General features: G+C 66.8%; 199 protein-coding genes (2 of these 199 cut by a window edge). 120 read left to right on the top strand and 79 right to left on the bottom strand.

Features of this window, described 5'->3' with window-relative positions:
- The 8 genes in view from ACFC4D_RS03955 to ACFC4D_RS03920 are tightly spaced (at most 2 nt apart) and all read left to right on the top strand, a layout consistent with a single transcriptional unit that may run on beyond the window.
- On the top strand, positions 1-611 hold the final stretch of the coding sequence (locus ACFC4D_RS03955) for an AMP-binding protein (protein ID WP_376061689.1). It extends 2,920 nt beyond the left edge of the window; the window shows 611 of its 3,531 coding nt (coding positions 2,921-3,531); its start codon lies beyond the left edge, outside the window; it ends in the stop codon at positions 609-611.
- Between the two features lie 2 nt (positions 612-613).
- Positions 614-889 (top strand): acyl carrier protein, encoded by a 276-nt coding sequence (locus tag ACFC4D_RS03950; protein ID WP_376061894.1) that lies wholly within the window; start codon positions 614-616, stop codon positions 887-889.
- Positions 882-1,976, top strand: coding sequence for an SDR family oxidoreductase (locus tag ACFC4D_RS03945; protein ID WP_376061687.1), 1,095 nt, complete (start codon positions 882-884; stop codon positions 1,974-1,976). Before ACFC4D_RS03950 ends, ACFC4D_RS03945 begins: the two co-directional genes overlap by 8 nt.
- Complete coding sequence (locus ACFC4D_RS03940) at positions 1,964-2,653, top strand: ABC transporter ATP-binding protein (RefSeq protein WP_364633164.1); 690 nt, start codon at positions 1,964-1,966, stop codon at positions 2,651-2,653. The genes ACFC4D_RS03945 and ACFC4D_RS03940 overlap by 13 nt, the downstream gene beginning before the upstream one ends.
- Entirely contained in the window at positions 2,653-5,133 is a 2,481-nt protein-coding gene (locus tag ACFC4D_RS03935; RefSeq protein WP_376061685.1) for an FtsX-like permease family protein, read from the top strand. Before ACFC4D_RS03940 ends, ACFC4D_RS03935 begins: the two co-directional genes overlap by 1 nt.
- Positions 5,133-7,826, top strand: coding sequence for a phosphoenolpyruvate synthase (locus ACFC4D_RS03930; RefSeq protein WP_376061683.1), 2,694 nt, complete (start codon positions 5,133-5,135; stop codon positions 7,824-7,826). The genes ACFC4D_RS03935 and ACFC4D_RS03930 overlap by 1 nt, the downstream gene beginning before the upstream one ends.
- Positions 7,826-8,446 carry a hypothetical protein gene (locus ACFC4D_RS03925; protein ID WP_376061681.1) on the top strand — a complete coding sequence of 207 codons (621 nt, stop codon included), beginning with the start codon at positions 7,826-7,828 and terminating at the stop codon, positions 8,444-8,446. Before ACFC4D_RS03930 ends, ACFC4D_RS03925 begins: the two co-directional genes overlap by 1 nt.
- Entirely contained in the window at positions 8,443-9,318 is an 876-nt protein-coding gene (locus ACFC4D_RS03920; RefSeq protein ID WP_376061679.1) for a hypothetical protein, read from the top strand. The genes ACFC4D_RS03925 and ACFC4D_RS03920 overlap by 4 nt, the downstream gene beginning before the upstream one ends.
- On the opposite strand, the gene ACFC4D_RS03915 is transcribed toward ACFC4D_RS03920, so the two are convergent.
- Genes ACFC4D_RS03915 through ACFC4D_RS03905 form a run of 3 tightly spaced genes read right to left on the bottom strand, consistent with a single transcriptional unit; the run spans position 9,253 to position 11,951 of the window.
- Positions 9,253-10,080, bottom strand: a complete 828-nt coding sequence (locus tag ACFC4D_RS03915; protein WP_376061678.1) for an FUSC family protein — start codon at positions 10,078-10,080, stop codon at positions 9,253-9,255. The two genes, ACFC4D_RS03920 and ACFC4D_RS03915, sit on opposite strands and share 66 nt — an antisense overlap.
- Positions 9,996-10,841, bottom strand: coding sequence for a hypothetical protein (locus ACFC4D_RS03910; RefSeq protein ID WP_376061676.1), 846 nt, complete (start codon positions 10,839-10,841; stop codon positions 9,996-9,998). Before ACFC4D_RS03910 ends, ACFC4D_RS03915 begins: the two co-directional genes overlap by 85 nt.
- A 21-nt stretch (positions 10,842-10,862) precedes the next feature.
- A complete protein-coding gene (locus ACFC4D_RS03905) occupies positions 10,863-11,951 on the bottom strand; it encodes an HtaA domain-containing protein (RefSeq protein ID WP_376061675.1) in 1,089 nt (362 codons plus the stop codon).
- A gap of 238 nt (positions 11,952-12,189) precedes the next feature.
- Between ACFC4D_RS03905 and ACFC4D_RS03900 the strand changes: the two genes are divergently transcribed.
- Entirely contained in the window at positions 12,190-13,161 is a 972-nt protein-coding gene (locus tag ACFC4D_RS03900; RefSeq protein ID WP_376061674.1) for an Acg family FMN-binding oxidoreductase, read from the top strand.
- A 73-nt stretch (positions 13,162-13,234) separates the two neighbouring features.
- On the opposite strand, the gene ACFC4D_RS03895 is transcribed toward ACFC4D_RS03900, so the two are convergent.
- Positions 13,235-14,455, bottom strand: a complete 1,221-nt coding sequence (locus tag ACFC4D_RS03895) for a serine hydrolase domain-containing protein (RefSeq protein WP_376061672.1) — start codon at positions 14,453-14,455, stop codon at positions 13,235-13,237.
- A gap of 238 nt (positions 14,456-14,693) precedes the next feature.
- On the opposite strand from ACFC4D_RS03895, the gene ACFC4D_RS03890 reads away from it, so the two are divergent.
- On the top strand, positions 14,694-14,921 hold the full coding sequence (locus ACFC4D_RS03890; protein WP_375966772.1) for a hypothetical protein: 228 nt from the start codon (positions 14,694-14,696) through the stop codon (positions 14,919-14,921).
- A 22-nt stretch (positions 14,922-14,943) separates the two neighbouring features.
- Here ACFC4D_RS03890 and ACFC4D_RS03885 read toward each other — a convergent pair whose 3' ends face one another.
- Positions 14,944-15,405 (bottom strand): SRPBCC family protein, encoded by a 462-nt coding sequence (locus tag ACFC4D_RS03885; RefSeq protein ID WP_376061671.1) that lies wholly within the window; start codon positions 15,403-15,405, stop codon positions 14,944-14,946.
- Positions 15,406-15,470: 65 nt separating this feature from the next.
- Positions 15,471-15,812, bottom strand: coding sequence for a cytoplasmic protein (locus ACFC4D_RS03880; RefSeq protein WP_376061670.1), 342 nt, complete (start codon positions 15,810-15,812; stop codon positions 15,471-15,473).
- Between the two features lie 45 nt (positions 15,813-15,857).
- On the opposite strand from ACFC4D_RS03880, the gene ACFC4D_RS03875 reads away from it, so the two are divergent.
- Positions 15,858-16,451: a TetR/AcrR family transcriptional regulator gene (locus ACFC4D_RS03875; protein ID WP_376061669.1), complete on the top strand. Its 594-nt coding sequence runs from the start codon at positions 15,858-15,860 to the stop codon at positions 16,449-16,451.
- Positions 16,452-16,475: 24 nt separating this feature from the next.
- Here ACFC4D_RS03875 and ACFC4D_RS03870 read toward each other — a convergent pair whose 3' ends face one another.
- Both ACFC4D_RS03870 and ACFC4D_RS03865 read right to left on the bottom strand, forming a co-directional pair.
- Positions 16,476-17,780 carry a family 1 glycosylhydrolase gene (locus ACFC4D_RS03870; RefSeq protein WP_376061668.1) on the bottom strand — a complete coding sequence of 435 codons (1,305 nt, stop codon included), beginning with the start codon at positions 17,778-17,780 and terminating at the stop codon, positions 16,476-16,478.
- A 105-nt stretch (positions 17,781-17,885) separates the two neighbouring features.
- Positions 17,886-19,097, bottom strand: a complete 1,212-nt coding sequence (locus ACFC4D_RS03865; RefSeq protein ID WP_376061667.1) for a saccharopine dehydrogenase family protein — start codon at positions 19,095-19,097, stop codon at positions 17,886-17,888.
- Between the two features lie 112 nt (positions 19,098-19,209).
- On the opposite strand from ACFC4D_RS03865, the gene ACFC4D_RS03860 reads away from it, so the two are divergent.
- Positions 19,210-19,608 carry a hypothetical protein gene (locus ACFC4D_RS03860; RefSeq protein ID WP_376061665.1) on the top strand — a complete coding sequence of 133 codons (399 nt, stop codon included), beginning with the start codon at positions 19,210-19,212 and terminating at the stop codon, positions 19,606-19,608.
- Here the strand turns inward: ACFC4D_RS03860 and ACFC4D_RS03855 are convergent.
- Complete coding sequence (locus ACFC4D_RS03855) at positions 19,597-20,490, bottom strand: PaaX family transcriptional regulator C-terminal domain-containing protein (protein WP_376061663.1); 894 nt, start codon at positions 20,488-20,490, stop codon at positions 19,597-19,599. The genes ACFC4D_RS03860 and ACFC4D_RS03855 overlap by 12 nt on opposite strands.
- Before the next feature lie 171 nt (positions 20,491-20,661).
- Between ACFC4D_RS03855 and ACFC4D_RS03850 the strand changes: the two genes are divergently transcribed.
- The 10 genes from ACFC4D_RS03850 to ACFC4D_RS03805 all read left to right on the top strand — a co-directional run bounded on the left by ACFC4D_RS03850 (position 20,662) and on the right by ACFC4D_RS03805 (position 36,622).
- The gene (locus ACFC4D_RS03850) at positions 20,662-22,242 is read left to right on the top strand and encodes a hypothetical protein (RefSeq protein ID WP_376061662.1); all 1,581 of its coding nucleotides are present in this window, start codon (positions 20,662-20,664) and stop codon (positions 22,240-22,242) included.
- A gap of 109 nt (positions 22,243-22,351) precedes the next feature.
- On the top strand, positions 22,352-25,090 hold the full coding sequence (locus ACFC4D_RS03845) for an AAA family ATPase (protein WP_376061660.1): 2,739 nt from the start codon (positions 22,352-22,354) through the stop codon (positions 25,088-25,090).
- Positions 25,091-25,242: 152 nt separating this feature from the next.
- Positions 25,243-25,779 (top strand): hypothetical protein, encoded by a 537-nt coding sequence (locus ACFC4D_RS03840; protein ID WP_376061659.1) that lies wholly within the window; start codon positions 25,243-25,245, stop codon positions 25,777-25,779.
- 285 nt (positions 25,780-26,064) lie between these two features.
- Positions 26,065-27,252: a MarP family serine protease gene (locus tag ACFC4D_RS03835; protein ID WP_376061657.1), complete on the top strand. Its 1,188-nt coding sequence runs from the start codon at positions 26,065-26,067 to the stop codon at positions 27,250-27,252.
- A gap of 54 nt (positions 27,253-27,306) precedes the next feature.
- Positions 27,307-30,675 (top strand): BTAD domain-containing putative transcriptional regulator, encoded by a 3,369-nt coding sequence (locus tag ACFC4D_RS03830; protein ID WP_376061656.1) that lies wholly within the window; start codon positions 27,307-27,309, stop codon positions 30,673-30,675.
- A 215-nt stretch (positions 30,676-30,890) separates the two neighbouring features.
- Complete coding sequence (locus tag ACFC4D_RS03825) at positions 30,891-31,853, top strand: alkaline phosphatase family protein (RefSeq protein WP_376061655.1); 963 nt, start codon at positions 30,891-30,893, stop codon at positions 31,851-31,853.
- A 94-nt stretch (positions 31,854-31,947) separates the two neighbouring features.
- Positions 31,948-32,919 carry an alkaline phosphatase family protein gene (locus tag ACFC4D_RS03820; protein WP_376061654.1) on the top strand — a complete coding sequence of 324 codons (972 nt, stop codon included), beginning with the start codon at positions 31,948-31,950 and terminating at the stop codon, positions 32,917-32,919.
- Positions 32,920-32,983: 64 nt separating this feature from the next.
- Positions 32,984-33,220: a hypothetical protein gene (locus ACFC4D_RS03815; protein WP_375966796.1), complete on the top strand. Its 237-nt coding sequence runs from the start codon at positions 32,984-32,986 to the stop codon at positions 33,218-33,220.
- A gap of 298 nt (positions 33,221-33,518) precedes the next feature.
- Positions 33,519-35,540: a TerD family protein gene (locus ACFC4D_RS03810; RefSeq protein ID WP_376061653.1), complete on the top strand. Its 2,022-nt coding sequence runs from the start codon at positions 33,519-33,521 to the stop codon at positions 35,538-35,540.
- Positions 35,541-35,665: 125 nt separating this feature from the next.
- Complete coding sequence (locus ACFC4D_RS03805) at positions 35,666-36,622, top strand: alpha/beta fold hydrolase (RefSeq protein WP_375966799.1); 957 nt, start codon at positions 35,666-35,668, stop codon at positions 36,620-36,622.
- A 29-nt stretch (positions 36,623-36,651) separates the two neighbouring features.
- On the opposite strand, the gene ACFC4D_RS03800 is transcribed toward ACFC4D_RS03805, so the two are convergent.
- Both ACFC4D_RS03800 and ACFC4D_RS03795 read right to left on the bottom strand, forming a co-directional pair.
- Entirely contained in the window at positions 36,652-37,131 is a 480-nt protein-coding gene (locus tag ACFC4D_RS03800) for a universal stress protein (RefSeq protein WP_375966801.1), read from the bottom strand.
- A gap of 14 nt (positions 37,132-37,145) precedes the next feature.
- A complete protein-coding gene (locus ACFC4D_RS03795; protein ID WP_364633205.1) occupies positions 37,146-37,364 on the bottom strand; it encodes a CsbD family protein in 219 nt (72 codons plus the stop codon).
- A 111-nt stretch (positions 37,365-37,475) separates the two neighbouring features.
- Between ACFC4D_RS03795 and ACFC4D_RS03790 the strand changes: the two genes are divergently transcribed.
- The 6 genes from ACFC4D_RS03790 to ACFC4D_RS03765 all read left to right on the top strand — a co-directional run bounded on the left by ACFC4D_RS03790 (position 37,476) and on the right by ACFC4D_RS03765 (position 44,456).
- Entirely contained in the window at positions 37,476-38,963 is a 1,488-nt protein-coding gene (locus ACFC4D_RS03790) for a DUF4419 domain-containing protein (protein WP_376061652.1), read from the top strand.
- A 146-nt stretch (positions 38,964-39,109) separates the two neighbouring features.
- Positions 39,110-40,102: a hypothetical protein gene (locus ACFC4D_RS03785; RefSeq protein WP_376061651.1), complete on the top strand. Its 993-nt coding sequence runs from the start codon at positions 39,110-39,112 to the stop codon at positions 40,100-40,102.
- Positions 40,099-41,130: a hypothetical protein gene (locus tag ACFC4D_RS03780; RefSeq protein WP_376061650.1), complete on the top strand. Its 1,032-nt coding sequence runs from the start codon at positions 40,099-40,101 to the stop codon at positions 41,128-41,130. The genes ACFC4D_RS03785 and ACFC4D_RS03780 overlap by 4 nt, the downstream gene beginning before the upstream one ends.
- Positions 41,127-41,987, top strand: coding sequence for a hypothetical protein (locus ACFC4D_RS03775; protein WP_376061649.1), 861 nt, complete (start codon positions 41,127-41,129; stop codon positions 41,985-41,987). Before ACFC4D_RS03780 ends, ACFC4D_RS03775 begins: the two co-directional genes overlap by 4 nt.
- A gap of 124 nt (positions 41,988-42,111) precedes the next feature.
- Positions 42,112-43,173 (top strand): hypothetical protein, encoded by a 1,062-nt coding sequence (locus ACFC4D_RS03770; protein WP_376061647.1) that lies wholly within the window; start codon positions 42,112-42,114, stop codon positions 43,171-43,173.
- Between the two features lie 203 nt (positions 43,174-43,376).
- Positions 43,377-44,456, top strand: coding sequence for a Gfo/Idh/MocA family protein (locus ACFC4D_RS03765; protein ID WP_376061645.1), 1,080 nt, complete (start codon positions 43,377-43,379; stop codon positions 44,454-44,456).
- Positions 44,457-44,523: 67 nt separating this feature from the next.
- Here ACFC4D_RS03765 and ACFC4D_RS03760 read toward each other — a convergent pair whose 3' ends face one another.
- Positions 44,524-44,793, bottom strand: a complete 270-nt coding sequence (locus ACFC4D_RS03760; RefSeq protein ID WP_376061644.1) for a hypothetical protein — start codon at positions 44,791-44,793, stop codon at positions 44,524-44,526.
- Positions 44,794-44,857: 64 nt separating this feature from the next.
- Positions 44,858-45,814: a LysR family transcriptional regulator gene (locus ACFC4D_RS03755; RefSeq protein ID WP_376061643.1), complete on the bottom strand. Its 957-nt coding sequence runs from the start codon at positions 45,812-45,814 to the stop codon at positions 44,858-44,860.
- Positions 45,815-45,952: 138 nt separating this feature from the next.
- Here ACFC4D_RS03755 and ACFC4D_RS03750 point away from each other — a divergent pair, with 138 nt between their 5' ends.
- The 3 genes from ACFC4D_RS03750 to ACFC4D_RS03740 are packed head-to-tail and all read left to right on the top strand — an operon-like array spanning position 45,953 to position 50,036.
- Positions 45,953-47,323: an MFS transporter gene (locus ACFC4D_RS03750; RefSeq protein ID WP_376061642.1), complete on the top strand. Its 1,371-nt coding sequence runs from the start codon at positions 45,953-45,955 to the stop codon at positions 47,321-47,323.
- Positions 47,320-48,069 (top strand): 3-hydroxybutyrate dehydrogenase, encoded by a 750-nt coding sequence (locus ACFC4D_RS03745; protein WP_375966815.1) that lies wholly within the window; start codon positions 47,320-47,322, stop codon positions 48,067-48,069. Before ACFC4D_RS03750 ends, ACFC4D_RS03745 begins: the two co-directional genes overlap by 4 nt.
- Positions 48,066-50,036 carry an acetoacetate--CoA ligase gene (locus tag ACFC4D_RS03740; protein ID WP_376061640.1) on the top strand — a complete coding sequence of 657 codons (1,971 nt, stop codon included), beginning with the start codon at positions 48,066-48,068 and terminating at the stop codon, positions 50,034-50,036. The genes ACFC4D_RS03745 and ACFC4D_RS03740 overlap by 4 nt, the downstream gene beginning before the upstream one ends.
- Here the strand turns inward: ACFC4D_RS03740 and ACFC4D_RS03735 are convergent.
- Both ACFC4D_RS03735 and ACFC4D_RS03730 read right to left on the bottom strand, forming a co-directional pair.
- Complete coding sequence (locus tag ACFC4D_RS03735) at positions 50,012-52,183, bottom strand: MMPL family transporter (RefSeq protein WP_376061639.1); 2,172 nt, start codon at positions 52,181-52,183, stop codon at positions 50,012-50,014. The genes ACFC4D_RS03740 and ACFC4D_RS03735 overlap by 25 nt on opposite strands.
- Positions 52,184-52,393: 210 nt before the next feature.
- The gene (locus ACFC4D_RS03730) at positions 52,394-52,771 is read right to left on the bottom strand and encodes a hypothetical protein (protein WP_376061637.1); all 378 of its coding nucleotides are present in this window, start codon (positions 52,769-52,771) and stop codon (positions 52,394-52,396) included.
- A 178-nt stretch (positions 52,772-52,949) separates the two neighbouring features.
- On the opposite strand from ACFC4D_RS03730, the gene ACFC4D_RS03725 reads away from it, so the two are divergent.
- The 4 genes from ACFC4D_RS03725 to ACFC4D_RS03710 are packed head-to-tail and all read left to right on the top strand — an operon-like array spanning position 52,950 to position 62,841.
- Positions 52,950-54,455, top strand: coding sequence for a cytochrome P450 (locus ACFC4D_RS03725; RefSeq protein WP_376061636.1), 1,506 nt, complete (start codon positions 52,950-52,952; stop codon positions 54,453-54,455).
- A 30-nt stretch (positions 54,456-54,485) separates the two neighbouring features.
- Positions 54,486-55,121: a GNAT family N-acetyltransferase gene (locus tag ACFC4D_RS03720; protein WP_375966819.1), complete on the top strand. Its 636-nt coding sequence runs from the start codon at positions 54,486-54,488 to the stop codon at positions 55,119-55,121.
- A 47-nt stretch (positions 55,122-55,168) separates the two neighbouring features.
- Positions 55,169-61,465 carry an SDR family NAD(P)-dependent oxidoreductase gene (locus ACFC4D_RS03715; protein WP_376061634.1) on the top strand — a complete coding sequence of 2,099 codons (6,297 nt, stop codon included), beginning with the start codon at positions 55,169-55,171 and terminating at the stop codon, positions 61,463-61,465.
- On the top strand, positions 61,462-62,841 hold the full coding sequence (locus tag ACFC4D_RS03710) for an aminotransferase class I/II-fold pyridoxal phosphate-dependent enzyme (protein WP_376061633.1): 1,380 nt from the start codon (positions 61,462-61,464) through the stop codon (positions 62,839-62,841). The genes ACFC4D_RS03715 and ACFC4D_RS03710 overlap by 4 nt, the downstream gene beginning before the upstream one ends.
- A gap of 120 nt (positions 62,842-62,961) precedes the next feature.
- Here the strand turns inward: ACFC4D_RS03710 and ACFC4D_RS03705 are convergent, their stop codons facing one another.
- Together ACFC4D_RS03705 and ACFC4D_RS03700 are read right to left on the bottom strand one after the other, a co-directional pair.
- Positions 62,962-64,566 (bottom strand): FAD-binding protein, encoded by a 1,605-nt coding sequence (locus ACFC4D_RS03705; RefSeq protein ID WP_376061631.1) that lies wholly within the window; start codon positions 64,564-64,566, stop codon positions 62,962-62,964.
- Positions 64,567-64,657: 91 nt separating this feature from the next.
- Complete coding sequence (locus tag ACFC4D_RS03700) at positions 64,658-65,260, bottom strand: TetR/AcrR family transcriptional regulator (protein WP_375966826.1); 603 nt, start codon at positions 65,258-65,260, stop codon at positions 64,658-64,660.
- 148 nt (positions 65,261-65,408) lie between these two features.
- On the opposite strand from ACFC4D_RS03700, the gene ACFC4D_RS03695 reads away from it, so the two are divergent.
- The 3 genes from ACFC4D_RS03695 to ACFC4D_RS03685 all read left to right on the top strand — a co-directional run bounded on the left by ACFC4D_RS03695 (position 65,409) and on the right by ACFC4D_RS03685 (position 69,948).
- Positions 65,409-66,260 carry an alpha/beta fold hydrolase gene (locus ACFC4D_RS03695; protein WP_376061629.1) on the top strand — a complete coding sequence of 284 codons (852 nt, stop codon included), beginning with the start codon at positions 65,409-65,411 and terminating at the stop codon, positions 66,258-66,260.
- Positions 66,257-68,638, top strand: a complete 2,382-nt coding sequence (locus ACFC4D_RS03690) for a beta-glucosidase (protein ID WP_376061627.1) — start codon at positions 66,257-66,259, stop codon at positions 68,636-68,638. The genes ACFC4D_RS03695 and ACFC4D_RS03690 overlap by 4 nt, the downstream gene beginning before the upstream one ends.
- A 71-nt stretch (positions 68,639-68,709) precedes the next feature.
- On the top strand, positions 68,710-69,948 hold the full coding sequence (locus ACFC4D_RS03685) for an MFS transporter (RefSeq protein ID WP_375966830.1): 1,239 nt from the start codon (positions 68,710-68,712) through the stop codon (positions 69,946-69,948).
- A gap of 29 nt (positions 69,949-69,977) precedes the next feature.
- Here the strand turns inward: ACFC4D_RS03685 and ACFC4D_RS03680 are convergent, their stop codons facing one another.
- Positions 69,978-70,409, bottom strand: a complete 432-nt coding sequence (locus tag ACFC4D_RS03680; protein WP_364633247.1) for a MarR family transcriptional regulator — start codon at positions 70,407-70,409, stop codon at positions 69,978-69,980.
- 87 nt (positions 70,410-70,496) lie between these two features.
- On the opposite strand from ACFC4D_RS03680, the gene ACFC4D_RS03675 reads away from it, so the two are divergent.
- Positions 70,497-72,089: an MFS transporter gene (locus tag ACFC4D_RS03675; RefSeq protein WP_376061626.1), complete on the top strand. Its 1,593-nt coding sequence runs from the start codon at positions 70,497-70,499 to the stop codon at positions 72,087-72,089.
- Here ACFC4D_RS03675 and ACFC4D_RS03670 read toward each other — a convergent pair.
- The 9 genes from ACFC4D_RS03670 to ACFC4D_RS03630 form a co-directional block, all read right to left on the bottom strand.
- A complete protein-coding gene (locus ACFC4D_RS03670) occupies positions 72,063-73,079 on the bottom strand; it encodes a phosphatidylinositol-specific phospholipase C (protein WP_376061625.1) in 1,017 nt (338 codons plus the stop codon). The two genes, ACFC4D_RS03675 and ACFC4D_RS03670, sit on opposite strands and share 27 nt — an antisense overlap.
- 83 nt (positions 73,080-73,162) lie before the next feature.
- Entirely contained in the window at positions 73,163-73,846 is a 684-nt protein-coding gene (locus ACFC4D_RS03665) for an FHA domain-containing protein (RefSeq protein WP_376061623.1), read from the bottom strand.
- Complete coding sequence (locus tag ACFC4D_RS03660; RefSeq protein ID WP_376061621.1) at positions 73,846-75,138, bottom strand: VWA domain-containing protein; 1,293 nt, start codon at positions 75,136-75,138, stop codon at positions 73,846-73,848. The genes ACFC4D_RS03665 and ACFC4D_RS03660 overlap by 1 nt, the downstream gene beginning before the upstream one ends.
- Positions 75,135-76,253: a PP2C family serine/threonine-protein phosphatase gene (locus tag ACFC4D_RS03655; RefSeq protein ID WP_376061620.1), complete on the bottom strand. Its 1,119-nt coding sequence runs from the start codon at positions 76,251-76,253 to the stop codon at positions 75,135-75,137. The genes ACFC4D_RS03660 and ACFC4D_RS03655 overlap by 4 nt, the downstream gene beginning before the upstream one ends.
- A complete protein-coding gene (locus tag ACFC4D_RS03650) occupies positions 76,250-78,628 on the bottom strand; it encodes a tetratricopeptide repeat protein (protein ID WP_376061618.1) in 2,379 nt (792 codons plus the stop codon). The genes ACFC4D_RS03655 and ACFC4D_RS03650 overlap by 4 nt, the downstream gene beginning before the upstream one ends.
- Positions 78,625-79,803 carry a hypothetical protein gene (locus ACFC4D_RS03645; RefSeq protein WP_376061617.1) on the bottom strand — a complete coding sequence of 393 codons (1,179 nt, stop codon included), beginning with the start codon at positions 79,801-79,803 and terminating at the stop codon, positions 78,625-78,627. Before ACFC4D_RS03645 ends, ACFC4D_RS03650 begins: the two co-directional genes overlap by 4 nt.
- 6 nt (positions 79,804-79,809) lie before the next feature.
- Positions 79,810-80,778 carry a glutamate ABC transporter substrate-binding protein gene (locus tag ACFC4D_RS03640; protein WP_376061615.1) on the bottom strand — a complete coding sequence of 323 codons (969 nt, stop codon included), beginning with the start codon at positions 80,776-80,778 and terminating at the stop codon, positions 79,810-79,812.
- The gene (locus tag ACFC4D_RS03635; protein ID WP_376061613.1) at positions 80,775-82,052 is read right to left on the bottom strand and encodes a hypothetical protein; all 1,278 of its coding nucleotides are present in this window, start codon (positions 82,050-82,052) and stop codon (positions 80,775-80,777) included. The genes ACFC4D_RS03640 and ACFC4D_RS03635 overlap by 4 nt, the downstream gene beginning before the upstream one ends.
- 219 nt (positions 82,053-82,271) lie before the next feature.
- Entirely contained in the window at positions 82,272-83,000 is a 729-nt protein-coding gene (locus ACFC4D_RS03630) for a 2OG-Fe(II) oxygenase (RefSeq protein WP_376061612.1), read from the bottom strand.
- 145 nt (positions 83,001-83,145) lie between these two features.
- On the opposite strand from ACFC4D_RS03630, the gene ACFC4D_RS03625 reads away from it, so the two are divergent.
- Positions 83,146-83,601, top strand: a complete 456-nt coding sequence (locus tag ACFC4D_RS03625; RefSeq protein ID WP_376061610.1) for a MarR family winged helix-turn-helix transcriptional regulator — start codon at positions 83,146-83,148, stop codon at positions 83,599-83,601.
- 29 nt (positions 83,602-83,630) lie between these two features.
- Positions 83,631-84,212, top strand: coding sequence for a hydrolase (locus ACFC4D_RS03620; RefSeq protein ID WP_376061608.1), 582 nt, complete (start codon positions 83,631-83,633; stop codon positions 84,210-84,212).
- A 3-nt stretch (positions 84,213-84,215) separates the two neighbouring features.
- Here the strand turns inward: ACFC4D_RS03620 and ACFC4D_RS03615 are convergent, their stop codons facing one another.
- Positions 84,216-86,588: a hypothetical protein gene (locus tag ACFC4D_RS03615; RefSeq protein WP_376061606.1), complete on the bottom strand. Its 2,373-nt coding sequence runs from the start codon at positions 86,586-86,588 to the stop codon at positions 84,216-84,218.
- Positions 86,513-87,061, bottom strand: a complete 549-nt coding sequence (locus ACFC4D_RS03610) for a hypothetical protein (protein WP_376061605.1) — start codon at positions 87,059-87,061, stop codon at positions 86,513-86,515. The genes ACFC4D_RS03615 and ACFC4D_RS03610 overlap by 76 nt, the downstream gene beginning before the upstream one ends.
- Positions 87,062-87,225: 164 nt before the next feature.
- On the opposite strand from ACFC4D_RS03610, the gene ACFC4D_RS03605 reads away from it, so the two are divergent.
- The 4 genes from ACFC4D_RS03605 to ACFC4D_RS03590 all read left to right on the top strand — a co-directional run bounded on the left by ACFC4D_RS03605 (position 87,226) and on the right by ACFC4D_RS03590 (position 91,507).
- Positions 87,226-88,350: an AAA family ATPase gene (locus ACFC4D_RS03605; protein WP_376061604.1), complete on the top strand. Its 1,125-nt coding sequence runs from the start codon at positions 87,226-87,228 to the stop codon at positions 88,348-88,350.
- A 40-nt stretch (positions 88,351-88,390) separates the two neighbouring features.
- Positions 88,391-89,044, top strand: coding sequence for a TetR/AcrR family transcriptional regulator (locus tag ACFC4D_RS03600; protein ID WP_364633276.1), 654 nt, complete (start codon positions 88,391-88,393; stop codon positions 89,042-89,044).
- Between the two features lie 125 nt (positions 89,045-89,169).
- The gene (locus tag ACFC4D_RS03595) at positions 89,170-90,201 is read left to right on the top strand and encodes an esterase/lipase family protein (RefSeq protein ID WP_375966852.1); all 1,032 of its coding nucleotides are present in this window, start codon (positions 89,170-89,172) and stop codon (positions 90,199-90,201) included.
- Entirely contained in the window at positions 90,188-91,507 is a 1,320-nt protein-coding gene (locus tag ACFC4D_RS03590; protein WP_376061603.1) for a lipase family protein, read from the top strand. The genes ACFC4D_RS03595 and ACFC4D_RS03590 overlap by 14 nt, the downstream gene beginning before the upstream one ends.
- On the opposite strand, the gene ACFC4D_RS03585 is transcribed toward ACFC4D_RS03590, so the two are convergent.
- On the bottom strand, positions 91,406-92,380 hold the full coding sequence (locus tag ACFC4D_RS03585) for a PucR family transcriptional regulator (RefSeq protein ID WP_376061602.1): 975 nt from the start codon (positions 92,378-92,380) through the stop codon (positions 91,406-91,408). The two genes, ACFC4D_RS03590 and ACFC4D_RS03585, sit on opposite strands and share 102 nt — an antisense overlap.
- Before the next feature lie 141 nt (positions 92,381-92,521).
- On the opposite strand from ACFC4D_RS03585, the gene ACFC4D_RS03580 reads away from it, so the two are divergent.
- The gene (locus ACFC4D_RS03580) at positions 92,522-93,142 is read left to right on the top strand and encodes a TetR/AcrR family transcriptional regulator (protein WP_376061601.1); all 621 of its coding nucleotides are present in this window, start codon (positions 92,522-92,524) and stop codon (positions 93,140-93,142) included.
- 62 nt (positions 93,143-93,204) lie between these two features.
- Here ACFC4D_RS03580 and ACFC4D_RS03575 read toward each other — a convergent pair whose 3' ends face one another.
- Positions 93,205-94,371: an epoxide hydrolase family protein gene (locus ACFC4D_RS03575; RefSeq protein ID WP_376061600.1), complete on the bottom strand. Its 1,167-nt coding sequence runs from the start codon at positions 94,369-94,371 to the stop codon at positions 93,205-93,207.
- Positions 94,372-94,473: 102 nt separating this feature from the next.
- Between ACFC4D_RS03575 and ACFC4D_RS03570 the strand changes: the two genes are divergently transcribed.
- Positions 94,474-97,362 carry an AAA family ATPase gene (locus ACFC4D_RS03570; protein WP_376061599.1) on the top strand — a complete coding sequence of 963 codons (2,889 nt, stop codon included), beginning with the start codon at positions 94,474-94,476 and terminating at the stop codon, positions 97,360-97,362.
- Here the strand turns inward: ACFC4D_RS03570 and ACFC4D_RS03565 are convergent.
- On the bottom strand, positions 97,351-98,301 hold the full coding sequence (locus tag ACFC4D_RS03565) for a sigma-70 family RNA polymerase sigma factor (protein WP_376061597.1): 951 nt from the start codon (positions 98,299-98,301) through the stop codon (positions 97,351-97,353). The genes ACFC4D_RS03570 and ACFC4D_RS03565 overlap by 12 nt on opposite strands.
- 93 nt (positions 98,302-98,394) lie before the next feature.
- Between ACFC4D_RS03565 and ACFC4D_RS03560 the strand changes: the two genes are divergently transcribed.
- Positions 98,395-98,790: an SgcJ/EcaC family oxidoreductase gene (locus ACFC4D_RS03560; protein WP_376061595.1), complete on the top strand. Its 396-nt coding sequence runs from the start codon at positions 98,395-98,397 to the stop codon at positions 98,788-98,790.
- Between the two features lie 70 nt (positions 98,791-98,860).
- Here the strand turns inward: ACFC4D_RS03560 and ACFC4D_RS03555 are convergent, their stop codons facing one another.
- The 3 genes from ACFC4D_RS03555 to ACFC4D_RS03545 form a co-directional block, all read right to left on the bottom strand.
- Complete coding sequence (locus tag ACFC4D_RS03555; protein ID WP_376061593.1) at positions 98,861-99,361, bottom strand: L,D-transpeptidase; 501 nt, start codon at positions 99,359-99,361, stop codon at positions 98,861-98,863.
- Positions 99,362-99,534: 173 nt separating this feature from the next.
- Positions 99,535-100,677 (bottom strand): MlaD family protein, encoded by a 1,143-nt coding sequence (locus tag ACFC4D_RS03550; RefSeq protein WP_376061592.1) that lies wholly within the window; start codon positions 100,675-100,677, stop codon positions 99,535-99,537.
- Positions 100,678-100,984: 307 nt separating this feature from the next.
- Positions 100,985-103,849, bottom strand: a complete 2,865-nt coding sequence (locus ACFC4D_RS03545) for a BTAD domain-containing putative transcriptional regulator (protein ID WP_376061590.1) — start codon at positions 103,847-103,849, stop codon at positions 100,985-100,987.
- Between the two features lie 193 nt (positions 103,850-104,042).
- On the opposite strand from ACFC4D_RS03545, the gene ACFC4D_RS03540 reads away from it, so the two are divergent.
- The 4 genes from ACFC4D_RS03540 (at position 104,043) to ACFC4D_RS03525 (ending at position 108,351) form a co-directional block, all read left to right on the top strand.
- The gene (locus ACFC4D_RS03540) at positions 104,043-104,813 is read left to right on the top strand and encodes an RsiV family protein (protein WP_376061589.1); all 771 of its coding nucleotides are present in this window, start codon (positions 104,043-104,045) and stop codon (positions 104,811-104,813) included.
- 17 nt (positions 104,814-104,830) lie between these two features.
- Complete coding sequence (locus ACFC4D_RS03535; RefSeq protein ID WP_376061587.1) at positions 104,831-105,832, top strand: PHP domain-containing protein; 1,002 nt, start codon at positions 104,831-104,833, stop codon at positions 105,830-105,832.
- A gap of 266 nt (positions 105,833-106,098) precedes the next feature.
- On the top strand, positions 106,099-107,274 hold the full coding sequence (gene tuf, locus ACFC4D_RS03530; RefSeq protein WP_364633301.1) for an elongation factor Tu: 1,176 nt from the start codon (positions 106,099-106,101) through the stop codon (positions 107,272-107,274).
- A gap of 111 nt (positions 107,275-107,385) precedes the next feature.
- Positions 107,386-108,351, top strand: a complete 966-nt coding sequence (locus ACFC4D_RS03525; RefSeq protein WP_376061586.1) for a purine nucleoside permease — start codon at positions 107,386-107,388, stop codon at positions 108,349-108,351.
- A 3-nt stretch (positions 108,352-108,354) separates the two neighbouring features.
- Here the strand turns inward: ACFC4D_RS03525 and ACFC4D_RS03520 are convergent, their stop codons facing one another.
- Positions 108,355-109,161, bottom strand: a complete 807-nt coding sequence (locus ACFC4D_RS03520; RefSeq protein ID WP_376061584.1) for a RimK family alpha-L-glutamate ligase — start codon at positions 109,159-109,161, stop codon at positions 108,355-108,357.
- Positions 109,161-110,051 (bottom strand): RimK family alpha-L-glutamate ligase, encoded by an 891-nt coding sequence (locus ACFC4D_RS03515; protein WP_375966878.1) that lies wholly within the window; start codon positions 110,049-110,051, stop codon positions 109,161-109,163. The genes ACFC4D_RS03520 and ACFC4D_RS03515 overlap by 1 nt, the downstream gene beginning before the upstream one ends.
- A gap of 178 nt (positions 110,052-110,229) precedes the next feature.
- Here ACFC4D_RS03515 and ACFC4D_RS03510 point away from each other — a divergent pair, with 178 nt between their 5' ends.
- Positions 110,230-111,378 (top strand): acyl-CoA dehydrogenase family protein, encoded by a 1,149-nt coding sequence (locus ACFC4D_RS03510; RefSeq protein WP_376061582.1) that lies wholly within the window; start codon positions 110,230-110,232, stop codon positions 111,376-111,378.
- Between the two features lie 188 nt (positions 111,379-111,566).
- A complete protein-coding gene (locus ACFC4D_RS03505) occupies positions 111,567-112,532 on the top strand; it encodes a DUF5995 family protein (RefSeq protein ID WP_376061581.1) in 966 nt (321 codons plus the stop codon).
- Positions 112,533-112,542: 10 nt separating this feature from the next.
- Here ACFC4D_RS03505 and ACFC4D_RS03500 read toward each other — a convergent pair whose 3' ends face one another.
- Positions 112,543-113,358, bottom strand: coding sequence for an SDR family oxidoreductase (locus tag ACFC4D_RS03500; RefSeq protein WP_376061580.1), 816 nt, complete (start codon positions 113,356-113,358; stop codon positions 112,543-112,545).
- 380 nt (positions 113,359-113,738) lie between these two features.
- On the opposite strand from ACFC4D_RS03500, the gene ACFC4D_RS03495 reads away from it, so the two are divergent.
- From ACFC4D_RS03495 to ACFC4D_RS03485, 3 genes are all read left to right on the top strand, one after another.
- Positions 113,739-114,602, top strand: a complete 864-nt coding sequence (locus tag ACFC4D_RS03495) for a helix-turn-helix domain-containing protein (RefSeq protein WP_375966883.1) — start codon at positions 113,739-113,741, stop codon at positions 114,600-114,602.
- A 122-nt stretch (positions 114,603-114,724) separates the two neighbouring features.
- On the top strand, positions 114,725-115,129 hold the full coding sequence (locus tag ACFC4D_RS03490; RefSeq protein ID WP_375966884.1) for a DUF1003 domain-containing protein: 405 nt from the start codon (positions 114,725-114,727) through the stop codon (positions 115,127-115,129).
- Between the two features lie 11 nt (positions 115,130-115,140).
- Positions 115,141-115,707 carry a DUF6817 domain-containing protein gene (locus tag ACFC4D_RS03485; RefSeq protein WP_375966885.1) on the top strand — a complete coding sequence of 189 codons (567 nt, stop codon included), beginning with the start codon at positions 115,141-115,143 and terminating at the stop codon, positions 115,705-115,707.
- Here the strand turns inward: ACFC4D_RS03485 and ACFC4D_RS03480 are convergent.
- Positions 115,697-117,073: an ATP-binding protein gene (locus ACFC4D_RS03480; RefSeq protein WP_376061579.1), complete on the bottom strand. Its 1,377-nt coding sequence runs from the start codon at positions 117,071-117,073 to the stop codon at positions 115,697-115,699. The two genes, ACFC4D_RS03485 and ACFC4D_RS03480, sit on opposite strands and share 11 nt — an antisense overlap.
- Positions 117,070-117,732: a response regulator transcription factor gene (locus ACFC4D_RS03475; RefSeq protein WP_376061578.1), complete on the bottom strand. Its 663-nt coding sequence runs from the start codon at positions 117,730-117,732 to the stop codon at positions 117,070-117,072. The genes ACFC4D_RS03480 and ACFC4D_RS03475 overlap by 4 nt, the downstream gene beginning before the upstream one ends.
- Before the next feature lie 76 nt (positions 117,733-117,808).
- Between ACFC4D_RS03475 and ACFC4D_RS03470 the strand changes: the two genes are divergently transcribed.
- The 3 genes from ACFC4D_RS03470 to ACFC4D_RS03460 all read left to right on the top strand — a co-directional run bounded on the left by ACFC4D_RS03470 (position 117,809) and on the right by ACFC4D_RS03460 (position 122,163).
- Entirely contained in the window at positions 117,809-119,758 is a 1,950-nt protein-coding gene (locus ACFC4D_RS03470) for a glycoside hydrolase (RefSeq protein ID WP_376061576.1), read from the top strand.
- Positions 119,759-119,772: 14 nt separating this feature from the next.
- Positions 119,773-120,744, top strand: coding sequence for an endonuclease/exonuclease/phosphatase family protein (locus tag ACFC4D_RS03465; protein ID WP_376061575.1), 972 nt, complete (start codon positions 119,773-119,775; stop codon positions 120,742-120,744).
- Between the two features lie 78 nt (positions 120,745-120,822).
- Entirely contained in the window at positions 120,823-122,163 is a 1,341-nt protein-coding gene (locus tag ACFC4D_RS03460; protein WP_376061573.1) for an ABC1 kinase family protein, read from the top strand.
- Positions 122,164-122,176: 13 nt separating this feature from the next.
- Here the strand turns inward: ACFC4D_RS03460 and ACFC4D_RS03455 are convergent, their stop codons facing one another.
- The 6 genes from ACFC4D_RS03455 to ACFC4D_RS03430 form a co-directional block, all read right to left on the bottom strand.
- Positions 122,177-123,751 (bottom strand): flavin-containing monooxygenase, encoded by a 1,575-nt coding sequence (locus ACFC4D_RS03455; RefSeq protein ID WP_376061571.1) that lies wholly within the window; start codon positions 123,749-123,751, stop codon positions 122,177-122,179.
- Positions 123,748-126,321: an SDR family NAD(P)-dependent oxidoreductase gene (locus ACFC4D_RS03450; protein WP_376061570.1), complete on the bottom strand. Its 2,574-nt coding sequence runs from the start codon at positions 126,319-126,321 to the stop codon at positions 123,748-123,750. The genes ACFC4D_RS03455 and ACFC4D_RS03450 overlap by 4 nt, the downstream gene beginning before the upstream one ends.
- Positions 126,322-126,349: 28 nt before the next feature.
- Positions 126,350-127,966, bottom strand: a complete 1,617-nt coding sequence (locus ACFC4D_RS03445) for a flavin-containing monooxygenase (RefSeq protein ID WP_376061568.1) — start codon at positions 127,964-127,966, stop codon at positions 126,350-126,352.
- An 87-nt stretch (positions 127,967-128,053) separates the two neighbouring features.
- Positions 128,054-129,493, bottom strand: coding sequence for an ABC1 kinase family protein (locus ACFC4D_RS03440; RefSeq protein ID WP_376061567.1), 1,440 nt, complete (start codon positions 129,491-129,493; stop codon positions 128,054-128,056).
- Between the two features lie 178 nt (positions 129,494-129,671).
- Positions 129,672-130,460 carry an amino acid-binding protein gene (locus tag ACFC4D_RS03435; protein ID WP_376061566.1) on the bottom strand — a complete coding sequence of 263 codons (789 nt, stop codon included), beginning with the start codon at positions 130,458-130,460 and terminating at the stop codon, positions 129,672-129,674.
- A 141-nt stretch (positions 130,461-130,601) separates the two neighbouring features.
- Positions 130,602-130,946, bottom strand: coding sequence for a TfoX/Sxy family protein (locus ACFC4D_RS03430; protein ID WP_376061564.1), 345 nt, complete (start codon positions 130,944-130,946; stop codon positions 130,602-130,604).
- Between the two features lie 103 nt (positions 130,947-131,049).
- Here ACFC4D_RS03430 and ACFC4D_RS03425 point away from each other — a divergent pair, with 103 nt between their 5' ends.
- Positions 131,050-132,141: a glutamate--cysteine ligase gene (locus ACFC4D_RS03425; protein WP_364633341.1), complete on the top strand. Its 1,092-nt coding sequence runs from the start codon at positions 131,050-131,052 to the stop codon at positions 132,139-132,141.
- A gap of 10 nt (positions 132,142-132,151) precedes the next feature.
- Here the strand turns inward: ACFC4D_RS03425 and ACFC4D_RS03420 are convergent, their stop codons facing one another.
- The 4 genes from ACFC4D_RS03420 to ACFC4D_RS03405 all read right to left on the bottom strand — a co-directional run bounded on the left by ACFC4D_RS03420 (position 132,152) and on the right by ACFC4D_RS03405 (position 135,484).
- Positions 132,152-132,691, bottom strand: a complete 540-nt coding sequence (locus ACFC4D_RS03420) for a DUF4333 domain-containing protein (protein WP_364633342.1) — start codon at positions 132,689-132,691, stop codon at positions 132,152-132,154.
- Between the two features lie 132 nt (positions 132,692-132,823).
- Positions 132,824-133,450, bottom strand: coding sequence for an MBL fold metallo-hydrolase (locus ACFC4D_RS03415; RefSeq protein ID WP_364633347.1), 627 nt, complete (start codon positions 133,448-133,450; stop codon positions 132,824-132,826).
- Positions 133,450-134,535, bottom strand: coding sequence for an S-(hydroxymethyl)mycothiol dehydrogenase (locus ACFC4D_RS03410; RefSeq protein WP_364633349.1), 1,086 nt, complete (start codon positions 134,533-134,535; stop codon positions 133,450-133,452). Before ACFC4D_RS03410 ends, ACFC4D_RS03415 begins: the two co-directional genes overlap by 1 nt.
- Positions 134,536-134,605: 70 nt before the next feature.
- Positions 134,606-135,484, bottom strand: coding sequence for a LysR family transcriptional regulator ArgP (locus tag ACFC4D_RS03405; protein ID WP_376061562.1), 879 nt, complete (start codon positions 135,482-135,484; stop codon positions 134,606-134,608).
- Between the two features lie 72 nt (positions 135,485-135,556).
- On the opposite strand from ACFC4D_RS03405, the gene ACFC4D_RS03400 reads away from it, so the two are divergent.
- The 7 genes from ACFC4D_RS03400 (at position 135,557) to ACFC4D_RS03370 (ending at position 148,819) form a co-directional block, all read left to right on the top strand.
- On the top strand, positions 135,557-136,174 hold the full coding sequence (locus ACFC4D_RS03400) for a LysE/ArgO family amino acid transporter (RefSeq protein ID WP_364633353.1): 618 nt from the start codon (positions 135,557-135,559) through the stop codon (positions 136,172-136,174).
- A gap of 53 nt (positions 136,175-136,227) precedes the next feature.
- Entirely contained in the window at positions 136,228-136,539 is a 312-nt protein-coding gene (locus ACFC4D_RS03395) for a hypothetical protein (RefSeq protein ID WP_364633355.1), read from the top strand.
- Positions 136,539-137,048: a YbaB/EbfC family nucleoid-associated protein gene (locus tag ACFC4D_RS03390; protein ID WP_375966903.1), complete on the top strand. Its 510-nt coding sequence runs from the start codon at positions 136,539-136,541 to the stop codon at positions 137,046-137,048. The genes ACFC4D_RS03395 and ACFC4D_RS03390 overlap by 1 nt, the downstream gene beginning before the upstream one ends.
- 27 nt (positions 137,049-137,075) lie before the next feature.
- Positions 137,076-142,643: a DUF6531 domain-containing protein gene (locus ACFC4D_RS03385; protein WP_376061559.1), complete on the top strand. Its 5,568-nt coding sequence runs from the start codon at positions 137,076-137,078 to the stop codon at positions 142,641-142,643.
- Positions 142,640-143,089 carry a hypothetical protein gene (locus ACFC4D_RS03380; protein ID WP_376061556.1) on the top strand — a complete coding sequence of 150 codons (450 nt, stop codon included), beginning with the start codon at positions 142,640-142,642 and terminating at the stop codon, positions 143,087-143,089. Before ACFC4D_RS03385 ends, ACFC4D_RS03380 begins: the two co-directional genes overlap by 4 nt.
- Before the next feature lie 169 nt (positions 143,090-143,258).
- Positions 143,259-148,547: an RHS repeat-associated core domain-containing protein gene (locus ACFC4D_RS03375; protein ID WP_376061554.1), complete on the top strand. Its 5,289-nt coding sequence runs from the start codon at positions 143,259-143,261 to the stop codon at positions 148,545-148,547.
- Positions 148,548-148,549: 2 nt separating this feature from the next.
- Entirely contained in the window at positions 148,550-148,819 is a 270-nt protein-coding gene (locus tag ACFC4D_RS03370) for a DUF6959 family protein (RefSeq protein ID WP_376061551.1), read from the top strand.
- A gap of 442 nt (positions 148,820-149,261) precedes the next feature.
- Here the strand turns inward: ACFC4D_RS03370 and ACFC4D_RS03365 are convergent, their stop codons facing one another.
- The 3 genes from ACFC4D_RS03365 to ACFC4D_RS03355 are packed head-to-tail and all read right to left on the bottom strand — an operon-like array spanning position 149,262 to position 151,733.
- A complete protein-coding gene (locus ACFC4D_RS03365) occupies positions 149,262-149,663 on the bottom strand; it encodes a VOC family protein (RefSeq protein ID WP_376061549.1) in 402 nt (133 codons plus the stop codon).
- Between the two features lie 22 nt (positions 149,664-149,685).
- The gene (locus ACFC4D_RS03360; RefSeq protein WP_376061546.1) at positions 149,686-150,696 is read right to left on the bottom strand and encodes a Gfo/Idh/MocA family oxidoreductase; all 1,011 of its coding nucleotides are present in this window, start codon (positions 150,694-150,696) and stop codon (positions 149,686-149,688) included.
- Between the two features lie 32 nt (positions 150,697-150,728).
- Positions 150,729-151,733, bottom strand: coding sequence for a LacI family DNA-binding transcriptional regulator (locus ACFC4D_RS03355; RefSeq protein ID WP_375966911.1), 1,005 nt, complete (start codon positions 151,731-151,733; stop codon positions 150,729-150,731).
- Positions 151,734-151,968: 235 nt separating this feature from the next.
- Between ACFC4D_RS03355 and ACFC4D_RS03350 the strand changes: the two genes are divergently transcribed.
- The 16 genes from ACFC4D_RS03350 (at position 151,969) to ACFC4D_RS03275 (ending at position 171,771) form a co-directional block, all read left to right on the top strand.
- Positions 151,969-152,859, top strand: a complete 891-nt coding sequence (locus tag ACFC4D_RS03350; protein ID WP_376061543.1) for a TIM barrel protein — start codon at positions 151,969-151,971, stop codon at positions 152,857-152,859.
- A gap of 17 nt (positions 152,860-152,876) precedes the next feature.
- Positions 152,877-153,893 (top strand): sugar ABC transporter substrate-binding protein, encoded by a 1,017-nt coding sequence (locus tag ACFC4D_RS03345; RefSeq protein WP_376061541.1) that lies wholly within the window; start codon positions 152,877-152,879, stop codon positions 153,891-153,893.
- A gap of 19 nt (positions 153,894-153,912) precedes the next feature.
- Positions 153,913-154,956 carry an ABC transporter permease gene (locus tag ACFC4D_RS03340; protein WP_376061539.1) on the top strand — a complete coding sequence of 348 codons (1,044 nt, stop codon included), beginning with the start codon at positions 153,913-153,915 and terminating at the stop codon, positions 154,954-154,956.
- Positions 154,953-155,744, top strand: a complete 792-nt coding sequence (locus ACFC4D_RS03335) for an ATP-binding cassette domain-containing protein (protein ID WP_376061537.1) — start codon at positions 154,953-154,955, stop codon at positions 155,742-155,744. The genes ACFC4D_RS03340 and ACFC4D_RS03335 overlap by 4 nt, the downstream gene beginning before the upstream one ends.
- Entirely contained in the window at positions 155,741-156,679 is a 939-nt protein-coding gene (gene iolC, locus ACFC4D_RS03330) for a 5-dehydro-2-deoxygluconokinase (RefSeq protein ID WP_376061535.1), read from the top strand. The genes ACFC4D_RS03335 and iolC overlap by 4 nt, the downstream gene beginning before the upstream one ends.
- The gene (locus tag ACFC4D_RS03325; RefSeq protein ID WP_364633378.1) at positions 156,670-157,563 is read left to right on the top strand and encodes an aldolase; all 894 of its coding nucleotides are present in this window, start codon (positions 156,670-156,672) and stop codon (positions 157,561-157,563) included. The genes iolC and ACFC4D_RS03325 overlap by 10 nt, the downstream gene beginning before the upstream one ends.
- On the top strand, positions 157,560-158,450 hold the full coding sequence (gene iolB, locus ACFC4D_RS03320; protein ID WP_376061534.1) for a 5-deoxy-glucuronate isomerase: 891 nt from the start codon (positions 157,560-157,562) through the stop codon (positions 158,448-158,450). Before ACFC4D_RS03325 ends, iolB begins: the two co-directional genes overlap by 4 nt.
- The gene (iolD, locus tag ACFC4D_RS03315; RefSeq protein ID WP_376061531.1) at positions 158,447-160,288 is read left to right on the top strand and encodes a 3D-(3,5/4)-trihydroxycyclohexane-1,2-dione acylhydrolase (decyclizing); all 1,842 of its coding nucleotides are present in this window, start codon (positions 158,447-158,449) and stop codon (positions 160,286-160,288) included. Before iolB ends, iolD begins: the two co-directional genes overlap by 4 nt.
- Before the next feature lie 181 nt (positions 160,289-160,469).
- Positions 160,470-161,945, top strand: coding sequence for a hypothetical protein (locus ACFC4D_RS03310; protein ID WP_364633384.1), 1,476 nt, complete (start codon positions 160,470-160,472; stop codon positions 161,943-161,945).
- A gap of 130 nt (positions 161,946-162,075) precedes the next feature.
- Positions 162,076-164,019, top strand: a complete 1,944-nt coding sequence (locus ACFC4D_RS03305; RefSeq protein ID WP_375966928.1) for an MFS transporter — start codon at positions 162,076-162,078, stop codon at positions 164,017-164,019.
- An 18-nt stretch (positions 164,020-164,037) separates the two neighbouring features.
- Entirely contained in the window at positions 164,038-164,922 is an 885-nt protein-coding gene (locus ACFC4D_RS03300; protein WP_376061529.1) for a winged helix-turn-helix transcriptional regulator, read from the top strand.
- A gap of 105 nt (positions 164,923-165,027) precedes the next feature.
- Positions 165,028-166,488, top strand: a complete 1,461-nt coding sequence (locus ACFC4D_RS03295; protein WP_375966932.1) for a carotenoid oxygenase family protein — start codon at positions 165,028-165,030, stop codon at positions 166,486-166,488.
- A gap of 14 nt (positions 166,489-166,502) precedes the next feature.
- Positions 166,503-167,489: an LLM class F420-dependent oxidoreductase gene (locus tag ACFC4D_RS03290; protein WP_376061527.1), complete on the top strand. Its 987-nt coding sequence runs from the start codon at positions 166,503-166,505 to the stop codon at positions 167,487-167,489.
- Positions 167,490-167,560: 71 nt separating this feature from the next.
- Positions 167,561-168,745 carry an acetyl-CoA C-acyltransferase gene (locus ACFC4D_RS03285; RefSeq protein WP_376061524.1) on the top strand — a complete coding sequence of 395 codons (1,185 nt, stop codon included), beginning with the start codon at positions 167,561-167,563 and terminating at the stop codon, positions 168,743-168,745.
- Between the two features lie 28 nt (positions 168,746-168,773).
- Positions 168,774-170,519 (top strand): class I adenylate-forming enzyme family protein, encoded by a 1,746-nt coding sequence (locus ACFC4D_RS03280; RefSeq protein WP_376061522.1) that lies wholly within the window; start codon positions 168,774-168,776, stop codon positions 170,517-170,519.
- 28 nt (positions 170,520-170,547) lie between these two features.
- Positions 170,548-171,771 carry an acetyl-CoA acetyltransferase gene (locus ACFC4D_RS03275; protein ID WP_376061520.1) on the top strand — a complete coding sequence of 408 codons (1,224 nt, stop codon included), beginning with the start codon at positions 170,548-170,550 and terminating at the stop codon, positions 171,769-171,771.
- 166 nt (positions 171,772-171,937) lie between these two features.
- Here ACFC4D_RS03275 and ACFC4D_RS03270 read toward each other — a convergent pair whose 3' ends face one another.
- On the bottom strand, positions 171,938-173,452 hold the full coding sequence (locus ACFC4D_RS03270) for a DUF222 domain-containing protein (RefSeq protein WP_376061518.1): 1,515 nt from the start codon (positions 173,450-173,452) through the stop codon (positions 171,938-171,940).
- 86 nt (positions 173,453-173,538) lie between these two features.
- The gene (gene ilvD / locus ACFC4D_RS03265) at positions 173,539-175,407 is read right to left on the bottom strand and encodes a dihydroxy-acid dehydratase (RefSeq protein WP_376061516.1); all 1,869 of its coding nucleotides are present in this window, start codon (positions 175,405-175,407) and stop codon (positions 173,539-173,541) included.
- A 108-nt stretch (positions 175,408-175,515) separates the two neighbouring features.
- Here ilvD and ACFC4D_RS03260 point away from each other — a divergent pair, with 108 nt between their 5' ends.
- Positions 175,516-176,103, top strand: coding sequence for a TetR family transcriptional regulator (locus ACFC4D_RS03260; RefSeq protein WP_364633402.1), 588 nt, complete (start codon positions 175,516-175,518; stop codon positions 176,101-176,103).
- On the opposite strand, the gene ACFC4D_RS03255 is transcribed toward ACFC4D_RS03260, so the two are convergent.
- Positions 176,100-176,942: an NAD-dependent protein deacetylase gene (locus ACFC4D_RS03255; protein ID WP_376061513.1), complete on the bottom strand. Its 843-nt coding sequence runs from the start codon at positions 176,940-176,942 to the stop codon at positions 176,100-176,102. The two genes, ACFC4D_RS03260 and ACFC4D_RS03255, sit on opposite strands and share 4 nt — an antisense overlap.
- A gap of 128 nt (positions 176,943-177,070) precedes the next feature.
- Here ACFC4D_RS03255 and ACFC4D_RS03250 point away from each other — a divergent pair, with 128 nt between their 5' ends.
- A complete protein-coding gene (locus ACFC4D_RS03250) occupies positions 177,071-177,874 on the top strand; it encodes an SDR family oxidoreductase (RefSeq protein ID WP_376061512.1) in 804 nt (267 codons plus the stop codon).
- Between the two features lie 9 nt (positions 177,875-177,883).
- On the opposite strand, the gene ACFC4D_RS03245 is transcribed toward ACFC4D_RS03250, so the two are convergent.
- Positions 177,884-178,882 carry a 1-aminocyclopropane-1-carboxylate deaminase/D-cysteine desulfhydrase gene (locus ACFC4D_RS03245; protein ID WP_376061509.1) on the bottom strand — a complete coding sequence of 333 codons (999 nt, stop codon included), beginning with the start codon at positions 178,880-178,882 and terminating at the stop codon, positions 177,884-177,886.
- 69 nt (positions 178,883-178,951) lie between these two features.
- Here ACFC4D_RS03245 and ACFC4D_RS03240 point away from each other — a divergent pair, with 69 nt between their 5' ends.
- Complete coding sequence (locus tag ACFC4D_RS03240; RefSeq protein ID WP_376061508.1) at positions 178,952-179,842, top strand: hypothetical protein; 891 nt, start codon at positions 178,952-178,954, stop codon at positions 179,840-179,842.
- A gap of 211 nt (positions 179,843-180,053) precedes the next feature.
- Complete coding sequence (locus ACFC4D_RS03235) at positions 180,054-181,373, top strand: phytoene desaturase family protein (protein ID WP_376061505.1); 1,320 nt, start codon at positions 180,054-180,056, stop codon at positions 181,371-181,373.
- On the opposite strand, the gene ACFC4D_RS03230 is transcribed toward ACFC4D_RS03235, so the two are convergent.
- Positions 181,330-181,977 carry a TetR/AcrR family transcriptional regulator gene (locus ACFC4D_RS03230; RefSeq protein WP_375966951.1) on the bottom strand — a complete coding sequence of 216 codons (648 nt, stop codon included), beginning with the start codon at positions 181,975-181,977 and terminating at the stop codon, positions 181,330-181,332. The genes ACFC4D_RS03235 and ACFC4D_RS03230 overlap by 44 nt on opposite strands.
- A 70-nt stretch (positions 181,978-182,047) precedes the next feature.
- Between ACFC4D_RS03230 and ACFC4D_RS03225 the strand changes: the two genes are divergently transcribed.
- Positions 182,048-183,466, top strand: coding sequence for a cytochrome P450 (locus tag ACFC4D_RS03225; RefSeq protein WP_376061504.1), 1,419 nt, complete (start codon positions 182,048-182,050; stop codon positions 183,464-183,466).
- Here ACFC4D_RS03225 and ACFC4D_RS03220 read toward each other — a convergent pair.
- The gene (locus tag ACFC4D_RS03220) at positions 183,463-184,473 is read right to left on the bottom strand and encodes a hypothetical protein (protein WP_375966954.1); all 1,011 of its coding nucleotides are present in this window, start codon (positions 184,471-184,473) and stop codon (positions 183,463-183,465) included. The genes ACFC4D_RS03225 and ACFC4D_RS03220 overlap by 4 nt on opposite strands.
- A 123-nt stretch (positions 184,474-184,596) precedes the next feature.
- Here ACFC4D_RS03220 and ACFC4D_RS03215 point away from each other — a divergent pair, with 123 nt between their 5' ends.
- Positions 184,597-185,388, top strand: a complete 792-nt coding sequence (locus ACFC4D_RS03215) for a 3-oxo-5-alpha-steroid 4-dehydrogenase (RefSeq protein WP_376061502.1) — start codon at positions 184,597-184,599, stop codon at positions 185,386-185,388.
- Here ACFC4D_RS03215 and ACFC4D_RS03210 read toward each other — a convergent pair.
- From ACFC4D_RS03210 to ACFC4D_RS03200, 3 genes are all read right to left on the bottom strand, one after another.
- Positions 185,385-186,659 carry a diguanylate cyclase domain-containing protein gene (locus ACFC4D_RS03210; protein ID WP_375966956.1) on the bottom strand — a complete coding sequence of 425 codons (1,275 nt, stop codon included), beginning with the start codon at positions 186,657-186,659 and terminating at the stop codon, positions 185,385-185,387. The genes ACFC4D_RS03215 and ACFC4D_RS03210 overlap by 4 nt on opposite strands.
- 37 nt (positions 186,660-186,696) lie before the next feature.
- Positions 186,697-187,506, bottom strand: a complete 810-nt coding sequence (locus tag ACFC4D_RS03205) for an SAM-dependent methyltransferase (protein ID WP_364633422.1) — start codon at positions 187,504-187,506, stop codon at positions 186,697-186,699.
- A 120-nt stretch (positions 187,507-187,626) separates the two neighbouring features.
- A complete protein-coding gene (locus ACFC4D_RS03200; RefSeq protein WP_364633424.1) occupies positions 187,627-188,358 on the bottom strand; it encodes a M50 family metallopeptidase in 732 nt (243 codons plus the stop codon).
- Between the two features lie 166 nt (positions 188,359-188,524).
- On the opposite strand from ACFC4D_RS03200, the gene ACFC4D_RS03195 reads away from it, so the two are divergent.
- The 3 genes from ACFC4D_RS03195 to ACFC4D_RS03185 are packed head-to-tail and all read left to right on the top strand — an operon-like array spanning position 188,525 to position 192,805.
- On the top strand, positions 188,525-189,685 hold the full coding sequence (locus ACFC4D_RS03195; RefSeq protein WP_375966958.1) for an LLM class flavin-dependent oxidoreductase: 1,161 nt from the start codon (positions 188,525-188,527) through the stop codon (positions 189,683-189,685).
- Between the two features lie 28 nt (positions 189,686-189,713).
- Entirely contained in the window at positions 189,714-190,469 is a 756-nt protein-coding gene (locus ACFC4D_RS03190; RefSeq protein ID WP_376061500.1) for an HAD family hydrolase, read from the top strand.
- Positions 190,469-192,805 (top strand): glycoside hydrolase family 65 protein, encoded by a 2,337-nt coding sequence (locus ACFC4D_RS03185; RefSeq protein ID WP_376061499.1) that lies wholly within the window; start codon positions 190,469-190,471, stop codon positions 192,803-192,805. Before ACFC4D_RS03190 ends, ACFC4D_RS03185 begins: the two co-directional genes overlap by 1 nt.
- 3 nt (positions 192,806-192,808) lie before the next feature.
- Here the strand turns inward: ACFC4D_RS03185 and ACFC4D_RS03180 are convergent, their stop codons facing one another.
- Positions 192,809-193,489 carry a TetR/AcrR family transcriptional regulator C-terminal domain-containing protein gene (locus tag ACFC4D_RS03180; protein ID WP_376061497.1) on the bottom strand — a complete coding sequence of 227 codons (681 nt, stop codon included), beginning with the start codon at positions 193,487-193,489 and terminating at the stop codon, positions 192,809-192,811.
- A 101-nt stretch (positions 193,490-193,590) separates the two neighbouring features.
- Here ACFC4D_RS03180 and ACFC4D_RS03175 point away from each other — a divergent pair, with 101 nt between their 5' ends.
- A complete protein-coding gene (locus ACFC4D_RS03175) occupies positions 193,591-194,085 on the top strand; it encodes a nitroreductase/quinone reductase family protein (protein ID WP_376061495.1) in 495 nt (164 codons plus the stop codon).
- Positions 194,086-194,109: 24 nt separating this feature from the next.
- Here ACFC4D_RS03175 and ACFC4D_RS03170 read toward each other — a convergent pair whose 3' ends face one another.
- From ACFC4D_RS03170 to ACFC4D_RS03160, 3 genes are read right to left on the bottom strand one after another with little or no spacing between them, the layout of a single operon-like run.
- Complete coding sequence (locus ACFC4D_RS03170; RefSeq protein WP_376061494.1) at positions 194,110-194,676, bottom strand: hypothetical protein; 567 nt, start codon at positions 194,674-194,676, stop codon at positions 194,110-194,112.
- Positions 194,677-194,710: 34 nt separating this feature from the next.
- Positions 194,711-195,103, bottom strand: coding sequence for an NUDIX domain-containing protein (locus tag ACFC4D_RS03165; protein WP_375966967.1), 393 nt, complete (start codon positions 195,101-195,103; stop codon positions 194,711-194,713).
- A 37-nt stretch (positions 195,104-195,140) separates the two neighbouring features.
- A complete protein-coding gene (locus ACFC4D_RS03160; protein ID WP_375966968.1) occupies positions 195,141-195,536 on the bottom strand; it encodes a nuclear transport factor 2 family protein in 396 nt (131 codons plus the stop codon).
- Between the two features lie 118 nt (positions 195,537-195,654).
- Between ACFC4D_RS03160 and ACFC4D_RS03155 the strand changes: the two genes are divergently transcribed.
- Positions 195,655-196,260, top strand: coding sequence for a TetR/AcrR family transcriptional regulator (locus ACFC4D_RS03155; protein WP_376061491.1), 606 nt, complete (start codon positions 195,655-195,657; stop codon positions 196,258-196,260).
- Between the two features lie 44 nt (positions 196,261-196,304).
- On the opposite strand, the gene ACFC4D_RS03150 is transcribed toward ACFC4D_RS03155, so the two are convergent.
- A complete protein-coding gene (locus ACFC4D_RS03150; protein ID WP_376061488.1) occupies positions 196,305-197,240 on the bottom strand; it encodes a hypothetical protein in 936 nt (311 codons plus the stop codon).
- Between the two features lie 206 nt (positions 197,241-197,446).
- Between ACFC4D_RS03150 and ACFC4D_RS03145 the strand changes: the two genes are divergently transcribed.
- Together ACFC4D_RS03145 and ACFC4D_RS03140 are read left to right on the top strand one after the other, a co-directional pair.
- On the top strand, positions 197,447-199,372 hold the full coding sequence (locus ACFC4D_RS03145; RefSeq protein ID WP_376061486.1) for a GTP-binding protein: 1,926 nt from the start codon (positions 197,447-197,449) through the stop codon (positions 199,370-199,372).
- 131 nt (positions 199,373-199,503) lie between these two features.
- Complete coding sequence (locus ACFC4D_RS03140) at positions 199,504-200,106, top strand: hypothetical protein (RefSeq protein ID WP_364633446.1); 603 nt, start codon at positions 199,504-199,506, stop codon at positions 200,104-200,106.
- 108 nt (positions 200,107-200,214) lie between these two features.
- Here the strand turns inward: ACFC4D_RS03140 and ACFC4D_RS03135 are convergent, their stop codons facing one another.
- From ACFC4D_RS03135 to ACFC4D_RS03125, 3 genes are all read right to left on the bottom strand, one after another.
- Positions 200,215-201,129, bottom strand: coding sequence for a 2-hydroxyacid dehydrogenase (locus ACFC4D_RS03135; protein ID WP_375966974.1), 915 nt, complete (start codon positions 201,127-201,129; stop codon positions 200,215-200,217).
- 62 nt (positions 201,130-201,191) lie between these two features.
- Positions 201,192-201,347, bottom strand: coding sequence for a hypothetical protein (locus ACFC4D_RS03130; RefSeq protein ID WP_364633449.1), 156 nt, complete (start codon positions 201,345-201,347; stop codon positions 201,192-201,194).
- A 9-nt stretch (positions 201,348-201,356) separates the two neighbouring features.
- Positions 201,357-201,929 (bottom strand): hypothetical protein, encoded by a 573-nt coding sequence (locus ACFC4D_RS03125; RefSeq protein WP_376061485.1) that lies wholly within the window; start codon positions 201,927-201,929, stop codon positions 201,357-201,359.
- Positions 201,930-201,969: 40 nt separating this feature from the next.
- Between ACFC4D_RS03125 and ACFC4D_RS03120 the strand changes: the two genes are divergently transcribed.
- The 5 genes from ACFC4D_RS03120 (at position 201,970) to hpnE (ending at position 206,785) form a co-directional block, all read left to right on the top strand.
- Positions 201,970-202,161 carry a hypothetical protein gene (locus ACFC4D_RS03120; RefSeq protein WP_376061483.1) on the top strand — a complete coding sequence of 64 codons (192 nt, stop codon included), beginning with the start codon at positions 201,970-201,972 and terminating at the stop codon, positions 202,159-202,161.
- Between the two features lie 121 nt (positions 202,162-202,282).
- The gene (gene ligD / locus ACFC4D_RS03115) at positions 202,283-203,254 is read left to right on the top strand and encodes a non-homologous end-joining DNA ligase (RefSeq protein WP_376061481.1); all 972 of its coding nucleotides are present in this window, start codon (positions 202,283-202,285) and stop codon (positions 203,252-203,254) included.
- 9 nt (positions 203,255-203,263) lie between these two features.
- The gene (locus tag ACFC4D_RS03110) at positions 203,264-203,743 is read left to right on the top strand and encodes a pyridoxamine 5'-phosphate oxidase family protein (RefSeq protein ID WP_376061479.1); all 480 of its coding nucleotides are present in this window, start codon (positions 203,264-203,266) and stop codon (positions 203,741-203,743) included.
- Positions 203,744-203,940: 197 nt separating this feature from the next.
- Positions 203,941-205,350: an amino acid permease gene (locus ACFC4D_RS03105; RefSeq protein WP_376061476.1), complete on the top strand. Its 1,410-nt coding sequence runs from the start codon at positions 203,941-203,943 to the stop codon at positions 205,348-205,350.
- Between the two features lie 85 nt (positions 205,351-205,435).
- Positions 205,436-206,785: a hydroxysqualene dehydroxylase HpnE gene (gene hpnE / locus ACFC4D_RS03100; RefSeq protein WP_376061474.1), complete on the top strand. Its 1,350-nt coding sequence runs from the start codon at positions 205,436-205,438 to the stop codon at positions 206,783-206,785.
- Positions 206,786-206,795: 10 nt separating this feature from the next.
- Here hpnE and ACFC4D_RS03095 read toward each other — a convergent pair whose 3' ends face one another.
- Positions 206,796-207,377: a TetR/AcrR family transcriptional regulator gene (locus ACFC4D_RS03095; protein ID WP_376061471.1), complete on the bottom strand. Its 582-nt coding sequence runs from the start codon at positions 207,375-207,377 to the stop codon at positions 206,796-206,798.
- Positions 207,378-207,517: 140 nt separating this feature from the next.
- Between ACFC4D_RS03095 and ACFC4D_RS03090 the strand changes: the two genes are divergently transcribed.
- Entirely contained in the window at positions 207,518-208,537 is a 1,020-nt protein-coding gene (locus ACFC4D_RS03090) for an oxygenase MpaB family protein (protein ID WP_376061469.1), read from the top strand.
- Between the two features lie 3 nt (positions 208,538-208,540).
- Positions 208,541-209,890 carry an oxygenase MpaB family protein gene (locus tag ACFC4D_RS03085; RefSeq protein WP_376061467.1) on the top strand — a complete coding sequence of 450 codons (1,350 nt, stop codon included), beginning with the start codon at positions 208,541-208,543 and terminating at the stop codon, positions 209,888-209,890.
- A 4-nt stretch (positions 209,891-209,894) separates the two neighbouring features.
- On the opposite strand, the gene ACFC4D_RS03080 is transcribed toward ACFC4D_RS03085, so the two are convergent.
- Positions 209,895-210,245 carry a hypothetical protein gene (locus tag ACFC4D_RS03080; RefSeq protein WP_364633469.1) on the bottom strand — a complete coding sequence of 117 codons (351 nt, stop codon included), beginning with the start codon at positions 210,243-210,245 and terminating at the stop codon, positions 209,895-209,897.
- Positions 210,246-210,344: 99 nt separating this feature from the next.
- Between ACFC4D_RS03080 and ACFC4D_RS03075 the strand changes: the two genes are divergently transcribed.
- A complete protein-coding gene (locus ACFC4D_RS03075) occupies positions 210,345-211,004 on the top strand; it encodes a LysE family translocator (protein ID WP_376061466.1) in 660 nt (219 codons plus the stop codon).
- A gap of 26 nt (positions 211,005-211,030) precedes the next feature.
- Here ACFC4D_RS03075 and ACFC4D_RS03070 read toward each other — a convergent pair whose 3' ends face one another.
- On the bottom strand, positions 211,031-211,771 hold the full coding sequence (locus ACFC4D_RS03070; protein ID WP_376061463.1) for an SDR family oxidoreductase: 741 nt from the start codon (positions 211,769-211,771) through the stop codon (positions 211,031-211,033).
- Between the two features lie 59 nt (positions 211,772-211,830).
- Here ACFC4D_RS03070 and ACFC4D_RS03065 point away from each other — a divergent pair, with 59 nt between their 5' ends.
- The 3 genes from ACFC4D_RS03065 (at position 211,831) to ACFC4D_RS03055 (ending at position 213,775) form a co-directional block, all read left to right on the top strand.
- Positions 211,831-212,160 carry a winged helix-turn-helix transcriptional regulator gene (locus tag ACFC4D_RS03065; RefSeq protein ID WP_375966990.1) on the top strand — a complete coding sequence of 110 codons (330 nt, stop codon included), beginning with the start codon at positions 211,831-211,833 and terminating at the stop codon, positions 212,158-212,160.
- Between the two features lie 9 nt (positions 212,161-212,169).
- The gene (locus ACFC4D_RS03060) at positions 212,170-212,886 is read left to right on the top strand and encodes a polysaccharide deacetylase family protein (RefSeq protein WP_376061462.1); all 717 of its coding nucleotides are present in this window, start codon (positions 212,170-212,172) and stop codon (positions 212,884-212,886) included.
- Between the two features lie 112 nt (positions 212,887-212,998).
- Positions 212,999-213,775: a GntR family transcriptional regulator gene (locus ACFC4D_RS03055; protein ID WP_375966993.1), complete on the top strand. Its 777-nt coding sequence runs from the start codon at positions 212,999-213,001 to the stop codon at positions 213,773-213,775.
- 91 nt (positions 213,776-213,866) lie between these two features.
- Here ACFC4D_RS03055 and ACFC4D_RS03050 read toward each other — a convergent pair whose 3' ends face one another.
- Positions 213,867-214,160: a hypothetical protein gene (locus ACFC4D_RS03050; RefSeq protein ID WP_364633481.1), complete on the bottom strand. Its 294-nt coding sequence runs from the start codon at positions 214,158-214,160 to the stop codon at positions 213,867-213,869.
- A gap of 101 nt (positions 214,161-214,261) precedes the next feature.
- The gene (locus ACFC4D_RS03045) at positions 214,262-214,429 is read right to left on the bottom strand and encodes a hypothetical protein (RefSeq protein ID WP_375966995.1); all 168 of its coding nucleotides are present in this window, start codon (positions 214,427-214,429) and stop codon (positions 214,262-214,264) included.
- Positions 214,430-215,038: 609 nt separating this feature from the next.
- On the opposite strand from ACFC4D_RS03045, the gene ACFC4D_RS03040 reads away from it, so the two are divergent.
- Both ACFC4D_RS03040 and ACFC4D_RS03035 read left to right on the top strand, forming a co-directional pair.
- Positions 215,039-215,275 (top strand): DUF397 domain-containing protein, encoded by a 237-nt coding sequence (locus ACFC4D_RS03040; RefSeq protein ID WP_375966996.1) that lies wholly within the window; start codon positions 215,039-215,041, stop codon positions 215,273-215,275.
- A gap of 92 nt (positions 215,276-215,367) precedes the next feature.
- The gene (locus ACFC4D_RS03035; protein WP_375966998.1) at positions 215,368-216,252 is read left to right on the top strand and encodes a helix-turn-helix domain-containing protein; all 885 of its coding nucleotides are present in this window, start codon (positions 215,368-215,370) and stop codon (positions 216,250-216,252) included.
- A 92-nt stretch (positions 216,253-216,344) separates the two neighbouring features.
- Here ACFC4D_RS03035 and ACFC4D_RS03030 read toward each other — a convergent pair whose 3' ends face one another.
- Both ACFC4D_RS03030 and ACFC4D_RS03025 read right to left on the bottom strand, forming a co-directional pair.
- Positions 216,345-216,593: a hypothetical protein gene (locus tag ACFC4D_RS03030; protein ID WP_364633488.1), complete on the bottom strand. Its 249-nt coding sequence runs from the start codon at positions 216,591-216,593 to the stop codon at positions 216,345-216,347.
- A 217-nt stretch (positions 216,594-216,810) separates the two neighbouring features.
- Positions 216,811-217,047, bottom strand: coding sequence for a hypothetical protein (locus ACFC4D_RS03025; RefSeq protein ID WP_375966999.1), 237 nt, complete (start codon positions 217,045-217,047; stop codon positions 216,811-216,813).
- A 186-nt stretch (positions 217,048-217,233) separates the two neighbouring features.
- On the opposite strand from ACFC4D_RS03025, the gene ACFC4D_RS03020 reads away from it, so the two are divergent.
- From ACFC4D_RS03020 to ACFC4D_RS02995, 6 genes are all read left to right on the top strand, one after another.
- Positions 217,234-217,479: a CsbD family protein gene (locus ACFC4D_RS03020; protein WP_375967141.1), complete on the top strand. Its 246-nt coding sequence runs from the start codon at positions 217,234-217,236 to the stop codon at positions 217,477-217,479.
- Between the two features lie 115 nt (positions 217,480-217,594).
- Positions 217,595-217,879, top strand: coding sequence for a hypothetical protein (locus ACFC4D_RS03015; RefSeq protein ID WP_376061459.1), 285 nt, complete (start codon positions 217,595-217,597; stop codon positions 217,877-217,879).
- A gap of 130 nt (positions 217,880-218,009) precedes the next feature.
- Positions 218,010-218,843 (top strand): thioesterase family protein, encoded by an 834-nt coding sequence (locus ACFC4D_RS03010; protein WP_376061458.1) that lies wholly within the window; start codon positions 218,010-218,012, stop codon positions 218,841-218,843.
- A 77-nt stretch (positions 218,844-218,920) separates the two neighbouring features.
- Complete coding sequence (locus ACFC4D_RS03005) at positions 218,921-219,601, top strand: PAS and ANTAR domain-containing protein (RefSeq protein ID WP_376061893.1); 681 nt, start codon at positions 218,921-218,923, stop codon at positions 219,599-219,601.
- A 137-nt stretch (positions 219,602-219,738) separates the two neighbouring features.
- Complete coding sequence (locus tag ACFC4D_RS03000) at positions 219,739-220,164, top strand: anti-sigma factor (RefSeq protein ID WP_375967004.1); 426 nt, start codon at positions 219,739-219,741, stop codon at positions 220,162-220,164.
- Between the two features lie 285 nt (positions 220,165-220,449).
- Positions 220,450-221,712, top strand: coding sequence for a lipase family protein (locus ACFC4D_RS02995; RefSeq protein ID WP_375967005.1), 1,263 nt, complete (start codon positions 220,450-220,452; stop codon positions 221,710-221,712).
- A 55-nt stretch (positions 221,713-221,767) separates the two neighbouring features.
- Here ACFC4D_RS02995 and ACFC4D_RS02990 read toward each other — a convergent pair whose 3' ends face one another.
- Positions 221,768-223,318: an acyl-CoA carboxylase subunit beta gene (locus ACFC4D_RS02990; protein WP_364633498.1), complete on the bottom strand. Its 1,551-nt coding sequence runs from the start codon at positions 223,316-223,318 to the stop codon at positions 221,768-221,770.
- A gap of 173 nt (positions 223,319-223,491) precedes the next feature.
- On the opposite strand from ACFC4D_RS02990, the gene ACFC4D_RS02985 reads away from it, so the two are divergent.
- From ACFC4D_RS02985 to ACFC4D_RS02975, 3 genes are all read left to right on the top strand, one after another.
- Positions 223,492-224,859 (top strand): ABC1 kinase family protein, encoded by a 1,368-nt coding sequence (locus ACFC4D_RS02985; RefSeq protein WP_376061892.1) that lies wholly within the window; start codon positions 223,492-223,494, stop codon positions 224,857-224,859.
- A gap of 38 nt (positions 224,860-224,897) precedes the next feature.
- Positions 224,898-225,920 carry an alpha/beta hydrolase gene (locus ACFC4D_RS02980; protein ID WP_375967007.1) on the top strand — a complete coding sequence of 341 codons (1,023 nt, stop codon included), beginning with the start codon at positions 224,898-224,900 and terminating at the stop codon, positions 225,918-225,920.
- Between the two features lie 86 nt (positions 225,921-226,006).
- Complete coding sequence (locus tag ACFC4D_RS02975; protein WP_376061457.1) at positions 226,007-229,186, top strand: carboxyl transferase domain-containing protein; 3,180 nt, start codon at positions 226,007-226,009, stop codon at positions 229,184-229,186.
- Between the two features lie 3 nt (positions 229,187-229,189).
- Here ACFC4D_RS02975 and ACFC4D_RS02970 read toward each other — a convergent pair whose 3' ends face one another.
- Entirely contained in the window at positions 229,190-229,801 is a 612-nt protein-coding gene (locus ACFC4D_RS02970) for a TetR family transcriptional regulator (protein WP_376061455.1), read from the bottom strand.
- Positions 229,802-229,910: 109 nt separating this feature from the next.
- Between ACFC4D_RS02970 and ACFC4D_RS02965 the strand changes: the two genes are divergently transcribed.
- Positions 229,911-230,686 carry the 5' portion of an alkane 1-monooxygenase gene (locus ACFC4D_RS02965; protein ID WP_375967012.1) on the top strand. It continues 451 nt past the right edge of the window, so 776 of the gene's 1,227 nt are visible here — the first part of the coding sequence; the start codon lies at positions 229,911-229,913; its stop codon lies beyond the right edge, outside the window.

Raw genomic sequence — 230,686 nt, 5'->3', positions numbered from 1 at the left:
GCGGCGCACGGGACGCGGATCGGTCCGTCACACTGTCCCCGTTGCCCGCGGCCAGATTCACCGAATGCGCCTCGGCGCTGGTGTGGTCGAACGTGATCATCGAGAACGCCCGCGAAGATCTGGTGGGGGCGCTGGAACAGCGTCAGGGCCGGGTCGCCGAGGCCGCGACCGAGCGCCTGGTGCGCGGTGTGGTGCGAATGCTGCTGTCCACCAATGGATGTGCGCCACTACCGCCCGATATCGCCGCGGTCGCCACGCTCGATCGACTGCTCCCGCAGAGCGCGGACCGGGCCGAGTTGATCGCGCGGGTGCGCGCGGCACAGGCGGTGCGCTTCACCGAGCTGATCGAATCCGGCGCCGAATACACCGGACTCGCGACGGTGGACGCCCTGGTCGATATCGCCAGGGGCGTAGCCGATCTCACCTTCCCGGCCGCCTTCGATTCGCATGAGCAATGGCGGCGCACCCTGACCATCACCTACGACTGGCTGCGCCTGGCCGCCTATCTGAACACCGAACTTCCGATCGACGAGGTGCAGGACCTGCTGGCGTCCGGTGGCGCCCAGCCGCATCAGCGTCATCGGGCCAGTGAAGGAGAAGTGAACCGTTGACCGTGATTCCGATCGACGCGGCGACCATCGCCGCACGCACCCGCACCCTGATCGCGCATATGGCCCCCGAGCCGCCCAGCGCGGTCAGCGATGAACAGCGGCTGATCGAGGATCTCGGCTTCGACTCGATTCGCCTGATGGAACTCACGGTGGCGCTGGAACGCGGTTTCGGCCTGCCGCGCTATGCACCCGAACAGCTGACGAACGTGCTGCGGGTCGGCGATGTGGTGACCCTGGTCGCCACCACCCTCGGAACCGTGGGCGGTACGCGTGAGTGACTCGAAGGCGGTACTGGTCACCGGTGCGAGCGGTCTGGTCGGAGCGGAAGTGGTGGCGCGGCTGCGGGCGCGCGGGATTCCGGTCGTGGTGCTCACCCATCGCACACCGCAAATCGTGGACAGTCGCGGCACTCGTATCGACGCGGTCGAGTTCACCGGTGGCGCAGCCGAAGTCGCGTATGTGAAGGGCGATGTCCGGGAGCCCGGTTTCGGGCTCACCTCGGCCGCGCTCGCCCTGTTGCGCGAGCATGTCGGCACCCTGGTGCATTCGGCCGCCACCACCGATTTCGATGCCCCAGAACGGGATTACGCCGAACTCAATGTGGGCGGCACCCTGCATGCGGCCGAACTGGCTCTGTTCTGGGACATTCCGCTGGTGTACGTGAGCACGGCCTATGTGTGCGGTCGCCGCGAAGGGTTCATCGAGGAGGACTTCGCTCCCGGATCCGAATCCTTCGGCAACGGCTACGAACGCAGCAAATATCTTGCCGAACACCATATTCGGAACCTGCCCGGCTTGCGCTGGACGATCGTGCGCCCCGGCATCGTGACCGGGCTGACCGGGTCCGGCGCGATCCGCGATTACAAGAACCTCTACACCGTGGTCAAACTGATCGTGGAGGGGAAACTGCGCACTCTGCCCGGCCGCTATGACGCGACCCTGACCTTCGCGCCGATCGACTACGTGGCCGATGTGATCGTCGCCGCCGCAACGCGATTCGATCAGGCGCAGGGCAGGACCTGCCACGCGGTGGGCGCGAACGCCTCCTCGCTGCGGGCCATGTCCGAGATCTTCGCCGAATACCCCTCCTTCGAGGTGGCGCGCTTCGTACCCGCGTCCACCTTCGACCCGGCGGACCTCGATGCCGTCGAACGCGAGTACTACCTGCGTATCGGCGCGCAGTACACCAACTATTTCGACAGCCGCCGCGACTTCGGCACCGCCGCCGCGACCGAACTGCTCGGCGCGCCCCCGCCGGACACCGGACCGGACTATCTGCGGGTGCTGCTGGACCACTGCCTCGAAACGGGCTATCTGGGAACGCCATTGGCGAGTATCGAGGAGGTGCTCCAGTGCTGGAGCTGAAAGACGTATCCAAGTCGTATACCATCGGCGAACAGCAGGTGCGGGCGCTGTCCACGCTCAACCTGAGTTTCGAGGCGGGCACGTTCAGCGCCATCGTCGGCCCGTCGGGGGCCGGGAAGAGCACCCTGCTGCATATTCTCGGGGCCCTGGACACGCCTGATTCGGGCACGGTGGAATTCGAGGGCCGCGCGCTGGGTGCGCTCGGCGATGACGGTCTCGCCGAATTCCGCCGCCGCACCGTGGGTTTCATCTTCCAGTTCTTCAATCTGCTGCCCACCATGAGCGCCTGGGAGAACGTCGCACTGCCGCTGCTGCTGGACGGCGGCACGCTGCGCAAGGCCAAACCGCGCGCTCTCGAACTGCTCGCCCTGGTGGATCTGGCCAACCGCGCCAACCATCGGCCCGCAGAGCTGTCCGGCGGTCAGATGCAGCGTGTCGCCGTGGCCCGCGCGCTCATGCTAGACGCGCCGCTGATCCTGGCCGATGAGCCCAGCGGCAACCTCGACTCCAAGACCGGTGCGCAGCTCATGGAGCTGCTGGCCTCGATCGCGCACGACACCGAACGGCGGCGCGCGGTCATCACGGTCACCCACGATATGGTCGCGGCCGCGGCCACCGACCGGGTCATCACCCTGCGCGACGGCGGCGTCAGCAGCGACGAGAAGAGTGCCGCCTGATGCTCTCCGCCTGGGATCGACTGCGGTTCCTCAGTATTCGCGATCTGCTCGTGCACCGGGGGCGGGCGCTGGCGTCCATCGCGGTGGTGGCGGTCTCGACGGCGCTGCTGGTGACCGTGCTGTGCATCATCGGCTCCATCGATCAATCCATCGACCGGGTGGCGGCCGGGCTCGGCGGCAATGCCGTCCTCGAGGTCTCCGGGGCCTCGGACAGTGGTTTCCCGGTGGCGGTCCGCGATGAGGTGGCCCGGGTCTCGGGTGTGACGGCGGCGGTTCCGGTGGTTCGCACCGCGGTGAGCACCGCGCGCGGCACCGTGCTGCTGCTCGGCACCGATGCCACCGCCGCCGCGCTCGACAGTCCGATAAAGAACGAATTGACCGGGCACGCCGCGGCATTGACGACCGTCAAGGACGGCGTGCTGGTGGGTCCGGACACCGGATTCGCCGTGGGCGATCGGATTGCGCTGCGCGGCGGTGAGGTCACGGTGGCCGGGGTGCTGGACAGCCCGGAGGCGGCCCGGTTCAACGGCGGACGCTATCTGCTCGCACCGCTGCCGCTGGCGCAGCGGGCGGCCGGTAAATCCGGGGTGCTGGATTCGGTGCTGATCATCGGCGACGGCGGTGCGGACGCGCTGCGGCCGGGGGTGAGCAAGGCCGTGGCCGGGCGGGCCGTGGTGACCGAATCCTCCGCCGAGGCGAGCAAATCCAGCAATGGCGTCATGCTCATTCGCTTCACCGCGGTCGCGGCGGCGGGTATGGCGTTCCTGGTCGCCGGATTCCTCATCTACACCGCCATGGGTATGGCCATCGCACAGCGCCGACCGGTGATCTCCATGCTGCGCTCGCTCGGCGGGCGGCGGCTCACCCTGGTCGGAGATCTCCTGCTGGAGACGGCCGTGCTGTCCGCGCTGGGCGCGCTGCTCGGTGCGGGACTCGGTGTGCTGCTTGGTCGGTACGCCATCGAGCGGCTACCGGATCTGTTCCTGCAAGCCGTGAGTGCGCGCATCGAATTCATCGTGCCGGTGTGGGCGATTCCGCTGGCGGTCGTCGTCGCGGTACTGGTCTGCGTCGGCGCTGCCGGTCTGGCCGCGCGGCAGGTGTACCGGGTGTCCCCGGTGGAAGCGCTTGCCCCCGTGGGCGTCTCGGTCGCCGATGTGGTGCGGCCGCGACTGCGGATAGCGGCCGGGGTGGCGGCGGTGGTGATCGGTATCGGCGCGTTCGTGGCGACCCGGCAGCCCGGTATCGCCGCCAACGCCGGAATCACCACCATGTTCACCGCCGAGGTACTGCTCGGCTTCGCGCTCGGCGTGCCGATCGTGCGCGCCGCCGCCTGGGTGGCGAGCCGGTTCGGCAGTGCCGGTGAGCTTGCGGCCGAGGCCATTCGGCGCTCGCCGAAGCGCGCCTGGGCGACACTGATGACCGTCAGCGTCGCGGTGGCCGCGACCTTCGCGATCAGCGCGGGCAATACCAATGCCGTTGACTCGACCAAGGATTCGTTCGCGGCGCTGCGCGGTGCGGATGTCTGGGTGTCGACGACCCAGGCGGGGACGTTCCCCACCGGACCATTGCTGGCGACGGATCTGCCGGAGCGATTGCGGGCGCTGCCCGATGTGGCGCAGGTCGTCGAGGGCCAGGCCGGGTACGTCGCGCTCGGCGGTAAACGAGCCATGGCGTTCGGGCTCGCACCCGGCGCTGCCAGCCCGCTGCTGGCAGCCGTGGACTCGAAGGTGCGACAGGCGGTGCTGGATGGGCAGGGCGTGATCATGTCCAGTGATCTGTCCGATGCGCTGAAACTGACAGTGGGGGACTCGGTTTCGATGCCGACCGCCACGGGGGAGCGCGCGATCACCGTGCTCGCCACGGTGCCGTTCTTCTCCGGCCTCAATGGCGCGATCGGCATGGCGCTCCCGAACATGCGTGAGTGGTTCGCCCGCCAGGGGGCCTCCACGCTCGAACTGCACGCCGCGCCCGGTATCGATCCGGATCGGCTGCTGACCGAGGTGCAGGGCGTACTGCCCGCCGGGACCCTGGCCTATACGGGTGCGGCGGCGGTCCAGGGTTTCGGGGATTCGCTGAACCAGGCCACCCGGCTCAATCACCTGATCTGGATCATCGTGGTGATCATCTCCGCTGTGGCGCTGATCAATACGCTGCTGCTCTCGGTGCTGGAACGGCGGCGAGAGCTCGGGGTGCTGCGGGCCATCGGATCGAGCCGGCGGCTCGCCCTGGCCATCGTGCTCGCCGAAGCCGGAGCGATCGGCATCACCGGCGGTGTGCTGGGGCTGATCTTCGGATCGGTGGAACAGGTCATCGCGGATCTGGCCTCCGCGCGTGCCTGGAATGTGGACGTCGAATTCGTGCCCGTCCCGGCGGCATTCACGCTCGCCGTCGGTGCGCTGGTGATCTGCCTCGTCGGCAGCCTCATACCGGCGTGGCGGGTGGCACGGATGAACATTATCGAAGCGATCGGAGCCGACTGATGACCGTGCTGTCAGAGAACGCAGCAGCGCTATTGCACGCCGGTGACAGCGTCACCGAAGCGGACGGGAAGCTGGTGGGCGGCAAGGCGATCGGGCTGGCCCGGCTGCTCGGCACCGGTGCGCGCGTTCCGGAATGGTCGGTGGTGACCATCGAGGCATTCGACGCGCACCTGCGATCGGGCCGGTTGCCGGAGCTGTACCGCGGAGTCGCGGCCGCGACGACCGATGCCGAGCGCGCCGCGGCAGCGACCAGGTTGCGCGAGGCGATTGTCGAATCGCCCGTCGACGCCGAATTGACCGATGCCGTAGCCGGATTCATGCGCGGCAGGGGACCGATCGCGGTCCGCAGTTCGGCGGTCGGCGAGGACGGTGCGGACCGCTCGTACGCGGGGATCTTCGAGAGCTACCTGTTCCGCACCGAGGCCGACCAGGTGCTGGACGCCATTCGGCGGTGCTGGGCTTCGGCTTTCAGCGCGCGGGCACTGCACTATCGCGGCGACTCCGAGGCCGCCGCGCCCGAAGTGGCGGTGATCCTGCAGGACATGGCCGATGGTGAGGTATCCGGGGTCATGTTCACCGGCAACCCGATCACCGGCCGCATGGACGAGGCGCTGATCAGCGCCTGCTGGGGGCTCGGCGAGGGGATTGTGAGCGGGGCCTGCGCCACCGACGAATTCGTGCTGTCCCACAGTGGATCCGAGCTCACCACGCGGATCGCGGACAAGGACGTCGAGTACATCCGTGACGCCGCGGGCGGTGTGCGCGAACAACCGATCGACGGCGATCGCCGCACCCGCCGCTGCCTCACTGCCGAGCAGACCTCGCTGCTGGTGCGCGAAGGCGTGCGCATCGCGACCGCGCTCGGCGGACCGCAGGACATCGAATGGACCGTGCGGGGCGGCGAAATCGTTGTGCTGCAGACCCGTCCGATCACCGCGGCCGCCACGGCCGCCGATCCGGCCGCGCTCGGAACCTGGCGTGCGGTGTGGGACAACAGCAATATTCAGGAGAGCTTCAACGGGGTCACCTCACCGCTCACCTTCTCCTGGGCGGCGCGGGTGTACGAGGTGATCTTCACCGAGACGCTGCGCATGATCGGCGTGCGCGAACCGGTCATCGCCGCGCACGATCAGGTGCTGCGCAATATGGTCGGACTGGTCTCGGGCCGGGTGTACTACAACATCGAGAACTGGTACCGGGTACTGAGTTTGGCCCCGTACTTCCGGCGGAACAAGGAAGACGTCGAGCGGATGATCGGCGTCGAGAACCCGGTCGACTTCATCGAGGGCATCCATCCCGGTCTGCGTGAGCGACTGGTACGCCTGCCCCAGCTGCTGCCCGTGGTCGCGGTGCTGGGCTGGCGCATGGCCAATCGCGGTGCGCTGGTCGATCGATTCCAGCAGGAGGTCGGCGCGGAGGTCGATCGGATTCGGCGCGCCCAGGCCACCGCCACCGATCTGCGGGAACTGCTCGAGCTCGCCGATCAGGGTTTGCGGCTGTTCGGGCGCTGGTCGGTGCAGATGATCAACGATCTGTACCTGAGCAATCAGGCCGGGCGGGCGCGGCGGCTGCTGGCCAAGGACGGGACGCCGGTGCCCGAGGAGGTGGTCGCCAGACTGCTCGCTTCGGAGGAGGCGGTCGAATCACTCCAGCCCACCGTGATTCTCATGCGATTGGCCGGGCGGATTCGCACGGACGCGGCGCTGCGGGAGGCGGTGTTCACCGGCGATCCGCGCACCGGCTACGACGCGGTGCGGGAGGCTTCACCCGCCGTGCGGCAGGTACTCGACGACTACATCGAGCTGTACGGCGACCGGTGCATGGGCGAGCAGAAGCTGGAAACCGTTTCGCTGCGCCAGGATCCGTCCTTCATCGTCACCGTGCTGCGAAACTATGTGAACGACAACGGGATCGACGCGGACGAACTCGAACGCACCCATCGCGCGCGACAGGAGGTGTTCGAGCGCGAGGTGCTCGATACCCTGCCCGCCGCGCGCCGCACCCGCCTGATCGCGGTGCTGCGCAAGGCCCGGCGCGCGGTGCGCGACCGCGAACGGGTCCGGCTCACCCGGACCCGGATCATCGGCGTCGGCCGGTCGGTCTACCTGCGCATCGGTGAATTGCTCTCCGCCGCAGGGCAATTGGATGCGCCGGGGCACGTCTTCTACCTGACCATGGAGGAAATCCAGGCGTTCGCCGAGGGCAGGTCCATGACCTCGGATCTGGGGGCGCTCGCCCGCAACCGCATCGCCGAGTTCGCCCGCTACGAACTGGTCGAACCGCCGAACCAGTTCGAGACCACCGGCCCGCCGTCGCTGGCCGCCGACACCGCGGTTCCCGATGCGGCCGTCGCCGATTCGGCGACGCTGCGCGGAACCGGTTGCTGGCCGGGCATTGTCGAGGGCGACGTGCAGATCGTCATGAGTCCCGAGGACGATCTCGACGTCACCGGCAAGATCCTGACCACCCGCCGCACCGATCCCGGCTGGGGGCCGTTGTTCCCCAGCGTCAAGGGTCTGCTGATCGAACGCGGCAGCACGCTGTCGCATTCGGCCGTGCTGGCGCGCGAACTCGGCATTCCGGCGGTGGTCGGGGTACCGGGGCTGATGTCGATCGTGCGCGATGGCGAACGCGTGCGCCTCGACGGTGGGTCCGGCGTGGTGCAGCGGCTCGACTGGGCGGGGGAGAGCTGATGCCCACCGTGGTGTGCATCGCGGGCGGCGACGCCTCGGGGAAGAGTACCCAGGTTGCTGCCGTCTCAGCGGTCTTGCGAGACAGGGGAATTCGCGTCGCGGAAGCCGGGATCTGGGATGCCCTCGACGCTCCCGCCATCGCATCGCGACTGCCCTTCCGTGACCGCGACGAGGTCTTCGGCTATCTGCGTGTGCTGCGCCCGCTCTCACGCGCGCTCTTCCTGTTCCATGCCGTCCAGGTCGCGGTGGAGCTCGCGGCCGATTCGGAACCGGAGGTGATCCTGCTGAATGCCTACTGGTACAAGTACTTCGCCACCGAGGTAGCGCACGGCGGCGACGCCACCGCCCTGCGCGCCTACGCCTCCGGCTTCCCCGAACCCGATCTGACCTGCTACCTGAAGGTATCCCCGCAGACCGCGCTGTCCCGCAAGCTCGAACGCAGCGATTACGAAAGCGGATACGGCGATGCGGACACCTTCCTGCGGTTCCAGCAGCACAGTCAGACTGTGCTGGACGGTCTTTCCCGCGAACTCGGCTGGCGAGAACTCGACGGCACCGCCGATCCGAACACCCTCACCGCCACCATCGCCGCCGCCATCCCGATCGGCGCGGCGCTATGACCGCACCCCATCGCATAGCCGTGGTGGGCATCGACGGCAGCGGCAAATCCGAATTCATCACCCGGCTGCGCCACCTCGCCCCGCCCGATGAACGCTGGATCGCCCTGAGCTGTCCCGACTTCCACCACACGCCGAACGGCCCGCTGCACGAGCTGTCCCGCCAGCTCAAAGCGGTGAGCGATGCTGCCGACACCGTCGGCTATCCGGCCGTAAAGGCCGCCGCCCTGTATCTCCGCATGACCCTCTACGGCCCGGTCGAAGACTTCTTCCGCACCACCTTCGACCCGAACGTGCTGGTGTGCGAACGCCACCCACTCATCGAAACCCTCGTCTACGCCCCGCTCTACGCCCGCATCGCCCAGAGCGAACGCAGCGATCCAACCCGCCTGGCCGATGTGTTGGCCCTCGCCGACCAACTGCAACCGGGCTCGGCACCGGCTGTAAAAGCCTGGCAGCGAACCGAATCCGCCCGCGTCCACCTCGGTGCCGACCTGGAGACCACCCTCGACGACATCCTCACCATCCTGTCCCACCCCACCGCCACCGCACTGGAACGCTTCTCCACCGCCTACCGCACCACCCTCCCCGACACCATCCTCTGGCTGGACACCCCACCCGATCAAGCCGCCCGCCGCTGCGCCGCCCGCGGCACCATCGAAACCCACGAAAGCCCCGCCCACCTGACCGCACTGCGCGCCAACTACCTGCGCACCCTCGACGAACTACGAATCCTGTTCCCGGAAATGGCGATTCATCGCATCGAGAACACCGATGCGGACAGTCTCGACGAGATCGCCGGGCGGGCACTACATCTTGGCGCCCGGCGGGACCGCGCGGCAGGCGGCGAGCAGGTCGTAGCCCGCGTGCAGTAGTTCGGCGTGCGGAGGCCAGACCTGTTGGGCCCAGTGCGGATCGTTGTGGGTGGAGTCTATTCCGGCGCGCATCGCGCCGATCAGGTCGAATTGCAGGTCGCGGCGTAGTTCCAGGATCGGGGGCGCGTCGGCGGCAGCCTCGCGCAGGCGTTCGCGCAGGACGGTGGTGCCGGTGCGGACGCGATGTTCGGTCCAGGTGAAGGTGCGGCGGTGGGCGCGGGGGAGGACGAAGCGCAGGGCCAGTAGGGCGATGATGACACCGATCGCGGTCTCCACCAGGCGATCTCGCATGACCGCGCCCACCGCCTGGCCGTTCGCGCCCGCGCCGCCGGCCAGCAGGGCGACCGGGGTGAAGAAGATCGCGGCTACCGAATAGTTGCGGGTGATGAAGAGTTCTACGCCGAATTGGAGTACGGCGAGCACCAGGACGAGAGCGAAACCGTTGGGGGACAACTGGATCAGGGCCGCGAAGACCACGAGTCCGGCGGCTGTGCCGACCAGGCGGTGGATCGCGCGGACTCGGCCGTGTACCCGATCCGGTCCGGCCTGCAGGATGATGAGGGCGGTCAGGATTGCCCAGTGCGGGTGGTCCGAGCCGCTCAGTCCGCCGAGTATGCCCGCCACAACGACGGCGCAGGCGACGCGTACCGAGGTGACGGTCGCGTGTGAGTCCCAGTTCAGTGAGCGCAGCAGTCGATACCGGATTGTGGGGCGGGCCAGGGGAATTCCCTGCGCGTCCGCCTCCGGATCGGTGGTCCCCAAGCGTCGATGCGCCGAAAGCAGTTGCAGCGTCGCGCCTTCGGTGTCCTCGGACAGCCGGCGTCGTAGACCGTTCCCCAGGCATTCCACAGTGCTTCCGCCGCGCGATGCCGCTGGGCGGCGGTCGCCGTGCCCTGATCGCGTGCGGCCGCGTACTCGTCCACCGCTCGCACCGCCAGGGCCACCGCGATCCGTTCCGGCTGATGCGGTGCGATCAGCCGCCCGGCCATCGACACCAGCAGCGCGCCCGCGACGCCGAGCGCGGTCGCGATCATGATCCCGTCCGCTCCCACCCCGGAACGGGTCGCCGCGAGCGCACCCGAACAGGCCACCAGGAAGAACATCACCCCGGGCGGCCCCAACCGGGCGGCATCGATCAGGTACACCCCGAGCACCGCCAGGACCGGCAGCACCGCCACATCCACCAACCAGGCCGCCGTGCCGGTGCTCGGCGTGGTCGCACCGACCGCGATACCCAGCCCGACGCAGGCGAGCAGGGCCGCGCCCGCGATCGAAATCACCTGCCACCGAACGCGATACGCCCGTCCCTCGCCGTACATCACCGCGAACGCGCCGAAGCAGACGAACAGCGCCCAGTCCGCGCGACCGCATGCCACCAGCAGCGCTGCGGGCAGACCGAACGCCAATGCCGTGCGGAGCCCGGCGTCCCAGCGCCAGCCACCCGGAGCAAACCGCAGCAGCAGCTTGCTATCTGGTACTACGGATGGCGGGCGTTCTCCTGGCAAATCACGGTCGGGGGTCACCGTCCCATACAAGCACGGGTGTCAGTAGCGGAAGCTGACGGGCGCGGCGGCGCGGCCCGCGTAGAGCTGCAACGAGGCCGGGGCGAGCACCGGTTCGAAAGTGGCTGATACGTTCTGCCATTCGGTGCGGCCCGGAGTGGCCGGGGCATCGAGCCGGGCCACCCGGATGCGATGCAGTGAATCGGTGCCGATGGTGTCCGACGTGGAGGTTTCCGCGGTGAGCCACGTTCCGCCGCTGGTGAATTCGATCCACGGATTCGCCAGTGCGATCTCGCCGAGGTGGAATCGGGTCGAGGCGGTGATCGCCCCGCGATAGCGCACGGTGCCCAGTCCGGTGCGCGGATCGATATCCGACTCGTCGAATGCGAAGGTCAGCGCCTTATCGCGGACGCCCGCACCGTCCGCGCCGGTGACCGATCCCTGCAGCGTGCCGGTCACGGTATCGGCGAATCCCGGTGCGAGAGACCAGCTCAGATCGGCGCTGGGGGCCACGCGTGTGTTCGGGCCGGGTGCCGGATCGAAACGCACCGGGGCGGACAGCTCCTGGCCGGCGTTCACAGCCTCGGCCGCGGCATAGGTGTAGACGCCGTAGACGGCATCGGCGGGCAGCTTGCTCGGCTGCGACACTTCGAGCACGGCGGTGAAATCACCGTTCGCGGACAGCGGCACCCACTGGTTGCGAATGGTCCGCTGGAGATCGAAGGGAACGCGCGGCACCTGGTTCAGCGCGGGCTCGCTCAATACCCACTGCACGGCCGAGCGGGTTGCCGCGCGCGATGCGGTCGGCGCGCCCGCCGAAGGCCGCCACTCCGGGGCGAACGCGCCGAAGGTGATGAACGTCCCATGCGGGACGCCGGGCGGAACGGGCACGGGCAGCCCGTCGGTATTGGCGGCCGGATCGAAGCCCGCGCCCTTGACCGTGATCCGGTCGCCGGGGTGCAGCACGGTATCGCCGAGCGGGGTCACGCCATCGGCGGCGAACAGTTCGATCGAGGGCACGGACGGTACCGCCGATGCCGGGAGCGCGGGCACGAACGCGGCACCGGCCAGAACCGCCAGCGCGACCGCGGGCACTCGTTTCGGGACCGAACGCAGCGTTACTCTCGTCATGTAGGGTATCCTAACCAAACTCTAAAATACCCAGTTCACGAAGGTATTTTGCGAGCTGAATCACCCTCTGCGAGTCCTGGCCGCGGGCAACTGGTCATGGCGATAGGGCAGCATGGAGGTCACGATCGCCGCCCGCGTCCCCGTTGGAGCGGCCCGCCGGCGCCATGCGCGCCGGCGATATCGGAAAGTGAAGGCGCATGATCGACCAGAGCGTAGTGGCGTCCGAAGGTACGGGCGCATGATCGACCGGAGCGCCTTGGCGCAGGCATTCGAGACGGCCGTCGGCATGGCCGCCCGAGCGCCGTCGATTCACAACACCCAGCCGTGGCGCTGGCGTCTCGACGACGATGTCATCAATCTGTTCGCCGATCCGGAACGCCACCTGCCCGCCGCCGATCCGGACTCGCGCGGTCTGGTGATGAGTTGCGGTGCGGCACTGCATCATCTGCGTGTGGCGCTCGCGGTACTGGGCTGGCGCTCCCAGGTGAAGTATCTGCCCGATGCGGCCGATCCGAATCATCTGGCCGCCGTCACGGTCACCCCGCACCCGCCCGAACAGGGCGAAATCGAGCTCGCCGCCGCGATTGTGCACCGGCAGTCCGATCGCCGCCGCTTCGGTCCGCGCCTGGTCACCCAGTCGCATCTGCGCCGCATGTCCGCGGTCGCACCGCACTTCGGAGCCGCCGCGCGGCAGGTGCCCGCATCACTGCGCGGGGCCCTGGCGGAGGCCAGTTATCGCGCCGCCGACCGGCATGCGCTGGACCCGCGCTATCGATCGGAGATGGCGCGCTGGAGCGGCAGGCACGGCTCACCGGACGGCGTCCCCGCCGCCAGCGCGCCGCCCGCGCGCACCGCGGACGAGATCATGCTGCGCACGTTCGCGAGTCCGGAGCTCAGCGATGTCGACACCGAGGCCGACAGTTCGGAATGGCTGGTGATCTGCACCCCGGCCGATGACCGCCGCGCACATCTGCGCGCGGGTGAGGCCGCCAGCGCCCTGTTGCTCACGGCCTCCAGCCTCACGCTGTCGAGTTGCTTGCAGTCCGAGCCACTCGCCATGCCGGACCTGGCCGCCGCCATTCGTACCGAGGTGCTCCAGGACGCCGCGTACCCACAGGCCATGGTGCGAGTGGGGTGGGCGGCCGCGGGCGCGGCACCCCTCCCACTCACCCCGCGCCGCCCCGCCGACGATGTGATCGACGTGAGCTAGCGAAAACCTTTGTGCGGCGCGGCTTTTGCCGGGGCGGGCAGCGCGACCGCACCCGGGTCCGATTCGCCGGTGTCTAACCGGCTTCCGCGTAGCGATCCGCCACCGGGGCGGTTTCGGCCGCTGCCATTGCCGCGCGCTGTGCCGAGGCCGCCAGGAACGGGAGCCGGGTATCGGCCACCGAGGTCGGGATGCTGCCGAGGTGGTTGGTGACGAAGCCGATCGAGAGCCCGAGCGTGGGAATGGCGATTCCGCCGGAACCGCCTAGGCCGAAGTGGCCGAAGGCGCGGCGGGTGAGCTTGGTGCCGACGATGGCGCGATGGTAGCCGCGCGCGAATTGCGGTGCGGCGCCGAGCACATAGTCGTAGCGGCTGTTGGCGGGCATCCGGGCGATGGCCGCGGCGGTCTCCGGATTCAATAGCCGCCGATGCCCGAGCTGACCGTCATTGGCGAGCGCGCCGTACATCTTGCCGAGCGCGCGGGCGGTGAAGGTGCCGTTCCAGCCCGGCATCATGGCGTCGTACGGCAGCGGGCCCGTGGTCATATCGGCCCAGCCGTCATAGACCGCGCCGCGTGCCGAACGCACCTGGCGCACAGCCGCGAAGGGCGCGATGAGGGTGTCCATCGGAATGCGGGCGATGCCGAGTCGCGGCCCCAGCGTGGCGACCCGATCGCGTTGGTGTTCGGGCACGCCGAACCAGAAGTCGTTGTCGCCCAGCGATTCCGCCAGTTCGGTGCGCAGCACATCGCGGAAGTCCCGCCCGGTGGCGCGCTGTGCGATTTCGGCGATCAGGGTGCCGAAGGTGATGGCGTGATAGCCGGAGGCCCGCAGCCGCATGGGATCCGGTGCGGAAGCGGCGATGGCCGCGGCGACGCGATCGTGATCGAGCAGCTCATGCGCGTCCGGCAGCAGTCCCCGAATCCGCTGCAATCCTGCCCGATGACTGAGCACGTCCTGGATTGTGATGTAGCCCTTGCCATTCGCCGCGAACTCCGGCCAATAGGTCGCAACCGGCGCATCCAACGCCAGTTCGCCACTTTCGATCAACCGATTGGCCACGGTCGCCGCGACACCCTTACCGGTCGAATACGACAGTGCGATGGTGTCGCCCCGCCACCGCCGATCCGGCGCGGCCCACCCCGCCCACACATCCACCACCGGCTCCCCGTGCAGGTAAACCGACAGCGCCCCACCGCCCTGCCCCCGCCGCCGGAACATACGGAAAAACCTCGCCGCCACCCCCGTGAATCGATCATCGATCACCATGGACGTAGTCGCAGCCAGAGCACCCGGCATCGTCAGACTCCTTTGTCTGTCCCGCTCACAGCAAAGCCAGTGCTAACAACTGCAAGCATCTTGCTAACTAACTGTAAGCGAAAGAGCCCCCGCACCGAATAGTTCTGTCTCAGGAATCAACCCGGGGAAGGAATACCCAGCGGTGGCGATGTGGCGGGGATGTAGTCCGGGCTGAAGTCCCTCGGGTGGGGGACTTTGGTCACTCCCGCGCTGTCGTTCGGGCGATCAAGCTCTTGGTATGACCGATGGATACGTGGCGGGGCCGTTGCGGCCGATGCGTGAGCGGGATTTGGTCGAGGCGATGGTCGATCGGCTGTTCTCGGAGTTCGGCGATCGGTTTTCGCGGCGGTGGGTGGTGTGGATTGTGCGGATGTGCCTGCGGGATCTGGCGGGGAATCCGCCCGGGGCCATGGCGGAGTTGGGGGAGCGGTCGGCTCGGCAGCGGCTGCTCGAGATCGCCTGCTGACCTCGGGCGGCGGATGTCGCTGTCAGCGCGGGGTTTCCACGTAGGCCTTGATGCGTTCGAGGGTTTCGCGCATCCCCTCGACATTCGTCTTGCCGCGCGTCCAGCCCGCGAGCAGCCAGTACAGCCGGATCGGCGGCGAGTTGTGCAGTTGGAAGGATTCGGTGACCGAGGTGCCCGAGTCCGTCGGTTCGAGTTGGTAGCGCCAGGTATTGATTTCCATACCGCCCGGACCGAGCACGGTGAAGGCGAATTCACGGCCCGGTTCGCACGCGATGACCCGGCACACCGTGGAGTACTTGAGCCCCCACCCATTCCGATTCACGTGCCCCCGGAACTTCGCTCCGACAGCAGGTCCCGTCGCCCGCCCGATCCACTCCGCCCCGAACGTCTCCGGGCTGAACCGGCCCACATTGGTGACATCGCTGATCAGATCCCAGATCGGTTCCGGTGCGGCCGACATTTGGACGGTGACTGAGTCATGCATGAGCCAGAGCCTACGTGTGTCGCCGGGATACACGAATCAGCGGCGACGCGAAGCGTATTCGGGCCTTACGGCGCGCTGGGGCCCAGGGTGGGGGCGGCCGGTGCCGGTGCGGGCTCCTTGAGCTCGATGAACAGGGCGTGGCTGTCGGTATCGCCGATGTTCTCGCCCTCGTGTTCCTGTGCGCCGACCCAGCGCACCTGACCCGCTGTCAGTTCGACCTCGACCTGGCGTCCGCCCGAGGTGATGCGTCGGCGGAAGGAGGCCAGCGGGTACATCACGCTGTCGGGGTGGTCGTGCGGGCGGGTGCGATCGCCGGGTTTATCGCGGTATTCCAGGACGCGGACGCGGTCATTTTCGAAGATGACCCGGTACAACTCCGGGCTGACGAGGACGGGATCGGTGCTCATGAGCGGCCTCCGGAAAGTATATGGGACTAAAGTACCATGATGGGCATGTCAGTGCCATATGAGGAATCCGGTCGCCGGGGGCAGAAGGCTCGCACGCGCACGGCGTTGATCACGTCGACCCGGGCGCTGCTGGCGCAGGGACTCATCCCGACCGTCGAGGATGCCGCCCAAGCCGCGGATATCTCCCGGACCACGGCCTATCGGTACTTTCCGAATCAGCGAACCCTGCTCGCGGCGGTGCGACCGGAGATCGAGCAGACGTCACTGCTGCCAGATCCGGCCCCTGGCGATGTCCGCACCCGACTCGAATTGGTGATGCGCGAATGCGGCCGGATCAATCTGGAATGGGAGCCGGAATTACGCGCCTCCCTGCGGCTTTCGCTGGAGCCCGGTGCGGCCGAATCCTCCCCGCTGCGGCGCGGCCGGGCCATCGGCTGGATCGAGGATGCGCTGACCCCGCTGCGAGACTCGCGCCCGGAGGTCGATATTCACCGTCTGGCCATAGCGATTCGCTCGGCCACCGGCATCGAATCGTTCATCTGGCTCGTCGACGTCGCGGGCCTCACCAGGGATGAGGCCATCGAAACCCTGTGCGGCACAGCGCAAGCGCTGCTCTCAGCCGCGGATCCTGTTCGCTGATCGGCGATTACGAACCGCCGCGGGTCAGCGGCCCGGGACTGTGACGGGGGCGAAGCAGCTCGAGGGGAGATCCTGTAGTGAGCACAGCGCCGGAGCCCGGGTGGGGAGATAGCCGTTCGGAACGCCACCGGAATTGGCTATATCGCGGTAGGCGTTCACCGCATCGGTGGGACGGCGGGTCAGGCTCGGATCGGTGGTGACGTCGACGGTATAGAGCCCGAAACGCGGTGCGTAGCTGCCCCATTCGTAATTGTCGGTGATGCTCCAGTAGTTGTAGCCGATGACGTTCATACCGTCGGCTTTGGCGCGCTGGACCCAGTAGACGGTGTCGCGGAGATTGTCGGTGCGCGTCATACCGTCGGTGGTGGCGGAGCCGTTGTCCGAGGGCATGCCGTTCTCGACGATGTAGAGCGGGCGGCCAGGGAACTTCTGGGCGTATCGGCGCAGCGTGTAGTAGATCCCCTCGGGTTCGAGAATGAGACCGGAGGGCTGATTCAGCAGGCTCGCGACCACATTCGGCGGTTTGGACAGCGATCCGCCGTAGTAGTAGTCGATGCCGATGTAGTCGAGCTTGTCGGCGATCCGGTCGATGAAGGACGCATCGGCCTGCGCCGCACCGAGATCGTTGGCGGCGAGATTACTGGTGACCATCGCACCGGGCTGGCGCGCGTGGATGTGGTCGTAGATGGCGCGGTGCGCGGCGACCATGCGATCGATCATGGGGGTGACATCGAGCGTGCCGATATCGCCGATGCGCTGTTCCTGGCCGACATAGGCGAGCGGTTCGTTGAAGGTGACCCACAGCGGATCCGACCCCGCGTACCGATCCACCACCGCGCGGGCATTGGTCAGCCAATCGTCGACCATGCCGGGATTGCGCCAGCCGCCGCGATCGACCGCCCAGCCCGGAAACACCCAGTGGTCCAGGGTGATCATGGGCCGCATACCGGCCGAGCGGATGCGCGCGATCATGGCGTCATAGAAGGAAAAATCCCATTCGCCCGGATTTGGCTGCACCCGAGCCCATTCCACGCTAACTCGGTAGACACCGACACCGAGATCGGCCGCGTGCTGAATATCCTCACCGTAACGATGCAGGAAATCGACCGAATTGCCATAGCCCTGCGCGCGCCCGGAGTTGGCGTATCGACTCCAATTACTGTCCGGCGCAGAGCCTTCGCTCTGGAATCCGGAACTGGACACACCCCACATGAAATTGCCGCCGACCTGCGGTAGCCCCGAATCCGCCGTGGCGGTGCCGGGTGCGACTATCGCGCACGAGGCGGCCAGAACGATGCATGCCAGCGAGAACAGTGCACGATGTCCCATTGCAACGAGAGTACCTGCCGGAAAGCATGTTTCGGGGCGGACCGATCAGATTGACGATTCACCAGGATGGAAAATACCGACCGGACCTCACTGTTTAGCTACCGGTCAGCATCCCGTCAAGTGCTCGACAATGACCGCGGGACCGTCACCGGACAGGCCGAGATGCGGGCGGAGGTCGCGGAAGAATCGGTCCGGGTCCATCACCGACTCCGGGGGATGGACGCCGGGCCGGCGGGCGCTGCCGTCGACGAGCTGGGATAGAGCCAATGCCAATGGGATTCCCGTCGCGCGGCTCATATCGTCGATGAACAGTGGTGTGCCGGTTCCGGAATCGTCCGCGAGATACGCCAGGGTGGTGTGCGGCCGGTCGTCCCTGCGTCCGCGAGCCGCGGCGAAGAACGGCGGCAGGGTACCGGGAGAGTGGAATCGACCGGCGGCGATGAGCGACCGGATACCGCGCAGTAGACCGGGTTTCAGCAGCTGTGCCGAGGCGGTCTCATTGGTCAGTTCGCCGCGGTCGATATCGCGGCGCAGGACGTCCAGAAATGCCGCGGTACCCGGGGTGACGATCATCAGGGTGGCGGCCTCGCCGGTGGGCCGCAGTGTGCGGTGCAGCGTCACGGGTTCGGGATGGCCGACGGTGTAACCGGTGCCGCGCCGATCGCCGGGCAGTTCCAAGGAGATCGGACGCAAGGGCGACTCACGAATCGTACGGCCGTGGCGGACAACGGTAATGGTGCCGCTGATCTGCTCCATCCAGTGCATGAGCGCGGCGGGCGGATGCGCGCCGTCCTCCGGTGACAGCTCCTCGGTGCTGCCGCGCGGCACATTGACCGGCCAGGCGGTGTAGACGTCCTCGACGGTATCGAGTGCGCCCGCGGCGGCCATCGCGAGCAGATTGCTCACCCCCGGACTCGCGCCCATCCCGATCACGGCGCAGACCCCGGCTTCCCTTGCGGCGGAGTCGAGTTCGAGCATTCGCAACGTGGGTTCCCAGTCATCGCACAGGTCGAGGTAGTGCGTACCGGTGGCGATGGCGGCACGCAGTACGGGCAGTCCGAATCGGTAGTAGGGCCCGACGGTATTGAGCACGACGTCCGCGTCCCGCAACGCGTCGTGCAGAACGGCCGAGTCGGTCACGTCGACCCGTTGTGCGCGGACCGCGCAGCTTCCCGCGCGCAGCTCCGCGGTAAGTCGCAGCGCCGCATCGAGATCGCGATCCGCCACGACGATCTCCGCGATGCCGGGGAGTCGCGCGGCGGTGCGCACCGCGACGGCTCCCATCGCGCCCGGACCGCCCAGCGCCAGTACCTTCATCACAGTTCCTATCATTTCACAGACGATCGTTTATGAGATGATAGATCGCGTGAAGCGATTTCTGCCAGGAGCATCGAATGTTCAGTGGGCCGACCTGCGACGACTGGATCCGATGACACGGCAGCGCGCACTGGAAGCGGCCGCCTCGCAGCTGCTGGCGTTGATCACGCTCCCGTTCACGCATCCGGGCGTGGCGCACCCGCCGGAGTGGACTCAGCTGCTGGGCCTGGCATTCCTGCTGGCTTCCTGCGTGATCACACTGCACACCTGGAGCGTGCTCGTGGGACGCGTCGGGTACGCGCGATCGCGCATGCGCACCGATGTGCGAATACGGCGGCAGGTGGTGAACGAGCGCCGCCTGCGCCGAGCCGCGCTAATCTATCCGATCGTGACGCTGGTATCGATCCCGCTACCGCCGACCTGGCGATGGCTGTGGTTCACACTGACCGTAATCTCGGCGGTCCTGGGCGCGATAGCGCTGTACCGGCTGCCGCGGTCGCTACCGGGTTGACGCCCGAGCGGGCTGTTCCCGCAGCACCTCGGCGGTGACGTCGTAGTACCACTGGAAAACCCTTGTGGCATTGGGTGTTTCGGTGCGCGCCAGCTCCGCCCAGCAGGCCGCGACCGCCGCGCGCGCCTGTGCGCCGACCCAACCCCGGGGCAGCAGTTCCGGCGGCAGCAATGGATCGGGGTCCAGGGCGCGGGTGAACTCGGTCCCCAATTCGATTTGCAGCGTGAGCCGTTGGGTCGGCGTGGGCGGTGTGGCCGCCCGCAGTGCGCGCAGCACCCGCTGCGCGACCTCGAGCAGGCGACGATGCCCGGCGGCGAGTCGATCCAGCGGCCAGAGCCTCTCGGCCAGCGCCCGCGGGGTGCGGGTGCCGCCGATCAGCAGATCGGTCGTGCTGAGCAGGGTGAGATATTCGGTGACGCCGAGTTCGGCCGCGGCGGCGGCGATCCGGTCCTCCCAGGGATTGGCGCTCACATACAGTCCGCCTTGAATGGGCGCGCCGCCGAGCCGGACAATGGTGTCGCGCATGGCATCTCGCGCCTGCCGTGCGGTTTCGGGAATCCCGAACGCCGCCAGTCGCCAATGCCCGTCCCAGGGCTCGACACCGCGATCCTGCCGGTACATATAGCGCAGGAATTCGATATCGGGTTCGAGCGCGCCGCGGGTGCGATCGGTCGCGTACAGCACGGCCTTGCGGCCCCGGCCCTCATGGGTGAATTGCCCCTCGGCGACGAGCCGTTTGATGCACAGCCGGACCTGCTGATCGGTCATGCCGAGGGTGTTCGCGACGGCGTACAGCTCACCGGCGTCGATGGTGGAGTCCTGCCGGATCATGCTTTCCACCAGTGTGCGGGTCGGGATCTCGACGGCATCGCTGTCCGGCATCGCGCACCCCTTTCCGGCGGTTCTGGTCACTGCGTTCGAACATCATACGTTCGGGCGAATTTCGATAGACGCGTGCGGCGAGTGCGCGTACGCGGCGACTTCGGCGGGTTACAGTGCCGGAGATTCAACCCGGCCGGGCGAAGAATTGCGAAGCGGAGGCGACTGATTTTCATGACGGGGCGTTGTGCGCGAGGGACATCGGCCCTCATCGCGGCGGTATGCGTGGCGGTCATCGGACCGGGCACGGGTGTGGCCGCCGCGGATTCGGATTCCCGCCCGCTCGGATGTGTGCCCGCGATCGGCACCCTGCAAATTCTGCCGCCGCTACCGGGTTTGTTCCTGCCGCTGCCGAGCATCAGGGGAGTATCGGAGTTCGACGATCTGCCCGCGGCCCCGGCACATCTTTCGTTCCCGCCGAGCGTCGACTTCCGCGATAACACCCAGGGATTCAACAGTTTCGTCGATGTGGTGCTGCGCGATGGTTCGCTGTACACCCGCCCGCGCGAATCGAATTCGCCGTGGCGCAGGATCCCGACGCCCGGCTGTCTCGACGGCGGGATCGTCGCGGTCTCGGTGAACAACAATATGCTGGTCGCGGCGGACGCGAACGGCTGGATCTACTCCATGGACAATCTGCTTTCCGGTCCGCTGCTGTGGAATTGGACCTATTCCTACGGCGGGCCGATCTGGCTGTGGCCGGGTGAGCGGATTCCGGGCACCGGCGGTGGTCCGATCGCGTCGAGCCGCTGGGCGATCAGCCATCGCATGTCGGCGAGTTTCACCGATGCCGAGGGCTACACCCATCCGACGACCGCGGGCCTGGTGCAATTGGTCGCGCTTTCGCAGGACGGCGCGCGCATCACCTACCAGGATCCTTGGCTGCCCGCCGATCTGAGTTACGAGATCGGCGGACCGGAGGACGGCCGCTTCATTTCCGAGGCATTGACCACTTCGGGTTCGGTGACCTTCGTGATGAATCGGTACGGCGATATGTACACGCGCAAATACGATTTGGATCTGGCGGGCGCGAATCACATTCCGGGGCGGTACACCTGGCAGCCGCAGGGCCGGAAGCCCTCGGCCCCCAATCAATTGCTCGAACGCGTCGACCCGCAATACGCCGCGATCTCGCTGCCCGCGCAGGACTGGTTGCGACAGCCCAAGATTCCGGGCGAGATCACCGCCCGCCTGTCCATTCACGACAGCGGTCCCGCGATGGAGAACCGGGAATTGCGCGTCGAGGGTCGAGATAACGGCCGCACCGGCTACTGGCACAAGGATCTGGTCGCCCCCGCCTGGGACTTCACCCCGACCGATCAGGAACTGCGCGGTATTCCGATCGCCAACTCACCCCGGGACCGGTCGGCCGACACCCTCGTCGCGCCGAGCGATCTGGCCTTCCAGGGCGCACTGCCCGACGGCTGGACCCTGCGCCTGGACCACTTCGATTGGGCGCAGACGAAACACCCCGCCACCCTCACCTCGCCCACCGGTCGCGCCTATGACATCGGCCTGTACACGGCCGATGAACTCCGCCTCCTGCCACGAGGTTCCGGCCTGGACGACAATCCGCGCGGTCTGGAAGGCGCACTCGACCTGCGTCCCGCCGACCCCGGGCACCCCGACAACGCGGAGCTGCGCCGCTTCATCGACACCCGTCTGAACGGCAGTGACATCTACGAGGTCACCGTCCAGGCCACGCGCGCGCAATTGGTCCTGAACCCGCTCGGTGTCGTTCTGCCGCGCGGCTAGCCCGCGACCCGGCGCGGCGAATGTTCTTTCCGCACTGTGCGATTGACCTAAACTCTCCGAATACATCACCTCATGGCGGGACTGGTGCGGACTTCGGAGTGTGATACCGGTGCTGTTCGGGCGCGAGGCCGACATCGACCTGCTCACCCGCTTCGTTGCGGGCGAATGCGGTGCGGACGGTGTACTGGTGCTGACCGGCGAACCCGGAGTCGGCAAGACCGCGCTCCTGCACGCCGCGATCGAGGTGGCGGGCTGGCACGGGGTGCGGGTGCTGCGGGCGGGTGCGCTGGAATTCGAGGCCGATACCCAGTTCGGCGCTCTGAATCAGCTGCTGCAACCCGCGATCGACTGCGTCGGCGCGCTCGCCGAACCGCATCGGGAGGCGATGCGCGTGGTGATGGGGTCGGCGGCGGGTCCGGTCCCGGGGCAGTTGCTGGCGGGGGCGGCGACCCTGGCCCTGCTACGGGCCTGTGCCGGGGACGCGGCACTGCTGCTGGTCGTCGACGATGTGCAGTGGCTGGATCTGTCCAGCGCCATGGCATTGATCTACGCGCTGCGGCGGCTGTCCGATACGAATATCCGACTGTTGACGGCGGTGCGCACCGATTCCGGTGATGCGTTCACCCGCAGCGGTTTTCGCGTTCACGATGTCCGGCCGCTGGACGATCGCACCGCCGAGGAGCTGTTGCGGTCCGCGTTCCCGGCGCTGCCCACCGGGGTGCGCGGCCGCCTGCGCGCCGATGCGCGCGGGAATCCGCTCGCACTGCTGGAATTGCCCGTCGCATTGGAGATCGAGGGCGGTCGTGCGCGTCTACCCGAGATGCTCCCGCTGACCCGGCGACTACAGCAGGTATTCGCGGACCGGCTGCGATATCTCCCGGCCGGTACCCGGCGCATGCTGTTGTTCGCGGTGCTGGCGGGCGCGGAGGACGCGGTGGTGCTCGGTGCTCGTCTCGCGACACCGGACGGGCGCGATGAGCTCGCACCTGCCGAGCGTGCCGGGATCGTGCGCACCGATCCGCGCACCGGCCGGCTCGAATTCCGGCATCCGCTATTGCGTTCGGCGGTGGTGGAGTTGTCGACCGGAGCCGAACGCCGGAACGCGCATCGACTGCTCGCCGATATTTTCGCGGACGCACCGTCGCGTCGCGCCTGGCATCTGGGTCAGGCCGCCGCCGGTCCCGATGAGGAACTGGCCGGACTGCTCGAAAGCGTGTCGCGGCGCATGCTGCACGCGGGGGACAGCGTGCGCGCGACCGCGACCATGCTGCGCGCCGCGGAACTCAGTCCCGCCGAGGCCGATCGGGTGCGCCGCACCGCGCGCGCGGCGTATCTGGGTTCGCTGCTGACCGGGGAGGTGTCCGATACCGCCCGATTACTGCGTACCGCCCCGGAGTCCGCGACGGGTGGCCGGTCGCTGGCGGTGGCGCTGGCCGCGGCCTACCAATTGCTCAATACCGAGGGCGATATCGCGACCGCGAGCCGAATGCTGCTGGCCGCCTTGCGAAATGACGCCGATTCCGGTGGCGGTGATCCCGAAGTCGTCTCCGAAGCGTTGCATTCGCTGCTCTATATCGGGTTCTACAGTGGCCGTGACGATATGTGGCCCGAAATCCGGGCGGCCCTGGATCGGGTGCTGCCGGAACCCTCGGACACCCTGGCCCTGCTCGCCGGTCCGTTCGTCGATCCGGTGCACACCGGCGCGAAGGTGCTGACCGAACTCGATGCGGCACTTGATGATCTGCGCTTCACCTCGGATCCGGTGCGGATCGTCCGGGTCGCGACCGCGGCGGCGTATCTGGATCGGATCGGGCGGGTCCGTGAACCGCTGCAGCGCGTGATCGACGACGGCCACGACGGCGGTGCGGTCGCCCGGGCACTCGAGGCGCTGCTCCTGCTCGGCAATGACGACTTCTTCAGCGGCGCTTGGGATCACCTGATCGAGGTGACCGATGAGGGCCTGCGATTGTGTGACGAGCTGGATTATCCGGTCACCGCCGGATCGGGAAAACTGTTGCGCGGCTTGGTCGCCGCCGCACGCGGTGACGACGCGACGGTCGAGCGGCTCGGTGAGCAATTGCTGATGTGGGCGGCCCCGCGCAATCTGCTGACTCTGGCGCACTACTCCTCGCATATCCGCTGTCTGCACGCGCTCGGGAATTCCGCGTTCACCGATGCCTTCCGGCACGCGGCCACCGTCAACCCGCCCGGGGTGTTCCTGCCGCACCGGCCGCACGCGCTGTGGCTGGTGCTGGACCTGACCGAGGCCGCGGTGCGCAGCGGGCGGGCGGAGGCGGCGCGGGAACACGCCGATGCGGCGAAAGCGGCAGGGCTGGAGGATCTTTCACCACGTCTCGCGATGATCACCAGCGCCGCGCAGGCGCTCGCGCATCCGGCCGAGTCTCGCATCGCGTTCGAGCGGGCGCTCGCGGTACCGGGCACCGAACGCTGGGTGTTCGATCGCGCCCGCATCGAACTGCTCTACGGTGAGCAGCTCCGCCGGGACCGTGCGACGGCTGCCGCCCGGGACCACCTTTCCACCGCCGCAACGATTTTCACCGAGTTGGGGGCCGTGCCCTGGTTGCGGCGGGCGCAGTCCGAGCTCCGGGCGGCGGGGGAGGCGGGCGCGCCGGGCGCGACCGCGCTGACCCCGCGCGAACAGGCGGTGGCCGAGTTGGCGGCGGCGGGCCGGACCAACAAGCAGATCGGTGAGGAACTGTTCCTGTCCGCGCGGACGGTGTCCACCCACCTTCAGCATGTGTTCCACAAACTCGGCATCACCCGTCGCGGTGCGCTCCGCGACAGCTTGGCAACGCGGTCCGGCGGCCCGGGGCCGAGCATCGAATAACGAAGTGAATTGCCACCGTTCCTCACTTATGGGCGATTTAGCCGATTTGGCCGATTGTGTCCCGACGCGCCGGTTCGCTGTCCTAACCTCGAACGCGACGATGTATTGCCGCTTCAGCTCGATCAACGATGATCTCGAGAGAGGTGCAGGACATGTCGACATTCCGTAGTGCGCTCTTCGCGGGCGCGGTGGCCGGGTTCGCGAGCGCCGCCGCTCTCACCGCCGGAACCGCCTCGGCCGATCAACTCGACGAAGGTGGCTGCAGCGCCGGCGCGATCGAGTGGCAGGCGAACGGCCCGGGCTTCACCGGCAGCAATCAGGCCCCGGTGGGCAGCAATATCGGCGGCCATCTGCTGGCCTGCCACGGCGTTCCCACCGATATCAGCGTCGGCACCATTATCGGCACCACCTTCGAACCGGCCGCCACCTGCTACGGCAGTCGCGGCGGGCGCGCCGATCTGCTCGTCATTTGGGATAACGGCCAGAACAGTCATGTCATCGGCACCTGGGAATGGACGCTTGGCCAGCAGGCGACCAATCACCTCAAGATCGTCGGCGGCCTCGGCTCGGGCCGCACCCTGGATGTGGTGACCGGACCGCCGGAGGTCAGCCCCGCCTCGGTCACCGGCTGCATCGTGGGCGGCTATCACGCGGGCAGCTATCAGGTGCTCGGCGCCAAAATCGTCTGACGGACGATAGCGGTATCGCGAGTCGGGCGATTCGTTCAAAATCCGTTCAACGGGCATTGAACGCACCGCTCGGGCGGCGTTGTCATGTCGAAATCACGCCGATACGCTCGTTTCGGTGCCGCTGACGAACCCGCAGATTCTATTGCGGCACAGTGATATTCGCCGACAAACACCAGGAGGAGCGACTCCCGCACGAACCCGGCTCCGGTGGCCCCCTCGCCCATCGGAGCCGGGTTCACGGCTGTCCACACCCCGTCGATTCCACCCTCGCCCCCGGAGATCACGTTGACGCAGTCGAATGTGCTGGACCTGATGGTGTTGGCGGCGATGCTGTTCGCCGCGCTACAGGGATATCGCCGGGGTGTGATCACCGCGCTGCTGGGATTCACCGGCGTGCTCGGCGGGGTGTGGTTCGGCGCGCAGCTCATCGATGCGGTGCGGCCGTACCTGCCATTGGGTCCGGTCGGCTGGGTGCTCATGGTGACCGCGATCGTCGCCGCGGTGGTGGGCGGGCAATTCGGGGGCGAGTGGCTGGCGCGGCGGGTGCTGCGGGTCGACCGGGCCCGGCGCTTCCAGCGGATCGACGCCATCGCCGGTGGTTGCTGTCAGGCGCTGGCGGTTCCGGTCGCGGTGTGGCTGCTCGCGACCGCGGTTGCGGTCACTGCCGGTGCGAATATCGTTGCGGTGCTGGATGATTCGCAGACCGTTCGGGCAATGGACACGGTTGCGCCGTACTGGCTGGTGAATATGTCCCGCACCTTCGCCAGTCCGTTGCGGGAATTGGGTCCGGTGCAAGACGACGAATGGTCGACACCACCGGCGGAGCGGGCTCTCGCACCGGACGCGGCGATCCTGTCCGGTCCGGCGGCGGCCGCGGCGCAACGCAGTGTGCTGCGTGTCTCGGGCACGGCGGAGGGCTGCGGGCGGCTGACCGGAACGGGTTTCGTCATCGCGCCCGAACGAGTGCTGACCAATGCGCACGTGGTCGCGGGGATGTCGGAGATATCGGTCCGGGAGGCGGGGCGGGCGCTGCGGGGCACCGTGGTGGCCTTCGATCCGGGGAATGATCTCGCGGTGGTGGAGGTGCCCGGGCTGAGCGCGCCGCCGGTGGTGGTCGCGGCCGGTCCGGCCGATCCCGGGGCGAGCGTGATGGTGCTCGGCTATCCGGGCGGTGGTTCCTACACCGCGGCGGCCGGGCGGGTACTGGCTCGCACGGTGCGGCAGGTGCCGGATGTCTATCACGTGGCGGTCGCCCCGCGCTGGATCTATCAGGTGTCCGGTGCGGTCCGGGAGGGCGATTCCGGTGGGCCGCTGGTGGATTCGCAGGGCCGGGTGCTGGGAATCGTATTCGCCGCCGATAGAGCCGGGCGCGATATCGGCTATGCGATGGATGTGCGCCGGGCGCTGGGTCAGCTCGGTGGTGATGCGCTGCGTTCGATTCGGCCCGTACCGACCGGTCCGTGCCGTCTGTAACAGCGACTACGCTCGGCAACATTCGGGCGAAGCTGGGGAGATCGGTGGTTCGGGATGGGTGATATCGACGCTGATCATTCCGCGCTGCGATTCACCCTGTTGAACGGGGTCGGAGCACAATCGGATGGTCGGGCGCTCGATCTCGGCCCACCGCAGCGACGAGCGGTGCTCGGCGCATTGGCTATTCGTCGGCGACAGTGGGTTCCGATCGCGAGTCTGGTGGCCGCGCTCTACGAATCCGAGCAGCCCGTTCGTGGTGTCCGCGTGGTGCAGACTCATATCTCGGCGCTGCGGCGGGTGCTGGAACCCGCGCGTTCGCCGCGGGCGCCCGCGACCGTACTGCTGTCCGGGCACGGCGGCTATCAATTGCTGATCACCGATGAGCAACTCGATCTCGGGGTCTTCGAACAGCTGCTGTCCGAGGCTGAAAATGCCCGTGACCGCGCGGAATGGGATGTAGCACAGCGGCGGTACGAACGCGCCCTGCGTATCTTCCCGGGTGATGCGCTGCCCGGGATTCCGGGACCGTTCGCCGCCGCCCAGCGCGCGCTGCTGATCGAACGCAGGCTCTCGGCAGTCGAGGATTACCTCGATGCGACGATTCGGGCGCAGCGCTCCGAACAGGCGATCGATGGACTGCGCGTGCTCATTTCCGAGCAGCCGCTGCGGGAACGGCCTCCTGTACTGCTGATGCGCGCGTTGCACGCGCAGGGGCGGCGCTCGGAGGCGCTCGAGGTCTACACGGCGACGCGGCGGCTGCTGATCGATCGACTCGGCGTCGAACCCGGGCCGGAACTGCGCGCACTGCACAGCGGCATTCTGTCGGGGCGGGCGGTGAACGCGCCCTCGGTTCCGGCTGTCGTGCCCGATACCGGGGACCAGTCGCCCGCCGATGGTGATTGCGGGTCGATCATCGGACGGGACGCCGAACTCGCGCGGTTCATCGCACCCGCCGAGCGCGCGGCGGCGGGCAGCGGCGGGTTCGCGGTCGTGGTGGGGTATCGGGGGTTCGGCACGTCCGCGATGTTGCGGGCGTTGGGGACGCGTGTACCGGCGGCTCGCACGCTCTGGGTGGATGCGGGAAAGGGTTACGAGACAGGCGAATCGGGCTTGCTGGCGTCGATTGCCGGAGCGCTGGAACCTACCGCACCGGGATTGCGGGCCTGCATCGATCCGGAGCTGCGGCACGAATTGCTGCGCGGGTTCGCGTCGGCTTCGGCGGATGGGCTGCTGCTGGTACTGATCGATGACATCAGTCGCGCCGATGACCGGTCGATCCGGGTGCTGGCCGCGCTCGCACCGCAGCTGCGGACCCTGCGGGTGCTGGTGGTCGTCGCCGTGGAGGATCAGCAGTGGGATCCCGTGCTCGGTGCTCGTCAGGCCGTGCTGGAGCGCGCGGCCCAGCCGGTCGTGCGGGTGGGCGCGCTCGGTGATGCCGCCATCGCGGAATTGGCCCGGCGTCGTCTCGGGGCGGTCGCGACACCGGAGCTGATCGACGATATCGCGCGGGCCACGGCGGGTATCCCGGATCTGCTGGTGGGTTTGATCGCCGATATCGGATCGCTGCCCGAGGTGAGCCGACTGCCGCGGCGGCTGCCCGAGGGGGCGTACACGCTTGCCATGCGGCATCAATTGGGCAGTGCCACAGCGGAATTGCTCGACACCTACCGGGTGATGAACGCATTGCCCGAGGGCCGGGCCGAACTGCCCGTCATAGCGGCGGTGGTCGGCGAATCGGTCAGCGAGACCCGCTATCGCTGCGAATTGCTCGCCACCGCACACGTATTGAGCTCGATCGAGCCTCCGGTCTTCCGGCATCCCTTGATAGGCAATACGGTTCGGCAGTTGCGACCGGTCGTCGACGATTCGGCGATCCATCTGGCGGCGGCTTGGCACGCCCGGGCGGTCGGGCGTCCGGTGCGTGAGATCGCCGCGTATCTGCACGACCTGCGCGGTGACCGGTATGCCGAATGGACCTCGCTGCTGGTCGAGGCGGCGCAGGAATGCGTGCACGCGCGTGCCGTCGATGAGGCGATGCGGCATCTCGAATCGGCGCTGCGGATAGCGGGACCGGAGACTCGCGCGGATGTGCTGGTCCGGCTGGGCGCTCTCGAACAGTTCACGAATCCGGCTGCGGCGCGGCACTATCTGGAGCAGGCGCTGGCGGCGCAGCGGGCGGCGCGGGCATCGCCCACCGCGCTGGTTCCGCTGCTGTGGAGTATGGCCACGCAGCGCCAGTCCGCGGCGGCGGCCGCGCTGCTGGATGAGGTGCTGGCCGAGACGCGGGAGCGGGATCCGGTGGCGGCGCGCGCGATACACGCCAACCGGTGGGTGATCGCGGGTATGCGACCGGAGACCTGGGCGGCCTATCTCGCCGAATTGCGCTGTGGCGCGGACGATCCGATCAGCCGGGCGGTGCTGGTCTTCGATGACGCGTTCGGTGTGGGGTGTTCGGGCCGGACGGCGCTGGATCGATTCGCGGCGGCCTTGCGCGGCAGCGGTGCCCCGGCCCCTCGGGAAATGTTCGGCATGCTCGGTCAATTGGCGCTGTGGGCCGATGATCTGACGATGGCGTGGCAGCTGACCGATCAGCGCGATGACCGCTTCTTCGGTGCGATCGATATCTACCGGGCCGCCATGCGGGCCGAGATTCATTGTCGTCGAGCGGAATTCGCGCAGGCGCTGGAGGAGTGCGCATTGCCCGCCCGGGTCGTCGACGGGCGGGTGGCGCGGTATCCGGCCGTGCTCTCGATCTGGCGTGGGTACGCGCTGCTCGGATTGGGGCGGTTCGAGGAGGCGGCGGAGTGGGTCGAGATCGCGGCGGCGAGTGTGAATCCCGAACTGCTGGAATGGCTGCTGGTGAATACCGCGCGCGGTGTGATCGCGTCCATGCGCGGTCGGGCGCGGCAGGCGGCCGGGTTCTTTCTGGAAACCGGGCGCAGGGCGGTGGATTGGGGGCTGCTGAACCCCGGCTTCCTGCCGTGGCGCAGTCTGGCCGCGCGGGAATTGGCCAGGATCGGTGAGACCGGCCGTGCGGCCGAATTGGCCGCCGCCGAGCTGGAGCTGGCGCGGCGCTGGGCGGTGGATCGCGGCATCGGGCTCGCCTTGCGTGGAATCGCCTGCACCGCAGCTGATTCCGATCGCATTGGAGTGCTGGAGGAGGCTGTGTGGCATCTGCGGCGCGGCGAGGCCGTCACCGAACTGTTGAGCACGCTGCTGGATCTCGCGCGGGCGCACGCGACGGCGGGTCAGCGGGGGCAGGTGCGCACCGTGCTCATCGAGGCGTACGCGATCGCTCAACCGCGTGGGGCGCTGCTGTGCCTGGATCGCGTCGAAACGCTGTGGCGAGAACTTGTATCGGATGCGGGCCCGCCGTGGTCATCGGGTCCGCATCCGGTTCAAAGGCGATTCAACGGCGATTGAACGCGGAGGTGGCGGGGCTGTCTCGGACGATTTCCGCTTCCTATTCTCTCCCGTTCGCCGATCTGGCAACTCAACAGCTATTGCCTTGCGGTGCAATGGATCCGGATCATCCGATGAACCGTCGGTGAATACTGCCGCTAAGGTCTGGACCAATGGCGGGGTCGTGCGGCACGGTCTAGACCATGAAATACCCAAACGGAAATATCCTGAATCCCTTGGCCATCACTATCTTTGCCGCATTGCCGGTCTTGGCGGGGGTGATCGGGGCCGCGCCTGCGACCGCCGACGCCACCGTCAACAAGGTGGTCGTCATCGGACTCGACGGCACGATGTACAAGAAGGTGCAGGAGGCCAAGGCGCCGAATCTGCTGAAACTGGCCGGTGAGGGCACTCTCGGGCAAACTTCGATCGCACCGCACACCACCATCTCCGGCCCTTCCTGGGCCACCGTGCTGACAGGTGTATGGGACACCAAGCACGGCATCTACGACAACAACGTCACCACGGCCCCGTTCGTCAAGTACCCGACCGCGTTCACCCAGCTGGAGAAGGCCAATCCGGCGTTGAAGACCGAATCCTTCGCCTCCTGGGGCACCATCGCCACCATGGCTGGCTCGGGTGATCCGCACGCCGACGTGAATGTCGCGACCCCGGCTCCGGCCGATGACCCGACCGAAGCCAAGATCGATGCCGCCACAGCCGATTCCAGCGCCACCGCGGTCACCAATGACGCGCCGGACTTCCTGTTCACGCATCTCGATCAGGTAGATGAGGCGGGCCACGGCCACGGCGGCTCGTCGGCCGAATACCTCGACGCCGTCAAGCGGGTCGATGCCGAGGTCGGCAAGATCGTGGCCGCGGTCGATGCCCGCGCCAAGGCGCATCCCAACGAGAAGTGGAACATTCTCGTCACCGCCGACCACGGCCATCGCCCGTCCGGCGGCCACGGCGGTCAATCAGCCGATGAGACAGCCAATTTCCTGATCGCGCGCGGCCCGTCCTTCAAGGCCGGGTCCACCAATACGACGAACTCCCTCGTCGATGTCGCCCCGACCGTCCTGGCTCTGCTCGGCGTCAAGGGCAGCACCGATTTCGACGGTAAGTCGGTGATCAACGCCGGTGGTTCGACGCCCAGCACCGGTTCGTTCGGTTTCGATCTGCCGGGCACCGGCAGCTGACCCGGATGCCGGCCCTGCCCACCTCCACGCGGATCGGGCCGGCCTCCGGTTGCTTCCACCGTGATCGAAAGATCCACTCGCGAAAGACTCTTCCATGAAACCACAGCGCCCCGCGCGCACCTCGCTCGCGGCCCTGGCCGCCTGCATCGCGGTCCCCTTGGTCGCCGGTCTGATCGATATGCCTGCGGCGCAGGCGGATCCGACCGTCAACAAGGTCGTCGTCCTCGCTTTCGACGGCGCCCTCTACAGCCGGATCCAGGAGGCCAAGGCCCCCAATCTGCTCGGGCTCGCCGCCCAGGGTGTCCTGGCCCAGACCTCGATCGCCCCGCACGCCACCACCTCGATACCGATCTGGGCGACCGGGCTGACCGGTGTATGGGATACCAAACACCACATCACCGGCTACGGCGGCGACGCGTTCGCCACCTACCCGACGGTCTTCACCCAGCTGGAGAAGGCCAAACCGCAGTTGCGCACCCGGTCTATCGTCACCTGGTCGGCCCTGGCCGACGCCGCCGCGTCGGGCACCCCGGGCGTCGATGTGAACACCATTACCTCCGGCCCCAACGAAGCGGACAGCGGTACCGCGGATTTATCCGCCACCGCCATCACCGATGACGCCCCCGATTTCCTCTTCGTCGATTTCGACACGGTGGACAGCGCGGGTCATCGAGGTTCGGCCAAACCCGGCTACCTGGACGCCATCACCAAGGCCGATATCGGGGTGGGCAAGATCGTGGCCGCCATCGACGCCCGCGCCAAGGCCCACCCGAACGAGAAGTGGAACATCCTCGTCACGACCGGCAACGGCAATAAGCCGGAAGGCGGCCACGGCGGCCAATCCGCCGACGAGACAGCCAATTTCGTCATAGCCCGCGGCCCATCCTTCGCCGCAGGCACCACCAACACCACCTACTCCATCGTCGACATCACCCCCACGGTCCTGACGCTGCTCGGCGTCAAACCCGCCGCCGACATCGACGGAAAGTCGATGGTCACCGCCACCCCCGGACCATCCACCGGATCCTTCGGAATCCCCTGGCCCGGCACCGGATCAGCAGGCTGACACCCTGCCGCCATCTCGAAACCGCTACACACCAACACTTCTCGACCCCGAAAGAAGGCAAATCATGTCCGCTCGCACCCTCCTCACCAAATCCCTCGCCATCGCGGCCCTCACCACCCTCCCGGTAATCGCCGCAACCACAACGGCTTCCGCAGCCCCCGCTGGCACCGGCTCGGGCACCGCCACCGGCTCCGCCGACATCATCGGCGGCCTGAACCAACTCCTGAGCGGCTCCGCCACCACCATCGACGGCCTGAACCGCCTCGGCTCGGGCTCCAGCAGCCCCAACACCAACCACTGACCCCGTGAAGCCGAGTTCCCGGTCCCGCACTCACGGGTCCGGGAACTCGGCCGTGGGGGAGTGCATACGAACGACGTGAAAGGGCAATCTCGGACTTTGCTGAAGGCGAAATTGAGCCTGGGGAATACTTCGGAATATGCATTGTCCGGCAGCGACTTTGGACATTCCAACCGGTACGTAATTGGCATTCGCCCGACATTCGCGGTGACACGCGGTTGTGTGTAACAGCGGAGACGTCAGCGCCGAATTCTCAGCGGCGTCTCCGCTGAATGCGTGCCGAATCAGGAAGGGGGAGGCTTTGACGTCTCCGATACTGTCCAAGGGCCAGAATCTCGCACTGTCCGATGATGTCGTGCGTGTCGATATCGTGATCGGCTGGGCGGAGGCCGAGGTGGCGGTCGACGCGTCCGCACTACTGCTCGGTGAGGACCGAAAGGTGCTGTCCGACAGTGATTTCGTGTTCTACAACCAGCCCGAGTCGACCGATGGCTCGGTGCGATTCCTGGGCACGAGCGCGACCGAGGAGGGTGCGCAGACGCGTATCACCATCGATCTGGCGGCCGTTCCGGCCGAAGTGCACGTGGTCGCCCTCGCGGGGAGTGTCGGAACCGGAACATTCGGTCAGTTGGGCAAGGTCGCGTTCTGTGTCGTGGATGGGGCCGGGCAGTCCCTGGCCGAGTACGTGACCGCCGATGCTACGACGGAATCGGCCGTGCTCTTCGGGGAGGTGTACCGGCGCGCGGGGGTGTGGAAGGTGCGTGCGGTCGGTCAGGGGTGGGACTCCGGGTTGGCAGGTCTGGCAACGGATTTCGGTGTCACCATCGATGACGACGCCGAAGGCGATGCGGTGCCGGAACAGCTGAGCGAGCCGGAATCGGTTGCGATGCAGAAGAGTTCCGCTGTCGAGGCCGCGCCGGAGGTGGCCGCGCCCGACCCGTCGCCGGCCCGTCCCGCGCGATCGGCGCGGGGTGTCCGTACCACCAAACAGGTGGCGAGGAAGACCAAGCCGATCGAATTCAAACTCGCCGAGAGCGATACCTGGCAACCGGCCCGGCTCTTCTCCGTGATCGGAGTCGGTGCCGGTGAGGAACAGGAGCGGCGCGCCACCTCGGCGCTGATCGCCACCATGCAGGCCGTGCGGCCCTTCGCGCGGGCGCTCTGCACGCGCATGGGCGCGCCCGCCGGCGCTTTCGAGGGCTATATCGAGGTGCAGTACGAGCGTGGTGACGCGGTGGTGATTCCGGACGCGGTGCTCAAGGTGGTGCGCGGCAGTCGGGTGTGGACGGGATTGCTCGAGGTCAAGACCGGTAATGGCAAGCTCAAACGCGATCAGCTGGAGAGCTACCTCGATGTGGCGCGTAAGAAGAAGTACGACGTCGTGGTGAGCCTGTCGAATGATATTCCGGCCGGTCCGGGAGAGCTTCCCGTCGAGGTCGACCGCCGCAAGCTGGCCAAGGTCGCGCTGCGTCATCTGTCGTGGGCGGAAGTGGCGCACGAGGCGCGAATGCTGTTGTCGCACGGCGGTATCGAGGACGATCTGCAGGTCTGGCTGTTGGGTGAGTTCCTCCGCTATCTCGATCATCCCCGCTCCGGTGCAACGGAATTCGTCGATATGGGTAGGCACTGGGTCGCGGTCCGAGACGCGGTCGCCGCGGGGACCTTGCGGGCCGGCGATCAGAAAGCCCTGGCGGTCGCCGAAACCTGGGTATCCCTGTCCCGGCACCTCGCGCTGCGGCTGACGGCCGAGCTCGGAGCGACCGTGAAACATGTACTGCCCCGGCGATTCCGGTCCGATCCGGCGGCCCGCAAGGCGGCTGTCGCCGAACGGCTGGCGGCCGAGGGGATCTTCGAGGCCGTGCTGCAGATTCCGGATACCGCGGGTGATCTACTGGTGGTGGCGGACCTGCGAACCAATAGGGTGCGCTGTCGCACCACGCTCGACGCCCCCGATGAGGGCACCTCGGCTCGCCGACTGTCCTGGCTGCTCAAACAGCTTCAAGGAGCGCCAGGCAGCGTTCAGGTCGAGGCGGTGTTCTCCGAACCCGGCAACGAGGCGTGTGAGCTGCTCGAAACCTTGCGGACGAATCCGAAGGCGCTGACGGCGGACCGTGCGGGTGCGATCGTGTCCTTCACCCTGGAGCAGGTCTTCGCGATGGGGAACCGGCGATCCGGTACGGCGGCGAGCTTCATCACCAGCGTGACCTCGGCGACCGACGCCTTCTACGGGACAGTGGTGCAGCCCCTGCGCGGCTGGGTCCCGGCCGCCCCGAAACGGTCCGAGTCGGCGCAGGCGGGTCCGATCACCGATCCGGACGGCTGACGCGCGGCACCACCCTGGGTGTTGATCTCGTCCACCTCGGGGGAGTGGGGGCAGCTCTCGGGGCTCTGCTTTCGGGGGTGTTGTCGGTGGAGAGTTGGGGGACCACCGAGGAAGCGGAGAGATCGATGTCGGGACTGAAAGCGATTGGCAGTTCGGCCGAGCGCCGGGTCACGGTCATCACCGCGGATGGGGTGGCGCTGGCGGTTCGGGAGTATGGGCCGCGGGCGGCCGAGGTCACCGTTGTGTTTCTGCATGGGCACTGCATGCGCGCCGAGTCCTGGAGCGAGGTGCGGGATGAGCTGGTGCGGGAGTATCCGGGGGCTCGGGTGGTCTGCTACGACCATCGCGGGCACGGGGATTCGGGCAACGCGCCTCGGCACAGTTATACGCTCGCGCAGCTCGGGCACGATCTGGGTGCGGTTATCGATGCCGTCGCGCCCGCCGGGCCGGTGGTGCTGGTCGGTCATTCCATGGGTGGGATGACCGTGCTGACCTATGTCAGTCAGCGGCCGCAGGAGATCGGGAACCGCATCGCCGGGGTCGCGCTCATCGCCACGGGAGCGAGCGGGATCGCGGAGGCGGGGTTCGGCCGGTTGATCCGGCATCCGGTGGTCGCGACCTTCCAGGCCGCGGTCCGTTGGGCTCCGGGTCTGACGCGGCATGCGAAGGCGTTGGCGTGCAAGGTTTTCGCGCCGCTCATCACGATGGCGGAGTTCGGTGATCGCAAGGTCAGCCCGCGCATCCGCAGCCTGGTGAACGCCATGCACAACCAGACTTCGATCGTGGCCATGGCCGCGTTCCTGAGCGCGTTCCTCGACTACGATCGCACCGACGCGCTCCCGGCGCTATCGCACATCCCGACCCTGATTCTGTGCGGCTCCGCCGACCTGATGACCCCGCCGTCGCATTCGATCGCCATGGCCGCCGCCGTCGACTACGCCGATCTGGCGCTGGTCGAGGGGGCGGGTCACTCGGTGATCCTCGAACAGCCCGAACTCGTCTCGGCCGCGATCGCCCGCCTGATGACCAGGGCCGCCGGGACCGAGCGGACCGCATACCGCGGCCTGGCGCTGGTCGCATAGCCGGAGTCGCGCCGCACCCGCGCGACTCGCTACGGGACGACGGTGACGGGCCAGCGGCCGGATTTCACCAGCCGCATCGCCACCGAGCCGATCAGTCGGTGACCGGCCGACTGGGAAGCGCCGACCACGACCGCATCCGCGCCGAGTTCGTCTGCGGCCTTGGACAATTCGGTGAAGGCGTCACCGCGGCGGGTGAGGAATTTCCACCGGATGGTGTAGATGTCCTTGACGCGCTCGATGGATTCGCGGATCTCGGTGACGAGCTGATCGGCGATATCCGCGGTGATGGATTGGACGTCGGTGCCCATGCCCGCGACCATGGTCATCCACGGTTGCACATAGATGACCGCAAGCAGCGCGTGCTGACGGCGCGCGAGTCCGGCGGCGTAGGCGGCGGCGCGCCAGGAGGATTCGGACCCGTCCACACCCACGGCTATCACCAGTGGGCCGTCGGTGCCCAGTTCGAAGCGGGATCCGTCCCGCTCTTCGGGAGTCGTCGGCTCGGCCACCTCGCCAGCCTAATTCACCATTGGGTCTGGGTGCGGCTGCGCCGCCCACGTCGTCCGCGACCGGAGCGCACCGCATCCTTGACCTTCTCCCCGGCATCACGGAGATCGGCCTGTATCTGCTCGCGGCGTCCCCGCCCGGACATGCGGCGATCGCCCAGGGCGTCACCGGCGAGCTGCCGTGCGCGCCCGGTCAACTTGTCGATCTTATTCTTGAACTTGTTGCCACCACTCATTTTTCGATCCTTCGTAGAGGTCTGTACTCGGGAACTACCCGGTACCGCGCGATCGAATCCGCCACCGTGAAATCGGTTGGCGCGGTGACTGTCTCGAACTAGCATCACGCCGTGCAGACATTCCCGGTCGATGACGTGACCCCCGCCGCCGAGGCCCTGCCGACCCGGCCGCTGCGGGAGTTGTTCCCCGAAGCGCTGGTGCTCGGCGGCGACCCGGAGCAGCCGATGGTCGAACCGAACGGGGTGCATCCGCTGCTCGGCGCGGTCGGCCGGGCCTTCGCCGACCATCGGCCCCTGGTGCTGTCCCCGGATGCGGTGTGGCTGACCATCGCGCAGGGGATCGCGCAGCATATTCGGCTGCACGCGGAGGAACTGCGGCCGCTGCTGGTCCGTCATGCCGGGCGTAAACGGCTCGAGGTTGTCATCGACAGCGGTCTGCCGGACACCGCCGATTCCTGGCGAACCCTGGTGGAGTCGTGGAGCAAACTGCTTGCGGCCGAGATCGACCACGCCGACCTGTTCGAATGCGATTTCACGACCAGTTCGGAGATCGAGCGGATCGCCGGGCGGGTGGTGCTGCTGGACGCCTACTCGCCGTACTACTCGTATTGGATGGTCTGCGTCTGCGGTATCCCATCGCTCACGCTGACCGGAACCGTCGACGACTGGCGCAAGATTCGGAGCCGGGTGGACGGGCTCGGCGCGTTCGGCCTCGAACAATGGGCACGTTCGCTGGAACCCATTGCCGACCAATTTGTCCGGGCCGCCTCCGGTGATGTCGATACCGCGTTCTGGCAGCGCATCTACAACCCCGTGGACGCCTACGGCGGCGGGGTGATCACCGGGTGGATCGCACGGCTGTATCCGTACCTGGCGTTCGACGGGGCACAGGACACGCCGAATCCTTTGCTGGACTTGCCGATTACCGAACCCCGCGATCTCACCGATGATGGTCCCATGGGCTACTGGGGCCCGGGGATTCGCAGTACCGCGACTCCGGCCACCCTGTCCAAAGTCATCGTCAATATCAACGATCGCGTCGCGGGAGACAACCAGGCGCGGGCGTTGAACTCGGGTTTGGTGGGGATCACGCAGGACGCCGACGGCTCGTTACGGCCGGTTGCGGGCTGGCAGTTGACGACTGCCGCCGTCGAGATCGACGATGTGATCGATCGAATCATCAGCGACCACAGCGCTTCTCCGCCGGAGTCAGGTCCTGACGTCGACGGGTGCGCGGATCTGCAGGCGATCTATCGCCGGATCGGGTCGGCGTCGCTGTTCGGCGGCCGATGGGAACTGGTGTCCACCGCGAATCAGCGGCAGATCTGGGATGACACCGAAACGACGGTGCTGGCATCGGTCATCAACCTGCATGACGGCCGGAGCATCTGCGCGTACATCGACTGTCGCACCGGAGTCACGCACTGGGTGTGTTGCCGAGTATCGGCTGACTCGGCGGGATTCCCTTACCGTGTGATCGAGGCGGCCGCCGATATCCCGGTGTACGGCACATCACTCGCGCTGCTGCTGAATGCCGCACTGGATTCCGGCGGCGATATCGCGCACGTGGAAACCGGAACGCTCGCCGACCTGCTGTGAGCTCGCTTCAGTATTAAACGCGGGATTTACCGGATTCCGTTCAGGATGACCCTAAGGGGTTACTTTGCCCCGCCCTCGAGTTGCCATATGTGTGCTGTCCGAAATCTTGGAGTTGATCAGCACCGAATCAATCGAGGGAATACGTCATGGGTCGGAATTCGTATCGCGTCGCCGCCGGACTGGCCGTCGCCGGGCTCACCGCGCTGGCCGCGCCCGCCGCGCATGCCGAGCCGGTGCCGCTCAACGGTTTGCTCGCCCTGTCGCCGGGCGTGTGCGCGAACGGAGTGGTGACCGGAAGCTTCTTCCGGATGATCCTGCCCACCGGTGATGCGAGCGGCCCCTACCTGCAGAACAGTGATTCCCGATGCAGTGATCAGACGGTGACGCCGCTGTCGGCGGGCACCGATGGTGGACTGGTGAGCGGCACGTATCAGCCGCAGCCCGCGGCCGCGTTCGACGGCGCGGGTAATGCGCAGTCGGGGCGGGTTACCACGCCGGTGCGGTTCTACGGTGTCGATTTCGCGACCGCCACCAATCCGACTGACCCGCAAACGGGTTCGGGTACTTCACTTCCGCAGATATTCAGCGATGGCGGCCGTTTGTCCGGTGATTTGAGCAGTCTCGGTGTCACCTGGAACAACCAGGTGTTCAATCAGGGATCGCCGAAGCCCGGCGGCGGATTGCCCGGCAAGACCAGTTCGATCAGTGGAAGTATTGACGGCGCAGGCAATTTCGTCATCGAATGGACGAGTCAGATTGTCGGGGGGCCGTTCAATAATTTCACCGGACTGTGGCATTTGGCCGGGCAGTATCGCGGCAGTCTGCCGCAGGCCGCACCGGCTGCGGCTCCGATCGCCGCACCGGCGGCTCCCGCGGCACCGGCCGCCTCGGCTCCCGCGCCCGCCGCTCCGGCTCCGGTCGCCCCCGTCGCCGAGCCGGTCGCACCGGTGGCGACGACCGCACCGGCGACCAATCACCCCACCGCGCAGGCGGATCCCGCGCCGGTCGCCCAGTCCGTGGAAATCAAGCAGGACAAGCGCAACGCCTGGCTGATCCCGGCGCTCGTCGTGGCCGCCGTCGTCGGTGTCGGCGCGTTCTTCGGTGCGGGCCGCCTCGCGCGGGTTCGTGATCGAGGATGACGACGGCACCGCCCGTGTCCGGCCTGCCCGCGTACTCGGATTACGTCTCGCACATCGAGCGAGCGCCCGAGCGGGTGGCGGCACGCTGGCCGTTCATCGCGTTGATCGTGCTCGGGATACTGCTGGTGGCGGCTCCGCTGGTCACCGGCATGTTCCCGCGAGCGATCAAGGGCGAGGCCATGATCGACGCATTCCGGCCGCAGATCACCGCGGTGAGTATCCAGAACTATCGGGATGATCTCGGCGTGCTGGATCGGGCGCGAGCGAATGTGATTGCGCTGCAAGCCAATGGCGGACAGCCCGGGAGTTTCGAGCGGGTCGACAAGTTCGTCCAGGATTACCCGGGGATCCGGGCCGATATTTCGGGCATGGTCGACCGTATCGACGCCAACCGTGACAACTACGGAAAGCTCTCCGGTACAACGCCTTTCGGGGTGCTTCCGTGGCTGCTCGCCCTGCCCGGTGTGCTGTTGATCGCCGCGGGCGGGTTCGGCTTGCGGGCCGTGCGCGACGGTCGGCGGGGTGTGTTCTGGAATGCGGTGGCGGCACTGGCCGGGCTCGGTCTCTTGGTGGTGCCGTTGACCGGTGGGCTATTTCAGGCCGCACCGGCGGCGCAGCCCTTAATAAATGACTTCCGGCCGATCCTTACCCATGCCGAAGTACGCACGGTGCAAGGCTATTTCGTCACGCTCGTGGCGGCCGACGGTGAGCTGAACAGCCGCTATGTCGGCGCGGTGCGCGCCGCGCATCCGGAAGCCGATCTGACCGGCGTCAAGGAGTTGGAGGCGCGCTGGCAGCCGATGACGGCCCGGTTCGCCGGGCTGGTCGGTGTGCTGAACGACAATGTCGAGAATTTCGATGCCGTTGTCGCGCTGAATGATTCGACCAAACCGCTCGGTGTCACGGCATTCCGTGCGCTCGGCTGGGGATTCGTGATTCCCGGAGTGCTCGCGCTCGGTCTCGCCGCGGCGGGGCTGCGCGGGACCGGTTCCCGCCGCGCCGATTCCACAGGAGGTGCCTCGGCATGAGGCTGTTCGGAACAACCACCCGCGCATTCGCGGGCGTGCTCGCGGTGACTGCCTTGCTGGTGACGGGTTGCGGCAGTGACGATTCCGCGCAGTCCGCGAGCGCACCGGAACAGCTCACCGGTCTGCTGCGCTTCACCGCCGGTGCGGTGAACGGCGATTCGGTGACCGGCACCTGGTTCCGCATGGTGCAGCCGGGCGGTACGCCCGAGAACGGCCCGTACATGCCCAATGGTGATTCCCCCGCCCAGGGCGGTTCCACCACACTGCTGGAACCGGGCACCGCGGGCGGCCTCCAGGTCGGCGGCTACCAAAGTGAGCCCGAACCCGGTTTCGCCCAAGGCAATTCGCTCTCGGCCTCGATCACCAAGCCGACCAAGTTCTTCGCCGTCGAATTCGGCATCTCCACCAACGCCCTCGACCCGCAAACCCAGCGCCGCGTCCCCCCGCCGACCGTGACCAACGACAACGGCAAGCTCACCGCCGACCTGTCCTCCTGGGCCGCCTCCTGGAACGATCAGGAATTCAACCAGGGCGCACCCAAACCCCCGGAGAAGCAGGGCCCGCAGGTCGCCGGAGCCGAACAGGTCCAGCGCGCCTGGGACTGGGTAGCCCAGCGCTGGTTCGACCGCCCCAGTTCCAGTGCCGCCCAAGGCCCGTCGGCCACCGGCACCTACGACCCCAAAACCAGGGCCTTCACCCTCCAATGGACCAGCCTCATCGTAGGCGGCCCCTTCAACGGCTTCACCGGCGTCTGGCACCTCCAGGGCACCTTCGAACCCGGTGCCGCCCCGGCTCCGAACGCCCCGGCCGCCGCGCCCGCCACGAGCGCGCCCGGCGCATCGAATGCCCCGCGATGAGTTCCACTATCGCCCCGGGCGTCCCCACGACAAGCACATCCGGTGCGACGCCGAGCGCCCACACCACGAGTACGCCCGGTGTCGCGCCGGGTGGCCCCACCACTAGCACAGGGAGTACGGGTCGATGACCTCCGCCGAAAAGACCAGGCGTCCGGCCGTGGTCGCCGCCATCCGCGCGATCGCGGCGCTCACCGTGGTCGGTAGTGCCGCTGCCGCAACGACTTTGATTGTTCGGGACAATGATCCGGCCCCCGCCGCGGTGGCCGCGCCGCAGCAGCAGGCTGCCACCACTTCGACGGCCCCGGGCAATGTGGAGGTGGCACCCGCGCCGCTGGCTGGTGCTCCGGCGGCCGGCCCCGATGCCGGCGGAATTGCTCCCGCCGGTGCCGCCCCCCAAGGCGCTGTGCCCCTCGGTTCGGGTGGCGCTCCCGGCGCGGCCGTCCCGATCGGCCAGGGTGGAGCTCCGGGTGCCGGGCCGAGCGCCGCCGTGCCTCTCGGCCAGGGCGGTTCCCCGAGTGCCGCTGTGCCGCTGGGACAGGGCGGCACTCCGAACGCGGCAGTTCCGTTGAGCCCCGGCGCTTCCCCGAACGCGTCGGTGCCGTTGAGCCCGGGTACCGCTCCGAACGCTTCGGTGCCATTGAGCCCCGGTACTTCTCCGAACGGTTCGGTGCCCCTCGCCGCGGATAACCCGTTCGCCGTCGCGCCGGTCGACTCCCAGCCCGCCTGCCCGATTGGCTGGCCCGCACCGAAGCAGCAGGGCGGTCTCGCCTCCCTGATCGGCCTCGCGCCGTTGGCGGGCCCGTTCTCCTCTGAGGCTTTCGCCCTGGGCTCGGTCTACCAGCCGATCCTTCGCCTGGCAGGGCCGGTCCTGGCAGAGATCGCACCGATCATCACGCAGAACCAGCCGCTCATCGATCCCGTTATCGCGCAGGTGCAGGCCGTGGAAGCGGTTGTGCTACAGGCGATCCTGCCCTACTACGGCCCCTACCGCGCCCAGCTCATCGCGGCCGAGGGTGATCTCGCCCGAACCCTGGCCCCGATCCTGGACCGCGCCTACAACAGCGAGGCCGCTTCCTGCCTCGTCGCCTGGCAGGGTCAGCTCATCGATCAGGCGAAGGGTGGCCGCATTACCGTCGCCTCCCTCGCCCACCCCGGTACCGTCGTCGAACTCGGCCCGGAGGAGTGACCCACGCCGCGCAGGCTTGACGTGCCGACGCTGAATCATGCACCGGTGCAAATAGATTCAGGCGCTGTGGTCCAGGATGTCGTGGAGCGCCGAGTCTGCGATTCTGCGCAATTCGGCGCGCGAGCGCCCGGCGGCGGCCTGGACCGCAATGCCGTCGGAGATGGTGTGGATCAGGGCGGCGAGGGTAACCGGGTCGTGCGTAGATGATTCGAGTTGGAGTGGTCGGGGCCAGCGGCTGGGCGGACAGTTCCCACCTGCCCGCGCTGGCGGCGCTCGAGGAGTTCGAGGTGACGGCGGTCGCGACCACCAAACAGGCCAGCGCGGACAGGTTCGCGGCCGCTCGCGTTGTGCGGCAAGCTTTTTCGAATGCGGGTGAACTCGTCACGCACCCGGAGGTCGATCTGGTCGTGGTGTCGGTGAAGGCCGCCGGCCATGCCGCCGAGATCCGCGCGGCACTCGATGCGGGGAAACATGTTGTGTCCGAATGGCCGCTGGGCGTCGATGCCGAAGAAGCGGCCGAGTTGACCGCGGTCGCAACCGAAGCCGGTGTCATCCACGCCGTCGTTCTGCAGGGTCATCACTCCCCGAGCGCCCGCTTCGTCGCGGACCTGGTGGCCGCCGACCGCATCGGCACGCTCGAATCGGTCGTATTGACCGCTGCGGGAGCGCCTTTCGGCGGCAATCGTATCTGGCCGGACCTGGAATTCGCTCTCGATCCGGCGCAGGGCACCACCATCCTGACCATCATGGCCGGTCATTTCCTGGCCGGACTCGAACGAGTCGCGGGTCCACTGACCGAGGTCTCCGCGCGTCTACCGCGCACCCATGACCATGTGCTGATCACCGGAACGCAACGCACGGCACCCAACAGCACGCCCAGTCACGTTCTGCTGCACGGACTTCTGGCGAACGGCGGCACCGCCTCCATCGCCGTGCACGGCGGCAACGGCGACGCCCAGGGTGGATTCCGCCTCGAACTCGTAGGCAGCGAGGCGACTTTGACCGCCACCCCCGCCGATCCGGGCACCTTCATTCACTGGGGAGACTGGAATATCCGAATCGGGAACGACCTCGTGGCTATCCCGGACACCTATCGCACCGTTCCGCCGACCGTCGAGTCCGGCCCGCCGGCCAATATCGCGGCCCTCTACCGAGAAGTCGCCCGAGCCATAGCCGAAGCACGGCAACCACATCCCAGCTTCGACACCGCCCTGCGCCACCACCGGCTACTCGCCGCGATCGAGCACTCCGCGGCCTCGGGAACCGCCCGGTCCCTCGCCTAGCCGACCTCAGTCGCCCTGGCGAAATACGCCGATCGGACCGACGCCGCGCCGACAGCGTTCGGGGAAGCTAGTCGTAGAGGTAGCCCTGGGGTTGTTGACCGTTCGGGCAGGCGTAGGCGGGGAGTAGACCGGTGCCGTGCGGGGGCACGGTGGTCGACACCGGATATTGACCGCCCATGGGGCAGATCTCGGTGGCGAAGACGGTTTGCGGGTCGTCGGTGTCGTTGAAACAGGTTGGCCCGGCGCAGCTCACCCCGGGTGGAAGGGCCGTGGCGGGAGCGGTTGCGCCGAGGATGAATCCGGTGGCGACGAGCGGCAGTACGGCGAGAAGTTTCATGTCCTGCTCCGATCCATTCGAGGGTGCGAACGGTGGCGAACGGTCAGAAACGGCGTTGCCGATCTTAGTCAGTGGTCTTTTCGACCGGTTCGTCGCCCGCCGGATGCCCGCCGAGCAGGGCTTCGCGGTCGGCCAGGACCTGGGTGCGCAGGGCGCGGACGATGGCGGCCACCTCGGGGCGGCGGAGGGTTTCGGCTCGGGTAACGAGCCAGTAGGTGAGGCGGACGGCCACCTCGTCGGGGAGGACTCGGATGAGGTCGGGGTGGCGGTCGGCCATGAAGCAGGGGAGCAGTCCGATGCCCGCGGCGGCTCGGGTGGCTTCGACGTGGACGAAAACGTTGGTGGAGGAGATGGATTCGCGCATGGTGGGGGCGAAGAGCATGGGGGCCAGGTCGAGGTCGTCGACCTGGAGCATGGAGTCGATGAAGTAGACGAGGGGGTGGCGGGACAGATCGGCGACCGAGGCGGGGGAGTCGTGGGTGGCGAGGTAGGACTCGGAGGCGTAGAGGGCGAGGGTGTAGTCGCCCAGGGGGATCGCCTCGGCGCGGCGCACCTGGGGTTTGCCGACGACGACTTCGAGATCGAGGCTGGAGCGTTGCAGGGAGGCGCGGCGGGTGGCGGTGATGATCTCGACCGTCACCTTGGGGTGGTCACGCTGTACGCGCGCGATGGCGGGGGCGGCCAGATAGGCGCTGAAGCCATCGGTGGCGGACATGCGGACCACGCCTTCGAGAACGCGCGCACCGCCCGCGCCCGAGGCCAGCGAGCGAACCGCGGCTTCCACGGTCTCGGCCGCCGCCAAGGCTTCTCGGCCCAGTTCGGTCAATTCCCATCCGCTCGCGCCGCGCATCAGGACGCGGCCGCCGAGCGCGTGTTCGAGTGCGGCGATGCGCCGCGAGATGGTGGTGTGGTTCAGCCCCAGCTCATCGGCCGCCGAGACGTAGCGGCCGGTGCGACCCACCGCCAGCAGAACCAGCAGGTCATCCGGATTGGGCCGGGCAGTGGCGGGGGTCACGCTCATATGTGCATTTTCGCAGATACCGGTTGCGAACTTGGCCATTGCCGCCCGCTCACGTGTGCACGAATACTCAGTACTCGATTGGTTTGTGGGCCGCGTCACAGATGAGGGGATGCGGCCCGATCGTGAAGGAGTTGCACGATGAGCGTCCGGGATACGGAGCCGCGCACTGCGCTGGCGGGGCTCCGGCGGGTGGTGGCCGCCTCGATGGCGGGCACCGTCGTCGAGTGGTACGAATTCTTCCTCTACGGCACGGCGGCGACGCTGGTCTTCAACAAGGTGTTCTTCGCCAAGGGCACCAGCGATCTGGACGCGATTCTGGCGGCGTTCATCACCTACGCGGTGGGCTTCGCGGCGCGCCCGCTCGGCGGAATCGTGTTCGGGCACTTCGGCGATAAGTACGGCCGCAAGAAACTGCTGCAGTTGAGCCTGCTGTTGGTGGGCGCGACGACCTTCCTGATGGGCTGTCTGCCCACCTACGCGCAGGTCGGCTATCTGGCCCCGGCGCTGCTGGTGGTGCTGCGCTTCCTGCAGGGCTTCGCGGTCGGCGGCGAGTGGGGCGGCGCGGTTCTGCTTGTCGCGGAACACAGTCCGAGCAAGAGCCGCGCGTTCTGGGCGTCCTGGCCGCAGGCGGCGGTGCCGGTCGGCAATATGCTCGCGACGGTCGTACTGCTGATCCTGACCTCGAGCCTGTCCGATGCCGCATTCCTGTCCTGGGGCTGGCGAGTGGCGTTCTGGCTGTCCGCGGTAGTGGTGCTGATCGGCTACTACGTGCGCACCAAGATCACCGACGCGCCCATCTTCCTGGCAGCCCAGCAGGTGGCCGAACAGGAGAAGGCGGCCTCGTTCAGCGCGGTCGAGGTGCTCAAGCGTTATCCGCGTGGGGTTTTCACCGCCATGGGCCTGCGCTTCGGCGAGAACATCCTGTACTACCTCGTTGTCACGTTCAGCATCACCTATCTGAAGGTGCACGTCGGGGCCAACACCAAGGTCATCCTGTGGTGGCTGTTGGCCGCGCACGCGGTACATTTCGCGGTGATCCCGCTCGCGGGACGACTCAGCGACCGTTTCGGCCGCCGCCCGATCTACCTGATCGGCGCGCTCGCGGCGAGCACCTGGGGCTTCTTCGCCTTCCCCATGATGGACAGCAAGCACAACTTCGTGATCCTGTCCGCGATCATCATCGGCCTGGTCTTCCACGCCTTCATGTATGCCGCGCAGCCCGCAATCATGGCCGAGATGTTCCCCACCCGGATGCGGTATTCCGGTGTCTCCCTTGGCTATCAGGTGACCTCGATCGTCGCCGGATCGCTGGCGCCGATCATCGCGGTGCGACTGCTCAATACCTATAAATCCTCGACGCCGATCGCCTGGTATCTCGCCGGTGCGGCCGCCGTCACCGTTATCGCGGTGCTCTTCGCCCGCGAGACCAATGGCGCGGATCTGGCCGCCATCGACCTCGTGGACGCGGAAAGCCTGGCCGCGCAGAGCAATCGGAAGGTGCCCGCATGACAGGCGATCTACTCGGCCGCACCGCCCTGGTCACGGGCGGTGCGAGCGGGATCGGCGCGGCCTGCGCCAAAGAGCTTGCCGGACAAGGGGCGACGGTCATCGTCGCCGATATCGACGGTCCGGGCGCGAAACAGGTCGCCGCGGAGATCGGCGGTCACGCCTGGGAGGTGGATCTGCTCGATGTCACCGCGCTCGAGGAATTGCGCCTCGAGGTGGACATCCTGGTGAACAACGCCGGGGTGCAGCGCATCCACCCGATCACCGAATTCCCGCCCGAGCAGTTCCGAATGATGCTGGCGCTCATGGTCGAAGCGCCGTTCCTGCTGGTGCGCGCGGCACTGCCGCATATGTACGAGCGCGGATTCGGCCGGATCGTGAATATCTCGTCGGTGCACGGCATCCGGGCCTCGGCCTACAAGTCGGCGTACGTCACCGCCAAGCACGCGCTGGAGGGTCTGTCCAAGGCGACCGCGCTGGAAGGCGGACCGCACGGGGTCACCAGCAATTGCGTCAGTCCCGGCTACGTGCGAACCCCGTTGGTGGACGCCCAGATCGCCGATCAGGCGGTCGCGCACGGTATCGCCGAACAGGAGGTGGTGGAGCGGATCATGTTGACCGAGAACGCCATCAAGCGACTGGTGGAGCCGGATGAGGTGGCGGCGCTGGTGGGGTGGCTCGCCTCCGATGCCGCCCGCATGGTGACCGGGGCGACCTACACCATGGACGGCGGGTGGAGCGCGCGATGACGGTGAGCGATCAGGCTGCGCCGCAGTGGATACCGAACGCGGAAACCATTGCTGGCGCGCGGATTACCGACTTCACGAGATTCGTGGGGGAGCGCGGCGTCTCGGCCGCGGACTACCGCGCGCTGTGGCAGTGGTCCGTGGACGATATCCCCGGTTTCTGGGGCGCGCTGTGGGATTACTTCGACCTCGGGGACCGTCCGGAATCGGTTCTCACCGAATCGAGAATGCCGGGAGCGGAGTGGTTTCCGGGCACGCGGCTGAACTATGTCGATCGGGTGCTGCGTCAGGCGCGCACCGATCGGCCCGCCATTCTCGCGCTCAGCGAGGACACACCGGACCGGGCAGTGTCCTGGGCGGAAATGCTCTCCCGCACAGCTGTTCTGGCGCGAACACTGCGTGAGCTGGGTGTCCGTCCCGGCGATCGGGTGGCGGGATATCTGCCCAATATCCCGGAGGCCGTGATCGCCTTCCTTGCCACCGCGAGCTTGGGAGCCGTCTGGAGCGCCTGCGGCCAGGACTACACCGCCCAGGCTGCCCTGGACCGGTTGGGCCAGCTCGAACCGGCCGTGCTGATCACCGCCGACGGCTATCGCTACGGCGGCAGAGCGCATGACAAACGAGCCGAGATCGCCACTCTCCGTGCGGGTCTGTCCAGCCTTCGGGGCACGATCCTGCTCGCCCGGCTCGGTCATGCTGTCGAGGGCACGCTCGACTGGAACGATGCCACCGTCGATCCGGCTGCCGAAGGCTGGTCCGCGACGGACATCGACACCGTTCCCGTCTCTTTCGCACATCCGCTCTGGGTGCTCTATTCCTCGGGCACCACCGGTAAGCCGAAGGGAATCGTGCACGGCCACGGCGGCGTGCTGCTGGAGCACCTCAAAGCCATTGCCCTGCAATCGGATATCGGACCGGATGACACCTTCTTCTGGTACACCAGCCCCAGCTGGATGATGTGGAATTTCCAGGTCGCCGGACTGCTGACCGGTGCGACCATCGTCTGCTACGACGGCAGTCCCGCGTACGGGTCGCCGGATGCCCTGTGGGAGTTGGCCGCTCGCACGGGGACCACTGTGCTGGGCACGAGCCCCGGATACATCCTGTCCTGCGAGAAGGCGGGTGTGGAACCCGCACGCGCCCATGATCTGAGCAAGCTGCGCCAGATCGGTGTCACGGGCGCGGCACTGCCCGCCACCTCCTCGCTATGGCTGCGCGATCACATCGGCGATATCCCGGTCTCGTCCATCAGCGGCGGCACCGATATCGTCTCCGCCTTCATGGGCGGCGTGCCGACCGTCCCCGTCTGGCCCGGTGAGCTCTCCGCGCCGTATCTGGGTGTGGCCCTGCAGGCTTGGGATGAATCCGGGACCGGAATCCTTGGCGAGGTCGGTGAGCTCGTCATCACCGCTCCTATGCCGTCCATGCCGTTGCGCTTCTGGAACGACCCGGACGGCTCGCGCTACCGGGACGCCTATTTCGACACCTACCCCGGTGTCTGGCGGCACGGTGACTGGATCACCGTCAACTCGCACGGCAGCGTCACCGTGCACGGCCGCTCCGATTCCACGTTGAACCGCAATGGCATCCGAATGGGCAGCGCCGAGATCTACCAGGCGGTCGAAGCGCTCCCGGAGGTGCTGGAATCCCTGGTGCTCGGTATCGAACTGCCGGACGGCGGCTATTGGATGCCGTTGTTCGTGGTGCTTCGTGACGATATGGAGCTGACTTCCGAACTGCGGCAGCGCATCACCGCCACCATCCGCACCCGGCTCTCGCCGCGACACGTACCCGATGAAATCCACCGCGCCCCGGGCATTCCACACACCCGCACCGGCAAGAAACTGGAGGTCCCGCTCAAACGGCTACTCCAGGGCCATGATTCGGCAAACGTGGTGGACCCCAGTTCCGTCGACGACCCGGAACTGCTGTCCTGGTATGCCGCTCAGCGCCCGGTCGTGACGAGCTGATTCCCCTCGACGTCGAAGTCGGGCACATACCGGTCGAACCATTTGGGGTGGTACCAGATTCGATTGCCGATCACCGCCATGACCGCCGGAATCAATGTCAGCCGCACGACGAACGCGTCCAGCAGCACACCGATCGCCAGCGTGAACGCGAGCGGTTTGAGAATCGGATTGTCCACGGTGATGAACGCCGCGAACACCCCGAACATGATGAGCGCGGCGGCGGTGACCACGCGGGCGGACAGCGCGACCCCGTTCTCCACCGCCAGGCGGGCGTCACCGGTGCCGGTGTGCTCCTCCTTGATTCGGGACACGACGAAGATCTGATAGTCGCTGGAGAGCCCGAAGATAATGGCCAGCACGATGATCGGCAGGAAGCTCAGCGTCTCACCCGGCACCACGCCGAGCAGGTCCGCGCCCCAGCCCCATTGGAAGACCGCGACCTGAATTCCCAAGGCCGCGAACACCGATCCGACGAATCCGATGATCGAGGTGATCGGCACCAGAATGGTCCGGAAGGCCAGTGTCAGCAGCACCATGGCCAAGCCGACCACCACCGCCAGGAATAGCGGCAGCGCGTCACCGAGTCGCTGTGAGGTGTCGATATTGGCGGCGGTCGCACCGCCGATCAGGAAGGTCGCACCGGTATTGCGCTCGATGGATTCGCGATGATCGCGAATCGCCTGCACCAGTGACGCGGTCTCCGAATCGTTCGGCCCGCTGCCCGGAATGATCTGCAGCAGCACCGTGTCGTTGGCCTGCGCGGCGGGCACGACGGTGGCGACATCGAGTTCGCCCTGGATGCCCATGGCAATGGTCTGCACCGCATCGGGTGTCGCGTGGGAGGTGTCGATGACCGCGATGAGCGGGCCGTTGTAGCCGGGGCCGAAGGAATGGCTGATGAGATCGTAGGCGCGGCGCGCGGTACTGGAGGTGGGCAGTGAACCGCCGCTGGGCAGGCCGAATTCCATGGTCGCCACCGGCATGGCCGCGACGCCCAGCAGGACGACGCCACCGATGAGCAGCGGCACCCGGAAGCGGGTGACGAACCGGCCCCACGCGTGGCCGCCGGTGTATCTGGGCGCGATCGCGGCGGTGCGGGCGATCTTCTCGTTATGGCCGGGCCGCAGTGGAGTGGGCAGGAATCGGGTGACGGTGTGTCCGGCGAATCCGAGCAGTGCGGGCAGCAGGGTGAGCGCCACCAGCATGGCGATCAGCACCGCTCCGGCGGCGGTCAGACCCATGACGGTCAGGAAGGGAATGCCGACGACCGCCAGCCCGCACAGTGCCACGATCACCGTCACGGCCGCGAAAACGACTGCGCTGCCCGCGGTTCCGAGCGCGACGCCGATGGATTCCTCGATCGGCATGCGCTGCATCAGGTTATTGCGATGCCGGGACAGGATGAACAGCGCGTAATCGATACCGCAGGACAGTCCGAGCATGAGCGCCAGTGAGGTCGCCACCGTCGGCACATCGACCAGTGCGGCCAGCGCGGTGATACCGGTGACCCCAATGGCGACGCCGATCAGCGCGGTCACAATGGGCAGTCCGGCCGCCACCAGCGCACCGAAGGTGATCAGCAGTATGAGGAACGCCGCGAGCAGTCCGAAGATCTCCGGGCTCTCGGGAATGGTCATTTCGAGCCCGGGATAAACCGCACCGCCGTATTCCACCTCGACCCCGGCCTGTTCGGCCGTGCGCGCGGCCGCTTGCAGCGCGTCGAGCGTGCTTTCCTCCACCTGCCCGGCCTGCGCGGTGTACTGCACGCCGCTCAATGCCACCTGCCCGTCGGGCGCAATGGTTTTCGCCTGGTACGGATCGATCACCTCGGCGACCTGCGGAACGCCCTTGAACGCGCTGACGGTACCGGCGATCGCCGCCATGACATCGGGATCGGTCACCTTCGCGGACCCGTGCGTCGCGAACACCACCTGGGTCGACGCCCCACCCTGCGCGGGCAACTTCTCGTTGAGCACGGTGACAACGTCCTGCGATTCGGTACCGGGCACCGTGAAATCGTTATTGAGCTTGCCGCCCGCGGTAATCGACACCGTCACGGTGGCCGCCAGCAGAACGATCCAGATCCCCAGCACCCACCACCGCCGGCGTGCGGCAAACCGGCCCAGAGCATAGAGATAACGCGCCATGATGGTCCTTTTCTCCGAGGTCGAACCCAGCGCCCGGGACATCACAAAGCAAGATCGACACTAGCAAGAAGGGAAGCCCGAGCAACGCCCGAACTCCCCGTTTCGCCCCTTTCCCGCAATACCGATTCACTCCGGGGTTCGGGGCAATAGGGAGCCCGGGGTGATTCCGGGCTCCCGCGACCGCTGTGCGCGGCCGAAATTATATGTGGCTCAGGTGAAGTTCTCGCATTTGGGGACGGCGGGGGAGTAGGAGCCGACATTGGAGCGCGACGTCCAGCCCTTGATGCCCGGGTATGGCGAGAACCAGACCCAATCGGCATTGCCGTTGTTCTCGTGGCAGTAGATCTTGATCTGCGCACCCTTCACCACGGTCGCGCCGGTCTTACCGCAACTGCTGGAATCCCCGTTGTACAGGTTGTAACTGTTGTAAGGGCCTTCCACATAGCCAATTCCGGGCACCTGACTGCCGGTATTGGGACTCCAGTTGCATTGCAGCCGATCCGCATGTGCTGCGGGTGCGCCGATGAGCACTGACAGACAGGTGGATCCGAGGGTCGCGGCGGCGGCCAGCAGGACTCGTACCTTCATGGAAATGCCTTTCGTTCCAGCGCCAAGCGAGCAGTTGCTTGGTGAAGCAGAAACTAGGGTCAACGTCTAAACCTTTTCTAAACGCCAGCTCAGGGGCTCTGCGCGCCTCGCTACTCTTCGGTAGTGTCCGACCGAACCTATTCGGGGAGTAGAACTTTCGAGCGTGGAGAGGTGGCGAATGTCTTCATCCGCCAGGGGTGGCACCGAGCTATATCCGCCGAAATGGCTGCCCGCGCCATTCCGCTGGCATCGGACCCAGGTGTCATGGGGGCAGTCGTGGCGTTTGGCCGGGGCGCTGATCCCGCGCTGGCGCGATCGCACCGTCGTGCACTACATTGCCGCCGAATTACCGGGCCAGGACGATATTCTCATCGCGCGCATGCCACTGCTGAAATACGTGGTGGTGCGCAGTCCGGAACTGGCCCGGCATATTCTGGTCGCGCATCAGGACAACTACGCCAAGAGCGCCGAATACGACATGATGGCGGTGACTTTCGGCCAGGGGCTGGTCACCGATATGGATGAGCAGCGTTACCAGCGCAATCAGCGCGTGGTGCGGCCCATCTTCGCGCGCAGCGCCATCGATCAGTTCGCCGGTCCGATGACCGATGCCGCGCGCGATACCCTGGACTGCATCGCGACCGCGAGTGCGGCCGGTCGGCCGGTGGATATCGGTGCGGAGATGAACCGCCTCATGTTGGATGTGGTGGCGCGCACCATGTTCGGCACCGATCTGTCCGGGCCGATCTCCCAGATCAACCTCACCAACCTGCTGAAATTCTTCGGCGTCGGCTTCGCCTCGGGCGTGAGCCGCCCGTTGCGCAAACTCTCGACCTGGGTGGTCCGGCACACCGAAACCCCTGAGCGGCAAGCGGGTTCGCGCCTGCCCATTCGCGCCATGCGCGCACTGACGTGGTTGTCCGCCCCGCACATCATGCTGGAGCTGCGCGGTATCGAGAAGGCCGTCGACTCGCTGATCGCCGATCATCGCAGCGGCCGCATCGCTCGCAAGGACAATCTGCTGGCCCTGCTGATGGAATCGCGCGATCCGGAGACCGGCTACGGCTACAGCGATGCCGAAATCCATGACGAGCTCATGACTTTCATCGGCGCGGGCATGGAAACCTCCGCGACCGCGCTGACCTGGATGTGGAAGCTGCTGGCCGAACATCCCGAGGTGCGGGCGCGACTGCACGAGGAGTTGGACGGCGTGTTGGCCGGTCGCACCCCGACCGCCGACGATGTCGACAAACTGGTGTGGTGCCGGGCCATCTTCCTCGAGGCCATGCGCATCTATCCGCCGGTCATCGGCCTCACCCGGGTCGCCAAATACGATGACGTGCTTGCGGGCTATCACGTGAAGGCCGGAACCACCGTGGTGGTGAGCCTGCACGGCGTGCACTACAACGAGCGCGTCTGGGACCGGCCGAGCGAGTTCGATCCGACTCGCTATCTGCCGGAGAATATGACCGCCGACCACCGGCAGGCCTCGCTCGCCTTCAGCGCGGGCAAGAGAATCTGCATGGCACAGGGTTTCGCCACCATGGAGGTGGTGCTCGCGCTGGCCACCATTGCCCAGCGCTTCGATCTCGACCTGGCCGTCGACGGTCCGATTCGCCGCCAGATGTCCTTCATCGGCGCACCGGAGCATCCGCTCATGATGCGGGCCGTCCCGCGCGATTGACCGCCCGCCGCTCTCCCGAAGGTGTACTACTTGCCGAAAACATTGCAGCACATCGCCATTCGCCCCGCGACCAAGCGGGATATCCCCGCCATGACCGCGGTGCTGGATCGGGCCTTCAGCGTCGATGATCCGTTCGGGGAGTACATGTTCCCCAATCCGGCCAAGCGCGCCAAATCCCAGCCGCGCCTGACCCGCGCCATGATCCGGCACCAGTACCTGCCCGCGGGCGGTGCGCACGTGGCCACCGTGGACGGCCGGATCGTCGGCGCGATGCTGTGGCAGCCGGCGAACTACCGTTTCGGCGCGCTGCGCTATCTGGCCTCGATCCCGGAGTTCGTGTGGGCCATGGGTTCCGACGGCCCGCGCGTGCTGTCCATGGACGCCACCATCGCGAAAATCGCTCCGGGACTGCCGCATTACTTCGGCGTCACGCTCGGGGTGGACCCGTGGTTCCAGAACACCGGTGTGGGCAAGGCGCTTTCGCTGTTCTGCCTGACCGAGGTGGAACAGGCCGCCGTCCCGCTGCTGGGCCTGTGCAAGGACGACAATGTCGGCTTCTACAGCGCCTTCGGCGGACTGCGGCTCGGGCATATCCGGCTCGGGCGGTCCGGGCCGGAGGTCAACGTCATGATGTGGCTGCCGTCGAGCCTGCGCACTCGGGACTGAAATCGACACGGCGTTTGATCAACACAGCGTTTAAGGAGCGGGCTGACTTGTCGGATATCGCGATCGTCGGCATCGGCTGCCGGTACGCCGGTGGCATCGATTCACCGGAATCGTTCTGGGACTTCATCATCGGCACACAGGACGCGATCACCGAGATACCCGCCGACCGCTGGGACGTGCGCCGCTTCTACGATCCGGATCCACGCGCCCCGGGCCGCATGTACACCCGGCGGGCCGCATTCCTGACCGGTGATCCGTGGGCGTTCGACCCCGATTTCTTCGGTATCTCGCCGCGCGAGGCGACGGCCATGGACCCGCAGCAGCGGCTGATCCTGGAGGTAGCCTGGGAGGCCCTGGACGATGCCGGTGCCGCGCGGCACGCCGCCGGATCCAAGGTGGGTGTCTATATCGGGGCGTTCACCCTCGATCAGCTGGCCGTCGGCTTCACCGGCGCGGCCATCCCGCATGTCGATATGCATTCCTCGGCGGGCACGTCGTACACCATGCTGTCGAACCGAATCTCGTACGCGCTCAACCTCGGCGGGCCGAGCGTCACGGTGGACACCGCATGCTCGTCCTCACTGGTCGCGCTGCACCTGGCCTGTACCGCACTGCGGAACGGCGACTGTGAGACCGCGCTCGCGGGCGGGGTGAACCTCATGCTGCAACCGGGCACCTTCATCTCCATGTGCAAGGGCGGCTTCCTGGCCAAGGACGGGCGCAGCAAATCGTTCGGCGCGTCCGCCGACGGTTACGGCCGCGGTGAGGGTGCGGGCATGGTGCTGCTCAAACGACTCGAGGACGCCGAACGCGATGGCGACCGGGTGTACGCGGTGGTCAAGGCCACCGGATCGAATCAGGACGGGCGCACCACCGCCATCACCGTGCCCAATGCCGACGCACAGGAACAGCTCGCCCGCGAGGTGTGCCGTCGCGCGGGCGTGGAACCGCACGCGGTGACCTATGTCGAGGCGCACGGCACCGGTACCCCGGTCGGAGATCCTTTGGAGCTCAGGGCGATCGGCCGCGCCTACGGTGCCGTCGACGGTCGCGCCGAACCGCTCGGCGTCGGATCGCTCAAGGCCACGCTCGGTCACACCGAGGCAGCGGCGGGCATCGCGAGCGTGATCAAATCCGCACTGGCGGTGCGCAATCGAACACTGCCGCCGCAGGGCTGGCTCGATGACGAGCCCAATCCGGACCTGCGATTGGACGAACTGCGACTCGCGATTCAATCCGAGGCTCGCGAACTCGGCCCGGAGCAGGGCCGGATGACGGTGGCCGTCAACGGTTTCGGTTACGGCGGCACGAACGCGCACGCGATCCTGCAGGAATACCGGCCCGCGCCGGGGCAGTTGCAGCCGATCATCCATCGCGGTGTGCTGCCGCTGTCCGCGCGCAGTGAACGCGCCGTACGCGAGCTCGCGGGCGCGTACGCGGATCTGCTGGCCGGGGGAGCGGATGCGGATCAACTGGCCGCCGCCGCCTGGACCCGGCGGCATCACCACCAGTTCCGCCTGGGTATGCCGTTCGAGTACGCCGACGAATTGCTCGATGAGCTCCGTGATTTCGCGTCCGGACAGGGTCGTGAAGCCATCCGGGTGGTCGGCGGCGACGCTCCGGTCTTCGTATTCACCGGTATGGGGCCGCAGTGGTACGGCATGGGCCGGGAACTGCTCGCCACCGATCCGATATTCGCCGCCGCCGCGCATCAGATCGACGAGACCTTCCACGCGGTGGCGGGCTGGTCCATCATCGACGAATTGGCCAAGCCGGAGGCGGTATCCCGGGTCACCACGACCGAAGTGGCACAGCCCGCCAACTTCCTTGTCCAGGTGGCGCTGTTCGAAACCCTTGCCGCGCAGGGCATCACGCCCTCGGCGGTAGTCGGGCACAGCGTCGGCGAGGTCAGTGCCGCCTATGTCTGCGGCGTGCTGACGCTGCCCGAGGCGGTCACCGTCGCCTACCATCGCGCCCGCCTGCAAGCCCGCACCGCGGGCAGCGGCGGCATGCTCGCCGTGGGTATTTCGGCGGAACAGGCGAGCGAACTGCTGGGCTGGGACACCCGCGTCGATATCGCCGCGGTCAACAGCCCCAGCTCCTGCACGCTGTCCGGGGATGTCGACAGGCTCGACGAGATCGCCGAATCACTCACCGCGCAGGGCATTTTCGCCAAGCGACTACAGGTGGAAGTGCCCTACCACAGTCATCTGATGGACCCGATTCTCGACGAATTGCGCACCGCGCTGGCGGGACTGACCCCGCGCCCGCCGGTGATTCCGCTGTACTCCACCGTGACCGGCGAACGGGTCGCCACGGACCGCTGGGATGCGGAGTACTGGTGCGCCAATGTGCGCGCGGCGGTTCGCTTCGCCGACGCCACCCGCGCGATCATCGCCGATGGCGGACGGGTTTTCATCGAGGTCGGCCCGCATCCGGTGCTGGGTGCGAACATTCGCGAAATCCTGCTGAACACCGGCGATAAGGGCGTCACCGTCGCGACGCTGCATCGCAAGCAATCCGACGGCCTGAGCATGCGCGCCCTCACCGCCGGTCTGTACGCGGCGGGCGCACTCGATATCGACGCCCTCTTCCCGGCCCCGACCGCGCATCTGGACCTGCCGCGCTATCCCTGGCAGCGCGTCCGGTTGCGTTCGGATCTGCCGGTATTCGCCCAGCAGCGCTACGGCACCCCGGGGCTGTACACCATGCTCGGCGATCCGGATCTGGAGACCGAGCGCCGCTGGACCCTCGAACTCGCGGCCAGTGCGCTGCCGTGGCTCGACGATCATGTGGTCGACGGGGTTCGCATCCTGCCCGGCGCCGCCTATCTCGATGCCGCGCTGAGCGCCGCCGCCGTCGAATCCGACCAGGGCATCCCGGCCGTCGAGGAGGTCCGCTTCATCGCCCCGCTGGTGATCGCGGACAGCGATATCCCCGTCATGGAGCTGACGGTCGAGGAATCCACGCGGCGATTCACCATCCGCTCACGCACCGCCACCGGTTCGGACTGGACCGTGCACGCCACCGGACGCCTGGTCGCCGGTGCGTTCGAACCCGGCAAAGTCGAAGTCCCCGAGACCGATTCGATGACCGAGATCGATCCCGTCGACCTGTACGCGGACCTGTCCGCGACCGGTGTCGTACACGGTCCGGCTTTTCAGTTGGTCCGGTGGGCGTGGACGCGGGGCGATACCGTACTGGCGCGCATCGACGCCACCGCCGCCCGCGGGTCCGGGCACCTCGCCCATCCCTGCGTCCTGGACGCCGCCTGGCAGATCGTCTCACTCGGCGATGCGGGTGGCCCCCGGCACGACGGTGCGGTCATTCCGATCGGTGCGGACGCCGTGCGCAGTTTCGCGCCCATGCCCGATACCGTGCTGGTGCTCGCCCGGCTCACCGCCCCGCTGCGCGCCGATGTCACGGTGCTCGATCTGGAACACAATCCGGTCCTGCGGATTTCGGGAGCGCGGTTCCAGGCCGTGCCGTACGGCGGCGGGCTGGCGCGGCGACTCGAGCCGCTGTACTACGAGGAACAGTGGACCCTGCGTGATCCCCTGGACCGCTCGGCCCTCGCGTCGGAGGCGACCGCCCGCACCCTGGTGATCCCGCTGGGCGCGATCACCGGTAACCGCATCGCCCAGATCACCCGTACGCATCCGCGCAGCGCCCTGATCGATTCCAGCGCACCGGATTTCGAACAGAATCTGCTGTTGGAGCTGCGCTTCGCGCACGACAGCGCCGAGGTGGAGCGCATTCACGTATGCTTCGTCGCCGGATCGGACGCCGATCTCGACGCGCTGTGGCTGCTCAGCCGGGCCGCACTGGTGCTGGAAAGCTTCACCGATTCCGTCAATCCCGAACCACTCCCGCTCACCGGTGACGGTTCGATCCACGCCACCCTGGTCACCGAACGCGCCTTCGTCCATCCCGAGGATCCCGCCGCACCCGATCCGGATCACGCCGCCCTGGCCGGTGCGCGCCGGGTACTGCTCAATGAGCAACCACCACTGCGCTGGCGGCTCATCGATATCGATCCGGAGACCACCGCCGACGATTTCCTGGCCGAACTCGGTGTGCCGGGGGCATTCTCGGGCGACTACAGCGATGAAGTGTTCCTGCGCAATGGATTGCGATGGTCCACCGTCGTCACCCGGGCGCTGCCGGATCGGCTCGGCGCACTCGATCACGCCGCACCGCTGACCGATTCCGAGGCCAATTTCGCGCTCGACATTCCACGATCCCGGCTGCTGTCCCAGCTCGGCTGGCGGCGCGCGGAGCGCCGCGCACCCGGTGCGGGTGAGGTCGAAGTGCGCATGGAGGCCATCGGGCTGGGTTTCAAGGATCCGCTCAAGGTGCTCGGCGTACTCGGTGAGACCGAGCTGGCGGCAACGCATTTCGGCACCGCGCCCGGTATGGAGGGCGCGGGCACCGTGGTCCGGGTGGGACCGGGCGAAACCCGTTTCCAGGTCGGTGACCGGGTGGGGCTGGCCTCGCCCGGCATGATCGAGCGGTATCACGTCGCGGATGCCGGGCACGTGGGTGCGGCGGCGGAGACCATTCGCCCGGAACTGTGCACCTCCACCGTCTCCATGGTCACCGCCGAATACGCGCTGCTGGAGCTGGCCCGGGTGCGCGCGGGCGAGACCGTGCTGGTGCACGGTGCGGCCGGTGGCGTCGGCAGCTGCGCCATTCAGGTGGCGAAACTGCACGGCGCGAAGGTGATCGGCGCGGCGAGCACCGCCGAACGCCGCGCATACGTGCTGGAACTGGGTGCGGACGAGGTGCTCGATTCACGTTCGCTCGATTTCGTCGAGGATGTGCTCGCGCTCACCGGCGGGCGCGGCGCGGATATCGTGCTCAGCACCGCACCGGGCGAGATCATTCACCAGAACTTCAGGGCCGTAGCCGAATTCGGGCGGATCGTGGAAATCGGCAAGGCCGATATCTACTCCGGCGGCGTACTGGAACTGCGCAATTTCGATAAGAACGTCTCGTACCACTCCTTCGATCTGGATCGCATGCTCAAACTGCGCCGAGCCGAGGTGATCGGTCGCGTGCAGGCGGTCAACGACAAACTGGCGAGCGGGGTATATCGGCCGCTGCCGTACGAGTCGTACGCCACCGATGCGGTATCGACCGCATTCGAGGAAGCCCTGCGCTCCACGCGAATCGGACGCATCGCATTGCATCTGGGCGGCGAAAATCCCGCTGTGCGACCGCAACCCGCCGAGGTGCGGATCCACCCGGACGGCCGCTATCTGCTCACCGGCGGTTTCGGCGCGTTCGGCCTGGCCACCGGCCGATGGCTGATCGGCCGGGGCGCACGGCGGCTGGTCCTGGTCGGGCGCGGCGGAGCCACGAGCACGGCGGCACAGCGACAGCTGGCGACCTGGCGGGCCGAGGGCATCGAAGTCATCGAGGAACGCGCCGATATCACCGATCCCGACGCGATCGCAGCGCTGGTGAATCGCGTTCATACCGTGGACCATCCGCTGCGCGGTGTCATTCACGCCGCCGGCGTCCTCGACGATCAGCGCATCACCACCATGGACCGGGACAGTCTCACGGCCGTCTTCCGGCCGAAGCTGGCGGGCGCGCGAGCGCTGTACGCCGCGCTCAGCGCCGCCGAGGTCGAGCTGGATATGTTCGTGCTGTACTCCTCGGGCAGCGCCATCATGGGCGGCATCGGCCAATACTCGTACACCGCGGCCAATCTCGCGTTGCAGGCGTTCACCGAACAGCTCGCCCGGCGCGGTGAGCGGGTGCTGTGCATCGGCTGGGGCGCGATGTCCGGCGGCGGCATGGTCGATGCCGATGAGAATGTGCAGCGCTATCTGCGCATTGCCGGATTCGAGGCCATCGATATGGACGAGGGGACCGAATACCTCGGCGAGGCACTGCGATTGGGCATCCGGCAGGCCGCCATCATCCCCGTCGAATGGGGCAAGGTGGTGCTGGCCGCACCACAGCTGGCCTATACCGCGCGGGTCGCCGATCTGATCGCGGCGGCGTCGGAGGACAATTCGGCGGCCGCCAAACTGCGCGGCCAGATCAACGCGCTCGAGGAAGCCCAGCGCGCTACCGTCGTCGGTTATCTGCTCGCCGAACAGCTGGCCGAGGTCATGGGGGTGGCGGCCGATGCCATCGATCTGGATATCCCGCTGCCCGAACTGGGCCTGGATTCGCTCATGGCCGTGGAATTCGGTGCGCTGGTGACCAAGACGCTCGGCATCGAGATGAACAGCATGCAGCTGGGCCGGTCGTTCAGTCTCGCGCAGGCGGGGGCGCGCATCGCCGATATCATCGTCGGCTCGGGTACGCCGGAGGTGCAGCCCGCATGACCACCGATGAACGCGATATCGCCCGCCGCCTGCTGGCGGGCACACCCGCGCTGGGCGGGCCGCGCCCGCAGGTGATTCCGGCTGCCCGGCGCGGCCCGGGTAAGCAGTTCGCCGACCACCCCGGTGTGGTCGACGCGTTGGCGAAACAGGCGGCGATCCAGGAACTGGTCGACCTGACCGGCCTGCCGCATCCGCTGTTCCTGTCCCCGGAAGGACCCAATGGGGCCCTGATCCGTTCGGGTGGCAGGGAACTGGTGAATTTCAGCTCCTACAACTATCTGGAGCTGGCGCAGCATCCGCGCGTCATCGCCGCCGCCAACGCGGCGGCGGAGCGCTACGGCACCTCCGCGTCCGCGACCCGCATCGTGACCGGTGAGATCCCGCTCTACGCCGAACTCGAGCAGCGCCTCGCCGGGATCTACCAGGCGGGTGCGGCACTGGTCACCTCCAGCGGCTTCCTCACCAATGCCGCCGTCATCGGCTTCCTGCTGACCGAAGGCGATGTGGCGGTGTGTGATTCGCTCGCGCACGCGAGCCTGGTGGCGGGCGCGCAATGGTCCGGTTGCCGCCGCGTGGCCTTCCGGCACAATGATCCCGCTGCCCTGCAAGCACTGCTGCGCGCCTCCCGGCACCAGTTCGATCGCGCCCTGGTGATCATCGAGGGGCACTACAGCATGGACGGCGACCTCGGTCGCATCGCCGAATTGGCCACGGTCGCAAGGCAGTACGATTGCGCCGTACTCGTGGACGAAGCACACGCCCTGGGCGTGCTCGGACCGAACGGCCTTGGCAGCCGCGAACACTTCGGCCTGCCGGGCGATCTCGTCGATATCTGGGCGGGCAGCCTGTCCAAGGCCATGGGCAGTACCGGCGGTTTCATCGCCGGAGACGCGGACCTGGTGCGCGCCATCAAATACGCCGCACCCGGAATGGCGCTGTACACCGCCGGGCCGTCACCCTCGAATGTGGCGGCGGTACTGGCCGGACTGGATGTACTCGCCGATGAACCCGAGCGGCTGACCCGGCTGTGGTCGAACGCCGAGCTGTTCAGCACCGCGCTGCGCGAGCGCGGTATGAATCTCGCCGACTCCCAATCCACCCCGATCGTGCCGGTGATCGTCCCCGGCGAAGTCCGGGCGGGTTACGCCGCCGCGGCCATGCTGCAACGCGGGTTCAATGCCGGAGCCATTCTGGCCCCGGTGATTCCGGCCGGGACCGAACGCCTGCGCTTCTTCCTCACCAGTGAGCACACCGAACGGCAATTGCTCGACACCGTCGACAACCTTGCCGAAGTCCTGGAGTTCGTCGATCGGATCCCGGACTGGTCCATCGATTCAGGCTTACCGCTGCCACCCGGCGACCCGGATCGCCGATGACTGCTCCCGGCGGCAACGCCGACGCCGCGGGTGAGCATCCCGACGCCGCAGGCGAAGCCGACGCCGAATGCGGCAATCCCGAAGGCCCGCACGACAATCGAGGTGCGGGCCCCGCGGATGTCAGGCCGCGTTGCTCACCCGCACACTGTGTGCGCCCGCACGGCGTCCGGAGAACACACAATCGGCCAGTGACAGCCCGCTCACATACGAATTGGAACAGACGCCCACCGCCGCCCGACCCGCCGCGAACAGGCCGGGAATAGTGCCGCCGTCCTGATCGCGGACCGCGCCGGTGTCCTCATCCACCAGCAGGCCGCCCAGGGTGAGCATCGGCATCGGGTAGGTCAGCCGTGCCTTGAACGAAATATCCAGCAGGGCATACGGTCCCGTGCGAATCGGCCGCCGGATATCGGCCGGCTTGCCCATCGGATCGGGCAGCTTCTGCTCGATGGCGCGATTATGCGCGTCCACGGTCTTGCGCAGCGCGGCCGGTTCGATACCGGCGCGGGCGGCCACCTCCTCGATGGACCGGCCGGTGGTGTGCCCGACCCGCATGAGCCGCTCGGTCTGCATGCGCTGGAACCACACCGACTGGCCGCCGAGCTGCTGCCGCGATTCGGCCATCAGTTCCGCGTCGACCAGCAGCCACGCCCGATTGCCCGGGCTGGTGGCGATGGCCGCGCCCATGGCCGCACCGTAGCGGGATTCGTCGATCATGCGCTGCCCGTTGGCATCCACCGCGATCGAGCCGAAGAACGCGCTCGGCGGCGCGATGAACCGCCAGGTCGAAATGGCGTCCATCTTGCCGGTGGCCGCGCCCACCGCCTGCGCCATCGCGATACCGCTGCCGTCGTCACCCGCGGTGCCCAGCGGAAGTCCTTCGGCCCAAGGGTAATTCGGCGCGTGCTGCCCGACCATCTCGCCATTGGCGATGAAACCACCGGTGGTGAGAATGACACCCGAGCGCGCCTGAATGCGCACCCGCACTCCATACCGCTGTTCGATGCGGTCCATGAGTTTGCCCACCGCCGCGCGCAGACCCGGGTGGTACACACCGGGTTTCGCCGAAATGCGCGCCAGTGCCGCGAACCTGCGCCGCACCTTCACCGGTGCGTCGATCAGCGTGATCGCCTCGATCCCGGTGACGCGGCCGTCCTCGATCACGAGTCCCGTTGCCCTGGTACCGGTTTGCACCCGCACGCCGTGCTTATGCGCCGATGCCGCCAGCGGGCCGAACAGCTTCTTGCCCGAGACGCCGCGCCCGTGCGCGCGATGCCCGCGCTGCGCCGGAGTCGCCAATTCCCGGAAGCCACCGGAGTTCTCACTGCCGGAGTAGTACAGGTAATGGTCATCGGTCGGGTACGAGGTCTTGTACGGGCACAGCGACGGCTGGAACGGCACCCCGTGCGAGCTGAGCCAATCGATCATGGCGGCCGAACCCTCGCAGAACCGCCGCAGCGTCTGTTCGCTCACCGCATCGCCGACCTCGGCGCGCAGGTAGGCCAGCATATTGTCGACGTCATCGCTGACCCCGGCCGCGCGCTGCACCCAGGTGCCGCCGCCCGCGTACACGATGCCGCCGGACAGCGCGGTCGCGCCGCCCCCGATGAACCGATCGACGGCCAATACGTCCGCGCCGGACTCCCGTGCGGCCAGCGCCGCGGAAACCCCCGCGCCGCCGTATCCGACGACAACGATATCGGCCGAAGAATCCCAGGTCCGCACCGTCGCGACCACCTTCCCGAATGGAAATGCCGGCGTCCCATGCCGAGCGAGATGAACTATAACGTGTTCTAGTTCACCAGGCCATTCGCGTTCAGGCCGAGAGTTGCGCGGTGAGCCCGTCGATATAGGCGCGGAAGAGTTCGGCCATATTCACCCGCTCCGGGTCCAGCAGCCATTGCAATTGCAGACCGTCCATCATGGCCGTGATCTGGCACGCGATGGCGGCGGTATCGATATCGGAGCGCAGGGTGCCATCGGCGATGCCGCCGTCGAGCGCGCCCGCGAGGTAGGTCTCGAGCACCCGATAGCGATTGACCACCCAGTCGCGGGCCGGATGGTCGACGGTGACCGCCTCGCTCGTGACCACGGTGAACAGCTGCACCAATCCGGGCACGTGCATATTGTGCTCGACGAGCCGAACCAATTGTCCCAGTGCGTCTTTGCCGCGCAATTGCAGGTTCATGCCGAGTCGATCGGTATCGAGTCGATCGCGATATTCCAGCACCGCGGCCAGTAGTGCGGCCTTGTTCGGGAAGTAGTGCAGCAGCCCGGGCTGGGAGAGCCCGCAGCGCTCGGCGATATCGGCGATCGAGGAGTTGCGATAGCCGTTCTCGGCGAAGCTCTTCAGGGCCTGATCGATGATCTGCTCGCGGCGGTCGTCGCCCCGTCTCCGGCGTTGGGGGTGCGGCGTCATGTGCTGGGACAGTAGTCGCATTGCCGGGACCTGCAAAAACAGCTCAAGATAACAAAGATATAACGGAACCGAGTGACCACTCGGTAAACTGGATTCGCACTGGCACACTCGTGTCAGCCGTACAGGGACGTGCGAGGAAGGACAGCCGATGAGTCAGGGCGCGCAGGCACCGATCGAAACCATCACGCTGCGAGGCGGTGCGGGCACGCTCGCCGGATGGGAGGCGGGTCCGCCGCCCGGTGTTCCGCACCACGGCACCGTCGTGCTGGTACCGGGCTTCACCGGTTCGAAGGAAGACTTCGAATTCATGCTGCCGCTGCTGGCCGAGGCCGGATATCGCGCGGTCGCCTATGACCAGCGCGGGCAATATCAGTCCGAGGGACCGGACGATATCTCCGGTTACGCCATGTCCGATTTCGTGGCGGATCTGCACGGGGTCATCGATCAGATCTCTCCGGACGCGCCGGTGCATCTGGTCGGGCATTCCTTCGGCGGTTACGTCTCGCGCATCGCGGTCATCGAAACACCCGCGCGCTTCCGCAGTTTCACCCTGTTGGCCTCGGGACCCTCGTCGGTCGAGGACATCAATTTCCCGCCGCCGCAACTGGTCGCGCAAATGATCGAAACGGCCGGGCAGGAAGCCATCTTCCAGCAGATGAGCGCCGCCATGACCGCCGCCGGGCAGACCATCGATCCGGCGCGAATGGAATTCCTGCACAACCGGATTCTGGAAACCAAGAAGGCCAATATCCTCGGCATTCTCAAGGCCATGGAGGTGCCGCCGCTCGCCGATCCGGACGCGCTGCGCGATGCCGGGGTGCCGCTGCTGGTGGCCTATGGCGACACGAACGATCTCTGGGACCCCAGCGTCCACGAGAAGTTCGCCGCGCGGTTGCAGGCTAGGACCGCGGTGTATCGCGGTTCCGGGCATGTGCCCAATGAGGATGTCCCCGCAGAGGTATCGGCGGATCTGGTGAACTTCTGGGAGGAACTGGCATGAGCGAGATCGACGACCTACTGGCCAAGCTCGACCTGGAGGCGAAAGTCCGGCTCGTATCGGGCTCGGGCGTCTTCCGGTTCGCGGGCGATGCGAGCATCGGCCTGGACGAGATGCCGGTCTCGGACGGCCCGTCCGGGGTGCGCGGGGAACTCTGGGATGAGCGCGATCCCTCGGTGAGCCTGCCGTCCGGCACCGCGTTGGCTGCCACCTGGGATCGCGAACTGCTCGCCGAGATCGGCGCGCTCATCGCCGCCGAGGCGCGCCGCAAGAATGTGTACGCGGTGCTCGGACCCACCATCAATCTGCACCGATCTCCCCTGGGCGGCAGGCATTTCGAATGCTTCTCCGAGGATCCGGTGCTCACCGGCGAGATCGCGGCCGCCTATGTGAGCGCGGTGCAGGCGCACGGCGTGAGCGCGTGCCCCAAGCATTACGTGGCCAATGACTCCGAGACCGAACGCTTCACCACCGATGTCATCGCCGATGACCGCACCCTGCGCGAGCTGTACCTGTATCCGTTCGAGCGCTCGGTGCGCGCGGGCGCGTGGATGATCATGGACGCCTACAACTCGGTCAACGGCACCACCATGACCGAGAACGCATTGCTGGACGAGCCTTTGAAGGGTGAATGGGGTTTCGACGGCGTCGTGGTCTCGGACTGGACCGCCGTGCGCAGCACCGACGGTGCCGCGAAGGGCACCGATATCGCCATGCCCGGACCGTGGGAGCTGTGGGGCGCGCCGCTGGTCGAGGCGGTGCGCAAGGGCGAGGTGCCCGAGGCCGCCATCGACGAAAAGGTGCGCCGCATACTGCGTTTCGCCATTCGGGTGGGCGCGCTGAACGGGACGCCGTTGCAGCCGCCGGCATTCACCGATGAATCCGCGCAGGCGCTGGTGCGCGCGGCCGCCGCCAAAGCCATGGTGCTCGCCGCCAATGACGGGACGCTGCCCCTGGACAAGCCCGCTCGGGTGGCGCTGCTCGGTGCGGCCGCCGCCGAGCCCCGTTTCATGGGCGGTGGCAGCGCGACTGTCATTCCGGGGCATACGACTTCGCCGCTGGACGGGCTGTCCGCCGTGCTGCCGGTCGAGTACACGCCCGGCGTGCACCTCAACGATCACATGATCCCGGTGCCCCTGGATCTGGTCACCGACCCGGAGACCGGCACCCCCGGCCTGTCCCTGCGCTACCTCGACGGCGACAAGATTCTCGATACCGAACACCGCACCGCCGGTGGCCTCATGCTGTTCGGCAATCCGAATGCCATGGCCGCCAAGTCTTTCGAACTGCGCGGCAAGCTGCGCGTGGATTCGGCGGGGGAGTGGCGCATCGGCTTCGCCGGTGTGGGCGCGCTGCGCCTGGAGATCGATGGCGAGACCGTGCTCACCGATACCGTCATGCCCGACGGCACCGATCCCGTGGAAATGCTGCTGAATCCGCCGCAGCGCTTCGTGACTCGTGAACTGGCCGAGGGCGATGAACTCGAGGTGCTCGTCGAGCTCGCACCGGTGCCCGCCGCCGGATTGCCCGCCCTCGGCCTGACCTTCGCGGTCGGCCGCCCGCGCCGCGCCGCCGATGCGGAGTTCGCCGCCGCGGTGGAATTGGCGCGCACCTGCGAGGTCGCCGTCGTGGTGGTCGGCACCACCGAGCAGATCGAATCCGAGGGTTTCGACCGCAAGGATCTGCGCCTGCCCGGCCGCCAGGACGAATTGGTCGCGGCGGTCGCGGCGGTCAATCCGCGCACCATCGTGGTGGTGAATTCCGGTGCGCCCGTGGAGATGCCGTGGCGCGATGACGTCGCGGCGGTACTGCTGAGCTGGTTCCCCGGCCAGGAATTCGGCTCCGCGCTCGCCGATGTGCTCACCGGCGCGGCCGAACCCGGTGGCCGCCTGCCCACCACCTGGCCCAAGGTCATGGCCGATGTGCCGGTGCTGGACACCGCGCCCGACGCCACCGATCATTCGCTGCGGTACGACGAGGGCATTCACATCGGCTACCGCGCCTGGCTGAAATCCGGCGTGGCCCCGGCCTATCCATTCGGCCATGGCCTCGGCTACACGAACTGGGAACTGTCCGACCTCTCCGTGAGTGGTCGCACCGCCACCGTCACCGTGCGCAATACCGGCGCACGGCGCGGCCGCCAAGTGGTGCAGGCCTACCTGTCCCGCGAGGACAGCGCCGTCGACCGCCCGGTGCGCTGGCTCTCCGCCTTCGCCGCGGTGGAAGCCGATGCCGGTGAAACCGTCACCGCCACCGTCGAACTGCCCCGCCGCTCCTTCGAACACTGGACCGCCAAGGGCTGGGCCGTCGAACCCGGCGCCTTCACCCTGCACATCGGCACCTCGGTGACGGACCTACCGCTCACCGCCGGCATCAGCTGACCGATCCGATCACGGCCCCCGTCATCCCGGCGATGGCGGGGGCCTTCGTCTCTCACGCAATGGGATTCACCGTGGCACACTCCGAGGCTGACTCGACCGTCGGCGAGAACGATTCCGCCGCAAGCACTCCCCGGGGCTTGCTACCGCTGCTGTTCGTCGGCAATGCGGCGATGTACGCGCTGTACATCGGTGTCGGCAGCGTGCTGCTGCCGTTGCAGATCGAACATATCGATCCCGCGAACAAGGTCGCCAATCTCGGGTTGGTGGGCGGTATCGCGGCTATTTTCGCCACGGTGTTCAATCCGGTGGCGGGTGCGCTGTCGGATCGATCGGGGCGGCGCAATCCGTGGATTCTCGGCGGTGGTATCGCGGCGATCGCGGCTATGGGATTGCTCGGCAGTGTGAATACCGTGCTGCTGGTGGCGATCGGGTGGTGCACCGGGCAGGCGGTGATGAATATCTATCAGGCCGCCATCACCTCGGTGGTGCCCGATCGGGTGCCGTTCGCGCGGCGCGGAATCGCTTCGGCCGCAGTCGGTCTCGGGCTGCCGATCGGATCGGTCATCGGCGTGCTGCTGGCCTCCGGGTTCTCCGACCACTATCGCACCGGATATCTCGTACTGGGCGCGCTGGTGGCGCTGGCGGCCGTGGTGTTCACCGCCGGTACGCGCGAGGAGCGCATGCCGCCGAAACAGCCTGCCCCGCTACGGGATCAGATCGCCGCGTTCCTGAGTGTGCTGCGCGAGCACGATTTCCGCTGGGCCTTCATCGGCCGGGCACTGCTGGTGCTCGGTTACTTCGCCGTTGTCGGCTATCAGCTCTACATTCTCCAGGATCACATCAGCCTGCCCGGCGATCTGAAACCCGAGGACGCGGTCGCCATCCTGACACCCATTTCGGCTGTGGGAATGACACTTTCGACCGTGGTGGGCGGTGTGCTCTCGGATCGGCTGAACCGGCGCAAACTCTTCGTCGGCGTATCCGCCGGGCTCGCGGCCGCCGCACAGCTCATCCCCGTCCTCACCCCGACCTGGCCCGGCATGATCGCCTTCGCCGCGGTGAACGGCGTCGCCTTCGGCTGTTTCATGGCCGTGGACACCGCACTGGTCACGATGGTGCTGCCCAAGGCCGAGGACGCCGCCCGAGATATGGGCGTGCTGAATATCGCCAACGCGGGTCCGCAGATTCTCGGACCCTTCGTTGCCTCGGCCGTGGTGAGCCTGGGCGGTTACACCCCGCTGTTCCTGTTCGGCGGCCTGCTCTCCGTGCTGGGGGCGCTCGCTGTCGCCCCGATCCGCTCGGTTCGCTGAATCGCCTTCCGTGCCGACGATGCTGGTCGTCAGCGGCAGGCTTCGCTGATTCCCGTGAACCAATCCCGCACGGTCTCACGCTGTTTCGGCGTCATCGCGGCTTCCAATTCGGCTTCCCGCCGCGCCACCGCCACCCGGGCCGCCGCCAGCCGTTCGCGCCCGGCCTCGGTGATGTGGATCTGATGCGTGCGCCGATCCGTCGGATGCGGTGATCGCTCGATCAGCCCCTCGGACTCCAGGCCCGAGATCATCTCGTTGGCCGCCTGCCGGGTGCTCGCCACCTCCCGGGCGATATCGGCCACCGACATTCCGGGATGCGATCCGGTCATCATGAGCGTGGCGTATTGCGAGGTCGTAAGCCCGAAAGCCTTGAGTTCCTCACCGATTGCCGCCCGCATGGTCAGCCAGACCTTGCGGACCATGAAGGTCAGATAACCGCCCTCGCCGCCGGAGGAACCCACAGCAGACACCCTTCCCGTGATTGACAGGTTCCTGACGATTATGCATTCTTTAACCGTCAGGTTCCTACCAATGTACCGAAGGCTGCCATGACCACGCCCTTGGCGCTGCCGAAGCTTCGGCAGCGAGTGATACTCGCCGTTCTCGTCCTCTCGTCTTTTCTGATCTGGCTCGACAACACCATCCTGAGCACCGTGTTCGAAACCCTCGCCGATCCCGTGCGCGGCCTGGGCGCGAGCCCCGCGCAATTGCAATGGGCCACCGGCTCGTACACGCTCGTCTTCGCCGCGCTCATGTTCACCGCGGGTGCGCTCGGCGATCGCTTCGGCCATCGCCTCATTCTCGGCATCGGGATGGCGACCTTCGCCGCCACCTCGATCTGGGCCGCCTACGCCGGTGACGCGGCGCAGTTGATCGCCGCCCGCGCCGGAATGGGGGTGGGCAGCGCGCTCATCATGCCCGCCACCATGGCGATTCTCACCTGGACCTTCACCGGTCCGGCGCGGGCCACCGCCATCGGCATCTCCTCGGCCTCGGCGGGCGTCGGCATTGCCGCCGGGCCACTGCTGGCCGGACTGCTGCTCGACCATTTCTGGTGGGGCTCGGTGTTTTTGGTGAACGTCCCGGCGGTGGCGCTCGCACTGCTCGGGATCCTCACCGTCGTCCCGGATTTCCGGGCTCCGGTGCCGCGCCCGCTCGACCCCGCCGGTCTGCTGCTGTCCATCACCGGGCTCGCCGCGCTGGCATACGGGTTGATTCGCGCGGGACAGCTCGCGGAGTGGACGCGGATCGATGTCTGGGCCCCGACTCTCGCGGGCGTGCTGTTGCTGACGGCCTTCGTCATCGTCGAATTGCGTTTGCGGCAGCCGAGTTTCGATCCGCGACTACTCGCCGGGCGCATCTTCGGCGGCGGCAATGCCGCGCTGGGGTTGCTGCTGTTCGCCATGACCGCCGCGGGTTTCTACGGCGCGTTCTATCTACAGGGTGCGCGGGGGTTCTCGCCGTTACATGCGGGCTTGATCATGTCACCGGCGGCGGTCGGGGTGATGATCGGCGGGCCACTCGGCGTAAAACTGGTGCGGCGCTGGGGACTTCGACCGGTCACCGTCGGCGCGCTCGCCGTCGCGGCGCTGGCCATGGGCAGTGCCGCCCTCTTCGGACTCGACACCCCGATCGTGCTGAATGCCTTGGTGGCCGGAATCCAAGGGCTCTCGATCGGCATGGTGATGGGTTCGCTCACCGCCGCGCTGATGAACACCCTGCCGCTGGAGCGGGCGGGTGCGGGCTCGGCGGTCACCAATACGGTGCGCCAGACCGGCAGTGTGCTCGGCATCGCGGTGGGCGGCACCATCATGGCCATCGCGTACGGGCGCGGAATGGACGGTGTGGCAACGGATCTGCCCGCCGGAGTGCGGGATCAGGCGCGGGTGTCGGCCGAGCAGGCCCGGCATGTGGCGGGCGCGCTCGGACGGCCGGATCTGGCTCGGGCCGCCGATGACGCGTTCATCCACGCCATGCACGTCGGCAGCGTCTGGACCATGGTCATCGCGCTGAGCGGTGCGGTCGTCCTCGCGATCACGTTGCGGCCCACCGGGAAACCGGCCGAGACGGCCGCCGCGGCCACCCCCGCCCCGACCACCTCCGAACCGGACGACTCAGAGAAAGTTTTTCTCCAGCAATAGGTTCAGCACATTCGGATACCGGTCCGGGAAATCCATCGGGACGATGCCGAAATGCCCCGCCTGCGCGCGGTGCTGGGTGAGATAGCCCTCCACCTTGGGCAGGATGGCGGCGGCATTGTCCTTGGGCCAGGCATTGTCGGAGTAGCTGGTGAAGTTGATGTACATCAGCGAGTTGTTCGTGTCCGTGGCTGCCCGGTCGAAGCAGTCACGGATATAGGAGTACTTATCGCCGCCGGAGGATCCGGTACCGGAAGATCCGGAGGCCGAACCGGATCCGGATCCGGAGTCCAGACCCATGAGACCGTTGGCCTTATAGCGATCCTGGAGGTAGAAGCGGTCGGAGGTGAAGACCCCGTTATCGCCGCCCGGCCACTGCAGTGCGGGCAGGCCGTTGGCGAACTGGGCGATCAGCACGATCCGGCCGCGCGCCTCACCGAGCGTGGGAATCCGATTGCCGATCCAGAACAGGGAGCGGTAGCCCTTGGCATCGAGGTAGCCGTTGAAGATGCGCTCGAAGTCCGCGCCCACATCGTTATTGGTGCCGTTCTCCTTCTTCACCCGCATGACGATCGTCTCGCCGGGATTGCGGTTCAGGAAATCCCGGCTGTCGTTCAGGACGTCGTCGAAGGTCAGGCCCTGATAGGCGGAGCTGTGATAGATGCCGAAGGAGTCGCTCATATGGTCCTGCAATCCATTGCAGCGCATATCCAGGAAGCGGATGCCGTGCCCGAACTGTTCGGGAATCGACCAGTTCTGAGTGTGGGACCATTCGGTGCCGTTGGCCGGATTCGTACAGCCCGAATCGTGCGTGCCCGGAATCGTCAGGCGCAGTAGTGACGTGCTGTCCGGCAGCAGGCCCATCCAGCTCTGGGTCGCGCCCGTCCAGCCGGTCGGTGCGGCCTGCGCCCCCGTGGTCGCCAGTCCGGCGGCGGCGGTTCCGGCCAGCGCGGCCACGGTGGTGCGGACGAAATCTCGGCGCGTCAATCTCATGCGCGGGAGACTAATCTGGACAGTGGACCAAGATCGGCGATTTGCCGGATTCTCTCAGTGGCTCTGCCGATTCTCGCGGCGGCTCAGCCGATTTCCCTGGTCACCGTGATGGTGGTCCAGCCGCCCACGTGAATCCGATCGCCCGGCCGCAACAGCACCGGCGTCTTGGCCGCGATCGGGGTATCGCTGCCATTGAGGCAGGTGCCGTTGGTGGAACCGAGATCGGTGACGGTGAGCGAATCGCCATTGAGGTGCAGGATCGCGTGCGACCGCGAGACCGCGATATCGGCGGGCGCGATGGCCAGATCGATATCCGGATGCAGCCCCTGCGACGCGCTGTGCTTGCCGATCAGAATATCGCTGCCCTGCAACGGGATTCGCCGGGCGGGATAGTAGTCGGGGAACGCGACCCGATCCGCGTCCGGACCCTTCTGCGCGATCATGCGGTGATAGTGCTCGGCATCGGCGGTCACCGTCGCGACCCATAGCGTGCCCGCCAGCAGCGTTGCCTCAGGATTCACCACCGTCACTTCGGGAATCGCCGGTGCGGGATGAGCGAACGACGCCGGGGGCGCGGGCAGCGCCGAATCGTGGCCGCAGTCCTCACAGAAGCGGCCGTCGATGAGCGCACCGCAGGCGGGGCACTGCGCGACCTGCACATCCGGATCGGGTTGTGCGGGAGCGGCTCCCGCCCCGGTGATCGGCGATCCGCAGGTATCGCAGTAGTCGGCCGACGCCGAGGTGTGGCCTTCGGGGCAGACCGCCATTACGAGCCCGCCTCCTTGCGCACCCGCGCGGTCTTGGTCGAGCGCACGTCCAGGGCCATCTCGTCGGCGGCGTCCACGCGCGAGCGCAACCGCACCGTACCGGTCCGATCATCCACCTCGACGACGGCTTTCAGCAGTTTCGCGGTGTTCTCGTTACCGGACTCATTGGCCAGCTCCACCGCGCGCCGCAGTTTCGCGGTGGCGGTGTTCACATCACCCTGTTTGCGCGCGGCCAGACCCTCCTGCACCACCTGGGCCAGCTCGGCCTGCCCGGTGTAGTGCGCGACCCGGCGGCTGATGCGGGCCGACAGATCGGTATCGGTGGTCCACACCGCCTTCACCAGACCCTGCCCGAGCACCTCGTCCCCGGACACCACACTGATTCGGGCGGCGAGTTTTTCGCGTCCCGGCGGTGCGGCCTCCACCTCGATCTGCACGTGATAGCCGCGCTCCTCCGCACCCCACGCGCCCAGCGGATATTCACCGATCTGGGCGGCGGTGGCGACGCGGCGCGCGGTCAGATCCTCGATCACCGGATCGACCAGTTTGACGAAGCGCACCGTCGCGCCGACCGGTGTCCACACCCGCAGGGTGAGTTCGGGAATCACCTTGGCGAGCGAGGTCTGCATCATCTCGGCGAAATCGGCGGCGAGCAGATCGGGGGTCTTCACGATATCGACGGTGCCGTGCAGCGCGGACGCGATGGCCCGCAATTCATTGGGCTCCCAATCGGTTCCGACACCGCGGCAGTCACAGCTGAACACGCCCTGTGAGGCGCCGATCTCGGCCGCGAGCTGTTCGGGCCGCTCATGTTCGTTCTTGCCGTCGGTGAGCAGAATGGCGTGCACCATCGCGCCCGGATGCCGCTGCGCGATCATCCGGGACAATCCCAGCCAGGTGCCCATGGCGGTGCCGCCGTGCGGTCGCAATTTATCCAGCGCGCGGCGGGCATCCTGCCGGGATCGCTTGTCCGCCAGCGCCGTAGCGCCATCGCGGGGGTAGACCACCTCGGCCTTGTCGGTGCCCTCGACGATGGCGAAACGGGTGCCGTCGGGAATGACCTCCAGCGCCGCCAGCGTGGCGTTCCGGGCGCCGCCGAACTTATCGCCATTGCCCATCGAACCCGAGCAATCGATGATGAGGATCTCCACCCGCTCCTGTGCGGGTGCGGCGACCATCAACTCGTCGGTGGTCTCCACCGAGACGACGGCGTCCAGGACGCGCACACCCTCGGCCAGGTACGGATTCTGATCGACAGCTACCGAAATACCCTTGATAGCAGGGGAACTCACAGTGCTTCTCCTATTAGCTCGGAGAACGGAACGGGTACCAGCGCCACGGTGATGTTGTCCTTGCCGCCCGCGGCCAGGGCGTAGTCGACCAGCGCGCGGGCCGCCTCCAGCGGTGCGGACGCCAGTGCGAGCTGGGCCAGACCGGCGGCCTCGGGCAGGTAATTCCAGAGCCCGTCGGAGCAGATGAGCAGTACGCCCGGGGAGCGCACATGCAGGGTCTGCACGCAATTGTCGGACCAGGACTGCTTTTCGCTGTCCGCGCCGAGCCAGCGGGTCAGCACATGCGCGTGCGGGGTGTCCATGGCGGCTTCCTCGTCCATGGCGCCGGTCTCCACCATGGCCTGGGCGAGCGAATCATCGACGGTGAGGCGTTGCGAACCATTCTCGGCCGCCAGCCAATACGCCCGGCTGTCACCGACATTGGCGACGGTCAGGCGCGCGCCGCCCGCATCGTCGAATTGCACGATCGCGCCCACGTACGTACACGAGGGGGAGCGGCCGTCCGGGGTGCCGATATCGCGCACCGCCTGCGCGGCCGCGGCGAGCCCGACCATGATCGCTTCCTCGGCGGGACGGGCGGCGGCCAGCGCGGTCAGCGTGGAATCGACGCCGGTGCGCACCGCGGTGCCCGAGGCCGCCTGCGGATCCTCCGAGGTGGACACGCCATCGCAGACCGACAGCACCAGGGCGGGCGGGGTGCCAGGATTGGCACTCTCCAGCACCGCCGCCGCGATCGCGTCCTCATTGTGCGCGTGTACGTTTCCGCGATCGGTGATCAGCACCGTGGCGCCCAGATCGGCCTCGAAGCGATCGTGTTCGCGAGCGCGCTGCCCGCACACCACGCAGAAGCCGTCACCGTCGAAATGCGTTCCGCCGCAGCCGTCACAGGCCGGAGAGGTCTCCGAATCGTAGGACAGCGTGGTGCCGGTGTAGCGCGCGACGGTGCCGGTGGCAGGGCGCGCCAGACTGGTCGGGCGGGTGTTGTCACTGGCCACCGCGGGCGCGGCGGTCGGCGGCAACGCGATGCGCTGCACGCCGAGCTGGCGGCCGCACTCCTCACAGAACCGGTCGCTCTCCGCCGCGAAGGTGCCGCAGGCGGGGCAGCGGGCGGTCACAGCGTGGTCCTGGGGCGAACGGAATTGGCCTGTTCCACCAGGGCGATACGTTCCCACATATCGTCGGTTTCATGCGCGAGATCGCGATAGCAGCGTTCCAAACCGGTACGCACCCCCTGTAAGTCGAGTGTCACGCCCAGCAGCGGGGCGTGATCGGCGGGTACGCGTCCCAGGCGCAGCCAATACAGCGCGGCATCGAGGACGCGTAGCCGGGCCTGGGCGGCCCGGCGTTTGGAATCCAGTCCGAGCTTTTCGATCCGGCTGCCGGCATCGCGCAGCAGGTGTTCGGTGAGCTCGCCCTGGCGTTCCACACTGAGCAGCGTATCCACAGCCGCCACACCGGCTTCGGTGTACACCGCCGAGGCGGGGTCGACCTGATCCAGTACGGCCACCGCGCCGTCCCGATCGTGAGCCGAACGACGCAGTCTGGCCAGGCCGAACGCGGCGCTGGTGTAGGAGTGATCGGTGCGCCAGACGGCCTCGTAATAGGAGGTGGCATTGCGCAGCGCGGGCTCGGGATCGGGCAGGGATCCATTGCGCGCCAACAGTTCCGCGGTGACCGCCAGGGCCAGCTTCGGCGCGGGCTCACCCGGCAGCGCGGTGTAGAGCGCATCGAATTCGGCCGCCGCGGCGGGCCAATCCCGTTGCAGCAGTGCGGCTTGCGCGCCGAACCAGCTCAGGCGCCAATCGCCGCCCAGGGCCGGATCGGCGTCCTCGATACGGCGCAACGCGTCGGCGGCGTCACCGGATTCCAACGCGGCGCGAATCAGGCGCAGCGGGATCTCCGCCGACTCCTCCTTACCGGTCACCACCGCGCGCAGGCCCGCGGTGAGTTCGCGTTCCAATTCCGCCGCCGTGCCCGCGCCGAGCGTCGCCAGTAGCGGGGCGCCGGTGTCGTTCGGGTCCACCAGCGGGACCGGAAGTGCCGCAACGATTTTCAGTGGATCATCCGGGAGGGTGTCGCCGACGCCGAAGACCGCGCGCGGCGGGCCGAAGCGGGTGGACAGACCGGGCCGGGCCCGGCCGTCCTCGGCGGCGAGCACCTCGCGCAGCACACCGGTGAGCTGATCGGACATCTCCTCCGCACCGCTGAAACGCTCCATCGGATCGATATGCGTTGCGCGCAGCAGGAATCGGTACAGCGACGGATTGGCGGCCAGCACCGGTTCGGTATCCGGGCCGGGCAGCGGACCCAGGCGGCCGTTCTCATGCGGGACCTTGAGCAGCAGTACCGCTAGGGTGCGGCCGACGGTGTAGACCTCCGAGGCGACGGTGGGACCGGTCTCGGCGATCTCCGGGGCCTGATAGCCGGGCGTGCCGTAGATGGCGCTGTGCTCATCGTTCATGGCGATGACCGCGCCCAGATCGATGAGTTTGAGCTGCTCCTCGGTCTGCATCACATTGTCCGGCTTGAAATCACAGTAGGCCAGGCCGCGCGAATGCAGATAGCCGAGCGCGGGCAGCGCCTCGAGGATGTAGGCGATGGCCTGGGCGGGCGGCAGCCACACACCGTCGGCGTCGCGCCGCTTGCGCAGCAACTGTTTGAGCGAGGTGCCGCCGACATACTCCATGACGATATAGCCGACCGGCTCGCCATCCGGGCCGATATCCTCGGCGAAGTTGTAGATGCGCACGATATTCGGATGATCGACCTGCGCCAGGAAGCGCCGCTCGGCCACCGCCGCGCGCATGGCATCGGCGTCACCGGTATTGAGCAGGCCCTTGAGCACCACCGGCCGCCCGTTCACCTTGTGATCGAGCGCCAGGTAGATCCACCCCAGCCCGCCGTGCGCCAGCGCCCCGAGCACCTCGTACTGGCCGCCGACCACCTGCCCGCGAACCAGCTTGGGCGTGAAGGAGAACCGCGTCCGGCAGTGCCCGCAGAATCCCTCGCTCCGCCCCGGCACATCGCCGCGACTGCGCCCCACCGGCCGATCACACTTACCGCAGTACCGCTGACTCTCCGGCACCACCGGATCCGCCATCACCGCCGCCGCCGGATCGATCGGCTCCACCGGCGGCACCTGCACCATCCCCGCGCCCAACCGCCCGCGCGTGGCCCCGGACGACCCGGACCGCCCGGTGCGGATGGAGGATCGCGTCCCACCGCTGGTCACCCCGGTGATACTGCTAGCACGACTGGTCGGCTGACTCACCCCGCTCGGCCCGGCCGCCACCGTATGCGGTGACGGCGCGGTCCCGCACACCTCGCAGTACCCATCGGAAATCGCGCCGCCGCAACCGGGTTCGGCGCAGTGCGTGGGGGCGGACTGAGCCTCGGACACCACCGTCGCGGCGGCGGACGGGGCGGTGCCGCAGACGGTGCAGTAGCCGTCTTCTATGGTTCCGGTGCAGCCCGGTTCGGTGCAGGTCACGATCGTCTCCCCGTTTTCTGGGCGATGAGCTGCCGGTAGTCGGTGATGGCGCGGGTGACCGCGGCCAGGTCGCAGGGTTTGCGGGTGAGCAGGCCCGCGGCTATGCGGCTGGAGGCCAGTACTTCTCGATCTTCGCTCACGCCCAGGCGCGCCGCTTTGGCGCGGTAGGCGGACAGGCGGCCGCGCAATTCGGCGCGACGGTCCAGCAGGCCCTGGACCAGGTGTTCGGCCTCGGATGCCGCCGCTACGGCGGCGGTCACGCGGCGATGCAGATCCCACAGCGCCGAGGGATCGGCGGGAGTCGCGTCCACGGCGGTGAGTTCGGAGCCGTAGACCGCGCTGTCATCGGCGTGCTCGGGCAGTGCGCCGGTGAGAATGGTGCGCTCCACCGCGATTCGAGCCAAATGCGTGCGCTCATAGGTTTTGCGCAGCGTCTCCACCTGGGTGCGGGTGCGGGCGACCGCGGCGTCCCAATCGGCGGCGATGGCGGCCAATTCCCCGCGCAGCGTCGCGGCATCGCGCATGCGCGCGCCGAATTCGACTGTGCGGCGGTCCAACTCGGCGGCCGAGACGGCCAGCGGATCTGCGGCGGCGCGCGCGGAGAACTCATCGAGATCGGTGGCCAGCGCCCGCAATTCGGGCAGTCCGGTGCCGATTCGATCGAGTTCGGCACGCAGCGGCGCGATCTCGGACACGATGCGGCCGTTCACCGCGTCCACGGCATCGAGCACCTCGACTATGCGCGGGAAGCTCTCCCGCATACGCGCCACCAATTCCGCGAAACCGACCCGCACGATCACCTCGCCGGGACCGATCAGCGATCGCTGCGCGAGCGGAATCGCGGTGCGCGCCACCTCCATCGGTTGTCCGCGCAGCAGTACGGTCAGCTCCTCGCGATCGAGCGCCTCCAGCCGCCGCCGCACGCGCACCATATGCGCCTGTTCGAGCAGGGTGCGCAAACGTCCGAAGTCCTCCCAGAGCAGATCCATCGCATCGCGCGCGGGCGACCAGCGGGCTTCGGTGACCCCGGCCGGCGGGAATCGGCGCAACAGGATAAGCCCGGGATGCCTATCCAGTTCGACCAGCGTCGCGGCGATGGCGTCGATTTCGCGTTCCCGCTCGGCGAGATCGCGGTCGATCTCCGCGACCGAGAGAATGAAAGGCTGCTCGGGCATGGCCGCTCACCCGATATACCGGGGTGCGGGCGGTGCGGGCGTTGGTCCGAGCACCGACAGTCGATCGTTGTAGAACCGCTGCCAGCTGCCGTCACCGCGCACTCTTTCCAGCACGCCGTTCACGAAGCGCACCAGATCCTTCCGGTCCTTGCCGATACCGACGGCATAGGTGTCCGTGGCCATCGATTCGCCGACGACCTCCAGATTCGGATCCTGCTGTTTCAGGCCGTAGAGAATAGGGATATCGGTGCTGGCGGCATCGACCTGCGCCTGCTGCAGCGCGGTCAGGCAGTCCAGCCAATTGTTCATGGTGATAACGGTAGGCTTCTGCGGCAGCGCCAGGACAGGTGCGAGGGTAATCGTGCCGTTGACCCCGCATACTTTTTTACCCGCCAGATCGGCGGTGGAGTGGATTCCGGAGTTGTTCGTGACCAGCAGCCGCTGTGCCGATTCGAAATAACTGGTCGAGAATTCGATGTCCTGGCGGCGGACACAGGTCGGCGAGAGGGTCTGCACCACAATGTCGACCTCTTTGTTCCGCAGCGCCGAAATACGCTGTGCGGAAACGATGGGCCGCAGTTCGATCCGATCCGGATCGCCGAAGATATCGCGGGCGATCTCCCGGGCGATATCGATGTCGAAGCCCTCGATCTTGCCGGAGCCGGGATTACGGTAGCCGAACATGAACGAGTTCTGGTCCACCCCGACCCGCAGCTTGCCATTCTGGACGATCTCCGCCATCGCGCTGCCCGCGGGCATATTTCCCGGACTCGGCTGCGCACCCGGCCGCAGGCTCGCCACCGGATCACCGCAACCCTTGCCGATCAGATCCGGCACGCTGGTGACCGGCTTCGCCCCGGACGGCAGCGCGTCCTGCGCGGACAGGCTCATCGGATCCGAATCCGGGGTCTGCCCGCACGCGGCGGCGAGCACGGCCACGGTGGCCAGCAACAGCATTCGCAGGCGCGCGCTCACAGGAACTCCTTCATTCGCGGCCAGACGCCGCCCGCCGTGACCACCGCCGCCGCCAGCAACAGCAGCAGCGTGCCGTACTGGCTCAGAATGAACGCGTCGCCCGCGCCGTCCACGCCATCGCGGACGTCCTGGCGGGTGGCGTCGAGTTCCTCGCGCAGCGCGTTGTCCAGGGTCGTGAAGCGCGCCGCCGATCCGGTCGGCGCGAGGTCGGTGGATTGGCGCACCGCGCCGTTGTAGTCATTGCCCCTGTATGCGTTGACCTGAACCGTATGCCCGTCGAGCCAGCCCGAGAACGCGACGGTGGCCTTGGCGTCCGGTGCCGCGACGGTCGCCAGCCGATCCCGCAATTCGTTGACCAGTGAGCCGAATCGGCTCTCGCTGTCCTCGATATCGCCGCGGGTGACCAATTGCAGGGTTTCCTCGGTGCGCGCCTGCTGTGCCAGAAACCGCACCCGCGCAAGGGTTTCGAAGCGGTTGGTGGCCCCGTCCGATCCGGTGTCGATGACGCCGGTGGCGGCTATCGAGGCGACCGCTATCCACAGCAGCGCCAGCACCGCCGCTCCCGCCGCCGTCGCGAGGCCGAGATTGACGCGGCGATTGGTGATCCGCAACAGCGCCACCGAGGCCGCCGCGAGCGCGGCCAGCAGCACCAGCAGCATGATCACGCTCAGGATCGGCAGGATCGAGATATCGCGCTGATCCGCGCGCAGCGCCGCGAGTCGATTGTGTTCCAGCCGTTCGGCATTGGGCAGCACCGAATCGCGCATCAGCGAGGACGCTTGCTTCAGATACGCCGAGCCGACGGGGAGGTTCTGCCGGTTATTGGCGCGCGCCGACTCGACCAGCCCGGTATAGGTGGGCAGTTCGGCGGAAATACTCGCCACGATTTCCCGGGTCTGCTTATCGGAGGCGCCGGTGGTGGCTTCGGCCAGCGCGGCCGCCGCGTCGGCGAGCGACTGCCGGTATCGCGTTCGCACCTCGGGGGTTTCGGTATTACCGGACAGGAAGGCCGAGGACGCCGTGGCATCGGCGGCGGAGAGCGCGACATAGAGCCGTTGCGCCGCATTGGCGAGCGGTTCGGAGTGCGTGAGCACGGTATCGCGCCGAGTTCGCTTCTCGCTGAGCTGATTCGCGCACACGATGCCGGAAATCAGACTCAGTGCCACGAGTCCGATGACCACCGCGCTCAGTACGCCCGGCGCTGTTCGCGCGAAACGCCGCACCCACTCCGCACCATTGCGGACGGCAGCCGGTAACCGACTCCTCACACCCATGCCCCCGTTTCACCGGCTCTGCTCCCGGTAGGGCGATGGTACGGGAGCCACAGGGTTGTGTCGATTGTGATCCGACCAGTCGGATTCAATTGCCGAACCGCGTATTTCGCGCACCCCCGGCAATATCGACCGGAGCATGAAATAGGGATTAACGGAGTGTATTGCACCCGTGCCGAGCCGGTTGTTCCCAGTGCGGGTCACGCGTCACCCCGTAGTGGATCAGGCGTCATGGAAGACGAGGCCGAGGGTATGCCTGCTGCCCGAGCGAACCGTGCTCACCCCGTGCCGCATGGGGGCCGCGGACCAGCCGCGAACACTGCGAATCGGGCGGTCGCGGGTGGTGAAGACGAGACCGTGACCCTGCGGCAGGGCCACGGCCGCGCCCCGGGATTGCGCGCGCGGGCGCTGTTCGACCATCAGGAATTCACCACCGGTGTAGTCGACGCCCGGGGCATCCAGCCCGATCACGACCTGGAGCGGAAAGATCATGTCGCCGAACAGATCCCGATGCAGCGCGTTCCAATCGCCCGGGCCGTAGCGGAGCAGGATCTGCGACGATTTCGACTGACCGGCGGCATGACACTGCGCGATCCAGTCCTCCAGGTTCGCGGGCCAGGTCCCGGGGCGGCGCAGGCGGACGGCCCAATCCCGGGCAATCGGAAGCAGTTTCGGGTACAGCGCCGCGCGCAACTCGCGCACCGTCTCGGGCAGGTCATGGGTGAAGTACCGATACTGGCCCGAGCCGAAGCGATGCCGGGCCATATCGATGGTGGAGCGGAACCTGTGCTCGTCGTCGTACAGGGCGATGAGCGCGCGACATTCCTCCGGGGTCAGCAGTGGGCCGGTGAGCGCGTGCCCGTATTCATCCAACTCGGTGGCGAGCTCGGGCCAGGGTTGTCCGGCGACCCGATCGGCGTGCTCGGTCGGCAACCCGGTACTCACCGTCATCGATCGATCCTCTCCGTGGCTGTGATCTTCCACCATCACTCTGCCGCAGGTGGGAGCCCTGCACCGGCGGATATCGGTCATGGCGTTCGGTGCGATAACGACAGTAAAACTTGCAAGTTTTGCTTACTTGTCGCATGCTGGCCCGGTGAGCGATCCCGGCGGGCCCAAGACGGCGCAGGAGCTGGAACAGGCCGCCGCCGAGCTGCGGGTGGTCACCAGCCGCCTGCTGCGCCAACTCCGCACCACCGCGCGCGCCGATCTGGAGATCACGCCGTCGCAGGCGGTGGTGATCAGCCGCCTGCACACCGACGGCCCCATGTCGGTCGCCGATCTGGCCCGCGCGGAGAAGGTTCGCCCGCAATCCATGCGCACCACCCTCGTCGCGCTCGAGGAATACGGCATGGTGGCCCGCGCACCGCACCCCACCGATCAGCGCCAGGTCATCATGTCGCTGACGGAGGCGAGCCTGCGGCTGCTGAGTCGCGCGCACGCAGCCAAGGAAGGCTGGCTCGTCACCGCTCTGGCCACCAAACTCACCCCGGCGGAACAGGATTCGCTGATCGCCGCCATCCCGCTGCTGGCTCGCCTCGTCGAGCCCTGACATCCGCTCTCCAGGAAAAGGATTCCCGCATGTCCGCACCCCTGCTCGACCCGCACACCGCCCTGGTCGTCATCGATCTGCAACGCGGCGTGGTCGGCATGCCCACCCTCCCGCACACCAGCGAAGAGGTGGTGCGCAATTCCGCCACCCTGGCGGCCGCCTTCCGTGCGCACAATCTGCCGGTAGTCCTTGTGCGCGTATCTTTCTCGGCCGACGGTGTCGACGCCGCCCCCGGGCGCATCACCGACGCCATGCCCAAACGCCTGAACTTCCCCGAAGGCTGGGATGAGATGGTCGACGAGCTCGAAGTGGCTCCCACCGACATCCCCATCACCAAGCGGCAGTGGGGTGCGTTCTACGGCACCGAACTCGATCTGCAACTGCGCCGCCGGGGTATTACCGAAATCGTCCTGACCGGCATCTCCACCAGCATCGGCGTGGAGTCCACGGCGCGGGCCGCCCATGAGCACGGCTACAACGTGGTCGTGGTCGAAGACGCGGTGGCCGATCGGGATCTGGACTCGCACACGCATTCCACCACCAAGATCTTCCCCCGGATCGGCCTCGTCGCCAGCACCGAAGCGGTGCTGAAGGAACTCGAATCCCGCTGAGTCTCAGCGCGTGGCGGGTGCCCAGGCTCGCGCCCACAAGGCTTGCCAGGTACCGCCCTTGAGCCACGAGAGTGGTATCAGCACACCGGATTCGGCGGTCCGCTCCCAGAATTGTTCGATGCCGCCGCCGAATTCGGCGGCGGCGGGCAGTCGAGGCTGCCAGGGGCCGTCCGGATCGGTGAGGGAGGTGGCCGGGAAGCCGGTTACCTTGGTGGATTTCGGATCGGAGATGGCGGTTACCGGATAGGAGTGGTCCGGGCTGGATGTGATCGCGATCGCGAAAGTGCAGATGAGGTCGCACGAGGGGCGGCGGGCGAGCGCGGCCGCGAACGTCGGCGCATCGGCCATGGCCATCTCCACGAGTGCTTTCCGCAGGCGCAGGGCGATCAGATCCATCGAGCGGGCCTGCGCCAGTTCCGGGGCTTTCACCAACTCGCGCAACCGTTTCGACGGGAGTTGAGCGTCCGCGGTCAAGGTTTGCAGGCGTGGATATTTCGCCGCCGGCACGGGGTCCAGGTTCGCGAGGGCGGTGGCGAGTGGGCGGTTATTGACGGCCGACCACAGGTCGGGCAGGGATACGCGATCGGCGTCCAGCGCCTCGGCGCACAGCTGATTCAGGCGGGCCGCGGGTGAACGCCGCATGGCCGTAAGGGCTTTCGGGTCCGCCTCGGGTGATCCGGCGACGGCTGTCAGGGCACGCAGGGTTTCGGGGGCGGCGTCGAAGACCGCCCGGACCGCCTCCTGGAGTACAGGCGCGAGTTCGAGGAACGGATTCGGCTTCGCCCGCCGCGGCCGCGCCGGCGCGTCCGGCGTCACCTCGGCCGGTTCGGGTTCGGTCCGTCGCAGGCCGAGAACCCAACGCCGCAAGGCCCTTCCGAGTGCGGGATCCGCCTCGCTGTTGAAGCGGCCGTAGATCTCGCTCACCAGCCAGCCGCTGCGATTGGCTCGCAGTTCGGCATTGACCTGAATGGTGTCCTGCTCATCGCGCAGCGCCACCAGAATGCTCAGCCCGCGTACCGCCTGATCCTGATACCACGGCCCGGCAATGCAATTGCCCATATAGTCCGACCATTCCGCGAGCCGGGCGGCATTGCGCGCGATCTGAATCCGCGCGGTCGTCCCCGGCAACGTGCTCCCGTCATGCACGAGAACGGTCTCCGCCACCTCGAATTCATTGCTCAACGCCGCCGCCACCGACCCGCTGGTCATCAAACCGGCACACAGGCGGGTCCACTCCCGGCAGCGCGCGGGCGCGATCGCACCCAGCGACACCAACTGCGCCGCCCCGGCCACCGCCAGCGGAATGGAGTCCGGCCGCGGCGTCAACGGATCAGGCTGCGGCACCGCCGGATTCGCCTCGAAGTGCGGACCGAGATACCCCCATCCGACCTCCGCCCGCGCGTGCCCGCGCATCCGCACGATCGCATCCGCCAGATCGCCGTACCAGAGCAGATCCGCCCCCAGTTCACACGGCCGCTCACCCCGCTCCGCCTCCGGCACATCCGAGTCGGCCCACGCGGCGAGGCGGGCGGCGAGGCTGTCCACCTGGCGGTTGCGTACCAGCGGGATCTGCCACCAGTCGGCGGGTTGCCGAGTGTCGGTAGTGCCGAAGGCATATCGCCAGCTGCGCAGGGATTCGGAGTCCCATTTCTCGGGCAGGGCGGCTACGTCGATCCGGGAGCAGACGAGCGTGTTGAAGGCGTTGTCGACGACCAGTCCGTAGGCGAGCGCGTGGGCGGTGCGGGCTCGGACGAAGCGTTCGAAGGCGGCGTCCATGGCTTGGTGGCGGCGGAGCCAGGCGTCGATTTCGCGGAGATGGCAGACGGGGCGGGCGGGCAGGTCGCTGATGCCCAAACCCTTGCGCCTGGCGCGGACGATTTCGCCCTTGGTGGGAAGGCTTGCGGCGGTGCCGATCTGATCGCGCATGAGGGCGATGCCGTCGATCACGCCGAGTTCCTGCACCGCGACCGCCGTGCGCAGGAGTACGGTCGCGGCGATGGCGTCCTGGATCATCCACTCGAGGCGCTGTCGCCAGAACCCATTCCAGTCGGGGACGTAGTGCATTGCGTCCAGGAGTGAGAGCTCCTGTTTCCGGGTGCCGGTGACCACGATCGCCGACTCCGTTTCGACGTGCTGGCGGTAGCGCCGGTGCAGTTCGTCCTCGACGGTCAGATCCTGGCTGTCGAGCAGCAGCTGCCTTGTGCGGACTGCCAGCTGCCTGGCGCACACCTGCTCCCACAGATCGGCGAGCAAGTCCAAACGCCGGGGGCGCGAATAGGATTCGAGCACTCGTCGCAGATTCAGCGCCAGCGCGGATGGCGCTCCGGTGGGGATCGGATCGATGCCTTCGGGGATTTCCCAGCCGAGTACGCCCACGAGTTGTTCGGGACCGAGCAGGCCGAGGCCAGCGTGAGCGCGGCCCAGCGCCCTTCGGCGATGGCTCTTTCCGCTTCCGCGCCAACGGGTTTGGTGGCTGTGACGCCGAAAAGTGCTACCAGGGTGGCGGTTCGCTCGCCTATTCGGCGGGCATCGTCCATGCCGAGGATCCGCAGCGCCGCCAGCACGGCATCGCGGCGATCACCGCCGGTTCCCGCGAGTCGCGCCGAGACGAATCCCGCACCGAGGTCGATTCCGGCCCCGGCGACCGTGATTCCTCCGGTCCCGATCAGCTCGGTGAGCGACTCACGGGCCGCGAGCACCGCCGCGGCCGGGCTGTTCTTATCCCCGAGCACCACCGCCGCGCCCGCGAGCGCCTCCTGACCGTGATCCTCGACCCGTTCCCCGGTATCGACCAGCCATGCCCCGCGATCCCGGTCCGCGATCACGCCCCAGGCCAAACGCACTGCCAAACTCGAACTCCTGCTTGCTCTGCGCGGATTCCACGGAACCGCTCCGGCCGCGAACGATACGAGCCCGTCCCGAACCCGGCAAACGAGTTTCGACTCGGCGATCGGGGAGACCGATGCCCCCGCAGCGAGGTAGCTCCCCGATTGCCGACGGCTAGGGTGGGGTCATGCTGACCGCACTGGCCGTGGAGAACTACCGCTCACTGCGCCGGGTCGTGGTCCCACTCGGGCAGTTGACGGTGGTCACGGGTGCGAACGGCAGTGGCAAATCGAGCCTGTACCGGGTGCTGCGCCTGCTCGCGGAGTTCTCCCGCAATGGCGCGGTGGCCGGAATGGCGCGTGAGGGCGGCCTCGATTCCACGCTCTGGGCGGGGCCGGGGCGCACCTCTCGCGGCGAACCATTGGCGCTGCGACTCGGTTTCGCCGGGGACGATTTCGGTTACGCGGCCGATCTGGGCGTCCCCGTACCGGGCGAGTCCATGTTCAACCGGGATCCGGAGATCAAGGCCGAAGCGGTCTGGGCCGGTCCGGTGCTGCGCCCGTCGGCCCTGCTGGCCGAACGCGGCGGCCCGGTGGTGCGCCTGCGCGATGAGGGCGGCGGCTGGGAGATGGTGCCGCACCACCTCAAACCCTTCGACAGCATGCTCTCCGAACTCGCCGATCCGCAGCGCGCCCCGGATCTGCTGGTGCTGCGCGAGCGAATTCGCGGCTGGCGCTTCTACGATCACCTGCGCACCGATATCGAGGCACCCGCCCGCCGACTACAGATCGGCACCCGCACCATGGTGCTCGCGCATGACGGCTCCGATGGTGCGGCGGCCCTGCAGACCATTCGCGAGATCGGTGACGCGCACGGCCTGGATGAGGCCGTGGACCATGCCTTTCCGGGCAGCAAACTGGAAATCGTGAACAGCGACGGCCGTTTCGAACTGCTGCTGCATCAACCGGGCCTGTGGCGTCCGCTCGGTTCGGCCGAACTCTCCGACGGCACCCTGCGCTATCTACTGCTGGTGGCCGCCCTGCTCTCACCGCGGCCGCCGGAGTTGCTGGTGCTCAATGAGCCCGAGACCAGCCTGCACCCCGAATTGCTCGGCCCGCTCGGCGAACTCATCGCCCGGGTCGCCGAGGACACCCAGGTCATCGTGGTCACTCATGCCCGCGCACTGCTCTCGGAATTGGCCGGGCACGCCCCGGACCTGCACACCATCGAACTGGTGAAGGATGAAGGCGCGACCACCGTCGCGGGGCTGGGCATGCTGGAGGAGCCGCCCTGGTACTGGCCGGACCGATAGTCCCGCCGCGCCGCGCGGCGGGAGGCCATATTGTTGCGGGGTGAGTGTGGAGGGTGCAGGGGTGCCGGGGCCGTTGCCGCGTGGGCGACACGGGCTGAGCCGGGAGCAGGTGGCGCACTCGCAGTATCAGCGCCTGTGCGTCGCCGTATTGGACGCGGTGGGGGAGCTGGGGTACGCGGCCACCACCGTCGCCGATATCGTCAGCCGCGCGCAGGTGGCACGTCGCACCTTCTATTCGGTATTCGGCGGTAAGGACGAATGTTTCGCCGCCGCCTACGATCTCGCGGTCCGGACCGCGCTGGAGCATTTGCAGGAGACCGTGACCGGCATGGTCGGGGTGACCTTCGCCGATCGGGTGCGCATCTCCTTCGATATCTATCTCGGCTTCCTGGCCACCCAGCCCGCCGCCTCGCGCGCACTGTACGTGGAAACCCTCGCCGCGGGACCGGGGCTGGTCGCGCAGCGGGCGCAGGTGCACCGGCATTTCGCCGAGTACATCCTGGCGGTCGCGCGCATCGGCGTGCGCGATGGTGAACTCACCGCGGATCCGGATCCGGAAATGATCGATATGCTGCTCGGCGGTATCGACGACCGGGTGCGCAACTGTCTGCACGAGCGTGGCGCGGCAGCGCTGCCTTCGCTGTCGCCGCTGTTCACCCGCACCGCCATCGCCCTGGTGCGCGTCGCCGACTGACGAGCTGTCCCGCACCACAATCCACGGCCCGGCCGCATGCCCGGCTTTGTCATCTGACACAGAGACGGTGACACCGGACACGCCAGAACCCTACGGTCACAAGGGAATTCAACGTAGGAGGGGCAATGATGCCGACAATGCGAATACTGGGCAGTGCGATGTGCGCGGGGGTCACCGCGCTGGGAATGGCGCTCGCGGGCGGTGCGGCGCAGGCGGATCCGGCGGCGGGCCTGACCAGCGTCGCCTCCGACACCAGCGGCGTCGGACCGCAAGCCTCCGCGTACCTGGCCGCGTTCGGTTACGGGCTGCTGCATCCCGATGCCGCACCGCCCGGGGCCGATGACTGGAATTGCAAACCCACGGCGGCACATCCGCATCCGGTGGTGCTGTTGCACGGCACCTGGCTCAACGCGTATGACAGCTTCGCGTACCTGTCCCCGCGCATCGCGAGTGCGGGCATGTGCGTGTTCTCCTTCAACTACGGCCGCGAGGGCGTGCTGAACGGCGGCGGCATCGGCGCGATCCTGCCCGGCCGCTACGGCGTCGGCCCGATGGAGGATTCGGCCCGGCAGCTCGCCGTCTTCGTGGACCGGGTGCTGGCCGCGACCGGCGCGAACCAGGTCGATGTGGTGGCGCACTCCCAGGGCGGTCCCGTCACCAGCCAGTACCTGAAATTCGAAGGCGGACAGGGCAAGATCGGCAAGGTGGTCACGCTGGGCGCGACCACGCACGGCACCTCGCTGAACGGGATCGCCTCGCTCGGCCGGTGGATCACCGATATGGGCCTGAATATCCTGGGCTTCTACGAACCGCTGATCGGCCAGTCGAATATCCAGCAGGCCGTGGGCTCACCGTTCTACAAAACCCTCAATGCCAATGGCGACACCGTGCCCGGCGTCGAGTACACCGCCATCGGCACTCAGCACGACGAAGTGTCCAATCCGTACGAGTGGACCTTCCTGACACCGGGACCCGATGCCATCGTGAACAATGTGACCCTGCAACAGGGGTGTGACGCGGATCTGTCCGATCATCTGACGATCAACTATTCCCCGCGCGCCGCCTCGATCGTATTGCGCGCCTTGGATCCGGCCGGAAAACACGAGCTGGAATGCACCTTCAACCCATGGGTGATCGGTGGCGATGGGCACCTCTGAACCGCTGCTACCGGACCGGGATCCGTTCTACCGCAGCGACGAAGCACTGGACGGCATCGAACCGGGCACGATCCTGCGCACGCGCGCGGTCAAACTCGCGCTATTCGGTGTTGTGCCACAGCGGATCTCGGCTTGGCAGCTGCTATACCGCAGTACCGATCTGCGCGGGCGTCCCGAGGCGGCGGTCACCACGGTGCTGCTGCCCTGGGGCGCGGATCCGGCGGTGCCGCGCCCGCTGCTGTCCTTCCAGTGCGCCATCGACGCCATAGCGCCGATGTGCTTCCCCTCCTACGCATTACGGCACGGGGCCCGGGCGCTCGGCGCGATTCCGCAATTGGAATTACCGCTCATCGCCAGTGCGCTGGCCCGGGGCTGGGCCGTCTCGGTGCCCGATCACGAGGGGCCGGGCGGGCACTTCGGGGCGGCCCGGGAGCCGGGTTACCGTGCGCTGGACGGTATTCGGGCCGCGTTGCGCTTTCCGGTGCTGGGGCTGGACCCCGACACTCCCGTCGGTCTGTGGGGTTACTCAGGTGGCGGCCTGGCCACCACCTGGGCGGCCGAACTGGCCGCCGATTACGCTCCCGAACTCGATATCGTGGGCGCGGTCGCCGGGTCTCCGGTGGGTGATCCCGCCAATGCCTTCGTGCGCCTGAACGGCTCACCCTTCGCCGGGTTCGCCATGGTGTTCACCGCGGCGCTCCGGCGCGCCTATCCGCAGCTGGAAAAGACTCTGCGCGAACATCTTTCGGACGAATACCTGGCGTTGCTGGCGCGGGCCGAACACACCGCCACCTTCCCGCTGCTGGCGCGGTTCGCCGGTCGCGATGCCGATCGACATGCCCGGGCGGGCCTGGCCGCCATGTTGAACGAACCCGAATTGCGGGCGGTGCTGGACGAAATCCGGCCCGGCGCACAGGCTCCCGTGATGCCCATGCTGATCATGCAGGCGATCAATGACGAGGTGATCGCGGTCGCCGATATCGACGCGCAGGTGGAGCGCTACCGCAGGCGCGGCGCACACGTGCACTACGTGCGCGATCGCCTCAGCATGCATCTGCCGCTGCAATTCCTGGGCGCTCCCGCCATGATCGACTGGCTCGCCGATCGATTCGACGATCTGCCCACGGGAGTGCCCGGGACGCGGACGATCTGGTCGGTGGCGCTGTCCGCGCGCGCCCGGCCCCGGCACGCCGAATTCGCCGCGCTACTGGCGCGCATGCTCGGCTCCCGCCCGATAGGTGCGCGCCACCAGCGCGGACCGCAGGTACCACAGGCCCGCCGACTGCGCCGGGTCGAAGCCGGTTAACTGGCCGATGCGCTTGAGCCGGTAGTCGATGGTGTTGGCGTGCACCCCGAGTCCGCGCGCGGTGCGCCGCCGGTTCAGGTCATTGCCCAGATGGCGGCGCAGCGTCTCGAGCAGTTCGGGGTAGACCTCCAGCGGATCCAGCAGCGAGCCGAGGTATTCCCGTCCCGGACCGGGGCGGGTGAGCTGATATTCCATGGCCAGATCGTCGAATCGGTAGAGCCCGGCCTTGCATTGCAGCCGATGCACGATATCGAGCAGTTCATGCGCCTGATGGGCCGCGCCCGGGATACCGGGGGTGGCGGTGTGCACGACGGTGGCGGTGAGCGCCACCTGCGCCACCGCGGCCAGTTCGGCGATCAGGTCGTCGAGTTCGGTTGCCGCCGTGACCGATTCCGGAATGAGTACGGTACCGCCGTCGGTGCGCAGCACCCACAGCGCCTTGTCCGCACAGCGCGCGGAGAGTTCGGCTTGTACGCAGCGCAACCGTCGGCGTGCCACCAACTGCCCGTTCACCGCCGGATGCTGTTCGCCCGGATGTGCGGGAATGCCCAGTGCCAGAACGTAGTACGCGTCCTCCAGCTCGACGCCGCGGGCGTGCGCCTGCGCGGCGGCGGGCTGTCCGGACAGCAGTGCGGCGGCCAGGCCGAGTGCTTCGAGCTGGGGCGGGATGGTCACCTGCGAGGTGGTGTCGGCGATGGCGAGGGTGGGATCGGGGAGTCCGGTGAGTGCGGTATCGACCACCGAGAGGGCTTCCAGGAGTCGCCGGGCGCTGACGGCGATATCCAGCGCGCCGGCGCGCAGTTCCAGACAGGTTTCGGTAATGGTGCTGACATCGACGGTCGAAACCGCGTCTGCGGGGGCGGGGTTTGACATGTGCGACTCCACTTTTCAGGGAACGCTCGCGTTCCTACTGGTGCGTAACTGTAATGGCGGTCACCTCGCGCAGGCAAGCGCATCATGATGAAACGTCGGCGTCCGGGCCGGTAGAACGGGCTGAGGAGTACGATCGACCGTATGGAAAGTTCGGCCGCGACCGGTGCGATCACCGATAAGAGACTGCTGCGCGGTGCCCGCACACGGCAGGTGGTGCTGGCCCACGCCGTCGATATCGCCTCGCTGGAAAATCTGGAGAGCCTGAGCTTCGGCCGCCTCGCCACCGATTCCGGTCTCAGCAAGGCGGGCATCCAAACCCTGTTCCGCACCAAGGAATTGCTGCAACTGGCCACCGTCGACTACGCGCGGGACCGCTTCATCGCCGAGATCACCCAGCCCGCCCGCACCAAACCCCATGGCGCGGCCCGGCTTCGGGAACTCATCGAACGCTGGATCGATTACGCCGTGACACCGGTCTTCGCGGGCGGCTGCTTCCAGGCCGCCAACCTGAGCGAATTCGACAGCCGCCCGGGTCCGGTTCGCGATGCGCTCGTGCGCAATCAAGGCGAATGGGTCGGCCTGCTCTCCTATGAGCTCGGCAGGGCGGTCGAAGCGGGCGAGATCGCCCCCCTGGACACCGATCTCGCGGCCTTCCAGATCGACGCCGTCCTCCGGTCCGCCAATACCGCACTGCGCCTGGATGATCCGACCGCCGCCGATAAGATCCGCCGGACCCTGGAAAGCTTCCTGACGCCGCGATAGGCGAGTGTGGCTCACGCCGGAAGCCCCGCACCACTCGGGTGCGGGGCTTCCGGGTTTCGGGATCAGTGCTCCAGCGTGGCGAAGAATTCGCGAATATCGCCGACCAGCAGGTCGGGGACCTCGAGGGCCGGGAAGTGGCCGCCGGAGTAGAACTCCGACCAGTGCGTGATGTTGTGCGCCTTCTCCGCGAAGGCTCGAATGGCGAAATCGGCGGTGGTGAAGACCGCGACACCGGTGGGCACCGTGCCCTTGGGCTTGGGCGCGAACATGGTGCGGTCGTGGAAACGCTCGTAGTAGTAATCGGCGACGCTGCGGGCGGTATCGGTGAGCCAGTAGATGGTGACCGTGGTCAGGATCTGGTCCAGGTCGATGGCCTGCTCGGGCAACTCGTGGGTGGCATCGGTCCACTCCCGGTACTTCTCCACGATCCAGGCTAGCTGCGCCACCGGGGAATCCACGAGCAGCTGGGCCAGGGTGTGCGGGCGGGAACCGGCCAGCTGCATGTAGGCCGAGCCGTTGTCCTGGAAGTCCTTCATGGCCGCGAGACGCCGGCGCTCGGCGTCGGTGAGTGCGGCCATATCGGCCGGATCGCCGGTCGGAAAGGTGACCAGCGCGTTCACATGCACGCCGAGGACGTGATCGGCATGCTCACGCGCCAATCGCGGGGCGACGAACGCGCCGTGGTCACCGCCGTGGACGCCGTAGCGGTCGTAGCCGAGGCGGGCCATGAGTTCGGCCAGCGCACCGGCGACTTTGCCGTCATGCCAACCGGTTTCGGTGACCGGACCGGAGAAACCGTGGCCGGGCAGGGTCGGGATCACCAGGTGGAAGGCCGGGGCCTCGGGATCGCCGTGCGCGGCGGGATCGGCCAGCGGGCCAATCAAGTCCAGGAAGTCTGCGGCGGTGCCGGGCCAGCCGTGCACCAGCAGCAGGGGAGTGGCATCCTGCCGCGTCGAGCGCACATGCAGGAAGTGCAGCCGCTGGTCGTCGACGACGGTGGTGAACTGCGGCTGCGCGTTCAGGCGGGATTCGATTGCGCGCCAATCGAATTTCTCGGCCCAGTAGGCGGTCAGCTCGCGCAGATACGCGGTCGGCACACCGCGCTCCCAGCCGGTGCCCGGGGCGTCATCGATCCAGCGGGTCCGGGTGAGGCGGGTGCGCAGGTCGTCCAGGTCGGTCTGCGCGATATCGATGGTGAAGGGGCGAATTGCGGTGTTCTCGCTGCTCATGACATAAATACTTCCGGTAACGACCCCCGCCCCACATCATGAGAATTCGTTATTTACCGCCCGCGCTGGGCTCTTTACCGCGCACCCGGCATGATCGAGCCGGTGGTGAATCTTCCGGTCAGCAGTGCCCTCATCGGCCGCGGCGGCGAGCTGTCGGCGCTGCTCGGGGCGGTCGGCGGCGCGACCCATACCGTGCTGATCGCGGGTGAGGCCGGAATCGGCAAGTCCCGGCTCATCGGCGAATTCACCCGGCGACTGGACCGTGAAACCCTGGTGCTGTCGGGCCGCTGCCCCGAATTCGGTTCCGACGGTGTGGCTTTCGCACCGTTCCTGGCCGTCATGCGCAGGTTGCTACGCGAACTCGGGGTTGCGGAGATGGCAGCGCTGCTGCCACCTCAACCCGCCCTGGCGAATTGGCTCCCGCAGCTGGCGGTGCATACCGGCACCGCGGGCCCGGAGCCGGATCGGATTCGGCTATTCGGTGAGATCCTCACCGTCATAGAGCAATTGGCCATGACCCGGCAGACCGTGCTGATCCTGGAGGATCTGCACTGGGCCGATGCCGCCAGCCGCGAACTGCTCACCTTCCTGGTTGCCAACCTGGCCGACGGCGATGTGCTGCTCATCGGCAGCTACCGCCCCGGCGATTCCGGCCCCCTGCGGGAACTGATCGCCGAACTACGCCGCGATCCCGGCGTGCGCACCCTCGACCTCGCCCCGCTGACCCGGCACGAGGTCGGCCGCCAACTCGCCGCACTACTCGCGCGCGAACCCGAACCCGCCTTGATCACAACGGTTTTCGAACGCAGCGGCGGCAACCCCCTGTTCGTCGAAGCCCTGAGCCAGGCCCCGGACCAGATCCCCGCCGACCTGGCCGACCTCCTCCTCGGCTTCCAGCGCGGCCTCACCCCGCCCGCCCATGCCCTCCTGCGCATCGCCGCCGCCATCGGTTCCCCCATCCGCCACGACCTGCTGGCCGAAGCCGTGGACCTGCCTCCCGACGCTCTACACGAGGCCCTGCGCGAACTGGTGACCCGCCAACTCCTGCTCACCACCGACACCGGCTACGAATTCCGCCACATCCTCATCCGCCAGGCCATTTACAACGACCTGCTCCCTGGCGAACGCACCCAACTCCACTCCCGCCTGGCGGATGTACTGCGCACCAACACTTACCATTCGGGAAACGCTGCCGAACTGGCTCACCATGCCGCCGCGGCCGGAGACTTCACCGTCGCTCTAGGGGCCTACTGGTCGGCCGCCACCGGGACATCGGAAAGCGTCTCCGGTCCCGAACGCCTCGCATACCTGGAACAGGTCGTCGCTCTCCGGGATCGAGTCTCGAACCCGGATGAGCTACTCGGCGTCTCGAAACTCGTTGTCCTGGAACAACTCACCGAATGCGCCGTAGCCTCCGGCGCGATCGATCGCGGCATCGCGGCCGCCACCGCCGCCCTGGACCTCATCGACCCATCCGCCGACCCTGCCCGAGCCGCGCACCTGCACCTCCGCCGAGCCTTCCTGCGCGGATCCACCGGCGCGGGCCCCGGCGACGACCTCACCCGAGCCCTGTCCCTGCTCCCGGCCGCCCCCTCCACCCTCGAACACGGCGAGGCGCTCGCCCAATTCGCCCTCACCACCGTCTTCGCGGGCAATCCCAACGCGGCTGCCCCTGCTGCCTACACAGCCCTTTCCCTCGCCGAATCCCTTAGCGCCCCAGCCCTGGTCGCCCGCTCCCACGCCTACCTCGGCCTGATAGCCGCCAGCAGCACCGCGGCTGATTCAAGTCATGAGGTTGTGCTGAGGCACTTCGAATCGGCCAGGGCGGCAGCCAGAGCGGCGGACGATCCGCTGGTGCTGCTGGATGTCGTGACGTGGGAGTCCGCGGTGTTGTTGGCGGCGGGGGAGTATCGGGCCGCGATTTCGGCTGTGCGGGTGGGGTTGCGGGCGGCGCAGCAGAGTTTCAGGTTCGCTGAGAGTGCGCCGATTCTGCTGGTGAAGTGGGTGCAGGCGTTGACTGCACTGGGTAGATGGGCGGAAGCACGGGTGGTAGTGGATGAGGCGGAGTTTGAGCGGTTGCCGCCGTTGAGCCGGGCGGCATTGCTGGTGAGCTACGGGAAAATAGCGCTGGGACAAGGAGATACCGATGCCGCGCGATCATATGCGGGGCAGGCGGGTGAGCTGCTCGGCGACGGACGATGGGCGATTCCGTATCGGCTCCAGCGCCAGCTGCTGATCGGTTCGATCGCGATTCAGGTGGGCGATGGGGTCGGGGTGGACAGCGCGCTGGCGGAAGTGTGGTCGCTCGGTGATGTGATGGCCACACTCGAGGCGCATCCGCACGATGCCTGGCCGGTTCTGGCGCTGGCGGCCCGGCGATGCGTCGCGCACTCCGAAATCGAGGGCGCGCGCAGCGCGGCTGTAGTGGAAGGGATGCTGGCACTGGGGGATTCGTTGTCTTGCACGTCGCCGGTGGATATCGCGCATCGTGAGGTGTTCCGTGCGTGGCGGGCCGGAACCGCGGCCGGTTGGGATCTCGCCGTGCGGGCGTGGCGGGGCCTCGAGCAGCCCTTCGAGGAAGCGGAGAGCCTCCTCGGGATGGCGGAATGGCTTGCGGTACAGGGGGATCGGGATGCAGCGGCAGGCGCGCTGGGTCGGGTGGTCGAGTTGGCCGGTGGGCTGTCGGCGGAACCGCTGATCGCCGCCGCCGGGCGAGTGGCGACGCGGGCGCGGATTTCGATCGACGGACGTGGCGGTGAGTCGCCGAAGGTGCGGGAGAGCGGTGCTGCCCGCACCTTCGGGCTCACCGCGCGGGAGCTCGAGGTGTTGCGGTTGGTGGCGAAGGGGTTGAGTAATCGAGGGGTGGCGGGGGAGTTGTTCATCAGCGCGAATACGGCGGGGGTGCATGTCTCGCGGATTCTCACGAAGCTGGGGGTGGCTTCGCGTACCGAGGCGGCCGCGTTCGCGCATGAGCACGGTCTACTCGGGTAGGGCGGCGCGGAGGTCGAAGAGGGTGAAGATCTCCGCGTCCTGGTAGACAGTGAGTCGGGTGATGGAATCGCCTGTGAGGGTGAATATTTGGAGGGTATGCAGGGTGTAGTGGCCCTCGGGGGCGCGGACGTAGGCGGCGATGGCGGGCTGGCCGTTGGCGGCCAGGGGCAGCATGCGCCAATCGGTGCCGTTCCATTCGAAGACCTGTGCCAGGAATTCGGTGTAGTGCGCGCGGCCGCGGAACCAATTGAGCATGGGCGGCATTTCCATGATCACATCGTCGGCGAGCAGTTTCTCCAGGGCGGTCAGATCCGCCTTGCGGAACGCGTCGACATAGCGGTCCACCACGGCACGCTGGGCATCCGGTTCGGCGATATCGTCCTCGTGAACACCGCTGGCGGACAATGTCTTTCGCGCCCGCTGTAGTGCGCTGTTGACCGCCGCAGGGGTCATGTCCAGCGCCTGCGCGATCTGCCCGACGGGCCAGTCCAGCGCCTCGCGCAGCACCAGTGCGGCGCGCTGCCGTGCGGGCAACTGCTGCATGGCCGCCACCAGCGCCAAGCGCAGACTGCCGCGCGCCGCCGCGACTTCGGCCGGATCGCCGACGAGCGCGTCCGGAATCGGTTGCAGCCACGGCACTTCCCCGCCATGCACCAGCGTCTCGCGCGGATCTTCCCCGGGCGGCCCGCCCAGCCCGGCGGGCAAGGGCCGCCGCGTGCGCTGTTCCAGCGCGGTCAGGCACGCGTTGGTGGCGATCCGGTACAGCCACGTGCGCATGGACGCGCGACTCTCGTCATAGCTGTCGCGCGCCCGCCACGCGCGCAGCAGCGTCTCCTGCACCAGATCCTCGGCATCGTGCACCGAGCCGAGCATGCGATAGCAGTGCGCCAGCAATTCCCGCCGGTAGGGGTCGGTCCGGGTGCTGAATTCATCGGCCACCCACCTTTTCTACGCCACACCGATGACATCCCGGCACACCGCCGGTAGGTACTCGTGAGCCGCCGACCGCGCGGCGAAAACAGGAGGATCACCATGAACGACACCGCCGTACAGGCCACCGACCGGGCCGCCGTCCTCGAGGTCATCGACGGCGTCTATCGCGCCTGGGCCGCCAATGACGCCGACGCCTTCGTCGCCGACTATCTCGAGGACGCCACCTCGATCGTCACGGGTTCGCGCACCGACGGCCGGGAATCCGTCCGCGCCCGCTTCGCCGCCATGTTCACCGGACCGCTGCGCGATTCGTCCGTACGCGATGAGCTGCTGTCGGTGCGCTTTCCGGCCCCGGACACCGCGATCGTGAACAGCCGCAGCGGAGTTCAGCTCGCCGATCAGACCGAACCGCAGCGCTGGGAATTCGCGACCTGGGTACTGGTCCGCAAGGACGGCGACTGGGCCGTGGCGGCCTTCCACAACTGCGCGGCATAACCTCGGTAAAACGACGCCCCCTTCCGCGAATACGGAAGGGGGCGGGGATTTTTCGTCGGGTCGGCTCGAGTTACGGCACGACCTCGACCGCGTCACCGGGATTGAGGTAGTTGAAGAACTGCTTGGCCCCATCGGGCGTCATGCGAATGCACCCGTGCGACTTCTTGTCCACCGGTCCGATATGGAACGCGATATCACCGTTGAAGAAGATGGCGTACTCCATCGGCGCCTGATGCAGGGTGCTCCAATGGAACGGCCGCTTGAAGTCCACGTGGAAGAATCCCGGCGGCGTTTCGAATCCGGGCATACCGTGCGAAATCGGCGTCGGCCCGTAAATCACCTTGCCATTGTCCATCAGCCACGCCTCATTGGTCCCCAGCCGCAGGCAGGCCCGGGCCTGAGCGGAGCAGGGCGCGGTGACCGGCTGAGTCGGAATGATCGCCGGAACACCCGGCACGTCCGGGCCGCCGGGCCACAGCGGTTCGGCCTGCGCCGGTGCGGCCGCCAAACCGGCGGCCACGCCCGCGAAGACGAGGGATCGCATTGCCGAGCCGAGGGAACACTTGCTCATCATCGAGTCATCTGACCTCTCTAGCCTCGCCCGCCGCCCGGTGTACTCGCCTGCCAGGGCGAAGGGACATCTCTATTCGTCTCGTGCAATTGATCATTCTGCGCGGTCCGTACCGGGATTCGCGGGATGAACTCGCGGGTCGCGCGCCGACACGCCCCCGCCATGCCGGAAATTCACCGAACCGGTGGCAGCGTGCGCTCATTCGGATCGGCCCCGGTGGGCATATACGCACCATTGTTCGGAATGTCCGGTCGCGGGGCATTGGAGGAGCCGCGAATCTGCTGTTCCGGGGGCGGATTGACGCAGTAGGTCCAGCGGAACAGCGTGTCGTCCTGCACCACGTACTGCGGTGTCATTTTCGTCGTGTAGTTGCACCACGGCCGCGGCCAGATATCGACAATGGTGTAGAACTCGTTGTCGTGCGCGGGCACGCCCATGGCCGAGGTGCCGATCACCAGCGCCGGAAACAGCGCGCGCAACGCGGGCGTCCGCAGCAGCGCCGCGTGCACCACCGCGGTCATATTGGTCGCCAGGCTCTGAATCGGATCCTGATTGCGATCCAGGATGCCGTCCAGCACCGCCAGCTGTTCGGGCGCGTGATCGAGAATCTGCCGCAGCTCGGCATTGGCGGCATTGACCTGATCGAACAGCAGCCGCGAATTGCGGGTCAGCGTGCCCAGATCCGGCTGCGCATGCGTCGAGGTGCTCGCGATGGACCGCAGATTCGTAATGAGGCTCGTCGTCTGCGGCAGCAGATTGTCCAGGCCCGTGGTGGCGATGCTGATGCCCTCGATCAGGTGCCGCAGCTGATCCTGTCCGCCGCTGAGCGCGGTATCCAGTTCGGTCAAAATGGTGTTCATCTTGTTCGGATCGATCTGCGCGAGTAGATCATTCGAGTTCGCGAGGGTCTCCCAGATCGGCACCGGCGTGCTGATTCGCAGCGGATCGAAGGTGATCACCTGCCCGTCCTTCAGAAACGGTGCGTGATCGGTGTTCGGCCGGAAGTCGATGTACTGCTCACCCGCCCCGGACAGCGCGCCCACGTGGATGGCCGTATCGGCCGGAATCCGGTACTTGTCCTCGATTTCGGCGACCGCTTCCACCTGGGCCCCGTTATCGATGATCGACACCGATTTCACGGTGCCCACCCGGTAGCCCCGCCAGGTGACGTCATTTCCCGCCTGGACCCCGCCGGATTTATCCAATTGCACAGTGACGCTGTAACTTCCGCCCGGTCGCACCCGGGCGATATCGAACAGCAGATAGCTCGATCCGGCCAGCAGGCAGCCCACCAGCGCGACATTGGAAATCAGCATTTTGTGTTCTCGCAGAATGCCCAACAGGCCCGCCTTCATCGCCGATCACGGACAACAGGTGCAGTGCTGTGTGAAGCGCAGAGCAAAAGCTGTGTGAAGCGCAGAGCTAACTCGTGGCGAAACTGCGGGCAATACTAGGCGACGCCGGCGGCCCCCGGACCCGGACATGCATGTAGCGCGCGTGTGAACCCCTCGTACCCACGCGCGAACATGACTGTGTTGTGCGGCCACACCGGTGATCTGTCGCCCACTGGTGCGGCCGCGAAATGACAGTGCCAGTCCGCGATGAAAAGAGAATGAACGTTCGCTATTGTCCGGGATCGGGGGAGAACAGCGTGGTCAGCGTGGGTGGGGGCAGACCCGCGCGCCGGAACGCCTCGGTGGCGTCGCGGAGTTCGCGTGCGGCGGTGGCGGTATCACCGCGTTCGGCCACCGCGGCCGCGTGCAGCGCCAGGGCCCGGGCGCGATCGATGGGATCGGCGGCCATGCTGAGCAGCGCCAGGGCTCGGGCGGATTCGGCCTCCGCGGCGCAGGTGCGTCCCGCCCGCAGATGAGTCTGGGCGAGCCGGGTGCGCGCCCAGCCCTCCCAGAGCCGGACGCCGTTCCGCTGGGCGATGCGCACCGCCTCCTCGCCCAGGCGTAGCGCGTCGTCGTGCAGGCCGAGTAGTGAACGCGTGGCGGCCAATTCGTGATGCGCCCAGCCCAGGGCGACGAAATTGGAGCATTCGCGCGCCATCTCGATGGCCCGTTCGGCGACCGCGACGGCCTCGTCGTACTGTCCGGATTCGCAGAGCGTGCGGGTGGCGAGGGCCAGAATCCACGCCTCCATGGAGCGATCGCCCAGCGCGCGGGTGAGCGCCACCGCATTGGCGTAGTGCCGATGCGAGTCCTTGGTATTGCCGAGTCGCCGATCCGCGATGCCGAGCAGCAGTTCGGCGAGCACCTGCAGGCGGCGGCCCGCATCGTCGACCGGCGGTGAAATGGCTTGCAGGAATTCGAGACTCGCCTGCACCTCGCCGAGCCCGACCTGCATGATGGCCCCGAGCGCGGTGCGCAAGCGGCGCACGCTGGCGCTGTCACCCTCCTGGGTCGCGGTGTGCAGCAGCGCTTTCAGTGCATCGGCCACTTCGCGCGCACCGGTACCGCCGTCCATCACCTCGGCCATGACCCAGGCCAGATCGGCGGCCAGGGCGACCCCCGGCCCACCCAGGCGGGCGGCCTGCCGATGCAGGGCGATGATCACCGGCCGCTCGATATCGTTCCAGCGCTGGCCGTCCGCGCCGCCGGTGCAGGCGTGCCCGGGCACGGTGGTGGGGACCAGCAGCCGGGTGGTGTTGCTGTAGTCGATGGCGCTGAGCAGGTTCTTGGCGCTGGCCAGGTAGTAGTCCAGCAGCCGCGCCAGCACCTGCGCCTCGTCCTCACCGGGCTGGCCGCGGGCGAACAGGCGCAGCAGATCGTGGAAGTGATAGCGCCCGGGCACGGTGGTCTCGAGCAGACTCAGATCTACCAGTGCCTCGCACAGGTACTCGCCCTGCGCGATCGAGACACCCAGGACGGCGGCCGCGGCCTCGGTGGGCAGATCCGGGACGTCGGCGCGGGCGAGTGTGCGAAAAGCCCTGGCCTGCTCCGGATTCAGCTGTCCATAGCCGAGCCGGAAGGCGGCGTCGAGGGTGAGTTCACCGGTCCGCAGCACATCGAGGCGCTGATTCTCATCGGCGAGCCGGGTCGCCATGGAGGCGATGGTCCAGCGCGGGCGCACCGCCAATCGCGCGCCGACAATGCGCACCGCCAGCGGCAGGCAGGCGCACAGCGTGATCACCGCGTGCGCGGCGGCGGGTTCGGCGGCAATGCGTTCCGCGCCCAGAATGCGGGTGAGCAGGGTCATCGCCTCGGCGGGTTCGAGCACATCGAGGCGGGTCCGGCGCACGGCCGGGAGTTCGGTGAGGGTGGAGCGGCTGGTGATGAGCACCGCCGTGCCCGGGGTGCCGGGCAGCAGCTGGCGCACCTGCGCGCTGTCCCGGGCATTGTCCAGCACCAGCAGAATTCGCCTGTCGGACAGCATGGTCCGGAATTGCGCGGCCCGATCATCGACGGCCGGGGGGATATCGCTCTCCGCGACGCCGAGCGCGCGCAGGAATCCGCCCAGCGCGTCACCGGGCGCGGTGGGCTCCTCATCCACACCGCGCAGGTTCACGTACAGTTGCCCGCCCGGGAAGCGATCCCGCACCCGATGCGCGACATGCAGTGCGAGCGTGGTCTTTCCGACCCCGCCCATACCGCCGACCGCGGAGATGACCACCGCGCCCGCATCACCGCCGAGCTGCGCGGCGATCTCATCGGCCACCCGGGAGCGGCCGGTGAAATCGGCTATGTCCGGCGGTAATTGGGCCGGGGTGCGGTCCCGTCCGGGGCGGCGCACCGGCGGCAGTTCGGCGCGCAGGATGCGGGCGTGTACCGCGCTCAGTTCCGGTCCGGGTTCCACCCCGATGCCCTCGACCAGCGCGTGCCGGGCGCGGGCGTACTCCTGTAGTGCCTCGGCCTGCCGTCCGCTGTGATAGAGCGCGGTCATGAGCAGGGCCCGGAAGCGTTCGCGCAGTGGATGTTCCACGATGAGCGGTCCGAGTTCGGCGACCGCCTCGGCGCTGTACCCGGTATCGATATCGAGGGCGAGCCGATCCTCGAGAATGGTGAGCCGCCACTGTTCGAGCCGGGCGCGCTGGCGTTCGGCATACGGTCCGGGCAGTGCGCCCAGGGCCGCGCCCTGCCATCGGCCGAGCGCGTCGAGCAGGATCTCCCGGGCGGCGGACGGATCGTCATCGCGCAGTTGCGCGGCCGTCTCGACGCGTTCGCGCACATCGCCGATATCGGTGCGGCCGTCCGGAATCCGCAGCGCGTACCCGTCGCCGATGGAGATCAGCATGGCGGCCGGGGCGCGGGTGATGCGCTCGGGCTCCAGTTCCCGGCGCAGTTTGGCCACGTGGGTGCGCAGCGCGGAAACCGCGCGCGGCACCGGATCCTCGCCCCAGATGCCCTCGACGAGTTCGGCGGCCGTCACCGCCTTGCCCTCGCGCAGCAGCAGTGCCACCAGCACGGCCCGCCGCTGTGGCGGACCCAAGTCCAAGGGCGTGTCCGCGCGCCAGGCGCGGACCTCACCCAGGAGTGCGAACTTCAACAAACCGACCTCCCCGTTCGGGGGAGTCTAGAGGGAAACCCCGGCAACCGATCAGCGGCCTGCCAGCATCGATCCGCTCCTCCCACGATGGAATATCGAGGCATTCGCGGTTCGGTGATTCGTTCCGAGCCGCTATCGCGATCCTGCTTACGAGCACCGGCCACCGGCGGTGCACCGACCACGGGGAGGGACCATGCGCGGCAGGACCGCAACCATAGTGGCGATCGCGGCGCTGACCGCGAGCTTGGCGGCATGCCGAGACGATACGACCACCGCTCATCCGACCGGTGGTCCGGTCGGCAGTTCGGTCAGCACCGGACAGCCGGCGGATTCCATACCGCCCCGCGCCACCACCGTGCTGACCCCCGCCCAGGCTCAGGTGACCGGTTACCGGGGCTCGATGACCTTCGACGTCACACTCCCGCAGGTGTCGGGCGGAACCGGTCCGGCCGCAACGGAATTCAATACCGGCATGCATGCCCTGTTGCAGGCTCGCATCGATCAATATTTCTCCGCCGCCAAATCCCTCACCGATCCGAACAAGCTCAGCAAGCTCGACCATATCGGCGATCACGTGGTCAGCGGCCTGCTTTGGATCAGCGTGGACGGCGGCGGCGCGCATCCGTGGACCGAATTGGCAACGCACGTCACCGATATCGACACCGGGAAGGCCCTGGAGCTCCAGGATCTGTTCACCGATGAGCAGGCGGGTTTGCGGGTGCTCTCGGCCCAGGCCGAGACGCTCGGCCCGCAATCGCGGGCGGGCACGTATTTCGATGTCAAGGGCGTCACGCCCACCCGCGACCATTTCAAGACCTGGACCGCGACCCCCGCGGGCATGCACGTCTACTTCCAGATGGGTCAGGCCGGTCCGGCCGCGCTGGGACCGTTCGACATCACCATCCCCTGGTCGGCGCTGGGTTCGGTGCTCGAGCCCGGATTGTCCGGAGTGCTGGCGAGCTGAGCGCGCACACTGGAGGTATGGATCCTGTCGTAGCCCTGCGCCAGATCGCCTTCTACAAGGACCGCGCCCGCGAGGACACCCGGCGCGTGATGGCCTACCGCAATGCCGCCGACATCATCGAGGGACTCGATGCCGAGCGGCGCGAACAGCTGGGCAAAGCGAACGATTGGCAATCGTTGCCCGGCATCGGACCGAAGACCGCGGCCGTGATCGCGCAGGCATGGGCGGGGCGGGAGCCCGACGCGCTGGCGAAGCTGCGATCGGCGGCGAAAGACCTGGGCGGCGGCGAGCTGCGGGCGGCACTCAAAGGCGATCTGCACCTGCACTCGAATTGGTCCGACGGGGTCGCCCCGATCGCCGAAATGATGTCCGCCGCACAGGCATTGGGGCATGAGTACTGCGCGCTCACCGATCATTCGCCCCGGCTGACGGTGGCCAACGGCCTCTCACCCGATCGGTTGCGGCGGCAACTCGATGTCATCGACGAACTGCGCGAACAGTTCGCGCCCATGCGCATTCTCACCGGTATCGAGGTCGACATTCTCGATGACGGCTCCCTCGATCAGGAGCCCGAACTGCTGGATCGCCTCGATATCGTGGTCGCCAGCGTGCACTCCAAGCTCAAGATGGAATCCGCCGCCATGACCCGGCGCATGGTGCGCGCGGTATCCGGTGGTCAGGCCGATATCCTCGGCCACTGCACCGGCAGGCTGGTCGAGGGCAATCGCGGCACCCGCCCGGAATCGGCGTTCGACGCCGAAGCGGTCTTCACCGCCTGCCGCGATTACGGCACCGCCGTGGAGATCAACTCCCGGCCCGAACGCCGCGACCCGCCCACCCGGCTGCTGAAGCTCGCCCTGGACATCGGCTGCGACTTCTCCATCGACACCGATGCGCACGCCCCCGGACAACTCGATTTCCTCGGCTACGGGGCACAGCGCGCACTGGACAACGGCGTGCCCGCCGAGCGGATCATCAACACCTGGCCGGTGGACAAACTGCTGGCCTGGACGAGCTAGTCCGGTAATCCGCGTCACCCGGCCCGAAGCCCGCGCGAAAACCAGTGGCGCGCTTATCCGCTCATCGGGCATGGTGATCCCCATGTTCGCGTACCCCATCGCCGTCGCATCCGCAGTCGCGGGTGCGCCGAGCGCTGCGCAGGTTGTCGCGGCATTCGGCGGCGCACGAAGCTGACCTTCTCCGGGACGTCCCGGGACCTCAGACGGGGAAGGTCCGCTTCCTCTTGAGGTCCCTGTAATCACGGCTCCCAGACGGAGAATTCATCATGGCCAAGCAGGCCTTCGTGCGCACCAAGCCGCATCTGAACATCGGCACCATGGGTCATGTCGACCACGGCAAGACCACCCTGACCGCCGCCATCACCAAGGTGCTGGCCGAACAGGGTGGCGGCTCCTACATACCGTTCGATCGCATCGATCGCGCGCCGGAGGAGATCGCGCGCGGTATCACCATCAATATCGCGCACGTCGAATACGAAACGGCCACACGGCATTACGCGCACGTCGATATGCCGGGGCATGCCGACTTCGTGAAGAATATGATCACGGGGGCGGCCCAGCTCGACGGTGCCATCCTGGTGGTATCGGCGCTGGACGGCGTCATGCCGCAGACCGCCGAGCATGTGCTGCTGGCCCGGCAGGTCGGCGTCGAGCACATCGTGGTGGCGCTGAACAAGGCCGACGCCGGTGACGGCGAGCTGCTGGAGCTGGTTGAGCTCGAGGTGCGGGAGCTGTTGTCCGCCAACGGTTACGACGGTGACGGGCTGCCCGTGGTGCCGGTGTCGGGATTGCTCGCGCTGCAGGGTGATCCGGAGTGGTCGGCCGCGCTGCTGCGTCTGCTCGCGGCGATCGACGAGTACATCCCGATGCCGGTGCGCTACACCGACGCGCCGTTCCTGATGCCGGTGGAGAACGTGCTCACCATTACCGGTCGCGGCACCGTCGTGACCGGGGCCATCGAACGCGGCCGGGTGCGCATGGGCGACCGGGTGGCGGTGCTGGGTTATGGCGAGGGCCTGGAGTCCATCGTCACCGGCGTCGAAACCTTCGGCCGGACAATGGAATCGGCGGAGGCGGGCGACAATGTGGCGCTGCTGCTGCGCGGTGTGCAACGCGGTCAGGTCAGTCGCGGTCAGGTGGTCGCGGCGCCGGGCAGCATTGCCGTGCACACCGGGTTCACCGCCCGGGTGCAGCTGCTCAGCGCGGCGCAGGGCGGGCGGCGCACGTCCATCGTGAGCGGTTACCGGCCGCAGTTCTATCTGCGCACCGGTGACGTGGTGGGCGATGTGGTGCTGCCCGATGGCCGTGCGCATCCGGGGGACACCGTCGAGATGTCGGTGACCCTGGGCCGTCCGGTGCCGCTGGAGCCCGGTCTCGGCTTCGCGATCCGCGAGGGTAGCCGGACCGTCGCGGCGGGCACGGTCCTCGCGGTGAGCGAGTAGGCGGCACGCAGGGATCTCGGCCCCGGGTAATCATCCCGGGGCCGAGAATTCCACGCTCCCACCGTGTGTCGCGGAATTTGGACTGGTCGGTCTGTCGCATAGTCTGACGGCATGACCTCTCGTCGCCGGAAGTTTGCCGCTGTTCTAGGAGTGACCGCCCTCGGCGCGGTCGCGCTGACGGGCTGTTCGAGCGGATCGGACCGGGACGCCGATCGCATCGACGTCGGCGTGCTGGTCATCACCATGTTCGATCCCGAGAACGCGGTCTGGCTGCAACGCGAACAGCTGCCGACCACCGTCGAGGTCGCGGGCGCGTACAAACCGGTGCGCTGCAATAACGATCACCTGTGCGTGGCCGAAACCGGCCAGGGCAAGGCCAATGCCGCCGCCACCATGATGGCCATCCTCGGCAGCGATAAATTCAATTTCGACCGGGCGTATTTCCTCACCGCGGGTATCGCGGGCACCCCGCCGGATCGGGGCACCCTCGGCTCGGCCGTGTGGGCACGGCGCGTGGTCGATTTCGATCTCGGCAATCACCTGGATCCGGCCGAAGCACCCGGCGTCCCATATGGCTTTCGTCCGGTGGAGGACTACAACACCGCCGCCTATGACCTCGACACCGCGCTGGTGGACAAGGTCTACGACGCCACCCGCGAGGCGACCCTCGCCGATAGCCCGGAGGCGACCGCCGAACGCGCCATGTACCCCGGCCAGGAAGGTCGCAAGCCGTCGGTCATGAAGTGCGACACCATGACCGGTGACGATTTCTACTCCGGTAAACAGCTCTCGGATACCGCCCGCTACATCATGGGCCTGCGTACCAAGGGGCAGGGCGATTACTGCACCACCCAAATGGAAGACAACGCCACCGCCACTGCGCTCGAGGCGCACGGTTATCTCGACCGGTACCTCTCACTGCGTACCGTGAGCAATTTCGACCAGCCGTATCCGGGGCAGTCGGTCGTCGATCACATCGACCACTCCACCGCGGGGTTCCAGCTGGGCCTGGACAACGCGTACACGGTGGGCCGCGCCGCCGCCGACTACCTGTTGAAGAACCCGCCCGCGAAGTGAGGATTATCCGGCGGAAACGCCTGTGGGAGTGAGCAATCGGCGCGCGGGGGCCGGGTTCAGCACGCGGGCGGCCAGCGCTTCGGGCGCACCCGCGCGACCGCGCATACCCGGGAAGGCGTTGACGTCGATGATCACCGGTGAACCGTGCACCTCGAGCATGTCGACACCGTAGATATCGAGCCCGAATACCTCACCGACCGCCAGCGCCAGATCGGCCCACGGATGCGGAATCCGGGACGCCCGGTCCGGCAGCCGAGGTTCGGGTGCGAACTCCGATTGCCGCAGCGCGGCGAAGACCTGATCGTCGATCACCCAGAGTTTGTGATCCCAGCCGGTGCCGGGGGTGAAGTCCTGCACCACGATCGGCTCATCCGGCCAGCGCTGCGTCACCGCGCGCAGTTCCTCGGCATCGGCCACCCGGGTGACGAGATCACCGCGGCGGCTATGCCTGCTCTTGATCACCAGCGGTCGCTCGAAATCACCGAGATGACGCGGATTGGGCAGCACGGTGGTCGCGGCGAACGGAAATCCGGCCTCCACCGCCCGCCGCGCCATGAACGCCCGATCTTGGCAGAATTCGGTGCTCGCCGCCGAATTCAGCACCGGCACACCGCGGTCCTCCAGCGCCCGCGCCAATCGCAGAGCCGCGGGGGTACGGGCCTTGAGCAGGTAGATGTCCGCCGGATTCGCCGGTGGCACAGGGGTTTCCGGCGCGAGATGTTCGATGCGATGGCCGCGCGCGATGAGCAGCGCGGTGGTCTCGGCCAGCAGTGGATGACCCGGATCGCCGGTCAGCAGTCCGATGCGCATCACCGCACCCCCACCGCGAGCGGTTCGGCGAAACGGGTTTCGCGCATTCGCGGTTCGAAGCGCCAGGCCGAACCGCCGCGCGCCAGGTCCACGATGGCGCGGGCCACGGTCGGCACCGCCTGCGGCATCTGACCGAAGCTGGGAAAGTCATTGACGTCCACCACGATCGGGCCGTCCGGGCCGCGCACGATATCGAGACCGTACAGATCCAGGCCGAACACCTCACCGACTCGCGCCGCGATATCGGCGATCTCGGGTTCCAGGGTCACCGCGCGATCGGGTGCCTTGCGGCCACCGGTGCGCAGCGGAGAGACGCGCTCGGTGCCGTACACCTGCCCGCCCACGCAGTAAACCTTCAGATCCACACCGGAATTGGGGACGAACGGCTGTGCGATGAGCAGGCCCTGATCGGCGCGGTCGATGGCGGCCAGATGTTCGGGTCGCTCCACCACGCGCACATCGCGTCCGGAGCTGCCGTCGGCGGGTTTGACCACCAGCGGGAAGCGTGCGGCCGGAATCCGCGCCAGATCGCGTGGCCGGGCCGCCGCCCAGGTGGTGGGCACGGGCAGGCCGTGCGCGGCGGCCAGGGCCGCGGCGCGGGCCTTATCCCGCACGCCCCGAATGGATCTCGCGTCATTGATGGTGGTGAGCCCGGATGCCGCGGCGGCCTCGAGCAGTCCCAGTCCCGGTCCGCCGGAGACGGTCTTGAGCACCCACGCGTCATGGTGCCCGCGTTCGACCAGCGTATTCAGATCCAGCAGCTCACCGCCGGGCCGCACCACGTCCACCCGATGACCCCAGGCTCGCAGTTGGTGAATCACGCTGCGCGGCATGCCGTCCCGGCGGTACTGCTCCTCCACCAGAAAACACAGACTGACTCGCGCCGCCATTCGTTCCCGCTCCCACATTTTGCTGTTCCCGCCCCGAGCGGTCCAGAATTGATCGCCGATTGTTCACCAAGATCATCGCTCTGGCAACCGATAGCGCAACACCACGGCCGCAACGGATCTCGCCGGCGTGGCCGCGATTCTCTGGTCCAGCAGGGCATCTCGGCACGACCATGGAGTGATGGAACGAGGTCACTATGAAGACGATCACCGCGCTTTCGCCGAACTGGCCCGCGGTTTCGTGCGCAAAGAGGTTGCGCCGCACTATCTGGAGTGGGAGGACGCGAGCATCGTGCCCCGCGAGGTCTTCGCCCGTGCCGGGGAACTCGGCCTGATCGGATTCGCCGCACCCCGCGAATACGGCGGCCTCGGCGTCGCGGACTTCCGCTTCAATCAGATCCTCATCGAGGAATTCATGGATGCCGACTGCGCGGGCGTCGGCCTGAATTTCGCGCTGCACAACGATATCTGCACGCCGTATCTGACCGGGCTCACCACCGCCGCACAACGTGAGCGCTGGGTGCCCGGCTTCGTGGCGGGCACCTCGATCGCCGCCATCGGCATGACCGAACCCGGTGCCGGATCCGATGTCGCGGGCATTCGCACCGGCGCGGTGGATATGGGCGATCACTTCCTGGTGAACGGCGCGAAGACCTTCATCACCAATGGCATCAACGCCGATCTGGTCATCACCGCGGTCCGCACGTCCCCCGATCGCCATCGCGGTCTCACCCTGCTGGTCATCGAACGCGGTATGCCCGGCTTCGAGCGCGGCCGCAATCTCGACAAACTCGGTCTGCACTCGCAGGACACCGCCGAGTTGAACTTCACCGATGTGCGCGTCCCCAAGGAGAATCTGCTCGGCGAACCGGGTCGCGGCTTCGAATACCTGATGCGGAACCTGCCCCAGGAGCGCATGCAGATCGCCGTCGCCTGCCTGGCGCGCGCCCGCGCCGCCCTGCGTACCACCGTCGAATATGTCTCCGGCCGAACAGCTTTCGGGCAATCCATCGGCGCGTTCCAGAACACCAAATTCGTGCTCGCCGACGTCGCCACCGAGATCTCGGTCGCCGAGGCGTTCATCGATAAATGCGTCCTGGAGCTCAATGCCGCCCGGCTCACCCCGGCCGATGCCGCCAAAGCCAAACTCTGGGCCTCGGAAATGGAATTCCGCTGCCTGGACCGCTGCCAACAACTGTTCGGTGGCAACGGCTATATGCGCGAATACCCGATCGCCCGCGCCGCGGCCGACGCCCGCGTCACCCGCGTATACGGCGGCACCTCGGAAATCATGCGCGAAATCATCGGCCGCGACCTGAAACTCACCTGACCGCAGCCGAACCCATTCCACCCGCGATACGAACGACACCCCGAGCGCACCGGCAATAGCGGTGCGCTATCGGATTCCTGACGTAGGCTCGCCCGGCGTGTAGCCCGGTCTGTTCAAGTCGTCGTCCTCGGGAGAATGATTTGGCGTTTCTGCGTGCTCCAATGGCATTCGCGCTGTCGATAGCCTGTGTGACAGGGGCTTTCGTCGCCGCTCCCGCAGCGGCGGAACCACCGCAGATCGATGATTCGCTCGGCTCACGCCTGGTGCTCGGGGTGGCCGGGCTGCCGCCCATGCAGGGGCTGCTGCAGATCTCGCGGCAGCTGTTTCCGGAGCGCGGGCCGTACGTCCCGTGGACGTATCAGTTGCCGCCCGCGCCGGTTCCGCATACCCCGGCCCGGGGTGTGTGCCCGAGTGGGTCGGATCAATGCATCGACGACACCATCGCCGAGATGGAATCGCGGGCCACGGTGATGAAGGCCGACTGCGATGACAACGCGCCGCTGCTGCTGAGCTATCTGCACACCACCAAGGGTGAGCGGGAAATCGCGCGCGAGCGTGGGGGATTCGAGCATCCGGCACATGTCAACGATTGGTCGACCACCTACGCGCACCACTACTTCGACGCCATCGACAACTATTACGTGAACGGCCGGCCGGATCTGGTGCCGGAGTCGTGGAAGCAGAATTTCCGTGCCTCCGATGATCATTCGCTCACGGTGTTCGGCAATGTGGCGGTCGCCTACAACGCGCACATCACCCATGATCTGCCGATCGTCATCGCCGATATGGGCGTCACCGCGCCCGACGGCAGCTCCTACAAGCCCGACCACGAGAAGATCAACGAATTGCTCGCGGCGGCCGAGGAGGGAACCGTGGCCGAACTCGCCGCCCTCTACGGCGCGGTCGATCCGGCGATGGCGGCGCCCTATGAGATGGAGCCGCTCACCGCGATCGCCTTCGGCCAGGCGATTCAGATCTGGCGCGAATACGCCTGGCGCGGTGGGGAACAGCTGCTGCTGGCCCCGACGCCGGAGGCGAAGCGAGCGGTCGAACAGCAGATCGACAATCTCTCCAATCTGCTCGGTGAGGTCATCCTGCGGCTGTTCGCCCGCACCGATCCGGGACCGCATCGCTCGCACTGCCCGGCCGGATAGCTCCCGGGCGCTAGCGCTTCAAACCGTAGGAGGCGGCGATCATGCGCTCCATCACCGTGCGCGGCAGCAGGCGGCGGAGCGCGAACATGACCGGGGCATTGGAACCGACGGCGTAGAGCGGTTTCGGGCGGTCCGCCGCGACCGCGCCGAGGATGGTTGTCGCCACCCGTTCCGGGGTGATGCCCTGGCCCATCTTCTCGTCCATCTTGGCCATGAAACGGCCGAAATCTGCTGTGTGGGGCGAACCTTCGTCGATGTACTTGGTGCGGCGCTCACTCAGGCCGGTATCGATCTGGCCCGGTTCCAGGGTGGTGATCCACACCCCGAACGGGGATTCCTCGAAGCGGGCGGCGGTGGCGAAACCGCGCAGCGCGGCCTTGGTGGCGGCGTAGGAGGAGCGGTAGGGCATGGGGAAACTGCCCAGCATGGAGCCGACCATGACGATGCGGCCGTAACCGCGTTCGCGCATACCGGGCAGCACCGCCTGGGTCAGTGCGACCGGACCGAGCACATTGAGCTGGAACAGGCGCTCGATCGCGGCGGCCGGCAGTTCGGCCAGCGGTCCGGCCTGACTCTCCCCGGCATTGTTGATCAGCACGTCGACCGTGCCCAGCGCGGTGACGAAGGCCGCGATGGATTCGGCGTCGGTGAGGTCGAGCGCCCGATAGTCGACCCCAGGGACACGATCGGCCACCGCGATGGTGTCCGGATTGCGGCTGGTGCCGATCACCTTGTCGCCATTGGCCGTGAAGGCCGCGGCGGTCGCTTTACCGATACCGGACGATGCGCCGGTGACCACCACGGTGCGGCTGGAATGCGTGCTCATGAACCTGAACGTTAGCTGGTTCCTCGTCCGGGCGTCTGCGCCGATCCCCGTCACCCGCGCACGAGCGAATACCGAGCCACACTCCCACTCCGAAGGCCGAAAGGGCCAGAACAGGCAGTATCAGGATGGTGTGTGAGCTCATGATGCGGATTCCCTCGCGTCGTCACCGATCCGGCAAACCGGATGAGTGTCAATCGCGGTGGCGCGATTTCTGTTACGTGACGAAACGAGACCGCCGGGAAGGTATTGCGGCGCAGGAGTATAGGGAGATGTCCCAACCTTATGGGAAACTGACTCAGACACGGCGGATTCGGCATATCGTGTGACTGTCCGGGTCACCCCGGGCCGAGTGTGGATGGAATCGATGGGGACCCGGATACATGTTCGAGTGGGATCTATTGCGCGACAACGCTGAACGCACGCTATGGGCGCCCGCGCCGGGCATACCGCCTGCCGCCTGTCTGGCCGTACTGAGTAGTCGCACACTGCGCGATGCGGTCGAGGTGGCCATGCGATATTCGGAACCGCCCTATGCCACCGGACAATTGACCTTCGCCGAATCCGCGGGCGAGGCCCGGCTGATCTTCCACGATCACGAGATTCCGGAGGACGCGCGCGCCGCCCACACCGAGCGGGTCATGACCGCGATCCAGCTCTTCGGCCGGGAACTGCTCGCGGTCGGCATGCCCATGCACCGGGTCAGCTTCCGGCACGGCGGTCCGGCCGATACCTCCCGCTACCGGGCCATCTTCGGAATCGACCCGATCTTCGGCGCGCCCGCCAACGAGGCCGCCTTCGACAGCATGTACCTGGACCTGCCGCTACCGCAGCCCACCGCGTGGGTGCGCGGCACCCGCGAACAACTGTGCCGAAACCTGCTGACCCGCAGACACGCTCGGAAAGGCGTGTCCGGGACGGTGCGAGACCTGCTGGTGCGCAACCCCGATGCGGTACCGGATCAAGCCGCGGTGGCCGCCGAACTGTTCATGAGCCCGCGCACCCTGTCGCGCCGCCTCAACGCCGAATCCACCTCCTTCCGCGCACTGCTCGACGAAGTCCGGCAGATGCTCGCCGAAGAGCTGCTGTGCCACACCGAGATGACCACCGAACAGGTGGCGACCCGCCTGGGTTATGCCGAGGCGGCCTCGTTCATCCGGGCCTTCCGCCGCTGGAAGGGCTGCCCGCCCCAGGAGTTCCGCGCGCGGGTTCAGCACGCCAATCTCCCCGTGCCGCAACCGGTCTAGCGGAACCCGCGGCCCGGGCGCGCGGCCCGAGGAATCCGTCGCCATCGGATCCGCGAAATATCGGCGCGGGTAGGGCACGATCGCACCAACGCGATCCGCACCAGCCCTCAGGAGCACAGCCCGTGACCGAGCCGCAGAATCCCGCACAGCATCCAGCCGTCGTCAGTCTGCGCGAGCAGCGTGCGGCGAGTATGCAACTGCGCGTTGCCGATTGGATCACCAAATTCGCCGGATCCATGCGGTTCGTATACCTGCACGCGATCGGGTTCGCGGTGTGGATGATCTGGTTCGAGCGCAGTCCCTGGCCGACGCTGACACTGGTGGTATCGCTCGAGGCGATCTTCCTGTCCACCTTCGTCATGATCGGGCAGAACCGGCAGGCCGAGTTCCAGCAGCTCAAGGCCGATCACGACTTCAATCAGCAGGAGCTCGAGCTCAAGACCAATACCGAGCTCACCCGCGCCATCCATCAGATGACCACCGAACTGCATCGCCGACTCATCGACGATTCGGCCGACGGGCGCTGATACTGGAGATCGTGAGCGCATTCGAGGAGTCCATTCCGCATCGCGATCGAATCGAGCGGTTTCTCACCGAGCACGGGGCGGAGAGCATTCCGCATCCGGGCGGGACGCTGCTGGCGCATTTGAAACGGGTGGCGGATCTGCTCGCCGAATGGGACGCGGATTCGCATATTCAGGCGGCCGGGCTGTGTCATGCGGCGTATGGAACGGACGGGTTCGGGCAATCGCTGCTCGATCTCGGGGAGCGGGCGACGCTGGTGAATCTGCTGGGGGAGCAGGCCGAGGCGCTGGTGTACTTCTACGGCAGTTGCGATCGGGGCGAGACCTATCCGGGGCTCGACGGTTCGCCGGTGCGGTTCCGGGATCGGTTCACCGGGCAGGATCAGCACCCCGATCCGGCGACGCTGGCCGCGTTCATGGAGATCACCGCGGCGAACGAACTGGATGTCATGACACAGAATTCCGAGCTGGCGGCCGAACACGGTGCGGCGCTGCACGGATTCTTCGGGCGCACCGCGCATCTGCTGTCGCCCAAGGCCTGGCACGCGTGCCATACCTGCCTGCCGCCGATCAATCCCTGAGGTCGCCCGGCGGGAAGACCAGGGTGAAGCGCGCGCCCCGGCCCGGTTCGGAGCTGACGGTGATGCGGGCGGCATGCAGATCCGCGACCTGGGCCACGATCGCCAGGCCGAGTCCGTGTCCGGCGGTGGCGCGCGCGGTTTCGGCGCGGTAGAAGCGGTCGAAGATATGAGCCGCGTCCTCGGCGGTGATGCCCGGACCGTCATCGCGGACGATGAGTTCGCGACCGCGCACCGTGACCGCGACGGTGCCGTCCGGCGGACTGAACTTCGCGGCATTGTCGAGCAGATTGGTCACCGCGCGAGCCAGCCGGGCCGGGACGCCCGCGATGGTCACAGGTGTGAGGTCGGCCGCGAAGGTGATTGCGGGCCAATGCCTCCGGGCCAGCTCGAGTCGTTCGGCGACCAGGGTGTCCAGGCGCAGATCCTCCAGCGGTTCGCGGACCGACGCCGGATCGTCGGCGCGGGCCAGATCGATGACATCGGTGACCAGACCCGAAAGTTCCTCCGATTGCACGCGCAATGCGGCTGCGGTCGCATCGAGTTGGGCGGGGGACAAGCGGGCCGCCCGGCGCAGCAGATCGATATTGGTGCGCAATGCGGTGAGCGGGGTGCGCAGCTCATGGGAGGCGTCCGCGATCAATCGCTGTTGTGCCGCACGGGAATCGCGTTCACCGCGGAGGGCGGCGTCGAGTTCGTCGAGCATGATGTTGATGCTGGCGCCCAGGCGTGCCAGTTCATCGTGACCGGTAATGGTGATGTGCTGGTTGGGATCTCGGGTGCGCGCCACCCGCTCGGCGGCCGCGGTGAGCGTGGCGACCGGGGCCAGCGCGCGGCGGGCCAGCACCGCTCCGGCCGCTACCGCGAGCAGTGTGCCCGCGGCGGCCGCGATGAGCAGCGCCAAGCCGACGCGGCGCAAGCCGATATCGACCGTATCCGAACGCTGCGCCACCTGCACCGCGCTACCGGGCCGCAACGGTGCGGTGTACATGCGCATCGCATAGCCGCCCAGGGTGATATCGGTGAACCCGCCATCGGCCGAACCCGCTGCCACCGAGCGGGTTTCGGCGTCCACCGGCAGCGTATGCCCGGGCACATGTTCGGATTCGACGGTGCCGTCGGCCGCCACCACCTGCACGCAGCTCGGCGCGGCCAGATATTCACAGGAGCCGGACATGGCGGCCACCTCCGGTTCCACCGGGAACTGCCGCACGATTCGGGTGGCCTGGCGGCGCAACCCCAGATCCAGCTCACTGTTGAGCTGATGCCCGACCACCACGTACGCGGCCGCGCCCATCGCCGCCAGCGCGGAAGCCATTGCGAGCACGAAGAATACGGCGATCCGGCCGCGCAGTCCGAGCCGCCTCACGCCGCACCCAGTCGATAGCCGACCCCGCGCACGGTGTGGATCAGCGGAAGTTCTTCCGGCGCTTCGATTTTGCGCCGCAGATAGCGAATGTAGACCTCCAGCGAATTCGAGGACTGATGCCCCCAGACGCGATCGATGAGCGTCTCCCGGGTCAGGGCCTGTCCGGCATTGCGCAGCAGCACCTCCAGCAGCGCGAATTCCGTGCGGCTGAGCTCGATTTCGCGCGTACCGCGCTTGACGGTGTGCGCGCCGGTGTCCATGACCAGATCACCGGTCGCCAGCAGGACGCCGTCCTCGGGGTAGGTGCGCCGCACCAGTGCCCGCACCCGCGCCAGCAATTCGTCGAGATCGAACGGTTTCACGAGGTAGTCGTCGGCCCCGGCGTCCAGGCCCTCGATTCGATCGGCGACCGCGTCCCGGGCGGTGAGCATGAGAATCGGGGTGCGATCCCCGCGCCCGCGCAGTGTGCGGCACGCGGTCAGACCGTCCATGAACGGCATGAGCACATCCAGCACCACCACCTCGGGCTGCCAGCGGGCAATCTGTTCCAGTCCAGCGCCGCCATCGGCCGCGGCGTGCGTCTCGTACCCCTCGCTCTCCAGGGCGCGCACCAGCGCCTCCCGTACCGAGGCTTCATCGTCGACCACCAGAACCCGCACGCATCGGACTATACGTAATATCCTCACCTGCGCCTTTCTCATCGGACTCTCATCTGCGGGCGTGAGGGTGAGGCCCATGAGACTTCGGAGATCGCATCGGACACCCGCCGTGATCGCGCTGTTGAGCCTGGTCGCCGGTGGGCTCACCGCCTGCGGACATGAGCTCGCCCCGGTGGCACCTCGGGTTAGCGGCAATCAAGTGGTTATCCCCATTGCGGGTGGGTCGGCCGAGGTCGACACCACGTCGCTGGCGGTCAGTGCGCTAGCCGATGGGCAGCGATTCGAACTGTCCGCTCCGGCGGGTGATCCGCTCGGCGCACCCGGGCCGATTCAGCTCGAGGGCGGCGAGGCGCACTGGTCCTATCCGGACCGGGCGCTCGCGGTTACCGCGACCGCCGTCGACGGCCGTTTACGCGTCACGCTGCGCGGCAATCGCGATGGGCGGCTCACCTGGCCCGTCACCGGCGGTGACGGAACGGCCGCCGCCCTGCAACTCCCGCGCGGCGAGGGCTTGAATCTGCCCGTGCGCGACCGGTTCTGGAATGGACCCGACACCGGCCTGGTCGGCGAACCGCTGTCGCTCACCGCCGGCTTGACCATGCCGTTCTGGGGTTACACCCTGGGTGGTCATGGCGTGAGCTATTCCGTGCCCACCGATATCGGCGGCAGCCTCACCGTGATATCCGAGAACGGCGCGCTGCGGGCGCGGGCCGCACACGATTTCGATGAACGCGCGGGCACCCGGGACTACACCGTCAACTTCGCGCTCACCGATGGCTCACCGGTCGCCGCGGCCAAGGACTATCGCGAACAGCTCATTGGCACAGGCGAATTCGTCACGCTGAAGGATAAGATCGCGCGTAACCCGGAGACCGCGAAACTGCTGGGCGCATTCCACGCCTACCTGTGGGGTGACGGTCGTGATCCGGAGGCGATTCGCCAGATGCGCGATCTGGGTCTCACCCGAATGTGGCTCGGCTATGACGCTGACGACCACCCCATGACTGGTCAGGCCGTCGATGCGGCCAAGGCCGCCGGATACCTTGCCGGACCCTACGATTCGTGGGACAACGCCCAGGACCCCGCCACCGCCGACAATCCCGGCTCCCGCTGGCCCGGCGCGGTATGGCCGGACGGTTGCGTCCACGATGCCGACGGAACTCCGGAGAAGGGCTTCGGCGGTCGCGGTTGCTACCTGAGTTCCCAAGCGCTGAAACAGGATCCGAAGCTGTATCGGGATCGCTACGCCGACATGTCCGCCAATGGCGCGAACACCTACTTCCTCGATGTCGACGCCGCGGGCGAGTTCTTCGACGATCACACCGCCGCCCACCCGATGAATCAAGCACAGGATCGCGCCAATCGCCTGGAGCGCATGCGCTGGCTGGAGGATCGCGGCCAGGTTCTCGGCTCCGAGGCCGCCGGAGCCTGGGCCGCACCGGTGCTGGCGTTCGATCACGGTGCCCAGAACCCGATTTCGGACGGCCTGTGGAAGTTCCAGCGCAACCGCGAGGTCTGGGGCGCGTACTACCCCGATAACGCACCGAATATGTTCTTCAAACCGGTGGACCTCCCCGAACCTCTGGTCCGAGCCATGTTCGACCCTGCCTACCGCATACCGCTCTACGAGACCGTCCTGCACGACTCCCTCGTGAACACGGACCGCTGGGAACTCGCGTATTACAAACTGCCCCAACAGCAAACCATGCGCGCTCTCACCGCCATCCTCAACAACACCCCCTTGAACTTCGCCCTCGACCGCGCCACCCTCACCGCCCACGGCCTCGAAATCGCCCGCCTGCAACAGTTTTTCGCCCCGCTGCACGAGGCCGCGGCCACCCAGCCCATGACCGACTTCCGCTGGCTCACCGACGACCATCAGGTCCAGCGCACGGTCTTCGGCAATGGCACCCTGACGGTCACCGCCAACTTCGGCACCACCGACTACCGGGGCCTCCCCGGCGGATGCGCGGATGCCCAACTGGAGACCGACAAGACCCCGCGACGATTGTGCCCGGCCCAATGAGGGAGTCTCGCGCGATGGCAGGGTCCGGGCCCGTTGCGGCATCGGATGCGGGAGTCGCCGGGAGCCCGCGTGGTCGCGGACGATCGGTCGTATTCCTCGGTGCGGCAGCGCTACTCACCGTGATCATGCTCGGCCACACCTGGATTCCCGAGGCCGGGGGTCTGGGTGTGGCGCTGGATATCGCCGCGCCCTGGCTGGGCGCGCTCGTTCCGGTTCTGGCGGTCACCGCGGTGCTGTGCCGCTGCCCGGCCGGTGCGGTGGCGATGCTGGCCCCGTTACTGGCCTGGGCCTATCTCTTCGGTTCGTGGTGGGCTCCGGGTCCGGCTGTTCGCCCGGGTCCGGCAGCGACCCAATTGCGGGTGGTGTCGCAGAACCTGTTCGCCGCCAACGCGTCTCCGGGGGCCAGCGCTCGCGCCCTGGTCGCCGCCGAGGCGGATGTCCTGGCCGTGCAGGAGCTCGGCGGCACCAATCGGGAAGCGGTCGTGCGCGTATTGGACGACACCTACGCCTATCGCACCGAGGTGGGCACCGTCGGACTGTGGAGCCGGTATCCGATCTCCGATACGACCCCGGTCGATGTCGGCGTGGACTGGCATCGTGGACTGCGAACCCACATCGCCACTCCCGCAGGCGATCTCGTCGTGTATGTCGTGCACCTGCCGTCGATTCGGCCCGGTGCGATCACCGCCCGGGATCACGGCCTGACCCTGCTGTCGCGGGAACTGGCCGCCGATGACGCCGAACATATTGTCGTAGCGGGGGATTTCAATACCGCGACCACCGACCGGCGCTGGGCGGGGTTCGCCCCCGGTTTCCGCGACGTCCACTCCGGCGCGGCCTTCACCTGGCCCGCGTCCTTCCCGATCGCTCGCCTCGATCACATTCTGGTGCGCGGGATGGGTGCCGCGAACACCTCGGTGCTGAGTATCCCCGGCCCCGATCATCGGGCCATCTCGGCCGAGGTCCAGCCGGATCGAATGCGGTGACCTGCGTGTGATCGACCGCGATCGGAATCGCGCCTACACTGTCTGAGACGGGGTAATCCGCACGAAAGGATCGGCAACGTGGCCGGACTCAGGCGTAAAGGCATCACCCGCATGGCGAAGGTCGCGAGCATTCCCGCGACGCTGATGGCGCAGCAGGTGGCGGCCACCGGGCGGAACCTGTTCGCGGGCGCCGAACGCGGCGGCGTGACCGATGAGATGCTCGACAATGCGGCCGATCAGGTGTTCGCGGTGCTCGGGGAGCTCAAGGGCGGTGCGATGAAGCTCGGGCAGGCGCTGAGCGTAGCCGAGGCCGGGGTGCCGCCGCGGTTCGCGGATCATTTCCGCGAGGCGCTGGTGCGATTGCAGCAGGAGGCACCGCCCATGCCGGTGGCCGATACGCATCGCATGCTCGATATGCAGTTGGGCACGGGCTGGCGCAGGCGTTTCGCGCGATTCGACGATGAGCCGATCGCCGCCGCCAGTATCGGGCAGGTGCATCGGGCGATCTGGCATGACGGCCGCGAGGTCGCGGTGAAGGTGCAGTATCCCGAGGCCGAGGAATCGCTGCGCGCGGATCTGAAGCTGCTGCATATGGTTTCGGGCGCGTTCAACACCCTGCTCGCGGGCACCAATGCCCGCCAGCTCATCGAGGAATTCCTGGCCCGCACCGAGGACGAACTCGACTATCGGATCGAGGCCGCCTATCAACGCCGCTTCGCCAAGGCCTTCACCGGCGATCCGCAATTCTTCATACCGCGCGTGGTCGCAGCCGCACCCAAGGTGCTGGTGTCGGAGTGGATGACCGGCGTGCCGCTGGCCCGCATCATCGCCAATGGCGAACGCGCCGAACGCGATCGGGCCGGAATGCTGCTCGCCGAATTCGCGCTGTGCTCACCGTCGCGCGTGGGCCTGCTGCACAGCGATCCGCATCCGGGCAATTTCCAGCTGCGCCCCGATAACAGCCTCGGCATCATCGATTTCGGCGCCTGCGCGCACACCCCGCGCGGAATACCCCGCGCCGTAGGCCGTTTGGCCCGCACCGCCCTGGACGGTGACTACATCGCCATGGAGGCGGTGCTGCGCGAAGAGGGTTTCATCAAGCCCGGTGCAACCGTGGAAATGGCCCCGCTGGAGCGCCGCATCGCCCCGCTGGTCGCCCAGATCAACGGCGGCACAGTGCATATCACCCGCACCATGCTCCAGGAAGAGGTCGCCCGTGCCCTGGACCCGGCGAATATCTCCCTGACCAACGCCCGCGCCATGAAAGCCCCCGCCGACCAACCCGAATACGCCATGTTCGGCCGGGTGCTGGGCGGCGTGGTCGGCATCTGCGCCCAGCTCGACGCCGAGGGGCCGTTCCTATCCCTGGCCGAACGGTGGGTGCCGGGTTTCGGTGACGCTCAGGAGGCGGCCTCCTGAGCGTCACCCCGGATCACCGCGCTGATCCGGCCCTGGTGCGGCGGCCGTTCGCCTGCGCGAGTGCGGGCGGCCGAGCGGTGAACCGGTAGTCCTCCAGCGGGAAGTGCCGGTTCTCCCAATACATTTCGAGCTGGGTGGAGGGCCGGAAGGCCGCGCCGTCACCCTGGTAGTTGATGTAGTAGGTGTTCGAGGTGACGCATCCCTGGGAGAACAGGTGGGTGCGTTTGGCGCGCCTGTCCATACGGGCGAAATAGCGGTCGTGCGGATCCTGGCGTACCTCCACGCAGGTGGCCCGGCGGCGGCGCGCCTCGCCGATGACGCGCGCGGCATGTGCCGAGGTGGCCTCGATGAGTGGAATGTAGGAGCCCGGCGCGTAGGCGTACGGTCCCACGATGAGGAACGCGTTCGGGAACTTCGGCACCGAAACACCCTGATATGCCTGGAATCTATTGGCATCCCAGAATTCGCCGAGTTCGAGGCCGTCCCGGCCGTAGATGGGATAGGGCGGTGTATAGCCCTTCTCCATCACCTTGAATCCGGTGGCCAGCACCACCATATCGACATCGCGTTCCAGTCCGTCGGCGCTCACGATGCCGGTCGGGGTGAACCGTTCGATGGCATCGGTCACCAGATCGACATGCGGTTTGGTGAAGGTGCGGAAGTAGCTGTTGGACACCGAGGGTCGCTTGCAGCCGAGCCGGTAATCGGGGGTGAGCTTGCGCCGCAGTTCGGGATCCCGCACCTGCGCGAAAAGGTAGCTCTTGAGCGCGGTTTCACCGACCGTCAATCCGGCCGAGGTCACCCTCGGATAGTTCGACACCGCCAAACCCGCACCGAGACCGGCGTTCACGCCGACATTGCCCACGAACCGCACCGTCTGCTGGAGCGGTGGGAAGTTCAGCACCGAATTGAGCACCGGTCCCATGGCGAAATCCGGTTTGGGCGCGATCCAAATGGCCCGGCGCTGATAGACCGTGAGCCGCGAAACATCCTTGGCCAGTTCGGGAATCAGCTGCAGCGCGCTGGCCCCGGTGCCGATCACCGCGACCCGCTTACCGCGATAGTCGTAATCGTGATCCCAGCGCGAACTGTGCATGATCTTGCCGGTGTAATCCGCCAGACCGGGGATATCGGGATTGTGCGGCTGCTCCAGCCCGCCGACCGCGCCGATCACGAAGCGCGCGGTGAGCACCGAGCCGTTGTCCAGAGTGATCCGCCACAGATCGTTCGCCTCATCGAAAACACCCTTGCTCGCACCGGATCCGAGCAGCAGCTTGTCTCGCAGGCCCTGCTTGTCCACCACTTCCTCGGCGTAGCGCTGCAATTCGCTACCGGGTGCGAAGAATCGCGACCACCGGGAGCGCTGCTGGAAGCTGAAGTTGTAGACCGGCGATGGAACGTCAACGGCCACACCGGGATAGGTATTGGCCAGCCAGGTGCCGCCCACCTTCGGCCACTTGTCCACGATGATGAAATCCTCGATACCGGCCCGGCGCAGCGCCACGCCCGCGCCGATACCGCCGAGCCCCGCGCCGATAATGACGACCTCGTGGGCCGGGGTGACGGGAGAACCATTGCTGGAGTTCATGACCGATTCCTCGTGTGCTGCTGCGCGATGACCTCCGGCAGCTGCTGCCGCCGGAGTTTGCCCGCGGTGGTGCGCGGTAGTTCGGCCACGAAAACGATGTCCCGTGGCACCTTGAAGGTGGCGAGTGTGGTTTTGACATGCTGTTTCAGCTCATCGGCCGTGGCCTCCGCACCGTCTTTGAGCACCACGGCCGCCACCAGCCGCTGCCCGTACTCGGGATCGGCCGCGCCGACGGCCCCGGCATCGGCCACCGCCGCATGCGCGAGCAGCGCGGTCTCGACCTCCTGCGGGAAGACATTCTCTCCGCCGGAGACGATCATGTCGTCCGAACGGCCGTCGATGAACAACCGGCCCTGTGCGTCGATATGTCCGAGATCGCCGGTGTCCATGTACTTTCCGACCATATCCCGGCTCCGGCCGTCGCTGTATCCGCGGAACATGGCCGGATTGCGATTGATGATCCGGCCGGTGACCCCGGCCGGCAGTTCCCGATTGCGATCGTCGACGATGCGGATATCGACCAGCCCCGTCGGCGGTTTTCCGACCGTGCCCGGTGCGGCCCGCAGATCCGCGGGCGTCGCCAGCGCGCCCGCACCCGATTCGGTGGATCCGTAACCGTTGAAGAGCACCTCACCGAACTCGTCCATGAAGGTGAGCGCCAGCCAAGGCGGCAGGGGAGCGGCCCCGCAGGTCACCATCTGCAGGCTCGCGGTGTTGTAGTTGTGCCGAATATCGTTCGGCAGATCCATGATTCGCTTCAGCATGGTCGGCACCAGGCAGGCGATGCGGACGCTGTGCCGTTCGATATCGGCGAGCGTCTGCGCGGGATCGAAACGCTCGTGCACGATGACGGTGGAGCCGGTCAGGAAGGCCAGCAGGAGCGCGCCGAAACCGTAGGCGTGATGCAGCGGCGGGGCGATGACGATCGGATCACCGAGTCGCGGAATAGGTTTCAGCTCCGCGAGATCAGCCAGCGCCAGCAGCATGCGCGGATTCAGCCCCGCCAGCATGGGCAGTACCTCGCGCATTCCGGCCTGTCTCGGCGCGCCCTTGGGGACGCCGGTGGTACCGCCGGTGAGCAGCACCACCGCACCGCCGTAGGCGGGTTCCCGAATGGGCGGCCCACCCTCGGCGATGAGCTCCTCGACGGTGGGCAGCCCGCCCGCCGCGCCGCGCACCACCACCCGGTGCCCCTCGTACCCGGATTTCACTATCTCGCCGTGGAATTCGGCATCGTAGAGCAGCAGATCCACCCGCTCGCGCGCCAGCACCTCGCCGATCTGCGGTCCGGCGAAGCCGTAGTTGAGCGGGACGAGATCGGCCGAGAGACGCGCGGCCGCGAAGGCGGCCACCGCGAATCCGCTGTGATTACGGCACAGCACCCCGATTCGATTGCCGCGCCGCATATTCCAGCGGCCGCGCAGGGCCGAGGCCAGTCGCCGCACCCGCCGATGTAGTTCGGCGGCGGTCACCGATCCGCTGTCATCGATGATCGCGGGCTGATCCGGAAATCGCGCCGCGAAGCTCGCGAGCACCGTCGCGAGCCCGACCCCTTCGCGCAATGCCAGCGCGAGGTGCGGAATACGCTGCGGTGGAACCAGATCGAACGCCCCGGCGGCGGGAGCCCAGCCCGCGATCGTCACCGCGTCATCGAGCAGATTGACCGCCCGCTCCACCCGTCCGATCGGCCCGGCCCAATCCGTCGGACGATTGTTCCAGTTGCCCGCCTTGGCATAGAGCGCCATGGCCCGCTGCGCGGTGTGTGAACTGTCCAGGGCGTACAGCATCGGTGTACCCGCGCGTTCCCACCAGGGCCGAATCGCCAAGGGCCGGTCCACGATCGCGCGGCACACCATGCTCGCCGCTTCCTCCGGCGACATGCTCGGGGTGTACCGGTACATCCGGAACGGGCCGAGCATGTCCGAGCGCACCAATTGCAGATGCACCGCCGTACTGGTGATCCCGTCCGCGCGCAATTCCGGTGCGGCCCCGCGCATCCAGGCGTTGAAGGCCGCCTTGGTGGCGATGTACGCGGTCCAGCCGACAGCCGGGGTGTGCACCCCGGCGGTGCTGACATTGACGATATGCCCCGCGTGCCGCGCTCGCATGGACGGCAGCAGGCTCAGCACCAGGCGGACCGGTCCCAGGTAGTTGATCTTGGCGGTATCGTCGAAATTGTCCCAGCGGTCCAGTGAATCGGACAGCCAGCGCCGGATGGATTTCCCGGCATTGTTCACCAGTACATCGACCCGGCCGTGATCGGCGAGCACCCGGTCGATCAGCGCCGCGCACTCATCGGTATCGCTGAGATCGGCGGGATACGGGTAAACCGTTCCGGGACAACCGGATACCTCCGCCCGCAGCTCCTCCAGCAAATGCGCGCGGCGGGCCACCGCCAGCACTGTCGCGCCATTGGCGGCCAGCCGCACGGCGGTGGCCCGGCCGACCCCCGACGACGCGCCGGTCACCAGAATGACCTTGCCGGTGACCGCGGGTTCCAGCCGCCGGTCGCCGATGCCGTAACTGGCAGCGCCCAATGCGATTCGGACCGACTTCGGCAGTTCGATCATGGCTCAACTTCCTCGGTGAGCATTCCGGTCAGGCCGGGTTCTGGGTCTTGCGCCGTGTCCGTTTCGGCTTGGTGATCGCGGCGGTCGGTTGCGGTCGCCACACGTCGAATTCATAGTCCGAGAACGGGAATCGCCGATGGCCGCGCCGCGCCCGGAAGAATCCGGACGGCCGGATATAGGTGCTGTCGCCTTGCGAATTGCGATAGTAGGTCGGCACATGAGCGTTGAGTTCGGCCAGATAGAAGCGCATGGCCTCACCGTGCCGGTAGATATCCCGGTGGTAGGCGTCGTGCACGTCCTGCCGAACGGCGACGAACGTGGCCCCGCGCCGCCGCGCCTCCGAAATCGCCCGCACCGCATGGTCGGCCGTCATCTCCACGAAGGCGTGCCAGCCGCTGCCCGACCACGAATACGGGCCGACCAGCGTCCACCGATTCGGCAGGCTCGGCAGCGAAACACTCTCGTACGCCTGCAAACCGTGCTCGGTGTAGAACTTGCCCAGATCCATACCGTCGCGCCCGACCACCATGCCCGGGGTGTAGGTCTCCGGATCGGAGAACACGTGATATCCGGTGGCCAGCACGATCATGTCGAATTCGCGCTCGACGCCGTCGGAGGTGCGAATACCGCGCTCGGTGAAACGCTCGATGGAGGTGGTCACCAGCTCCACATTGTCGCGATTGAAACTGAGCAGATAGCCGGTATTGGCCGTGGGCCGTTTGGCGATCGGGCCGTAATCCGGGGTCAGCCCGGCGCGAGTCTGCGGATCGCGCACCATGATTCGCAACAGTCCGCGATAACCCGCGATGGCGGTGGCATCAACGGTGCGCATGGTCGGCCGCACCACCGACATGGGTGCGTTCGACATGGCCCGCAACAGCACATCGACGGCCACCAATACCGCGCCGTGCGTCGCGGCTTGCAGTCCGGGCGTGCGCAATACGAGTTGTACGGCTCGTGGAATCCTGGGATTGGGCTTGGGCACACACCACACCGGGGTGCGCTGGAATACCGCCAGACTGCCCACCTGTGTGGCTATGGAGGGCGTGATCTGTACCGAACTCGCTCCGGTGCCGACGATCGCGACCCGCTTACCCGCGAGGTCGTAATCGTCGTCCCAGTCCGAGGGGCGTTGCAGTTTGCCCCGGTAGTCCGCCAATCCCGCAATGCCCGGGTCCGTCTTGGGGGTGATGAACGCGCCCACCGCGCTCACCACGAAACGAGCGGTGATCACCTGCCCGCCATCGATATGCAGCTTCCAGCAATGCCGCTGCTCGTCCCATTCCTCGCTCAGCACATTGACGCCGAACCGCAGGTGCGGGTACAGCCCGAAGCGCCGGGCCACCTCCATGTGGTAGCGCTTGACCTCCGCGCCGGGGGCGAAAAGCCTGCTCCAGTCGGGGTTTCGGGCGAAGGAGTACTGATAGGCGATCGAGGGGATATCGACTTCCAGTCCGGGATAGTGATTCTCGTTCCAGCTGCCGCCGACTTCATCGGCCCGTTCGAGCATGACGAAGTCATCGATTCCGGCCTGCTTCAGCTTGACCCCGGCGGCGATACCGCCCGGTCCCGCGCCGATTACGACGACCTGATGGTCCGGTGCCGAAATGTTCGGCGTCGGCTTTCCGTTCGATGCTGCGACCACGATGTCAGCCTTCCGAAAGCGGGGCGTATCACTCCAGACTAGAGCTGTCTGGGACAGTGATCAAGGGCTGTCGCGGTGCCGGGCCGATTACCCCGCCGCGGCATCCCTATCCGCCGCGGCGGCCCGGCGCATGCGCGCCGCGGTCAGATCCGACGACCCCTCGGTGCGGGTGCGATGACGTGCCATCACCTGCGCCAATTCCGGTGACCAGCGCAGCATTTCATCGCGCAGCGGCCCGGTGGTGCCGAGCTGGCAGACCAGGCCGAGCAGCGTCAGGATGGAGCGCGCGAACGGGGTGTAGAACGCGGGCATGGTGAGCTGGCGATTGACATTGCTCAGGCGCGGGCTCATGCCCGCTCGGACGCGGCGGCGCAACCAGGTGCTGTCCGCGCGAAAGATGTCGTGCCGCAGCAGATCCGTATAGGGGAGCAGCTGTTCGGAGAGGGCCCGCATATCGACGGCGGTTCCGGCGGCGGCGAATCCGTGCCGCCGAATCGCGGCTTCGAGCTCGGCCGGACCGCCGTTGAACAGCGCATCGCCGATATCGTGCACCAGGATCGGGAACTCCGGCGGCGGCCACGGTACGCATGCGCCGAAATCGACCACGCCCAGGCGGCCATCGGGCAGTACCCGGAAGTTGCCCGGATGCGGATCGCAGTACAGCAGTCCGGAACGCTCCGGAGCCGACAGCACGAAACGCAGCGCCAGCATGCCCACCCGATCCCGTTCCGCCTGCGCGCCACCGCTTATCAGCCGGGTGAGGGGAATGCCGTCCAGCCATTCGCTGATCAGCACATCGCCGTGCTGCGCCACCACGCGCGGTACGCGGAATTCCGGATCGTCGGCGAAAGCGTTCGCGAAGACCTCCTGCTGTTGCGCCTCGGCCGCGAAATCCAGTTCGGCGGTGACGCATTCGGCGAGCTGTTCGGTCAGCGCTCGGATATCGGCATTGGGCACGATGATCGAGGCCAGCCCGGTCATGCGGCGCAATTGTTCGACATCGCTGTTAATCGCCTCGCGCGCACCGGGATACATGACCTTGACCGCCACGGTCCGCCCGTCGTGCCATACCGCGCGATGCACCTGGCCGATGGTGGCCGAGGCCGCGCGCCGATCCTCGAAGGAGCGGAAATTCTCGCGCCAGTCCGGTCCGAGCGATTCGGCCAGCACCGCGTGCACGGTGCGCGGGAGCATGGGCGGGGTCGCGTCCTGCAGGCGGCTCAACGCGATTCGATACGGTTCCGCCAGTTCCGGTGAGAGCCCGAACTCATACAGCGCGAGCACCTGACCGAGTTTGGCAGCCACGCCTTTGAGTTCGCCCAGCACCTCGAAGAAATGCTGTGCGGTACGCCGCTGAATCTCGGCATTGACCTCACTCGCCGGACGCCCCAGCGCCCGTTTGCCCACACCCGCGGCGCGGCGTCCCGCGAAAGCGATCGGCAATGCCGCCAGCTTCGCATTGCGAACCGCCCTGCGCGCGGGCGGATTTCCGCCGCCGTCCGCGTCCCCAGCGCGTCGAACCATCATTCCGTTCACCCCTCGCGCCTATTGACGATGCGCCAGGGGCAGTGTGCCACGGTGTGAAACCAGGCGGTCCGGATTGCCCGGATGCGCGCGCCGAATCTCGAATACTGAGACGAGAATCCGAGTCCGCAAAACCGTTGCGGAGGGTGCGGGAGAGATTGTGAGTGCGGTGCTCGACAGTTCAGTCCTGGCGTACGGCGAGCCGGGCCAGGTCGGCCAGCCGATGAGCGCGGGCGATTTCGGCGGGGGTGAATGGGTCTTCGGGACGGACGAATGTCATCGGTGCGATCTCCAGAATCGTTCCGTGCGGGGCGAATTCCGGATCGACCGTCGAAACATATTGCGCGCCCAGCAATTCCGCGATCACCAGCGGTAGCTCATCCGGGTCGTTGGCCACCCGCGCGGCCAGGCCCAGGGCGCGGGTCTGGCCGTCCACCAGAGTCAGGGCCGAGGCGGGCCAGATGCCGACGGCGGTGCCGCCCGCGCGGTTGATGGCAGTGGTGAGGCGGGGTGGGCCGACATCGGCGGGGGTCGAGACCACCAGTTCGTCCAGAACGCCGTCCTCCAGGTGGTGCACGTGCACGGTGAGGATATTGGCGTGCCGATAGGCGAGCTGTTTGGCGAGCAATTCCAGACGGCCGGGCTTGTTGTCCAGCCGCACGCGGATTCGCCACAGCCGTTCGGCGCTGTACAGCCGGTGGCGATGGCTGAGTTCGGGCCCGTGCAGCCAGCGGGCGAGGTAGCGCATGGCTCCGGGCTCCACCACCCAGATGACGAGAATGGTGGTGGTGACGGCCAATATGGCGACCGCGGCGAGGTAGGGGATCTCGAGGTGCAGCACGAGCGCGTGCAGCGCCAATTCGACGGGGAAGACCGCGGCCAGCTTGGCGAGCGTGAGCCGGGTGCGACGGGGATGGGGCAGGCGACCGCACACTTCGCAGGCCAGCGCATGCACTTCGGATTGCCTCATGTTCACCAGGGTGCGGTGCGGAGATTTCCGCACTGTGCCCCGGTGTAAAGAGGCGGTGACGTCACCCGGGGAAAACCCTTGCGCCACCGGCGAATTCAGTGAGGCCCGGCACACCGTTCCGGACGTGTGCCGCACCGCACATTATTTGCCGGTTTTCACCGGTAGTGATCCGGCGTACGCGATCGCGCGTTCCACCCATTCGATGAGCGTGTCATCGTCCTCGACCGTCTCGGCCGTCACCCGCAGCCAGCCCCGGGTCTCATTCCCGCCCATGATCATGGTCTCCACCGAACCGGGGACCAGCAGATCGGTGTAGTTCTCCGGCGACACCCGGACCAGCAGCCCGCCCTTACCGCTGGCCGCGATCGCCATATTGCCGCCGATCAGGAACGCGAGCCCGCCGAACATCTTCCGCTCGACCGCGTCGGGCAGGGCGGGACCGAGCGCGTCCCGAATGCGGTCGGCAAGTTTCTCGTCATATGCCATATCCGCATTGTGCTCCCGGTCACCGACAGCTTCGCGTGGAAATGCGGACAAAGAGACCATTCCGGCAGGTGTCAGGGCCGGGTTATTGAGGTACACAGGACAGGTGGACACCCTGCCGACTGTCGGTGTCGAAGAGGAGTTTCTCCTCGTGGATCCGCGCACCGGCGCGCCGGTCGGCAGAAATGCCGACGTCGCCCGGACCGCGGCCGATTCCGGTATCGAAATGCAACTGGAGATCATGCGGTGCCAGGTGGAGACCAGCACCCGCGTGCACTCGAATTCGTCCGAACTTCTCCAGGAATTGCGTGAACTGCGGCGCGGCGCCGCGGTCTGCGCGGAGAAGAACGACGCGATTCTGCTCGCCGTCGCCGTACCGCCCACCATCCCCGATGAACCGCTCGGCATCACCGCCACCCCGCGCTATCGCCGAATCGCCGACAGTTTCGGCAGATTGGCGCAGGAGCAGGGGCTGTGCGGCTGCCACGTACACGTCGCGGTGCCCGACCGCGAGGTCGCGCTGCACGTCAGCAATTTCCTGCGCCCTTGGCTCCCTTTGTTTTTGGCGCTGACGGCCAACTCCGCCATCTATCGCGGGGACGAAACCGGTTATGCCAGTTGGCGAAACATCCTGTGGCGGCGCTGGCCCAGTGCCGGACCGCCGCCGCACTTCGGCTCGGTGGGCGAATTCGACACCGCGGTCGAGGATATGCTCGCGCTCGGGGTGATCCTGGATCGCAAGATGGTGTATTGGGATGTGCGGCCGTCGGTTACGTTCCCGACGGTGGAGGTGCGGGTCAGCGATGTGCCCGCGACCGTGGAGGAATCCGCGCTGATCGCCACCCTGGTGCGTGCCGCGGTCATCACCGCCCAGCGCGGTAACGGTGCCGCGGTGGTCGCGGAACCCACACTGCGCGCGGCATATTGGCGTGCGGCGCACGGCGGTATGGACGGTCCGGCGGTTGACCCGTCGGACGGTCGCACCCTCCCGGTTCAGGATCTGCTGGCCAAACTCATCGATCTCATCGAACCCGCCCTGATCGAGCTCGGTGACCTGGGCTTCGTCACCGATGCGCTGACCGGTCTGCTGTCCCGCGGCAATGGGGCCCGCAGGCAGTTGGACGCATTCCGCGCCCGGGGCGAATTGGCCGATGTGATAGACGAATTGGCCGAGGCGACCCTGTACAGCTGTCGCTGATCGGCCGCGGCTATGAGGCCATCGGCTGATCGTCCCGAACCATGTTGTAGTTGACCGTATCGCCCTCGACATTGGTGGTCGTCACCGTGACGCCCCAGCGCGTGCCGTCGGCCTCGGTGACCACACAGCGAACGTTCGCACCGGTGGCGCCACGCAACAGGCCGTTGCAGGTGCTGGACTTGGGTGCGGTCCCGACCTGATCGGAGTAGAGCTTGGCGACATTGGTGGCGATATCGTCCGGGCTGACGAATTTGTCGAGGATCTCGATGTCGTAGTTGGCGGTATCGCCGTCGACCTTGGTGACCTTGGCCGTGGTCTTCCAGGTCTGACTGTCGGCGGAGGTGATCGTACAGCTCTGGGTGGCGTCCACCTCGGCCTTCAGATCCCCGTCGCACACAACCGATTTGGCGTCCTCATGGGACTTGTCGTGAAAGAGACCGCCCATCTTGGTCTCCACATCGCTCTTGCTCACCGAACCGGGTCCCGACGAACAGCTGATCATGAACAGCGGGATAGAGGCGGTGGCTATTACTGCAGCTAATCTACGCATGGCCGGAATTATCCGACCGCGTGATGGGTGTTAAGGGCGGTTTCGCCTGTAAAGAATGTGAAGCACGACCGGTTCCGGCGCGTCCGGTCCCGATCGTGCCCGTTTCGTACTGAAAGTTTGCCCTGATCTTGATCAGCCGACGCGCTGACGCCACTCCTCGAGCTGCGGGGCCTCGGCGCCGATCGTGGTGGATTCACCGTGCCCGGTGTGCACCAGCGTCTCCGGCGGCAGATTCAACAGCCGATCCGCGATGGAGGCCACGATGGTGCCGTAATCGGAGTACGAGCGCCCGGTCGCGCCCGGACCACCGTGGAACAGCGTGTCACCGGTGAACACCGCGCCCAGATCGGGCGAATGGAAGCAGACCGCGCCCGGTGCGTGCCCCGGGGTGTGCAGCACGTGCAATTCGGTGCCGCCGACCGCGATGATCTGCTCATCGGCGAGTTCGCCATCGGGTTCGATATCCGGATGGGTGAGCCGCCACAGCACCAGATCCGCCGGATGCAGCAGTACCGGCGCACCGGTGGCCGCGGCCAATTCCGGGGCGACCCGAATGTGATCGTCATGCGCGTGCGTGGCCAGAATGGCGCGCACCTTGCGGGTGCCCACCACATCCAGAATGGCCGGAACACTGTGCGGCGCATCGATGATCACGCATTCCAGATCATCGCCGACGACCCAGACATTGTTCTCGACGTCGAAGGTCTCACCGTCCAGGCTGAAAGTGCCGGAGGTGGTGGCGTGGTCGATATGCGCCATCAGAACACCACCACCGAGCGCAGCACTTCACCGTCGTGCATCTTGGTGAAGGCGGCCTCGATATCGGTCAGCGAAATCGTCTCGGTGACAAAGGCATCCAGATCGAAACGGCCCTGCTTGTACAGCTCGATCAGATACGGGAAATCACGCGAGGGCAGGCAATCGCCGTACCAGGAGGACTTCAAAGCGCCGCCGCGGGAGAAGAAGTCGATGAGCGGCATCTCCAGCTTCATATCCGGGGTCGGCACGCCGACCAGCACCACGGTGCCCGCCAGATCGCGCGCGTAGAACGCCTGCTTCCAGGTTTCCGGGCGGCCGACCGCGTCGATCACCACATCCGCGCCGAAACTGTCGGTGAGTTCCTGAACCCGTTCCACCGCATCCTCTTTGGACGCGTTCACGGTGTGGGTGGCGCCGAAACCCTTGGCCCACTCCAATTTGCGCTCATCGATATCGACGGCGATGACGGTGGTCGCGCCCGCCAGTTTCGCACCGGCGATGGCGGCATTACCCACACCGCCGCAACCGATTACGGCCACGCTGTCACCGCGGCTGACATTGCCGGTATTGATGGCCGCGCCCAGTCCGGCCATCACGCCGCAGCCCAGCAGGCCCGCCGCGACCGGTGAGGCGGTCGGATCCACCTTGGTGCACTGCCCCGCGTGGACCAGGGTCTTCTCCGCGAACGCGCCGATGCCCAGCGCGGGGGTGAGCGGGGTGCCGTCGGTCAGCGTCATCGGCTGCGCCGCATTATGAGTCGAGAAGCAGTACCACGGCTTGCCCTTACGACACGCACGGCAATTACCGCAGACCGCGCGCCAGTTCAGGATGACGAAATCGCCCGGCTGCACATCGGTGACGCCCTCGCCCACCGATTCCACGATGCCGGCGGCCTCATGGCCGAGCAGGAATGGGAATTCGTCATTGATGCCGCCCTCCCGATAGTGCAGATCGGTGTGGCACACCCCGCACGCCTGCACCTGGACCACCGCTTCGCCCGGACCGGGATCGGGGATGACGATGTCGGTGACTTCCACGGGGGCATTCTTCGAGCGTGCGATCACGCCGCGCACAACTTGGGACACGTAATGCCTTTCTCTACAATGCAAATCTCTTCCGACTATGACAGCCGAGTCCATTCGGCGCACAACGTCTTCAAAGCAGTACCGCGGCAGCGGCTTCGGCAATGGTAGCGGCGACCATACCGAGTGCGGGTGAGTCCAGCCGCCACTGCTGCCAGTACAGCGGGACATCGATGTATACCGTGCCATCCAGCGGGACGAGCTGATCATCCGGGCGGGTTTGCAGGTCCGGCATCATGCCCCAGCCCAGGCCCAGCCGCAGTGCGTCGGCGAACCCCGCCGAGGAGGGAATGTAGTGCCGGGGCGGGTCGACGGGCTTGCGGGTGTACCGGCGCATCAATCGGAATTGCAGATCGTCCTTGCGGTCGAACAGGATTACCGGGGCCTGCGCGAAGGCTTTCGCGGTCGGGCCGTCCGGAAACCAGGTGCGCACGAAATCCGGAGCGGCCAGCGGGCGATATCGCATCGCGCCCAGCCGCCGCACAATGCAACCCTGCACCGGTGCCGCGGTCGAGGTGATGGCGGCCATCACGGTGCCGTCGCGCAGCAGCCGGGTGGTGTGTTCCTCGTCCTCGCGATGGATTTCGAAGTTCACGCCCCGCGCGGCCCGGCCGAGTGCGGGCATGACCCAGCTCTGTAGCGAATCGGCATTGACGGCGATGGGGATATTCACCGGTTTCGCCGCGGGCTGCTCCGCATCCCCGAGTTCCTGCGCGGTATCGCTGGTGAGCAACTGGATCTGTTTGGCCAGCCGCCACACCGTGAGGCCGGATTCGGTGGGCTGCACGGGTTTGGTGCGCTGCACCAGAATCCGCCCGGCCGCGTCCTCGAGGGCCTTGATGCGCTGGCTGATAGCCGACGGTGTGACCGTGAGCCGGCGCGCGGCCGCCTCGAAGGTGCCCTCGGTGAGCACGGCGTCGAGCGCGCGAAGCTGATCCAGTTGCAGATCCATATTAAGCGATTCTAATCGTCCATCAGAAACATTAGCTGGCCTGGAGCTGGACGCCCGCTTAGCTTCGAAAGAGTGAACGGATCATCGGCGGCCCTGGCGGCCATTTCAGGACTCGGCTTCGGACTCTCGCTCATTGTGGCGATCGGCGCGCAAAATGCCTTCGTGTTGCGTCAGGGGATCCGTCGCGAGCATGTGCTGCCGGTGGTCGCGGTGTGCGCGGGATCCGATGTGGTGCTGATGACAGCGGGTGTCACCGGGTTCGGCGCGGTGATGAACGCCGCGCCGATGATCATGACCATCGCAAAGTTCGCAGGCGCGGCATTTCTGCTCGGGTACGCGTTCCTGGCCGCCAAGCGCGCGTTCTCCGCGACCGCGCTGACCGCGGGCGGGGGAGCGCCGATCGCGCTGGGCGCGGCCATCGCCACCTGTCTCGCGGTCACCTGGCTCAATCCGCACGCGTATCTCGACACCATGGTCTTGCTCGGCTCGTTCGCGAGCACCTACGCCACACCCGATCGCTGGTTTCTCACCGCGGGTGCGATCACCGGCAGCATTATCTGGTTCATCACCCTCGGATTCGGCGCGCGACTGCTCGCGCCGGTGTTCGCCAAGCCGCGGGCCTGGCAGATCCTGGATTCGGTGATCGCGCTCGTAATGACCGGTCTCGCAATCGGATTGGTGGTGAGCTGACCGCCCCCGCCCCGGTATGCGATGATCACCGGAAGTCTTAAGGGGGTTCGACGGTGGGCAAGGTAGAGGTTGAGATCGGCCAACTGCGGTCTGTTGGCGGTGCGCTGGAGGCGGTGGCCACGCGGATCGAGGCGCTGAAGGCGAAGATCTCCGGTGAGGCCGCGGCATACGACGGAGCCTGGGGCGGTGACGATTTCGGCACCCAGTTCAATGGCGGCGATAACGGCTACAAGGCGTCGCGGGAGAATCTCGACGCCGTGCTGGCCTCCAAGGTGACGCTGCTGAACGCGTATGGCAAGGGGTTGACCGACGCCGCGGATAGTCTGCAGGCGACCGAGGACGGCAATACCGAGTCCTTCCGCTGATGTCGAACGAGATGGCGCGGGCGCGCCTGGCCGATCTGGTGGAGTCGGTCAAGACCGGGATGGAATCGATCGCCCGGGCGCAGCAGGAGCAGGCCAAGCTGACCGCCACCGGTACCGCGGCCAATCGGCGCGTCACCGCGACGGTCAATGCCCACGGGGTGCTGGTGGATCTCAAATTCGCCGATTCCATCGACGAATTGAGTCCGGCCGAGCTCGCCCGCGAAGTGGTCGTGGCGACGCAGGCCGCCGCCGTCGAGGTGCAGCGCAAGACCGCCGAGGTGCTCGCCGGGCTACAGCAGGACAACGCCCGCATCCCGCGACTATCGGAGTTCATACCCGGCATTCCGGATGTGCACGACATGCTGCCCACCCCGCCGCCGGTCTCGATGGCTCCGCCGGGCGCGCGCGTCGACGAGGACGATGAGCTACCGCCCGCCATGGTCTTCACCGACGTCGAAACCGAGGATCCCGACGCACCACCGACCCTGGCCGATCGCGGACACTGGTGATCGAGGCGGGGTCTGGGGGGTCGACGGGTGTCGGGGATTACGTCGGCTTGGGAGTGGATTCCGCACTGGATCCTCACGCTGCTCAACTTCGGGATGGCCTATCCCGACGGTGACGAAGACGAGATGTGGTCCCTCGGCGATGCCTGGAAGGATGTCGCCAAGGATCTCGAGGCGCTGATCCCGGATGCCAAGGCCGCCACCGACTCCGCGCGGAAGTATTACGTGGGGGAGGGGTCGGAGCAGGCGCTCGCCGAATTCGCGAAACTCTTCGGCGGCGGCGATGAATCGCTGGACAGCCTGGTCAAGGGGCTCGAAGATCTGGGTACTCGGACTCGTGAAGCGGGGACCGAGATCGAGTACACCAAGATCATGGAGGCTGGTTTCGCGGCGATCACCGCGTACAGCATCTACGCGCTGATCGCGGCGTGGCCGTGGGGTTCGGCGGCCGTGCCCGCGGCGGCGGCGGCCGGGCACGAGGCCATCGCCTTGGCGGCGGAACAGGGGGCGCGGCAGCTCGCGGCGCAGATGGCCAAGGCGGGGCTGCGCAATGCGGTCAAGGTGTATCTGAAGGATATCGCGATCACCGGCGTAAAGACCGGATCCATGGGCCTGGCAATGGATCTCGGCATTCAGTCGTATCAGGTACTGGCCGATCATCGCGACCATATCGATCCGGCGCAGGCCGCGCGCACCGCGCTCGAATGGGGTGCGGGTGGGGCGGTCGCCAAGGGTGTCGCGCCTGGACTCACCAGAATGCTGGGCCATACACCGCTGTCCCCGGCCACCCGGGGCTTCCTCGGTGGCGGATTATCCGGTCTCGCAGGCGGTTTCGGCATGTACGGCACCGATATCGCGTGGCAGGTGGGGGATCAGCTCACGCACGGTGGACTCGACTGGAGCAAGGTCAACACCACTCTCAACCCCGCGATGCTGGCTGCCGGATTCGGCATGGGCGCGGCCCACGGGGTCCGCTCGGCCGCGAAACCCGTTGGTGCCAAGGGTCTTCCGGAAGGTACCTCGCCGCATCCCTCCGCCAAACCCGAGGGCGTCGAACGATCCGTGGTCCCCAGCGTGGACACGGCCAAACCGGCTGCCCTCACCAGCGAGGGTGCACCGGGCGCGCTGACGGGTGAGGGTGCGCCGGGCGCTCCGAAAGGGGATCCAACACAGTCGAACGGTGCGCGCGAGGAGCCCGGGCCAGCTCAGGTCAGCGACGGCGGATCACGTTCGCGTGCTGATGTTTCCGGGCCGCCGACCGAATCCCGGTCCGGTTCGCCGGAAACTCGTGCGGGCGGGTCCGAAATCCACGCCAGCACCCCTGAAACCCGAGCGGCGGTACCGGATTCGGTGACCCGCGCCGACACCCCCGACGGCAATCGACAGACCCCCGCGGACCGATCTCCGGCCCCGGCACCCATCGATAACGCGGCCCGCCTCGCCCCGTCCACCGACCGAATCCCCGGCCCCGCTACCTCCACACCGCGCGACGCCCCAGCCGGCACCCAACCCGCACCCGTTGACCGAACCCCTGCCCGCGCCAATGTGCCCACTGCCACTCCCGGCGGCGAACATGCCTCGAATATCACTGCCGCACAGCATGAAAAGCCCGCGCCCGTTGACCGTGCCGCGACTGGTGACCACGCCGTAACCGCCGATGGAGCCGCGACTAAAGACCGGGCCGGGGTTACAGATCGGGCCGGGGTTACAGATCGGGCCGCGACCATAGACCGGGCCGGGGCCGCAGATCGGGCCGCGACCACAGATCGGGGTGGGGCGAGCGAGCAGGCGGGAACGACCGATCGCGCCACTGCTGAGTCCGCGCCGTCCAAGCGGACCGAACCGGGGCCGGGGAATCCTCCCGAAGCGGTGCCCTCACCCGATACGCATTCCGCGGGCTCCGATGGCGCGGCGGATCATGGTGCGCCGCAGCGGGAGAACCCGAGTCTGCCCGAGCTGGCGAATGCCGATCGTGGGGTGCATCAGGAGACGGTGCACAAGGGGAGTGAGGTCGATCGGACTCCCGGGCAGGTGGAGGAATCGCCGGATCCGGTGGATATCGCGACCGGTGAATTCCTGCTTCCGCAAACGGATCTCAGTCTGCCCGGCGTATTGGCTCTGGTCCTGCGGCGAAGACATCGCTCCAGCTATCGGTTCGGGCGCTGGTTCGGACCGTCCTGGTCGGCCACTCTCGATATGCGCATCGTCGTCGATGCGGACGGGGTCACCTTCCTGGCCGAAGACGGCCTCATGCTCGCGTATCCGCACGCGGATGCGGAAGTGCCGGTCGAGCCGATAACCGGTGGTCAGCGCCTGACCCTCACGCGCTCGGAGTCCGGTGGTTATCGCGTGCGGGACCCGCGTCGAGAACTGCTCTGGCACTTCGACCCCGACCCGATCCTCAATGGCTTGGACGCGGCGCTGGGCAACTACGCCATCTCGGCGATCACCGACCGCCACCACAATCGGGTCACCTTCCGCTACGACTCCGATGGCGCGCCAACCGAAGTCACTCACTCCGGTGGTTACCGGGTGCTCGTCGACACCGCCGCCGGCCGGGTCACCGCCTTGACCGTCGCGTCCGCAGACGAGTCCGATACCCGAGTCCGCGAATTCGCCTACAGCGCAGGCAATCTGACCGCGATAACCACGGGCATCGGCGCGACGACCCGCTTCACCTACGATGATCGAGCCCGCATCACCTCGTGGACCGATTCCAACGGCACCACGATGCGCAACACCTACGACGCGGCGGGCCGGGTCATCCAGCAGCGCGGTACCGCCGGAATCCTCGACTGCGACTTCGAATACGAGACCTCGCGATCCGGATTCCACACCACCATCACCGATTCGCGGTCCGCGATCACCCGCCACGGGTTCGACCGCGACCTGCGCCTGCGCGACCTCACCGATCCGGAGGGCGGCACAACCCATTTCGATTACAGCCCGGACCGTAAACCGATACGCGTACTCGCCCCCGACGGTGCCGAGAGCCACTACCGCTACAGCGATCTGGGTGACCTCACCGGGCTCACGCGCCCCGACGGCGCAACCGTCAGCATCGAATACCTGGGCGCGAACCGGCCGACGACAATTGTCGATGTCGACGGCTCCGTCCGGCATCAAGAGTGGAGTGCCGCAGGCGATCTGATCGCGTCGGTCGACACGATGGGATCGCGAACCGAATACTCGTACCACCCCAATGGCGCGGCGGCGGAGGTGGTCTCGTCCACGGGTGCGCGATCGGTGATCGAGGTCGATCGAGCCGGACTGCCGGTTGTCGTCACCGACCCGCTCGGTGCGGTCACCCGTATGGAACGGGACAGCCTGGGTCGCGTCACACGCCTGACCGGCCCGCTCGGCGAAATCACCCACTACGAATGGGCCGCCGACGGAAAACCCTTGCGCCGCACCGATCCCGACGGACACTACGAGTCGTGGACCTGGGACGGCGAAGGCAATCTCCGCACTCACATCAACCGCGCCGGCGGAATCACCGACCACACCTACGGCCCCTTCGACCTGCTCGCCACCCGCACCGAGCCGGACGGTTCCGTCACCCGCTACACCTGGGACACCGAACGCCGACTGACGGCCGTCACCAACCCGCTATCCCAAACCTGGACTTACGAATACGACGGCGCGGGCCGCCTGACCGCTGAGATCGACTTCACCGGCGCGACCACCCGCTACACCCACGATGCCGCCGGTCGCGTCGCGACGGTCACCCCCGCCACGGGCGTGACCCGCACCCACGCTCGGGACGTCCTGGGACGAGTCACCGCCATCACGGCCGATACCGGCGAATGGCTCAGCTACGGCCATGATGTCGCCGGTCGCGTTCTCACCGCGCACTCCGGTATCGGTCGTAACCGGGTCCATGCTCTGGAGTTCACGTATTCCGCGGTTGGGCAACCGGTTTCGGAGCAATTGGACGATCAGGGTCCGATGCTGTTCGAGTTCGACGAGCATGGTCGCCGGGTCGGACGCACGACCCCGACCGGATCGCACACCGATTGGCAATGGGATATCACCGGCCGGGTGCGGGGCCTGTCGACCGGCAGCCACGAGATCGCCTTCACCCACGATGCCGTGGGCCGGCCGTCCGGCTGGCAGGTGGGAACGGTCACCGTCCAGCGCACTCTGTCCGAAGTGGGCCGTGTCATCGGGCAAGAGGTAACCGCTCGCCCGCGCCCACTCCTGAACCTCGGCCTGGAACCCGATCGTCCCGGCCCTCGAATGATCCGGCGCGACAACTACTCCTACCGTCCCGACGGCTATCTGACCGCGCAGTCGACCGTCCGTCCCGAAAGCCCCGATCGGCTGCGAGAATTCGCGCTCGACCCGATAGGTCGCATCGGCGCGATCAGCGACGGTCCCCAAACCGAGTCGTACACCTACGACTCGCTGAGCAACATCACCCGTGCTTCGCACGCGAATTCGGCTACGCCACAGCAGGACCCGTCGTCAGACCGGGAATACCGCAACAACCTGCTGATCAGAAACGGTCGCACCCGATACCACTACGACCCCGCCGGCCGTCTCATTCGCAAGACCCGAACCCGGCTCTCCCGCAAGCCATCCGTCTGGCACTACACCTACAACGCCTTCGATCAGTTGACCGAGGTCACCACCCCCGACGGTCACCGCTGGCTCTACACCTATGACGCCGCGGGCCGCCGCCGCACCAAACAGCACCGCACCCCGGACGGCGCGATCCAGGACCGCACCGACTACACCTGGGATGACACCTACCTGGTCGAACAGACCACCGCCACCGAAACCACCCGCTGGCACTACGACCCCACCTCCCGCACGCCCATTACCCAAACCTCCACCCGGCACGACTTCGACACCACCTGCCACGCGGTTCTCACCGACCCGGTCGGCACGCCAACCGACCTGATCGACCCAACCACCGGAACCCATTCCGCCACAGCGACTTCCACCCTCTGGGGCGAAACCACGTGGCATGGCACAGCCACCACCCCGCTCCGCCTCCCCGGCCAGATCCACGACCTGGAAACCGGCCTCCACTACAATCTGCACCGCGTCTACGACCCCGCCACCGCCCGCTACCTGACCCCCGACCCCCTCGGCCTGGCCCCCGCACCGAACCCGAACACCTACCCGCACAATCCAACCGGCTGGATCGACCCACTCGGCCTGTACCCGGCCGATTCACCGGGACGCGCCAGCCACGACCCCCATCCCGGTGAGGCTGTCGTGCACCTGGATCCCAGACATCAGGGTGGCGGTATGCACGCGTTGATCTCGGTCCGCGCCGCCGACGGCGAATTGCTGCGAACCGAACAATGGGGCGGTGTCAACTCGCTGACCAACGGAGTCGACAGGTTCGAACCAGGCATGCTTTCCCCGGAGACCATCCATGTCCGGGTTCTGCTCGATAATCCCGGGGCCGCAATGGCATACGCCGAAACCATGATGTCGAAAACCGAACGCGGATTGTATCCGAGATACCATCTGTTCACCCAGAGCTGTGTAACCTACTGCGCGCAGGTGCTTCGTGCCGGAGGTGTCGACATTCCTACGAACACCAGACCTGGAACAGCGTGGTTGATCAAACATCATGGATGATCGCGAACAAGGAAATGAGCGCGTCGATGAATTACGACTGGGACTGGATCAACGACCTACCGGACTGGGACGCGCCGGAAGAGCTCACTAAAAACGATGTGCCGCCCACCCACAACCTGGCCATCCTCCTACTGTCCAGCAACCTGGTGAGCAACGAGATACAAGCGCTGGTGGGCCGATATATCACTGAGGTCGCGAATTTGAACGTCTGGCTCTCGGCCGGAGGTCAACAACGCCTCGACGCCAGAGCCTTCGTCACCCTGACTTCCCATGTCGAGCAATACACCAGGAGAATCTACGAGTCCTGGAAAGAGCTTGAAGCAGCACTGAACTCGACACACGACATCGCCCCCGAAGAATCGCGTTCCAGAATCGCCGCCACAAGCCAATCCCTCCAATTCACCCTCATCGAAGCCATCGATTTCATGAGCAGTGTGCGTGAATGATCGAGGATCGGGTTACGTCACCGAGGGCAGCTGATCTGACTCTCGGTGCGTCGGTGTGCGATGATCACCGAAGGTTCGCAAGGGGGAGCGGGGGGATCGACAGTTGTCGCGGATTACCTCAGCTTGGGAGTGGATTCCGAGCTGGATTCTGACGCTACTGAACTTCGGGATGGCCTATCCCGACGGTGACGAGGACGACATGTGGTCCCTCGGCGATGCCTGGAAGGAGATTGCCAAAGACCTCGAGTCGCTGATTCCGGACGCGAAGGCCGCGACTGACTCCGCGCAGAAGTACTACGTGGGCGAAGGCTCCGAGAAGGCGCTAGCCGAATTCGCCAAACTTTATGGCAGCGGCGACGAATCGCTCTATGCCCTCGTCAAGGGGCTCGAAGATCTAGGTACTCGTACGCGCGAAGCTGGCACTGAGATCGAGTACACCAAGATCATGGAGGCGGGTTTCGCAGCTATGACCGCCTACAGCGTGTACGCTCTGTTCGCTGCCTGGCCCTGGGGTTCGGCTGCCGTACCGGCTGCCATAGCGGTTGGCCGCGAAGCTATTACGCTCGCCGCTGAACAGGGTGCGCGTCAGCTCGCGAAGCAAATGGCCGCGGCGGGTATGCGCAACGCCGCCAAGGTGTATTTGAAAGACATTGCCATCACCGGCCTGAAGATGGGTGCGGTCGGCGCGGGCCTGGACCTGGGCATTCAGTCCTATCAGGTGCTAGCCGATCATCGTGATCACATCGACCCGGCTCAGGCAGTGCGCACCGCCCTGGAATGGGGAGTGGGTGGGGCCGTTGCCAAAGGCGTCGCTCCCGGACTGACCAAGATGCTGGGCCATACGCCGCTGTCCCCGGCCACCCGGGGATTCCTCGGCGGTGGATTATCCGGTCTGGCAGGTGGTTTCGGTATGTACGGCACCGATATCGCCTGGCAGGTGGGCGATCAGCTCACGCACGGCGGTCTCGACTGGAGCAAGGTCAACACGACTCTGAACCCTGCGATGCTCGCTGCCGGATTCGGCATGGGTGCGGCTCACGGAGTCCGTTCCGCGGCGAAGCCGGGTGGAGCCAACCATCTCCCCGAAGGCACGTCGCCCCACCCATCCGCGACGCCGGAAGGCGTCAAACCCTCCGCCGCTCTCAACGGTGAGGGTGCGCCGAGCGGTCTCAAGAGCGGCGCTGCCGATGCGAATATCAATGGGGAGACGAAGCCGTCGCAGGCGACCGATGGAGGATCGCATTCTCGCTCCGATTCAAAGGTTTCTCCGGCTGATGAATCACGTTCGGGAACGACGGAATCCCGTGGGAGCGCCCCAGAGTCTCATGCGAGTACGCAGGAAGCGCGTGCGGCTGCTCCAGATCCGGTAACCCGTGCGGACAACGTGACGACCGCTGAAAACCGGCAAGCGCCGGTGGACCGAAACCCTGCTAGCCCTATCGACAATGGCTCGCGCACCGCCGCGCCGGTGGACCGAAGTTCCGGTGCGTCCCCGGTCGGTGCCCGGGAAGCACCCGTCTCCGGGCAACCGACGGCGGGTGAGAGAACGCCGTCGCGAGCCAGTGTGTCGACCGCCGGCACAGGAGGTGAGCGCACCTCGAATATCTCTGCCGCGCAACATGAAAGGCCCGCATCGGTTGACCGGTCCGCCGCTGATCGCGGATCTGCCGATGCCGTTCGCGCCACCACTTCACCACGCGCTGAAGCCCCGGCTGTGCCCGAGGCCGCGCCGATATCGGAGCCGCCGGCGCGGGGAAGCGAAACCAATGGCGGCACACCGGCGCCCGAACAGCCGAAACCGGGTGCGGCGAGTGCGCCCGAGTCGACGCACTCGCCTGAAACACATCCCACGAGCTCCGGGGGAGTGCCGGATCACGGTGCACCGCAACGGGAGAACCCAAGTCTGCCCGAGCTGGCGAATGCCGACCATGGCGTTCGGCAGGAGACCATCGGTAAAGGCAGTGAAGTCGACCGGACCCCCGGGCAGATCGAAGAATCGCCCGACCCGGTCGACATCGCCACCGGTGAATTTCTGCTCCCGCAAACTGATCTCAGCCTGCCCGGCGTCCTCGCTCTGGTGTTGCGCCGCCGCCACCGCTCGAGCTATCGATTTGGTCGCTGGTTCGGCCCGTCGTGGTCCGCGACCCTCGATATGCGTGTTGTCGTCGACGCGGAAGGCGTCACGTTATTGGCCGAAGACGGTTTGATGCTTGCCTATCCGCATGCGGATAGCGAAGTGCCGGTCGGTCCGATAGCGGGTGGTCAACGCTGGACACTGACACGCTCGGAGTCTGGCGGCTATCGCGTCCGGGACCCACATCGAGAATTGCTATGGCATTTCGCTCCCGACGCGGCACTCGACGGGCTCGATACGCTGCTGGGAAACTATGCCATCAGTGCGATCACCGATCGCCACCACAATCGTGTCACCTTCCGCTACGACGCGGACGGTGCACCGATCGAAGTGACTCACTCCGGTGGCTATCGGGTACGGATCGACACCGCTGCGGGCAGAGTCACCGCTCTGACCGTCCTTGGCTCCAATGTGTCCGAGGCGGACACGATCGTTCGTGAATTCGGTTACGAATCAGGCAATTTGGTGACGGTTAGGACTGGCACCGGGGCAACGACCAGGTTCACCTACGACACCCAGGCACGCATCACCTCGTGGACCGACTCCAACGGCACCGCGATGGTGAACACCTACGATTCGTCGGGTCGCGTCGTCCACCAGCGGGGATCTGCCGGAATCCTCAACTGCGGCTTCGTCTATGAAGCATCAACTGACGGATTCCGCACCAGCATCACCGACTCTCTGGCTGCGATCACCCATCATGGCTTCGACCACGACCTGCGTCTGCGCCGGTTGTCGGACCCGGAGGGCGGCAACACCTATTTCGATTACAACCCGGACCGCAAGCCGGTGCGCGTACTTGCGCCCGATGGTGCGGAAAGCCGATACAACTACAACGATTTCGGTGACCTGACCGAGCTCATCCGCCCTGATGGCGCAGCGGTCAGAATCAGGTACGCGGGCTTCAACCGTCCATCTGTGATTTTCGATGTCGATGGCGGTGTTCGATACCAAGAGTGGAGCGACACAGGTGATCTGATCGCGAGCATCGACGCCGCCGGATCCCGGACCGAATTCACCTACCATCCCAATGGTGCGGCATCCGGAGTGATCTCGCCGACCGGCGCGCAGACGGTCGTCGACGTGGACGGTGCAGGGTTACCGGTCGTCATCACCGACCCGCTCGGCTCTGTCACGTATATCGAACGGAACAGCCTCGGTCGCGTCACTCAGGTCACCGGTCCCCTCGGCGAGACCACCCGCTACGAATGGTCCGCCGACGGAAAGCCGTTGCGCCGCAGCGACGCCGATGGCCACTCCGAATCCTGGACGTGGGACGGCGAAGGCAACCTCCTTACCCATACCGACCGCGCCAACGGCATAACCCATCACACCTACGGCGCCTTCGACCTCCTCGCCTCCCGCACCGATCCTGACGGTTCCACCACCCGGTATTCGTGGGACACCGAACGCCGCCTGGTCGCGGTAACCAACCCGCTGGCCCAAACGTGGAGTTACGAATACGATCGGGCGGGCCGCATGATCGCGGAGACCGACTACAGCGGCGCCACCACCCGTTACACCCACGATGCCGTCGGTCGGGTTGCGACAGTGACCGCCGCGACCGGCGTCACCCGTACTCACGCCCGCGACATCCTGGGCCGGATTACGGCGATCACCGCGGATACCGGCGAATGGCTCAGCTATCGGCACGATGTCGCCGGTCGTGTTCTCACTGCCCAATCCGGTGTACGCCAGACGGTGATACACGCCCTCGAATACGGCTATTCGTCACTCGGGCAACTGATCTCCCAGCAGCTCGACAATCAAGCCCCTATGCGGTTCGAATACGACGAGTATGGCCGTCGGACCGGTCGGGTCTCACCTACCGGTGCCCGTACCGACTGGGACTGGGACAACACCGGCCGTGCCAGTGCGATGTCGGCTGACAGTCAGAGCGTCAGTTTTTCCTATGATGCGGTCGGCCGCCCAACGGGATGGCAGATCGGCGCGGTAACCGTCCACCGCGATCTATCCCCGGTCGGTCGCATCATCGACCAACAGGTCACCGCGGTGCCACGCCCACTCCTGAATCTAGGGTTGGAACCCGCGTCCGCTCCCGATCCCCGAATGATCCGGCGCGACAGCTACTCTTACCGTCCCGATGGCTTCCTGTCCGCTCACACTCTCGCCCGATCCGACGCCCAGACAAACCACCGAGACTTCGTTCTGGACTCTGTCGGTCGCATCGCGACCGTCGCCGAAAACGGCTCCCCCACAGAGTCCTACAGGTACGACTCCCTGAATAACATTACGGCAGCCCATAATGCGACCACCGGACTCTCGACCGAGCCGGATTCCCGCCGCGAGTACCACAACAACCTACTGGTCCGAGACGGCCGAACTCGGTACTACTACGACCGTGCTGGCCGCCTTATCCGCAAAACCAAATCCCGCCTGTCTCACAAGCCGGATATCTGGCACTACCACTACAACGCCTTCGATCAACTGACCGACGTCCAGACCCCCGATGCCCAGTGGTGGCATTACACCTACGATGCCACCGGCCGCCGCGTAACCAAGCAGCGCCGCGCCCCCGATGGCACCACCCTCGACCACACCGACTACACCTGGGACAGCACCTATCTCGTAGAACAATCCACCCCCGCGGCCACCACCCGCTGGCACTACCATCCCGGCACCCGCACCCCCATCACCCAATCCACAGATCAACACACCTACGACCGAGCCTTCTACGCGATCATTACCGACCTGGTAGGCACCCCAACCGACCTGATCGACCCGACAACCGGAACAACCGTTGCCACAGCGACTTCCGATCTATGGGGAACAACCCGCTGGCAAGGCTCGATCGACACACCCCTCCGCTTCCCCGGACAGATTTACGACCCAGAGACAAGCCTTCACTACAATCTGCATCGCTTCTATGATCCGGTGGCGGGCAGGTATCTAACGTCTGATCCTCTTGGTCTACATCCAGGCCCTAATTCGTACGCGTACCCTCATAATCCAACCGCGTGGATTGATCCGCTCGGGCTGACTCCGTGTCCGACACCGACATATGGCAATGGCGGCGATATCGACCACATATCGCCTTCTGAAGCCCGAAGAATTCAAAATGCTGCCAACTTTAGAGGTGTGACTATTCATGTCGTCGGTAGTCGTGCTGCGGGTACCGCAAACGCCTTCTCGGATTGGGACTATGTGATAACCGACATCAATTCTAGAACGAAGAGTCGTATCAAGGGGTCGCTGCCGATGGGGCCTGTTGAGCTTGGTTATGGTCGTAGAATAGACATAATGACTGGTCCCCTAGTTGAAGGGGAGCCATACATCACCTTCCATCCGAACTTAGGAGAATGACTATGGAATACGATGCTAGAATTTTCGACACGCAAGGTGGATATTCGCTGGTAAAATGGGAAGGGCGAAAATTCCCGGGCCTTTTGGTTCAGGGTGACACGCTTTGGACGGTCATGGAGACATTGAACGAGGCGGCATCTAGCGTAGAAGAGGGGAACCTCGACGATGTCGAGGCGGCCATTCAAGAGGCTCGCGAAGCACTGCAAAGTATGCTGGAATCATATGAATATATGATGTCCGCCGCCGGTCTGAAGCTGCCATATTTCAAGTAAAAATTCTGGTTGCTTCGATTGTAGACATTGAAAATATTCACGGGTTGGAGGATTATGTGTGAGTAGCGAATCGAGGCGAGTCGGCCGAATACTCGTCATTTATGCTGAAGACTACCATGTGGGGCCAGATCCGCAGGTGCGGCGATGGGCAGTGGGAGACAGTGTGGGGCGTGCAGTTTCAAGAGGCACCGGCTGTTGAGGAGGTCGTAGTTCTGTGCGACGACGCGAGCGGGTTTTCGGCGATACTGGTGGTCTCGGGGGATAGGGGTGAGCTTCGCGTTGTGACCAGCGCGGAGGCGATGTCTGCGGAGTACTACTCGCCGACGTTCGTATCTTTCGGGTTGGTCAACGATTCGGTTGGTGAAATTGTCATGATCGAAGGGCTGCCCAGGAATTGGTACTCGCCATTTCGGGATCGGGTTCGGGACCGAATGTCCGGGAGCTAGGCGGGGGTTTGGGGGCGTTCTTGGATTACCCAGGAGTTGCCGTCGGGGTCGTCGAAGAAGATGAAGTTGTTCCAGGGGTCGCCTCGGCCGGGGAGGCGGGTGCCCTGGTCGAAATGCATTATCTCGGTTACCTTTACGCCTCGGCCGGATAGTTCGGAGTGGGCTGTGTCGAGGTCGGGGACCACCAGTTGTAGGCCCGATACCGAGCCGGGGGGCATGGGGCCGGTGGAGAGGTGGATGGAGCAGGTGGAGCCGGGTGGGGTTAGTTGGATTATGCGGGTGTCGGGGGAGATTTGGATGTCCAGGTCGAGGGTGAAGCCGACCTGGGTGGAGTAGAAGTCTTTGGCGCGGTCCAGGTTCGAGACGGGGACGGGGACTACTTCGAGGATCCAATCCATTTCGGCTTCACCTTTTCGGGTGTTAGTGGCGGACTTCCGTGAGGCGGATGGGGCGGCCTTCGCGGCGGGATTGTTCGCAGGCTTCTGCGATGTAGAAGGCTTCCAGGGCTTCGGCGGGGGTGCAAGGGCTGGGGCGCTGGGCGGTGGCGACTTCCAGGAAGGTGGCCAGTTCTTCTACGTAGGCGGGGTGGAAGCGGTCCATGAAGCCGGGGTAGGCGGGGACGCCCGAGGCGGGGTAGCCGGGTTCCACCGAATGCAGGGGTGCGCGGTCGTCGAGGCCGACAATCGCATTGCCCTTGGAGCCCAAGACTTCGAGGCGGACGTCGTAGCCCGCGCCGTTGTAGCGGCTCAAGGAGACCGTGGCCAGTGCGCCGTCATCGAGGCGCAGGATTACCGCCGCGGTGTCGACGTCGCCCGCGTCGGCGAAGAATTGTTCGCCCCGGTTCGCGCCGGTGGCGTAGACCTCGGTGACTTCGCGGCCGGTGACCCAGCGGATGATGTCGAAATCGTGGACGCCGCAATCGCGGAAGACGCCGCCGGAGCGGGGGATGTAGTCGGCGGGCGGGGGTGCGGGATCGAGGGTGGTGGCGCGCAGGGTGTGGACCCAGCCGAGGTCGCCGGAGGTTACCGCCGCGCGGGCGGCTCGGTAACCGGCGTCGAAGCGGCGCTGGAAACCGATCTGGACCGGGACATCGGAGGATGCGACTCTTTCGACTACCGCGAGCGTGCCGAGAATGTCTGCGGCAATGGGCTTTTCGCAGAACACGGGGATGCCGCGATCCACGGCGGCGGTGATCAGCTCCGGATGCGAATCGGTGGCGGTGGTGATGATCAAAGCGGTGAGATCGGCGGCCAGCAGCGCGTCGATATCGGGGGCGAAGTCGATATCGAGTTTATCGGCGGTGGCGCGGGCTCGGTCCGCGTCCGCGTCCGCGACGATGACCGAATCCACGCCGGGCAGCGTGGTGAGGGTTTCGGCGTGGGAGCTGCCGATGCGGCCGGTGCCTGCGAGGCCCAGTCTGATCGTGGACATGGTTGCTCCTTCGAAATCGGTTGTGGCCCAGCTCAGTCGCGGGGCTTGGCGGTGGTCGAGCGGACCACGAGGGACGGCTCGAGATGCTGGCGCACCGGATCGGTGCGGCCGTCCTGCATGCGTTCGGTGAGTGCGCGCACCGCGAGGCGGCCGATGCTGTTGCGCGGCTGATCGATGGTGGTGAGAGCGACGTGCTGGAGCGCGGCCAGGGAGGTGTTGTCATAGCCGACCACCGAGACATCCTCGGGGACGCGCAGTCCCGCCTCGGCGAGCGCGGACATGGCACCGACCGCGTTGAAGTCGTTACCGCAGACCAGCGCGGTGGGAAAGTTACTGGGAGAGAACAGGTTCAGAAGACTGCGCACCGCCGCCGCACCTGCCTCGTCGGTGTGCTCGCTGGCAATGACCATCGGCTCCAGACCATGCCGGACCATGGCGGCGGTGTACCCCTTGCGCCGTGGCCCGGCCGCGAACGCCGCCCCGCCGTCCAGATGCACGATGCGCCGATGACCCAGTGCGACAAGGTGATCCACCGCCAGCGCGGCACCCACCTCGCCATCGTCATTGACCGTGTCCACTTCGGCGAAGTTCGACCCGCGCGATACCAGCACCACCGGACACCGTTGCGCCGCATCGCGAATGGACGCCGCGGGCAATACCGGTGACAGCAGAATGATCCCGCCCGGCCGGAAGGCGAGCAGGCTCGCCAGTGCCGTGCTTTCCCGGGAAGCGCTGCGCCGCCCGGTATTCAGGATGAGTTCGAGGCCCTCCTCCTGTGCCGCCTCGTCCATGCCCTCCACCACATCGGCGAAGAACGCATTGCGCAGATCGGACACCATGACCCCGACGATGTTCGAGGTCCGGCTCGCCAGCGAGCGAGCCATCAGATGCGGTTCGTAGCCGAGTTCATCGGCCGCCGCCAGCACCGCGGCCCGGCGATGCTCACTCACCTTGGGAGAGTTGCGCATGACCAGTGAGACCAGTGCGCGGGAAACGCCCGCTCGGGCGGCGACGTCTTCCATGGTCGGTCGGGTCATGCTGCACGACGGTACCGGTCCGGGCGATTGTCGGCAATAGAGCGCTCTAACGACATGTTTCGGACATTTGGATTCCTGCACAACGCCCCAGGTTGGAGCCGTATTGCATGGTCATGCACCACTTTTCGATCGCACCCGAGCTCTTGACACGCTTGTGATCGGGGTTACATTGTTGGAGCGCTCCAATAGAGGAAGCGTTTCACACGTTGGCTACCGACAGGTCTGGGAAGTGCCGATGACCGAATTGCGTATTGCCGCCGCGCCCATCTCCTGGGGCGTATGCGAAGTCCCCGCCTGGGGCTATGTCCTGGACGCGGACACCGTGCTGCCCGCCATGGCGGCCCTCGGGCTGACCGCCACCGAGTTCGGCCCGCCGGGCTATCTGCCCACCGCCCCAGCCGAATTGCGCGCGAAACTGGCCGCGCACGGACTCACCCCCGTCGGCGGATTCCTGGCCCTGGCCCTGCATCGAGAACCGAGCACGGCCCTGGCCACCGCCCGCGAAACCGCCGCCCTCTTCGCCGCGACCGGCGCGGAAGTGCTGGTCCTGGCCGCCGCCACCGGCGAAGACGGCTACGACGCCCGCGTCCCCCTCACCGATCACGAATGGCGCACGCTCATCGATACCGCGGCGAGCATCGCCGATATCGCCGCCGAACACGGCCTGCACACCACCCTGCACCCGCACGTGGGCACCCACGTCGAGACCGAAGCCGAGGTTCGGCGTTTCCTCGCCGATTCCGATCTGGACCTGTGCCTGGATACCGGCCATCTGGCCATCGGCGGCACCGATCCGGTGGCCCTGGCCCGGCAGTATCCGAACCGCATCGGGCACATCCATCTCAAGGATGTCCGGCTGGCCATCGCCGATGAAGTCCGCAGCGGCCGAATGGAATACAGCCGGGCCGTGCGCGAAGGCATGTACGTACCGCTCGGACAGGGCGATGTCGATATCGCCGCGCTGGTGCACGCCGTCCGTGCCGCGGGCTACACCGGCTGGTATGTGCTCGAACAGGACACCGCCCTCAATCCCGGCGATACCGCCGCCGGTCCCGACCGAGATACCGAAGTAAGTCTGCGACACCTGGCCGAAATCGGGGCTGAACAGGCCTCCACCCGGATTTAGTGGGTTATGTGATGACAATGAAGTCCCAAGTAGCGGCCCCTCCGGGCGCGAAACGCTCCGCTGCGAAGCGCTGGCGGCGACTATCGCCCTGGATCGCGGCCGCCGCCGTGCTCGCCGCGTGCAGCGGCCCGGGCACCGATCAGACCGCACCCGCCCAAGCGCCCGTCGCCGTCGGCAAGCTGAATTCCGTCGCGGTCGTCACGCACGGTTCGCCCGGTGACGCGTTCTGGAATGTGGTCAAGAACGGTGCGGAGGCCGCGGGCGATCAGCTCGGGGTGCGCGTGGAATACAACTCCTCGGGCGATCCGAGTCAGCAGGCCAAGCTCATCGACAATGCCGTCGCACAGGGCGTGGACGGGCTGGTCGTCTCCATGGCGAACCCGGACGCGCTGCGCACTTCCATCGAGAAGGCGGTCTCCTCGGGCATTCCCGTGGTGACCATCAACTCCGGTGAGGACAAGAGCGTCGCCTACGGCGCGATCGGCCACGTCGGCCAGAGTGAGCGCCAAGCGGGTGAAGCCGCCGGCAAACGCCTGCACGATGCCGGAAAACAGAAGATGCTCTGCGTAATTCACGAGGCCGGGAATATCGGCGCGAATGAACGCTGCGCGGGCGCGACCCAGGGCTTCGGCACCGCGGTCACCCTCCAGGTCGACATCAACAATCCGACCGACGCCCAGGCGCGCATTCGCGGTGCGCTGGAAGCGGATTCATCGATCGACGCCGTGCTGACGCTGAATTCGCAGATCGCCGCCCGCGCGGTGGACGCGGTCCGCGAATCCAAATCCAAGGCCGCCATCGCCACCTTCGATCTCAATGATGATGTGGTGGGCGCGATTCGGGCCGGATCGCTGCTCTTCGCGGTCGATCAGCAGCAGTACGAACAGGGCTATCTGCCGGTGGTCATGTTGAAGCTGTACCGGTCGAATCTCAATGGCGTCGGCGGCGGCCATCCGGTGCAGACCGGTCCGGCATTCGTGGACAAGAGCAATGTCGATGTCGTCGCCGGGCTCGTCGCCCAGGGCACGCGGTAGAGGGCCGGGAGTGAATGACATGAGTGTTGCCACAACGACTTCCGAGCCGACGGCGAGCCTGCGGTCATCGCTGGTGCAGCGCCTGGTGGTGCGGCCCGAACTGGGTGCGCTGATCGGCGCGCTGGTGGTGTTCCTGTTCTTCTCGATCATCACCGACAAGTTCCTGAGCGCACTGGGCGTTTCCAACTGGCTGGACGACGCGTCCACGCTCGGCATCATGGCGGTGGCGGTCGCACTGCTCATGATCGGCGGGGAATTCGATCTCTCCGCCGGTGTGATGACGGCGTCCACCGCACTGGTGACAGCCCTGCTCGCGGTGAACGCGGGCTGGAATATCTGGCTGGCCCTTGCGGTCTCGCTGCTCTTCGCCCTCGCGGTCGGCGCGCTGAACGGCTGGGTGGTGATGCGCACCGGCCTGCCGAGCTTCATCGTCACCCTGGGCACCTTCCTGGCGTTGCAGGGCCTGAATCTCGGTGTTACCCGGTGGGTTACCGGCACCGTGCAGGTCTCGGGCATTCGCGGGGCCGACGGCTATCAGTCCGCGGGCTGGGTCTTCGCCTCCACCACCGATATCGGCGACGCGCATATTCAAGCCTCGGTGGTCTGGTGGATCGTGCTCACCGCCATCGCGGCAATAGTGTTGATGCGCACCAGGTTCGGCAACTGGATCTTCGCGGTCGGCGGTTCACTGCCCAGCGCCCGCGCGGTCGGCGTCCCGGCCGCCCGCACCAAGATCATCCTCTTCATGACCACGGCCTTCGCGGGCTGGGTGGTGGGCGCGTGCAATCTGCTGCGCTTCTCCAGCGTGCAGGCCAATCAGGGTGTGGGACTGGAATTCCAGTACATCATCGCCGCGGTGGTCGGCGGCTGCCTGCTCACCGGCGGCTTCGGTTCGGTGGTCGGTGCGGCGCTGGGCGCGCTCACCTTCGGTATGGCGCGGCAGGGCATCGTCTTCGCGGGCTGGAACAGCGACTGGTTCATGCTCTTCCTCGGCGTGCTGCTGCTCTCGGCCGTACTGGTCAACAACGAGTTCAAGAAGCGAGCGGAAAGGGTACGCCGATGACTTCGCAGGCACCCCTCATCGAAACCGTCGATATCGGAAAGAGTTACGGCGGCGTGGTGGCGCTGCACGATGTGACCATGGTGGTCAATCCCGGCGAGGTCACCTGCGTGCTGGGCGACAATGGCGCTGGTAAATCCACCCTGATCAAGATTCTGGCGGGCGTGCATCAGCACGACACCGGCGAACTCCGGATCGAAGGCAAGCCGACCCGATTGTCCTCCCCGCGTGAGGCTTTGGATCTCGGCATCGCCACCGTGTACCAGGATCTGGCCGTGGTGCCGCTCATGAGCGTCTGGCGCAATTTCGTGCTGGGCTCCGAACCCACCAAGAAGCTGGGCCCGATCCAGCTGCTGGACCGGCGGCAGTCTCAGGACATCACCCGTAAAGCCCTGGAGGACATGGGAATCGAGATCCGTGATCTCGAACAGCCGGTCGGCACCCTGTCCGGCGGCCAGCGCCAATGCGTGGCCATCGCTCGCGCGGTGCACTACGGGGCGAAGGTGCTGATTCTCGATGAGCCAACGGCCGCACTGGGTGTGAAGCAGGCGGGCATCGTGCTTCGCTACGTCGTGCAGGCGCGTGACCGCGGCCTGGGCGTTGTCCTCATCACCCACAATCCGCATCACGCCTACCCGGTCGGTGATCGCTTCCTGCTGTTGCAGCGCGGTGGCCAGCTCGGCTCCTACGAGAAGTCCGAGATCGACCTCTCCGAATTGACCCGCCAGATGTCCGGCGGCGCGGAACTCGAAGCGCTGCAACACGAATTGCAGCGAGTGGTGTCGGAATGACCGACCTGGAAGTGCTGACCGTCGGCCGGGTCGGGGTCGACCTGTACCCCGAACAGAGCGGGGTGCCGCTGGCCAAGGTGCAGACCTTCGCCAAGTTCCTGGGCGGCACCGCCACCAATGTCGCGGTGGCGGCCGCCCGGCTGGGTCGTCGCACGGCGCTGCTCACCAAGGTCGGCCCGGACGGCTTCGGCGATTTCGTGCGAGACGCGCTAGCGGACTTCGGTGTCGAGAACCGCTATGTCGGCACCGCGCCGAATCTCCAGACACCGGTGGTGTTCTGCGAGCTGAACCCGCCCGCCGATCCGCCGCTGCTGTTCTATCGCGCGCCCATCGCACCGGATCTCACCCTCGTCGATGATGAGATCCCCTGGGATGTAGTCGATTCCGTACCCCTGCTGTGGGTCACCGGAACCGGCGTCAGCGCCGAACCCGGCCGCAGCACCCAGCGCGCCATGCTGGAGCGCCGCGACCGGCGCGGCCACACCGTCCTGGACCTGGACTACCGCCCCATGTTCTGGCCCGATGTCGACACCGCCCGCGCCGAGATCGGCTGGATGGTCGATCACGTGAATGTGGTGGTGGGCAATAGAACCGAGGTCCAGGTCGCCGTCGGCACCGCCGATCCGGATGAGGCCGCCGACCGGCTGCTCGCCCGGGGCGTCCGCCTGGCCGTGATCAAACGCGGCGCCGAAGGCGTCCTGGTCGCCACCGAATCCGAACGCTGGACCGTCCCACCCTGCCGCGTCGAGGTCGTCTGCGGCCTCGGCGCGGGCGACGGGTTCGGCGGTGCGCTCATCCACGGCCTGCTCGCGGGCTGGGATCCACACCGCCTGGGCACCTTCGCCAATGCCGCCGGGGCGCTGGTCGCCTCCCGCCTGGCCTGCGCCGACGCCATGCCGACCGAGGCCGAGATCGAGGAGTTACTGTGCACCTGACCGATGACCGCTGGTACCGGCTGCTGCGGGCCCGAGCCACCGAACCCGAAGCGGTGCAGCGCGCCTACGCCGACCGCATTCGCCGCCCTAATCTGCTGTCGGACAAGGGAACCCTGTTCCTGGTTGCCGCCGACCATCCGGCCCGCGGCGCGCTCGGCGTCGGTGCGGACAACACCGCCATGGCCGATCGCCGCACCCTGCTGGAGCGGCTGCTCATCGCGCTCGACAATCCCGCCGTCGACGGTGTGCTCGGCTCCCCGGACATCGTGGAGGAGTTGCTGCTGCTCGAGGCCGTGCACGACAAGATCGTCATCGGCTCCATGAACCGCGGCGGCCTCGCCGGAGCGGACTGGGAGATCGACGACCGCTTCACCGGATACGACGCCGAATCCCTGGTGAAATACCGCCTCGATGGCGGAAAGATGCTGTTGCGCATGGTGGATTCGGATGCGGGCACCATTCCGACGCTGGAAGCCTGCGCCCGGGCGGTCTCCGAACTCGCCGAACACGGACTCATGGCCATGGTGGAACCGCTGCCGTACGGGCGCGATCCGTCCGGGTCGCTGGTCATGCATCGCGATGCCGCCTCGCTGCAACGCGCCATCACCATCGCTTCCGGCCTGGGCGTCACCTCGGCCTACACCTGGCTCAAAATACCAGCGCCGCAGGATATTTCGGCGCTCGATGCCACCACGCTGCCCGTACTGGTGCTGGGCGGCGCGCCCTCGGGTGATCCGGCGGCGGACCTGGCGTCATGGGGTTCGGCCCTGACCCACGATGTGGTGCGCGGTCTGGTCGTCGGCCGCAGCCTGCTCTATCCGCCCGATGGCGATGTGGCGGGTGCGGTGGATGCCGCCGCGAGGGTGCTCGAGGCCGCGTCATGAGCAAATTGCACCGTCGCGCCGAAACCATCAGTGACAGAAACGATCCCGTCGCGCTGACGCCGGATGACGCGGGCTGGACCTACACCGGGCTGCGCGTACTCCGACTGGAGGCGGGCGAATCGCGCACCGTGCACACGGGTGAGTTCGAAGCGTTCATCCTGCCCCTGTCCGGATCCTGCACCGTCCGGGTGGACGGCCTCACTTTCGAACTGGAAGGCCGCGAAACGGTTTTCACCCGAGTCACCGATTTCGCCTATGTCCCGCGCGATGCCGAGGTCGAGCTGACGACGACGCACGGCATCGAGGTCGCGCTGCCCATGGCGCGCTGCACCCGCCGCCTCGAACCCAAATACGGTCCGGCGGACAAGGTTCCGGTGGAGGTACGCGGGGCGGGCGTCGCGACTCGTCAAGTCACCGGCTTCGGCGTCCCCGGAATATGGGACCATGCCGACAAACTCAATGCCTGCGAACTCATCACCCCCGGCGGCAACTGGTCGTCCTATCCGCCGCACAAGCATGACGAGGCGAGCGACTGCGAGGTCGTCAACGAGGAGATCTACTACTTCCGCATTGCCGACCGCGACGGAATCACACCCTCGCCAAGGGGTTTCGGCATGCACCGCACCTATACCGCCGATGGCGCACTCGACGAGAACGTCGCAGTCCGGGACGGCGATGTCTTCCTGGTCCCGCACGGCTACCACGGCCCGTGCATCGCCGCCCCCGGCTACGCCATGTACTACCTCAATGTCCTGGCAGGTCCCGCCCCCGACCGGTCCATGGCCTTCTGTGACGACCCGGACTACTCCTGGGTCCGATCGAATTGGGCCGATGAACCATTGGACCCGCGCTGCCCGGTCACCACGCACGAAGGACGCCGCGAATGAGACTCACGACCGCACAAGCCCTGGTGGCCTGGCTGGTCGCCCAGCGCTCGGAACTGCTCGACGGCACCGAGGTGCCGCTGTTCCCACATGTTTTCGCCATCTTCGGGCACGGCAATGTACTCGGGCTTGGCACCGCGCTCCAGGAACGCCGCGACGATATTCCGGTGTGGCGTGGACATACCGAACAGGGCATGGCACTGGCCGCGGTTGGTTTGGCCAAGGCAACGCATCGGCGTCAGGTCGGCATCGCCACCTCGTCCATCGGACCGGGCGCGCTCAATATGGTCACCGCCGCCGGTGTGGCACATGCCAATCGGCTGCCGCTACTGCTGCTCCCGGGTGACACCTTCACCAGCCGCGCACCCGATCCGGTGCTGCAGCAGGTCGAGAATTTCGGTGATCCCACCGTCACCGTGAACGACGCGTTCCGTTCGGTGAGCAGGTATTTCGATCGCATCACCCGCCCCGAACAGCTGATCGCGACGCTGCCGCAGGTGGCGCGGGTGCTCACCGATCCGGCAGAGGCGGGGCCTGTGACGCTCGCGCTGCCGCAGGACGTTCAGGTGGAGACCTACGATTTTCCGGACGCGCTGTTCGAGCCTGTGCTGCATCGCATCCCGCGTCCGCGCCCGGATCGGCGCAGCGTTTCGGAGGCGGCCGCCCGGCTGGTGGCCGCGCAACGTCCGCTGCTGATACTCGGCGGCGGCGTCCGCTACTCGGGTGCGGCCGACAGCGCCGTGAAATTCGCTGAGCGGCACGGTATTCCGATAACCGAGTCCACCGCCGGACGAACACTGGTTCCCCACGATCATCCGCTCTACGCGGGCCCGCTCGGCATTACCGGTGCGGCCTCGGCGAATACCCTCGCCGCGGAAGCCGATGTCGTCCTGGCCGTCGGCACCCGTCTCCAGGACTTCACCACCGCCTCCTGGACCGTTTTCGCCGACGATGTGCGACTCATCCATATCAATGCCGCGCGTTTCGACGCCGTCAAACACGGTGCGCTCGCGGTGGTCGGTGATGCGGATGCCGCACTGGCCGAACTCGCGCCCGAAACAGGGGAGTGGCACGCCGATCCGGCCTGGACCGCCCGCGCCGCGACCGTGCGCGCGGAATGGGACGCCCATATCGACAAACTCCGCACGCCCGCGCTCGGCGCGCCCACCTATGCCCAGATCGTCGGCATGGTCAATGACCTCAGCGGGCCCGATGATTACGTGATGACGGCGTCCGGCGGCCTTCCCGGCGAACTCATCGGCGGGTGGCGCGCCACCGGCGGTGCACCCACCATGGATGTCGAATACGGCTTCTCCTGTATGGGATACGAACTGTCGGGCGCGTGGGGCGCTGCCATCGCGCATCGCGGCCTGGTCACCACCATGCTCGGCGACGGCTCCTATCTGATGCTCAATTCCGAACTGTTCTCGGCGGCGTTCGCGGGTCATCCGCTGGTGGCGGTGGTGTGCGATAACGACGGCTATGCGGTGATCGCGCGGCTGCAGGAAGGCCAGGGCGCGGAGCCGTTCAATAACTTCTATGCCGATTGCCGCAGCAATCACGATATGCCGCCACGCGTCGATTTCGCCGCGCACGCCCGTGCGCTGGGCTGCGCGGTGTTCACCGCGGGCGAACCCGCGGAATTCCGCGATGCCTATGCCCGCGCCCGCGTCACCGCCGTCGCGGAGAAGCGTCCGGCCGTGCTCGTCGTGCACACCCAGCCGTCGTCGTGGACCGAATCCGGGGCGTGGTGGGAAGTCGGTGTGCCCCAGCACCTCTCGGGCCGTGCCGCCTATGAGCAGGAGAAACCGGGCCAACTCCGCTATACCCGCGCGGACTGATCCGGACCCCGCGCGCGGCGCACCCGAGCAATCCGGTCATACCGGGACTCGCGTGACCCGCGCGGGCAATCTATGGCAGACTCGGCGCAAACGCGCAGGGCGGTCGGCAAGGAGATCGCACGCGCACGGTTGATGCGGGAGTTTGAAGGTCGCAATGGATCTCAGCGCCATTGAGCGCCAGGTGGCTACGGATAGAGCGGCCGCCCGCGACCGTTCGCCCGAAGCCGAACTGGCCCTAGCCACCACCCTGTGCGAATTGGCCCGCGGCCTCATTGCCACCAAAAGCGATCCGGCACAGCGTGATCTGTCCGCCTCGGCACTCGAACCCGCGCAGGAGGCCGTACTGCTGCGGCTGCGCTGGCTCACCGCCGGACATGTGAACGCCGTCTTCGCGGGGCAGGTGCAGGACGCGCTGCGACTATTCGAGGAGGCCGCCCGCACCATCGGCCACCGTGAGCTGGCGACCTCCACGATTCGCAATGCGTGCAATGCGTATCGGCAGGTGGCGCACAACTATCCCAATGCCGCCGCCGTTTGCGCCGACGCGCTCGCCAAATGCGGTGTGTGGCTGCTGCGCCTGGATCCCAATGCCGCGGTCGCGGCCAGTTCGGACGCGGTCGCCATTCGCGCGCAGCTCTTCTCCGCCGATCCGGAACAGGCGGCGCGCTATCTCTCCAGTCTCAATACCCTGCTGCGCACCCTGATGGTGGGGCGTCAGCGTAAACCGGCGATCGCCATGTATCGCGAACGCTATGCCGCGGTCACCTCACCGGCCATGGCGCAGCGGCTGCGGGAGATCCGGGTCGAGGACATCGGGTTCACCAGCAAGACCGTCACCGCGCTGCGCAAGCTCGAGGTCGCCACGCTGGAGCGCGCCGGATATCTGACCCAGCAGCAGATCCTGTATCAAACCTCCGGTGACCTGGCGACCATCGAAGAGGTGAACTGGCAGCTCGCGCTGATCGGCCTCAAACCGCTCGCCGCCGGCGCCATGCCGGATCAGCCGTCCAAGCCGATGGAGATCAGCACCTCGTTCGGCGCGCTCGGCGTGCGGTGTTCCTCACGCAATGCCGTCACCCTGGTGCGCGCCGCCATTCTCGCGGCGTATTCGGCCGACGGCGCACAGGCCGTGCCCAGCACCGCGTATCTCGGCGTTGATGAAAAGCATTGGAGCACACCGGACCCCGAGGCCAATCGCGCCGAACGCCTCGGTGAGGATGTCGTACTCATCGAAAAGGTTTCCGAACACTGGGTTTCGGTGAAGAGCCTGAACTGGGAGATCGCCCCCGTCGGGAAACATCCACTGGCCCTGCGGCTTTCCCAGGAATGGCCGGTGGTCAGCGTCACCACCACCGAGAACATGTCCTACGAATTGTGCTGGTATGAGGGCGGTTCCGCCATCCAGTACGCCGCGCTCGGTCTCCCGGCGGGACAGATTCCGCTCGAAAAGCCGCTCGCCCCCTTGGATTTCAAGGCTCTCGCCGAATACGGCGCGGATTACGCCTCCGAAACCCAGGTGCGGTCCGCGTTCGGCAACACCACCATGTTCACCAAACTCACCAGCCTGCCCGGCAGCGGTATCCGCCAGGCCGCCGAAGCCGGACCGCTGGCCGAACACGGGTCCAACACCCTCTACTTCCGCTCCGGGACCGAATAAACACGTATTTCTATAACAGTGATGCCGATCACTTGTGGCCGTTACCCTGTGATCACCTCGGCAGCTCGTGGCGCATCTTGATGGGTCTTCCGGTCACACGAAATGCCGTGGTCAGAAAGGCATTTCGATCATGAGTTCGACTTCGACCGCCCCCGGTCCGATAGCACCGACGCTGTTGACCGGGCTGTGGCAGCGCAAGATTCCGCACTACCCGGACAACCGTACCCGGTCCTGGTATCTCTTCCTGGTGGTGATCGTCTCGGTCGCCCTCTACTACCAGCTCTTCGTCTCGGGCGCGGTGGGCAATGAGCTCATCGCCTATTTCCACCTGTCGTTCGCGTATTTCGTCGGCATCTTCATCGCCGGTGCGGCGTTCGGCGCGGTCGCCTCGGTCATCGCCGGACTGCTGGACAGGTGGGGGCGAGCCAATATCGTCGCCTACGGCACGGTCATCTGCTCGGTACTCACCCTGGTCGCGGTACCCGCCTGCACCACCAAAGAGGCGTACCTGATCGTCTACTGCGTGATCGGCATCGTGGAAGGCGCGGTGCTGGTGGCCACCCCGGCCCTGGTGCGCGACTTCTCACCGCAGCTGGGCCGCGCCTCGGCCATGGGCTTCTGGACGCTCGGACCCGTACTCGGCGCGCTGGTGACCACCGAGATCTCCACCCAGACGCTGTCCGCGCATCCGGATTGGCAGTTCCACTACCGGCTCTGCGGGGCCATCTGCGTGGTCATCTCCATTCTCGGCGTGGTCGGATTGCGCGAACTCAGCCCGGCGCTGCGCGATCAGATCATGGTGTCCATGCGCGATAAGGCGCTCATCGAGGCGCGCGCCCGCGGCCTGGATGTGGAGAGCCTCGAGCGCGATCAATGGAAACAGATGATGCGCTTCAATATCGTCGGATCGGCCTTCGCCATCTCGATATTCCTGGCGTTCTTCTACACCATCGTGTCGTTCCTGCCGGTGTATATGGCGACGAACTTCGGGTTCACCGCACAGCAGGCCAATGCGATGGGTAACTGGTATTGGATCGCCAATGCGCTATCGCTGGTGCTGACGGGCATCATCTCGGACTATCTGAAGGTCCGGAAACCGTTCATGCTCTTCGGTGCCGTCATCAGCATCATCGGGGTATTCATATTCCTCGGCTATACCGATAAACCCGGTACCGACTACTATACTTTCGCCGCGGTGCTCAGTCTGATCGCGGTGGGCAGCGGTATCTGCTACGCCACCTGGATGGCCTGCTACACCGAGACGGTGGAGAACCGGAATCCGGCGGCGACGGTCGCGGGACTCGCGGTATGGGGCGGCATTCTGCGCACGGTCGTCACCTTCGTACTGCTCGGGTTGCTGCTGGTGGTGACCGCGGCGGGCACGCTGGTGAATTACGGTCCACGGCTGCAAACGATTTCGGCCAAATACCATAATGAGCTGGCCACCATTCAGAAGGTCGGCACGGATACCATGGCTCAGTTGGGAGCCAATCCGAATGACGCTGCCGCACAGGTGAGCGCACTGGTGAAACTGACCGGCGCTTCGGCGGCCGATGTGCAGACCACGGTCGCGCTCAATGCCAAGTATCCGCAGGAGTTGGCCACCCTCCAGGCCATCGACCCGGCGGTGCTGACCAAGATGCTGATCAATCCGGCCGACCAGGCCAGTGCCGCCACCGCGGTCAGCCAGGTCGCGCAGAAGTTCAATATTCCGCCGGATCAGGCCATCGCCAGAATTCAAGCGGCACAGAAGGTTCCGGTGAACGATCTCGCCGTCGCCTCGCAGGTTGGTCCGCAATTGACCACGGCCAGTAATGAACTCAAGGCGGTCAGCGCTATTCCGGCCGACGATCTGACCTTCCTGTCCGACCATGCCAAGGATGCCCAGCAGGCGGCGATCGATTCGCCCAAGCAGTGGCGGACCTGGTGGTGGATCTGCCTGATCGCACAGATCGCGTTCCTGCCGTTCGTCTTCTTCATGTCCGGTTTCTGGAGCCCGAAGAAGGCCGCGGAAGCGGCGGCCGCGCACGATGAGGCCGTGTCCCGCGAGCTGGAAACACTATCCGTACGGTAATCCAGTACAGTTATTGAAGTGCAAACAAACTCCGTGGCCGCCACTTTCGACCTGCTCGGCGACCGCCTGACGCTCACCATCCTGCGTCTGGCCTTCGTCGAGCACGCCCGGCGGTTCAATCACTGGAGTGACAGGACGAACGCGCCGCCCGCAGTGCTCACCGCACGGCTGGCGGCGCTCGTCGATGCCGGGGTGCTGTACCGGGATCGGGGGGAATACCGGCTCACCGAATTGGGGCTGGGCACCTGGCAGATCCTGGTCTGCGTGTGGTCCTGGCAACGGGAGTGGACAGCTGAATGGGCGCTGCTGCCGGAGTTCGTGCACACCGAATGCGGGCATCGCGGGCCGCCGGTGGTCATGTGCAAGAGCTGCGGGCGCACCGTGACGCCGCATGACACCGATGTCGAATTGGATCGGGATGCGCTGTGGCACATCACCTCCGGTCGCAGACGCTCGGCGCGCGCGGCCGCGCCCGCCGGTGACGATGCGCGCTTCGACGAGATCATGGAGGCGATCGGCGATCGCTGGAGCGCCGCGGTCACCGGTCTCGCGCTGGCGGGGGTGCGGCGTTTCTCGGAATTCCGTGCGGCACTGCATATGTCGCCGACCACACTGACCGAGCGACTGACCCGCCTGGTCGAGGCGGGCGTTCTGCATCGGCCGGAAACCGATGCGCGCGAGTATCGGCTGACCCCGCGCGGGCGGGCGCTGTTCGGGGTGTTCGCCTTTCTGCTGGCTTGGGCCGATCAGGCGCATCCGGAGCCCGAGCCGGGTCTGCGAATTCACCATCGAGAGTGTGGCGCGGTATTGATTCCGGCGCTGCGCTGTCGTGGTTGCGAGGCCGAATTGGTCCGAACCGACGTGCGATTCGAGGCGGCTACCGGCCGGGTTTCGCAGGGCTGACGGCAGCCGCCGGGCCTTGACAGCTCTCGTTGAGACGCGTATCACTTCATTAACTGTAGTGAAATTTGCCGGGCCGTCCGAGCCCGGCTGCTGGAGGCGCCGCTCATGCCGCTCAATGAAGAACTCATCGCTCCCGCCGCCGAGGCGTTGACCAATCCGTACCTGGAAGGTCCGTACGCCGCGCAGTCCGACGAGATCACCGCCACCGACCTCACGGTGCTGGCCGGTGAACTGCCCGTCGACCTCGACGGGGTGTACGTGCGCAATGGTCCCAACCCGCAGTTCGCGCCGCTGGGCCGGTACCACTGGTTCGACGGGGACGGCATGCTGCACGCCGTGCATTTCGAGAACGGCCGGGCCACCTACCGAAATCGGTACATTCGCACCGCCGAATTCGATGCCGAGCGCTCGGCCGGAACCGCGCTGTGGCGCGGGGTGATCGAGCCCTGGGACGGGAATCCCGCAGGAGATCGCCGCGAACGCAATTCGGCCAATACCGATGTCATCTACCACCACGGGAATCTGCTCGCGCTCTGGTATCGCGCCGGCAAGCCGTACTCGATCGATCCGGTGAGCCTGGAGACGCGCGGGGTCGACGACTTCAACGGCACCCTGCCGGGCGAGGTTTCGGCGCACGCCAAGGTGGATGAGCGCACCGAGGAATTCCTGTTCTTCGACTACGGCATCAATGCCCCGTACCTGCGCTACGGCGTCGCCGATCCGACCGGCAAGGTCACCCATTTCACCGGGCTGGAACTGCCCGGGCCGCGGCTGCCGCACGATATGGCGATAACCGAGAACTACTCCATCCTGATGGATCTGCCGCTCTACAACGATCCGCGCGCGGCCGCTGCCGGGCGATTCAAGATCTTCTTCGATCGCGAGCTGCCGAGCCGCTTCGCGGTGCTGCCGCGCTATGGCGTTGGGGCGGAAGCGAAATGGTTCGAGGCCGCGCCCGGGTACATCTATCACACGGTCAACTCGTGGGAGGAGGGCGATGAGATCGTGCTCATCGTCTGCCGGGTCACCGAACCCAGTCCGGTGTCCGATCGCGCGCATCCGCTGGCGCAGTTGCTCGCATATCTGCGGCCCGAGGCGAAACTGCATCGGTACCGGTTCAACCTCCGCACCGGCGTCACCACCGAAACGCCCCTGGATGATGTGAACACCGAATTCCCGGCCATCGACCAGGGGATCACCGGACAGCGCGGGCGGTACTCGTATCAGATGCGCCTGTCGGTGGATCGCACCATGATCTTCGACGCGGTGATCAAATACGACTTGCTCACCGGCACAAAGGAAACCGCGCCCTTCGGGGACGGCATGTACGGCAGCGAACTCACCGTGGTCCCGCGTCCCGGCGCGAAATCCGAGGACGACGCCTATCTGACCATGTTCGCCCACAACAACCACACCGGACTGTCCGAAGTATGGATCTACCACGCCGCCGATCTGAGCAAGGGGCCGATCTGCCGGTTGGGTATCCCCACCCGTGTGCCCCTCGGCTTCCACGCCACCTGGGTCAGTGGTGACCGTATGCGCGCCGCTTCCCAGCCGATCGCCTGAAAAGGTCTGCGCCCGTGCCTGATCCACGATTGAGCGTGAGCCTGCCGTACTGGCAGGACCGCGACCCCATGGACGCCCTGCTGGTGGCCGAAGCCGCCGACAAACTCGGCTACGACCGCCTCTGGCTCGGAGAAATGGCGACCTTCGACGCCTTCGCCCTCGCCACGGCGGTTGGCCAAGCGCCAGGCCGAATCCCACTGTGCATTGGACCGCTCGCGGTCGATATTCGGACTCCGGCGACCATCGCCATCGGTGTCGCCAGTGTCGCCGCCCTCACCGGGCGGGCCGTCAGTATCGCCCTCGGTACCTCGAGCACGGTCGTGGTGAAGGACTGGCACGGTCGTGAAAGACGCCGCACCGCTGTGCATTTGGAAGAGTCGGCACGCATCGTGCGGCAGTTGCTCGACGGCGAGAAGGGCGACTTCGACGGAGAGATCGAACGTATTCGCGGCTACCGGCTGCGTCTGCCCGCTCCGGGCGGGCCGGAACTGATCGTGGCGGCCTTTGGTGATCGTGCGCTGGCTGCTGCCGCGCGCACTGCCGATCGTGTAGTCCTCAATCTGGTGACACCCGCGCAGGTTGCCCGATGTGTCACGCGCATAAGGGAATTCGCGGCTGAGGTCGGGCGCGCCACCCCGAACGTATCGGTGTGGGTGACTGCGGCCGCGGACCCGACGTCCGACATGCTCCACACGCTTCGGCGCGGGGTGGTCGGTTATCTGCGCGCGCCCGGATACGACGCCATGTTCGAGGAGGCGGGCTTCGGGGACGTGGTGCGGCTGGCACGCGGCGGTGCTCACCCGCGCGAGGTGCTGGCAGCCGTTCCCGACGAATTGCCCGCCACCGTAGGGATGTTCGGCGACTCCGGCACACTCGCGAACCGGCTCACCGCGTACCGGGACGCCGGGGCCGACGAGGTGGTCATCGTTCCGGTGTCCACCGCGGAGGATCCGGCCGCGCACCACACCCTCGAGACCCTCGCGAGGATCGCACATGGCTGACGCGCGGATCCGTGCCGCCTCAGGCGAGCCGCTGAGCATTGGAATTTCGAATGAGATCGGGGAGAGCTGCGGTGGGTGAAGCATTCATTTATGACGCGGTGCGGTTGCCTCGGGGCAGGGTGCGACGCAGCGGTGGGGCGCTGGCGGAGTTGCCGCCGTATGAGTTGCTGGGGCAGCTGCTTTCGGCGTTGAGCGAGCGAGGTTGTCCGGCTGAGACAGTGGGCGACATCGTGATCGGGGTCAGTACCGCGATGGGGGAGCAGGGCGGGGATATCGCTCGGGCCGCCGCGCTGTGGGCGGGGTGGCCGGATTCGGTTCCGGGCGGGGTGGTTTCGCGACTCTGTTGTTCGGGGCTCGACGCGGTGGAAGCCGGGGCGGCTCGGGTGGCTGCCGGGTACGCGGACATGGTCGTCGCCGGTGGGGTGGAGTCGATGTCGCGGGTGCCGATGCTTTCGGATCGGCCCGCCATCGCGCTGGACAATGACCTCGGGGAGCGGACCGGGTTCGTCACCATCGGGGTCTCGGCGGATCTGACTGCGGGCGCGTACGGGATCACTCGACCGGAGCTGGATTCCTATGCGGTGCAGTCGCATAGGAGAGCTCTCGGCGCGGAAGTCTCATCGGCGGTGATACCGGCTCGCAAGGGTGGAACGGTGGTGCTGGACGCCGATGAGGGGGCTCGCGCGGATGCGTCGGTCGAAGCCTTTGCCGAACTGCCCGCGCTGTTCGGGGATGACCCGTCGTGGGAGCGGCTGGCGCGCCGACTGCCGGATGCTCCGCGTCCCGTCGCCGGATTGCACACCATCGCCACCGCACCGCAGCTCGCGGATGGCGCGTCCGCGGTACTGATCGGCAATGTGGCGGCAGAACGAACACTTGGGCGAAAACCGTTGGCCGCCATAGTCGGTACGGCTCAGACGGCGGTGCGCTCGCCATTGCTCACCGCACCCGTGACCGCCGCGCGGGTGGCGTTGGAACGCGCGGGTATCGCCGCCGGAGACCTCGATGTTGTCGAGGTGAACGAATCCTTCGCTGTCACACCGCTGGTGCTGACACGTGAGCTGAATCTTGATCCTGTGCGGGTCAATCCCTCCGGTGGCGCAGTCGCCGTCGGGCATCCGCTCGGCGCGACCGGCGGCATCCTCATTGCCCAGGCACTCGACGCCCTGAATCGGTGCGACGGCGAATACGCGCTGGTGACTATTCCCGCCGCGCTCGGGCTGGGGTCCGCGGTCGTACTGCGGCGACTGTCATGAGCAAGAACTACGAGTACTAGGGAACTTCATGGCTGAATCACCCGCTCCCGCACCGCTGACCGGTGCGCGTCGGACAACCGGGACCAGACATCCGGTGCGACAGTGTCATCCGGACGATACGGTGCGCGACTACCTCGAACACGGCTGGTGGGAGAACGAGACGATTCCGGCGGTCTTCCGCCGTCGCGTCGCTGAGGCCCCGGATGCGCCCGCGCTGACCGATCCGGCCAATCTCGCGGAGCTGACCGGCGCTGTGCCACGCAGTCTGACCTGGCAGGGGCTCGATGATCACGTAATCGATATCGCCGCAGTGCTTTTCGCACAGGGTATCCGCCAGGGTGACACCGTCGCCGTGCTGCTGCCCAATTCCATCGCGCTCACCGCGACCTACCTGGCGCTGTGGCGACTGGGCGCGGTCGCCACACCCATGCCCGCGTCCTACCGGCGGCATGAGTTGTCCGGCATCGTCGCCGCGACCGCCGCCGATGCGATCATCACCGCCGGAACACTGTCCGGACGCGATCTCGCGGAGGAGGCGCTGTCCGTCGCGGACGGCACTGCGACGGTGTTCGCCTTCGGCCCCGAGATTCCGGATAAGGCTGTAGCGCTGGGTGATTCGGCCGACTCCCAGGCGCGTGACCGCGTCCGGGACTACGAAGCCGCATTGCAGGTCACCGTCAATGACCGCATTACCGTGTGCTGGACCAGCGGCACCGAGGCCGCGCCCAAAGGTATTCCGCGCTGCCACGGAGACTGGCTGGCAGTGGCGCAGGGCGTCCAGGACGGCCTCGGAATCACCCCGGATTCGGTGGTGCTCAATCCCTTTCCGATGGTGAACATGGCGGGATTCGCCGGAGCGTTCCTGCCCTGGCTACTGGCCGGCGGGCATCTGGTGCAGCATCATCCGCTGGATCTGCCGGTGTTCTTGCGGCAGATCGCCGACCATCGGGTGACACACACCAGCATGCCGCCCGCACTGCTGACCATGCTGTTGCAGAACGAGGGTCTGCGCGCGCACGCGGATCTGTCGTCTTTGCGCACCGTGGGGTCCGGTGGTGCGCCGCTGCCGCCGCCCGTGGTGCGGCGCTGGCAGGAGGAACTGGGCATTCACGTGCTCAATTTCTTCGGATCCAATGAGGGCGTGAGTCTGCTCGGCGCACCGGCCGATATCCCGGATCCGACCGTGCGAGCGCAGCATCTGCCGCACTACGGTGCGCCCGGTGTGGAATGGTCCACCCGGCTGGCGGCGCGCACCGCGGTGAAACTCGTCGACGTCGTCACCGGCGAGACCGTGACGGAGCTGGGTGGCCGAGGCGAACTTCGACTGCGTGGCCCGGCGGTATTCGGCGGATACCTGCCCGGCACCGCGAGCACCGAACCCTTCGATGACGAGGGGTTCCTGTGCAGCGGAGATGTTTTCGAGCTCTGCGGCCCGGACGGCCGCTACCTGCGCTTCGTCGATCGGGTGAAGGAGATCATCATTCGCGGCGGTATGAATATCGCGCCCGCGGAGATCGAGGGATTGCTCTCGGATCATCCCGGCATCACCGATGTGGCGATCGTCGGGTATCCGGATGAGGTTCTCGGCGAGAAGTGTTGCGCCTTCGTGGTTCCCGCGCCTGGAGCCACCGTCACGCTCGACGATCTGGTCGCGCACCTGCGCTCCCGCGAGGTCGCCTCGTTCAAGCTGCCCGAACGCCTGGAGGTCGTGGCATCGCTGCCGCGCAATCCCGTCGGCAAGCTGCTCCGCCGCGAGCTTCGCGACCAACTCTGAACCGGTACAACACAATCCAGGAGTCATAGTGTCCGTCCATATACTCGGCGGCAGCCAAACCGATTTCGCCGTCAATTGGCATCGCGCCGGACTCGGGTTCGATGCGCTCGTTCGATCGGTGACCGAAGCGACGTTGACCGAGACGGGGATCGATCCCGCGGATATCGAAGTCATCCATGTCGGCAACGCATTCGGGCAGCTCTTCACGGGGCAGGGGCAGTTGGGCGGTATGCCCGCCACCGTGTTTCCGGAGCTCTGGGGGATTCCGGCGAGCCGTCACGAAGCCGCTTGTGCCTCCGGCAGTATGGCGGTGCTGGCGGCGATGTCGGACCTGGAATCCGGGCGGTACGACTGTGCCCTGGTCATCGGTGCCGAGCTGGAGAAGACCGTTCCGGGTAATCAGGCTGCCGCCTACATGGGTGCGGCCGCCTGGAAGGGGCATGAAGCCCAGGATACGGATCTGGTGTGGCCGACCATGTTCGCCGCTGTCGCCGAAGAATACGATCGGCGATACGGATTGGACCCGGCGCATCTGCACGCCATCAGCGAGTTGAATATCGCCAATGCGCGGTTGAATCCGCTGGCGCAGACTCGTGAATGGTCGTACACGCCGGATAGTTTCACCGCCGATGACACCGCGAATCCGCCGGTGGCGGGGCCGTTGCGGCGTCAGGATTGCAGTCAGATGACTGACGGGGCGGCGGCGTTGATTCTCGTCTCCGATCGATTCCTGGAGCAGCACAGGGATTTGCGGGCTACGAAGCATGCGGTGATCACCGGGTGGGGGCATCGGACGGCTGGGTTGTCGCTTGCGCAGAAGTTCGAGGTCGCGGTGGCCGAACCGTATGTGTTCCCGCATGTGCGGCAGACGATGCTGGATGCGCTCGGGCGGGCTGGGCTGGCCGATATCACCGATGTGGATGCGGTGGAGGTGCATGACTGTTTCTCGATGTCCGAGTACATGGCGATTGATCATCTCGGGATCACGTCGCCGGGGGAGAGTTGGAAGGCGATCGAGTCGGGGGAGATCGGTAGGGGCGGAAGTCTTCCGGTTAATCCGGGAGGTGGGCTTATCGGGATCGGGCATCCGGTGGGGGCTACCGGGGCTCGGATGTTGTTTGATGCTTATAAGCAGGTGACTGATCAGGCGGGGGACTATCAGGTTGATGGGGCTCGGAGGATCGCTACGTTGAATATTGGGGGGAGTGCCACTACCGTGGCTGGATTTGTTGTTGAGGCTTGGGGTTTTTAAGAACAAAAGATAAAAAAAGATAAAAGACGCCTGGACAAGAAGAAAAGAAGGCCCGAAGGGCCTCGAGACACCGGCATGGAGCCGTACGGACTTGGCAAAAGCCGTGCGGGACATGCCTGTAGGACCGGCAGGAGGGTTCCTGACGGTGGAGGCAGGTGGGGTGGAGCTATTGCCGGGCTGGGCAAGCCGGGCGAGGCAATACCCAGGGTCGCTGACGCATCCGAGTCGGCACACAGGCCCGCGAGGGGCGTGCGGGCAACGGTGGTGCCGCCGGGGCGGTGGCCATCAACTCGTCGGGGTGGTGCAGGTGGTTCACCTTCGGTGTCCGGGTCGGGTCGATGTGCGCGGGCGCGATCCACGCGGTGCGGCCCGCAAAGGCCGAATCCTTACCGAGCTTGATCGTGGTCCACCCGGTCGGAGTGTCGTTCACCAGGGCGTGGCAGTGATCGCAAGCCAGGGTGAGGTTTTCGATGTCGGTGGGGCCGCCCTTGATGTACTCGGTGACATGGTGGACAGCGGCCATGCTTGCTGGTGCGGTGCAGCCGGGGCGGGTGCAGCCACGTTCGGTGGCGATCAACGCCATGCGCTGTGCCGGGTTGGCAAGGCGGGCTTCGCCGATGTGCAGGGGCATCGCGTTGGCGTCGGTGACGACGGAGAACGTCTTGCTCTTGCGTGCAGCCATTTCCAACGCGACCGCGACCGGCACGGTCCCGCCGGTGGCGGTGGTGGCCACTCCGGCAGCGCGCTCCACATCGGCGATGGACATGGTCAGGATCGTGGTCACCGGGAGCCCACGGTGAGAGCCCAGGTGGGCGGGGTTGAAGTCGGGGTGCAGGAGCGCGAACAGCGCATCGTGCTGACGCTGCACGGTCGTGCGCGTATCGCGCGCGGCTGCCGCCTTCACCACCTCAGGGTCGAGATTCTCATCGACCACGAACGGGCTTTCGGGATCGGCGGGGTTGCACAGGCCAGGCCGGGCGAGCTTGGCCAAGACCGCGTCCATCGCGGCGCGTGCTTCGGGGGTCAGCACCACGGTCATGGTGGACATCAGGTCGAACCCTTGCGGGCTCAACCGCATGCTGCGCATACGTGCACGGTCTGCATCATTGGTCAGCGTGCCATCGGGGTCGAGGTGGCCGAGGATCCGGTCACCAATCTTGGGGAGCTGGTTCGGGTTTAAGGCGCGCGCGTGGCGGGCCAGGTGCTCTTCGGCGAGTGCGCGGTCTTCCGCACTTACCTTGCTCGGCAGCCGGTCCATGACCTGCCGGATGACCCGCACATGGTCGAGTCCAATCGCGCCTTCCTCTTGCGCGAGTGCGGTATTGGGCAGTGCCGGTGCGGCGGGAATCTCGGCGGCATCGCCAACACGCGGCCAGATCGCGGCCTGCTCGGCACAGTGCCACCGGTTCAACGCGTCCCCGTGCGAAATACGCAGGGTGTCTTGCAAGAACAGAGCCACCGAGCCCGCTCCGGCGCGCTTGGGCAGTGACCGGGAGCAGGTCTGCACGACCAGGTCGAGTTTGAGCGCGTCGAGTTTGCGGGTGGCGGTTTCGATCTGCTGCATCAATTCGACGATGTCGTTGTCCGATACCGGAATAAGTGGCAGCGAGGCGAGGGAGTCCACCGCCGCGGACAGTGTGTTCACACTGTCCGCGATTGCGATTTTCTCCCCCGAGTTCATGCCTCTATTCTACTCGGGAAGGGTCGATACTGAAAGCGTAATTGTATTGTGATACAGAGCTATTCAGAATATCTCCCTTTCAACTTTTAGCGCATTCCTTCCAATGCTTCGAGCCTGGCCGAATCCCGAACTGCCCCACGATCGGCCGACGTCGCCATCAGCGCGTAGGTGCGCAAAGCCACCGAAACCTCGCGCGTCCGCGCGACTGGTCGATACCCACCACGGCTTTCCAGCTCCTGTCGCCGCGCATCGAGCTCGTCATCGCCGACATGCAGTGACATTGTTCGCGAGGGGATATCGATGGTGACTTCATCCCCGTCCCGCACCAGTGCGATCACGCCACCCGATGCCGCCTCGGGTGAGATGTGACCGATGGAGAGCCCCGAGGATCCGCCGGAGAATCGCCCGTCGGTGATCACGGCGCATTTGCCCGCCAGCCCGCGACCTTTGAGATACGAAGTGGGATAGAGCATTTCCTGCATTCCCGGTCCGCCGCGCGGTCCCTCGTATCGGATGACGAGCACGTCTCCCGGCTGCAAGCGTCCGGACAGGATGGCGTCGACCGCGTCTTCCTGGGACTCCGCCACGACAGCGGGGCCGGTGAAGGTGTGCATGTGTTCGGCCACCCCGGCGGATTTCACCACGGCCCCATCGGGGGAGAGGTTTCCGCGCAGCACCGCCAGTCCGCCGTCGCTTGAATAGGCGTGGGCGCGATCGCGAATGCAGCCTTCGGCGGCGTCGGTGTCGAGGGAGTCCCAGCGCTCCGACTGTGAGAATGCGGTCGCGGAACGCTTTCCGCCCGGAGCGGCGTAGAACATTTCCATCGCCTCGGGAGACGCCTTGCCGCCGCGCACATCCCATGCGCCGAGCCAGTCGTCCAGCGAATTCGAGTGCACCGCAATCACATCCCGGTGCAGCAGTCCGGCGCGATCCAGTTCGCCGAGGATCGCGGGGATGCCGCCCGCCCGGTGCACGTCCTCCATCAGGTAGTCCCCATTGGGTGCGACCTTGCACAGGCAGGGCACCTGCAATGACATCTTCTCGATGTCGGTGAGGCCGTAGTCCAGTCCGGCCTCCTGTGCGGCGGCCAGCAGATGCAGGACCGTGTTGGTCGATCCGCCCATGGCGAGGTCCAATGCCACCGCATTGTCGAATGCCCGGTGCGAAGCCAGGTTTCGGGGCAGCACGCGGTCGTCGTCTTCGTCGTAGTACCGCCGGGTGATGTCCATGACGGTGTGTCCGGCGGCTTCGTACAGTGCGCGCCGTGCGGTGTGGGTCGCGAGGACGGTGCCGTTTCCGGGCAGTGCCAGCCCCAGGGCCTCGGTGAGGCAGTTCATCGAGTTCGCGGTGAACATGCCCGCGCAGGAACCGCAAGTGGGACAGGCGTTTTCCTCGATCAGCGCCATATCCTCGTCCGAGACGAGGGGAGACACCGCCTCGGACATGGTGACGATCAGGTCCAGGCGGCTGCGCACCGTGCCGTCGACCAGAACGGCTTTGCCGCCCTCCATGGGACCGCCGGAGACGAAGACGGTCGGGATGTTCAGGCGCATGGCGGCCATCAGCATGCCCGGGGTGATCTTGTCGCAGTTCGAGATGCACACGAGCGCGTCGGCGCAGTGCGCGTTCACCATGTATTCGATCGAGTCCGCGATCAGGTCGCGGGACGGCAGCGAGTACAGCATGCCGCCGTGGCCCATGGCGATGCCGTCGTCGACGGCGATGGTGTTGAACTCGCGCGGGATACCTCCGGCTGCGCGGACCGCCTCGGAGACGATGCGCCCTACGGGCTGGAGGTGGGTGTGGCCGGGGACGAACTCGGTGAAGCTATTGGCGATCGCGATGATCGGCTTGCGGCCGATATCCGCGGAGGGGACTCCGCTGGCTCGCATGAGCGCGCGGGCTCCCGCCATATTCCGGCCGTGCGTGACCGTGCGTGAACGCAGATTCGGCACGATGCCACCTCCTTCAGAAACTGCAACCGTATGGTTGGAGTCTTGCACATCGGAGGGTCTAACTGCAACCGTGCGGTTGGAGATCGCGGAAATGGTTGGATATCAGGCATGGCGTGGGATACCGAGGGAACCAAGCGGCGGCTGCTGGAGGCCGCCGTGTACGAATTCGCCGAGCGCGGGCCGGACGGCGCTCGGGTGGCGGCCATCGCGGCCCGCGCCTGCATCAACAAAGAGCGCATCTACCAGTACTTCGGCGATAAGCAGGGGCTCTTCGAGGCCGTGCTGACCGATCAGTTGGCCCAGCTCGCGGCCGCCAGCCCGCTGGCCGCCGATAAGGCCGGGGACCTCGCCGAATACGCGGGGCACGTCTTCGACTACCACCGCACCCATCCGCAGTTCCTGCGCCTGCTGCACTGGGAAGGACTCCAGACCCAGGGCGGTGAGCTACCCGCCGAATCCGCGCGCGCCTCGCACTACGCGGAGAAGGTGGCTTCCGTCGCCGCCGCCCAGCGCGAGGGCAAACTCACCGACGATGTGCCGGCCGGATATCTCATGTACGCCGTGGCCGCGCTCGCCGCGTGGTGGTTCGCGGTGCCGCAGGTGGTGCGGATGGTGCTGGGGGCGGATGCCGAGGACCCCGAGGCGCTGCGCGCGGGCCTGGTGAATCTGGTGCGCCGACTGGAGATTCGCGACTAGGGCCGCACGGGAACGGCCGTGAGCCGGTCCGCCAGTGCGCCGAGCACCGTCGAGCAACTCGCCTCGATTTTCAGCTTGGCCAGGTCGTCGGCGCGGGTTTCGCCGCGGTTCACGATCACCACATCGCGGCCGGATTTTGCGGCGCGGCGGGCGAATCGGAGACCGGACATGACGGTCAGCGATGATCCGGCGACCAGCAGGACGTCGGCGTCCTCGACGATTGAGAAGGCTTGGGCCACCCGGGGTGCCGGGACGGATTCACCGAAATAGACGATGTCCGGTTTCAGCATGCCGCCGCATACCGCACAGTCGACCATGCGGAACCCGCTGGTGTCGGCGACCACGGCGTCGGCGTCGGGCGCGACCTCCAGACCGGTGAGCGGCAGGGTTTCGGCGAAGCCGGGATTGGCCTCCTCCAGCAATTCGGCCAGGCGCATGCGGGACAGCAGTGCGGAGCAGTTCAGGCAGCGCACCCGCGCGTACACCCCGTGCAGGTCGATGACCGCGCGCTGTCCGGCCTTGGTATGCAACAGGTCCACGTTCTGGGTGATCACCCCGCGCACGATTCCGGCGCGTTCCAATCGGGCCAATGCGCGATGTCCGGCATTGGGGCGGGCCGCGTCCATGAACCGCCAGCCGACGTGATTGCGCGCCCAATACCGTTGCCGGAAAACGGGATCCCCGGTGAATTGCTGATAGGTCATGGGATTGCGCGGCGGGGAATCGGGGCCGCGATAGTCCGGAATACCGCTGTCGGTGGAGACGCCCGCACCGGTCAGCACCGCGACCCGGCGGCCGGTGAGCAGATCGCACAGCTGCTCGATCGAGGTATCCGACATGCCGACCAGCCTACGAGGCGAGGGCCACCGTGCGCCCGGTCACACCGTGTCACACCGTCCCTGGCTGCTTCGTCGTATCGGTATGGGCGTCACCACGGGCAGCGCGGAACGACTACGAAGGAGTTGTCATGACGAAGACGGTTCTGGTCACCGGTGGTACGGGCACCCTGGGCAAGCTGGTCACCCCGCTGCTGCTGATGCGCGCTGGCGTCCGGGTGCGGGTGCTGAGCCGCACCGCCCGCACCGGCACGGACGGTATCGAATACGTGGCGGGCGATCTCCAGACCGGCGAAGGCGTCGCGGCGGCGGTCGCGGGCGTCGACACCATCCTGCATCTGGCGGGCACCCAGAAGGGTGACGGCGATAAGGCGCGCGCCCTGGTGACGGCCGCCGAGGCCGCGGGCGGCACCCCGCATCTGGTCTACATCTCGGTGGTCGGCGCGGAGCGGGTGGTCTGCGAAAGCGCGCTGGATCGCGCGATGCTCGGCTACATGGCCTCCAAGCGGGAGGCCGAGATCGTGGTGCAGGAGTCGGGTCTGCCCTGGACCACCTTGCGCGCCACCCAGTTCCACGAACTGCTGTTCACCATGGTGCAGGCACTGGGCAAGCTGCCGATCGCACCGGCGTTCGATTTCCGGTTCCAGCCGATCGCGGCGGCCGAGGTGGCGGCGGAACTGGTGCGCCTGACCCTGGGCGAGCCCGCCGGACTGGTGCCGGAGCTGGCCGGGCCCAAGGTGTACACGATGAAGGAGGTGGTGCGCGGCTATCAGGACGCCATCGGCAAGCGCCGTCCCATCCTGAGCCTGAAGGCTCCGGGCAAGGCCGCCAAGATCTACAAGGCGGGCGGCAACCTCAACCTCGATCGCGCCGTCGGTGAGCAGACCTGGGAGGAATTCCTGGCCGAGCGTCTCGGTGCTCCGGTCCGGGCGTGAAATCGCCTGTCAGCGTGGGCCGTTGGTATTGAGGAAGACGACGGTGCCGGTGCCGAACCGGCCCTGCCCGTTCATCTCCAGCAGGGCGGCCATGGCCTTGGCGGTGTAGACCGGCTCCAGGGTGAGATGTTCCAGATCGGCCGAAAGCGTCTGCGCGGTGGTGGCTTCCATGGTGGTGCGGCCGTAGCCCGGGCCCAGATAGTCGGTCACGATATCGAGATTGGTCAGGGCCGAGACGTTTTCGGGCAGTCGCGCCCCGCGCTCGCGCAGCACCTGCGCGGATCGATCGGCCAGCCGGTACAGGGTGGCCGCGTCCAAGCGCAAAGTGTCATTGACGACCACACCGACCACCCGGGTGGACAGGCCCGCGAGTCGTAGGCCGAGGGAGAGCCCGGCGACCGTGCCGCCGGACCCGACCGGGGCGACCAGATGGGTGGGTTCGGGCAGTTCCCCCGCCCGCACCTGCGCGGCGAGTTCGAGTGCGGCCTCGACATAGCCGAGCGCGCCCACCGGTGACGATCCGCCCGCGGGCAGGAAATACGGTGGCCGTCGGCCGGAGAAATTGCGGGCCAGAATGTAGGGAGCGCTCAGGATCGTGCGGGTCTTGTTCCGGGTGAAGTAAAGTTTCGCGCCCGAATGCCGCAGTCGCTCCAGCTGGCTGCGCACATGGTCGTCCACCGGCTGATCGATAAGTGCCAGTACGGTTTTCAGTCCCAGCTCGCGCCCGTACAGCGCGGTCGCCAGTCCCCAATTGGTGCCGAGCCCGCCGACGGTGACGATCGTGTGCCGCCCCAGCCGCAGGGCGTCCGGTAACAGCCATTCCAGTTTGCGGACCTTGTTGCCGCCCCAGCCGCCGTCGCCGAATTCGCTGTCGTCCTTGATCCACAGCTCCGCCGCGACCGAATCCAACGCGGACAACCGCCGCACCGAGGTCGGACTCTTACCGAGTTCGATATGCGGCAGCGTGCTCTCGAGTTCGGGGTACTGCTGATGCAGATGCGGCGTCACACACACCAACGTATCGACTGCCCAGTCCAGATACGAGCGTGGCGAGGCGCACATGAGTCATGCTGGAGCATGACCACCAATTCGGAGCCGCCCGGTCGACGCACCGGACCGCTGCTCGCGCTGGTGGTGGTCGGGGTGGCGCTCGTACTCGCCATTGCCGCCACCACATATTTCATTGCTCATCGCGACAGCGGCGGTGGCACGCCCGAATCCGTCACCCTGCCGCCGGGGACGACGGTCGTCCAGAACTCCGCGGGAGTGCCCCCTCCGCCCGGCGGCGTCACCGCCGGACAGCCCGTGCCCTCGACGATCGCCCCGCAGCCGGGTACCACCGCGCCCTCGACCGCCCCCGCCCCGGGCTTCGCCCATCAGGCGCTGTGGCCGTTCGCCGATGAGGCGGCGGCAGCCCTCTGGCAGCAGTCCTATCGCGACGGTGGGCATCAGCCCTGGCATCTGGATCCCGCCGCCACCGCACTGAATTTCACCCAGGGCTACCTCGGCTACGGCAATCTGAACAAGGCCGTACTGACTACGACCAAGGGCGAAGAGTCATGGGTGACAGTCGGTTTCGAAAATCCCAACGGTGTCGCCATCGTCGCCGCCATGCTGCATCTGGCCAGGATCGGCACCGGAGCGGACGCGCCCTGGGAGGTCATCGGCACCGATGACCGCACCCTGTCCCTGGACAATCCGGTGTACGGCGCGAAGGTGAATTCGCCGCTGGCGGTGGGCGGTCATGTCACCGGCGTCGACGAGAGTCTGCGGGTACAGGTCCGGCAACTCGACAAAGCGCAAGCGGTCGGAGAGATTCCCGGAATCCCCGCGGGCGGGCAGAACAGTCCGTGGTCCGGCAGTGTGCCGTTCACCGCGACCTGCCCGGGCACGCTGACCGTCGCGGTCGCGACCGGGGGCCACGTCGAGGCGGTGGAGCGTTTCGCGATCACCGGGGTGCACTGCTGATCCGCTCACCTGGGACGATGACGACACCGAAATGATTCGCGGCGCCGACGGCGGTTCGGCGCAGCGTATTCGGCCGCGCGCCGAAAAACCGGTGTTGTTCCCGGATGTCCCGCGTATCGGCGAAGTGCGGGACAATTGGGTCGTATCACCGATATGGCCGACGCTCAACCGGGGGAATCCCGTCGGCTGAGCTTTCCTAAGGAGCCTCGCCATGAGCGAGAACCATTGGGACGCACTGGTTGTCGGAGCGGGGGCGGGTGGGCTCTGCGCCGCCGCCCGGCTTTCACACCACGGCTACCGCACCCTCGTCGTCGAATGTCTGGATCGGGTCGGGGGGCGCGCCTCCACCGAGGACGTCTACGGCTTCAAGATAAACACCGGGGCCATCGGCGTCGAGTTGGGCGGTATCACCGAGCAGACCTTCACCGAGGTTGGCGCGAAATTCGAAGTGCGACCGGCGAATCCGCCGATCCTGTACCGGATCGGCGGGCGCACGGTCGATATCGCCACCGGCGGCTGGCAATTGCTTATCTCCCAGCTGATTCGCCAGGGCGCGCCGCTGATCCAGGACACGGCCGAGCGCGGCGGCGGTATGCCCGACCGCGAGCTCTGCACCGCGGACTGGGTGCGCGGGCACACCAAAAACGCTGCGGTACACGGGATCTTCCGCGCCATGTGCGGGACGGTGTTCGCGGCCGCGCCCGAGGAGCTGCCCGCGCGGGTCTTCCTCACGCACTTCTCCAGCACGGCGGCGTTCGACAATTTCGGGTTCTGCCCCGAGGGCACGATCGGATTGTGGAAGGCGCTCGCCGAGGTCGTGGAACGCAATGGGGGACAGGTGCTGCTGAGTACGCAGGCGCTGCGCCTGCACGTCGAGGACGGCCGGATCACCGGGGCGACCCTGCGGCAGGGCGGTGAAAGCCGGGAAATTACCTGCGATTTCGCGGTCAGCGATATCGGGCCGTCGGCAACGCTGGATCTGGTCGGCCCCGAACACTTCCCGTCGGAGTACATCGGCACCGTTCTACAGGGCGATCTGCCCAGCGCCATGATCTCGGTCAACTTCACCAGTCGCGACAAGCTGCTGGACGCGCCCGGTCTGCTCAGCTTCGTCAATACTCGAAGGCTCTGCTACGCAGCCGATTTCACCGCCACCTGCCCGGAGATGGCTCCCGAGGGCTGGCATCTGTACGTCGGCACGGGCGTGCCCAAACCCTCGGTCGGCGATTTCGATGTGGAGGCCGAGGCGGCACTGGTGCTGCAGGATCTGCGCCACGAGATCGACGGCTTCGACCAGGCCCGGCTGCTCTCCATCGCCGTCACCCGGGACGACTGGCCCACCCAGCGCACCGTCGCGGGTTACGACATGCCGCACGACACACCGATCCCCAATCTCTGGAATGTCGGTGACGCGGTGAAGGAATACGCGCACGGCGGCACCACCGCCTGTGCCGAAACCGCCAAGATCGTGGTGGACAAGATCCTGCTCAGCGCAGCTTCGCGGCCGTCCCCGGTAGTCGATCCACCATAGCCACCACATAGTCGGCCACGATCTCGATGAGCACGGGCCGCTCCACCTTCAGCCCGCCGTCCAGCCATACCAGGATGAGTTCGGCGGCCCCGCCGGTGATGAGCTGCGCCAGCGCGGTGAGCGCGGTGTCATCGCCCGCGGGGATATCGAGCAGCGTGCGGGTCTGCTCGATGATCGTGGCGGCCACCTTGCGCATACCGTCGAACCGCATGCGCATCAGCGCCTCGCTGCCATATGCCTGTGCGAAGGCGATATTGGCGCGCCGCGGATCATCGGTCATCGCGATGATGAGGGCGGCGACTCCCGCGCGGATCTTGGTCTCGGGATCGCCGGGGGTCTCGGCCATCGTGCTGCGGGCCTGATCGAGCGCGGCCGACTGCACCTCGTCCAGCAGCGCGGCCGCCAAAGCGTCCAGATCGCTGAAGGATTCGTAGAAGAAGCGCGGACCCACCTTGGCCTGTTCGCACACCCCGCGCACGGTCAGAGCGGCCAGGCCCTGGGTGCCGACGATCTCCAGGGCGGTGTCCAGGAGCCTGCGCCGCCGCTGTTCCCTGCGCTCATCGGTGGAGGTTCCGCGATAGGTCCCGTTGAAAGCTCGCGTCACCCACACAGCTTCGCACAGATATCGGGAAACAACCGTTTACGGAAACAATCGTTTCCGCTACCGTTGGAACATGGTGCCTCGAAAAGCCGTGCTGAACCACAGGATTCAAGCTCATGCGGCCGGGGTGCTGGAGCGATACCCCTCCGCACCGCGCGCCCTGGCCACCCCGCCGCCCGGGAGCGGCCTCAAACCTGTCATGGGTGATTTCGGGCCGCCGGGGGTCGGTCATATCGTCAGCCAGCTCGCGGATCCGATCGGCTTCTCGCGCCGGCGCATGCAACGCTTCGGCCCGGTGCAGTGGTCCGGGGCGTTCGGCCGCCCGATCGTCGGATTGCTCAGTCCGCAGGCGCTCGAGGAACTGGTGCTGGATCGGCAGCACGCGTGGTCGGCCCAGCGCGGCTACGACTTCCTGATCGGGCCGTTCTTCCGGGGCGGAATCCTGTTGCGGGACTTCGAGGAACACGCCTATCACCGCCGTATTCTGCAACAGGCGTTCACGCGCTCGCGGCTGATCGGATATCTCGATCTCACCACACCGCGCATCACCCGGGGCGTGGACGGCTGGCAGCCCGGGCCCCGATTCCCGCTCTACGATCACGTCAAGGCGCTGCTGCTGGAACAGGCCACCGCGGTCTTCGCCGGAGCCGAACTCGGCCCGGAGGCAACGCGTTTGGGGCATGCCTTCGAGGACGCCGTCAAGGGCGGACAGGCCATGCTGCGATTCCCCATGCCGGGCGGCATCTGGAATCGGGGTCTGCACGGGCGGCAGCTGCTGGAGGAGTACTTCCGCCGCGAACTCCCCGCCAAACGCGCGGGGGAGGGCGACGACCTGTTCAGCGTGCTGTGTCATGCCAGTACCGAGGAGGGGGAATCCTTCACCGACGCGGACATCGTCGATCACATGATCTTCGTGATGATGGCGGCGCACGACACCAGTACCAACGCCATCTCCATGCTGAGCTATGAGCTCGCGCGGAATCCGAAGTGGCAGGACCGATTACGCGAGGAGTCCCGCGCGCTGGGCAAACCGACCCTCGACTACGCGGATCTGGATCAGCTCACCGGTTTGGATCTGGCGTTCAAGGAGACGCTGCGGATGTACTCCCCGGTCGGGCAGGTGGTGCGCGAATCCGTTGCCGATACCGAGATCTCGGGCTACTACATTCCGCGCGGCACGGTGGCGATCTGCGGCGCGTACGTCATGATGCGCTCCGCCGAGTACTGGCATGATCCGGATGTCTTCGATCCCGAGCGGTTCGAACCCCAACGCGCGGAAGACAAATCGCACCGCTTCGCATGGCCACCGTTCGGCGGCGGCGCGCACAAGTGCATCGGGCGCTACTTCGGCGGGATGACCGTCAAGGCCGTCATGCATCGCATGCTGCTGAACTACCGCTGGAGCGTGCCGCAGGGGTACGAGGTGCCGCTGGTGGCGGGCACCGGTCCGCAACCGGCGGACGGGTTGCCCATCACCCTGGAACGGCTCTAGCGCACATCGCGCGGTACCCCGAGTTCCACATCGAGATAACGCAATTCGGGGTCCCGGCGCTTGCCGTTGCGGAACGCCCGGAACACCAGGTCCTGCGGATGCCGCACCGCGAACACCTCGCGGAAGGTGGTCACGGTGCGCCGGGGTGTGCCGAGCAGCCGTGGGTTGTACCCGGTCTGCGCGACCGGTCCCTCCCAGATGAGCGCCGCCCCGCCCGGTACGCTGTGCGGGGCGAAGCTCCAGCCCAGATCCCGCATGCGCCGGTCGAATTCGCCCGCGCCGAGTCCGGCCACATCCCAGCCGCTGGCCTCGTTGAACAGCTGCCGCCCGTGCAGGAATTGCACGAAGCACGGATCCGGTCCGGGATGTGGCGTGCTGAGATTGATCACGCCATCCCACGGCAGCGTGGTGAGCGACCAGGCCAGCCGGGTCTCGAAATCGTCCCAGTCCGAACAGAGTACGGGCGCGTCGCGCTCACTGGGACGCTCGGCCGCCAGGCCGTAATCGCCGACGGTATCGGGTGCGTCCAGACTCCAGGCGCTGAAGCGCAGCCGTTCCGGGCGCATGGTGAGGCCGCGCGAGAGCACCGCGACCACCGATTCGGCGACCTGTTTGCGCTGTGCCACGGTGGCGGTGCGCCGCCAGCCGGTGCTCCACTCCCGGGCCGTCTCGGGGCGCTCGCGCACCCGTTGCACGGCGCGCCACTGCGCATCCGGTGCGGCGCTATCGGATTCGAGCGGCAGCGGGCACGGATCCCAGACGCCCTCGGGCTGGGTGCGCAAGACCGCGAGCAGTCGTTCGGCCTCGGCCGGGTTCGGCGGCACCGCGACGACGACCTCGATATCGCTGCCCTGCTGCGCGAAATGTGCGTGCCGCCCGATACTTTCGTCGCGCACCTGGATGAAGCGCGGATTCCATTCCAGGCCGAATCGATCGGCCTCCTCGTCTTCCTCCTCCAGGAAGAACGGCATCCACTTCAGCAGTACATCCCAACCCTGTGTACCCATCCTCGCCTCCCTCCAGGCTGTCCGCCAACCTACCGGGCAGTAGAGATCGATGCCCCGTACGGGTATCGAACCGACCACCCCGCGTGGTAGAACCTGTTCTAGTTTTACTACGAAGGACCCTGAATGAACTGGTATACCGGTAACACCGTCTATGACACCGTCTTGACGATCGCGTTCGGATTCGCGGCATTCGTGCTGGTGGGCGGACTGTTCGGGCAGAGCCCGTACGGCCGCTTCGCCACCGCCAAGCTGGGGCTGAACCTCAATCCGAAGCTCGGCTGGTGGCTCATGGAGATTCCAGCCACCGTCGTCTTCGCGATCGCCTACCTCAGCGGTCCGAATCGATTCGAGCCGACTTCGCTGGTGCTGGCGGCCATCTGGATTCTGCACTACGCCAATCGCGGCTGGTTCTTCCCCCTTTCGATTCGTCAGGTGCCGGGCAAGACCAGCAGTTTCAATGTCTCGGTGCTCGGTATGGGCATGTTCGTCACGGCGCTGCACGGCTATCTCAATGGTGCGCTGTTCAGCCATGATTATCTGGGGCAGTACGGAACCGATTGGCTCACCGATCCGCGTTTCCTGATCGGGCTGGTCATCTATCTCAGCGGTTTCGCCCTGCTGACCAGCTCGGAGTGGATCGTGCGGAACCTGCGCGACAAGAACAATCCGGGCGCGACCGAATACAAGATTCCGTTCGGGCTGGGCTTCCGATTCGTCACCAGCCCAACATATCTCGGTGAGTTGGTCGCCTGGGCGGGCTTCGCCATCCTGACCTGGGCGCTGCCGGGCGTGGTCATCTTCCTGATCACCTTCGGGAACCTGGTGCCGCGCGCCTTCGCCACGCACAAGTGGTACCGGGAGAAGTTCGCGGACTACCCGGCCGAGCGAAAAGCCCTGGTGCCCTTCGCCATCTAGCGTCCCTGGCGCGCCGCCTTATCACGATACATGGCGGTGTCCACGGCATGCATGAGCTCGTCGATGGCGGTGGAGTGGGTATCCACCAGTGCGGTACCGATACTCGCGCCCACCGTCACCGAAAGCCCGGCCACATCGAAGGGTTCGCGCAGCGCCGCCAGAATGCGATCCGAGACGGCGGTCAATTCCGTTCTGCCCGTGCAGTCCTCGACCAGCACGATGAATTCGTCCCCGCCCAGCCGGGCCGCCACGGCATTGTCCGGCAGCGCGGCGCGCAGGCGCAGCGCCACATCGCACAGCACCCGATCCCCGGCGGTATGCCCGCGCCGATCGTTGATCTCCTTGAACCCGTCCAGATCCAGATAGCACACGCCCACTTGACCATTGGCCGCGGCGAGCCGGTCGAAGAAGAGCAGGCGATTGGGCAGTCCGGTCAGCGAATCATGGTGCGCGTCGTACCAGAGCTGATCGGCCAGCTGTTTGCGCTCGGTGACATCGACGGTGACCCCGATGAGGAAGCGCGGATTACCGTCGCTGTCGCGCACCACCGACATGGACAGGTCGATGATGGTGACGGAGCCATTGGGCCGGGTGTGCACGGTCTCGGTGCGGAAGCTGTCCACCGCGCCGCTGAGCAGCTGCTGGAACTGTTCGAAGGCATTGCCGATATTGACGGGCCCGAGGATATCGGCGACCGATCGGCCCGGCATGGATTCGGCTGGGACGCCGAGGACTTCGGCCATGGCGTTATTGACATCGACCACGCGGCCGGTGGTGATATCGATGGTGCCGATGCCCACCGACGCGCCCGCGAAAATGGCTTGGAAGCGCGCCTCGGACAGTTGCCGCCGGGCCTCGGCCTCGCGGGCCGCGATGAACGCCGCGGCCATGGTGGCTTCCTGTTCGGCCAGTGCGGCCCCGCGTAATCCGGCGGTGAACTCGGCGGCGAATTCGGCGGCCACATCGATGGCGCGTTCGCGCACCGGGCCGAAATCCGGGCAGTCCGGATCCGGGCAGACGGCGGCCACCAGATCCTTGCAGAGCACCAGTACCGACCGGTGCACGGCAAGGGGGTCACGGTAATTGGCGGCCACCAGCGCGGCGGCGGCCGCGCGCGCCACGTCCGAGTCGGCGGTGCCCCGCACGGCGGCGATGAGCCCCTCGGCGTACGGGGTCAGCAGTGCTTCGACCTGGTCGCGGTTCAGGGTCGGCGCGACCGCGCCGTCGAGCATGCTCGCCCAGCGCACCGCCAGTTCGTGTGCCGCTCCCATCGCTGACCCCCTGCCGCCCCGAAAGCCCTACTCGGACTCAGGCTTTCCGGGCGACGCCGGCCAAACCGAGTGAGCGCCCCGGGGTTTCATGCTGATCGCGCTCGGATTCCGGGCGCCACAGCGGTAGCTCCACCACGCCCGGCTCCAGTAGCTCCCAGCCGTCGAAGAAACCGGTGATGGCCTCGCGGGACCGGAAATGAATGCCGACCTTGCTCTCATTGGCGGCGTTCGCGCCGAGCTTGGCGGCGTCCTCGGGCCGGGTGGCGGTGGTGAGATGGGAGATGGCGACATAGCTGCCCGACGGAACGGCGGCGTGCAGTGCGGTGACCGTCTCGCCCGGCCGGTCCTCATCACCGAGCAGATGCAGCACCGCGAAGAGCAGCACGCCCACCGGCTGATCGAAATCGAGCAGGCCGACCTCGCGGGCGGCGGTGAGCAGATCCGCGGGTTTGCGCAGATCCGCCTCGATGGCGGCGGCATGGTCATTGCCGCCCAGGATGGCGCGCGCGTGTGCCACGGCCACCGGATCGATATCGGCGTACAGCACCCGGCAGGTCGGATCGATCTCCTGGGCGACCTCGTGCACATTGCCTGCGGTCGGAATGCCGGAACCGATATCGAGGAACTGGGTGACGCCGGAATCCACCAGGAATCGCACGGCGCGGCGCAGGAAGGCGCGATTGCTCAGGGCAACCCGGGGCAGGTCCGGTACGAGCGATTTGCCCAGTTCTGCGGCCCGGCGGTCGATCTCGAAATTATGTGAGCCGCCGAGCAGTGCGTCATACATGCGAGCGGGGCTCGCCTGCGACATATCCACGCCCTCCGGGGCCCATGCCGGTCTGTCCATCCTGCACCCTCCTGCAATCAAAGAACCCGGCCGCGGATCCCCGTGTTCGGCGATCACCCGGCCGGTGCACACCCGCGATGTTAGCCCGCGTTCTCCAGAAATCTTGTAGCGGTACCGATCTCAGGACAGCGGTACGCCCGCCAGCAGCAAACGCACGCCGACCACGAGCGCGCCCACCGCCACCGCACCGAACACCAGCACCCACACTAGTCCGGGCACATGCGTCAGGCGCGCCAGCTGATCGGCATCGGAATTCGGCTCGTGACGGCGATTACGCTGCAACTCGATCACCGGGCGCACCGCCGCCAGCAACAGGAACCACGCCGCCAGATAGGCCAATCCGGCCTGGGTGTCATCGGTGCCGAACCAGGACACCACCACGATGATGCCGCCGATCACCAGCACCGTCAGCAGGCCGTACCCGTTGCGCACCTTCACCAGCAGAATCAACAGCAGTACGACGGTGAGCCAGAGCATGAGCGTGATCCGATGCGCGCCGAGCAGGCCCGCGTAGGCCAGGCCCAGCAGTGCGGGCGCGGGATATCCGGCCGCGGTGGTCAGAATCATGCCCAGGCCGTACGGCTTTCCGCTGGACACCGTGAGTCCGGAGGTGTCCGAATGCAGGCGGATGCTGTTCAGCCGCCGTCCGGTCAGCAGGGCGGTGAAGGCGTGGCCGCCCTCGTGCGCGATGGTCACCACATTGCGCATCAGCCGCCAGCTCGGGCGGAACGCCACCAATAGCAGCGCGACCACTCCGGTTCCGATCACCAATTGCCAGGGCGGCGCGGACTGGGTGGTGGTCAGTCGATCCACGATCGAGCTGCCGTGTTCGACGAACTCTGCGCTGTACATCGCCGAACCATAGCGAGTGTGGCTGTGCCGGACCACCGAACAAGAGTGCCGGACCACTGAACGCGCGTGCCGGACCAATGCGCGCCGTTTCTCGCATACGACGGCGGGGTCGACGTGATAATCGGTGGGGGCTCGCAGGGGGTGCGCCCGCCGAGAGGAGACGGCCGTGCCGGACTCGCAGCAAGGCAAATCATTCGCGGTGGGCACGCTCGCCGGTGTCAATCCGCCCCTGGCGACCGCGCGCTTCATGGTGAAGGCGGCGCGCCTGGGACGGCTGGATTCGATTCTCGCGCCGGATCATCTGATCAGCGTCTTCCCGAAATCGGTGTGGGACACCGATTTCACCCCGCAGGCCAAGACGGTGCGCAGTCCCGATGAGCAATTCGACTACGCCCCGCTGCTGGCGCATCTCGCCGCTGGCGCTGGCAAGGTGCAGTTGGGGGTCGGCGTGACCGATCCGCACCGGCGGCATCCGGTGCTGCTGGCGCAGACCTTTCTCACCCTGGCGCATATGACCAAGACGCCGCCCATTCTCGGGATCGGCTCCGGTGAGACGGAGAATCTCGATCCGTACGGATTCACCTGGAACCGCCCGGTGGATCGGCTCGAAGAGGCATTGCAGGTGCTGCGCCTGGCGCTGACGTCGACCGAGCCCATCGAATTCACCGGTAAGTACTACCGGATCGACCACGCGCCAATGGATCTGGTCGCTCCGCCGGATCGCATGCCGCAGATCTGGATCGGCGCGCACGGTCCCCGCATGCTGGAACTGACCGGCCGCTACGCCGACGGCTGGTACCCGTGGGAGTCGATGCCGCCGGACGAATACGAACGCCGCTGGAAACTGGTGCGCAAATCCGCGAGCGCGGCGGGCCGGGATCCCGATGCGATCGTTCCCGCGGCCATGGTCCAAATCCTGCCCGCCCGCACCAGATCCGATATCAAGCGGCTGCTGCGTGCACCGGGCGTGCGCTACCTCGGTCTGTTCGCCTCCGCCGAGCTCTGGGCGCGGCACGGTGCGAAACATCCACTGGGAGAGAACTTCCGGGGGCTCATCGATTTGCTGCCGCATCGCCTCAGTCGCGCCGAGGTGCAGGCGGCCATCGCCGAGGTGCCCGATGCGGTGCTGTACGAATGGCTGATCATCGGCACCCCGGCCGAAATCCTGTCCCGGGTACGTGAACTCGCCGACGCCGGTCTACGGCACGCCATTATCTTCCCGTCGTCGGCGCTGGTCTCGAACGCGGACGCGGCTTTCGGCTACGGCGTCGTACTGTGGCTGGCCGCCCGCCTGCGCCGGTCCGTGCGGGAGAGCGCCACCGTTTGATCGTTCGGGGTCCGGGTACCGCCGGGGCATGGTTCATGTGGATGCGCGAGTGGGTCTGCCCGAGACGATCTCGGCGGTGCTGTTCGATCTGGACGGGGTGCTGACCAGTACCGCGGCGGTGCACGAGCGGGCCTGGAAACAGGTCTTCGACGAATTTCTGGTGCAGTGGTGCGGAGCGGGGACGCCGCTGTTCTCGGGTGCGGACTATCGCGATCACGTGGACGGGCTGCCGCGCTTGGACGGGGTGCGCGCGTTCCTGAAGTCCCGGAACATCACCGTGCCGGAGGGGGAAAGCGGTGATCCCGCCGACGGGTGGACGGTGCGCTCGATCGGGGACCGCAAGGATCGGGTGCTGCGCGGGCTGATCGACCGGGAAGGCGTACACGTCTATCCCGGATCGGCGGACTATCTGACCGCGGTGCGGGCGGCGGGACTGCGTATCGGGGTGGTGTCCTCCTCGGCGAACGCCGCCTCGGTGCTGACCGCTGCCGATCTGGCCGGTTTCGTCGAAATCCGCATCGACGGGAAGACTTTCGCGGAACGCGGTCTGGCGGGTAAGCCCGCACCGGATGGATTCCTCGCCGGTGCGGCCGAATTGGGTGTGCGACCGCAGGAGTGCGCCGTCTTCGAGGACGCCATTTCCGGAGTGGCGGCCGGGCATGCGGGTAAGTTCGGATTCGTGGTGGGGGTGGAGCGCACCGGCGAAGCCGAGCACGCCGAGGCGTTGCGCGCCGCCGGGGCGGATGTGGTCGTCGCCGATCTGTCCGAGCTGGTGCAGCGCTGATGGGGGAGAACGGGTTTCAAATCGCCCCGTGGGAATTGCGCTGGTGCGGACTCGATCTCGACGCGCTGCGCCGCACCGAGTCGATCTTCGCGCTCGCCAATGGGCATCTCGGTCTGCGCGGGAGTTTCGACGAAGGTGAGCCGGTGGGGCTGCCGGGAACCTATCTGAACGGTTTCTACGAATCCCGCCCGCTGCCCTACGCCGAGGCCGGATTCGGCTATCCGGAGCTGGGCCAGAGCGTGGTGAACGTGACCGACGGCAAGATCATTCGCCTGCTGGTGGGCGATGAGCCGATGGATTTGCGCTACGGGCGCACCGGGCCGCACGAGCGGGTGCTGGACTTCCGCTCCGGCACGCTGCGGCGCAGCACCGAATGGACCTCACCGACCGGGCGGCGGGTGCGCATCCACTCCGAACGCCTGGTGTCCTTCACCGATCGCGCGGTGGCCGCCATCCGCTATGAGGTGGAACCCCTCGACGGCGGGATCGAATTGGTCGTGCAATCGGATCTGCTTGCCAATGAACCGATTTCGGAGGCGCACGGCGATCCGCGGCTGGGCGCGGCGCTGGACCGGCCGCTGGTCGCCGAGGATGCGGTGGCGCACGATCTCGCCGCGGTGCTGGTGCATCGGACCCGCGATTCGGGATTGCGGGTGGCGGCCGCCATGAATCATGAGCTCGAGGTGAGCGAGTCCGCGCGCTGCGATGTGCACGCCGAGGAAGATCTGGCGCGGGTGACCATCGCGGTGGACGTCGCGGCGGGAAATCGCCTGCGGCTGACCAAATATCTCGCGTACGGCTGGTCCGCGCGGCGCTCCTCGCCCGCACTGCGCGCACAGGTCGATGCCGCACTGGCGTCCGCCATGGAGACCGGCTGGGACGAGTTGTGCGCGCGCCAGCGCGAGTACCTGGACGAGTTCTGGGCGCAGGCCGATATCGAGGTGGACGGTGATCCCGAGCTTCAGCAGGCCGTCCGCTTCGCGATGTTCCATGTCCTGCAGGCGGGTGCGCGCGGGGAGGCCCGCGCCATCCCCGCCAAGGGCCTGACCGGGCCCGGTTATGACGGGCACGCGTTCTGGGACACCGAAACCTATGTGCTGCCGATGCTCACATACACCGTGCCGCAGGCCGCGCGGGACGCATTGCGCTGGCGGCATTCCACGCTCGATCAGGCTCGCAAGCGCGCGGAGGAACTCGGCCAGTCCGGCGCCATGTTCCCCTGGCGCTCGATCAATGGCGAGGAGGCGTCCGGCTACTGGCCGACCGCCACCGCCGCCGTGCACGTCAATGCCGATATCGCCGACGCGACCGTGCGCTATCTGGCCGCCACCGGCGACGAGGAATTCGACATCGAGTGCGGCGTAGAGCTTCTGGTGGAGACCGCCCGGCTGTGGGCCAGCCTGGGGCATCTGGAATCGGACGGGTTCCGCATCGACGGCGTCAGCGGTCCCGATGAATACTCCGCGCTCGCGGACAACAACCTCTACACCAACCTGATGGCCCGGCGGAACTTGCGCGCCGCCGCCGACGCCTGCGAGCGCCGCCCGGAGGTCGCCGACAAGCTGGCCGTCGACGCCGAGGAGTACGGCCGCTGGCGGAAATACGCGGACGCCATGGTGCTGCCCTACAACCACGAACTCGGCGTGCACGAGCAGTCCGAGGGCTTCACCCGTTATGCCCGTTGGGATTTCGACGGCACACCGGAGAAGAAGTATCCGCTGCTGCTGCACTACCCCTATTTCGACCTGTACCGGCTACAGGTGGTCAAACAGGCGGACCTGGTGCTGGCGATGTACCTGTGCCCCGGCATCTTCGACCTGGAGCAGAAGACCCGGAACTTCGGCTACTACGAGCAACTGACCGTCCGGGACTCCTCGCTGTCCGCGTGTATGCAGGCTGTCATGGCCGCCGAGGTCGGACATCTGGACCTGGCCTTCGACCATTTCGCCGAGGCGGCCCTCACCGATCTGCACGATCTGCACCACAATGTCGGTGAGGGACTGCATATCGCGGCGCTCGCGGGCACCTGGATCAGCTGCGTCGGCGGTTTCGGCGGCCTGCGCGATCACGAGGGCGAACCCGCCTTCGCGCCCCGCCTGCCCGAACAGCTCGACCGGCTGGCCTTCCGAATTCGCTGGCGCGCCAGTCGAATAGCGGTCGAGATCCTGCCGCAGCACACCGCCTATCGCCTGCTGTCGGGTGATCCGGTCGGCCTGCGTCACCACGGCATCGCCCACACCCTCACCGATTCCGCACTGACCCTGTCGAATCCGCCCGCACCGGCCCCGCCCCCGGTCTCCGCACCCGCCGGGCGCGCACCGCGCCGCCGCGAGTGAGGCTCAGCCCGCCGATCGCAGCCGTTCCAGGCCGTCGAGGATGAGATCCAGGCCGAATTCGAATTCGGTCTGGTCATCGCACCAACCCAGCAGCGCACCGGTGTCGTCGTGCGTGTCGGCGGCCATCATGCCGACGATATTGGGGAAGCGGTCGGCCATGGCGGTGAGGGCGGCGACCGCGTCCGGTTCGCTCTGATCGGCAGGGGGGCCGAAGAGTTCCTGGGTGAAGCCGAGGGCGCGGCTGCCCAGGCTGTGCATGGCGTGGTGGGCGAGTTCGTAGGAGAAGCCGCCGCCGCGGAGCAGGCCGATGACGCCGTCGAAGTAGGCGACGATCGAGAGCGTCATGGGGGAGCGGGTGCCGATCAGCGCGGGGGCCCACGGATGGCCGAGCAGAATGTCGCGGGCGATGAGAATGCGCTTGCGCAGCAACGGTTTCCAGTCGGCCGGGTCGTGCACGACCGGTGTTCCGACGGCCGCGGTGATGCTGTCGAGCACGACTTCGGCCATGCCGTCGAGCAATTCGGCCTTATTGGCCACGTGGTGGTAGAGCGACATCGCCTCGACGCCGAGGTCGGTCGCGATATTGCGCATGGTGACCGCTTCGACGCCGTCCCGGTCGGCCCGCGCGACCGCGGTGCGGAAAATCTGCTCCCGGCTCAGGCGGGGACGTTGATCGGTGACCATGACAGACAAATTTACCGTACGTCGTAAGTCTCGCAGGTCTTGACAGCCTTACAACGTAATGTTTCCCTGGTTCCATCAGACTTACGTCGTAAGGGAGAGTGATGAGAACCATGTGGATCGTGATCGCGATAGGGGTGGGCACGCCGGTGGGCCTGGCCCTGGGAGCGCTGTTCTTCCTGCTGGCGGTGATGCAGACGGGATATGAACCCGGGCTCGCGCTGGTGCGCCGCTTCAACCGGCGGGTCACCAATCGGCGGGTCATGAAGACCGCCGGACAGCGCGGGTCGGACGCCTCGGTGGTCCGGCACACCGGCCGCTCCAGCGGGAAGGAGTACGCGACGCCGGTCGGCATCACCGAGGCGGGCGAGGATTTCCTGATCTCACTGCCCTACGGCACCACGCCGGACTGGCTCAAGAATGTGCTGGCGGCCGGTACCGCCGAGGTCGTGCACGAGGGCACGACCTACCGGATCACCGAGCCCGAACTGGTGCCGGTCGCCTCGGTGGCCCGGTACCAATCGCGCTCGGAGCGCTTGGGGCTGCGGCTGTTCGGGGTGGACCAGGTCCTGCGCCTGCGCAGGGCGGCGGCGCAGTGACCCGGTATTCGCAAGGGGTACGGGCTATTTCAGGTATCTGAGCAGTCCGAGGTTCGGCTCCAGCACGCCGTCCTGGCCCAGGGCCAGGAAATCGGATTCCACCGCCGCGCGCTCCAGCCTGCCCGCCCGCACCGCCTGATACCGCACATAGGACCAGACGAAGACGTCGAGGTTGTCGAAGCGCGTCCCGGCTTCGACAACCTCTTCCTCGTGAAACCACACGGCCACTTGACCATTGGTGAGTACGACGTAAAGGTTGCCGCCGCCGTCCGCGCCGATGGAGTAGAGATCGTCATCGGTGAGTTCGGTGGTGTAGTCCGAATCCAGGATGCCGCAGTCGTTCCCGGCGAAATCGAAGCCGTAGGACCAGTCGTAGATATCCAGGAACTGCGGCATGGCATCCGAGCGCACCCGCCGATCCAGGGCGGCGAGCGCCGCCGCGTCCGCGGGCTGCAAACGAGCGAGAAACGGTGCTACCGAACGGGTTTCCGCGGGAACGTGAACCGGGTCGTCAGCGGGGAACCAGCGCGCCAGATCGGCGTCGAGATCGCGATCGATATAGCCGGTGAGATCGGTGAGAGTGAGCGTCACGCGGCGATTGTAGAAGGACCGGGTGACAGTGGCCTCAGCTCGCGAGCGCAGCCCGGAAATGCGCGGCGAGATCCAGGGCCGCGGCCTGTTCCGGGGTGACCCAGGCGTGGTCGTCATGTTCCTCGGGGTTGAGAGTGACCGGGCCGGAACCGCTTTCGATCACCTCGTAGACGCGGGCGTGAATGCGCAGCGGGCGACCGGCCACATCCATCCAGGAATGTTCGGCGCGCTCACGGGTGACGGTCACCGTCAGCCCGGTCTCCTCGGACACTTCGCGGACCGCGGCCTGTTCGGGGCGCTCACCGGGTTCGATACCGCCACCGGGCAATTCCCAGCGGCCAGCCAGGAAGACGCCCGGGGCGCGACGGATCAGCAGGACCGCGCCGTCGCGCTCGATACGGCAGTACACCAGGTGCTTATCGCTCACCCCGATGATCATGCCACCGGCTCAGGCGATTTCGAGCTCAGGATACTTCCGCCGGTGCGGCCAGGGCGGCCTGCATGGCCACGCCGTCCACGTACGAATGCTTCTCCCGGACCAGGCCGTTCTCGACGAAGACCACATCCGCCAGATCCACCGCGACCGGCGATCCGGTGACCGAGGTGCCGCGCAGCACCCACTGCACGACCCAGAAATCTTCTCCGACACGGAGACTGACCTGTTCGAAGGTGAGATCCGGGACCAGGGCGAAGGTTCCGGCGGCGGAGGCGCGGATCTCATCGCGGCCGCGTGCGGGCGCACTGCCCGAATGCAGGTGGAATATCGAATCGGGAGTGTGCAATTCGACGATGCGGTCCGGATCGTGGTCGGCCCAGCAGGCGTGATAGCGCTCGAAAAGGTCTCTGGTGGCATCGGACATGATGCGAAATCCTTCTAAGATACAAACAGGATGACTGTATGTAACGGTAGCACCGGCGGGAGCGCGATATGCCTCGAATCGAAGACGCGGCGGTGCTGCCCTAGACTTCGACGTCGCCATGAACGCTGATCGCCGAACCCAAGCCGAACGCTCGGCCTCCACTCGCGGCGCGGTCATCCGCGCGGCGCGAGAGCTGTTCGGGCAGTACGGATATGGGGCGGTCAGCACGGTCGCGGTGGCCGCTGCCGCCGGGGTCAGCCGGGGTGCGCTCTACCACCAGTTCGGTGAGAAGCGCGAACTGTTCGAGGCGGCGTTCGAAGACCTGGAACGCGATCTGGTCCGGGTGATCGGGGCGGCCGTCGCGGGAGCCCGGGCCACCGACCCGCTGGCGAGCCTGACCGTGGGGTGCCTGGCCTGGCTGGACGCCTCCACCGCACCGGATGTCCGGCGCATCGCGCTGCTGGACGCGCCCGCGGTACTGGGGTGGAGCCGCTGGCGGGAGATCGAACTGCGGCACACCATCGGCCTGGTGGAGAACGCGCTGGCCGGTGCCATCGCGGCGGGACGGGTACGCGCGCAACCGGTTCGGCCGCTGGCGCTGATCATCGTCGGGGCACTGGACGAAGCGGCCCAATGCCTGGCCAACACCACCGATGCCGACGCCGAGACCCCGGCCATCCGAGCGGTGATCGAACAGCTGATCGCGGGCCTCGCCGTCGAATAGCCGTAGTCGAGCGGGTGATCGCCGACGCCGCGGCGAAATCGGTGTCAGGGCAGTCGGTTCCGGGCGGCTTTCGCTCGGCGTTCGGCGGCCTCGAGTTGCTGCTCGGCGTGGCGCAGGGATTCCTTGGCCGAACGTTCGGCGGCGGCGGTGAAACGGCGTTGTTCCTGGGCCTGGGCCAATTCGTCGCGGAGTTCGGTGATGCGCGAATCGAGGTCTGTCAGTTCGGCGGTGGCGGTGTCGTGTTCGGAACGCGTGGAAAGTACCGCGGCGCGGGCGGATTCGATCTCGGCGAGCGATTCCTTCAGTTCGCGGCGCGCCTCGGCCTGCGCTTTGGCCTGCGCTTCGGACGCTTTATCGCTGTGGCCTGAACCGGTCCGGGGCGCGGACTCGGTGGATTGTCTGCGGGGTGTACGACCGGTCCGCGTGTCGTGCGATGTGCTGTCAGGCGTCCCGGCCGCTCCGGAATCCTTTGCGGCACCGCTCGTATCGGGGACGGCGACGAGCCCGGCGGGACCGAATCCTTCGTAACTGGCTGCGGCGGTGAGTGTTCCGGCGCTGACTTGATCGCCGATCTCCGGATCGGCCAGCGCGGCCTGGAGGGTGCCGCCGATATCCCGCAGCACCGATTCGGTGAGCCGCTGTCCGTGCGAGGCGGCGAGGTCACCGGCCTTGCGGGTAAGTGCGCTGATCACCTGCTGCCGCTGAGTGCTGAGCGCGCGCAATTGCTCGGCCGAGAGCCGGCGCTGCGCCTCGCGCAGGGCCGCGCCCAGGTCCATTAGTGCGGCCACGTCCTCGGCGTCTTCGCGGGCCAGCAGATTCACCGCCCACGCCGCCACGGTCGGCCGCCGCAACTTCCCGATCTCCGCGGCCAGCGCCCTGTCCCCGTCGGCCCGCGCCTGACCGGCCCGTTCCGTGCGCAACGCCACGAAGTCCGCGGGCGCCGCCCCGTAGAGTTCGGCCGCAACCTCGTCCAGCGTCATGAGAGTCAAGCCTACGAGCCCGCCGGACCGGCCGGGCGCATGGTTCGCCCGGGTGTTGCCGGGGATCGAAAATCAGTTGCCGGTCGCCGCCGATGGTGGAAACGTGCTGGTGTCCGGTCCATTCACAGCGGGAGATGCCATGCGCCGATTCCTCGATACACCCCAAATCCCTTACCGGACGGTGACTTTCGAGGACTTCGACTCCCATGCATATTCGGCACACCCTCAATATCGGCATCCTGGCGCATGTTGACGCCGGTAAAACCAGCCTGACCGAACGCCTGCTGTTCGATACCGGCGTCATCGACGTGCTCGGTGCGGTCGACGCGGGCAATACCCGCACCGACACCGGGGTGATCGAACGTCAGCGCGGTATCACCGTGCGCTCCTCGGTGGTGTCCTTCACCGCTGACGACGTCCGGGTGAATCTGGTCGACACCCCCGGGCACTCCGATTTCATCGCGGAGGTGGATCGCGCGCTAGCGGTGCTCGACGGCGCGATCCTGGTGCTGTCCGCGGTGGAGGGCGTCCAGGCGCAGACCCGCCGCCTGATGCGCACGCTGCGCGAAATGCGCGTGCCGGTAGTACTTTTCGTCAACAAGATCGATCGGCGTGGTGCGCGCCGGGACGAACTGCTCGACGATATTCGGCGGTGGCTGACACCGCATCTGATCCCCATGACGGAGGTGTGCGACCTCGGCGCCCGATCGGCCCGCGCACTCGCGGTCTCACATGAGGCCCCGGAGTTCACCGCTCGCCTGTCGGAGTTGCTCGCCGACACCGATGACACCTGGCTGGATCGCCTGGTCGACGGGCCGGACCCCACCCCCGCCGAACTGTGGACCGCGTTCGCGGACAGCGTCGACGCGGGCCGCACCCATCCGGTGTACTTCGGTTCGGCCATCAGCGGCCAGGGCATCGGCGCGCTCATCGACGGCGTGACGGCGCTGCTGCGCCCGCACCCCGGCGATGAGACCGCCGATCCCGAGGGCATCGTGTTCGCGCTCGAACGCCGACCATCCGGTGCCAAAACCGCCTATCTGAGGCTGTTCGCGGGAACGGTGATCCCGCGTCAACAGGTGATCATGCGTCGCCGCGACCCGGATGGCACCGAGAGTTCGTACACCGGCCGGATCACCGCCGTCGAGGTCATCGGCGAGCCTGCCGCCGACCGATTGTGCGCGGGCGGCATCGCCAGAATCAGCGGCCCGGCCGAACTACGGGTGGGGGACCGGCTCGGGGCCGAGGGTTCGGAAAACAGTGCCGCACACCACTTTCCCGCACCAACATTCCGCACCGTGGTCAGGTCCGCCGATCCGAGCGCGGCGGCCCGCCTGCACCTGGCCCTACGGCAACTGTCCGAACAGGACCCTTTTATTCACGCGACCGCGGAATCCGGCGGCGGCACCGCACTACTGCTGTACGGCGAGATCCAGCAGGAGATCATCGCCGCGACCCTGGCACAGGAATTCGGCATAGCCGCGATCTTCGAACCCTTCCGCCCTGCCTATTTCGAACGACCGCGCCACAGCGGCGAATCATGCGAGGAAATGGGCAGACGCGCACCCAGCCCCGGCGGCTGGTGGGCCACCATCGGCCTGCGCGTCGATAAAGCACCCATAGGATCCGGCACCGCCTTTCACTACGAGACCGAACTGGGCGCGCTACCGCACGCCTTCCACTGCGCCATCGAGGAAACGGTGCACGCTACGCTCCGCACCGGACCACACAGCAGGCCCGTCACCGATTGCGTTGTCACCCTGACCCGTTCGGGTTTCGTCGGCCCGCTCAGCACCGCCGGTGACTTCCGCGCGCTGACACCGGTGGTGCTCGCCCGCGCCCTCGACGCCGCGGGAACCGAAATCTACGAGCCTTGCCACGCCTTCGAGGCCGAGATCCCCGCCGACACGATCGCACCGGTCCTGTCCTGTCTCACCGAACTCGGCGCGGATATCGAGGACACCGTGCCCGGCGCGACCGGCTGGCAGCTCACCGGAACCCTTCCCGCGCGCCGGGTCCGCTCTGCCGAACAGCGATTGCCGGGTCTGACCCGAGGCGAGGGCATGTGGTGGTCGCGTCCGTCCGGGGATCGGCCGCTTGGTGCACGGCCCGAATCGCGAACACGGTGGTGATCCGCGCGTCGATCGTCCGCCTCACCCGCCGAATCCGAGTTCCCGCTGGACAATCCGCTTTTCGAGGGGTATCAGAGTGGGTATGGCTACCGATATCAAGGTAGTGCGACGCCGTGGAGGAGGTGGTCCTGGTGTCGGAGAGTCCTCCCACGTCGGTGCGGGCCTGGCGGGTCCGGCCGTGGAATCCCAATCCGCTCATGCGGTTTTCGGATCGATTCGAGGTGGTGGTCCGGGCGCTGGCGGTGGCGGCCGTCGTGGTGGCGATACCGGTATCGGGTGCGATCGGGACCGTGAGCTACACCGGGGCGGCGGCTCGGATCGCGGCACAGGACGCGGGTAAGGAGCATGTGGACGCCACGCTCACCGGGGAGACGCTGCGGCTGCCGGCGGCCGATCGGTACGGGGTGCACCAGGACCGGTATCAGGCGCCCGCGACCTGGAATCACGACGGGCACACCGTGATCGCGACCATCGATGTGCCTGCACCGCAGACCGTGGGCAGTACGGTGCCGCTGTGGATCGGCAATGACGGCAACCCCACCATCGCACCCGCACGGCCGGGTGCGGCCGCGGCCGAGGGCGTCGGCACCGGGCTCGCCATACTGGTCGAAAGCTGGTGTGCCGCAGCGGCGACGGTGTGGATCACCGGGACCGTGCTGGAAACCCGGCGCAATTCGCGCTGGGACCGGGAATGGCGGTCGATGAACCGGCCGATCGGCAAGGACAGCCTCTGACCCGGCAGGACGGCCGCTGATCCGGCGGGGACGGTCGCTGAGCTGCCAGGGACAGCCGCTGATCGCGAGATACCCGGGCGCGGAGCGGTATTCGCCGTGCCCCGCGGTTCAGTATTCGCCGTGCACCAGGTGCTGAGGCGCCTCACCCGCGAGATATCTGCCGATCTGCTCGACCGCGATGGCCCAGCCGCGCTGCTGACTGCCCCGGCTGCTGCCGCCCACATGCGGGGTGATGAGCACACCCGGCGCATCCCAGAGCGGATGCCCCGCGGGCAGCGGCTCCGGATCGGTGACATCGAGAATCGCGCGCAGACGGCCTTTTTCGAGCTCGGCGAGCAGCGCGTCGGTGCGCACCACCGGACCGCGTGCCGCATTGACCAGGATCGCGCCGTCGGCCATGCGGGACAGGAATCGCGCGTCCACCATGCCGGTGGTCGCGGCGGTCACCGGCACCATCAGCACCACGACGTCGAAATCGCCCAGCAGCCCGGGCAATTCGTCCACCCCGTGCACGCCCGTCCGCGCCCGGGTGCCGACCTTGGCGACCGTGGCGTCGAACGCGAGCAGCTTGCGTTCCAGCTCATTGGCGAGATCGCCCGCGCCCACGATGAGAATCCGCTTGCCGGACAGGGTGTCGGTCTGATGCTGGGTCCACCGGTGCTCGCGCTGCGCCGCCGCGAACTCCACGAATTCCCGGTACACCGTGAGCAATCCGGTCATCGCCCATTCGGCGGTGCTCGCCCCGTGCGCACCGCGCGCGATCGAGAGCATGACCCCTTCGGGCACCTTCCCGACCCACGCCTCCGCACCGGCGGTGAGCAATTGCACCAGTCGCAGTTTCGGCAGCTCCCAGGTCATATGCACCGCTTCGGGGCCGACCAGGAACCCGGGCACCAGCACCTCGGCCTCCTCGGCCCCGGCGGGCAAGGGCTCCCCGAGCCGGAAACGCAACGCCCGCACGCCCTCCAGACGCGCGACCGCCGCGAGGCCGTAATCATCCGGAACGAGCACAGTCACACTCATGGTGGTGACGTTATCGGATGTGCCTCGCGGCGGTCGCGAGCTGTCAATGCTGTCAATGAGGGTTAGTAATACCAGCGCCTGCCGCCGACCGGACGGCCGACCGAGCCGAGCGCCCAGAGCACCAGACCGGCCACCAGCACGATGATGCCGAGCGTGGTCAGCAGCGGAATGCCGACGAGCCAGCCGATGACGAGCAGGACGAGTCCGAGAACAATCATGACGAATTCCTATTTGGAGGTTGTTGCGGGGTTGGCCGGAGTGTCGGCCGACGGCCGGCGCAGGAAGCGGTTCATCGACCACTGCGGCTGCTGCGCGGGAGCGGCGGCCGGCGCCGGCTTCGCCATCACGGGCTTCGCCGCGACCGGCCTGGCGGGCGCGGTATCCGGGATGGGTGTACCGAATTCCTTTCGCGCGGCGGCCATTTCGCGCCGCGACTGTCTCAGGTCCCGGCGTGCGGCGATACCGCGGCGGGAGGTGGTCCAGGTGCCCGCCAGCAGCATGATGAGCCCGCAGGTACCGACGGCGCCGATGAGGATGCCGTACGCGAAAAGTAGGCCCGAGGAGCCCGTGTAGTTATGACCGAAGACGGTGAAACCGCCGGAGAGCAGATGGCTTCCGCCGCTGTTGGCGACTATCCCCGCGACCCCTACGGCCACGGCCGCGACCAGCGCGATGAGCCCGATGATGGTGAACATACTGTCGCTATTCCCGCGGTACGGCACAACAAACCCGCAGGACGCGGGGTTGTCCGGGTTTGGCTGGGCGACGCGCCGGGGTTTGCCGGGCGGCTCGCCGGTCATTGCGGAAGTGTTCGCGAAATCCACCCGGAAGGCAGACAGTATGAGCGCCTACACATTCCAACTCCCGCATTTCTCCGCCGATGCCGATCAGGCCGAACGCGCACTGCGCGGGATGGACTCGACCAGTGCGGTGAACGCCGACAAGTCCTCGCAGACCCTCACCGTGAACTCCTCGCTGAGCTACGGCGAGGTGCTGGATGTGCTGCGTCAGCAGGGCATCTCGGCCCAGTAGCGCGGTGACGCGGTAACGAAGGGATCGCTCCCGGCGGGTCGCCCGCCCGGAATGGCAATCGAGCGGCAAACTCCGGGGCATGTCCCCATTGCCCGATTGTCTGCGCGGGTAGCGGCCCGCCGTGGTCTGGCCGCTGTCCGGTGTCCCGGCCCCCATGCTGGCGGTCGGCGGTACGCCGCCGGACGAGCCCGGGTGGGCGGTGGAGATGAAATGGGACGGGGTGCGGATCATCGCGGTGTGCGCGGCGCGGGAGTGCGCGCTCTACAGTCGCAACGGCAACTCCGTCGGCTCGTCCTATCCGGAGTTGGTGGCCGCGCTGAAGACCTTGGCGGGTAAGGGATCTCTGATCCTGGACGGCGAGATCGTGGCGCAGCGGCCGGACGGCGCGCCCTCCTTCGGGCTGCTGCAGCGGCGCATGCATGTGGCGCGGCCGGGTGAACAGCTCGTCGCGGAGGTTCCGGTGCGGTTCTTCGCCTTCGACATCCTCACGCTGGGGGATCGCGACACCATGCCCGAGCCGTATCTGACGCGCCGGGAAATACTGGCCGGACTGGAGTTCACCGACCCGCTCTCCGCCCCGCCGCACTGGCTCGATATGGATGCGGACAGTTTGCTGAATGCGGCTCGCGACCATCACCTCGAGGGCATCGTGTCCAAGCGCGTCGATTCGGTGTATCTGCCCGGCCGTCGATCGCCCGCCTGGATCAAGACACCGCTGCGGCGCACTACCGAAGTGGTGGTTGCCGGTTGGACGCCGGGGACCGGTGCGATGGCCCCCACGTTCGGTTCACTGGTCCTCGGCGCATACGACGAGACCGGTCGATTCGCCTACATCGGCAATGTCGGCACCGGCTTCACCCAGACCGCCCGGCGCATTATTCGCCGCACCCTCGATGAAATCGAGGTCGTCACAAGCCCTTTCGACCCGGCGCCGCCGGAAGCCGCGGCGGGCCGCTGGCACTGGGTGGATCCGATCCTGGTGGGCGATGTGCAGTATCGCGAATTCGCGGGCGCCCGGCTTCGTATGCCGAGTTGGAAAGGTCTGCGCACGGACAAGGCTCCGGCGCAGGTGGAAGTGCCTCCGGTGCACTGAGCCCGGCCTATGAACATTGCGTTGCGGCAACACAATTGGCCAAATTCCGAAGAAGCGACCACAATCGGAGGAATGGGCGGCGAAGGGTCACGAAAGCTGCGCGAACTCTCGGCTGCCGATTCACTCGAGCGGTTGGCAAGCGCACAATACGGCCGAATCGTTTTCTCGCGTCGCGGACTTCCGATCATCAGGCCCGTGAACCATATTGTCGAACCGGACGCTGTCGTAGTGCGGGCGAATCTGGGCGCAAGTCTGCTGCGAGGTGACGGGCAGATCGTCGCGTACGAGGCCGACGACTTCGATGAGCACACCCGGCGCGGCTGGAGCGTCATCGTCACCGGCGTGGCCCGGGTGGTGATGGATCCCGAACAGACCCAGCGCTACGAGACGCTGCTGGACCCGTGGATCAATATGCCGATGGACCATGTCATTCGGATCGAGACCGAGATCGTCACCGGACTCGAACTGGTCGACGATCTCGACGCCTGAGGTTACCGATCGGTAGATCCCGCACCTTCCTCACCAGCGCTGGCGGCCCGCCGCCTGTGACGCGCGATACCTCTGCGGTAGCGTGACACGCCGTTGGACCGAGTGCGGCAACCCGCCGGTTAGCTCGGCGCGGCCCACGTGACGCGGTGTGAACCACGCCGCTCAGCGGTGCGGCCGCTCGCTCGTGGAAGGAACGTATGACTGCATCGGACAGGCAGGCGCGGGTCACCGAGACCGGCGCGGCCACCACCGACGAGGGCTATTCGCGCGGACTATCCCCGCGCACCATCCAGATGATCGCGATCGGCGGGGCCATCGGGACCGGATTGTTCTACGGCGCGGGCGGCGCCATCGAACAGGCCGGTCCCGCACTCATTCTGGCCTACCTCGCGGCGGGCCTGGCCATCTTCGTCATCATGCGGGCACTGGGCGAACTGCTCACCTATCGCCCGGTCACCGGCAGCTTCGCCGAATACGCGAATGAATTCCTGGGCCGCTTCGCGGGCTTCGCCACCGGCTGGACCTACTGGGCGGTCTGGGTCGCCACCTGCATGGCCGAGATCACCGTGGCCGGTAAGTACGTGCAGTACTGGTTCGACATCCCGCAGTGGGTGACCGCGCTGGTGGTGCTCGGGGTCATGTTCGTGGCGAACCTGGTGTCGGTGAAGCTCTTCGGCGAGGGCGAGTTCTGGTTCTCCACCATCAAGGTCACCGCCATCATCGCCATGATCCTGATCGGCATCGGGGTGCTGCTGTTCGGGTTCGGCCACGCCGCCAACCCGACCGTGAGCAATCTGTGGAACGACGGCGGCGTCTTCCCGAACGGGTTCAGTCAGGCCCTGCTGGCGCTGCAGATCGTGCTGTTCGCCTACGTCGGTGTGGAACTGGTGGGCGTGACCGCCGGTGAGGCCCGCGATCCGAAGAAGACGCTGCGCAAGGCGATCAATACGCTGCCGTTCCGCATCGGCCTGTTCTACATCGGCGCGCTCATCGTCATCATGTCGGTGTCCAGTTGGCGCACCTTCCATTCGGGTCGCAGTCCGTTCGTGGAGGTGTTCGAGCAGATCGGCATTCCGGGCGCGGCGGCCATCATCAATTTCGTGCTGTTGACGGCGGCGCTGTCCTCCTGCAATTCGGGCATCTACTCGACCGGGCGCATGCTGCGCAGTCTGGCCCAGCGCGATGAGGCCCCGAAGGGGCTGGGCGAGTTGAGCTCTCGTTCGGTGCCCGCGACCGGAATCGCGGTATCGGCGGCGGTCATGGTGATCGGCGTCGGCGTGAACTACTTCTCGCCGGAGAAGGCGTTCGGGTATGTCACCTCGGTGTCCACCATCGGCATCATCTTCGTCTGGGGCGTGATCCTGGTGTGCCACATGATCTATCGCGCTCGCGTGCGCGCCGGAGCGCTCCCCGCCAGTGACTACCGGCTGCCCGGTGCGCCGTTCACCTCAGCGGTGGCCCTGGCCTTCCTGGCGCTGGTCGTGGTGCTGCTGTTCTTCACCGAATCGGGTCGCACCGCGGTGGTGGTCGGAGTGGTCTGGGGCGTGCTGGTGTGCGCCGCGTATCCGCTGCTGACCCGGCGTAACGCCCAGCCTGAAAGCGTTTAACAGCAACACGTTTCAGCCGAACACGGCATGTCGGCGCTCCCGGAGGACTACCTTGCCAGTGAAGGCAATGGCTCCGGGAGCACGCATGAACGATCCGCGACAGTATGTGGTGATCGGAGGCGGGCTCGCGGGCCTGGCCTCCGCGGTGTGGCTGGCCGAGGCCGGTAAACAGGTCACACTGCTGGAGCGGCGCGGCCGGCTCGGCGGGCGCACCCATGCGCTCGAAGTGCCCGCGCTGCACGATATTCCGGATAACGGGCAGCATGTCATCGCCAGCGGCTATGACCACCTGTTCCGGTACCTGACCAGCGTCGGCACCCGCGATTACGTGGAATTCCCGCATCGGGGCGTGCTGCGCTGGCCGGGTGGGCGCACCACGACCATGGGCACCAAGGGTTTTCAGGCCCTGCGTTCACTACTCGGCGCGCACCCCGATGCGAGCGCGGGCGATCGGGCCCGGGCCGCGATGGCCACCATGCGCATGGGCTGGCAGAGTCTGCGTCAGCCCGCCGATCTGGCCGATCTCACCACCGATCAATGGTTCCGGCGGCTCGGCATGCCCGCCACCGCGCGTGAGGCGCTGTGGGATTGGCTGGCGCTCGGCATCGCCGCGGAACCGGTGCGACAGGAATCTGCCAAGGTCTTCGCCGATGTGCTCGCCACCGGAATTCGACTGGGCGTCAAGCATCGCCGGGCGGTCAGCATCGGCTATCCGACCACCGATCTCGATACGCTCTTCGTCACCGGGGCGCGCCGGGTCTTCGACCGGTACGGCGTGCAGGTGCGCTATCGCGCTGTGGCCCGGCGGATTCGGATCTCGAAGGGTGCAGTCACCGGCGTGACGCTCGCCGATGGCGATGTCATCGCGGCCGATGCGGTGGTGTGCGCGGTACCCAACTCCTATCTCGGCGGACTGCTGGACGAACTGCCCGAACACGATGAGATCTATTCGGCCGCCGATAAATTGGGGTACACCCCGATCGTCAGCACCAACCTGTACCTGGATCGCCCGCTGGGCACCGAAGCCGCGATGGAGGCGCTGATCGGCGGCGCGGATGTCATCGACCAGGTCTTCGACCGGCAGCGCATGCACGGGCGCCGCACCGAACACGGCTGGCTGTACTGCCTCACCACCAGCGGGGCCTACGGACAGGTGCACAAACCCAGCCACGAGGTGGTGGACGAGCAGATGGCACTGCTGCGCCGCTACTATCCGGCCGCCGCGGACGCCGAAGTGCTGTACGCGCAGGTGGTTCCGATGCCGCGCGCCACCTTCTCCCAGGTGGTCGGCACCGACGGATTGCGACCGGGCCAGCGCACCTCGATCCCGACGCTCGTGCTCGCGGGTGACTGGACCAGCACCGACTGGTCCGCCACCATGGAGAGCGCGGCACAGAGCGCAGCCCGCGCGGTGGACCTGCTGCTCGCGCTGTAGTGCCGCCGGATTACTCGCGTTCGGCTCGCGGTCGCGGCTCGCGAAAGTAATTGAGCACCAGGCGGGTGATATCGGCCAGGAAGCGTTCGCGCGGGATCGGCGGATCATCGAGCAGATACCGAATGGTGAGATGTTCCACCGCACGCACGAGCATCCAGGCGGCCGCGTCGAAATCGACATCGGGCGGAACCGCGCGTGAGCGCATAGACAATCCCAGCCGCGCCAATTCGCCGATCTGCTGTTCGAACGCCAGCACCGTCGCGCCGGAGGACAGTCGCGGGGTCTGCTCCACCACCGCGCGCAGCAGTTCGCGATGGGTGCCCAGGGCGTCCAGGAGTTCGGAAATGGTCTCGGGCACCGCGATTTCCGGATCCCGTGTCATATTCGCCACCACCCTGGCGCGCACCCGCTCGGCGACCACACCGGTGTACCGCTCGATGACCGCCGCCACCACCGCGTCCTTGTTCGGGAAGTACTGATACAGCGATCCGGGACTGATACCCGCCGCCTCGGCGACCCGATTGGTGGAACAGCCGTCGTAGCCGTGCGCGATGAGCACCAGCTCACCTGCGTCCACGATGCGCCCGACCATGGCGCGCGAGCGATCCTGCCGCGGTGTTTTCCGGGGTGCGGCAGGCGATTTCGGGACTTGTCGTTTCGGTGGCATGTCATTTCCACTGCGGTTCGGAATGCGAATTGAATGCGAGTAAATATTCGTGTCAGCCTGTGGCCATGGTGACACACGCCGAGGTCGGAAGCGACCCGCGCCCCGAACCGGAACCGCTGGGACCGGACTCGCTGACATGGCGAATCTTCGGGTCGCTGTATTACGCGCCGACCGGATTCTTCATGGGCATGGTGCAGAACATGCACCCCGGACTCGGTGCGGGCGTGGAATTCCATTCCGATATCGCGAGCGAGCCGTATCAGCGCGTATTGCGTTCGGCCTATCCGATTCTCGGGGTGGTCTTCGACGGACCGCACGCCCGGCGCACCGCACGAGAGATCGTCGGATACCACCGCGAGATCAAAGGCATCGACGCACAGGGCCGCCGCTATCACGCGCTGGATCCGGAGACCTTCTACTGGGCGCACGCGGTGTTCTTCGTGCAGACCCTGCGCACGGCCGAACTCTTCATGGGCGGGCTGAGCGCCCCGGAACGCGAACAACTCTGGCGAGAGCACTACCGCTGGTACGAGCTGTACGGCATGAGCATGCGGGTGGTGCCGGAATCCTGGCCCGCCTTCCAGCGGTACTGGCGCGATATGTGCCGGGACACCCTCGAACCCACCAGGGCCGCCTGGGATGTGTTCAACCTGATCGATCACGCACCCGTCCCGCCGTTCCCGGTGCTGCGGCGGCTTCCGGAACCACTGTGGGAGAAGCTGATTCGCCCCGGCGGCGGGCGACTGGTCAAATTCGTCACCGTCGGGCTGTGCGATCCCGCCATCCGCCGCACCATGGGCTTCACCTGGACCGCACGCGATCAATGGCTCTTCGATCGGCTGTGCCGGGCCCTGTCGGCGGCCAATCGGATCACCCCGGCCGAGGTGAACTACGCGTTCCCGCGCATTCGCGCCGCACGCCGCCGCGCCGCCGGGAAACGGCCGGGCGGGTTACCGCCGCCGGAAGCGCCCCGGGCGCTCTGGCCCGCACCCGAACATCGCGCCGATCCCAAGCACTACTGCCCGGTCCACGCCGATTCCGGTGCGGACGCGGTCACCACATTCCGTCAGCTGACAGGGTTTTGAGCAATGCGGCCACAGACCGATCCCCAGCCCGCGACCACGCACCCCTACGACTACTACTACCGCGCGGGCATGCCGCTGCGGCCGCCGCCGCGACGCGCGGTGGCCTCGGACCTCTGGTACGAACCGCGTAGGGCCATGCTCTCACCGTGGATGCCGGTATTCCGCGAGCCCCGCGAGACACCGCGCACCCGGCTCATGGCCGATCACCTCTGGCAGGGCGATGAACCCATGGACGAGGTGGTGGCGGCCTTCCGCCGACTGGGTACCGCGGGCGGGCGGCGCATGCTGAATCGGGCGCTGGCGCACGGCATCGACAGCGTCGACGATCCGCCGGCCGAACTCGTGAATCTCTTCGCGAGCGTGGACAATCCGCCGGACTGGTACGACCCGGACCTGTGGGAATACGGACGGCGGCTTTGGGTCAACGTATCCACCGCCGGGAAAATGGCCATGGGCGTCCAGGACTTCATGGGCACCTTCGTCGGCGCGGAAGTCGCCTCGGCGGTGGGGGAGACGGGGCGCTTCGTACGAGATCCCTACCGCCGCAATCTCGAAACCTCGGTGTGGTTCGGCAGCGTCACCGAACCCGGTGCCCTGGAACGCCGCTCACCGATCCTGCACGACACCGTGCGGGTGCGGCTCATGCACGCCCAGGTCCGGGCCATGCTGCGCCGCCGCTGGGGCGCGGAGCATTTCGCACTGCACGGCAATCCGATCTCCAATGCCACCACGATGGGCGCGGCCGTCACCTTCGGCCTGACCCCGATCTGCTTCGATCACGTGCACGGGAGGCGCTGCAGCACAGCGCAACTCGATGCCGTCATGCACTACTGGGCCTATATCGCGCACTGTTTCGGCGTTGCCGACGAGCTCATCCCGCGCTCGGCCGCCGAAGGTATGGAAATGGTCGACTATATGGTCGCCACCGCCGGTGTCGCCCCCGAGCGCACCGCCGCCATGGCAGGCGCGGCGACCCGCGTCTTCGCCGATCGATCGCTGCCGGGCCGGGCGCGCATCGCGGCCACCGCGCCGATGGTGGGGGCGCTGGCGTTCTACAGCAGCGAACCGCTGGTGCGAACCCTGTTGGCGGACACCCCGCTTCGTGATGTCCCGGTCCGGCCGTGGATGGACGCGACGGCGGTCGCGACCACCGTTGCCGTACGCCTGCGCGCACTCGATGATCGGCTACCCGGTGCCCGCCGCCGCATGACGCGCCGCACGGCGGGTTCGGATCCGTTCTGGGAGCGCAATATCAAGGTCGCGAAATTCCTGGCCGCTCGGGTCGGTATTCACGGCACCCCGTTCGACCATCACGATGTCTCCGCGGACAGCACGGCGCGCTGTCCCCTCTGAGCGGTCAGGCGGACCCACCCGCGATGGCCAGATACGCGACCATCAGCGTGAAAAGGAACCATCCGGCTCCCTGCCAGATCGGCCAGGCCCCACCGGCCCGCCACTCCCGCAGGGTCAGCACGAACGCCCCGATGCCGCCGAACAGCAACACCAGCCCCGGACCCAGCCCGACGGCCAATTTCGACGCGCTGTCACAGAGCATCGTGTCCGCGTCCAGACACCGCTCCCGCGCGGCGGCCCAGACCGTGGCCCCCGCACCCACCACCGCCGCCAGCGCCAGCACGATCAGTACATAGCGTGCCGCCCGCCGAAGGGTTCGCGGATGCCGCCATCGCTTCTCCACGTCATCCACCACCGCGCACCTCCTCCGCTCCACCTATCCCAACCCGAACGTACTCCCGCCCGGCCGTCGAAACGGGTGGCGGCGTGCGGGCGCACCTGTCAGCATCGGCTGATGCCGCACTGGGTCCAGGTCCTTCCCGCCTTCATGCTCGCCTGTCTGATTCTGGCCGCCCTGCCGGGTCCGGCCACCGCGTTGTTCCTGCAGCGCTCGGTGCGCGACGGCCGTAAGGCCGGGCTGGCGGCGGTGGCGGGAAACGAGATCGGCGTATTCGGCTGGACGCTGGCCGGTGGGGCCGGGTTGTCTGCGCTGCTGGTCGCGAACCGGGTGCTCAGCGTGGGAATTCATATTCTCGGCGCGGCCATGCTGATCTGGTTGGGGATTCAAGCCTGGCGCAGTGCCCGCAGCGCGCGGAGTTCGAAGGCCGAGCAGGCGTTCGGCACCGCGCTCACCTCGGTATTGCCGGGCGGGCACACCCCGGCGGCGGCTTTCCGCGCGTCACTGGTCTCGATCGCCGCCAACCCGAAAGCCGCGGTGTTCGGGCTGACGATCCTGCCGCAATTCCTGCCCAGCACCGGCCCGGTCCTGCCGACCGTCATCATTCTGGCCGCCATCCAGCTGGTGATCGACACACTGTGGTGCGTCGGCATCGTCCTGGCCGCCGATCGGGCGGGAACCTGGTTGCGGCGCACCGAGATCCGGCAGCGCGTCGAACGAGCGCTGGCCGCCGTGTTGATCGGCCTCGGGATCGGACTGGCGGCCGACGCCCGCTGACACCTCCGCCACGCCGCACCGCGGGGTCAGGGTGCCGGGGTCAGCAGTGGGAAGTCCTGGCCGCCGACGTAGACGGTGTGGTTGTCCGGCGCCGGAGCGATGGTCGCGTCGGCTATCGCGGTCGCGAAATCCTCGATGGTGGGGAGCGCGCCCTGATCGCGGCGGGCAGTGACGGCGTCGGGATCACGGCGTTCCAGCAGCCGGACGATAATGGTGCCGTCGATCATGTCACCGGACACCACGGTGAAAGTGATTCCGCGACTGTCGAATTCGGGGACCATGGCGCGCAGGGCGTCTTCACCCGCGCGCTTGCTGGCGGCGATGGGTTCATAACCGGTGGGAACCGGGCGGGTGGCGGAGAAGTGGGCCTGGTGACTGGTGACGAAGACCAGGCGACCGCCTCGCGGTAGATGGGGTAGTGCCGTGCGGGTCAGGTGGGCTTGGGCGTCCCGGTTGAGTGCCATGGCGTAATCGGGTGCGGCATCGCGTTCCAAACCGCCCGAGGCGTTCAGGACCAGCACATCCAGCCGCCCGAATTCGGCTACGACGCCGTCGATGAGCGCGGTCGCGCTGCCCGGGTCCGCGATATCCGCGCCCGCGGTGGACGCGCTGCCACCGGCGGCCCGGATCTCCGCCGCGATGGTTTCGGCCCGCTTGCGCTTCTCCCGGTAGTTGACCACGACGTGGTCGCCGCGCGCCGCCAGCACCCGGGCCGTCTCCGCGCCGATGCCGCGAGATGAACCGGTGATCAACACGATTCGCTTCATATCCGTTCCTCCAACCCCCGACGAGTGCTTCTGATTTAGAATCAATATGGTGGTTCTGAATGAGAAGCGCAAGCGAACCGCCCGCCCCCGCACTGGCCGCCATGGAACTGTTCGGCCAGCGCTGGATGCTGCGCGTGGTCTGGGAACTCGAACCCGGCCCGCTCGGATTCCTGGAGCTGCGCCGCCGCATGGGCAATTGCTCGTCGAGCATGCTCTCGGTGCGCATGCAGCGCCTGACCGAAGCCGGCGTGGTGGTCAAGAAGGCGGATAAGTCATACGAATTGACCACCGCCGGTAAGGAACTCGGGACGGCGCTGAAACCGTTGTGGCAGTGGGCCGGACACTGGGGCGCGAACCTGGAGCGGACCGTCACCGATCACGACGCGTAAGGATTTCGCATGCGCCGCAAGCTGTTCCTCGGTTCCGCCCTGGGCGCGGTCGTCCTATTGCTCACCGCGGCCGGGCTCTATGTACTGATGAATTCGCGCACCTATCAGGTGGCGGGGCGAATCGTCCCCCGGGTGGACACCGATCAGCCCGTGGTCGCGCTGACCCTGGACGACGGGCCGACCGAACGCACGCCGCAGCTGCTGAAAGCCCTGGCGGACGCCGGAATTCCGGCCACCTTCTATCTCATCGGCTCCGAACTCGCCGCGCATCCGGACCAGGGTGCGGCAATCGCGCGGGCGGGCAATGAGATCGGTAATCACACCTATACGCATCGGCGGATGATTCTGGTCGGGCCGGGCACCGTGCGTGATGAAATCGAGCGCACCGACGCCGAAATCGCGAAGACCGGTTACCGCGGGACCGTCACGGTGCGTCCGCCCAATGGCAAGAAGCTCTTCGGACTGCCCATGTACCTGTCCGACCACGACCGCACCACGGTCATGTGGGATGTGGAACCCGACTCCGGGAAGCGGCCGACCACCGAGCAGATCGTGACCGAGACGCTGGCGAAGGTGCGGCCGGGGTCGATCATCCTGTTGCACGCCATGTACGAATCCGGGGCCGCGTCCCTGGCCGCCATCCCGCTGATCGCCGCCGGATTGAAGGCGCGCGGCTACACCTTTGTCACTATTTCGGACCTATTGGCGAAATCCGGCAGTACCTAGACCGACAAGATTGTGTCACTGGCTGATATGGGCAGTGCGAACACTTGTGCAGTTGTCCGACTGAACACATACACTGTCTGGGACGTGAATCAGAATGTGGAGAGGTGACACGATGGGAGACCGGACGGTCGTCGCCGACGTCGCCGACGAATTGGCACGGCGGGTGGCATCCGGGCAGTACACGCCCGGTGGACTCATGCCGTCCGTTCGACAGGTGGCCGACGAGTTCGATCTGAATCGTGCGACGGCGCAACTGATTCTGGGACGGCTCGAGTCGTACGGCTTCGTGGACGCGCATCGCGGTAAGGGATTCGTGATCCGCGATGTGCGCGCCGAGGGCGGTGTGGATGTGTACCGGCGACTGTTCCGGCTCTCCATGCCCGAGCCCGAGGTGGCCGCGGAGATGTTCGGCAATATCGTCGAGGAGGAGCGCGGTATCGCCCTGGAGGCGCTGCTCGCCTACACCGGCAGTGAACGCGCGGTCGATCCGAGCGAACTCAAGGCCGATATCGACGAATTGGAAACCCTTGCGCGCGGCGCGGATCCGGATCCGCACCGCATGCTGCGCATCGAGTTGAACCTGCTGCGGCGACTGCTCACCGCGCTCGGGCACGGTATGCAGCGCGCGGTGCTCAATTCCATCGGCGAGATGATTCTCGAGGTGCCCGAGGCGGTGGACGCCTACTTCGCGGTATCGCCGGACCTGCATGTGCTGGTCTGGCGCGCGCTGGTCGCGGTCTGGGAATCGGACAGTGGGCCGAGCGAAGCGCAGCTGGCGCTGTTCGAGGATCTGTTCGGCCTCTACCACCAGAAGGTGATCGCCCGGTTCGAAGAACTGTCCGGTGCGATTCCGGAGGTGGAGGAGACCGTGCACGCCGCGACGGCGTAGGTCCGGGCGGATAGACGAACGCCGGGCCGGTCTTGTCTGAGACGACAGGACCGGCCCGGCGTTGTGCTGTGCGGAGGTTCCGGGAGCCGCGCTACTGCCCGATGACGGCGTTCATGATGGTGCCCGCGCTGGTCGCGATGACGCCGCCGACCAGTGCCCCGGCAATCTGCTTCGGTGCGGTGAGCGCACCGCCGCTCCACTTCTCCCAGGCGAATCGGCCGCCCGCGTAGATGATGGCGAGCACCCCGGCCAATAGGACGAACCAGGTGAAATACCGAACCAGGCGCAGCAATTTGTCTGCGACAGGCGGGGTTTCGGGCGTGGGGTTGAAGACTTGGGCCAGATAGTCCTGGGTCAACAGGTCGTGCGCGGTAGTAAGAATCATCTCGGCGCTCTCCACGTGACGGCGGTTTCCTATCCGGAGTACCCGCCGGAGCCCGTATTGCGCAAGAGAATTCAGTTGTTCCGCGTCACCCGGGCAAGCATTCAGTCCACGTCATTGTCCGCGGAGAGATAGGCGATGGCCGCTAGATACTGCCGGCACGCGAAGTGTTGATCATGTGCGCGCAGGATGGTCCGGGCCCGGCGATAATTCAGACCGCGCGGTTCGTAATCGCAGTCGTCACCGGAGAGATCGGTGCTGTGGGCGAGCATCTGTGTCATTGGATGCCTCTGGCCGAGGGTGAATGGTTGTTCCGAAGTCTATGAGGGTGCAAGGAGCAGATGCAAGTACATCTGTACGTTCGAGCACGCGTGTCGGTGGGATTGGTCCGGTTCGGTGTTGTTGTGGCGTATGGGATTACGCGTTATCCGCCACTGTGACGAAATGTCCGGAATGGTGGCGGGGACCTTGCGGCCACCCTGCCATACCGCGCGGGGGCGGCCGCGGGCGACCGGCAACTGTTCGCTATTCCGCCCGTCAGTGGATGGGTGCTGTCGATTCGAGCATCCGCTTTGCCTGACTCGGGGGATGTCCGGGGTGTTCGCCAGAGATTGCCCTGCACGAGTTCCATGACGTCACAAGCGTTTACGACGCAGACCGTACGGTATGAAATGTCTGAATTTCTTCACAACTTCGCATCGCCACGCCGTTGACCAAGATCAAAGGTGTTGTGTTGCAAAGGATTCACGGAAATCAAGGGATCGATGGCGGGCTACCCGCGTGCTATCGTTCTACTTGCGGTTGCAACTGTAAGAACATTTGACCGAACATTTGCAAGTACTGGGACACCACTCACGGGTGGTACTGGCAAGGAGTCTGAAATGATGGACAATCCGGCAACCCGTATCGACATGGACGTCGCTCAACTCGCTTGGCGCAAGAGCACTTTCAGCAACCCGAGCGGTAACTGCGTGGAACTCGCGAAACTGGCGAACGGCGAGGTGGCCATGCGAAACTCTCGTGATCCGGAAGGATCGGTACTGGTCTACACCCGCCCCGAGATCGAATGCTTCCTGTTGGGCGCCAAGAGCGGAGAGTTCGACGATCTCGCTCTCTGAGCGGTAGCATTGGCAATCGGCGCGGTGGAACGCGACGTTGCGGTTGCGGTTGTGGCCCACTGCCGGAAAACCCGAGCATCGGAGTGGACCCCATGATCGCAGAACCCGTTCCTCACGGTCGGGCGAATTCCGCTGTCGTAGACCGTGGCCCGACCGCTTTGCGTATCGCAGTGGGCGGGCAGCTACGAAAGTTGAGGGAAGAGAACGGCATCACCAGGGAGGCCGCCGGTGAACACATCCGCGGCTCCCATGCCAAGATCAGTCGCCTCGAGCTCGGGCGGACTGGATTCAAGGAGCGCGATATCCGAGACCTGTTGACCCTTTACAAGGTCGACGATCTCGGAGAGCGTGAACAGTTCCTGGATCTGGTGCGCAAGGCGAATGAGCCTGGGTGGTGGCACCGCTACAGCGACCTGCTGCCGCAGTGGTTCGAGACCTACCTCGGCCTGGAGTATGCGGCCAAGTCCATCAGAACCTATGAGGGACAGCTGATTCCGGGCCTCCTGCAGACCCCCGATTACGCCCGCTCCATCGTCGCACTCGGCCATGACGAAGACGGTGAGCGGCGCGTATCGCTGCGCCGGCACCGTCAGGAACTGCTGACCCGCCCGAGCGCGCCCAGCTTCTGGGCCGTGCTCGACGAGGCGGTGCTGCATCGTCCGGTGGGTGGCGCGGCCGTGCTGCGCGATCAGATCCATCAGTTGATCGAACTGTCGAAGCTGCCGAATGTGACCATTCAAATCCTGCCGTACACGGCCGGAGGTCATGCGGCAGCGGGCAGTTCGTTCACAATGCTCCGCTTCGCGGAGATGGAGTTGCCCGATATCGTCTACCTGGAGCAGCTGACCAGCGCGCTCTATCTGGACCGCCGGGCGGATCTGGAGCTCTACCGCCAGGTCATGGATCAACTGAGTGTGCAGGCCGAAGCGCCGGAGCGTTCCCGCAAACTGCTGGCGGAGATCGCCGACGCGCTCTGATCGGAGAATAGGAACTTACGGATACAGGCTGCGGGGCCCCTTTTGGGGGCCCCTGCCTGCGTATGCCGAATGTTCTCTTGTTCGTCCCGGAACTACTGCCTGATAAAGCTGGAAGCGATACGCCAGAACGCTTCCGGCTGCATCATGTGCAGATCCCAGTCGTTCACCATCGCGTGCGCGGTGGTGACTATTCGCTCGATATCAAAATCATACCGAGTGGCCGCTCCAGTGGATTCGACCTGATGAATGACGAAAGCGGTTGCCGTCTCATGTGAGCATGATTGCTCCGGCCGGGTTCTATCGGCAAACCCGAGTCGGCTGAGGTTGATTGGCTGATTCATTAGAACGCCCCTGATGCCAAGCCGAGGGTTAAACCGATGGCGCGGAATCGCCGGTGATCCACCGCTCGGCTCCCTGGTTGTCCCCTACGGTGCCTTGCCACTCGAGTCTATGACCGTGCTGCGCGCAGATGCAAGTACATCTGCAACCTCGAATATGTACGGCCACCAGGGATTTCGGGATGCTAAAAGTTTGCGAGCTAACTTTTCCGGGCGATCGTCAGGAACGATTGTGATCGTCGCGCGAGTGCGCCCGATGCCGTTGTTCAGCGATAATCATCGCTATTCCGGTCCATAGGCAGAGCCCGCCCGCCAGCCCGCTGAGAATCGCCCAGCCGGTGAAACCGTATCCGGCGACCATCATGGTCAGCGCGACCGCCACGATTCCGGCGGTGGCCAGGGCGAGTCCGGGGCCGTCGTGAATCTCGTCCCCCGAATTCCCCCGGTCTCCCGTCATGGTCGCAACCCTTTCCGTGGCGACGCGGCCGCCGATTACAGCGGGATACCCGCGGTGGCACGGGCCAATCACGGCCCGTGCGGTGACAATCGACACGAGTCACCTTGCGGCGCCCGGTGTTTCGGCCTCCGGGGCCCGGGTACCGCCGCATTGTCAGGTAATACCGACACTGTGGAGGTGTTTCTCTTGTCCGAGCACGAAAAGGGCGGTTTCCAGGAAGGCGTCGAAGGAGTCGTAGAGGGGGCCAAGGGCAAAGTCAAAGAGGCCGCCGGCACCGTCTTCGGCAATGACGCACTGCGCGGCGAAGGCCAGGCCCAGCAGGACAAGGCCGAATCCCAGCGGGAGGCGGCCGCCCACGAAGCCGAGGCCGAGAAGGCCCGCGCCCAGGCCGAAGTCGACAAGCAGCGCGAGCGCGCGCATCAGCGCGACTAGTGCGCCCGCGTACACAATGACGTGATCGATAACCGAAATCGCCCGGCGGATACCACCGCCGGGCGATTTTCATGATCGCGTGCGTAGCGTGCGTCCTTGCGGCACACTGGAATTCATGACCGATCCGCGCAGTCTGGAGAGCCGCCGCGCACAATTGCTGCGCGAGTTGACCACGCTGCGCGAACGCGTCGCGGAACTGCGCGCCGACTGCGCCGCCCTCGGCGAGTCCGGCATGCTCGTCGACACCGACGGCATCGCCGCGCTGCTCACCCCCGGCCGCTGTATCGCCGGTGCACGCGAGGTCTTCGAGGAGGCGGAAATCGAACTCACCGCCGCGACCGACGCCCTCGACCGCGCGGGCGTCTACACCACCCGGCTGCGCCCGGTCCTGCTCGATTGAGCCCGGCCGATCCGGGCCGGTTGTGGGAAATGCCACCGGCCGCCGGTGGGCCGTCGTATTGAAACCGGTTCCATCCCTGTGTTAGGTCTGGGAACAGTGGTTTGATCAACGGAACTGGACAGGTGGACCCGTGGTGGATGTGCCGGCGTATTTCGACGAGGTGGACGGCGGGTTCGTACCTACACCGATCGCGGCCAGTCAATGGTCCGCGGCCCAGGTGGTCGGCCCGGCGCTGTGCGGTCTGATGGCCCGGGAGCTGGAGCGCGAGCACGCCACCGACGGTTTCGTACCGGTGCGCCTGACCGTGGATATGTTCAGTGCCGCGCGTTTCGAGCACACCACCACCCCGATGGTCCGGGTGCGCGACGGTAAACGCATTCGCGTCGCGGACGTCGCGGTCATGCAGGGTGGCAAGATGGCCGCGCGCGCCTCGGTGGTGCTGCTGCAACCCTCCGAACAGCCCGCGGGATCCCTCTGGCATCGCGAATTCGAGCCGCTGCCACCGGCATTAGATATCGCGCCCGCCACCGACCTGCCGCAGATCCCACTGTTCAGCAGTGATGCCGAACCGGGCTACTGGTCCTCGGTGCCCACCGAGCACGAGAACACCGCGCGCAAGCGCACCTGGCAGAGCCCCATGCGCGTGATCACCGGCGAGGAACTCTCCCCGTTCACCCGCGCCGCCCTGGTCGGCGAGGCCACCAGCATGATGACCAATTGGGGCGATGCCGGCATCGGCTTCATCAATACCGATATGACCCTGGCGCTGTCTCGCATGCCGGACGGCGCGCAGATCGGCGTCGAGGCCGACAGTCACTTCAGCGAACGCGGTATGGCGGTCGGGGTGGCCACGCTGTTCGATCGGCGCGGTGCGTTCGGCAGCTGCATGGTCACCTCGGTGTCGAACGCGGCGCGGCAGATCAGCAGTGCGCAACTCGACGCGGTGATGACCTCGCGCAGCTGAATCGGCAAGCGGCGCAGCGATTCCGGTTCCGCTGTCGCCGATCCGCTCCGCGCGCACACCCGGCGGCCGATAATCATCTGGTGATCCCGGGTGGTGAACACCGCAGCGCGGCGCCGGCGCTGGAACAGGTGGTGGGCGGCCACCGGCAGCATGTCGGCAGCTTTCGCTTCTGGTCCGCGGATCAGCGCTGGGAATGGTCCGATGAGGTGGCCGCCATGCACGGCTATCCGCCCGGAACCGTCGTGCCGACTACCGAATTGCTGCTCATGCATAAACACCCCGAGGATCGTGAGCAGGTCGCCACCTCGCTGGACCGCGCGGTGCGGAATCAGGAGCCGTTCTGCAGCCGCCACCGCATTCTCGATACCGGCGGCGCGGAACATCATGTGATCGTGGTGGGCGACCATATGGTCGATGAGCGCGGCCGGGTGATCGGCACCGCGGGCTACTACATCGATGTCACCGGCACACTGGCCGAACACCGGCAGGAAACCCTCGACGACGCGCTGCCCGAACTCTATCGCGCCCGGGCGGTCATCGAACAGGCCAAGGGTGCGCTCATGCTGGTGTACGGCATCAATGCCGAACAGGCTTTCCGGGTGCTCACCTGGCGATCCCAGGAGACCAACACCAAACTCCGCACGCTCTCCGAGCGGCTGATCGCCGATGCGACGGAAATGGGCGGCGCGGCGGTGGAGTTGCGTACCCGCTTCGATCATCTGCTGCTGACCGTGCATGAACGGCTGCCATCGGATTGATCTGCCACGCAGACGTTTCGGCAGATCTCGACCGGGTATCGCACCGGATGACGATGACGGACGCGGTTATCCGGTGGAAATTCATGCGATCGACGTTTCGCCGATGAAGTGCTTGTTCGGAGCGGACGGAGACAGGTATGGGCGATCCGATCACCCGGTCATCGGCGGATACCGGCACGGTGGGCGTTCGGGTGCCCGCCGAACTCGACCAGCTGATCATGCTGCGCGCCCTCGCCGAAACGGTCGCTCTCATCGGTGATTTCGCCCTCGACGAACTGACCGATATTCGCGTGGCCGTGGACGAGGTGGCGACCGCGCTGATTATCGGCGCGATACCGGACAGCTGTGTCGATTGCGAATTCGAATTCGATGCCGAGCGCATGCGAGTTCGAATGGCCGCGGTGGCCCTCGGGAGCGATGCGTTCGACGAAAACGGATTCAGTTGGCAGGTATTGCACACCATCACCGAGAATCTCGCCGCGCAATCGAGTCCGTTCGACGCCGCGAGCGGGGGATACCCGGTTTCGGTCGAATTCTGCCGTCCGCGCGGCCCGGGCGCCTGACAGCGGATTCCACGCTCAGAGCCACATTTTGTAGTCGTTTCGGCGACACGCACGAGTCGATCGACACAGTGTGGTATCGATGCGGCTTCGAACAGACCACCCCGGAGTGTCGCCACCCGGACCGGGTTTACGCTCGCCAGGTCCGCCGAGCCCACGAATTCCGCTGGGGGTGTCTTGCTCTCCGTTCTGCGAATTGTCGCTGCCGTCTTGATATTCGGCGGATTCGCGGGAGTCGCGCACGCCCAACCGGCCGATGCACCCCCATCCGCTTCCCCGGTTTCCGGGTTGCTCCCCGCATTTCAACAATGGGTCGATTCGGTGGTGCCGCCGCCCGCACTGCCCATCGCGCCCGCCACACCGCTGGTGGACTCGGGCGGGCTCGCCCCCGAACTGGCGGCTCTGCGCGCCGCCACCATGCCCTCACCCATCGGCGACGGATTCGTTGACGAATGGCCCGCTCGGCTGGAGGATTTCGGCTCCGGGCAATTGATCGCCTGGCGGGATGTCACCAACACCGGCGGCCCCGCGCTGTTCATGCCGGTGCGCCAGGTGGTGCAGCTCAAATACCGGACCACCGACGCGCACGGCGCGGCCTCGTACGCCATCGCCTCGCTGGTGCTCCCGCTCGGACAGTGGGGCGGCGACGGTGAGCGGCCGGTGGTGGTGAACAATCTGCCGATCAATTCGCTGGGCCGCGACTGCAATCCGAGTTACACACTGGCGCACGGCTATTCGAATCTGACCAATCTGGCCGAATATCTGCCGCCGACCACCCAGTTGGCGCTGCTGCGCGGCTACGCGGTGCTGATCACCGACCACGAGGGTCCGCGCATGGCCTATGCCGAACCGTATGTGGCCGGGCACGCGATATTGGACGCGATTCGCGCGGTGCGCGGTTCCATGCCGAATGAGTTCGGCGCCAGTCGATTCGGAATGATCGGCTATTCCGGCGGTGCGATCGCCACCAAGGGCGCGGTCAAATTGATGGCCGACTACGCGCCCGAACTGGCCGATGTGGTGGTGGGTGCGGCCATGGGCGGCGTGCCCGCCGATTACGAGATCCTGGCGCGCAGCATGAACGCGAATCTGGCGTCGGGGGTGTTCATGGCCGCCACCTTCGCCATCGGCCGGGAGCGGCCGGAGATTCTGGCGCATATGAACAAACTGGCGCAGTGGGTGGCGCTGGTCATGAAGGACTCCTGTATGGATTCCTTCGGCGTGCCCGGACTATTGCAGCTGCCCATGGACGCCGCCGCCGATTTCCCGGATCCGCTGCACAGTCCGCTGGCGCAGCAGATCTATTCGATCACCCGTATGGACGGTATGAAATCGGCTGTGCCGCTGTACATCTACAACGGTGAGCAGGAATTCTGGGTGCCCGCGGAAGGGGCGAAGAACCTCTACGCCGAACAGTGCGCGCTGGGGGCGACCGCGATCTATCGCAGTGTGATCGGCGAGCACATCATCGCCGCCTTCACCGGGTATCCGGAATCCCTGGCTTGGCTCGGCGCGAGACTCGGCGGCGAACCCGCGCCCAACGAATGCTGAAACGAGAACCGCCCCGATCGTGATGACCGGGGCGGTTCGGCTCGTCACTCCCGGATCACATCGGGAACAGGTTGTGCTTGCGCGGGTTGGGCTTGCGCACCGCATCCTTATCGCGCAGCAGCTGCAATGCCTTGCGGATCTCCAGCCGCGTGGCCGAGGGTTCGATGACCGCGTCGATATAGCCGCGCTCGGCCGCCGTCCACGGGGTCGCCACGGTGGCGTTGTAGAAGTCGATCATGCCCTGCCGCACGGCTTCCCGATCCTGCTCCGGGGTCGCCTCGAGCTGACGCTTGCCCACGATCGGGATCATGGACTCCGCGCCCATGACCGCCAGGCGCGCGGTCGGCCAGGCCAGGCTGATATCGGCGCCGAGCTGCTTGCAGCCCATGACCGCGTACCCGCCGCCGTACGCCTTACGGGTCACGATGGTCACGATCGGCACGGTGGCCTCGATGAGCGCGCGGAACATGCGCCCGCCGCGCTTGATGACGTGATTGCGCTCCTCGTCCACGCCCGGCAACACGCCCGGGGTGTCGACGACATAAACCAGCGGAATATGGAACGCGTCGCAGAGCCGGATGAAATGCGCGGCCTTATCCGAGCACGCGGCATCGAGCGCGCCGCCGAGCACCAGCGGCTGATTGGCGATCACGCCGACCGGACGGCCGTCGACACGCGCGAACCCGGTAATGAGATTCGCCGAGGTTTTCGCGCTGATCTCGTGGAATTCGCCGTCGTCGAAAATGCGCAGCAGCACCTCGTGCATGTCATAGCCGGTCTTGTCCAGATCCGGCATGAGCTTGTCGAGCTGGCGATCGGTATCGGTGAGCTCGGGCTCCAGACCCGGGTTGACCACCGGCGGCTGCTCCAGGCAGCTGGTGGGCAGATAGCTCAGGTAGTCGCGGACCCACTGGAAGGCCTCGGATTCGGTCTTGGCGACGTGGTGCACGGTGCCGTTCTGCTCCAGCGCACGCGCTCCGCCCAGCTCCTCGGCGGTGACGACCGAACCGGTGACGGCCTTGATGACCTCCGGGCCGGTGACGAACATGTACGAATCCTCGGTCGCGACAAGCACATCCATATTGATGGGCCCGTACACCGAACCGGCCGCGCATTTGCCGAGCATGACCGCGACCATCGGCACATAGCCGGACAGGTCCTCCTGCAGGCGGCACATGATGGCGTACCAGGCCAGCGAGGCCACGCCGTCCTGAATGCGGGCGCCGCCGGAGTCGTTGATGCAGACCACCGGGCAGGCGTTGTTATAGGCGAAGTCCATCACCGCGCGCACGCGGCGGCCGAACATCTCGCTGACCGAGCCGCCGTACACGGTCTGATCGTGCGAGATCACCACGACCGGGCGGCCGTCGATATAGCCGCGCCCGGTGACCACGCCGTCGCCGTAATAGGCGTTGGGGTTGCCGGGCTGGCGGATGAGCGCGCCCATTTCGACGAAGGTGCCCGGGTCCAGCAGCATCTGCGCACGTTCTCGGGCACTGGGGATACCTTTGGCGCGGCGCTTCTGGATGCCCTTCTCACCCGAAGGTTCTTCGGCGATTTCCAGGAGCTTGCGCAGTTCCGCCAGCTTCTCCGCTGTACCCGTCATTACTTCGGTCTTGCCTTTCGCCTTCATCAGTGTCGAGCCGGATCGCGGCCCAGCCAGCCACGGTACCCGGCATAGCGGGGTCCTAACCACCGAACGGGTGTGTCGACTGTGCCGGGCACCACAGCGGACCGACCGGGTGGCACAGAGATACACTGCGCCCCGTGAGCTCACCGATGACTGTGCGGGCGGGGGCGCCCGAGGTGATCCGGCCGGATCTGGACACCTTCGGGTTCTCCGAAGTGCGCCGAACCGCGATCGTGGGTGCGGTACTGGGCGGATCGGTTACCCGCAGCGTGCTACGCGGCGGCCTGCGCAAGGCCAAGCGCAGACAGGCCGTGGCCGAGGGCGTGGTGAACGGTTTCGAATCGCTGGGCCCGATGTTCGTCAAACTCGGTCAGCTGATCGCCTCGTCACCGGGCGCTTTCCCGCGCGAACTCGCCGACGCCTGCCTGCGCTGCCTGGACGATATGAGCCCGTTCCCGTCCGCGGACGCGCGCGCCATCGTGGAAGCCGATCTGGGCAAACCGATTTCGGAGCTGTTCCGGTCCTTCGACGATGAACCGCTCTCGGCGGCGTCCATCGCCCAGGTGCACGCGTGCGTGCTGACCGACGGCCGCCCCGCGGTGGTGAAGGTGCAGCGGCCCGAGATCGCCAAGCGCATGATCGTGGATCTGCGCGCGGCCATGAAACTGGCTCGCGCACTGGAGAAGCGGTCCGAGAACGCGCGAGTGGCCAACGCGCAGGCCGTGGTTCGCGATCTGTACGAGGCGACCGTCGCCGAACTCAACTTCCTTATCGAGGCCGATAACCAGACCCGGGCGCGGCAGAATCTGGCCGCGTTCGGCGACAACACCAGTGTCGCCATCCCCGAGGTCTATTGGGAGCACTGCGGACCGCGCGTGCTGTGCATGGAACGCATGCGCGGTATGCCGCTCGATCGCTTCGACGATATCCGCGCCGTGCATCCGGATTCGGAACTGCTGATCCGCCGCCTGGTCAAAGCCTGGATGGAATCGGTCGCGGTGCACGGGCTCTTCCACGGCGATGTGCACGCGGGCAATCTCTGGCTGCTCGACGACGGCCGGGTCGCCATGCTGGACTTCGGCATTGTCGGGCGCATGGAAACCGAATGGCGCGAATTCGTGCGGGCGCTGTTCTACGCCAGCGCCATCGACAACGATTTCCGCCCGGTGGCCCGGGCGCTGCGCAAATTGGATCTGGTCGCCGATGACAGCGGTGACGACGCCACCATCGGGCGACAGCTCGCGGTGGCGCTGGGACCGGTGCTCTCGGGCAGCCTGGACAAGCTGGATTTGGGTGTGGTCGCCGCCCGTCTTCTCGAATTCGGGAAGCGGCGTGGCGCATCCGGCCCGGAACAGCTAATTCTTATGGGGAAACAACTCGGCTATTTCGAACGATATGCGGTAGCGCTGGCTCCCGGATGGAAGCTCGGCCGAGACCTGTTCCTGTTCCGCAACGTTTTTCCAACTGAAGTAGCCGCCAAGATCGCCGAAGAAGGCACCGAACTCCCCGTCGACTGACGGGCGCCGGTGTCCACTGGATTGGATTTGACTGTTCGATGAAGCTCTCCGCACTACGCAGCGCGACCGCCCTCCGGGTTTCCGCCGTGGCCCTCGCCGCTGCGCTGTCCACGACCATGCTCGGGGCGACCGCCTCGGCGGAACCGGCGGCCAAGCCCTCCGCGATCAGCTCGATCGTCAAGGAGGGCCGTACCTGGCATTTCAAGGTGTACTCGCAGGCCATGGGCCGCGATATCACCGTCGATGTGCAGCGTCCGGCCGATGAGTCCACGCCCGCGCCGAACCTGTACATGCTCAATGGCCTGGACGGCGGCGAGGGCACCGCGAACTGGAAGGCGCAGACCAAGGCGCTGGACTGGCTGGCCGATAAGCCGGTCAATGTCATCCAGCCCATCGGCGGCCTGGGTAGCTACTACACCGACTGGATCAAGGAAGATCCGCGTCTGGGCCTGAACAAGTGGAAGACCTTCTTCACCGAGGAGCTGCCGCCGCTGCTGGACGACGCGCTGCACTCCACCGGTCTGAACGCGCTCGCGGGTCTGTCCACCTCCGGCACCTCGGTGCTGCAGCTGGCCGAGGCCAAGCCGGGCCTGTGGAAGTCCGTGGCGGCGTACAGCGGTTGCGCCCAGATCGCGGATCCGGCCGGTAAGCAGTTCGTCAAGCTGGCCACCGAAACCTGGGCCGGCGGCGACGTCACCAATATGTACGGTCCGGACGACAGCCCGCTGTGGGCCGCCAACGATCCGGTCATCAATGCCGAGAAGCTGCGCGGCACACTGCTTTACGTCTCCAGCGGCAGCGGTATCCCGGTCGCGGCGGACGTGCAGTACTACCTGAGCAACGCCCCCGGCGTCATGGGCGGGGTCAATCTCGGCCTCGGCATGATCATCGAGGGCGCGGTGAACGCCTGCACCGTGAACCTCAAGGGCCGCCTCGAGGGCCTGAACATCCCGGCCACCTACCAGTTCACCCCGGTCGGCACCCACTACTGGCCGTACTGGGATGACGCCCTGCACAACTCCTGGCCGATCCTGGCCCAGGGCATGGGCATCCCGGCCTGATTCTCTCCACGTGCGTGTAGTCCGCGCGGGCACTCCGCCCGCGGGATTGCACGCACGTTTCGTTTCCCGGCTGCGAGGATGGCGGCATGTACGTCGTCGTGGCCAATCGTGGTGAGATCGCTGTCCGGATCGTTCGCAGTGCGCGGGAACAGGGGTATTCCGCGCTCGCCCTGCATACCGGGGACGAGGCCGATGCGATGGCGGCGCGGCTCGCCGATGAGGCGGTGCGGCTGCCCGGAAGCGGGGTGGCGGCCTACCTCGATGTGGACGAGGTGGTGCGGGCGGCGCATAAGGCGGGGGATGGGGCGCTGGTGCACCCCGGCTACGGGTTCCTCAGTGAGAGCGCGGAATTCGCCGCCGCGTGTGCCGCGGCGGGGCTGACCTTCGTGGGGCCCTCTCCCGAGGTGCTGAGGTTGTTCGGGGATAAGGTCGCGGCGCGAGCGGCGGCCGAACGTGCCGGGCTGCCGGTGATTCCGGCGACCGCGGGTGACGCGACGGTGGAACAGGTCGCGGAATTGCTTGCCGCGCGGCCCGGCGGGGTCATGGTCAAGGCCGCCGCCGGTGGGGGTGGCCGGGGGATGCGGGTGGTGCGTGAAGTCGGTGAACTCGCCGACGCGTATGAGCGCTGTCGTGCGGAAGCGTTGGCGGGGTTCGGGAATGACGCCGTGTACGCCGAGGCGTTGATCACCGAGGCCCGGCATATCGAGGTGCAGATCATCGCCGACGGCGAGCGGGCGATCGCGGTGGGGGATCGCGATTGCAGTGTGCAGCGGCGGCAGCAGAAGCTGATCGAGATCGCACCCGCGCCGAATCTGGATGCGGGACTGCGGGACTCATTGCACGGGTATGCGGTGCGGCTGGCCGAGTCGGTGGGCTGCCGGGGTGTGATCACGGTGGAGTTCCTGGTCAGCGGGTCGGAATGCTGGTTCCTCGAGGTGAATCCGAGGTTGCAGGTGGAGCACACCGTCACCGAGGAGGTGACCGGCCTGGATGTGGTCGCGATTCAATTCGAGTTGGCGCGCGGCCGGAGTCTGGCCGATCTGGAGCTGACCGCGAGCGCGCCGCGCGGATACGCCGTGCAGGTGCGGGTGAACGCCGAAATCGTCACGGCCGGTGGGGAAGTGCTGCCGAGTACCGGGACGCTCACGCAGTTCGCCGCGCCGACCGGGGTGGGGGTGCGGGTGGATACGGCCGCCGGGATCGGTATGCGGCAGGACCCGCGCTTCGATTCGCTGCTGGCCAAGATCATCGCGCGCGGACCGTCGTATCCCGCTGCCCTGCGCCGGGCCGCGGACGCGCTCGCGGAGACGGTGATCGCGGGTGTCGAGACGAATCTGGCCGTGCAGCGCGCAGTACTGGACGAACTCATTGGCGCGGGTGCGGTCTCGACATCCTGGTACGAGCGCCTGGTGGGCGAATTCGTCTCCAGAGCAGCGGATTTCGCCCCGCCGCCGCACGCCGGACCAGAGGTCGCCGTCGTAACCGGCGCGGTCGACCTGGCCGGGGACGAACAGGCGCTGCGCTCCCCGATGGGCGGCACCGTAGTCTCGCTGGCCGAGCCCGGCACGGTGGTGCCCGCCGGTGCGGAAATCGTTGTGCTGGAGGCGATGAAGATGCAGCATGTGCTGCGCGCCGAACAGCCGCTGCGGGTGGTCCGGCAACTGACCGCACCCGGCGCGGTGATCGATCCGCACGCACCCCTGCTGGTGTGGGTCGAAGCCGATCACGACGGCGAGCACGCCGATGCCGTTGCGGTGGACCTGGATTCGATCCGCCCCGATCTGGCCGAGGTGCTCGCCCGGCATCTGGTGGGGCAAGACGAATCCCGCCCCGAGGCGGTCGCCAAACGACATCGCCTGGGCCGCAGGACCGCTCGCGAGAACATCGCCGATCTGGTGGACGCGGACAGCTTCCTCGAATACGGCGCATTGGCGGTCGCGGCGCAGCGCCTGCGCCGCAGCCCGGAGGATTTGATCGCCAATACCCCCGCCGACGGTCTCATCGGCGGCGTGGCGACCATCAACGCCGACCGCTTCGGCGTCGACCGCACCCGCACGATGGTGATGTCCTACGACTACACCGTGCTCGCGGGCACCCAGGGCATGCGCAATCACGCCAAGACCGATCGCATGCTGGAACTCGCTCGCGCCCAGCGTCTTCCGGTGGTCTTCTTCACCGAAGGAGGCGGCGGCCGCCCCGGCGATACCGATTACCCGGGCATCTCCGGCCTCGATGTCACCACCTTCCGCGCCATGGGCGCGCTGTCCGGTCAGGCCCCGCTCATCGGGGTGGTGTCGGGTCGCTGTTTCGCCGGAAACGCCGCGCTGCTGGGCATGTGCGATGTGGTGATCGCGACCCCGGACGCGAATATCGGCATGGGCGGTCCCGCCATGATCGAGGGCGGCGGCCTGGGCGTCTACGCTCCCGAGGACATCGGCCCGATCGAGGTGCAGCGCCGAAACGGTGTGGTGCACTTGGTCGCCGCCGATGAGGCCGAAGCCGTCGACTTGGCCCGGCGCTATCTGTCGTACTTCCAGGGTGCCGAATCGGAGTGGACCGCACCGGATCCCCGGCTCGCCCGCCATGTGATCCCGGAGGATCGCCTGCGCGCCTTCGATATCCGGGCCGCCATCGAATCCGTCGCCGATCTGGATTCGGTGCTGGAACTGCGCCGGGACTGGGGTACCGGCATCATCACCGCCCTGGTCCGGGTCGAAGGCCGCCCCTACGGCCTGATCGCCAACGATTGCCACCATCTCGGCGGTGCGATCGACGCCCCCGCCGCCGATAAGCTCAGCGCCTTCCTGCGACTCTGTGACGCCCATCGACTGCCGGTCGTATCCCTGTGCGATACACCGGGATTCATGGTCGGCCCGGAGGCCGAGACGCACGCCACCGTCACCAAGTTCAGTCGCCTGTTCATCGGCGCCGCCGCCCTGTCCGTGCCCTGGGGCACCATCATCCTGCGCAAGGGCTACGGTCTCGGCGCACAGGCCATGGCGGCGGGCTCGTTCCGCGCCCCCAATTTCGTGATCGCCTGGCCCACCGGCGAAATCGGCGGTATGGGCCTGGAAGGCGCTGTGCGCCTGGGCTTCGCGAAGGAACTGGCCGCCATCGAGGACCCGGCCGCCCGTCAGACCGCCTTCGACAATCTGGTCCAGATGGCTTACGCCAGTGGCAAAGCCCTCACCGCGGCGACCGTGCTGGAACTCGACGATGTGATCGATCCGGCCGACACCCGCCGCTGGATCTCCTCGCTGCGGTAGCGGTCAGCCCGCCAGCACCGGACCCAGCACGCTCGCGATCACCACGATGATCTGATCGACGGCCTTGTCGATGGGTCCGGTCGGCTGGAACAAATGGCTCAGGGCCAGTCGGACAAGGGTTTCGGTCAGCGAGGCCAGTTCGGTGTCCGAGAGCGCGGTCAGCCCGTACTGGCTCCGCACCAGTGCGGTGACCGCCTCGATGGCGCGCCCCAGCACGGGTTCGGGCTCGGTCATCAGGACCGGCAGCAGTGCGGTGTCCGGTGCGGTGCGCCCCGCGAGCACGGCCTTGAGCAGGGTGTTGTCCGCACCGGTGCGCAGCGTGTAGTCGACCGCTTCGCGTAAACCCGCCAGAACGTCCTCGGGGTGCACGGCCACGGCCTCGGCGATGCCGACCAGGAAGCCGTCGACCTCGCGCCGGATCACCACTTCGGCCAGTTCGTGCTTGTTGCCGAACTCCTTGTACATGACCGGTCGGCTGACCCCGACCTCCTTGGCCAGCCGGGACATGTTCACCGCGCCCCAGCCTTCGGCGCAGACGATGCCGCGGGTGCTGTCGATGATGCGTTCGCGCAACAGCTGGCGCATCTCGGTCTGGAAGTTCGGCGTTTCTGCCACGTCGTGATGGTACATGAGCACGTCTTTCGTCTCGCTCGTTGACATTCTCACGAAGAGTGTATCTACTGAATACACTTCTTCAAGAAGTGTAAATGCAAGGAGATCGACAATGACGACGTCTCGAATCGACGAGTCGACGCCCGTGGCCCCGTCCCCGCAATGGCGGGACCGCAAGCGCTACCTGTGGCTGTTCGGCCTGATCGCGCCCACCGCGCTCTTCCTCACCACCGGTCTGGTGGCGGCCTTCAACCAATTCGGCTGGGACGCGGTCGCGCCCGTCTGGTGGTGGATCGGCCCGCTGCTGGTCTACGTGCTGCTCCCCATCCTGGACCGGTTCTTCGGCCCGGACGGCCAGAATCCGCCCGATGAGGTGATGGAGTATCTGGAGAACGATCGCTACTACCGCTACTGCGTCTACGCCTACATCCCGTTCCAGCTGCTGAGCCTGGCGTACGCCTGCTACCTGTGGACCGCGAGTGATCTGTCCTGGCTCGGCATCGACGGCGGTCTGAGCCTGATCTCCAAGATCGGCCTGGCGCTGAGCATCGGTGTGGTGGGCGGCGTCGGCATCAATACCGCGCATGAACTCGGCCATAAGAAGGCCGAATTGGAGCGCTGGCTCTCCAAGATCACCCTGGCGCAGACGTTCTACGGGCACTTCTACATCGAGCACAATCGCGGCCATCACGTGCGGGTGGCGACCCCGGAGGATCCCGCGAGTTCGCGCTTCGGCGAATCGTTCTGGACCTTCCTGCCCCGCAGCGTCTGGGGGAGCCTGCGCTCGTCCTGGGAGTTGGAGGCGGCGCGACTGCACCGTCTGGGCAAGCGCCCGTGGACGATTCACAATGACGTGCTCAATGCCTGGCTCATGTCGGTGGTGCTGTG

Source organism: Nocardia sp. NPDC056000, from assembly GCF_042269265.1.
Classification (GTDB): domain Bacteria; phylum Actinomycetota; class Actinomycetes; order Mycobacteriales; family Mycobacteriaceae; genus Nocardia.
This window is presented reverse-complemented; position numbering and strand designations above follow the sequence as displayed.

Excerpts from the sequence above, each read along its gene's own strand:
- ACFC4D_RS03225 (WP_376061504.1), top strand. The coding sequence starts at position 182,048 with ATGGTGCCTCGAAAAGCCGTGCTGAACCACAGGATTCAAGCTCATGCG.
- ACFC4D_RS03710 (WP_376061633.1), top strand. The coding sequence starts at position 61,462 with ATGACCACCGATGAACGCGATATCGCCCGCCGCCTGCTGGCGGGCACA.
- ACFC4D_RS03585 (WP_376061602.1), bottom strand. The coding sequence starts at position 92,380 with ATGTCAAACCCCGCCCCCGCAGACGCGGTTTCGACCGTCGATGTCAGC.
- iolC (WP_376061535.1), top strand. The coding sequence starts at position 155,741 with ATGACCGACCTGGAAGTGCTGACCGTCGGCCGGGTCGGGGTCGACCTG.
- ACFC4D_RS03515 (WP_375966878.1), bottom strand. The coding sequence starts at position 110,051 with ATGGCGGCGCGAGTCAGTCTGTGTTTTCTGGTGGAGGAGCAGTACCGC.
- ACFC4D_RS03190 (WP_376061500.1), top strand. The coding sequence starts at position 189,714 with ATGGTTCATGTGGATGCGCGAGTGGGTCTGCCCGAGACGATCTCGGCG.
- ACFC4D_RS03130 (WP_364633449.1), bottom strand. The coding sequence starts at position 201,347 with ATGATTGTTCTCGGACTCGTCCTGCTCGTCATCGGCTGGCTCGTCGGC.
- ACFC4D_RS03375 (WP_376061554.1), top strand. The coding sequence starts at position 143,259 with ATGGCCTATCCCGACGGTGACGAGGACGACATGTGGTCCCTCGGCGAT.
- ACFC4D_RS03250 (WP_376061512.1), top strand. The coding sequence starts at position 177,071 with ATGACGAAGACGGTTCTGGTCACCGGTGGTACGGGCACCCTGGGCAAG.
- ACFC4D_RS03820 (WP_376061654.1), top strand. The coding sequence starts at position 31,948 with ATGAAACCACAGCGCCCCGCGCGCACCTCGCTCGCGGCCCTGGCCGCC.
- ACFC4D_RS03035 (WP_375966998.1), top strand. The coding sequence starts at position 215,368 with ATGATCGCAGAACCCGTTCCTCACGGTCGGGCGAATTCCGCTGTCGTA.
- iolB (WP_376061534.1), top strand. The coding sequence starts at position 157,560 with ATGAGCAAATTGCACCGTCGCGCCGAAACCATCAGTGACAGAAACGAT.
- ACFC4D_RS03085 (WP_376061467.1), top strand. The coding sequence starts at position 208,541 with ATGCGGCCACAGACCGATCCCCAGCCCGCGACCACGCACCCCTACGAC.
- ACFC4D_RS03110 (WP_376061479.1), top strand. The coding sequence starts at position 203,264 with ATGAACATTGCGTTGCGGCAACACAATTGGCCAAATTCCGAAGAAGCG.
- ACFC4D_RS03850 (WP_376061662.1), top strand. The coding sequence starts at position 20,662 with ATGACGGGGCGTTGTGCGCGAGGGACATCGGCCCTCATCGCGGCGGTA.
- ACFC4D_RS03455 (WP_376061571.1), bottom strand. The coding sequence starts at position 123,751 with ATGAACTCCAGCAATGGTTCTCCCGTCACCCCGGCCCACGAGGTCGTC.
- tuf (WP_364633301.1), top strand. The coding sequence starts at position 106,099 with ATGGCCAAGCAGGCCTTCGTGCGCACCAAGCCGCATCTGAACATCGGC.
- ACFC4D_RS03785 (WP_376061651.1), top strand. The coding sequence starts at position 39,110 with ATGGGTCGGAATTCGTATCGCGTCGCCGCCGGACTGGCCGTCGCCGGG.
- ACFC4D_RS03555 (WP_376061593.1), bottom strand. The coding sequence starts at position 99,361 with ATGAGCAAGTGTTCCCTCGGCTCGGCAATGCGATCCCTCGTCTTCGCG.
- ACFC4D_RS03695 (WP_376061629.1), top strand. The coding sequence starts at position 65,409 with ATGAGTCAGGGCGCGCAGGCACCGATCGAAACCATCACGCTGCGAGGC.
- ACFC4D_RS02975 (WP_376061457.1), top strand. The coding sequence starts at position 226,007 with ATGTACGTCGTCGTGGCCAATCGTGGTGAGATCGCTGTCCGGATCGTT.
- ACFC4D_RS03795 (WP_364633205.1), bottom strand. The coding sequence starts at position 37,364 with ATGAGTGGTGGCAACAAGTTCAAGAATAAGATCGACAAGTTGACCGGG.
- ACFC4D_RS03770 (WP_376061647.1), top strand. The coding sequence starts at position 42,112 with ATGACCTCCGCCGAAAAGACCAGGCGTCCGGCCGTGGTCGCCGCCATC.
- iolD (WP_376061531.1), top strand. The coding sequence starts at position 158,447 with ATGAGACTCACGACCGCACAAGCCCTGGTGGCCTGGCTGGTCGCCCAG.
- ACFC4D_RS03155 (WP_376061491.1), top strand. The coding sequence starts at position 195,655 with ATGAACGCTGATCGCCGAACCCAAGCCGAACGCTCGGCCTCCACTCGC.
- ACFC4D_RS03805 (WP_375966799.1), top strand. The coding sequence starts at position 35,666 with ATGTCGGGACTGAAAGCGATTGGCAGTTCGGCCGAGCGCCGGGTCACG.
- ACFC4D_RS03055 (WP_375966993.1), top strand. The coding sequence starts at position 212,999 with ATGGGAGACCGGACGGTCGTCGCCGACGTCGCCGACGAATTGGCACGG.
- ACFC4D_RS02980 (WP_375967007.1), top strand. The coding sequence starts at position 224,898 with ATGAAGCTCTCCGCACTACGCAGCGCGACCGCCCTCCGGGTTTCCGCC.
- ACFC4D_RS03240 (WP_376061508.1), top strand. The coding sequence starts at position 178,952 with ATGACCACCAATTCGGAGCCGCCCGGTCGACGCACCGGACCGCTGCTC.
- ACFC4D_RS03255 (WP_376061513.1), bottom strand. The coding sequence starts at position 176,942 with ATGTCGGATACCTCGATCGAGCAGCTGTGCGATCTGCTCACCGGCCGC.
- ACFC4D_RS03345 (WP_376061541.1), top strand. The coding sequence starts at position 152,877 with ATGAAGTCCCAAGTAGCGGCCCCTCCGGGCGCGAAACGCTCCGCTGCG.
- ACFC4D_RS03435 (WP_376061566.1), bottom strand. The coding sequence starts at position 130,460 with ATGAGGCAATCCGAAGTGCATGCGCTGGCCTGCGAAGTGTGCGGTCGC.
- ACFC4D_RS03450 (WP_376061570.1), bottom strand. The coding sequence starts at position 126,321 with ATGATCGAACTGCCGAAGTCGGTCCGAATCGCATTGGGCGCTGCCAGT.
- ACFC4D_RS03575 (WP_376061600.1), bottom strand. The coding sequence starts at position 94,371 with ATGAGCAGCGAGAACACCGCAATTCGCCCCTTCACCATCGATATCGCG.
- ACFC4D_RS03365 (WP_376061549.1), bottom strand. The coding sequence starts at position 149,663 with ATGGATTGGATCCTCGAAGTAGTCCCCGTCCCCGTCTCGAACCTGGAC.
- ACFC4D_RS02990 (WP_364633498.1), bottom strand. The coding sequence starts at position 223,318 with ATGACGGGTACAGCGGAGAAGCTGGCGGAACTGCGCAAGCTCCTGGAA.
- ACFC4D_RS03725 (WP_376061636.1), top strand. The coding sequence starts at position 52,950 with ATGTCTTCATCCGCCAGGGGTGGCACCGAGCTATATCCGCCGAAATGG.
- ACFC4D_RS03675 (WP_376061626.1), top strand. The coding sequence starts at position 70,497 with ATGACCACGCCCTTGGCGCTGCCGAAGCTTCGGCAGCGAGTGATACTC.
- ACFC4D_RS03160 (WP_375966968.1), bottom strand. The coding sequence starts at position 195,536 with ATGTCCGATGCCACCAGAGACCTTTTCGAGCGCTATCACGCCTGCTGG.
- ACFC4D_RS03065 (WP_375966990.1), top strand. The coding sequence starts at position 211,831 with ATGAGAAGCGCAAGCGAACCGCCCGCCCCCGCACTGGCCGCCATGGAA.
- ACFC4D_RS03200 (WP_364633424.1), bottom strand. The coding sequence starts at position 188,358 with ATGTACAGCGCAGAGTTCGTCGAACACGGCAGCTCGATCGTGGATCGA.
- ACFC4D_RS03335 (WP_376061537.1), top strand. The coding sequence starts at position 154,953 with ATGACTTCGCAGGCACCCCTCATCGAAACCGTCGATATCGGAAAGAGT.
- ACFC4D_RS03860 (WP_376061665.1), top strand. The coding sequence starts at position 19,210 with ATGACACGGCAGCGCGCACTGGAAGCGGCCGCCTCGCAGCTGCTGGCG.
- ACFC4D_RS03880 (WP_376061670.1), bottom strand. The coding sequence starts at position 15,812 with ATGAGCACCGATCCCGTCCTCGTCAGCCCGGAGTTGTACCGGGTCATC.
- ACFC4D_RS03175 (WP_376061495.1), top strand. The coding sequence starts at position 193,591 with ATGAGAACCATGTGGATCGTGATCGCGATAGGGGTGGGCACGCCGGTG.
- ACFC4D_RS03105 (WP_376061476.1), top strand. The coding sequence starts at position 203,941 with ATGACTGCATCGGACAGGCAGGCGCGGGTCACCGAGACCGGCGCGGCC.
- ACFC4D_RS03735 (WP_376061639.1), bottom strand. The coding sequence starts at position 52,183 with ATGGCGCGTTATCTCTATGCTCTGGGCCGGTTTGCCGCACGCCGGCGG.
- ACFC4D_RS03590 (WP_376061603.1), top strand. The coding sequence starts at position 90,188 with ATGGGCACCTCTGAACCGCTGCTACCGGACCGGGATCCGTTCTACCGC.
- ACFC4D_RS03900 (WP_376061674.1), top strand. The coding sequence starts at position 12,190 with ATGATCGACCGGAGCGCCTTGGCGCAGGCATTCGAGACGGCCGTCGGC.
- ACFC4D_RS03280 (WP_376061522.1), top strand. The coding sequence starts at position 168,774 with ATGGCTGAATCACCCGCTCCCGCACCGCTGACCGGTGCGCGTCGGACA.
- ACFC4D_RS03780 (WP_376061650.1), top strand. The coding sequence starts at position 40,099 with ATGACGACGGCACCGCCCGTGTCCGGCCTGCCCGCGTACTCGGATTAC.
- ACFC4D_RS03885 (WP_376061671.1), bottom strand. The coding sequence starts at position 15,405 with ATGCATGACTCAGTCACCGTCCAAATGTCGGCCGCACCGGAACCGATC.
- ACFC4D_RS03440 (WP_376061567.1), bottom strand. The coding sequence starts at position 129,493 with ATGATGGTTCGACGCGCTGGGGACGCGGACGGCGGCGGAAATCCGCCC.
- ACFC4D_RS03925 (WP_376061681.1), top strand. The coding sequence starts at position 7,826 with ATGCCCACCGTGGTGTGCATCGCGGGCGGCGACGCCTCGGGGAAGAGT.
- ACFC4D_RS03465 (WP_376061575.1), top strand. The coding sequence starts at position 119,773 with ATGGCAGGGTCCGGGCCCGTTGCGGCATCGGATGCGGGAGTCGCCGGG.
- ACFC4D_RS03690 (WP_376061627.1), top strand. The coding sequence starts at position 66,257 with ATGAGCGAGATCGACGACCTACTGGCCAAGCTCGACCTGGAGGCGAAA.
- ACFC4D_RS03755 (WP_376061643.1), bottom strand. The coding sequence starts at position 45,814 with ATGAGCGTGACCCCCGCCACTGCCCGGCCCAATCCGGATGACCTGCTG.
- ACFC4D_RS03420 (WP_364633342.1), bottom strand. The coding sequence starts at position 132,691 with ATGCGTAGATTAGCTGCAGTAATAGCCACCGCCTCTATCCCGCTGTTC.
- ACFC4D_RS03830 (WP_376061656.1), top strand. The coding sequence starts at position 27,307 with ATGGGTGATATCGACGCTGATCATTCCGCGCTGCGATTCACCCTGTTG.
- ACFC4D_RS03090 (WP_376061469.1), top strand. The coding sequence starts at position 207,518 with ATGGTGACACACGCCGAGGTCGGAAGCGACCCGCGCCCCGAACCGGAA.
- ACFC4D_RS03150 (WP_376061488.1), bottom strand. The coding sequence starts at position 197,240 with ATGACGCTGGACGAGGTTGCGGCCGAACTCTACGGGGCGGCGCCCGCG.
- ACFC4D_RS03270 (WP_376061518.1), bottom strand. The coding sequence starts at position 173,452 with ATGAACTCGGGGGAGAAAATCGCAATCGCGGACAGTGTGAACACACTG.
- ACFC4D_RS03145 (WP_376061486.1), top strand. The coding sequence starts at position 197,447 with ATGCATATTCGGCACACCCTCAATATCGGCATCCTGGCGCATGTTGAC.
- ACFC4D_RS03025 (WP_375966999.1), bottom strand. The coding sequence starts at position 217,047 with ATGACGGGAGACCGGGGGAATTCGGGGGACGAGATTCACGACGGCCCC.
- ACFC4D_RS03205 (WP_364633422.1), bottom strand. The coding sequence starts at position 187,506 with ATGGACAGACCGGCATGGGCCCCGGAGGGCGTGGATATGTCGCAGGCG.
- ACFC4D_RS03550 (WP_376061592.1), bottom strand. The coding sequence starts at position 100,677 with ATGCTGATTTCCAATGTCGCGCTGGTGGGCTGCCTGCTGGCCGGATCG.
- ACFC4D_RS03030 (WP_364633488.1), bottom strand. The coding sequence starts at position 216,593 with ATGAATCAGCCAATCAACCTCAGCCGACTCGGGTTTGCCGATAGAACC.
- ACFC4D_RS03470 (WP_376061576.1), top strand. The coding sequence starts at position 117,809 with ATGAGACTTCGGAGATCGCATCGGACACCCGCCGTGATCGCGCTGTTG.
- ACFC4D_RS03305 (WP_375966928.1), top strand. The coding sequence starts at position 162,076 with ATGAGTTCGACTTCGACCGCCCCCGGTCCGATAGCACCGACGCTGTTG.
- ACFC4D_RS03120 (WP_376061483.1), top strand. The coding sequence starts at position 201,970 with ATGAGCGCCTACACATTCCAACTCCCGCATTTCTCCGCCGATGCCGAT.
- ACFC4D_RS03630 (WP_376061612.1), bottom strand. The coding sequence starts at position 83,000 with ATGACGGTGAGTACCGGGTTGCCGACCGAGCACGCCGATCGGGTCGCC.
- ACFC4D_RS03605 (WP_376061604.1), top strand. The coding sequence starts at position 87,226 with ATGCTGACCGCACTGGCCGTGGAGAACTACCGCTCACTGCGCCGGGTC.
- ACFC4D_RS03495 (WP_375966883.1), top strand. The coding sequence starts at position 113,739 with ATGTTCGAGTGGGATCTATTGCGCGACAACGCTGAACGCACGCTATGG.
- ACFC4D_RS03415 (WP_364633347.1), bottom strand. The coding sequence starts at position 133,450 with ATGGCGCATATCGACCACGCCACCACCTCCGGCACTTTCAGCCTGGAC.
- ACFC4D_RS03635 (WP_376061613.1), bottom strand. The coding sequence starts at position 82,052 with ATGGGTGTGAGGAGTCGGTTACCGGCTGCCGTCCGCAATGGTGCGGAG.
- ACFC4D_RS03075 (WP_376061466.1), top strand. The coding sequence starts at position 210,345 with ATGCCGCACTGGGTCCAGGTCCTTCCCGCCTTCATGCTCGCCTGTCTG.
- ACFC4D_RS03700 (WP_375966826.1), bottom strand. The coding sequence starts at position 65,260 with ATGACGCCGCACCCCCAACGCCGGAGACGGGGCGACGACCGCCGCGAG.
- ACFC4D_RS03815 (WP_375966796.1), top strand. The coding sequence starts at position 32,984 with ATGTCCGCTCGCACCCTCCTCACCAAATCCCTCGCCATCGCGGCCCTC.
- ACFC4D_RS03520 (WP_376061584.1), bottom strand. The coding sequence starts at position 109,161 with ATGCGCATCGGACTGCTGACCGGCGATCCGGGTCATCCACTGCTGGCC.
- ACFC4D_RS03930 (WP_376061683.1), top strand. The coding sequence starts at position 5,133 with ATGACCGTGCTGTCAGAGAACGCAGCAGCGCTATTGCACGCCGGTGAC.
- ACFC4D_RS03775 (WP_376061649.1), top strand. The coding sequence starts at position 41,127 with ATGAGGCTGTTCGGAACAACCACCCGCGCATTCGCGGGCGTGCTCGCG.
- ACFC4D_RS03355 (WP_375966911.1), bottom strand. The coding sequence starts at position 151,733 with ATGACCCGACCGACCATGGAAGACGTCGCCGCCCGAGCGGGCGTTTCC.
- ACFC4D_RS03840 (WP_376061659.1), top strand. The coding sequence starts at position 25,243 with ATGTCGACATTCCGTAGTGCGCTCTTCGCGGGCGCGGTGGCCGGGTTC.
- ACFC4D_RS03645 (WP_376061617.1), bottom strand. The coding sequence starts at position 79,803 with ATGCCCGAGCAGCCTTTCATTCTCTCGGTCGCGGAGATCGACCGCGAT.
- ACFC4D_RS03620 (WP_376061608.1), top strand. The coding sequence starts at position 83,631 with ATGTCCGCACCCCTGCTCGACCCGCACACCGCCCTGGTCGTCATCGAT.
- ACFC4D_RS03895 (WP_376061672.1), bottom strand. The coding sequence starts at position 14,455 with ATGCCGGGTGCTCTGGCTGCGACTACGTCCATGGTGATCGATGATCGA.
- ACFC4D_RS03875 (WP_376061669.1), top strand. The coding sequence starts at position 15,858 with ATGTCAGTGCCATATGAGGAATCCGGTCGCCGGGGGCAGAAGGCTCGC.
- ACFC4D_RS03920 (WP_376061679.1), top strand. The coding sequence starts at position 8,443 with ATGACCGCACCCCATCGCATAGCCGTGGTGGGCATCGACGGCAGCGGC.
- ACFC4D_RS03750 (WP_376061642.1), top strand. The coding sequence starts at position 45,953 with ATGAGCGTCCGGGATACGGAGCCGCGCACTGCGCTGGCGGGGCTCCGG.
- ACFC4D_RS03525 (WP_376061586.1), top strand. The coding sequence starts at position 107,386 with ATGACCTCTCGTCGCCGGAAGTTTGCCGCTGTTCTAGGAGTGACCGCC.
- ACFC4D_RS03580 (WP_376061601.1), top strand. The coding sequence starts at position 92,522 with ATGGAAAGTTCGGCCGCGACCGGTGCGATCACCGATAAGAGACTGCTG.
- ACFC4D_RS03500 (WP_376061580.1), bottom strand. The coding sequence starts at position 113,358 with ATGAGCACGCATTCCAGCCGCACCGTGGTGGTCACCGGCGCATCGTCC.
- ACFC4D_RS03430 (WP_376061564.1), bottom strand. The coding sequence starts at position 130,946 with ATGGCATATGACGAGAAACTTGCCGACCGCATTCGGGACGCGCTCGGT.
- ACFC4D_RS03180 (WP_376061497.1), bottom strand. The coding sequence starts at position 193,489 with ATGGTCACCGATCAACGTCCCCGCCTGAGCCGGGAGCAGATTTTCCGC.
- hpnE (WP_376061474.1), top strand. The coding sequence starts at position 205,436 with ATGAACGATCCGCGACAGTATGTGGTGATCGGAGGCGGGCTCGCGGGC.
- ACFC4D_RS03070 (WP_376061463.1), bottom strand. The coding sequence starts at position 211,771 with ATGAAGCGAATCGTGTTGATCACCGGTTCATCTCGCGGCATCGGCGCG.
- ACFC4D_RS03535 (WP_376061587.1), top strand. The coding sequence starts at position 104,831 with ATGGATCCTGTCGTAGCCCTGCGCCAGATCGCCTTCTACAAGGACCGC.
- ACFC4D_RS03560 (WP_376061595.1), top strand. The coding sequence starts at position 98,395 with ATGAACGACACCGCCGTACAGGCCACCGACCGGGCCGCCGTCCTCGAG.
- ACFC4D_RS03185 (WP_376061499.1), top strand. The coding sequence starts at position 190,469 with ATGGGGGAGAACGGGTTTCAAATCGCCCCGTGGGAATTGCGCTGGTGC.
- ACFC4D_RS03340 (WP_376061539.1), top strand. The coding sequence starts at position 153,913 with ATGAGTGTTGCCACAACGACTTCCGAGCCGACGGCGAGCCTGCGGTCA.
- ACFC4D_RS03740 (WP_376061640.1), top strand. The coding sequence starts at position 48,066 with ATGACGGTGAGCGATCAGGCTGCGCCGCAGTGGATACCGAACGCGGAA.
- ACFC4D_RS03390 (WP_375966903.1), top strand. The coding sequence starts at position 136,539 with ATGTCGAACGAGATGGCGCGGGCGCGCCTGGCCGATCTGGTGGAGTCG.
- ACFC4D_RS03295 (WP_375966932.1), top strand. The coding sequence starts at position 165,028 with ATGCCGCTCAATGAAGAACTCATCGCTCCCGCCGCCGAGGCGTTGACC.
- ACFC4D_RS03060 (WP_376061462.1), top strand. The coding sequence starts at position 212,170 with ATGCGCCGCAAGCTGTTCCTCGGTTCCGCCCTGGGCGCGGTCGTCCTA.
- ACFC4D_RS03370 (WP_376061551.1), top strand. The coding sequence starts at position 148,550 with ATGGAATACGATGCTAGAATTTTCGACACGCAAGGTGGATATTCGCTG.
- ACFC4D_RS03125 (WP_376061485.1), bottom strand. The coding sequence starts at position 201,929 with ATGACCGGCGAGCCGCCCGGCAAACCCCGGCGCGTCGCCCAGCCAAAC.
- ACFC4D_RS03135 (WP_375966974.1), bottom strand. The coding sequence starts at position 201,129 with ATGAGTGTGACTGTGCTCGTTCCGGATGATTACGGCCTCGCGGCGGTC.
- ACFC4D_RS03050 (WP_364633481.1), bottom strand. The coding sequence starts at position 214,160 with ATGATTCTTACTACCGCGCACGACCTGTTGACCCAGGACTATCTGGCC.
- ACFC4D_RS03380 (WP_376061556.1), top strand. The coding sequence starts at position 142,640 with ATGATCGCGAACAAGGAAATGAGCGCGTCGATGAATTACGACTGGGAC.
- ACFC4D_RS03765 (WP_376061645.1), top strand. The coding sequence starts at position 43,377 with ATGATTCGAGTTGGAGTGGTCGGGGCCAGCGGCTGGGCGGACAGTTCC.
- ACFC4D_RS03210 (WP_375966956.1), bottom strand. The coding sequence starts at position 186,659 with ATGGGAGCGGCACACGAACTGGCGGTGCGCTGGGCGAGCATGCTCGAC.
- ACFC4D_RS03670 (WP_376061625.1), bottom strand. The coding sequence starts at position 73,079 with ATGAGATTGACGCGCCGAGATTTCGTCCGCACCACCGTGGCCGCGCTG.
- ACFC4D_RS03665 (WP_376061623.1), bottom strand. The coding sequence starts at position 73,846 with ATGGCGGTCTGCCCCGAAGGCCACACCTCGGCGTCGGCCGACTACTGC.
- ACFC4D_RS03890 (WP_375966772.1), top strand. The coding sequence starts at position 14,694 with ATGACCGATGGATACGTGGCGGGGCCGTTGCGGCCGATGCGTGAGCGG.
- ACFC4D_RS03870 (WP_376061668.1), bottom strand. The coding sequence starts at position 17,780 with ATGGGACATCGTGCACTGTTCTCGCTGGCATGCATCGTTCTGGCCGCC.
- ACFC4D_RS03935 (WP_376061685.1), top strand. The coding sequence starts at position 2,653 with ATGCTCTCCGCCTGGGATCGACTGCGGTTCCTCAGTATTCGCGATCTG.
- ACFC4D_RS03540 (WP_376061589.1), top strand. The coding sequence starts at position 104,043 with ATGCGCGGCAGGACCGCAACCATAGTGGCGATCGCGGCGCTGACCGCG.
- ACFC4D_RS03865 (WP_376061667.1), bottom strand. The coding sequence starts at position 19,097 with ATGAAGGTACTGGCGCTGGGCGGTCCGGGCGCGATGGGAGCCGTCGCG.
- ACFC4D_RS03360 (WP_376061546.1), bottom strand. The coding sequence starts at position 150,696 with ATGTCCACGATCAGACTGGGCCTCGCAGGCACCGGCCGCATCGGCAGC.
- ACFC4D_RS03015 (WP_376061459.1), top strand. The coding sequence starts at position 217,595 with ATGACCGATCCGCGCAGTCTGGAGAGCCGCCGCGCACAATTGCTGCGC.
- ACFC4D_RS02985 (WP_376061892.1), top strand. The coding sequence starts at position 223,492 with ATGACTGTGCGGGCGGGGGCGCCCGAGGTGATCCGGCCGGATCTGGAC.
- ACFC4D_RS03760 (WP_376061644.1), bottom strand. The coding sequence starts at position 44,793 with ATGAAACTTCTCGCCGTACTGCCGCTCGTCGCCACCGGATTCATCCTC.
- ACFC4D_RS03350 (WP_376061543.1), top strand. The coding sequence starts at position 151,969 with ATGACCGAATTGCGTATTGCCGCCGCGCCCATCTCCTGGGGCGTATGC.
- ACFC4D_RS03235 (WP_376061505.1), top strand. The coding sequence starts at position 180,054 with ATGAGCGAGAACCATTGGGACGCACTGGTTGTCGGAGCGGGGGCGGGT.
- ACFC4D_RS03510 (WP_376061582.1), top strand. The coding sequence starts at position 110,230 with ATGGAACGAGGTCACTATGAAGACGATCACCGCGCTTTCGCCGAACTG.
- ACFC4D_RS03040 (WP_375966996.1), top strand. The coding sequence starts at position 215,039 with ATGATGGACAATCCGGCAACCCGTATCGACATGGACGTCGCTCAACTC.
- ACFC4D_RS03595 (WP_375966852.1), top strand. The coding sequence starts at position 89,170 with ATGATGCCGACAATGCGAATACTGGGCAGTGCGATGTGCGCGGGGGTC.
- ACFC4D_RS03220 (WP_375966954.1), bottom strand. The coding sequence starts at position 184,473 with ATGGGTACACAGGGTTGGGATGTACTGCTGAAGTGGATGCCGTTCTTC.
- ACFC4D_RS03405 (WP_376061562.1), bottom strand. The coding sequence starts at position 135,484 with ATGGATCTGCAACTGGATCAGCTTCGCGCGCTCGACGCCGTGCTCACC.
- ACFC4D_RS03045 (WP_375966995.1), bottom strand. The coding sequence starts at position 214,429 with ATGCTCGCCCACAGCACCGATCTCTCCGGTGACGACTGCGATTACGAA.
- ACFC4D_RS03745 (WP_375966815.1), top strand. The coding sequence starts at position 47,320 with ATGACAGGCGATCTACTCGGCCGCACCGCCCTGGTCACGGGCGGTGCG.
- ACFC4D_RS03000 (WP_375967004.1), top strand. The coding sequence starts at position 219,739 with ATGGGCGATCCGATCACCCGGTCATCGGCGGATACCGGCACGGTGGGC.
- ACFC4D_RS03730 (WP_376061637.1), bottom strand. The coding sequence starts at position 52,771 with ATGAAGGTACGAGTCCTGCTGGCCGCCGCCGCGACCCTCGGATCCACC.
- ACFC4D_RS03905 (WP_376061675.1), bottom strand. The coding sequence starts at position 11,951 with ATGACGAGAGTAACGCTGCGTTCGGTCCCGAAACGAGTGCCCGCGGTC.
- ACFC4D_RS03260 (WP_364633402.1), top strand. The coding sequence starts at position 175,516 with ATGGCGTGGGATACCGAGGGAACCAAGCGGCGGCTGCTGGAGGCCGCC.
- ACFC4D_RS03855 (WP_376061663.1), bottom strand. The coding sequence starts at position 20,490 with ATGCCGGACAGCGATGCCGTCGAGATCCCGACCCGCACACTGGTGGAA.
- ACFC4D_RS03095 (WP_376061471.1), bottom strand. The coding sequence starts at position 207,377 with ATGGTCGGGCGCATCGTGGACGCAGGTGAGCTGGTGCTCATCGCGCAC.
- ACFC4D_RS03215 (WP_376061502.1), top strand. The coding sequence starts at position 184,597 with ATGAACTGGTATACCGGTAACACCGTCTATGACACCGTCTTGACGATC.